At 56.4% G+C, this 226,890-nt stretch carries 225 protein-coding genes, 3 tRNA genes and 12 pseudogenes (2 of these 240 only partly in view); 113 read left to right on the forward strand and 127 right to left on the reverse strand.

Annotated features, from left to right (window positions below):
• The 3 genes in view from ssb to ACZ1G5_RS00515 are tightly spaced (at most 5 nt apart) and all read left to right on the forward strand, a layout consistent with a single transcriptional unit that may run on beyond the window.
• Window positions 1-500, forward strand: partial view of a single-stranded DNA-binding protein gene (gene ssb / locus ACZ1G5_RS00505; protein WP_472730997.1) — the 3' portion only. The gene continues 25 nt to the left of window position 1, outside the view; only the last 500 of its 525 coding nucleotides appear in the window; its start codon lies off the left edge, out of view; it ends in the stop codon at window positions 498-500.
• A 5-nt stretch (window positions 501-505) separates the two neighbouring features.
• A complete protein-coding gene (locus ACZ1G5_RS00510) occupies window positions 506-829 on the forward strand; it encodes a hypothetical protein (RefSeq protein ID WP_472730998.1) in 324 nt (107 codons plus the stop codon).
• Entirely contained in the window at window positions 826-1,278 is a 453-nt protein-coding gene (locus ACZ1G5_RS00515; RefSeq protein ID WP_472730999.1) for a GNAT family N-acetyltransferase, read from the forward strand. Before ACZ1G5_RS00510 ends, ACZ1G5_RS00515 begins: the two co-directional genes overlap by 4 nt.
• On the opposite strand, the gene aroB is transcribed toward ACZ1G5_RS00515, so the two are convergent.
• On the reverse strand, window positions 1,279-2,385 hold the full coding sequence (gene aroB, locus ACZ1G5_RS00520) for a 3-dehydroquinate synthase (protein ID WP_472731000.1): 1,107 nt from the start codon (window positions 2,383-2,385) through the stop codon (window positions 1,279-1,281).
• Complete coding sequence (locus ACZ1G5_RS00525; RefSeq protein WP_472731001.1) at window positions 2,386-2,943, reverse strand: shikimate kinase; 558 nt, start codon at window positions 2,941-2,943, stop codon at window positions 2,386-2,388.
• Between the two features lie 102 nt (window positions 2,944-3,045).
• Between ACZ1G5_RS00525 and ACZ1G5_RS00530 the strand changes: the two genes are divergently transcribed.
• The 5 genes from ACZ1G5_RS00530 (at window position 3,046) to ggt (ending at window position 8,918) form a co-directional block, all read left to right on the forward strand.
• Entirely contained in the window at window positions 3,046-3,249 is a 204-nt protein-coding gene (locus ACZ1G5_RS00530) for a hypothetical protein (RefSeq protein ID WP_472734379.1), read from the forward strand.
• Between the two features lie 34 nt (window positions 3,250-3,283).
• The gene (locus ACZ1G5_RS00535) at window positions 3,284-4,768 is read left to right on the forward strand and encodes a hypothetical protein (protein ID WP_472731002.1); all 1,485 of its coding nucleotides are present in this window, start codon (window positions 3,284-3,286) and stop codon (window positions 4,766-4,768) included.
• A complete protein-coding gene (locus ACZ1G5_RS00540; RefSeq protein ID WP_472731003.1) occupies window positions 4,765-5,706 on the forward strand; it encodes a site-specific tyrosine recombinase XerD in 942 nt (313 codons plus the stop codon). The genes ACZ1G5_RS00535 and ACZ1G5_RS00540 overlap by 4 nt, the downstream gene beginning before the upstream one ends.
• A gap of 52 nt (window positions 5,707-5,758) precedes the next feature.
• Window positions 5,759-7,060 (forward strand): HlyC/CorC family transporter, encoded by a 1,302-nt coding sequence (locus tag ACZ1G5_RS00545; RefSeq protein ID WP_472731004.1) that lies wholly within the window; start codon window positions 5,759-5,761, stop codon window positions 7,058-7,060.
• Window positions 7,061-7,121: 61 nt separating this feature from the next.
• Window positions 7,122-8,918 carry a gamma-glutamyltransferase gene (gene ggt / locus ACZ1G5_RS00550; RefSeq protein ID WP_472731005.1) on the forward strand — a complete coding sequence of 599 codons (1,797 nt, stop codon included), beginning with the start codon at window positions 7,122-7,124 and terminating at the stop codon, window positions 8,916-8,918.
• Window positions 8,919-8,924: 6 nt separating this feature from the next.
• Here ggt and ACZ1G5_RS00555 read toward each other — a convergent pair whose 3' ends face one another.
• On the reverse strand, window positions 8,925-10,460 hold the full coding sequence (locus ACZ1G5_RS00555) for a helicase HerA-like domain-containing protein (protein WP_472731006.1): 1,536 nt from the start codon (window positions 10,458-10,460) through the stop codon (window positions 8,925-8,927).
• 404 nt (window positions 10,461-10,864) lie between these two features.
• Here ACZ1G5_RS00555 and ACZ1G5_RS00560 point away from each other — a divergent pair, with 404 nt between their 5' ends.
• On the forward strand, window positions 10,865-11,488 hold the full coding sequence (locus ACZ1G5_RS00560; protein ID WP_472731007.1) for an invasion associated locus B family protein: 624 nt from the start codon (window positions 10,865-10,867) through the stop codon (window positions 11,486-11,488).
• A gap of 135 nt (window positions 11,489-11,623) precedes the next feature.
• Here ACZ1G5_RS00560 and ACZ1G5_RS00565 read toward each other — a convergent pair whose 3' ends face one another.
• The 4 genes from ACZ1G5_RS00565 to ACZ1G5_RS00580 all read right to left on the reverse strand — a co-directional run bounded on the left by ACZ1G5_RS00565 (window position 11,624) and on the right by ACZ1G5_RS00580 (window position 15,821).
• The gene (locus tag ACZ1G5_RS00565) at window positions 11,624-12,832 is read right to left on the reverse strand and encodes a beta-ketoacyl-[acyl-carrier-protein] synthase family protein (protein WP_472731008.1); all 1,209 of its coding nucleotides are present in this window, start codon (window positions 12,830-12,832) and stop codon (window positions 11,624-11,626) included.
• Complete coding sequence (locus ACZ1G5_RS00570) at window positions 12,833-13,093, reverse strand: acyl carrier protein (RefSeq protein ID WP_472731009.1); 261 nt, start codon at window positions 13,091-13,093, stop codon at window positions 12,833-12,835.
• Window positions 13,094-13,156: 63 nt separating this feature from the next.
• On the reverse strand, window positions 13,157-14,218 hold the full coding sequence (locus tag ACZ1G5_RS00575) for a UDP-3-O-(3-hydroxymyristoyl)glucosamine N-acyltransferase (RefSeq protein WP_472731010.1): 1,062 nt from the start codon (window positions 14,216-14,218) through the stop codon (window positions 13,157-13,159).
• Between the two features lie 31 nt (window positions 14,219-14,249).
• Window positions 14,250-15,821: a L,D-transpeptidase family protein gene (locus tag ACZ1G5_RS00580; protein WP_472731011.1), complete on the reverse strand. Its 1,572-nt coding sequence runs from the start codon at window positions 15,819-15,821 to the stop codon at window positions 14,250-14,252.
• A gap of 382 nt (window positions 15,822-16,203) precedes the next feature.
• On the opposite strand from ACZ1G5_RS00580, the gene mepK reads away from it, so the two are divergent.
• Window positions 16,204-16,773 carry a peptidoglycan L,D-endopeptidase MepK gene (gene mepK, locus ACZ1G5_RS00585; protein WP_472731012.1) on the forward strand — a complete coding sequence of 190 codons (570 nt, stop codon included), beginning with the start codon at window positions 16,204-16,206 and terminating at the stop codon, window positions 16,771-16,773.
• Window positions 16,774-16,783: 10 nt separating this feature from the next.
• Here mepK and ACZ1G5_RS00590 read toward each other — a convergent pair whose 3' ends face one another.
• Complete coding sequence (locus tag ACZ1G5_RS00590; RefSeq protein ID WP_472731013.1) at window positions 16,784-17,722, reverse strand: hydrogen peroxide-inducible genes activator; 939 nt, start codon at window positions 17,720-17,722, stop codon at window positions 16,784-16,786.
• A gap of 304 nt (window positions 17,723-18,026) precedes the next feature.
• Here ACZ1G5_RS00590 and mbhE point away from each other — a divergent pair, with 304 nt between their 5' ends.
• The 12 genes and pseudogenes from mbhE to ACZ1G5_RS00650 all read left to right on the forward strand — a co-directional run bounded on the left by mbhE (window position 18,027) and on the right by ACZ1G5_RS00650 (window position 27,082).
• The gene (gene mbhE / locus ACZ1G5_RS00595; RefSeq protein WP_472731014.1) at window positions 18,027-20,285 is read left to right on the forward strand and encodes a hydrogen gas-evolving membrane-bound hydrogenase subunit E; all 2,259 of its coding nucleotides are present in this window, start codon (window positions 18,027-18,029) and stop codon (window positions 20,283-20,285) included.
• Entirely contained in the window at window positions 20,282-20,701 is a 420-nt protein-coding gene (locus ACZ1G5_RS00600; RefSeq protein ID WP_472731015.1) for a Na+/H+ antiporter subunit B, read from the forward strand. The genes mbhE and ACZ1G5_RS00600 overlap by 4 nt, the downstream gene beginning before the upstream one ends.
• Window positions 20,701-21,057 carry a Na+/H+ antiporter subunit C gene (locus ACZ1G5_RS00605; protein WP_472731016.1) on the forward strand — a complete coding sequence of 119 codons (357 nt, stop codon included), beginning with the start codon at window positions 20,701-20,703 and terminating at the stop codon, window positions 21,055-21,057. The genes ACZ1G5_RS00600 and ACZ1G5_RS00605 overlap by 1 nt, the downstream gene beginning before the upstream one ends.
• A gap of 4 nt (window positions 21,058-21,061) precedes the next feature.
• Window positions 21,062-22,555, forward strand: coding sequence for a Na+/H+ antiporter subunit D (locus tag ACZ1G5_RS00610; protein ID WP_472731017.1), 1,494 nt, complete (start codon window positions 21,062-21,064; stop codon window positions 22,553-22,555).
• On the forward strand, window positions 22,552-23,031 hold the full coding sequence (locus tag ACZ1G5_RS00615) for a Na+/H+ antiporter subunit E (RefSeq protein ID WP_472731018.1): 480 nt from the start codon (window positions 22,552-22,554) through the stop codon (window positions 23,029-23,031). The genes ACZ1G5_RS00610 and ACZ1G5_RS00615 overlap by 4 nt, the downstream gene beginning before the upstream one ends.
• Window positions 23,028-23,330 carry an MrpF/PhaF family protein gene (locus ACZ1G5_RS00620; protein ID WP_472731019.1) on the forward strand — a complete coding sequence of 101 codons (303 nt, stop codon included), beginning with the start codon at window positions 23,028-23,030 and terminating at the stop codon, window positions 23,328-23,330. The genes ACZ1G5_RS00615 and ACZ1G5_RS00620 overlap by 4 nt, the downstream gene beginning before the upstream one ends.
• Window positions 23,323-23,619 (forward strand): monovalent cation/H(+) antiporter subunit G, encoded by a 297-nt coding sequence (gene mnhG / locus ACZ1G5_RS00625; protein ID WP_472731020.1) that lies wholly within the window; start codon window positions 23,323-23,325, stop codon window positions 23,617-23,619. The genes ACZ1G5_RS00620 and mnhG overlap by 8 nt, the downstream gene beginning before the upstream one ends.
• 270 nt (window positions 23,620-23,889) lie before the next feature.
• Window positions 23,890-24,222 (forward strand): annotated as a pseudogene (locus ACZ1G5_RS00630) (dihydropyrimidinase); the annotation flags it as partial.
• A 317-nt stretch (window positions 24,223-24,539) separates the two neighbouring features.
• Window positions 24,540-25,097, forward strand: coding sequence for an amidohydrolase family protein (locus ACZ1G5_RS00635; RefSeq protein WP_472731021.1), 558 nt, complete (start codon window positions 24,540-24,542; stop codon window positions 25,095-25,097).
• A gap of 8 nt (window positions 25,098-25,105) precedes the next feature.
• The gene (locus ACZ1G5_RS00640; RefSeq protein WP_472731022.1) at window positions 25,106-25,495 is read left to right on the forward strand and encodes a VOC family protein; all 390 of its coding nucleotides are present in this window, start codon (window positions 25,106-25,108) and stop codon (window positions 25,493-25,495) included.
• The gene (locus ACZ1G5_RS00645) at window positions 25,492-26,172 is read left to right on the forward strand and encodes an aspartate/glutamate racemase family protein (RefSeq protein ID WP_472731023.1); all 681 of its coding nucleotides are present in this window, start codon (window positions 25,492-25,494) and stop codon (window positions 26,170-26,172) included. The genes ACZ1G5_RS00640 and ACZ1G5_RS00645 overlap by 4 nt, the downstream gene beginning before the upstream one ends.
• Window positions 26,165-27,082 carry a dihydrodipicolinate synthase family protein gene (locus ACZ1G5_RS00650; protein ID WP_472731024.1) on the forward strand — a complete coding sequence of 306 codons (918 nt, stop codon included), beginning with the start codon at window positions 26,165-26,167 and terminating at the stop codon, window positions 27,080-27,082. The genes ACZ1G5_RS00645 and ACZ1G5_RS00650 overlap by 8 nt, the downstream gene beginning before the upstream one ends.
• Here ACZ1G5_RS00650 and ACZ1G5_RS00655 read toward each other — a convergent pair.
• The 13 genes and pseudogenes from ACZ1G5_RS00655 to iscR all read right to left on the reverse strand — a co-directional run bounded on the left by ACZ1G5_RS00655 (window position 27,079) and on the right by iscR (window position 40,362).
• Complete coding sequence (locus tag ACZ1G5_RS00655) at window positions 27,079-28,062, reverse strand: membrane dipeptidase (protein ID WP_472731025.1); 984 nt, start codon at window positions 28,060-28,062, stop codon at window positions 27,079-27,081. The two genes, ACZ1G5_RS00650 and ACZ1G5_RS00655, sit on opposite strands and share 4 nt — an antisense overlap.
• A gap of 3 nt (window positions 28,063-28,065) precedes the next feature.
• Complete coding sequence (locus ACZ1G5_RS00660; RefSeq protein ID WP_472734243.1) at window positions 28,066-29,517, reverse strand: aldehyde dehydrogenase family protein; 1,452 nt, start codon at window positions 29,515-29,517, stop codon at window positions 28,066-28,068.
• A 156-nt stretch (window positions 29,518-29,673) separates the two neighbouring features.
• Window positions 29,674-29,750: transfer RNA gene (locus ACZ1G5_RS00665), tRNA-Arg, on the reverse strand.
• A 141-nt stretch (window positions 29,751-29,891) separates the two neighbouring features.
• Window positions 29,892-32,066, reverse strand: a complete 2,175-nt coding sequence (locus tag ACZ1G5_RS00670; protein WP_472731026.1) for a glycosyltransferase family 2 protein — start codon at window positions 32,064-32,066, stop codon at window positions 29,892-29,894.
• A gap of 132 nt (window positions 32,067-32,198) precedes the next feature.
• The gene (locus tag ACZ1G5_RS00675; RefSeq protein WP_472731027.1) at window positions 32,199-33,422 is read right to left on the reverse strand and encodes a cysteine desulfurase; all 1,224 of its coding nucleotides are present in this window, start codon (window positions 33,420-33,422) and stop codon (window positions 32,199-32,201) included.
• A gap of 1 nt (window position 33,423) precedes the next feature.
• Entirely contained in the window at window positions 33,424-34,014 is a 591-nt protein-coding gene (locus ACZ1G5_RS00680; RefSeq protein ID WP_472731028.1) for a YIP1 family protein, read from the reverse strand.
• The gene (locus ACZ1G5_RS00685) at window positions 34,011-34,514 is read right to left on the reverse strand and encodes a YIP1 family protein (protein WP_472731029.1); all 504 of its coding nucleotides are present in this window, start codon (window positions 34,512-34,514) and stop codon (window positions 34,011-34,013) included. The genes ACZ1G5_RS00680 and ACZ1G5_RS00685 overlap by 4 nt, the downstream gene beginning before the upstream one ends.
• Window positions 34,514-35,800 carry a SufB/SufD family protein gene (locus tag ACZ1G5_RS00690; protein ID WP_472731030.1) on the reverse strand — a complete coding sequence of 429 codons (1,287 nt, stop codon included), beginning with the start codon at window positions 35,798-35,800 and terminating at the stop codon, window positions 34,514-34,516. The genes ACZ1G5_RS00685 and ACZ1G5_RS00690 overlap by 1 nt, the downstream gene beginning before the upstream one ends.
• The gene (gene sufC, locus ACZ1G5_RS00695) at window positions 35,800-36,555 is read right to left on the reverse strand and encodes a Fe-S cluster assembly ATPase SufC (RefSeq protein ID WP_472731031.1); all 756 of its coding nucleotides are present in this window, start codon (window positions 36,553-36,555) and stop codon (window positions 35,800-35,802) included. The genes ACZ1G5_RS00690 and sufC overlap by 1 nt, the downstream gene beginning before the upstream one ends.
• Window positions 36,556-36,648: 93 nt before the next feature.
• Window positions 36,649-37,161, reverse strand: coding sequence for a hypothetical protein (locus ACZ1G5_RS00700; protein WP_472731032.1), 513 nt, complete (start codon window positions 37,159-37,161; stop codon window positions 36,649-36,651).
• A 114-nt stretch (window positions 37,162-37,275) separates the two neighbouring features.
• Entirely contained in the window at window positions 37,276-38,799 is a 1,524-nt protein-coding gene (gene sufB, locus ACZ1G5_RS00705) for a Fe-S cluster assembly protein SufB (RefSeq protein WP_472734244.1), read from the reverse strand.
• Window positions 38,800-38,829: 30 nt separating this feature from the next.
• Window positions 38,830-39,843, reverse strand: a pseudogene (locus ACZ1G5_RS00710) (cysteine desulfurase family protein); the annotation flags it as partial.
• Window positions 39,844-39,897: 54 nt separating this feature from the next.
• Entirely contained in the window at window positions 39,898-40,362 is a 465-nt protein-coding gene (gene iscR, locus ACZ1G5_RS00715; RefSeq protein WP_472731033.1) for a Fe-S cluster assembly transcriptional regulator IscR, read from the reverse strand.
• Window positions 40,363-40,533: 171 nt separating this feature from the next.
• On the opposite strand from iscR, the gene ACZ1G5_RS00720 reads away from it, so the two are divergent.
• The 6 genes from ACZ1G5_RS00720 (at window position 40,534) to ACZ1G5_RS00745 (ending at window position 45,602) form a co-directional block, all read left to right on the forward strand.
• Entirely contained in the window at window positions 40,534-41,187 is a 654-nt protein-coding gene (locus ACZ1G5_RS00720) for an alpha/beta hydrolase (protein WP_472731034.1), read from the forward strand.
• Between the two features lie 2 nt (window positions 41,188-41,189).
• Window positions 41,190-41,657: a hypothetical protein gene (locus tag ACZ1G5_RS00725; protein WP_472731035.1), complete on the forward strand. Its 468-nt coding sequence runs from the start codon at window positions 41,190-41,192 to the stop codon at window positions 41,655-41,657.
• Window positions 41,658-41,668: 11 nt separating this feature from the next.
• Window positions 41,669-42,262: an HD domain-containing protein gene (locus tag ACZ1G5_RS00730; RefSeq protein WP_472731036.1), complete on the forward strand. Its 594-nt coding sequence runs from the start codon at window positions 41,669-41,671 to the stop codon at window positions 42,260-42,262.
• Window positions 42,263-42,422: 160 nt separating this feature from the next.
• Entirely contained in the window at window positions 42,423-44,489 is a 2,067-nt protein-coding gene (locus tag ACZ1G5_RS00735) for a DEAD/DEAH box helicase (RefSeq protein WP_472731037.1), read from the forward strand.
• Window positions 44,490-44,832: 343 nt separating this feature from the next.
• Complete coding sequence (locus tag ACZ1G5_RS00740; RefSeq protein WP_472731038.1) at window positions 44,833-45,165, forward strand: TfoX/Sxy family protein; 333 nt, start codon at window positions 44,833-44,835, stop codon at window positions 45,163-45,165.
• 41 nt (window positions 45,166-45,206) lie between these two features.
• Window positions 45,207-45,602: a DUF4112 domain-containing protein gene (locus tag ACZ1G5_RS00745; protein ID WP_472731039.1), complete on the forward strand. Its 396-nt coding sequence runs from the start codon at window positions 45,207-45,209 to the stop codon at window positions 45,600-45,602.
• Between the two features lie 24 nt (window positions 45,603-45,626).
• Here ACZ1G5_RS00745 and ndk read toward each other — a convergent pair whose 3' ends face one another.
• The 3 genes from ndk to ACZ1G5_RS00760 form a co-directional block, all read right to left on the reverse strand.
• On the reverse strand, window positions 45,627-46,049 hold the full coding sequence (gene ndk / locus ACZ1G5_RS00750; RefSeq protein WP_472731040.1) for a nucleoside-diphosphate kinase: 423 nt from the start codon (window positions 46,047-46,049) through the stop codon (window positions 45,627-45,629).
• A gap of 95 nt (window positions 46,050-46,144) precedes the next feature.
• Window positions 46,145-47,374 carry an MFS transporter gene (locus ACZ1G5_RS00755; protein WP_472731041.1) on the reverse strand — a complete coding sequence of 410 codons (1,230 nt, stop codon included), beginning with the start codon at window positions 47,372-47,374 and terminating at the stop codon, window positions 46,145-46,147.
• Window positions 47,375-47,412: 38 nt separating this feature from the next.
• The gene (locus tag ACZ1G5_RS00760) at window positions 47,413-48,300 is read right to left on the reverse strand and encodes a DMT family transporter (RefSeq protein ID WP_472731042.1); all 888 of its coding nucleotides are present in this window, start codon (window positions 48,298-48,300) and stop codon (window positions 47,413-47,415) included.
• An 84-nt stretch (window positions 48,301-48,384) separates the two neighbouring features.
• On the opposite strand from ACZ1G5_RS00760, the gene ACZ1G5_RS00765 reads away from it, so the two are divergent.
• The 4 genes from ACZ1G5_RS00765 to ACZ1G5_RS00780 all read left to right on the forward strand — a co-directional run bounded on the left by ACZ1G5_RS00765 (window position 48,385) and on the right by ACZ1G5_RS00780 (window position 52,061).
• Window positions 48,385-50,238 (forward strand): ABC-F family ATP-binding cassette domain-containing protein, encoded by a 1,854-nt coding sequence (locus ACZ1G5_RS00765; RefSeq protein WP_472731043.1) that lies wholly within the window; start codon window positions 48,385-48,387, stop codon window positions 50,236-50,238.
• 80 nt (window positions 50,239-50,318) lie between these two features.
• Window positions 50,319-50,948, forward strand: coding sequence for a MarC family protein (locus tag ACZ1G5_RS00770; protein WP_472731044.1), 630 nt, complete (start codon window positions 50,319-50,321; stop codon window positions 50,946-50,948).
• 16 nt (window positions 50,949-50,964) lie between these two features.
• Complete coding sequence (locus tag ACZ1G5_RS00775) at window positions 50,965-51,543, forward strand: retropepsin-like aspartic protease family protein (RefSeq protein WP_472731045.1); 579 nt, start codon at window positions 50,965-50,967, stop codon at window positions 51,541-51,543.
• A gap of 158 nt (window positions 51,544-51,701) precedes the next feature.
• Window positions 51,702-52,061, forward strand: coding sequence for a BLUF domain-containing protein (locus tag ACZ1G5_RS00780; protein WP_472731046.1), 360 nt, complete (start codon window positions 51,702-51,704; stop codon window positions 52,059-52,061).
• A 28-nt stretch (window positions 52,062-52,089) separates the two neighbouring features.
• Here the strand turns inward: ACZ1G5_RS00780 and ACZ1G5_RS00785 are convergent, their stop codons facing one another.
• Both ACZ1G5_RS00785 and ACZ1G5_RS00790 read right to left on the reverse strand, forming a co-directional pair.
• The gene (locus tag ACZ1G5_RS00785) at window positions 52,090-52,542 is read right to left on the reverse strand and encodes a DNA polymerase III subunit chi (protein WP_472731047.1); all 453 of its coding nucleotides are present in this window, start codon (window positions 52,540-52,542) and stop codon (window positions 52,090-52,092) included.
• A 2-nt stretch (window positions 52,543-52,544) separates the two neighbouring features.
• Window positions 52,545-54,011 (reverse strand): leucyl aminopeptidase, encoded by a 1,467-nt coding sequence (locus tag ACZ1G5_RS00790; protein WP_472731048.1) that lies wholly within the window; start codon window positions 54,009-54,011, stop codon window positions 52,545-52,547.
• Window positions 54,012-54,173: 162 nt separating this feature from the next.
• Between ACZ1G5_RS00790 and lptF the strand changes: the two genes are divergently transcribed.
• The 6 genes and pseudogenes from lptF (at window position 54,174) to rsmA (ending at window position 61,498) form a co-directional block, all read left to right on the forward strand.
• Window positions 54,174-55,283, forward strand: coding sequence for an LPS export ABC transporter permease LptF (gene lptF, locus ACZ1G5_RS00795; protein ID WP_472731049.1), 1,110 nt, complete (start codon window positions 54,174-54,176; stop codon window positions 55,281-55,283).
• Window positions 55,280-56,374, forward strand: a complete 1,095-nt coding sequence (lptG, locus tag ACZ1G5_RS00800; RefSeq protein ID WP_472731050.1) for an LPS export ABC transporter permease LptG — start codon at window positions 55,280-55,282, stop codon at window positions 56,372-56,374. Before lptF ends, lptG begins: the two co-directional genes overlap by 4 nt.
• A complete protein-coding gene (locus ACZ1G5_RS00805; RefSeq protein ID WP_472731051.1) occupies window positions 56,374-58,473 on the forward strand; it encodes an LPS-assembly protein LptD in 2,100 nt (699 codons plus the stop codon). The genes lptG and ACZ1G5_RS00805 overlap by 1 nt, the downstream gene beginning before the upstream one ends.
• A gap of 20 nt (window positions 58,474-58,493) precedes the next feature.
• Window positions 58,494-59,714 carry a peptidylprolyl isomerase gene (locus ACZ1G5_RS00810; RefSeq protein ID WP_472731052.1) on the forward strand — a complete coding sequence of 407 codons (1,221 nt, stop codon included), beginning with the start codon at window positions 58,494-58,496 and terminating at the stop codon, window positions 59,712-59,714.
• Window positions 59,714-60,670, forward strand: a complete 957-nt coding sequence (pdxA, locus tag ACZ1G5_RS00815) for a 4-hydroxythreonine-4-phosphate dehydrogenase PdxA (protein ID WP_472731053.1) — start codon at window positions 59,714-59,716, stop codon at window positions 60,668-60,670. Before ACZ1G5_RS00810 ends, pdxA begins: the two co-directional genes overlap by 1 nt.
• Window positions 60,663-61,498: pseudogene (rsmA, locus tag ACZ1G5_RS00820) on the forward strand (16S rRNA (adenine(1518)-N(6)/adenine(1519)-N(6))-dimethyltransferase RsmA). Before pdxA ends, rsmA begins: the two are co-directional and overlap by 8 nt.
• Here the strand turns inward: rsmA and ACZ1G5_RS00825 are convergent.
• The 8 genes from ACZ1G5_RS00825 to ACZ1G5_RS00860 all read right to left on the reverse strand — a co-directional run bounded on the left by ACZ1G5_RS00825 (window position 61,454) and on the right by ACZ1G5_RS00860 (window position 68,260).
• Entirely contained in the window at window positions 61,454-61,993 is a 540-nt protein-coding gene (locus ACZ1G5_RS00825) for a P-loop NTPase family protein (protein WP_472731054.1), read from the reverse strand. The pseudogene rsmA and the gene ACZ1G5_RS00825 sit on opposite strands and share 45 nt — an antisense overlap.
• Before the next feature lie 33 nt (window positions 61,994-62,026).
• On the reverse strand, window positions 62,027-62,569 hold the full coding sequence (locus ACZ1G5_RS00830) for a DUF4167 domain-containing protein (protein WP_472731055.1): 543 nt from the start codon (window positions 62,567-62,569) through the stop codon (window positions 62,027-62,029).
• A 261-nt stretch (window positions 62,570-62,830) separates the two neighbouring features.
• Complete coding sequence (gene prmC, locus ACZ1G5_RS00835; RefSeq protein WP_472731056.1) at window positions 62,831-63,577, reverse strand: peptide chain release factor N(5)-glutamine methyltransferase; 747 nt, start codon at window positions 63,575-63,577, stop codon at window positions 62,831-62,833.
• Window positions 63,574-64,629 (reverse strand): peptide chain release factor 1, encoded by a 1,056-nt coding sequence (gene prfA, locus ACZ1G5_RS00840; RefSeq protein ID WP_472731057.1) that lies wholly within the window; start codon window positions 64,627-64,629, stop codon window positions 63,574-63,576. Before prfA ends, prmC begins: the two co-directional genes overlap by 4 nt.
• A gap of 17 nt (window positions 64,630-64,646) precedes the next feature.
• Window positions 64,647-65,078, reverse strand: coding sequence for a DUF1499 domain-containing protein (locus tag ACZ1G5_RS00845; RefSeq protein ID WP_472731058.1), 432 nt, complete (start codon window positions 65,076-65,078; stop codon window positions 64,647-64,649).
• Window positions 65,079-65,126: 48 nt separating this feature from the next.
• The gene (gene speB / locus ACZ1G5_RS00850; protein WP_472731059.1) at window positions 65,127-66,068 is read right to left on the reverse strand and encodes an agmatinase; all 942 of its coding nucleotides are present in this window, start codon (window positions 66,066-66,068) and stop codon (window positions 65,127-65,129) included.
• Window positions 66,068-67,036, reverse strand: coding sequence for an agmatinase (speB, locus tag ACZ1G5_RS00855; RefSeq protein WP_472731060.1), 969 nt, complete (start codon window positions 67,034-67,036; stop codon window positions 66,068-66,070). The genes speB (ACZ1G5_RS00850) and speB (ACZ1G5_RS00855) overlap by 1 nt, the downstream gene beginning before the upstream one ends.
• Before the next feature lie 60 nt (window positions 67,037-67,096).
• Window positions 67,097-68,260, reverse strand: a complete 1,164-nt coding sequence (locus ACZ1G5_RS00860) for a M20 aminoacylase family protein (protein WP_472731061.1) — start codon at window positions 68,258-68,260, stop codon at window positions 67,097-67,099.
• 201 nt (window positions 68,261-68,461) lie between these two features.
• Here ACZ1G5_RS00860 and ACZ1G5_RS00865 point away from each other — a divergent pair, with 201 nt between their 5' ends.
• The 3 genes and pseudogenes from ACZ1G5_RS00865 (at window position 68,462) to ACZ1G5_RS00875 (ending at window position 70,756) form a co-directional block, all read left to right on the forward strand.
• The gene (locus ACZ1G5_RS00865) at window positions 68,462-69,079 is read left to right on the forward strand and encodes an outer membrane protein (RefSeq protein WP_472731062.1); all 618 of its coding nucleotides are present in this window, start codon (window positions 68,462-68,464) and stop codon (window positions 69,077-69,079) included.
• A 68-nt stretch (window positions 69,080-69,147) separates the two neighbouring features.
• Window positions 69,148-69,965: pseudogene (mazG, locus tag ACZ1G5_RS00870) on the forward strand (nucleoside triphosphate pyrophosphohydrolase).
• 74 nt (window positions 69,966-70,039) lie between these two features.
• Complete coding sequence (locus tag ACZ1G5_RS00875) at window positions 70,040-70,756, forward strand: SDR family NAD(P)-dependent oxidoreductase (protein WP_472731063.1); 717 nt, start codon at window positions 70,040-70,042, stop codon at window positions 70,754-70,756.
• Here ACZ1G5_RS00875 and ACZ1G5_RS00880 read toward each other — a convergent pair.
• Window positions 70,753-72,561, reverse strand: coding sequence for an ABC-F family ATP-binding cassette domain-containing protein (locus ACZ1G5_RS00880; protein WP_472731064.1), 1,809 nt, complete (start codon window positions 72,559-72,561; stop codon window positions 70,753-70,755). The two genes, ACZ1G5_RS00875 and ACZ1G5_RS00880, sit on opposite strands and share 4 nt — an antisense overlap.
• Window positions 72,562-72,571: 10 nt before the next feature.
• A complete protein-coding gene (locus ACZ1G5_RS00885; protein ID WP_472731065.1) occupies window positions 72,572-73,300 on the reverse strand; it encodes a GNAT family N-acetyltransferase in 729 nt (242 codons plus the stop codon).
• A gap of 73 nt (window positions 73,301-73,373) precedes the next feature.
• Between ACZ1G5_RS00885 and msrB the strand changes: the two genes are divergently transcribed.
• On the forward strand, window positions 73,374-73,766 hold the full coding sequence (gene msrB, locus ACZ1G5_RS00890) for a peptide-methionine (R)-S-oxide reductase MsrB (protein ID WP_472731066.1): 393 nt from the start codon (window positions 73,374-73,376) through the stop codon (window positions 73,764-73,766).
• Between the two features lie 287 nt (window positions 73,767-74,053).
• On the opposite strand, the gene ACZ1G5_RS00895 is transcribed toward msrB, so the two are convergent.
• Complete coding sequence (locus ACZ1G5_RS00895) at window positions 74,054-74,530, reverse strand: outer membrane protein assembly factor BamE (RefSeq protein WP_472731067.1); 477 nt, start codon at window positions 74,528-74,530, stop codon at window positions 74,054-74,056.
• Window positions 74,531-74,638: 108 nt separating this feature from the next.
• On the opposite strand from ACZ1G5_RS00895, the gene ACZ1G5_RS00900 reads away from it, so the two are divergent.
• The 10 genes and pseudogenes from ACZ1G5_RS00900 to ACZ1G5_RS00945 all read left to right on the forward strand — a co-directional run bounded on the left by ACZ1G5_RS00900 (window position 74,639) and on the right by ACZ1G5_RS00945 (window position 80,831).
• A complete protein-coding gene (locus ACZ1G5_RS00900) occupies window positions 74,639-75,160 on the forward strand; it encodes a YceD family protein (RefSeq protein ID WP_472731068.1) in 522 nt (173 codons plus the stop codon).
• A 163-nt stretch (window positions 75,161-75,323) separates the two neighbouring features.
• Entirely contained in the window at window positions 75,324-75,530 is a 207-nt protein-coding gene (gene rpmF, locus ACZ1G5_RS00905; protein ID WP_008236104.1) for a 50S ribosomal protein L32, read from the forward strand.
• A gap of 20 nt (window positions 75,531-75,550) precedes the next feature.
• Window positions 75,551-76,675, forward strand: coding sequence for a phosphate acyltransferase PlsX (gene plsX / locus ACZ1G5_RS00910; RefSeq protein WP_472731069.1), 1,125 nt, complete (start codon window positions 75,551-75,553; stop codon window positions 76,673-76,675).
• A 2-nt stretch (window positions 76,676-76,677) separates the two neighbouring features.
• A pseudogene (locus tag ACZ1G5_RS00915) lies at window positions 76,678-77,648 on the forward strand (beta-ketoacyl-ACP synthase III).
• A gap of 102 nt (window positions 77,649-77,750) precedes the next feature.
• Window positions 77,751-78,053, forward strand: a complete 303-nt coding sequence (ihfA, locus tag ACZ1G5_RS00920) for an integration host factor subunit alpha (protein ID WP_472731070.1) — start codon at window positions 77,751-77,753, stop codon at window positions 78,051-78,053.
• Between the two features lie 2 nt (window positions 78,054-78,055).
• Window positions 78,056-78,622: a MerR family transcriptional regulator gene (locus ACZ1G5_RS00925; protein ID WP_472731071.1), complete on the forward strand. Its 567-nt coding sequence runs from the start codon at window positions 78,056-78,058 to the stop codon at window positions 78,620-78,622.
• A 54-nt stretch (window positions 78,623-78,676) separates the two neighbouring features.
• Window positions 78,677-78,753, forward strand: a tRNA-Pro gene (locus tag ACZ1G5_RS00930).
• 50 nt (window positions 78,754-78,803) lie between these two features.
• Window positions 78,804-79,893 (forward strand): annotated as a pseudogene (locus tag ACZ1G5_RS00935) (2'-deoxycytidine 5'-triphosphate deaminase).
• 117 nt (window positions 79,894-80,010) lie between these two features.
• Window positions 80,011-80,250: a hypothetical protein gene (locus ACZ1G5_RS00940; RefSeq protein WP_472731072.1), complete on the forward strand. Its 240-nt coding sequence runs from the start codon at window positions 80,011-80,013 to the stop codon at window positions 80,248-80,250.
• Window positions 80,251-80,477: 227 nt separating this feature from the next.
• The gene (locus ACZ1G5_RS00945) at window positions 80,478-80,831 is read left to right on the forward strand and encodes a helix-turn-helix domain-containing protein (protein ID WP_472731073.1); all 354 of its coding nucleotides are present in this window, start codon (window positions 80,478-80,480) and stop codon (window positions 80,829-80,831) included.
• A gap of 111 nt (window positions 80,832-80,942) precedes the next feature.
• Here the strand turns inward: ACZ1G5_RS00945 and ACZ1G5_RS00950 are convergent, their stop codons facing one another.
• The 9 genes and pseudogenes from ACZ1G5_RS00950 to ACZ1G5_RS00990 all read right to left on the reverse strand — a co-directional run bounded on the left by ACZ1G5_RS00950 (window position 80,943) and on the right by ACZ1G5_RS00990 (window position 90,534).
• Window positions 80,943-81,875 carry a serine hydrolase domain-containing protein gene (locus ACZ1G5_RS00950; protein WP_472731074.1) on the reverse strand — a complete coding sequence of 311 codons (933 nt, stop codon included), beginning with the start codon at window positions 81,873-81,875 and terminating at the stop codon, window positions 80,943-80,945.
• A 223-nt stretch (window positions 81,876-82,098) separates the two neighbouring features.
• Window positions 82,099-82,299, reverse strand: coding sequence for a hypothetical protein (locus ACZ1G5_RS00955; protein WP_472731075.1), 201 nt, complete (start codon window positions 82,297-82,299; stop codon window positions 82,099-82,101).
• Between the two features lie 45 nt (window positions 82,300-82,344).
• Window positions 82,345-82,994: pseudogene (scpB, locus tag ACZ1G5_RS00960) on the reverse strand (SMC-Scp complex subunit ScpB).
• Window positions 82,987-83,781, reverse strand: a complete 795-nt coding sequence (locus tag ACZ1G5_RS00965; RefSeq protein WP_472731076.1) for a segregation and condensation protein A — start codon at window positions 83,779-83,781, stop codon at window positions 82,987-82,989. Before ACZ1G5_RS00965 ends, scpB begins: the two are co-directional and overlap by 8 nt.
• A 6-nt stretch (window positions 83,782-83,787) precedes the next feature.
• Complete coding sequence (locus ACZ1G5_RS00970) at window positions 83,788-84,777, reverse strand: glycoside hydrolase family 3 N-terminal domain-containing protein (RefSeq protein ID WP_472731077.1); 990 nt, start codon at window positions 84,775-84,777, stop codon at window positions 83,788-83,790.
• Window positions 84,778-85,665, reverse strand: coding sequence for an SPOR domain-containing protein (locus ACZ1G5_RS00975; protein ID WP_472731078.1), 888 nt, complete (start codon window positions 85,663-85,665; stop codon window positions 84,778-84,780).
• Window positions 85,666-85,725: 60 nt separating this feature from the next.
• Window positions 85,726-87,465, reverse strand: a complete 1,740-nt coding sequence (gene argS / locus ACZ1G5_RS00980) for an arginine--tRNA ligase (protein WP_472731079.1) — start codon at window positions 87,463-87,465, stop codon at window positions 85,726-85,728.
• Between the two features lie 74 nt (window positions 87,466-87,539).
• Complete coding sequence (locus tag ACZ1G5_RS00985; protein WP_472731080.1) at window positions 87,540-89,372, reverse strand: cation:proton antiporter; 1,833 nt, start codon at window positions 89,370-89,372, stop codon at window positions 87,540-87,542.
• The gene (locus tag ACZ1G5_RS00990) at window positions 89,362-90,534 is read right to left on the reverse strand and encodes a deoxyguanosinetriphosphate triphosphohydrolase (RefSeq protein WP_472731081.1); all 1,173 of its coding nucleotides are present in this window, start codon (window positions 90,532-90,534) and stop codon (window positions 89,362-89,364) included. Before ACZ1G5_RS00990 ends, ACZ1G5_RS00985 begins: the two co-directional genes overlap by 11 nt.
• A gap of 75 nt (window positions 90,535-90,609) precedes the next feature.
• Here ACZ1G5_RS00990 and ACZ1G5_RS00995 point away from each other — a divergent pair, with 75 nt between their 5' ends.
• The 3 genes from ACZ1G5_RS00995 to ACZ1G5_RS01005 all read left to right on the forward strand — a co-directional run bounded on the left by ACZ1G5_RS00995 (window position 90,610) and on the right by ACZ1G5_RS01005 (window position 92,467).
• A complete protein-coding gene (locus ACZ1G5_RS00995) occupies window positions 90,610-90,936 on the forward strand; it encodes a HesB/IscA family protein (RefSeq protein ID WP_472731082.1) in 327 nt (108 codons plus the stop codon).
• A gap of 367 nt (window positions 90,937-91,303) precedes the next feature.
• On the forward strand, window positions 91,304-92,104 hold the full coding sequence (xth, locus tag ACZ1G5_RS01000) for an exodeoxyribonuclease III (protein ID WP_472731083.1): 801 nt from the start codon (window positions 91,304-91,306) through the stop codon (window positions 92,102-92,104).
• Between the two features lie 42 nt (window positions 92,105-92,146).
• Window positions 92,147-92,467 (forward strand): hypothetical protein, encoded by a 321-nt coding sequence (locus ACZ1G5_RS01005; protein WP_472731084.1) that lies wholly within the window; start codon window positions 92,147-92,149, stop codon window positions 92,465-92,467.
• A gap of 1 nt (window position 92,468) precedes the next feature.
• Here the strand turns inward: ACZ1G5_RS01005 and ACZ1G5_RS01010 are convergent, their stop codons facing one another.
• Together ACZ1G5_RS01010 and dksA are read right to left on the reverse strand one after the other, a co-directional pair.
• The gene (locus ACZ1G5_RS01010) at window positions 92,469-93,617 is read right to left on the reverse strand and encodes an FAD-dependent monooxygenase (protein ID WP_472731085.1); all 1,149 of its coding nucleotides are present in this window, start codon (window positions 93,615-93,617) and stop codon (window positions 92,469-92,471) included.
• A 1-nt stretch (window position 93,618) separates the two neighbouring features.
• Window positions 93,619-94,041: an RNA polymerase-binding protein DksA gene (dksA, locus tag ACZ1G5_RS01015; protein ID WP_472731086.1), complete on the reverse strand. Its 423-nt coding sequence runs from the start codon at window positions 94,039-94,041 to the stop codon at window positions 93,619-93,621.
• A 178-nt stretch (window positions 94,042-94,219) separates the two neighbouring features.
• Between dksA and ACZ1G5_RS01020 the strand changes: the two genes are divergently transcribed.
• The gene (locus ACZ1G5_RS01020) at window positions 94,220-95,059 is read left to right on the forward strand and encodes an AAA family ATPase (RefSeq protein WP_472731087.1); all 840 of its coding nucleotides are present in this window, start codon (window positions 94,220-94,222) and stop codon (window positions 95,057-95,059) included.
• Here the strand turns inward: ACZ1G5_RS01020 and ACZ1G5_RS01025 are convergent.
• On the reverse strand, window positions 95,056-95,346 hold the full coding sequence (locus ACZ1G5_RS01025) for a hypothetical protein (protein ID WP_472731088.1): 291 nt from the start codon (window positions 95,344-95,346) through the stop codon (window positions 95,056-95,058). The two genes, ACZ1G5_RS01020 and ACZ1G5_RS01025, sit on opposite strands and share 4 nt — an antisense overlap.
• Before the next feature lie 195 nt (window positions 95,347-95,541).
• Here ACZ1G5_RS01025 and ACZ1G5_RS01030 point away from each other — a divergent pair, with 195 nt between their 5' ends.
• Genes ACZ1G5_RS01030 through ACZ1G5_RS01045 form a run of 4 tightly spaced genes read left to right on the forward strand, consistent with a single transcriptional unit; the run spans window position 95,542 to window position 98,717 of the window.
• On the forward strand, window positions 95,542-96,000 hold the full coding sequence (locus ACZ1G5_RS01030; RefSeq protein ID WP_472731089.1) for a GNAT family N-acetyltransferase: 459 nt from the start codon (window positions 95,542-95,544) through the stop codon (window positions 95,998-96,000).
• Window positions 95,997-97,346, forward strand: a complete 1,350-nt coding sequence (locus tag ACZ1G5_RS01035; protein WP_472731090.1) for a DUF2927 domain-containing protein — start codon at window positions 95,997-95,999, stop codon at window positions 97,344-97,346. Before ACZ1G5_RS01030 ends, ACZ1G5_RS01035 begins: the two co-directional genes overlap by 4 nt.
• A 12-nt stretch (window positions 97,347-97,358) precedes the next feature.
• Entirely contained in the window at window positions 97,359-97,526 is a 168-nt protein-coding gene (locus ACZ1G5_RS01040) for a hypothetical protein (RefSeq protein WP_472731091.1), read from the forward strand.
• A 3-nt stretch (window positions 97,527-97,529) separates the two neighbouring features.
• Window positions 97,530-98,717 (forward strand): vWA domain-containing protein, encoded by a 1,188-nt coding sequence (locus ACZ1G5_RS01045; RefSeq protein WP_472731092.1) that lies wholly within the window; start codon window positions 97,530-97,532, stop codon window positions 98,715-98,717.
• A gap of 36 nt (window positions 98,718-98,753) precedes the next feature.
• On the opposite strand, the gene ACZ1G5_RS01050 is transcribed toward ACZ1G5_RS01045, so the two are convergent.
• On the reverse strand, window positions 98,754-98,939 hold the full coding sequence (locus ACZ1G5_RS01050; RefSeq protein ID WP_472731093.1) for a hypothetical protein: 186 nt from the start codon (window positions 98,937-98,939) through the stop codon (window positions 98,754-98,756).
• Between the two features lie 163 nt (window positions 98,940-99,102).
• Between ACZ1G5_RS01050 and ACZ1G5_RS01055 the strand changes: the two genes are divergently transcribed.
• A complete protein-coding gene (locus ACZ1G5_RS01055; protein ID WP_472731094.1) occupies window positions 99,103-99,789 on the forward strand; it encodes a M48 family metallopeptidase in 687 nt (228 codons plus the stop codon).
• Window positions 99,790-99,988: 199 nt separating this feature from the next.
• Here ACZ1G5_RS01055 and ACZ1G5_RS01060 read toward each other — a convergent pair whose 3' ends face one another.
• Genes ACZ1G5_RS01060 through ACZ1G5_RS01070 form a run of 3 tightly spaced genes read right to left on the reverse strand, consistent with a single transcriptional unit; the run spans window position 99,989 to window position 102,342 of the window.
• Complete coding sequence (locus ACZ1G5_RS01060; RefSeq protein WP_472731095.1) at window positions 99,989-100,540, reverse strand: RSP_2648 family PIN domain-containing protein; 552 nt, start codon at window positions 100,538-100,540, stop codon at window positions 99,989-99,991.
• Window positions 100,537-101,742 (reverse strand): RSP_2647 family RNA methyltransferase, encoded by a 1,206-nt coding sequence (locus tag ACZ1G5_RS01065; protein WP_472731096.1) that lies wholly within the window; start codon window positions 101,740-101,742, stop codon window positions 100,537-100,539. Before ACZ1G5_RS01065 ends, ACZ1G5_RS01060 begins: the two co-directional genes overlap by 4 nt.
• Window positions 101,743-101,787: 45 nt before the next feature.
• Window positions 101,788-102,342: a DUF6778 family protein gene (locus ACZ1G5_RS01070; RefSeq protein WP_472731097.1), complete on the reverse strand. Its 555-nt coding sequence runs from the start codon at window positions 102,340-102,342 to the stop codon at window positions 101,788-101,790.
• A 166-nt stretch (window positions 102,343-102,508) separates the two neighbouring features.
• On the opposite strand from ACZ1G5_RS01070, the gene edd reads away from it, so the two are divergent.
• From edd to ACZ1G5_RS01085, 3 genes are all read left to right on the forward strand, one after another.
• A complete protein-coding gene (gene edd / locus ACZ1G5_RS01075; protein WP_472731098.1) occupies window positions 102,509-104,314 on the forward strand; it encodes a phosphogluconate dehydratase in 1,806 nt (601 codons plus the stop codon).
• Window positions 104,315-104,394: 80 nt separating this feature from the next.
• Window positions 104,395-105,036, forward strand: coding sequence for a bifunctional 4-hydroxy-2-oxoglutarate aldolase/2-dehydro-3-deoxy-phosphogluconate aldolase (gene eda, locus ACZ1G5_RS01080; protein WP_472731099.1), 642 nt, complete (start codon window positions 104,395-104,397; stop codon window positions 105,034-105,036).
• A 146-nt stretch (window positions 105,037-105,182) separates the two neighbouring features.
• The gene (locus ACZ1G5_RS01085) at window positions 105,183-107,375 is read left to right on the forward strand and encodes a methyl-accepting chemotaxis protein (RefSeq protein ID WP_472731100.1); all 2,193 of its coding nucleotides are present in this window, start codon (window positions 105,183-105,185) and stop codon (window positions 107,373-107,375) included.
• A gap of 61 nt (window positions 107,376-107,436) precedes the next feature.
• Here the strand turns inward: ACZ1G5_RS01085 and ACZ1G5_RS01090 are convergent, their stop codons facing one another.
• From ACZ1G5_RS01090 to ACZ1G5_RS01100, 3 genes are read right to left on the reverse strand one after another with little or no spacing between them, the layout of a single operon-like run.
• Window positions 107,437-107,718, reverse strand: a complete 282-nt coding sequence (locus tag ACZ1G5_RS01090; protein WP_472731101.1) for a hypothetical protein — start codon at window positions 107,716-107,718, stop codon at window positions 107,437-107,439.
• A complete protein-coding gene (locus ACZ1G5_RS01095; RefSeq protein WP_472731102.1) occupies window positions 107,715-109,094 on the reverse strand; it encodes a hypothetical protein in 1,380 nt (459 codons plus the stop codon). Before ACZ1G5_RS01095 ends, ACZ1G5_RS01090 begins: the two co-directional genes overlap by 4 nt.
• Window positions 109,031-110,293: a [protein-PII] uridylyltransferase family protein gene (locus ACZ1G5_RS01100; protein WP_472731103.1), complete on the reverse strand. Its 1,263-nt coding sequence runs from the start codon at window positions 110,291-110,293 to the stop codon at window positions 109,031-109,033. The genes ACZ1G5_RS01095 and ACZ1G5_RS01100 overlap by 64 nt, the downstream gene beginning before the upstream one ends.
• A gap of 260 nt (window positions 110,294-110,553) precedes the next feature.
• Between ACZ1G5_RS01100 and ACZ1G5_RS01105 the strand changes: the two are divergent.
• From ACZ1G5_RS01105 to ACZ1G5_RS01120, 4 genes and pseudogenes are all read left to right on the forward strand, one after another.
• Window positions 110,554-111,026, forward strand: a pseudogene (locus ACZ1G5_RS01105) (YbaK/EbsC family protein).
• 115 nt (window positions 111,027-111,141) lie between these two features.
• The gene (locus ACZ1G5_RS01110) at window positions 111,142-111,579 is read left to right on the forward strand and encodes a DUF2852 domain-containing protein (RefSeq protein ID WP_472731104.1); all 438 of its coding nucleotides are present in this window, start codon (window positions 111,142-111,144) and stop codon (window positions 111,577-111,579) included.
• Window positions 111,580-111,653: 74 nt separating this feature from the next.
• A complete protein-coding gene (locus ACZ1G5_RS01115) occupies window positions 111,654-112,097 on the forward strand; it encodes an RDD family protein (protein ID WP_472731105.1) in 444 nt (147 codons plus the stop codon).
• A 73-nt stretch (window positions 112,098-112,170) separates the two neighbouring features.
• A complete protein-coding gene (locus ACZ1G5_RS01120; RefSeq protein ID WP_472731106.1) occupies window positions 112,171-112,977 on the forward strand; it encodes an arginyltransferase in 807 nt (268 codons plus the stop codon).
• 74 nt (window positions 112,978-113,051) lie between these two features.
• Here the strand turns inward: ACZ1G5_RS01120 and ACZ1G5_RS01125 are convergent, their stop codons facing one another.
• From ACZ1G5_RS01125 to ACZ1G5_RS01135, 3 genes are all read right to left on the reverse strand, one after another.
• The gene (locus tag ACZ1G5_RS01125; RefSeq protein ID WP_472731107.1) at window positions 113,052-115,406 is read right to left on the reverse strand and encodes a TRAP transporter large permease; all 2,355 of its coding nucleotides are present in this window, start codon (window positions 115,404-115,406) and stop codon (window positions 113,052-113,054) included.
• Between the two features lie 17 nt (window positions 115,407-115,423).
• The gene (locus tag ACZ1G5_RS01130; RefSeq protein ID WP_472731108.1) at window positions 115,424-116,368 is read right to left on the reverse strand and encodes a TRAP transporter small permease subunit; all 945 of its coding nucleotides are present in this window, start codon (window positions 116,366-116,368) and stop codon (window positions 115,424-115,426) included.
• A gap of 117 nt (window positions 116,369-116,485) precedes the next feature.
• Window positions 116,486-117,568, reverse strand: a complete 1,083-nt coding sequence (locus ACZ1G5_RS01135) for a TRAP transporter substrate-binding protein (RefSeq protein WP_472731109.1) — start codon at window positions 117,566-117,568, stop codon at window positions 116,486-116,488.
• A gap of 246 nt (window positions 117,569-117,814) precedes the next feature.
• On the opposite strand from ACZ1G5_RS01135, the gene ACZ1G5_RS01140 reads away from it, so the two are divergent.
• The gene (locus ACZ1G5_RS01140) at window positions 117,815-119,248 is read left to right on the forward strand and encodes a cache domain-containing protein (RefSeq protein ID WP_472731110.1); all 1,434 of its coding nucleotides are present in this window, start codon (window positions 117,815-117,817) and stop codon (window positions 119,246-119,248) included.
• Entirely contained in the window at window positions 119,245-119,877 is a 633-nt protein-coding gene (locus ACZ1G5_RS01145) for a response regulator transcription factor (RefSeq protein WP_472731111.1), read from the forward strand. The genes ACZ1G5_RS01140 and ACZ1G5_RS01145 overlap by 4 nt, the downstream gene beginning before the upstream one ends.
• Here the strand turns inward: ACZ1G5_RS01145 and ACZ1G5_RS01150 are convergent.
• Window positions 119,874-120,188: a DUF1272 domain-containing protein gene (locus tag ACZ1G5_RS01150; protein WP_472731112.1), complete on the reverse strand. Its 315-nt coding sequence runs from the start codon at window positions 120,186-120,188 to the stop codon at window positions 119,874-119,876. The genes ACZ1G5_RS01145 and ACZ1G5_RS01150 overlap by 4 nt on opposite strands.
• Window positions 120,189-120,265: 77 nt before the next feature.
• Entirely contained in the window at window positions 120,266-121,339 is a 1,074-nt protein-coding gene (locus tag ACZ1G5_RS01155) for a LysM peptidoglycan-binding domain-containing protein (protein WP_472731113.1), read from the reverse strand.
• Between the two features lie 363 nt (window positions 121,340-121,702).
• Here ACZ1G5_RS01155 and ACZ1G5_RS01160 point away from each other — a divergent pair, with 363 nt between their 5' ends.
• The 5 genes and pseudogenes from ACZ1G5_RS01160 (at window position 121,703) to ilvN (ending at window position 127,291) form a co-directional block, all read left to right on the forward strand.
• Window positions 121,703-122,776, forward strand: coding sequence for a LysM peptidoglycan-binding domain-containing protein (locus ACZ1G5_RS01160; protein WP_472731114.1), 1,074 nt, complete (start codon window positions 121,703-121,705; stop codon window positions 122,774-122,776).
• A 133-nt stretch (window positions 122,777-122,909) separates the two neighbouring features.
• Window positions 122,910-123,781: pseudogene (gene yghU / locus ACZ1G5_RS01165) on the forward strand (glutathione-dependent disulfide-bond oxidoreductase).
• Window positions 123,782-123,964: 183 nt separating this feature from the next.
• Window positions 123,965-124,609, forward strand: coding sequence for a hypothetical protein (locus ACZ1G5_RS01170; RefSeq protein WP_472731115.1), 645 nt, complete (start codon window positions 123,965-123,967; stop codon window positions 124,607-124,609).
• Between the two features lie 280 nt (window positions 124,610-124,889).
• Window positions 124,890-126,644: an acetolactate synthase 3 large subunit gene (locus ACZ1G5_RS01175; protein WP_472731116.1), complete on the forward strand. Its 1,755-nt coding sequence runs from the start codon at window positions 124,890-124,892 to the stop codon at window positions 126,642-126,644.
• An 80-nt stretch (window positions 126,645-126,724) separates the two neighbouring features.
• A complete protein-coding gene (gene ilvN / locus ACZ1G5_RS01180; protein ID WP_472731117.1) occupies window positions 126,725-127,291 on the forward strand; it encodes an acetolactate synthase small subunit in 567 nt (188 codons plus the stop codon).
• A gap of 127 nt (window positions 127,292-127,418) precedes the next feature.
• Here ilvN and ACZ1G5_RS01185 read toward each other — a convergent pair whose 3' ends face one another.
• Window positions 127,419-127,661 carry an EF-hand domain-containing protein gene (locus ACZ1G5_RS01185; RefSeq protein ID WP_472731118.1) on the reverse strand — a complete coding sequence of 81 codons (243 nt, stop codon included), beginning with the start codon at window positions 127,659-127,661 and terminating at the stop codon, window positions 127,419-127,421.
• 330 nt (window positions 127,662-127,991) lie between these two features.
• Here ACZ1G5_RS01185 and ACZ1G5_RS01190 point away from each other — a divergent pair, with 330 nt between their 5' ends.
• The 4 genes from ACZ1G5_RS01190 to ACZ1G5_RS01205 are packed head-to-tail and all read left to right on the forward strand — an operon-like array spanning window position 127,992 to window position 131,769.
• Window positions 127,992-129,146, forward strand: coding sequence for an aromatic ring-hydroxylating oxygenase subunit alpha (locus ACZ1G5_RS01190; RefSeq protein WP_472731119.1), 1,155 nt, complete (start codon window positions 127,992-127,994; stop codon window positions 129,144-129,146).
• Window positions 129,143-129,352, forward strand: a complete 210-nt coding sequence (locus ACZ1G5_RS01195; protein WP_472731120.1) for a hypothetical protein — start codon at window positions 129,143-129,145, stop codon at window positions 129,350-129,352. Before ACZ1G5_RS01190 ends, ACZ1G5_RS01195 begins: the two co-directional genes overlap by 4 nt.
• A 59-nt stretch (window positions 129,353-129,411) precedes the next feature.
• Entirely contained in the window at window positions 129,412-130,353 is a 942-nt protein-coding gene (locus ACZ1G5_RS01200) for a nucleoside hydrolase (protein WP_472731121.1), read from the forward strand.
• Window positions 130,354-131,769: a protein adenylyltransferase SelO gene (locus ACZ1G5_RS01205; RefSeq protein WP_472731122.1), complete on the forward strand. Its 1,416-nt coding sequence runs from the start codon at window positions 130,354-130,356 to the stop codon at window positions 131,767-131,769.
• Here the strand turns inward: ACZ1G5_RS01205 and ACZ1G5_RS01210 are convergent.
• The 4 genes and pseudogenes from ACZ1G5_RS01210 to ACZ1G5_RS01225 form a co-directional block, all read right to left on the reverse strand.
• Window positions 131,744-132,642, reverse strand: a pseudogene (locus ACZ1G5_RS01210) (DMT family transporter). The gene ACZ1G5_RS01205 and the pseudogene ACZ1G5_RS01210 overlap by 26 nt on opposite strands.
• A 99-nt stretch (window positions 132,643-132,741) precedes the next feature.
• Window positions 132,742-133,707, reverse strand: a complete 966-nt coding sequence (locus ACZ1G5_RS01215) for a DUF3179 domain-containing protein (protein WP_472731123.1) — start codon at window positions 133,705-133,707, stop codon at window positions 132,742-132,744.
• Window positions 133,708-133,799: 92 nt separating this feature from the next.
• On the reverse strand, window positions 133,800-134,345 hold the full coding sequence (locus tag ACZ1G5_RS01220) for a peptidylprolyl isomerase (protein WP_472731124.1): 546 nt from the start codon (window positions 134,343-134,345) through the stop codon (window positions 133,800-133,802).
• Window positions 134,338-134,844, reverse strand: a complete 507-nt coding sequence (locus ACZ1G5_RS01225) for a peptidylprolyl isomerase (protein WP_472731125.1) — start codon at window positions 134,842-134,844, stop codon at window positions 134,338-134,340. Before ACZ1G5_RS01225 ends, ACZ1G5_RS01220 begins: the two co-directional genes overlap by 8 nt.
• A gap of 132 nt (window positions 134,845-134,976) precedes the next feature.
• Here ACZ1G5_RS01225 and ACZ1G5_RS01230 point away from each other — a divergent pair, with 132 nt between their 5' ends.
• The 8 genes from ACZ1G5_RS01230 to ACZ1G5_RS01265 all read left to right on the forward strand — a co-directional run bounded on the left by ACZ1G5_RS01230 (window position 134,977) and on the right by ACZ1G5_RS01265 (window position 143,655).
• A complete protein-coding gene (locus ACZ1G5_RS01230; protein ID WP_472734245.1) occupies window positions 134,977-136,152 on the forward strand; it encodes a phosphoglycerate kinase in 1,176 nt (391 codons plus the stop codon).
• 107 nt (window positions 136,153-136,259) lie between these two features.
• Window positions 136,260-137,870, forward strand: coding sequence for a hypothetical protein (locus ACZ1G5_RS01235; protein WP_472731126.1), 1,611 nt, complete (start codon window positions 136,260-136,262; stop codon window positions 137,868-137,870).
• Window positions 137,871-137,981: 111 nt separating this feature from the next.
• The gene (locus ACZ1G5_RS01240) at window positions 137,982-138,911 is read left to right on the forward strand and encodes a class I fructose-bisphosphate aldolase (protein ID WP_472731127.1); all 930 of its coding nucleotides are present in this window, start codon (window positions 137,982-137,984) and stop codon (window positions 138,909-138,911) included.
• A gap of 39 nt (window positions 138,912-138,950) precedes the next feature.
• Entirely contained in the window at window positions 138,951-139,415 is a 465-nt protein-coding gene (locus ACZ1G5_RS01245) for a hypothetical protein (RefSeq protein WP_472731128.1), read from the forward strand.
• A gap of 121 nt (window positions 139,416-139,536) precedes the next feature.
• Window positions 139,537-139,836, forward strand: a complete 300-nt coding sequence (locus ACZ1G5_RS01250; protein WP_472731129.1) for an FtsB family cell division protein — start codon at window positions 139,537-139,539, stop codon at window positions 139,834-139,836.
• A 145-nt stretch (window positions 139,837-139,981) separates the two neighbouring features.
• Window positions 139,982-140,983, forward strand: coding sequence for a pyruvate dehydrogenase (acetyl-transferring) E1 component subunit alpha (gene pdhA, locus ACZ1G5_RS01255; RefSeq protein WP_472731130.1), 1,002 nt, complete (start codon window positions 139,982-139,984; stop codon window positions 140,981-140,983).
• Window positions 140,984-140,988: 5 nt separating this feature from the next.
• The gene (locus ACZ1G5_RS01260) at window positions 140,989-142,356 is read left to right on the forward strand and encodes a pyruvate dehydrogenase complex E1 component subunit beta (protein ID WP_472731131.1); all 1,368 of its coding nucleotides are present in this window, start codon (window positions 140,989-140,991) and stop codon (window positions 142,354-142,356) included.
• A 12-nt stretch (window positions 142,357-142,368) separates the two neighbouring features.
• Window positions 142,369-143,655, forward strand: coding sequence for a pyruvate dehydrogenase complex dihydrolipoamide acetyltransferase (locus ACZ1G5_RS01265; RefSeq protein WP_472731132.1), 1,287 nt, complete (start codon window positions 142,369-142,371; stop codon window positions 143,653-143,655).
• Between the two features lie 51 nt (window positions 143,656-143,706).
• On the opposite strand, the gene cysE is transcribed toward ACZ1G5_RS01265, so the two are convergent.
• The 20 genes from cysE to fabF form a co-directional block, all read right to left on the reverse strand.
• Complete coding sequence (gene cysE, locus ACZ1G5_RS01270; protein ID WP_472731133.1) at window positions 143,707-144,516, reverse strand: serine O-acetyltransferase; 810 nt, start codon at window positions 144,514-144,516, stop codon at window positions 143,707-143,709.
• Between the two features lie 81 nt (window positions 144,517-144,597).
• Window positions 144,598-144,891 (reverse strand): DUF7742 family protein, encoded by a 294-nt coding sequence (locus ACZ1G5_RS01275; protein ID WP_472731134.1) that lies wholly within the window; start codon window positions 144,889-144,891, stop codon window positions 144,598-144,600.
• A gap of 2 nt (window positions 144,892-144,893) precedes the next feature.
• On the reverse strand, window positions 144,894-148,787 hold the full coding sequence (locus ACZ1G5_RS01280; protein ID WP_472731135.1) for a baseplate multidomain protein megatron: 3,894 nt from the start codon (window positions 148,785-148,787) through the stop codon (window positions 144,894-144,896).
• A 6-nt stretch (window positions 148,788-148,793) separates the two neighbouring features.
• Window positions 148,794-149,213, reverse strand: coding sequence for a C40 family peptidase (locus ACZ1G5_RS01285; protein ID WP_472734246.1), 420 nt, complete (start codon window positions 149,211-149,213; stop codon window positions 148,794-148,796).
• An 8-nt stretch (window positions 149,214-149,221) separates the two neighbouring features.
• Window positions 149,222-150,106, reverse strand: a complete 885-nt coding sequence (locus ACZ1G5_RS01290) for a DUF2163 domain-containing protein (RefSeq protein ID WP_472731136.1) — start codon at window positions 150,104-150,106, stop codon at window positions 149,222-149,224.
• Entirely contained in the window at window positions 150,103-150,735 is a 633-nt protein-coding gene (locus ACZ1G5_RS01295; RefSeq protein ID WP_472731137.1) for a phage distal tail protein, Rcc01695 family, read from the reverse strand. The genes ACZ1G5_RS01290 and ACZ1G5_RS01295 overlap by 4 nt, the downstream gene beginning before the upstream one ends.
• Window positions 150,736-150,743: 8 nt before the next feature.
• Window positions 150,744-151,403, reverse strand: coding sequence for a phage tail tape measure protein (locus tag ACZ1G5_RS01300; RefSeq protein ID WP_472731138.1), 660 nt, complete (start codon window positions 151,401-151,403; stop codon window positions 150,744-150,746).
• Entirely contained in the window at window positions 151,396-151,590 is a 195-nt protein-coding gene (locus tag ACZ1G5_RS01305; RefSeq protein ID WP_472731139.1) for a rcc01693 family protein, read from the reverse strand. The genes ACZ1G5_RS01300 and ACZ1G5_RS01305 overlap by 8 nt, the downstream gene beginning before the upstream one ends.
• A gap of 3 nt (window positions 151,591-151,593) precedes the next feature.
• Window positions 151,594-151,908, reverse strand: coding sequence for a gene transfer agent family protein (locus ACZ1G5_RS01310; protein ID WP_472731140.1), 315 nt, complete (start codon window positions 151,906-151,908; stop codon window positions 151,594-151,596).
• A complete protein-coding gene (locus ACZ1G5_RS01315) occupies window positions 151,908-152,324 on the reverse strand; it encodes a phage major tail protein, TP901-1 family (RefSeq protein WP_472731141.1) in 417 nt (138 codons plus the stop codon). Before ACZ1G5_RS01315 ends, ACZ1G5_RS01310 begins: the two co-directional genes overlap by 1 nt.
• A 29-nt stretch (window positions 152,325-152,353) precedes the next feature.
• Window positions 152,354-152,767, reverse strand: coding sequence for a DUF3168 domain-containing protein (locus ACZ1G5_RS01320; RefSeq protein WP_472731142.1), 414 nt, complete (start codon window positions 152,765-152,767; stop codon window positions 152,354-152,356).
• Window positions 152,764-153,102: a head-tail adaptor protein gene (locus tag ACZ1G5_RS01325; protein ID WP_472731143.1), complete on the reverse strand. Its 339-nt coding sequence runs from the start codon at window positions 153,100-153,102 to the stop codon at window positions 152,764-152,766. Before ACZ1G5_RS01325 ends, ACZ1G5_RS01320 begins: the two co-directional genes overlap by 4 nt.
• Window positions 153,099-153,698, reverse strand: a complete 600-nt coding sequence (locus ACZ1G5_RS01330; RefSeq protein WP_472731144.1) for a head-tail connector protein — start codon at window positions 153,696-153,698, stop codon at window positions 153,099-153,101. The genes ACZ1G5_RS01325 and ACZ1G5_RS01330 overlap by 4 nt, the downstream gene beginning before the upstream one ends.
• 168 nt (window positions 153,699-153,866) lie before the next feature.
• Window positions 153,867-155,048: a phage major capsid protein gene (locus tag ACZ1G5_RS01335; protein WP_472731145.1), complete on the reverse strand. Its 1,182-nt coding sequence runs from the start codon at window positions 155,046-155,048 to the stop codon at window positions 153,867-153,869.
• 32 nt (window positions 155,049-155,080) lie between these two features.
• Window positions 155,081-155,611: an HK97 family phage prohead protease gene (locus ACZ1G5_RS01340; RefSeq protein WP_472731146.1), complete on the reverse strand. Its 531-nt coding sequence runs from the start codon at window positions 155,609-155,611 to the stop codon at window positions 155,081-155,083.
• Complete coding sequence (locus tag ACZ1G5_RS01345; RefSeq protein ID WP_472731147.1) at window positions 155,608-155,820, reverse strand: hypothetical protein; 213 nt, start codon at window positions 155,818-155,820, stop codon at window positions 155,608-155,610. The genes ACZ1G5_RS01340 and ACZ1G5_RS01345 overlap by 4 nt, the downstream gene beginning before the upstream one ends.
• The gene (locus tag ACZ1G5_RS01350) at window positions 155,810-156,994 is read right to left on the reverse strand and encodes a phage portal protein (RefSeq protein WP_472731148.1); all 1,185 of its coding nucleotides are present in this window, start codon (window positions 156,992-156,994) and stop codon (window positions 155,810-155,812) included. Before ACZ1G5_RS01350 ends, ACZ1G5_RS01345 begins: the two co-directional genes overlap by 11 nt.
• 112 nt (window positions 156,995-157,106) lie before the next feature.
• Window positions 157,107-158,465 carry a DNA-packaging protein gene (locus tag ACZ1G5_RS01355; protein ID WP_472734247.1) on the reverse strand — a complete coding sequence of 453 codons (1,359 nt, stop codon included), beginning with the start codon at window positions 158,463-158,465 and terminating at the stop codon, window positions 157,107-157,109.
• Between the two features lie 431 nt (window positions 158,466-158,896).
• Window positions 158,897-160,057: an endolytic transglycosylase MltG gene (mltG, locus tag ACZ1G5_RS01360; RefSeq protein ID WP_472731149.1), complete on the reverse strand. Its 1,161-nt coding sequence runs from the start codon at window positions 160,055-160,057 to the stop codon at window positions 158,897-158,899.
• Window positions 160,057-161,316, reverse strand: a complete 1,260-nt coding sequence (gene fabF, locus ACZ1G5_RS01365) for a beta-ketoacyl-ACP synthase II (RefSeq protein ID WP_472731150.1) — start codon at window positions 161,314-161,316, stop codon at window positions 160,057-160,059. Before fabF ends, mltG begins: the two co-directional genes overlap by 1 nt.
• 341 nt (window positions 161,317-161,657) lie before the next feature.
• Between fabF and ACZ1G5_RS01370 the strand changes: the two genes are divergently transcribed.
• Window positions 161,658-162,404 (forward strand): PilZ domain-containing protein, encoded by a 747-nt coding sequence (locus ACZ1G5_RS01370; RefSeq protein WP_472731151.1) that lies wholly within the window; start codon window positions 161,658-161,660, stop codon window positions 162,402-162,404.
• A gap of 17 nt (window positions 162,405-162,421) precedes the next feature.
• On the opposite strand, the gene ACZ1G5_RS01375 is transcribed toward ACZ1G5_RS01370, so the two are convergent.
• From ACZ1G5_RS01375 to fabD, 3 genes are all read right to left on the reverse strand, one after another.
• A complete protein-coding gene (locus ACZ1G5_RS01375; protein ID WP_272146625.1) occupies window positions 162,422-162,655 on the reverse strand; it encodes an acyl carrier protein in 234 nt (77 codons plus the stop codon).
• Window positions 162,656-162,857: 202 nt separating this feature from the next.
• A complete protein-coding gene (gene fabG, locus ACZ1G5_RS01380) occupies window positions 162,858-163,595 on the reverse strand; it encodes a 3-oxoacyl-[acyl-carrier-protein] reductase (RefSeq protein ID WP_472731152.1) in 738 nt (245 codons plus the stop codon).
• A gap of 23 nt (window positions 163,596-163,618) precedes the next feature.
• Entirely contained in the window at window positions 163,619-164,554 is a 936-nt protein-coding gene (gene fabD / locus ACZ1G5_RS01385) for an ACP S-malonyltransferase (protein ID WP_472731153.1), read from the reverse strand.
• A gap of 166 nt (window positions 164,555-164,720) precedes the next feature.
• Here fabD and ACZ1G5_RS01390 point away from each other — a divergent pair, with 166 nt between their 5' ends.
• Window positions 164,721-165,911 (forward strand): cytochrome b/b6 domain-containing protein, encoded by a 1,191-nt coding sequence (locus ACZ1G5_RS01390; RefSeq protein ID WP_472731154.1) that lies wholly within the window; start codon window positions 164,721-164,723, stop codon window positions 165,909-165,911.
• Between the two features lie 58 nt (window positions 165,912-165,969).
• Here ACZ1G5_RS01390 and ACZ1G5_RS01395 read toward each other — a convergent pair whose 3' ends face one another.
• Both ACZ1G5_RS01395 and ACZ1G5_RS01400 read right to left on the reverse strand, forming a co-directional pair.
• Complete coding sequence (locus tag ACZ1G5_RS01395) at window positions 165,970-166,551, reverse strand: YceI family protein (RefSeq protein ID WP_472734248.1); 582 nt, start codon at window positions 166,549-166,551, stop codon at window positions 165,970-165,972.
• A gap of 118 nt (window positions 166,552-166,669) precedes the next feature.
• Complete coding sequence (locus tag ACZ1G5_RS01400; RefSeq protein ID WP_472731155.1) at window positions 166,670-167,260, reverse strand: hypothetical protein; 591 nt, start codon at window positions 167,258-167,260, stop codon at window positions 166,670-166,672.
• Between the two features lie 269 nt (window positions 167,261-167,529).
• On the opposite strand from ACZ1G5_RS01400, the gene rpsF reads away from it, so the two are divergent.
• The 5 genes from rpsF to ACZ1G5_RS01425 all read left to right on the forward strand — a co-directional run bounded on the left by rpsF (window position 167,530) and on the right by ACZ1G5_RS01425 (window position 171,632).
• The gene (gene rpsF / locus ACZ1G5_RS01405; protein ID WP_472731156.1) at window positions 167,530-167,883 is read left to right on the forward strand and encodes a 30S ribosomal protein S6; all 354 of its coding nucleotides are present in this window, start codon (window positions 167,530-167,532) and stop codon (window positions 167,881-167,883) included.
• Window positions 167,884-167,908: 25 nt separating this feature from the next.
• Window positions 167,909-168,136, forward strand: coding sequence for a 30S ribosomal protein S18 (gene rpsR / locus ACZ1G5_RS01410; protein WP_008235217.1), 228 nt, complete (start codon window positions 167,909-167,911; stop codon window positions 168,134-168,136).
• A 12-nt stretch (window positions 168,137-168,148) separates the two neighbouring features.
• On the forward strand, window positions 168,149-168,787 hold the full coding sequence (rplI, locus tag ACZ1G5_RS01415) for a 50S ribosomal protein L9 (RefSeq protein WP_472731157.1): 639 nt from the start codon (window positions 168,149-168,151) through the stop codon (window positions 168,785-168,787).
• A gap of 131 nt (window positions 168,788-168,918) precedes the next feature.
• On the forward strand, window positions 168,919-169,554 hold the full coding sequence (locus ACZ1G5_RS01420; RefSeq protein ID WP_472731158.1) for a pyridoxamine 5'-phosphate oxidase family protein: 636 nt from the start codon (window positions 168,919-168,921) through the stop codon (window positions 169,552-169,554).
• A gap of 119 nt (window positions 169,555-169,673) precedes the next feature.
• Complete coding sequence (locus tag ACZ1G5_RS01425) at window positions 169,674-171,632, forward strand: bifunctional 2',3'-cyclic-nucleotide 2'-phosphodiesterase/3'-nucleotidase (RefSeq protein WP_472731159.1); 1,959 nt, start codon at window positions 169,674-169,676, stop codon at window positions 171,630-171,632.
• Window positions 171,633-171,704: 72 nt separating this feature from the next.
• On the opposite strand, the gene tig is transcribed toward ACZ1G5_RS01425, so the two are convergent.
• The 3 genes from tig to ACZ1G5_RS01440 all read right to left on the reverse strand — a co-directional run bounded on the left by tig (window position 171,705) and on the right by ACZ1G5_RS01440 (window position 174,984).
• Window positions 171,705-173,036 (reverse strand): trigger factor, encoded by a 1,332-nt coding sequence (tig, locus tag ACZ1G5_RS01430; RefSeq protein WP_472731160.1) that lies wholly within the window; start codon window positions 173,034-173,036, stop codon window positions 171,705-171,707.
• Window positions 173,037-173,061: 25 nt separating this feature from the next.
• Window positions 173,062-173,146: transfer RNA gene (locus tag ACZ1G5_RS01435), tRNA-Leu, on the reverse strand.
• Window positions 173,147-173,232: 86 nt separating this feature from the next.
• Window positions 173,233-174,984: an NAD(P)H-hydrate dehydratase gene (locus ACZ1G5_RS01440; protein WP_472731161.1), complete on the reverse strand. Its 1,752-nt coding sequence runs from the start codon at window positions 174,982-174,984 to the stop codon at window positions 173,233-173,235.
• A 173-nt stretch (window positions 174,985-175,157) separates the two neighbouring features.
• Here ACZ1G5_RS01440 and ACZ1G5_RS01445 point away from each other — a divergent pair, with 173 nt between their 5' ends.
• The 3 genes from ACZ1G5_RS01445 to ACZ1G5_RS01455 all read left to right on the forward strand — a co-directional run bounded on the left by ACZ1G5_RS01445 (window position 175,158) and on the right by ACZ1G5_RS01455 (window position 178,775).
• Window positions 175,158-175,496, forward strand: coding sequence for a P-II family nitrogen regulator (locus ACZ1G5_RS01445; protein WP_472731162.1), 339 nt, complete (start codon window positions 175,158-175,160; stop codon window positions 175,494-175,496).
• Between the two features lie 34 nt (window positions 175,497-175,530).
• Window positions 175,531-176,937 carry a type I glutamate--ammonia ligase gene (glnA, locus tag ACZ1G5_RS01450; protein ID WP_472731163.1) on the forward strand — a complete coding sequence of 469 codons (1,407 nt, stop codon included), beginning with the start codon at window positions 175,531-175,533 and terminating at the stop codon, window positions 176,935-176,937.
• A gap of 173 nt (window positions 176,938-177,110) precedes the next feature.
• Complete coding sequence (locus ACZ1G5_RS01455; RefSeq protein ID WP_472731164.1) at window positions 177,111-178,775, forward strand: hypothetical protein; 1,665 nt, start codon at window positions 177,111-177,113, stop codon at window positions 178,773-178,775.
• 48 nt (window positions 178,776-178,823) lie between these two features.
• Here ACZ1G5_RS01455 and ACZ1G5_RS01460 read toward each other — a convergent pair whose 3' ends face one another.
• Complete coding sequence (locus ACZ1G5_RS01460) at window positions 178,824-179,633, reverse strand: M90 family metallopeptidase (RefSeq protein WP_472731165.1); 810 nt, start codon at window positions 179,631-179,633, stop codon at window positions 178,824-178,826.
• Between the two features lie 110 nt (window positions 179,634-179,743).
• On the opposite strand from ACZ1G5_RS01460, the gene ACZ1G5_RS01465 reads away from it, so the two are divergent.
• Together ACZ1G5_RS01465 and dddP are read left to right on the forward strand one after the other, a co-directional pair.
• A complete protein-coding gene (locus ACZ1G5_RS01465; protein WP_472731166.1) occupies window positions 179,744-181,594 on the forward strand; it encodes an extracellular solute-binding protein in 1,851 nt (616 codons plus the stop codon).
• Window positions 181,595-182,194: 600 nt separating this feature from the next.
• Window positions 182,195-183,535: a dimethylsulfonioproprionate lyase DddP gene (gene dddP / locus ACZ1G5_RS01470; RefSeq protein WP_472734249.1), complete on the forward strand. Its 1,341-nt coding sequence runs from the start codon at window positions 182,195-182,197 to the stop codon at window positions 183,533-183,535.
• On the opposite strand, the gene ACZ1G5_RS01475 is transcribed toward dddP, so the two are convergent.
• Window positions 183,529-184,395, reverse strand: coding sequence for an endonuclease/exonuclease/phosphatase family protein (locus ACZ1G5_RS01475; protein WP_472731167.1), 867 nt, complete (start codon window positions 184,393-184,395; stop codon window positions 183,529-183,531). The two genes, dddP and ACZ1G5_RS01475, sit on opposite strands and share 7 nt — an antisense overlap.
• A 116-nt stretch (window positions 184,396-184,511) precedes the next feature.
• On the opposite strand from ACZ1G5_RS01475, the gene ACZ1G5_RS01480 reads away from it, so the two are divergent.
• Window positions 184,512-185,720 (forward strand): bifunctional alpha/beta hydrolase/OsmC family protein, encoded by a 1,209-nt coding sequence (locus ACZ1G5_RS01480; protein WP_472731168.1) that lies wholly within the window; start codon window positions 184,512-184,514, stop codon window positions 185,718-185,720.
• Between the two features lie 51 nt (window positions 185,721-185,771).
• Here ACZ1G5_RS01480 and ACZ1G5_RS01485 read toward each other — a convergent pair whose 3' ends face one another.
• The 3 genes from ACZ1G5_RS01485 to ACZ1G5_RS01495 all read right to left on the reverse strand — a co-directional run bounded on the left by ACZ1G5_RS01485 (window position 185,772) and on the right by ACZ1G5_RS01495 (window position 187,199).
• Window positions 185,772-186,377: a biotin transporter BioY gene (locus ACZ1G5_RS01485; protein WP_472731169.1), complete on the reverse strand. Its 606-nt coding sequence runs from the start codon at window positions 186,375-186,377 to the stop codon at window positions 185,772-185,774.
• A gap of 76 nt (window positions 186,378-186,453) precedes the next feature.
• Complete coding sequence (locus tag ACZ1G5_RS01490; protein WP_472731170.1) at window positions 186,454-186,873, reverse strand: DUF6314 family protein; 420 nt, start codon at window positions 186,871-186,873, stop codon at window positions 186,454-186,456.
• Complete coding sequence (locus ACZ1G5_RS01495) at window positions 186,870-187,199, reverse strand: hypothetical protein (protein ID WP_472731171.1); 330 nt, start codon at window positions 187,197-187,199, stop codon at window positions 186,870-186,872. The genes ACZ1G5_RS01490 and ACZ1G5_RS01495 overlap by 4 nt, the downstream gene beginning before the upstream one ends.
• An 87-nt stretch (window positions 187,200-187,286) precedes the next feature.
• Between ACZ1G5_RS01495 and purB the strand changes: the two genes are divergently transcribed.
• Window positions 187,287-188,594 carry an adenylosuccinate lyase gene (gene purB, locus ACZ1G5_RS01500; RefSeq protein WP_472731172.1) on the forward strand — a complete coding sequence of 436 codons (1,308 nt, stop codon included), beginning with the start codon at window positions 187,287-187,289 and terminating at the stop codon, window positions 188,592-188,594.
• Between the two features lie 52 nt (window positions 188,595-188,646).
• Here the strand turns inward: purB and ACZ1G5_RS01505 are convergent, their stop codons facing one another.
• Complete coding sequence (locus tag ACZ1G5_RS01505; protein WP_472731173.1) at window positions 188,647-189,309, reverse strand: acyl-homoserine-lactone synthase; 663 nt, start codon at window positions 189,307-189,309, stop codon at window positions 188,647-188,649.
• A 123-nt stretch (window positions 189,310-189,432) separates the two neighbouring features.
• Entirely contained in the window at window positions 189,433-190,041 is a 609-nt protein-coding gene (locus tag ACZ1G5_RS01510) for an autoinducer binding domain-containing protein (RefSeq protein WP_472731174.1), read from the reverse strand.
• A 138-nt stretch (window positions 190,042-190,179) separates the two neighbouring features.
• On the opposite strand from ACZ1G5_RS01510, the gene ACZ1G5_RS01515 reads away from it, so the two are divergent.
• The 6 genes and pseudogenes from ACZ1G5_RS01515 (at window position 190,180) to ACZ1G5_RS01540 (ending at window position 193,958) form a co-directional block, all read left to right on the forward strand.
• Window positions 190,180-190,668 carry an autoinducer binding domain-containing protein gene (locus ACZ1G5_RS01515; RefSeq protein WP_472731175.1) on the forward strand — a complete coding sequence of 163 codons (489 nt, stop codon included), beginning with the start codon at window positions 190,180-190,182 and terminating at the stop codon, window positions 190,666-190,668.
• Window positions 190,669-190,717: 49 nt separating this feature from the next.
• The gene (locus ACZ1G5_RS01520) at window positions 190,718-191,761 is read left to right on the forward strand and encodes a FliG C-terminal domain-containing protein (RefSeq protein ID WP_472731176.1); all 1,044 of its coding nucleotides are present in this window, start codon (window positions 190,718-190,720) and stop codon (window positions 191,759-191,761) included.
• A 52-nt stretch (window positions 191,762-191,813) separates the two neighbouring features.
• Window positions 191,814-192,160 (forward strand): annotated as a pseudogene (locus tag ACZ1G5_RS01525) (ScnB-like protein).
• A gap of 10 nt (window positions 192,161-192,170) precedes the next feature.
• Window positions 192,171-192,440 carry an SH3-like domain-containing protein gene (locus tag ACZ1G5_RS01530; protein WP_472734250.1) on the forward strand — a complete coding sequence of 90 codons (270 nt, stop codon included), beginning with the start codon at window positions 192,171-192,173 and terminating at the stop codon, window positions 192,438-192,440.
• Window positions 192,430-193,074 (forward strand): nitrile hydratase subunit alpha, encoded by a 645-nt coding sequence (gene nthA / locus ACZ1G5_RS01535; RefSeq protein ID WP_472731177.1) that lies wholly within the window; start codon window positions 192,430-192,432, stop codon window positions 193,072-193,074. Before ACZ1G5_RS01530 ends, nthA begins: the two co-directional genes overlap by 11 nt.
• Window positions 193,071-193,958: a lysophospholipid acyltransferase family protein gene (locus tag ACZ1G5_RS01540; protein WP_472731178.1), complete on the forward strand. Its 888-nt coding sequence runs from the start codon at window positions 193,071-193,073 to the stop codon at window positions 193,956-193,958. Before nthA ends, ACZ1G5_RS01540 begins: the two co-directional genes overlap by 4 nt.
• On the opposite strand, the gene ACZ1G5_RS01545 is transcribed toward ACZ1G5_RS01540, so the two are convergent.
• Window positions 193,955-194,647, reverse strand: a complete 693-nt coding sequence (locus ACZ1G5_RS01545) for a DUF1223 domain-containing protein (protein ID WP_472731179.1) — start codon at window positions 194,645-194,647, stop codon at window positions 193,955-193,957. The genes ACZ1G5_RS01540 and ACZ1G5_RS01545 overlap by 4 nt on opposite strands.
• 229 nt (window positions 194,648-194,876) lie before the next feature.
• On the opposite strand from ACZ1G5_RS01545, the gene acnA reads away from it, so the two are divergent.
• The gene (acnA, locus tag ACZ1G5_RS01550) at window positions 194,877-197,567 is read left to right on the forward strand and encodes an aconitate hydratase AcnA (RefSeq protein WP_472731180.1); all 2,691 of its coding nucleotides are present in this window, start codon (window positions 194,877-194,879) and stop codon (window positions 197,565-197,567) included.
• A gap of 385 nt (window positions 197,568-197,952) precedes the next feature.
• On the opposite strand, the gene ACZ1G5_RS01555 is transcribed toward acnA, so the two are convergent.
• From ACZ1G5_RS01555 to yajC, 9 genes are read right to left on the reverse strand one after another with little or no spacing between them, the layout of a single operon-like run.
• On the reverse strand, window positions 197,953-198,468 hold the full coding sequence (locus ACZ1G5_RS01555) for a DsbE family thiol:disulfide interchange protein (protein WP_472731181.1): 516 nt from the start codon (window positions 198,466-198,468) through the stop codon (window positions 197,953-197,955).
• Window positions 198,469-198,481: 13 nt separating this feature from the next.
• The gene (ccmD, locus tag ACZ1G5_RS01560) at window positions 198,482-198,625 is read right to left on the reverse strand and encodes a heme exporter protein CcmD (RefSeq protein ID WP_472731182.1); all 144 of its coding nucleotides are present in this window, start codon (window positions 198,623-198,625) and stop codon (window positions 198,482-198,484) included.
• Complete coding sequence (locus tag ACZ1G5_RS01565; protein WP_472731183.1) at window positions 198,618-199,346, reverse strand: heme ABC transporter permease; 729 nt, start codon at window positions 199,344-199,346, stop codon at window positions 198,618-198,620. The genes ccmD and ACZ1G5_RS01565 overlap by 8 nt, the downstream gene beginning before the upstream one ends.
• A 42-nt stretch (window positions 199,347-199,388) precedes the next feature.
• On the reverse strand, window positions 199,389-200,045 hold the full coding sequence (gene ccmB, locus ACZ1G5_RS01570; protein WP_472731184.1) for a heme exporter protein CcmB: 657 nt from the start codon (window positions 200,043-200,045) through the stop codon (window positions 199,389-199,391).
• On the reverse strand, window positions 200,042-200,656 hold the full coding sequence (gene ccmA, locus ACZ1G5_RS01575; RefSeq protein WP_472731185.1) for a heme ABC exporter ATP-binding protein CcmA: 615 nt from the start codon (window positions 200,654-200,656) through the stop codon (window positions 200,042-200,044). Before ccmA ends, ccmB begins: the two co-directional genes overlap by 4 nt.
• Window positions 200,657-201,010: an Mth938-like domain-containing protein gene (locus ACZ1G5_RS01580; RefSeq protein WP_472731186.1), complete on the reverse strand. Its 354-nt coding sequence runs from the start codon at window positions 201,008-201,010 to the stop codon at window positions 200,657-200,659.
• A gap of 13 nt (window positions 201,011-201,023) precedes the next feature.
• Window positions 201,024-201,992: a protein translocase subunit SecF gene (gene secF, locus ACZ1G5_RS01585; RefSeq protein ID WP_472731187.1), complete on the reverse strand. Its 969-nt coding sequence runs from the start codon at window positions 201,990-201,992 to the stop codon at window positions 201,024-201,026.
• 1 nt (window position 201,993) lies between these two features.
• The gene (gene secD, locus ACZ1G5_RS01590) at window positions 201,994-203,661 is read right to left on the reverse strand and encodes a protein translocase subunit SecD (RefSeq protein WP_472731188.1); all 1,668 of its coding nucleotides are present in this window, start codon (window positions 203,659-203,661) and stop codon (window positions 201,994-201,996) included.
• Between the two features lie 24 nt (window positions 203,662-203,685).
• Entirely contained in the window at window positions 203,686-203,967 is a 282-nt protein-coding gene (gene yajC, locus ACZ1G5_RS01595) for a preprotein translocase subunit YajC (RefSeq protein WP_472731189.1), read from the reverse strand.
• A gap of 259 nt (window positions 203,968-204,226) precedes the next feature.
• Between yajC and serS the strand changes: the two genes are divergently transcribed.
• Window positions 204,227-205,519 (forward strand): serine--tRNA ligase, encoded by a 1,293-nt coding sequence (serS, locus tag ACZ1G5_RS01600; RefSeq protein WP_472731190.1) that lies wholly within the window; start codon window positions 204,227-204,229, stop codon window positions 205,517-205,519.
• On the opposite strand, the gene ACZ1G5_RS01605 is transcribed toward serS, so the two are convergent.
• Window positions 205,494-206,630: a DUF2235 domain-containing protein gene (locus ACZ1G5_RS01605; protein WP_472731191.1), complete on the reverse strand. Its 1,137-nt coding sequence runs from the start codon at window positions 206,628-206,630 to the stop codon at window positions 205,494-205,496. The genes serS and ACZ1G5_RS01605 overlap by 26 nt on opposite strands.
• Before the next feature lie 113 nt (window positions 206,631-206,743).
• On the opposite strand from ACZ1G5_RS01605, the gene ACZ1G5_RS01610 reads away from it, so the two are divergent.
• A complete protein-coding gene (locus tag ACZ1G5_RS01610; protein ID WP_472731192.1) occupies window positions 206,744-207,463 on the forward strand; it encodes a hypothetical protein in 720 nt (239 codons plus the stop codon).
• Here the strand turns inward: ACZ1G5_RS01610 and der are convergent.
• Genes der through ACZ1G5_RS01625 form a run of 3 tightly spaced genes read right to left on the reverse strand, consistent with a single transcriptional unit; the run spans window position 207,438 to window position 210,919 of the window.
• Window positions 207,438-208,895 (reverse strand): ribosome biogenesis GTPase Der, encoded by a 1,458-nt coding sequence (gene der / locus ACZ1G5_RS01615; protein WP_472731193.1) that lies wholly within the window; start codon window positions 208,893-208,895, stop codon window positions 207,438-207,440. The genes ACZ1G5_RS01610 and der overlap by 26 nt on opposite strands.
• A 48-nt stretch (window positions 208,896-208,943) precedes the next feature.
• Complete coding sequence (locus ACZ1G5_RS01620; RefSeq protein WP_472731194.1) at window positions 208,944-210,242, reverse strand: PQQ-like beta-propeller repeat protein; 1,299 nt, start codon at window positions 210,240-210,242, stop codon at window positions 208,944-208,946.
• A gap of 20 nt (window positions 210,243-210,262) precedes the next feature.
• The gene (locus ACZ1G5_RS01625) at window positions 210,263-210,919 is read right to left on the reverse strand and encodes a hypothetical protein (protein WP_472731195.1); all 657 of its coding nucleotides are present in this window, start codon (window positions 210,917-210,919) and stop codon (window positions 210,263-210,265) included.
• Between the two features lie 268 nt (window positions 210,920-211,187).
• Here ACZ1G5_RS01625 and ACZ1G5_RS01630 point away from each other — a divergent pair, with 268 nt between their 5' ends.
• Entirely contained in the window at window positions 211,188-212,426 is a 1,239-nt protein-coding gene (locus ACZ1G5_RS01630) for an efflux RND transporter periplasmic adaptor subunit (RefSeq protein WP_472731196.1), read from the forward strand.
• The gene (locus ACZ1G5_RS01635; protein WP_472731197.1) at window positions 212,423-216,118 is read left to right on the forward strand and encodes an efflux RND transporter permease subunit; all 3,696 of its coding nucleotides are present in this window, start codon (window positions 212,423-212,425) and stop codon (window positions 216,116-216,118) included. Before ACZ1G5_RS01630 ends, ACZ1G5_RS01635 begins: the two co-directional genes overlap by 4 nt.
• Before the next feature lie 47 nt (window positions 216,119-216,165).
• On the opposite strand, the gene ureG is transcribed toward ACZ1G5_RS01635, so the two are convergent.
• From ureG to ACZ1G5_RS01680, 9 genes and pseudogenes are all read right to left on the reverse strand, one after another.
• Complete coding sequence (ureG, locus tag ACZ1G5_RS01640; protein ID WP_472731198.1) at window positions 216,166-216,777, reverse strand: urease accessory protein UreG; 612 nt, start codon at window positions 216,775-216,777, stop codon at window positions 216,166-216,168.
• Window positions 216,774-217,418 carry an urease accessory protein UreF gene (locus ACZ1G5_RS01645; protein ID WP_472731199.1) on the reverse strand — a complete coding sequence of 215 codons (645 nt, stop codon included), beginning with the start codon at window positions 217,416-217,418 and terminating at the stop codon, window positions 216,774-216,776. Before ACZ1G5_RS01645 ends, ureG begins: the two co-directional genes overlap by 4 nt.
• Window positions 217,408-217,875 (reverse strand): urease accessory protein UreE, encoded by a 468-nt coding sequence (locus ACZ1G5_RS01650; RefSeq protein ID WP_472731200.1) that lies wholly within the window; start codon window positions 217,873-217,875, stop codon window positions 217,408-217,410. The genes ACZ1G5_RS01645 and ACZ1G5_RS01650 overlap by 11 nt, the downstream gene beginning before the upstream one ends.
• Window positions 217,875-219,584, reverse strand: coding sequence for an urease subunit alpha (gene ureC, locus ACZ1G5_RS01655; protein ID WP_472731201.1), 1,710 nt, complete (start codon window positions 219,582-219,584; stop codon window positions 217,875-217,877). The genes ACZ1G5_RS01650 and ureC overlap by 1 nt, the downstream gene beginning before the upstream one ends.
• Entirely contained in the window at window positions 219,584-219,889 is a 306-nt protein-coding gene (locus ACZ1G5_RS01660) for an urease subunit beta (RefSeq protein WP_472731202.1), read from the reverse strand. Before ACZ1G5_RS01660 ends, ureC begins: the two co-directional genes overlap by 1 nt.
• A gap of 9 nt (window positions 219,890-219,898) precedes the next feature.
• Complete coding sequence (locus tag ACZ1G5_RS01665) at window positions 219,899-220,201, reverse strand: urease subunit gamma (RefSeq protein ID WP_472731203.1); 303 nt, start codon at window positions 220,199-220,201, stop codon at window positions 219,899-219,901.
• Window positions 220,202-220,204: 3 nt separating this feature from the next.
• On the reverse strand, window positions 220,205-220,939 hold the full coding sequence (locus tag ACZ1G5_RS01670) for an urease accessory protein UreD (RefSeq protein WP_472731204.1): 735 nt from the start codon (window positions 220,937-220,939) through the stop codon (window positions 220,205-220,207).
• A 203-nt stretch (window positions 220,940-221,142) separates the two neighbouring features.
• Window positions 221,143-222,962: pseudogene (locus ACZ1G5_RS01675) on the reverse strand (ABCB family ABC transporter ATP-binding protein/permease).
• 67 nt (window positions 222,963-223,029) lie between these two features.
• Window positions 223,030-224,199 carry a LysM peptidoglycan-binding domain-containing protein gene (locus ACZ1G5_RS01680; RefSeq protein ID WP_472731205.1) on the reverse strand — a complete coding sequence of 390 codons (1,170 nt, stop codon included), beginning with the start codon at window positions 224,197-224,199 and terminating at the stop codon, window positions 223,030-223,032.
• 113 nt (window positions 224,200-224,312) lie between these two features.
• Between ACZ1G5_RS01680 and ACZ1G5_RS01685 the strand changes: the two genes are divergently transcribed.
• Window positions 224,313-224,867 (forward strand): LOG family protein, encoded by a 555-nt coding sequence (locus ACZ1G5_RS01685; RefSeq protein ID WP_472731206.1) that lies wholly within the window; start codon window positions 224,313-224,315, stop codon window positions 224,865-224,867.
• Here the strand turns inward: ACZ1G5_RS01685 and ACZ1G5_RS01690 are convergent.
• From ACZ1G5_RS01690 to ACZ1G5_RS01700, 3 genes are all read right to left on the reverse strand, one after another.
• Window positions 224,862-225,875 (reverse strand): pyridoxal-phosphate dependent enzyme, encoded by a 1,014-nt coding sequence (locus tag ACZ1G5_RS01690; protein ID WP_472731207.1) that lies wholly within the window; start codon window positions 225,873-225,875, stop codon window positions 224,862-224,864. The genes ACZ1G5_RS01685 and ACZ1G5_RS01690 overlap by 6 nt on opposite strands.
• Window positions 225,876-225,906: 31 nt before the next feature.
• Entirely contained in the window at window positions 225,907-226,506 is a 600-nt protein-coding gene (locus ACZ1G5_RS01695) for a superoxide dismutase (protein ID WP_472731208.1), read from the reverse strand.
• 151 nt (window positions 226,507-226,657) lie between these two features.
• Window positions 226,658-226,890 carry the end of a hypothetical protein gene (locus ACZ1G5_RS01700; protein WP_472731209.1) on the reverse strand. Its footprint extends 511 nt past the window's final position, so only the last 233 of its 744 coding nucleotides appear in the window; the start codon falls outside the window, past its right edge — the gene reads right to left on this strand; its stop codon occupies window positions 226,658-226,660.

Raw genomic sequence — 226,890 nt, forward strand, 5'->3', positions numbered from 1 at the left:
TCCTTATCGGCAATCTGGGCGCGGACCCCGAAGTGCGGACATTCCAGAACGGCGGCAAAGTTGCCAATCTGCGCATCGCCACATCCGAGACGTGGAAAGACAAAAACACAGGCGAGCGTCGGGAAAAGACCGAATGGCACACTGTTGCGATTTTTCAGGAAGGTCTGGTACGCATCGCAGAACAATATCTGCGCAAAGGCTCCAAAGTCTTTATCGAAGGTAAGCTGCAAACCCGCAAATGGCAGGACCAATCCGGTCAGGACCGTTATTCGACCGAGGTCGTGCTGAACGGCTATGATGGCACGCTGACCATGCTGGACAGCCGCAACGAAGGCGGTGGTGGTGGTGGTGGCAACTACGGCGGTGGCGGCGGCGGTTATGGCGGGGGATCACAGGGCGGTAGTTACGGCGGCAATGATGGCGGCTATGGCGGCGGCAGCGGCGGTGGTGCACCTGCAGGCGGCGGCGGTGGCGATATGGACGACGAAATCCCGTTCTAAAGCGCATGGTCGTTTTACCCGAAGCGCAAATTCTGATCCTTGTCGGCCTGATCCTGGCCGTGGCCTATCTGGGCATCTTTCCGACGCTTGAGGAAAAGACCCTGAACAAATTGATGGGCATTGATTTTGCGCTGAACATCTTGGCCTTGTTCGTTGCGGGCGCGTGGTTCTGGGGGACCGGGGTGCAATTCACCTTGGTCTTTTTCGAAACAAACTGGGTGATCTTCACCATCGTGACCTATGCGCTGATCGAAATCCCGTTGTTTCTAAACTTCGCCAAGGCGCATGGCATCCGGCTGGATGGGCGCGATGATGATAACCCCGAATGACGATGAGTGTCACAATCAGACCGTTGACGCCAGCTGATGGACCTGCGGCCCTCTCGCTCTACACCGAATTGACCTATGGCCCTAATGCCACTGATCTTTCAGCCTTTGATGCGGTGTTATCTCACCCGGGTACGCAGGTCTTTGGTGCCTTTGAGACTGACAATCTGATCGCCATGCTGACCTTACACATCCTGCCCAATGTGACTTGGGGCGCGCGGCCCTATGCATTGGTGGAAAACGTCATTACCACCGCTGCAAAGCAGAACCGCGGTATTGGAAAACAGCTGCTGCAACATGCCGTTGACCATGCCTGGGCAAAGGATGTTTTCAAGATCATGCTGTTGACCGGCAAAGAACGCGCCGCGCACGGATTCTACGAATCCGTCGGCTTTCGATCTGACGGGAAGACGGCAATGGTGCTACGCAGTTTGCAGGGTTCGGAAGGATAGCTACCGCAAAGCATCCTCTAACACCGCCAACACCGCCTCACCCGGCACATCCGAGGTGATAAACGCCTCACCAATCCCGCGTGCCAGAATGAACCGCAGCTTACCGTCCAGCACCTTTTTGTCCTGTCCCATCAAGCCCAACAGCCCTGCGGCATCGGGCAGATCACCGGGAATATCGCGAATATCCACCTTCATCCCCATATCGCGCAAATGCGCACGCACGCGGCTGGGCTCTTCCTGACTGCACAGCCCCAGACGCGCGGACAACTCAAACGCCAGCGCACAGCCAATCGCCACGCCTTCACCATGCAACAGACGGTCGGAATAACCCGTCGCGGCCTCCAGCGCATGACAGAAGGTATGGCCAAGGTTCAACAGCGCGCGATCCCCCTGCTCTGTCTCGTCACGCTGCACGATATCAGCTTTCATCTGGCACGACCGCGTGACCGCGCGCACCCGCGCGTCCATATCACCAGCGGCCAAGGCGGGCCCTTCCGCCTCGAGCCAATCGAAAAACGCCGCGTCCCCCAACAGCCCGTATTTGACCACCTCGCCATAGCCCGCAAGTAAGTCGCGCGGTGTAAGCGTGTCCAGCAGGGCCGTGTCCGCCAGCACGAGGCTGGGTTGATGAAAGGCGCCAATCAGGTTCTTACCGGCGGGCGAGTTGATCCCGGTTTTGCCGCCTACTGAACTATCAACCTGCGCCAACAACGACGTTGGGATTTGCACAAAACGTACACCACGGCGCAGAATGGCCGCAGCAAAGCCTGCCAGATCACCGATCACACCGCCGCCAAAGGCCACGACGATATCACCGCGTTCCACCTTTTGGGCCAGCAACCATTCCACCGACCGCTCCAACTGCGCCCAGCATTTTGTGACCTCGCCCGGCGGCAGCGCCAAAGCCTCTGACGTCAGACCGGCCTGTGAAAGCGCGCCTTGCAACTGCGCCAGATGCAGACGCTCGACGTTTTCGTCGGTTAGAATGCATACATGACGCCGCCCGCCCATCGCGGCAATTCTCGCCCCCGCCTGACCCAGAACGCCTGGACCAATTTCAATGGGATAATCCCGCCCGGGGAGGTCAACGTGGACTGTCGCTGCCATTTACTTGGTCTCCAAAATATCAGGGCGCTGCGCCAACCTATCGCGGACAGATTGCATGGTTTGCTCGATACTTGCATGACCCTTGACGTCGATATGCAAGCCGGACTGCTTATAAATCGGCGTGCGTTCATCATAAATTTGGGTCAACGTGGCCTTTGGATCCGCAGTCCGCAGCAATGGACGGGTGTCTTTGTGGCGCACACGGTCCCACAGTGTCTCAAGATCGGCGTTAAGCCAAACCGCGACGCCCATTTGTGCAATCGCATCCCGGTTAGCTGACGCAAGAAAAGCGCCGCCGCCTGTCGACACGATCCCCGGCGGACCAGACAGCAGCCTGCGCAGCACCTCTGCCTCGCGTTTACGAAAGAATGCCTCGCCGTCGCGCGCAAAAATTTCGGCGATTGATGCGGCCGCGGCTTCTTCAATCGCGGCATCACTGTCGACAAACGGCACATCCAATGATCCGGCCAACGCACGTCCGATCGCAGTCTTACCAGAGCCCATCATGCCAACCAACACGACAGTCTTTTTCAGTTGATATCGCGGCTCTGCCGTCATGCAATTTTTGCCCTTTTACTCGGCCAATGGACGCCGAACGCGAAAATTAATGAATGAATGCCGTGATCTTGCGCGAAAGGCCATATATAATCCCTTCAACAAGTGGGCAAGAACCCACATATAGAGGCAGAATACACGGATTGGGGCCAAGAAATGTGGCGTTTCATCAAGCTACTTTTGTTTTTGACGATACTCGCCGGGGTGGGACTAGTGGCCTATGCCTACGTCGGACCATTGTTTTTCCCGGCTGATTTTGCAGCCCCCTCACAAGAGGTGACACGCCCTGTTACGCTTGACACAAACTAGCGCCCTAGCGGTTACTCTGTGTCTGACCAGCACAATGTCACCCGCACAAAGCGATGTGATCGGCGAACCGTTGTCGGCCATTGACTGGTTGTCGCGCAGCGTAGAAACGGCACCGCTGTTTGAACCGCCTGCGGTGGGCGATGCCACATCGCCTGACGTCACTGTTGTTCCCCTTGATCGCGCGTCAAAAGATCCTTTTGGCTTGCTCCCGTCGGAAGTGACAGGTCTGCCGCGCACAATCTGGTCCGCGAGCGAAGAGGCGGTCTTGGTGGATCTAGTCCGCGCCGAACGCGTTGATATGCTGCCTGCATTGCAGGAACTGCTCAAAGTTCTCATGCTCGCTGAGGCTGACGCACCTTTGGGTGCCGATGGCGCTGGCGCGCTGTTTCTTGCCCGTGTGGACAAACTCCTGGATCTTGGCGCATTGGAGCCCGCGCAATCGCTGATCGAACAAGCGGAACCTGACACTGACCCACTGTTTCGCCGTTGGTTTGACGTCGCGCTTTTGACCGGAACAGAGGATGACGCCTGTGCCGCAATGGGCACGACGCCATCCATCGCGCCGACCTATTCCGCCCGGATTTTCTGTCTGGCGCGCAACGGTGATTGGGCCGCAGCCGCCCTGACGCTAAACACGCACCGGGTGCTGGGTGACATCACCGAACAGGAAGAAGCCTTGCTAGCGCGCTTTCTTGATCCTGAACTTTTTGAAGGTGAACCTGCCCTCACGCCCCCTGCCCGGGTCAGCCCGCTGACGTTTCGGATGCATGCCGCCATTGGTGAGCCGTTGATCACCGCAAACCTGCCGCTGGCTTTTTCACATGCCGACCTGCAATCCACGACAGCATGGAAGTCTCAACTGGAAGCGGCAGAGCGTTTGGCACGGCACGGCGCAATTTCCGAGAATGTCCTGCTAAAGCACTATACCGCCCGGACCCCTGCTGCATCTGGCGGCATTTGGGATCGGGCCGAGGCAATCCAGCGCTTTGATGTCGCGATGTCGGCGCGTGACCCGGTCAGTGTGGCGCGCACACTGGCTGATGCATGGGACGCGATGCGCCAAGTCCGCACGGAACTGCAATTTGCCAAATTATATGGTGCGGAACTACAAACACTGCCGCTATCGGGGGATGCCGCTGTGCTCGCATTCAAAATTGGCCTCCTGTCGCCAGCGTATGAGGCCGTCGCCATTGCCGCCCAAGAGGCTGACGCGGGGTTCGATGCCTTTCTTATTGGCATCGCACGCGGCACTCCTCAAAACCTACCCGCGAACTCTGCACGTACTCAGGCCATACAGGCCGCTTTTGACAGCACGCCACCGCCAGAAGAACTGCAGCGCCTCGTGGATGAAGGTAAACTTGGCGAGGTGATCTTACGCGCCATGGCCCTGTTTGACGCAGGATCTGAAGGGGATCTGCGGTCTGTGACTGACGCCTTGCTGTTACTGCGTGCCGTCGGACTGGAAGATGTCGCGCGTCGTGCCGCGCTGCAATTGATGATCCTGGACCGGAGCACATGACCCCCACCAGTCAGCCAATGGCCCGCTGGGTGCAGGTGTTTCTTGAAGCGCAGGCCGCAGAGCTGGACGCCGCCACGAACACACAACTGGCCTATGCGCGGGATTTGCAGGATTTTGCAGGCTGGCTTGCACCGAAGGATTTGCATTTTGGTGCTGCAACACGTGATCATATCGAAAGCTATTTGATCGACTGCGAAGCGCAAGGCCTTGCCAAATCCACCCGCGCGCGCCGTCTGTCGGCAATTAAGCAGCTTTATCATTTTGCTTTCGAGGAAGGCTGGCGCGATGATAATCCCGCGATCCAGATCAAAGGACCGGGCCGGGAGCAGCGGCTGCCAAAGACCTTGTCGGTTGAACAGGTTGACCGCCTTCTTGAAGCCGCCCGCAGCAGCAAGAAAGAGGCTTTGCGCAATACCTGCTTGATGGAATTACTGTATGCCACGGGTATGCGCGTGACCGAATTGGTCAGCCTGCCCGTGTCAGCAGCGCGCGGTGATCCGCGGATGCTTTTGGTGCGCGGCAAAGGAGGCAAGGAACGGTTGGTCCCACTATCGCCGTCGGCGCGACAGGCCGTTGCAACATACCTTGACGCGCGCGACGCGGCAGAGGACAGGGATAAGAAAGACGGCAAGCCCATGTCAAAGTTCCTGTTCCCGTCACGGGGCAAATTGGGGCATCTGACACGCCACAGGTTCTTTGGGCTGATCAAGGAATTCGCCGTCGCCGCAGGCGTATCGCCTGATAATGTAACGCCACACACGTTGCGGCATGCATTTGCCACGCATCTGTTGGCAGGCGGCGCTGATCTGCGCTCAATCCAAGCGATGCTTGGCCACGCCGATGTCGCCACGACAGAAATTTACACACATGTGCTTGATGAACGCCTCAAAGAACTTGTACTTGACCATCATCCATTGGCCAAAGCTGCGAAACCTTGAAGCTGACGCACGGACCCTACATAACTGCCATGATATTTGTTGAAAGATCCTGATGGAAACCGCATCACTTGACGCCGCCTTTTGGGTCACCGCTGGCGCTATTCTTGTTCTCCTTGTCCTCTCGGCCTTCTTTTCCGGCTCTGAAACTGCGCTGACGGCCGCATCGCGTGGCAAGCTGCGTTCGGCTGCCGACAAAGGATCCAAAGGCGCTGATCAGGCACTCAAGATCACCGAAGACAATGAACGGCTGATCGGCTCTGTCCTACTGGGCAACAACGTTGTCAACATCCTTGCGACATCACTGGCCACGGCTGTTTTGACAAAACTCTTTGGTCAGAACGGTGTGGCGGCAGCAACGCTGATCATGACATTGCTGGTGCTGATTTTCGCCGAGGTGCTTCCAAAAACGTTGGCAATCACCTATCCAGAGACCGTTGCGTCACGGGTCGCACGCCCGATTGCTTTGGTTGTGTTCATCTTCTCGCCAGTTGTGGCGGCGGTCCGTTATCTGGTGCGCGGTGTCCTGTTCGTTTTTGGCGTGCGCACCGACCCCGACAGCAACATTCTTGCAGTACGTGAAGAAATCGCCGGTGCCCTGTCACTTGGCCATTCAGAAGGGATTGTCCAGAAAGAGGATCGCGACCGTATCCTTGGGGCGCTAGACCTGAACGAACGCACTGTGGAAGAGATCATGTTGCATCGGTCCGGCATCGAGATGGTCGACGCAGCACTGCCCCCGCAGGACATCCTCGCACAGATTTTGCAAAGCCCTTACACCCGCCTGCCGCTTTACCGCGATGAGCAGGAAAACATCGTCGGTATGATCCATTCCAAAGATCTATTGCGGGCCATGCATAAGCTATTGGGTGGCGGAGAAGAAAATGCACAAGGACTTGCCGCCTTTGACGTGACCAAAGTGGCGATGCCGCCCTATTTCGTTCCAGAAACCACGACGCTGGACGACCAGATGCGGAACTTCCTGAAACGCAAAACGCACTTTGCACTGGTCGTTGATGAATATGGCGCCCTGCAAGGACTGATCACGCTTGAGGATATTCTTGAAGAAATCGTGGGCGAGATTGCCGACGAATTCGACGACCACGAAGAAGAGCAGATCGCAGCGACCGAAGATGGTGCCTATATCGTCGACGGTGTTATGACGATCCGCGATCTCAACCGCGCGCACGACTGGAACTTGCCCGATGATGAGGCAAACACCGTCGCCGGTCTGGTCATCCACGAAGCGCAGCTGATCCCGGTTGAAGGACAGGTGTTTTCATTCCATGGATTTCGCTTCGAGGTTCTTTCGAAAGATGAAAACAGACTGGCAACGCTCAAGATTCGCAAGCTCTAACCTTGCTATCCCCTGACGTTGCGTCAATTCTTATCTCATTCAAACCAGAGTGAGGAATATCATGTCGTTACGTCATCTACTCTCATCATGTGTTTTTGTTTGCTTTTTTGCCCATCCAGCAACTGCCCAACAGGCCGCCGACGCCGTCGCACCTGAGGACGGCACTGGCCCTTCGGTCTTTGCGGATCTGTCTGCACGTGCACAAGCGGCCCTTGCGGCCAAAGACGCCGGGGAACCGCTAGTCGCAAAGGATTGGATGGTTGCTGCGGCTAATCCACTCGCGGCTGAAGCCGGCGCAGACGTCCTGGCCCGCGGAGGCACTGCCGCGGACGCAATGGTCGCCGTGCAGGCGGTTCTTGGACTTGTAGAACCACAGTCATCGGGCCTTGGTGGCGGAGCGTTCCTTGTCTGGTATGACGCGGCATCGGGCGAGATGACGACGTTGGACGGGCGCGAAACAGCGCCCTTGGCTGCAACACCCACAATGTTTCAGGACGAAAACGGTGAACGATTGGGCTTCTTTGACGCTGTTGTCGGTGGATTGTCTGTCGGGACACCCGGTACACCCAAATTGATGGAAGACGCACACCGACGTTGGGGTCGTGAAAATTGGCGCGACTTGCTGGCCCCTGCGATCACCCTTGCCGAAGATGGTTTTGCGGTTTCACCGCGGATGGCGGGTTCTATCGCGAATGACGCCGAAAGACTGCAACGGTTTCCTGAAACCGCGGCCTACTTCTTTCCGGGCGGCGCACCGCTTGCCGAAGGGCAATTGCTGCAAAACCCAGCCTATGCTGACACTTTGCGCCAAATCGCACAGCACGGCACCAACGCGTTCTACACGGGGCCAATCGCCGAAGACATCGTTGCAACGATCCGCAACGCCGAAGGCAATCCGGGCCTGCTCTCAACACTTGACCTTGCACTTTATGACGTTGTCGAACGGCCGCCGGTCTGCGTCGCCTTCATCGGCCATGAAGTTTGCGGCATGGGGCCACCATCATCCGGCGCGCTCACCGTCGGGCAAATTCTGGGGATGATGGATAACCTCTCACTTGATGATCCGGCGGATCCGGACGTCTGGCGGCTGATCGGTGATGCATCCCGGCTCGCCTTCGCAGACCGAGGTCGCTATATGGCTGATGATGATTTTGTGCCAATGCCGACGGCGGGTCTGATCGATCCAACATATCTGGCCGCCCGGGCCATGCTTATCAAAGAGGCTGAAGGCGTTGCACTAAGCGAAGTCGCTCCGGGTAACCCCGAATGGGATCATGCGCAGCTTTGGGGTGACGATGTCAGCATCGAATTTCCTTCAACCTCTCATATCTCGATCGTGGACAGCTATGGCAACGCCCTGTCGATGACCACGACGATCGAGAATGGCTTTGGATCACGGCTGTTTGTCAGAGGCTTCTTGCTCAATAATGAACTGACGGACTTTTCCTTTGCAACTCACGCCGACGGGTACCCGATTGCAAACCGGATTGAGCCGGGCAAGCGACCACGTTCTTCGATGTCACCCACGATCGTAACAAAGGATGGCACGCCAGTACTGGTTGTAGGCAGCCCCGGCGGCAGCCGGATCATCGGCTATGTGGCAAAGACGATCATCGCCCATTTGGGCTGGGGGATGGACGTGCAACAAGCGGTGTCGATGCCGCATCTGGTCAACCGCTTTGGCACCTACGACCTTGAGGAAGGCACAAGTGCCGTTGACCTGGCAGAGCCGCTGACCGCACTGGGGTATGAGGTCAATATCCGTGGGCTGACCTCAGGCCTCCACGCCATCAGCATCGGTGACACCCTGCAAGGCGGTGCCGACCCGCGTCGCGAGGGGATTGCAATTGGAGAGTAACCGGCGTTAGCGGCCTTTAAACAAGCTCCCCAAAATACCCCGGACCAACCGACGCCCGGTGGTGCCTTTCAGCTCTTTCACGACGACAGACGCCAAGGCGCCACCAAAACCGCCGCCGGATGATTTTCGCGAGGTCGAGCGGGTTGTTTTGCCGCCACCATCGTAACGCCGCGCTGCTTTGAATTCGCGTTCTTTCTCTTCCAGCCGCTCTTCTTCGGCCTCGGCCTCCTCTGCGGCTTTTGCAGCGGCGTCTGCGCGCTTTGTGAGCATTTCAAAGGCGCTTTCGCGGTCCATCGTCTTGTCATATTTGCCGGCCATGTCAGAGGCGGCCATGATTGATTTGCGTGTCGACATGTCAATCGGCCCTAACTGCGATGACGGTGGGCGGATCAACGTGCGTTCAACAACCTGCGGGATGCCCTTGCGATCCAAAAACGACGTCACCGCTTCACCTGTACCAACTTCTTGAATCGCAGCGGCTGTATCAAAGCCGGGATTGTCACGGTAGGTCTCTGCCGCAGTCTTCAGTTCTTTACGATCTTTCGCGATAAACGCCCGCAAAGCATGTTGCACCCGGTTGCCAAGCTGACCGAGCACATCGTCAGGAATATCAGCAGGGTTCTGGGTGACGAAGTAAACACCAACCCCCTTTGATCGGATCAAACGCGCAACCTGTTCGACCTTATCGACCAGCGCCTTGGGCGCGCCATCAAACAACAAATGCGCCTCGTCAAAAAAGAACACCAATTTGGGTTTGTCAGGGTTCCCGACTTCGGGCAGCTCTTCGAAGAGTTCAGACAACAACCACAGTAGGAAGGTCGCATAGAGCCGTGGGCTTCCCATCAACTGATCCGAGGCAAGAATATTGATTTCCCCGCGACCGTCGCGCGTGCGCATCATATCGGACAGATCAAGTGCCGGCTCACCAAAAAGCGCCGTGCCCCCTTGGTTTTCCAACACCAGTAACTGCCTTTGAATCGCGCCGATGGAAGACGCTGCGACATTGCCATAGCGCAACGACAGCGCCTTGGAGTTCTGGCCAACCCAGACAAGCAATGCTTGCAAATCCTTCAGGTCGAGCAGCGGCAGACCCTCTTCGTCTGCGACGCGGAAAGCGACGTTCAACACGCCTTCCTGCACATCCGTGAGATCCATCAAACGCGAGAGCAGCAGGGGTCCCATCTCGGCAACTGTTGCCCGGATTGGATGCCCCTTTTCGCCAAAAAGATCCCAAAAGGTGACTGGAAAACTGTCGTATTGCAGATCAAGGCCGATCGTGTCGGCCCGGGACATGAAAGGCTCATGCAGCTTGAAATCTGCGGACCCGCTGACGGCAAGCCCTGACAGATCCCCTTTCACATCCGACAGAAACACCGGCACCCCGGCCGCCGAGAACCCTTCTGCCATGATCTGCAAAGTCACCGTCTTACCGGTTCCAGTCGCCCCGGCAATCAGCCCGTGACGGTTGGCTTTATCAAGCAACAGATTCTGCGGCTCGCCATATGCGTCGCCCCCGCCACCGATGAAAATAGTCTCAGACATGCAATCGTTCCCCGCATATATTTTTAAGCAAAATACATTTTTAACCATTTCATGCCACTGTAAAGCACGCTATTTCGCAGGTCTTTTGCGGATTGGCATGACTTCCTCCCTGTTAGACTTGCCGTGCCTTCGGGCACGGCTTTTTTGCGCGTTGCTGGTCTATCTCCTGCTCACCAAGACGTTAGAAATTTCCTGTTGACGCTCTGTTTTGCTTTGCGTAGCTTCACGAACAATTAGTCGGCCAAGTCCGGCAGGGAGAAAAGCGAAGTAGGGTCCCACTGGGGCCCTTCTTCTATTTTCAACCCTCACAAACGTGAGCAAAAGACAGCCGCAGCCCGTGTTTTTTGCGCTGACACCCCTTCCTTCACATGCTAAGCCGCCAAGAAAAGATAAAGGAAGTTCCTATGCGCAGTATCCTCAAATCCGTCTTTCTTGCGGCCCTACTAACCAACAGCGGGGTCGCAATGGCTCAGGAAACAACCACAGAGCCAGACGCCGCGGAAGAGACGACACCGACCGAAGACACAACACCGAGTGATCTGAGCCTCGGCGAACCGATTGGCCCGCAGGTCGGTGAACCATATGTACGCGATCAATTTGGCGATTGGGCCCTACGCTGCATCAAAACTGAGGATGGCTCACCTGACCCTTGCAACCTTTATCAACTTCTCAGCAATGAAGACGGTGTGGCGGTCGCAGAGTTCAACCTGTTCCGCCTACCAGAAGGGCAACGCGCTGCGGCTGGCGCAACAATCGTTGTGCCACTCGAAACCCTGTTGACGCAGCAGTTGACGATTGCTGTTGATGGCGCAAATGCGCGCCGCTATCCGTTCACATTCTGCAATCGTGCCGGGTGCGTCGCCCGGATTGGCTTCACGCAGGCCGAAGTTGACGAGTTCAAACGTGGGAATGCCGCATCGGTCCGTCTGGTTCCGGCAGCAGCGCCCACCGAAGAAGTCGTTCTGACTGTCTCGCTCTCTGGGTTCACTGCGGGCTTTGATGCGTCAGAGGCCACGGCGGAGGAATAGCACCATTCACTTGGTCATCTGATTTCGGCGTCCCGGTTTTAACAAGACCGGGTCACTGATGATTTTTGCCGCCTTATTCGAACGCAATCTCTCGCCATTCCGTGCGACCTTTCGACGGTTCAAATGACCGCAAACTTAGTGCTTGCGCAGCGCAAGAACCGCGTTCAACCCACCAAAGGCAAAAGCGTTCGATAGCGCAACATCGACTTTGGCATCGCGTGCGATATTTGGCACCACATCCAACGCACACTCAGGATCTGGCTCCTCATACCCAATCGTGGGCGCAATCACCCCGTCACGCAGCGCCATGATGCAGGCCAACAACTCAACCGCACCCGTGCCACCAATAAGATGTCCGTGCATTGACTTTGTTGATGACATCATCAGCTTGTCAGCATGCGCCCCAAAGACATCCGCAACAGCCGCACATTCCGTCTTGTCATTTGCAGCCGTACCTGTGCCGTGTGCGTTGACATATCCGACCGCTTCTTTTGGTAAGCGGGCGTCTTTTATCGCCCCAGCAATGGCGCGCGCGGCCCCTTGTTTTGAGGGCATGACAATGTCTGATGCGTCCGATGACATGGCAAAGCCCACGACCTCACACAAAATCTCGGCACCGCGACCTTTGGCGTGATCATAGTCTTCAAACACAAACACACCGGCCCCTTCACCTTGCACCATACCATTGCGGGTTGCCGAAAACGGACGGCAGGCATCACGTGACATCACGCGCAGCCCTTCCCATGCCTTGATCCCACCAAAACACAACATCGTCTCTGAACCACCCGTTACCATGACTTTTGCCATCCCGCAGCGCACCATATTGAACGCCTGGCCCATCGCATGATTGGATGACGCGCAGGCTGTCGCAACAGTGAAGGATGGTCCACGCAGGTTCCATTCCATCGACACATGGCTGGCGGCGGCATTGTTCATCAGCTTTGGAACGATGAATGGGTGCACACGGTTTTTTCCGGCTTCATAGACGGCCCGGTAATTTTCGTCCTGGGTGTTGAGCCCCCCGCCAGACGTCCCAAGCACAACACCGGATTGGTCCGCCAAAGCGCCAGAAAACGCCAATCCCGATTGCCCGATCGCTTCACGTGCAGCCAACAAAGTGAATTGCGTGAACCGGTCGTACAGCGCGATCTGCTGACGGTTAAAATGCGTCGCTTCATCATAGTCTTTGACTTGGCCACCAATCTGAATGGACAGACGCTCCACATCTTCGATCTCCAGCGGGCCAATCCCGCAGTGACCTTGCTGCATAGCTACAAGCGTTGTTGCCACATCCGTTCCCAACGGATTGATCGTGCCCGCCCCGGTAATGACAACGCGGTTCATTCAGGCGCTCTGCTCTGCTTTGAGCTTTTCTACCGCAGCAATGATCGCTGCAACGGAGGATATATCAAAATCGCCCGCTGCGGGATCATTGGCGTTGAAAGGCACGGTGATATCGAAACTCTCTTCAATCGCGAAAATACTCTCGACCAACCCCAGGCTGTCGATCCCAATATCTTCAAGCGTATTGTCCAGTGTGATGTCGCCGGGTTCCAGCATTGCCTGGTCAGCGATGATCTGAATAACTTGGTCTTTGATGCTCATCTGAGGACACCCATGTTGCTTGCGGGGGATGTAGTCATTCTGAACGGACTTTGAAACAGCCGTTTAACGCTTTGCCAGATCACGCAGCGTCCGGGGCAGTCGGCGAAGAGCTTTGTAGCCGTCTATATGTGTTTTCATCTTGGTGGCGGGATAGCCCATCATCATCCGTCCCTTTGGCACGTTCGACAGCACCACGCTGCCACCGCCAAGCACGACGTCGTCGCCAACAATCAGATTGTCCGCGACACCGACCTTGCCGCCGACGACGACCCTGTCACCGATGACTGTGGACCCCGCAACGCCCGCTTGCGCACAAAGCAGGCAATGTTCGCCAACAATGACATTATGCCCAACCTGCACAAGACTATCTATTTTTGTGCCCTGTCCAACCCGCGTGGCGCGGATCGTGCCTGCATCGACACAGGAATTCGCGCCAACCTCGACATCATCGCCAATTGTGACACCACCAAGTGAATGGATACGGTGCCATGTTGGATCGTCAGGTGCCTGCATTTCGGCCTCACCCAAGGTTTCGCGCGCCTTTTCCACATTCGATGGCTCCGCTGTGACGAAGGAAAACCCATCCCCACCAATGGCCGCATTGGGCTGTAGGATCACGCGCGCACCCAGCTCGACGCCTCGGCGCAGTCGCACACCGGAATGGATCTGGCAGTCAACGCCAATTCGCACGCCCTCCGCGACGCTGACCTGATCTCCGATCCATGTGTTGTCCCCGATGACCGCCTTTGGTCCGACAACGGTGAATGCACCAATCGTGACGCCCGCACCAATCGTCGCTGTGGGATCAATTGCAGCATGCGCGCTGACCCCGCCACGCGGTAAGGGCTGATCGAGCATCTGCGTCAGCCCTGCCATCGCCAATCTGGCGCGCGGTGCGATGATTGCGGCCTCCAGACCCAGTGCCTGCCAGTCAGCACCTAGCCAAACCACCGCTGCGCGTGCCTGTCCCTGCCCAAGTGCATCGGCATATGCTGGTGTCATTGCCAGCGCGAGGTCACGCAGGCCAGCCGCAGCTGGTTCTGCCGCGCTATCCACCAAAAGATCAACGGCGCCAAAGGCTTCTGCCCCAAGCGCCGCTGCAATATCTTTCACCTTATGTGCCATCGTGCCCCCGGATCAAACTCCGAGTTCAGATTTACCCGCGAACTGCGCGAAGGGCCACCCCTTCGCTTGACAGCGCATTCCAGATCCGACCGTCACGCCCATAGATGTCGCGGCGGAATTGCACGCGACCATCGGCCGGTACGGTCGCCGTTCGGTAGACCAGATGAACCGGCACCGGTGCCTCGAGATCAACGCGCCGCTCACGACCTGTCCGCAGATGCGCCTGAAACACTTCCTCTGGATTGCCGACTTGTGCCGCAAGCAACGCATAGGCAAAGTCGAACGGGTCAGCCAGACGAACACATCCATGGCTATAGGCGCGCACTTCGCGCCCGAACAGGCTCTTAGCAGGTGTGTCATGTAGATAAATGTTGTGGCGGTTCGGGAACATGAATTTTACCAGTCCCAAGGCATTACCCTGACTTGGGGGTTCACGCATCGAATAAGGAAATGTTGCCGCAGTGTAGCCGCTAAAATCGGCTGTGTTGCGATCTACAACACGTCCACGGCTGTCGGTGATCACAAGGTTGCGCACAGCGCGGGGATTGTTACGCAACTGCGGCAGGTACTCTTTCGTGATGATAGAACGCGGAACATACCAGCTTGGATTAATGACCATGAATTCCATCACATCCGAAAACTCGGGTGTTACGCGGTCACGGTCACGCGCGCCAACAACAGACCGGGTCGAGAATGTCTCGACGCCGTTGTCGATAATCTTGGCGGTAAAATCGGTGATATTCACCCAGACATGACGTTCCCCACGTGGCCGGTTGATCCAGCGCTCACGCTCCATTGCAACGATGATCGACCGCAGCCGCGCTTCTGGTTGCACGTTGATCTCTTCCAATGTGCCCGGACCGGCAGTGCCATCAATCGCAAGACCATGGGCTTGCTGAAAGCGTTGCACAGCGCCGAAAATCGCATCGTCATAGGTTTGGGTATTCGTGCGTGGCAAGAAACCCATCGCGATCAGCCGGTTGCGCAACGCGACAACGTTGTTGCCGGTGTCACCACGCTCTAGTTTCCGACCAGGAACCTGCGAACCCCATCCGCCATCAGCAAGCAGACGCTCCATGCGCATCTTTTCAGCCATCAGGCGGGTGTATTCTGGCGCACTCGGCGGCAGCGCGCGGATGAATGCAGCGGGATTTGATTGCTCAAACGCACGCAGGGTGCTGACTGGCGAACGCAAGGGCACCTGCCTGTGGATTGCAGAGTCAATACGCGAAGGTGTCAGCAAACCAGTCTGTACATCACGTGCATAGTCCAGAAAACGACGCGAAAGCTCGACCTCTAGACGCCCTTGTTCTTGTGGCGTTGTCGCGGCCTGCAATTGAGCAATCAACCCGTCGGCGTCGTATGCATTTGGGGGCAACCCATGATCTGCCGCCGCACGAAACGCGGCAAACAGCGCGTTGCGGCGATTGCGGTCACCACTCGTGCTCCAGATGCCGTTGAAGCCGCGTTCGCGATAGAAGCTGACAAGGTCAGGATCACTTGCAGCGGCTTGCGCGACTGCTTGGCGGAATTCGGTGACCTGCGCCTGTGATTGTGGCGCAGTAAAAAGCAAAAGGAATGCGGCCAAGGTAGCACAGATCATGCCTGCGAATGGTCGTGAACGGACTCGTGAAACTGACATCTTATGCAGATCCCCTCGAAAGAACTAATAGCTTGGTTTATAGCAGCGTTTTATCGTTAAACAGTATGCTTATCCCTACCCGCACGCGTGTCTATTGACAAAAACGAGAGACCCCTAAGTGGAAATAGAGTGTTGCTCAGATGCAGCCCTTGCCTGTGACATAGAGTTCTCAACGACACATCTGCGCAAAAATTCGCCAATTTCCCAGTTGTTAAGAGAAAAAGTTAAACAGGCCTTGGTCAACGATTCGATTTATGACATATACACCCCACATCTGGGGGACGATGGCAAAAATCCGCTGTAAAGCGGAAAGTAGTTGGGCGACGGGACAGGCGCTAAGTACATGACAGAAAAGAACTCCTCTGGGATTACCAGACGTGGATTATTGGGCGCGTTTGCAGCTACGGCTGTGACAGCTGCTCCGACATACTCAAACGCAGCAGGTTTTTTGCGTGGCGCGGGTGATATACGCCGCATCGGTATGCATTCAGGGCGTACAGGTGAAAGGCTTGAGACAATCTATTGGATCGAAGGCGAATATATCGCCGAGGCTGTGCGCGAAATTAATATGCACATGCGTGATTGGCGTACTGGTGAGGCAGTCCAAATGGACCTGCGCACCATCGACATCATGTCCGCCGCCCTCAACCTGATGGATACGACAGAACCCTATCTGTTGTTGTCCGGATACCGCTCTCCGCGAACCAACCAGATGCTCAGAACACGCAATGGTGGCGTTGCACGTAACTCTTTGCATATGCGTGGTCAGGCGGCAGATTTGCGTCTGACAGGCCGGACAACGACACAAATGGCGAATGCTGCCTTGGCCTGTCGCGCTGGTGGGGTTGGCCGCTACAGCAGATCAAACTTTGTGCATATGGATTGCGGTCAAGTCCGCAGTTGGCGCGGCTAAGCCACTCTCACTAATCAAGAATAACAGGCGATGTCCCCGTCTGTAGATTCGCGCGCGCTGCGGCTTTGATCACATCTGACAAACGCTCAAACATCCCTGCCCCAGCCGCACTGCGCCAGACAAGCCCGATTGATCGGGTCACTGTACTTCGACGAAATGGGCGCACAGTCACATTGCTGGACCGACTATCAATTTCAGATCGCGCATAAAGGCGTGGCAGGAACGCAACGCCCATTCCCATTCCCACCATCTGTCGGATCGCATCAAGGCTGGTGCCTTCGTAGTCACGCGCAAGAATGCCCCCATGCTGCTGACATAACGCCGAAATCTGCGCATGCATCGCATAGTCCGGACCTAGTGAAAGCACATTCAACTCTGCAATGTCGGCCTCGGTCACTTCGTTCTTAGCCGTCAGCGGATGGTCATCAGGCATCGCAAGTAAGAGCGGCTCGCGAAAAAGCCGCTGCGTCGTCAGATCGGCGCCACCTTCCGGCAGTTGGGTCAAAATCACGTCCAAACTGCCCGCCAGAAGGCCACCGCGCAGATCACGCGGCACCACTTCGCGAATATAGAGCCTGAGATCAGGATACTTGGCATGTAACCGCTCGACCACAAATGGCATCAAATAGGGACCGATTGTCGGGGTTGTCCCCAACCGGATCGTCCCGGTCAGCCCCGTTTGCAGCGATGCGGTAAGATCCACAATACCGCGCACCTCATCCACAATGCGTGCGGCACGTAAAACGACCTCGCGCCCTTCCGGCGTCAGCGTAACAGGTCCCCGTCCCCGCTCGACCAGACGCGCGCCAAGCAATTCTTCCAGATTGCCAATTTGCAGGCTGAGAGAGGGCTGACTGATCCCCATTGCTTCTGCCGCTTTACGAAAATGGCGCGCCTCCGACAAAGCGACCAGATATCGGAGTTGGCGCAGGCTTGGCAGCTTCGTCATTCATGCTCACTCGATAGGAATTTCCTATCAAATATTACTATCTCATTGCCTTCTCTATAGCAACCAAGATGCTACATGCACTGTCACAAGGGCTAAATCATAATAGCGTCGGCCTACAAATGTGCTCTGCGCTGGTTTGGCTTTTCACAAGGAACTTATGCAATGCGCATAGACAAAATAAACGAGGATAACACTTGCGGCAAAAATCTATCATTAGACGCTCTCTTCACCTTTATTGCTGACCTCCGCCTGCACGCTACCGTGCGCTGCACCTACTGCATTCAAGACTGACCGGAATACCAAATTGGATACTTCAACGCCGACCCGCTGGATGACGTTCGCTGGCCTTCTTCCTGTCGTCATCGCTGGCAGCCTGTTCGTCTGGTTTGCCCAAATGATCCCGGTAATTGCGGCGGGGGATACCCTCCGCCTTGTGTGGGAATGGGTGCCCAGCCTTGGTGTGAACGTCAGCATCTACATCGACGGCCTCAGCCTGACCTTTGCGCTGCTTATCACGGGTATTGGTGCACTGGTGATGCTGTACTCTGCACGCTATCTGGCAGGGCATGTTCACCAAGCAAGGTTTTCACTTTATCTGACCAGCTTTATGCTCGCGATGATTGGATTGGTTGTATCCGATAACCTTTTGGCTTTATTCGTTTTTTGGGAACTCACGACAATCACATCCTACCTGTTGATCGGCTTTAGCCACGACACCGTCAAGGCGCGGCGTTCTGCCCTGCAGGCACTGATGATGACAGGCGTCGGCGGACTTGCGCTATTGGCAGGCATCATCCTGATTGGCACGACGGCTGGCACGTTTGAGATGTCTGAAATCAATGCGATGGATGGCGTGCTGACAGACAGCGTGATGTATCTGCCCATTGCGTTGCTGGTCCTTGCGGGGGCCTTCACCAAATCTGCGCAAATGCCGTTTCACTTCTGGCTTCCGAACGCAATGGCAGCACCGACCCCGGTCAGCGCCTATCTCCACTCGGCAACGATGGTAAAAGCCGGCGTCTACCTGATGGCCCGCACGCACCCGTCGCTGGCAGGTACTGATTTCTGGCTTTGGACACTGACGATTGCGGGGGCCATTACGATGGTCTTCGCGTCAGTGATGGCCCTGCGTCAAACCGACCTCAAGCTCGCTTTGGCCTACACAACGTTGATGGCGCTTGGCGCGTTGACGCTGCTGCTTGGCAATGAAAGTGGCTATACCATCACAGCGGCGGCAACATTCCTGATCGTTCACTCGCTTTACAAGGCAGCCCTGTTCCTTGTCGTTGGCATTCTTGACGCGCAGACCGGGACGCGTGAGGCAGGCAAACTCTTTGGTATGGCACGCGCTATGCCAATTACGGCAGCGGCCGCCGCCATCGCTGCATTCTCGATGGCCGGCTTTCCACCATTCCTGGGTTTCATCGGCAAAGAGCTGAAATATGCCGGCGCGATTGCGGTGGCGTCAGAACCAGTTCTTGTTGCTGGTGCCTTTCTGATCTCAAGCGCGTTGATGGTGGCAATCGCAGGCATCGTGTCGTTCCGCCCATTCTGGAGCAAATCCGGCACACCCATCCCCCATGTGAAGGAAGCACCTTGGCCCATGCTGGTTGGCCCGGTGATTCTGGCCATCCTTGGTGCGTTTTTTGGCATTTTCCCCGAAGTTCTTGCAAACGCATTGGTCAACCCGATGGTCGCAGCCATCATCGGCAATGCCGAACCTGCGAAGGAGTTGAAACTTTGGGCGGGAGTGAACGTGCCCCTGTTCCTCAGCATCGCCACCTTTGTTTTGGGATTCACGATCTATGCGTTGAAACTCAAGCTCCGCGCCGGCTTGATTGACCTGACCACCCGCGCCCCCAGCTTTGACAACGGTTGGAACAAGCTGATGGCCGGGATCGCATCAGGTTCCAAAGCGCTGACCCGCATGATCCAGACAGGGGTTTTGTACCACTATATGGTCGTGACGTTTGGGACCGCGTTGGTCGTTTTGGCAGGAACACTCTGGTTCCGCAGCACCGGCATTCCCGCGATGGGCATACCGCAGGTCGAATTGTGGGATTGGCTGGTGTTTGTACTGGTCTTGTTGGGTGCGGTGCTGACGCTGATCACCAATTCGCGGATCACAGCGATTGCGGGGCTTGGTGTGGTCGGCATCGGGATGGCGATGATATTCATCCTCTATAGTGCGCCTGACGTGGCCATCACCCAGCTGCTGGTAGAAACGCTTGTCGTCGTCTTATTCGCGGCCGCCGCGTTGAAATTGCCCAGCCTGACGAAAGAACCGCACAGCAAACGCTGGCTTGACGCCATCATCGCGGTGGGCTTGGGGATCGTCACGACGGTTATTTTGCTGAAAGTCACAACCGGCCCAATTGATCGCGAACTCACAACATTCTTCGAAACCACCAGCTGGCCCGAGGCGTTTGGCCAGAACATTGTCAATGTCATCCTCGTTGACTTCCGCGCGCTGGATACCTTTGGTGAAATCGCTGTCGTCCTGATCGCCGCAATCAGCATCTTTGCCCTGCTCAAAAGCAAACCAGAGGAGGAAAAACCATGAATTCGATCATCCTGATTGCGGGCGCACGCGTCCAAGCGGTGCTGCTGTTGGTGTTTTCAGCCTATATGCTGCTGCGTGGTCACAATGCCCCCGGTGGTGGCTTTATCGGCGGGCTAATCGCCGCCACGGGCTTTGTGGTCTATGCGATTGCCTGCGGGACCGCGGATGCACGCAAGGCGCTCCGCTTTGACCCCGGCAGCATTGCAGGCGCGGGTCTTGGGATTGCCCTTTTTGCCGGCGTAATGGCGGTATTTTGGGGGGATGCGCTTTTTACCGGACAGTGGCTCTTTGTTGGAGCGACCGATGACAGCAAGGGACTGCCGCTATCGTCGGTGCTGGTTTTTGATATTGGCGTTTACCTCGTTGTTCTTGGTGCGATCCTGTCGATCACCTTCGCCTTGGAAGAGGCCGTCTGATGGAACAACTGCTCTCTGTCCTGATCGGTATCTTGGTCGCGTCTGCCGTCTATCTGATGCTGGCGCGCAATCTGCTGCGGTTCCTCTTTGGGCTGATCCTTTTGTCGAACGCAGCCAACCTGACGATTTTCGTCGCTGGTCGCCTGACCCCCGGTGCGCCGCCCTTGGTGCCTGATGGTGTTGATGCGCCCATTGGCGTCGTCGCGAATGCCCTGCCCCAAGCGCTTGTGCTAACCGCCATTGTTATCGGCTTTGGCCTGTTTGCCTTTGCTCTCATCCTTGCCTTCCGCGCCTACCAAAGCCTGGGCACCCTGAATACCGACGAGATGCGCGTCGCCGAACCTAAAGAAAACTAAGAACATGAGTTGGTATCTCACCCTTCCTTTGGTTATCCCATTTGCGGCAGCGATCATTGCCTATTTGCTGCGGTCCTCTGCCCTTGGGGCATGGGTGTCGATCATTGGATCGGGACTGGGCCTGCTGGCGTCCATTGCCCTAATGATCGTCGTGCTCGATGCTGGCGTCATTGCCGGGCAAATGGGGAATTGGCCCGCGCCCTTCGGCATCACGCTCGTCGCTGATCTGCTGTCTGCGGTCATGGTCCTGATCACCGCGATCACTGGCTTTGCGGTCGCGATCTATGCGTTGGGCGATATCACTGAACGACAGGCGAAGCTGGGCTATCATGCCCTGTTTCAAATCCTGCTGGCCGGCGTCACAGGCGCTTTCCTGACCGGTGACCTCTTCAATCTCTACGTCTGGTTTGAGGTCATGCTGATCGCATCGTTCGGCCTGCTGATCCTGAACGGCGGGAAAGAGCAGATCGACGGTGGCGTCAAATATGTGGCGCTGAACCTGATCTCGACGATCCTTTTTCTGACCGGCATCGGCTTGCTTTACGGCATGACTGGCACGCTAAACTTTGCGGACCTCGCGGTGAAAGTGGACCAAGTCGAAAACCAAGGTCTGCTAACCGTTGTCGCCATGATGTTCATGGTGGCCTTCGGGGTAAAGGCGGCGGTCTTCCCCCTCTTCTTTTGGCTACCTGCGGCCTATCACACGCCCAGCTTTTCGGTTTCTGCGGTCTTTGCGGGCCTTCTGACCAAGGTCGGCGTCTATGCCCTGATCCGCATGTTCACGATGGTCCTCGACCACGACATCGGGTTCACGCATACGGTGCTTTTGTGGGTCGCCTGCCTGACCATGGTGATCGGGGTCTTGGGGGCCGCTGCACAATCGGATTTCCGCAAAATCCTGTCTTTCCACATCATCAGCCAGATTGGATATATGATCCTTGGTCTCGCATTGATGACACCGCTCGCGCTGGTGGGTGCGGTGTTCTATCTGGTGCACCATATCATCGTGAAAGCGAACCTGTTCCTGATCGCAGGCATCGCCAAGCGGCTGACAGGCGGGACAGAGGTTTACCAGATCGGCGGCCTTTATAAATCCGCCCCGTTCCTTGCCATCCTCTTCCTGATCCCAGCGTTCTCTCTGGCAGGTTTTCCCCCACTCTCAGGCTTCTGGGCAAAATACATCATCGCCAAAGCCACGCTGGACCTTGAGATGTGGTTTGTCGCCTTCATCGCTCTCGCCGTGGGTCTGATGACGATCTATTCCATGACCAAAATCTGGGCCGAGGCATTCTGGAAACCTCACCCGGATGGAATTGAGCCAGAACTGAAAACCCTGCCCAACAAAGCGGCTCAAATCATCCCGGTTGCTGGACTTGCGATCCTGACGATCATCATCGGTCTGAACCCTGAACCATTCGTTCAGTTCGCGGAACGCACAACAGAACAATTACTTGATCCATCCGCCTATATCACCGCCGTGCTAGGAGAGGCATCATGAACCTGTTTCTTCTCAACCTGCTGTTAGCCGTCATCTGGGCCGGCTTGTGGGGGAGCTTTACACTGACCCAACTGGTTGTCGGCTTCCACGTCGGCTTTTTCACGCTGTGGATCGCGCAACCGCTGTTTGGCGGGCCGAACGGATACTATCTGCGGGCGTATCGCATCGTGCGTCTGGTCCTGTTCTTCCTTTACGATTTGTGCGTCTCTAGCTTGCAGGTGGCCTATGACGTGCTGACACCGAAAGATCGCAGTAACCCCGCTATTTTGGAAATGCCGCTCGACGTCAAATCAGACATCGAAATTCTGCTGGTCACGAACCTCATCTCGCTCACCCCGGGCACACTCAGCCTTGATGTGACGCCGGACCGCAAAACCCTGATCGTCCATGCGATGTTCGCTGATGACCCAGAGGCGGTAATCCGCGACCTCAAATCAGGCATGGAACGTATGGTCAAAGAGGTATTCGCCCCATGACATCCGCTGAGTTTCTGGATCTCTCAATCTATGCCACCTTTGTGATGGTTATGCTGTCGCTGGCCATCGCCTTCATCCGCCTTGCCCGCGGCCCGACATTGGCCGACCGCGTTGTCGCACTGGATATGATGACGGTGAGTATCATCGCGGTCTGCGGCGTCGTCGCCGTCGCGACAGGCGTCTACGCGATGCTGGATGTGGCTTTGGTTCTCGCGCTGGTGGGCTTTCTGGCGACCGTCGCACTGGCACGCTTTGCCGAACGTCGCGACGCCCGGACGCAGGAGACGGCACATGACTGATGTTATTATCGCGGTGTTTCTGCTGTTGGGCGGCTTCTTTGCATTGATCGCGGCGATCGGCGTCTTGCGCCTGCCAGACGTCTTGATGCGCATGCACGCCTCAACAAAAGCTGGTATTCTGGGCAGCAGCCTGATCCTGATCGGTTGCGCGATCTACCTGCATGAGACTGAAATCACCGCACGGGTGGTCGCCATTATTCTGTTTTTGATGCTGACCTCGCCAATTGGCGCACATATGATTGGACGCGCATCGGTACGTGATCTGAAAACCAAACAGGACCGGACGTAAGGGACTTGCGAATACTGTCATCCGCAGGGCAACATACTGCGATGAATTGCAAGGACCGACGCGTTGCCTGATCCGTTTGATCTCATAATCTCTGGTGGGCAGATCGTCACGCCGGATGGCGTTGTCACAACGGACCTCGCGCTGCGCGGCGAAGAGATTGCGGCGATTGGCACAAACCTTGGCGCCGCGGCCAAAACGCTTGACGCCACAGGGAAATTTGTCATGCCCGGCGGCATTGATCCGCATGCGCACATCGAACAGATGTCCGGCATGGGCGTGATGAACGCTGATACGTTTGAGACGGCCACGATGTCTGCCGCAATGGGCGGCACGACAAGCGTGATCTCCTTCGCCGCCCAAGCCAAAGGCGAAAGGATTACGGAAACCGTCAAGGACTACACAGCACGCGCACAGCGCGGTGCGATGATCGACTATGCCTTCCATTTGACAGTAACCGACACGCACGTACCCGACTTTGAGACTGACCTCAGCACCCTCATTGCCGCCGGCAACCGATCGATCAAACTGTTCACGACCTACAATATTCAACTCTCTGACGCGCAAATCCTATCGGTGATGCGCGCGGCACGGACACATGGCGCGTTGGTCTGCGTCCACGCTGAAAACGACGCGATCATCGCGCAGGCTAAGGCTGCCTTGATTGCTGCAGGGCAAACTGCGCCAATCTATCACGCCGCATCACATCCCCGCATGGCCGAGATCGAAGCGGTTGAACGCATTTGCCGGTTTGCCGAATACCTTGGTCAACCGGTAATGCTGTTTCATATCTCGACATCCGAAGGTGCTGCAGCAGTCCGCGCTGCGCGGTCCCGTGGCGCACCGGTCTGGGCAGAGACCTGTCCGCATTACCTGTTCATGACAGAGGACATCTTACGCCAACCCGGGTTGGACGGAGCCAAATGGATGTGTTCCCCCCGCAACGGCAGGAGGCAGACCAAAAAGCACTTTGGCAAGCACTGGCCGCCGGTGACCTTCAATTGGTTTCGTCGGATCATGCGCCTTACCGCTTTGATGAAAGCGGCAAACTCTCGGCCGGGCCAAAGGCCGGTTTTCACGAAATCGCCAATGGTCTGCCCGGCTTGGAAACGCGACTACCGCTGATGTTTGATGCGATGATGAACAAGGGCCAAGGCGGACCAGAGGCGTTCGCACAACTCACCGCCAGCGGACCAGCTGCAATCTACGGGTTGCCGCAGAAAGGGGCTCTTGCCCCCGGAATGCACGCAGACATCGCGCTGTGGGACCCGGACAAAACCGTCACCTATGGCGAAAACGACTTGCATGACAATGTGGGCTACAACCCGTGGGTTGGTTACTCTGTGACAGGATGGCCGACGGACGTCTGGTTGCGCGGCAAGCACATTGTTCAAGATGGGCAATGTTTTGCAACAGCCGGATCAGGGCGCAAGATCGACCGCCCGGCCCTTACCGTCACACCCACATCACCGCAAAGTTAGAGATGAAAATGCCCCGCCCAGACGTTCCCAATGACCTTGCAATCACGTTCTTCTACTACCGGGACCTGCCCCGCGCGATGCGGTTTTACGAAGAGATCCTCGGTCTGTCACTCGCGATTGATCAGGGATGGTGCAAAATCTACCGCGTGTGCCCGGGTGCGCATATTGGTCTGGTCGATGAAAGCCGCGGCATGAACAAATGGCAGGCCATCAAACCGGTACAGTTTTGCATCCGGGTCCCCGATGTGGATGCATGGTACGCCTATGCCAAAGAAGAACAGTTGGACGCTTTGTCGGAACTCTTTGTCAACGATGAGATTGGTATTCGTGCGTTTGTCTTCAACGACCCCGAAGGCTACCAAATTGAAATTCAGTCAGCCACACGAGAGGGCGCATGAACCGCGATACGTTGATTGTGATCAACCCGAACGCGTCTCAGGACGTCACGGTCGGCATCAAAGCCGCCGTTGATCCGCTGCGTAAGTTCGGCACACCGATCCGTTGCCTGACGCTGAGTGAGGGACCACCCGGCATCGAAAGCCAGCGCCAAGCCGATCTGACGATCGCGCCAATGCTGAAACTCGCGGCCTCACAAAAAGATGCGGCAGGATATGTCATCGCCTGCTTTGGGGACCCGGGCTTGCACGCGCTGCGCGACCAAACCACCCTACCCGTCGTAGGTATTCAGGAAGCGGCTGTCATGACAGCCCTCACGCTTGGGCAGCGCTTTGGCGTGATCGCGATCCTGCCCGGATCCATACCCCGCCATCTGCGTGCCTTTGGCGGGATGGGCGTATTAAACCGGATGGCCGGTGACCGCGCACTTGGGCTCGGGGTGGCAGACCTTGCCGATCCAGACAAAAGCCTCGCCGCAATGATTGCCACAGCAAAGCGCCTGCGCGACGATGATGGGGCCGATGTGCTGATCATGGGATGCGCCGGGATGGCCCAATATCGCGGTACAGTAGAAAGCGAAACCGGGCTTCCGGTTGTCGAGCCCTGCCAAGCAGCAGTCGCAATGGCCTTGGGGCAAATCGCTCTGGGGCTCAGCCACACGGGAGCGGTTCATGCTTGATGAAAGCGCACAAGGCGTCTTTACCATCGCCGTCACGCCCTTTTTACCAGATGGGGCCATCGACTGGGACAGTGTCGACCGCATGGTTGATTTCTACGTTGAGAAAGGTGCCACGGGCCTCACCATCCTAGGGATGATGGGCGAAGCAGGAAAATTGACGGCAGACGAAGCCATAGCGATCGTCAAACGCGTCACTGCGCGCAGTGCGGTTCCGGTCGTTGTGGGCGTTTCTGCCCCCGGATTTGCCGCGATGAAGACGCTGTCAGACGCGGCGATGGACCTTGGTGCTGCTGGCGTCATGGTCGCGCCCCCGGGTAACCTGAAAACCGATGCACAGATCGTCACCTACTACCACAACACCGCAGAGGTGCTGGGCGCTGCGCCCTTTGTGCTACAGGACTTTCCGCTCGTGACGAATGTCGTGATCCCAACGTCTGTGATCCTACAAATCGTCGCAGACTGCCCCACCTGTGTGATGCTCAAACACGAAGACTGGCCGGGCTTGGACAAAATCAGCGCCCTCCGCGCCGCCTCGGACGCTGGCGCGCGGCGCATCTCGATCCTGTGTGGCAATGGCGGGCTTTACCTGCTGGAAGAGATGCTGCGCGGTGCTGATGGCGCGATGACGGGGTTTGCCTACCCCGAGATGATGGTCCAAGTCGTTGCGGCGTATCGCTCCGGCGATTTGAACCATGCGCGCGACATCTTTGACGCCTACATGCCGATGGTGCGCTATGAAGCGCAACCAGGCTTGGGCTTGGCGATCCGTAAATACACGCTGGCGCAACGCGGTGTGATCGCGCATGACACAGTGCGCAAACCGGGGGGCGTGCTGAGTGACGCCACCAAAACCGAAGTTGACGCCTTGGCGGCCCGGCAACACCAGAAACTGCAATCGCTTGATCTCTAGGTCGATGCCGCCGGTGTGAAATTCTCGGCAAAGAACCGATACCAATTGCCACCCATCAACCCCGCAACCTCGCCCGCGTCAAAGCCCACGGCCTTTAGCCCTGCTTCGATATTGTCAAAATCACGGTTGTCGTTGAACCAACTTGGCATGGGTGGAAAGCCCGGCGCACCGGCGGACCCTTCACCATAGTCGATCTCTTTGCTCCAACGCCCAACGCGCATCCATTCAACCACGCTATCCGGTTGATCTTGGCACAGATCAGACCCGATGCCGAAGTGCTCCGCGCCAAACTGCTCGGCCGCACGCGCGATCATGGTGCAAAAGCTTTCAACCGCGCAGTCGGATTTGTCTTTGAGGTGGTGTGGATAGAGCGAAAACCCCATCATCCCACCATTCTGCGTGACAGCACGCACCACATCATCACGCTTGTTGCGCAAAGCCGGCTGCCATTCATGCAAATTCGCATGGGTAATGGCGATTGGGCGTTCTGAAATCTCTGCCGCCTCAATGGTCGAACGATCCGCAGAATGGCTCATATCCACGACCATCCCCACGCGGTTCATTTCCTTGATCACCTGACGGCCCATGCGGGTGATGCCCGGGTCCTCGGCCTCATAGCAACCCGTGGCTAGTAAGGATTGGTTGTTGTAGCTGAGCTGCATAAACCGCGCGCCCAGTTTGTGCAGAACTTCGACAAGCCCGATATCATCCTCAATCGGGCTGGGGTTCTGAAAACCAAAGAAGATCGCCGTGCGGCCCATTTCGCGCGCTTTTTCCACGTCGCTGGCCCATTCACCGTGGAAAATCAGATCGGGAAACTGCTCAAACCAACGGTTCCATTGTGCGATATTCAGCACGGTTTCGCGAAAATTCTCATGGTAGGCAATGGTGACATGCACCGCATCAACCCCGCCTTCGCGCATCTGGCGAAAGACTTTCTCAGACCAATTGGCATATTGCAGGCCATCTATGCGGTACATGATTTACTCCGGGGTGCCGGACGAAATATAGGCGGTTTTCACGGTGGTATAAAACTCTGCCGCATAAGCGCCCTGCTCGCGCGGACCATAAGAGCTATCCCCGCGCCCACCGAAGGGGACGTGATAATCCGTGCCAGCCGTTGGCAGGTTCACCATCACACAGCCCGTGCGCGCATTGCGCCGGAAATGCGTGGCGCGCGCGAGGCTCTTGGTGACAATCCCGGATGTCAGGCCAAATCGCGTATCGTTGACCACATGCAATGCCTCATCATAGCTGCCAACCTTGATGACGGCGGCCAAGGGTGCAAACATCTCTTCGCGGTTAATAATCATATCGTTGGTGGTGTTCACAAAGACACCGGGCGTCATAAAGTAGCCCTCGGTGTTGCGGCTTACACGCACACCACCGCAGGCCAATTCCGCACCTTCGGACTGCCCCTTTTCGACATAGGCCAGGTTTTCGTTCAGTTGCTGTTCGCTGACAACGGGACCAATCTGCGTTCCCTCCGCCAAGGCGTGCCCGACTTTCATCGCCTCAGCTCCGGCCACCAGTTTTTCCACAAATGCGTCGTGCACAGCTTCATGCACCACCAGACGCGAGGACGCGGTACATTTCTGACCAGTCCCACCAAAAGCACCACCCAGCGCAAGCGTCACCGCCAGATCAACGTCGGCATCATCCATCACGGCAAGCGCGTTTTTCGATCCCATCTCCATCTGCACTTTGGTCAGGTTCTGGATCGCGGCAGCTGCAATACCCTTGCCCACGGGCACAGAGCCCGTAAAGGAAATCGCATCCACCTTGGGGCTTTCAACCAAGCGCTGGCCGACATCACTGCCAGCACCCATCACAAGGTTGAACAGACCTTTCGGGATGTCCTGACGCGCAATAATCTCGGTCAAGGCGACGGCAGAGGCCGGTGTCAGGTTCGCAGGCTTCCAAAGCACTGCGTTGCCAAAAGCCAAGGCCGGGGCAATTTTCCAACTGGCTGTCGCAGTGGGGAAATTCCAAGGGCTGATGATTGCCACGACACCCACCGGCTCACGGCGCACATCCACCTCGATCCCGTCGCGGGTGCTGTCGGCAGTGTCACCGATCTGGCGCAAGACTTCGGCAGCAAAGTAAGTAAAGAACTGCCCGGCGCGAAAAACCTCTCCCTTACCCTCTGCCAGCGGTTTGCCCTCTTCGCGGCTCAGCAAAGCACCCAATTCTTCTGCACGCGCCATCAGCTCATTGCCGATCGCCATCAAGACGGTTTGCTTACGTTCCAATCCATAGCGTGCCCATTCCGCTTGGGCCTGTTTGGCGGCGTCCGATGCGGTGTCCAACTGATCACCGCTGGCTTGTGCGAATGTTCCCACGACATCAGAGAGATCAGAGGGATTGATATTCGTGATCTCACTCGGCCCGGCGACCCAGTCGCCCGCAATATAGTTCAACTGTGTCTTGGTCATCATTCTTCCTTCGGGCAATGGGATGCGTTTGCCAACACTAACCGTTTTGCGGGAATCCAAGTCAAACGCAAAGAGACTTGCGATGTGTCTGGACCGACATTTAGATCAATGTTGGCCTAAATCCGACACTTGGCAACGGCCCGTTGAATTAGAAATTGGCGCACCCGAGAGGATTCGAACCTCTGGCCTCTGCCTTCGGAGGGCAGCGCTCTATCCAGCTGAGCTACGGGTGCTTTATCGGCCTCTATAGACGCCAACCCCGTCCCTCGCAACGGCTATACCTTTCACTGAACAAAAAACTCGTGAAACAGGCCCATTAATTGCACCACCTGGACCCTGACGAGATCGCGCCATTCGTCGGGCAAGTGACCGACCTAATGCGAACAAAAAAGCTCGTTCAAGATTGATCGTTTCAGCCGGTTCACATTTGAAGAACTTGCATATACCCGCGCCATGCGATCAAGCACAGTGACCGCCTCTGCATTCAGACCGGCCAAAGCCAATTCAGCGGCCAATTCACGTGACGCAAATTCACCAAGACGCGTTTCGCCATGCCACTTTGCCACCAGCCTTTCGGCTTTGTGAAGTTTGCCCGATCGCAACGCAGAAAGAATGTTCTGTGCTCGGCTGCGATCGCGTATTTCACGTGGGAACTCCAGCGCAAGTCCGAATATGTCTGCACAAGCAAACAGCGGCTGCAGAGCCATGCCCTGTTTAAAGGCTGAAGCCTTTTGAAGAGGTGCAAGGCCACGTCTCACGCGATGAACATGTTGATACTTAGCCACAAAAGTGCGTTTGATTGCTGCACGGAATGCAAACCAAGGCCGTCCAAACCGGCGTTCAAGCGACCGATCTGCCATAATTGGTCTCAGCCGCACGGCGCGACGCCTGCGCTGCACCGCCTCAATCATTGCCCGGATCAATCGCGTTTCCGCTCTATGCTCGGTCAACGCACCTTCGGCAAAGCCAGTCTTTGCAATGGCGGCGATCAGCCCCTTCAGCGCCGTATCTTCCTCAACGCGCAAAGAGGCATCATAGTATCCTACCCTCTCGATCAACTTACGTTCCAATGAAAGACCATAATCAATGCGATATTTTTCAGGCGTATCGGGCAAGCGCAACAGATACAGCGACAAGTGATAGGCCCATGCAATGGCGCTGTGCGGGTGGCTGTTCACCACAGGCGACGATACTGCGGAATATCCATCAAGGTGTTTTTTCAAACGTGCCGCAGTCCATCCGGGGCGGGCGACACAGTCAGCGGCAAGGAAAGAAATCCAGGTCGCGCTGGACAGGTAAATGCCGATATTCCGTGCGGCTCCGACAAAAACCCGTTCGGGCACTGATACAGCGATAACCTTGTCATGCATTTCGCCCAGAAGGGCCTGCAAATTGCCACCACCTGAATTAACAACGATCACGCTCGTATCCTCGGACTGCGATAGAAGTGATGCAACCGCATGCCGCAGTTCATCGGGCGCGCCCACACCCATTGCAATTGCTGTCATCGCGGCGAATGGTTTTGCATCACGCCCCCAGGCAATCGAAACATCCCCTGCGGACCATCCCATGTGTTGAAAACAGTTCTCTTGTGTTGTTTGCCCAAGCGGCGGCTGAAACCGCAATTCTTCGATGCGACTGTTAAAGGTCATCTTACTTGACCGAGACAACAAAATGCCCATTCGTTCTGTGAATTTACCTTGATGCGCCAGAGCGTCTGCGATCAGTTGCAGGTCTTCGGGGTTGTTCACTTGCTTTTCCAGCTGCCCGGCGTCAACGCGCACAGGCGTTTTATCTCTTATGCGGTCACTGCTATGGTCAGTTTTGTCATTCTCATCTTGACCAAGATCCGCCATCCAAAGGCCGCCGTTTTCTTCATGTTTTGGAAAGTAAACACGATCAGTCTCAATTTGCGTCAGCTCCAGGCCGGTCTCATCAGCAAGATAGTCATATCCGACGGATTGATACGCGTTGAGCGGGTCAAGTTTATTATATAAATCCCGGCGCGCTGATCTTCGCCGTGGGTCCATCATCTTGAGATGATAGAAGTTGATATCGGCATTTCGCACCGCAAGCACCGGATAGATCGGTGGAAACTGGCTATGCAGCGCGTCATACTCAAATACCATCTTATCACTTACCGGAAACAGGCGCTGTGCTCGTTTCCGATTCCAAATGCCATCAGACCGATATTTGTCTGCCTCATAAAGTTCGCGGAAGGGGAAACTCCAGATCGCTGGTCGCTTTTTTCGCATACAGCGCCTGATCTTTTTCGCAGCATTTTTTTCCAGCCGTTCATCAGGATCGACCCCCAAAACCCAATCTGCACCCAGGCGACGTGCTTCCTCGATTAGTTTTTGCCGCCGTTCACCTTCGGAAGTGAAGATGCCCTCTGCCGCCCGATCGTCCCACGACACGAAACCATCAACGACTGGCCAGAGGTTTTCCTTAAGCGCGGGAACAAGGTCTGCATCAAAGCGGAACGAGTAGACAGCAATGAGTTTTTTTGAATTCAAGTCTTGGAATTCTGCAAGGGTGAGACCCTTCAAGTCATGTTCCAGCACCGCAGGATGACCTCAAAAATATGCAAAAAAACAATGCGTTCGTCCTAAAGCCTAACCGAGTTGCCTGCCTTAACACAACTCTTGCTCGGACACTCTTTCAAAGAAGATGGCACCAACCTAGGCAAAAAGATCGTGGCAGAGTTCCAGCGCATCAATCAGCACATCGACCTCTTCGGTCGTGTTATAGACGCCAAAGGACGCCCGGCAGGTCGCCCCCACGCCCATATGTTCCATCAATGGCATCGCGCAATGGGTGCCCGCGCGGACTGCGACACCCTTTTTGTCCAGCACGGTTGAAATATCATGCGCATGCGCCGCACCCTGCATCTTGAACGAGAAGATCGCGCCTTTGGTGGCCGACTGCCCCTGCACGTTCAACCAATTCAGCCCATCAAGACGATCACGGGCATAGTCCCGCAAACCTTGTTCATGGGCGGCAATCTGGTCCATCCCGATGTTCATCATATAGTCAAGCGCCACACCCAGCCCAATCGTCTGGACGATCCCCGGCGTGCCCGCTTCAAACTTCATCGGTGGATCGTTCCACGTCACCTCTTCCCGTGTCACATCGCGGATCATGTCACCGCCACCCATGAAAGGGCGCATCTCGGACATGCGGTCCTTGGCGACATAGATTGCACCTGACCCAGATGGACCATAAAGCTTGTGACCGGTAATCGCATAGAAGTCACAGCCAATATCAGCGACATCTACCGGCATATGCACCGCAGATTGGCTGCCATCGACCAACACAGGCACACCTTTCGCATGCGCACCGGCCGTGATGGCCTTTATATCGACCACTGTGCCAAGCACGTTGGACATATGTGTCACCGCGACCAACTTGGTCCTTGGACCAATCGCATCAATGACCTTTTGCGGATCCAAATCGCCGTTGGCATCCACATCGACCCATTTAATCACCACACCCTGACGTTCACGCAGAAAGTGCCATGGCACGATATTGGCGTGATGCTCCATAATCGACAGCACGATTTCATCACCGGCCTGCATGCGGGGCATGGCCCACCCGTAGGCCACCATATTGATGCCTTCGGTGGTGCCAGAGTTGATGATGATCTCATCCTCTGACGGGGCATTCAGAAAACGCGCAATGATGCCACGCACACCTTCATAGCGTTCAGTCGACAGATTGCTGAGATAGTGCAACCCACGGTGCACATTCGCGTATTCCTCAGCATAGCCGCGGGTGACAGCATCTATCACGACCTGCGGCTTTTGGGCCGATGCCCCATTGTCGAGATAGACCAGCGGCTTGCCATTCACCTCTCGTGACAGAATCGGAAAATCGGCGCGGATCTTTGCAACGTCAAAGCTCATCTTATACCCCTTGCGGACCCACGCCCAAAATGGCGAGCACGATACCGGCCACCATTGCTGTTGAAATTAATGCCAGCGCGATCGCAATCACGGACTTGCCCAGATTTTCGAAGCCGTGCAGGATGTTCACAAAATTCACAAAACACCAAAGTAGCGCGCCCAAAGAGACCAACCCGAAAATCGATGCAATTGCCGGACTTATCAGGACCAGCACAAGCTGGATCACCTCCATCGTGAGGCTAATTGATTGAAACCAAACGATAATGGCCAGTGTGGCCCTCAGACTGCCAGCACCGCCCAGCCACCGCCCTACATAGAACACACCACCAACAAACAACAAAAGAAACACGCCGATGATCGCGACATAAGCAAACGGCGCCACCTCAAAAGAGCCTTCTCGAAACGCGACCGGTGCTGGTGACAGCATCTGCAAAAGTGCCAAAAGGATCACGTTGAGGACAGCAATCAGCGCCAGTGCTGTCCACAAAAAGTCGCGTGGTATATCCATGCCGATGACTTTGCGCGCGCTATCTGACGGCTCCATCACGCTGATCCAAACGGCGCGTATCCATGTCTGAAAATCAACGGTCATGATCTGCTTTCGGCTTCGCGCAAGGATTGGACCCATATGATAACAAACGCAACCGCGCCAATGACACCAACAAGTACGGCCTGCGTCCCCGGTCCGATCAAGCCTCGGACCAACCCATAGAACAAGAACAACGGCGACATCGCCAGAAGCGTCCAGAACAAAGCTAGTCTGGCGCCAAACCAACTGCCCTTGCCGCCAAAAATCTTGGCAACCAAGTGTGACAAGGCCGCAACGCCGTACATGAACAAAGGCAGGATAATAACGGCGCCAAAGAACGTATAGGTCATCATACCTTCAAAATTCATGTCAGCCGGCCACGGTGACGGCTCATACCCCTCCGCTACACGACGCAATCGCGGCCATTGTGCCACAAAAATCAAAACGCAACTGACCATCAGAAACATAATCGCACGATCTTCGCGGCGACCCTGATCAAGCAAGTCGCGCATGACAGCGCGTGGCCTGCGCCATGTCCGGACTATGTCGTTGGTAACAGGCATTAGCTGTGCCGCGACAACCAGCCTTCCAGCCGGTCCCGCAGCTCTTCCGCAAGGCTGTCATCTTCGATTTCATCCAACGCCTCTGCCAGAAACGACAAGGTCAGCAAGTTACGTGCCTCATCATGTGACACGCCCCGCGAGCGCAGGTAAAACAAGGCCGTTTCATCAATGGCCCCTGACGTTGAACCGTGCGAACAGGCCACATCATCTGCGTAAATTTCCAGCTCGGGTTTGGCAAGAAACTGACTGTCATCATCCAACAAAAGCGCCTGACTGATCTGATAGCCATCGGTTTTCTGCGCACCTTCTTTCACAAGAATCTTGCCCTGAAAGACGCCGGTCGCCCCATTGCGCAACACTTTCTTGAACACTTGGCGGCTTTCACAATTGACGGCATCGTGGGTGACAAACACCGTGTCGTCATGATGAAAATCCTTGCCGTCGCCCACGCAGGCACCCGCAACATGCGCAACCGCATCGTCGCCAGTGATTTCCAAAATACATTCATTCCGCGTCAACACACCATTGAAAGTCAGCGTAAAGGACTTGAATGAAGAGTTCGCAGCAATCCTTGCAAAACAATGCGTTACAGCCCGACGCTCATGATCCCGGCCCTGCGCACGGACATGATTAAACGTCCCGCCTTCGGCAACCTCAACCTCCAATTGCTTGGAAAACCGCGATGCCGCGGGCCCGGTTTCAAGCAAGGTCACAGATGCACCGGCCTCCACCTTCACCAGATTATGCAAGATCGCGTCAGACACCTCGTCTTTGTGCAGGAACACAAAATTGATCGGCTTTTCTGCTTGCCCTGTCACCCGGATCACAACGCCATCCGTCGCCAGGGCTGTATTTAATGCAGCCAAGGGGCGCTCAACAGGTTTTTGTCCTCGGGCCTCGAGCACGCCGTAAAGCTCTTTCGCCCAATGAATGTCCGTATCCATTGCGTCGGCCAGGCGTTCGATTTCAACGCCCTCGACTGCCAAATCATCGGAGGCGTCGGCGTCAAAAACGCCATCCACAAAGACGATCTTGACCCGGTCGACCGCATCAAACAACGGCCCCTCATCATTTTCGAATAAAGCGGCGCGCGGCGCATCAACTTGCGTCAAAGACGACGGGTCGGTGTATTTCCAATACTCGTCGCGCTTGGTCGGCAGACCCATCTGACGGACCCGCGTCATAGCATCCGCACGCGCAGCGTTGCCCCAGGCAGCAGCTTGCGGCACGACGACATCAGCCAGACGCGCCTCTGTTGTATCAACTTTCAGCTTTGCCAGCGCCATCAGGCCACCTCTGCCAGAATGTCGGCATATCCATTGTTTTCGACCTCAAGCGCCAGCTCAGGACCACCGGATTTTATGATGCGGCCGTCGGCCATAATGTGCACGATGTCTGGCTTGATGTGGTCCAACAGGCGCTGATAATGTGTGATGACAAGGAACGACCGACCGGTCGAGCGTAGCGCATTGACACCCTCCGACACCAGCTTCATCGCATCGACATCGAGGCCCGAATCCGTTTCATCCAAGATGCACATCTTCGGCTCCAGCATCGCCATTTGCAGGATTTCATTGCGTTTTTTCTCACCACCGGAAAAACCGACGTTGACAGGACGCTTCAGCATATCGGCATCGATCTTCAGGTCCTTCGCTTTCGCACGCACTTCCTTAAGAAAATCACCAGCGCTCAGTTCCGCTTCGCCGCGCGCCTTGCGCTGCGCGTTTACTGCAGTGCGCAGAAAGGTCATGTTCCCGACGCCGGGAATTTCGACTGGATATTGAAATGCCAGGAACAGACCCGCAGCAGCACGATCTTCGGGTTCCATATCAAGCAGATCTGCACCTTCCAAAGCCGCAGAACCGCCAGTGACCTCATAGCCGCCCTTGCCCGAAAGCACGTAAGACAGCGTCGATTTACCCGATCCGTTGGGGCCCATGATCGCATGCACCGAACCCGGTTCGATCTTCAGATCCACGCCCTTGAGGATTTGCTTGTCTTCTTCTTCAAGTTTGACCTTCAGGTCTTTGATTTTTAGCATCTTATTCTCCTAAAGATGGTGTGGCGTAGCAACGCAAAGCACCCCGAAACGGGGGTAACCCGCCGGGACAACGCGCGCGAAAAGTGGTGTGGTTCAGAGGCCGTAAACGGTCCCGCGATAGACAACGGAATGCTGTGTGGTGGCTTCCATGACCTGTTCGACGTGGGCTTCGGTGTAGATATAGGCCATCTGGTCCGGCCAGCGCCAGATCAGGTTGTGCCCGGCGACCATCATCACAGCAACGCCGGCGAGTTGTGCAATCCGCTCGGTGATCTTGCGGCGGTCGATCATCGCGGCCAGCAGGATCATTGCCCAGAAGGTGACAACCATTTCGAGATAGAACACCACGTCGCTTTGTTCGGTCAGTCCGAAGTAGCGAATGCGCATGACTTGCGCGAACATCAACGCCACAGCCCCGATGATCATAGACACCAGGATTGGTCCCAGCGGCGACGGCTCTTCGTTGCTTTTCTTGATTTTGTCGCGTGTGACGCGCTTGGGAATGTGCATTCCCAAATCGGGATCGTAGTAGGAGTTGTTGCGTGGGCTTTTTATGCTTTTCACGCGCGCGTTGAAATCGTTGATGTCGTATTTGCGCGTAGCCATCCGCCAAAGTCCCATACGTTAACCGTTCTGTGCGATTTGTCACAGAACTAGGGCAACAAATGGGCCGCGCGGTGACAGTAGCACGACAAATTTTGTCAACGATGGATCGCATAGCTAGCCAACAGACCCCTCGAGCGAAATCGCGACAAGCGCCTGCGCTTCCATCGCAAATTCCATAGGCAGCGCTTGCAGCACTTCCTTGCAGAACCCGTTCACGACCAGTGCTACTGCCTCTTCCTCATCCATTCCGCGCGAGCGGCAGTAAAACAGCTGATCGTCGTCTACCTTGGACGTTGTCGCCTCATGTTCAACCCGCGACGAGTTATTCTTGACCTCAATGTAAGGCACCGTATGTGCCCCGCATTTATCGCCAATCAGCAAGCTGTCACATTGGGTATAATTGCGCGACGCCTTCGCCTTGGGGTGCATCGACACCAGCCCGCGGTAAGTATTCTGCGCCTTACCCGCAGAAATGCCCTTCGACACGATCCGCGACTTTGTGTTCTTGCCCAAATGCACCATTTTCGTGCCGGTATCGGCCTGCTGCATGTTGTTGGCAATCGCGATCGAATAGAACTCGCCCTGACTGTCGTCGCCGCGCAGGATGCAGCTTGGATACTTCCATGTTACAGCGGAACCCGTCTCAACTTGGGTCCACATCACCTTGGACCGGTCGCCACGGCAATCCGCACGCTTGGTCACAAAGTTATAGATGCCGCCGTTGCCATCCTCATCACCGGGATACCAATTCTGAACGGTGGAGTATTTTACCTCAGCATCTTCCTCAACGATAATCTCAACCACAGCGGCATGCAGCTGGGCTGTGTCACGCTTGGGTGCTGTGCAGCCTTCCAGATAAGAGACGTAAGATCCCTTGTCAGCAATGATCAACGTCCGCTCGAACTGGCCCGTATTCTCAGCATTGATGCGGAAATAGGTGCTCAACTCCATCGGACAGCGCACGCCCGGTGGGATGTAGACGAAGGATCCGTCCGAGAAGACAGCCGAGTTCAGCGTCGCATAGAAGTTGTCAGACGGCGGAACCACTGTGCCCAGATACTTCTTCACCAGCTCGGGGTGTTTCTCGATCGCCTCGGAAATGGAACAAAAGATCACACCAGCCTTTTCAAGCTCTGCCTGAAAGGTCGTGCCAACAGACACACTATCAAACACCGCGTCCACAGCGACCTTGCGACCCTCGGCAGGCATGTCCTCGGCACCCTCAACGCCAGCTAGAATAGCTTGCTCTTTCAATGGGATGCCCAGCTTGGCGTAGGTCGCCAGCAGCTTAGGGTCCACATCATCCAACGACTTTGGCTTCTCTTCCATGCTCTTAGGACGGGCATAGTAATAGATGTCCTGAAAATCGATGTCAGGGTAATTGACCATCGCCCATGTCGGCTCTTCGATTTTTCCCCAGCGCTCAAACGCAGAGAGACGCCATTCGGTCATCCACTCAGGCTCATTGTTCTTGGATGAAATCAGGCGCACGATATCAGTGTTCACGCCCTTGGGGGCATATTCCATCTCGATCTCGGTTTCCCAGCCGTATTTGTAATTGCCCGAGAGTTCCTTGACCGCATCCACGGTCTCCTGATCAACGCCTTCTTTGACCTCAACGGTATCCAAAGCTGTCATCTTTTCTATCCTCTCAAGCGGCCCTGCGCCGCGCTCTTTTTCGCTCCAGGCCTGCACGAAACGCATGACCTCATCTTCTGTCGTGTCGATGCCCAGTGACACGCGGATTGCGCTGGATGCCACCTCATCGTTCAGCCCCAGCGCCTGCAGCACCCGGCTGGTCTTGACCTTACCGCTGGAACAGGCAGAGCCTGCCGAAACCGCAAAACCCGCCAAATCCATCGCCATCACCTGTGTTTCACCCTTCCACCCCGGTGAGGCGAAACAACTGGTGTTGGGCAGGCATGTCAGACCTTTCCCGACAAAAATAGTACTCTTTTCGGCGGCCTCAATGGCTGTTTCTAGAATATTTCTAAGTTTGGCAACCCGGTCCCATTTTCCCGCCGCCAGATCGGCCTGCGCAGCCGCCGCAGCGGCCCCCATTCCCGCGATCGCAACAACATTCTCGGTCCCGGAACGACGCCCCATTTCCTGCCCGCCACCCTTGATTTGTGCCGCAACATCCGTGCCTTGCGGAAAGATCAGCGCGCCCACTCCCTTCGGCCCGCCAAACTTATGGGCCGACAAAAACACCATGCCCACCCCGGACCATGAAAAGGCAAAAGGCACTTTGCCAAATCCTTGGGTGATATCACTCACAGCCAGTCCCTGCGGCAAGTCTTGTACGATGCCTGTCTCGGAATTCGCCAATTGCATAGTTGACCCAGCGGGATCATCCACCTGCACGGCACCATCAATCACCGCTAAAGTCGGATCAATCCATGCATGCACCGCATCATGCTCAATCGGGGCCGCCTTCAATCCACGACCTGCCAGCGCCAGCGCTGCGGCTTCGGTCGCACCTGACGTAAACACCACATCCGCACCCGTGGCCCCCACAGCCTCCGCAATCTGCGCCCGCGCCGTCTCCACAATCCCTTTCGCCGCACGGCCCTCTGCATGCACAGATGACGGATTGCCCACGACATCCATCGCCGCAATCATCGCGTCACGCGCTTCCGCCCGCAAAGGCGTGGTCGCATTATGATCCAGATAGGCTCTCATATCTTCTCATGTTCCAAAATACCTCGGGGGAGCCGAAGGCGGGGGCAGCGCCCCCTAGGACGCCTCATCGACTACTTCGAATAAGGCAGGCACCGCAGGGCACGGGGCCAACTCATTGCTCACCACATCCGACAGACGCGCCTGATGCAAAAACACATAAACATGCGCGCTGAGACCCTCCCACAAACGGTTGGTCATTGATTGCGCGCGGGACCCCGATGCGGCACCCGATGCCCCTGCTCCTTTATGCATGGCCGATACGGTTTCATCGACCGCACCCAAAATCTCAGCCACGCGAATGTCGGATGCTGGGCGCGCAAGACGGTACCCACCACCGGGGCCGCGCACAGAATCCACCAACCCCGCACGGCGCAGCTTCACAAACAACTGCTCCAGATACGGCAGAGAGATATCCTGACGTTTGGAAATTTCCGTCAGATTCACCAGCGCATCACCCTCCTGCAAGGCCAGATCAGCCAGGGCAACCATCGCATAGCGGCCTTTGGTGCTTAATTTCATTGGCTTTCCCCCAAAAGACAGATGCTATTTGATTGACGGCGCGGTGCTGCATCATTACTTCACCCAGACCACCTCCATTGAGGTTATGGCCCTAGTTTAGAATCTTTCTAAGGTGTCTGAGCATTTTCGTCAAGAATGCGACCGACACCTGTAGCAGTAACGGAAATACTCATGCCCGAAGTCATTTTTCCCGGACCCGAAGGTCGCCTTGAAGGGCGCTATCACCCACAAAAAGACCGGGATGCGCCGATTGCCATTGTGTTGCATCCGCATCCGCAGTTCGGCGGGACGATGAACAACCGTGTCGTCTACAACCTGCACTATGCGTTTTATAACATGGGCTTTACCGTGCTACGCTTCAACTTCCGCGGCGTCGGCCGCAGCCAGGGCGAATATGATCAGGGCGTCGGCGAACTCTCTGATGCGGCCTCCGCCCTCGACTATTTGCAATCCATGAACAACAACGCCAAACATTGCTGGGTCGCGGGTTTCTCTTTCGGCGCGTGGATCGGCATGCAACTGTTGATGCGGCGGCCTGAAATCACCGGGTTCATCTCGGTCAGCCCACCTGCAAATATGTATGACTTCAGCTTCCTTGCCCCCTGCCCCTCATCCGGCCTGATCATCAATGGGTCAAATGACCGGGTTGCGCCACCTGCTGACACCGTCAGCCTTGTGAACAAACTGCATGAGCAAAAGGGTATCACCATCACCCACACCGAGATGGAAGGTGCGGGTCACTTCTTTGAAGATCCGAATATGGACCCAATGATCGATACTGTCCGCACCTACGTCCGGCGGCGGCTCACGGAAAACACACGTTAATCATGGCCGAAGACTATCTAGAACGCGTCGCAGGAGAGCTGGCAGATTTGGCTTTGGCCGACGAGCAGCGCACCAAAGACGAAAATATTGTCAATGAAATTGGCACTATTCTGGGATCGTCTTCGCAAACGCTGCAAGAGGGGTTTCTGACAGCGGTCCGCGTCCGCCGGGCCGAGGTCCGCGCGCGCGCGCTGCTGGCAGAGCGTGCCGACGGTCCGCAAAGGGTAAAATCCCGGCTATTGCCGGATGATACCAACGCCAATGATCCCGCAGACGACATCGGTGAAGCGGACAACCCAACCGCTGATACCCAAGAGGCACCTGCAAAGGCAGCGCCACCGCCTCAAGAACCGGAAGAAGAAGACGCCTTTGCGGACGTCCTGAACACACTTGATGAATTTTTGCAGTCCGATGACAGCGACGCGGACGAAGCAAAGCCAATCGCCCCCTCGCGCCCAAGCCGAAAATAGAGGCCTGTTTCATGTCGCGCATAGATGATCAACTTGCGTTTCTGACCGAGGCCGACAAGCTGAAATCAACACTCCGCGCGACATCGCTTTGTGACGGATCGCGCGCAGAAAATTCGGGCGAGCACAGCTGGCATATTGCCCTATACGCTATGGTTATGGCGGAACATGCGACCAGACCCATCAATGTTGACCGGGTCATCAGGATGCTCCTGATCCATGATCTTGTCGAAATCGACGCAGGTGACAACCCGATCCACGGCAATCATGATCCAACCGAAATGGAAGCGATCGAAAAGGCGGCGGCAGATCGCATCTTTGGCCTGCTCCCAACCGATCAGGCGCAGGCGTTCCGCGCGCTTTGGGACGAGTTCGAAGCAGCCGAAACTGACGACGCGGTCTTTGCGAAATCTATCGACCGTGTACAACCGGTCGTATCCAATCTTGAATGTGGCGGGCGCAGTTGGGTTGACTACAACGTGACCCGCGAACAGGTCGAAACCCGCGTTGGTGCAAAAGTGCAAAAAGGCGCGCCCGCCGTATGGGACGCTTTGAAAACGCGGATCGACGCGTGGTTTACCACCCGCGCAAATAGCGCCAAGCAATAGCGATCAAAGGGGCTGTCTGACCCTCGGCTAACGCGTCCTCCGAGGATATTTTGAAGCCAACAATAACAAGGACGTTGCGTTTGTCTGGCGCGATTAGCCCTATACAAACGACCACCACAGGCGTAGGGCGCAGGCTCACGCCGCCAGAAAGCCCATTGATATGATCACGACCCTCGCCAATGCCCTCGCCAAACAAGGCTATGCCGATTTGACCCCCGTTCAGGAAGCGGTGACGGATGAGGCGCTGGTCGGGCAAGATTTGCTGGTTTCCGCGCAAACTGGCTCTGGTAAGACTGTGGGTTTTGGTCTGGCGATTGGCCCGACAATTTTGGCCGAGGATGGTACATTTGACCCTGCTGGCCGTCCGCTCGCCCTGATCATCGCACCCACACGTGAACTGGCATTGCAGGTCAAACGCGAATTACAGTGGCTCTATGCAGCCGCCGGTGCGACCATCGCATCCTGTGTGGGTGGGATGGATTTCCGCGATGAGCGCCGCAGCTTAGAGCGCGGCGCGCATGTGGTGGTCGCTACTCCCGGTCGTTTGCGCGATCACATCATGCGCAGCACGATTGATCTGTCCGATATCAAAGCTGTCGTGCTTGATGAAGCCGATGAAATGCTGGATCTGGGCTTTCGTGAAGATCTTGAGTTCATCCTCGGCGAAGCACCACCCGACCGACGCACATTGATGTTCTCGGCCACGGTGCCGCCAATGATCGCGACTTTGGCGAAATCCTACCAAAAAGACGCGGTGCGCATCGCCACGACGACAAAGGAAAAGCAGCACAGCGATATTGAATATCGCGCGCTGTCCGTCGCTAACCACGACACAGATGCCGCAATCGTCAACGTGTTGCGCTATTATGATGCGCCCAACGCGATTGTTTTTGCCAATACCCGCGCAATGGTCACCCGCCTGACAACACGCCTGTCGAACCGGGGGTTTTCGGTGGTCGCTTTGTCGGGGGAGTTGAGCCAGGCCGAACGGTCGAACGCGCTGCAAGCCATGCGCGACGGACGTGCGCAGGTCTGTGTCGCGACAGATGTTGCCGCACGTGGGATCGACCTGCCCAATCTGGAACTGGTGATCCACGCCGAATTACCGACGAATGCCGAAACCCTGTTGCACCGTTCGGGTCGTACCGGTCGCGCAGGCCGCAAGGGCATTTCAGCCATGATCGTACCAGCCAAGATGAAGCGGCGCGGTGAGAACCTTCTCAAATGGGGCAAGCTGACCGCGACCTGGGCGACACCGCCCACCGCAGAAGAAGTCAGCGCCAAGGACGAAGAACGGCTTCTCACCGATGCAGTTTGGTCAGAAGAGTTCACTGAAGAAGAACAGGCCTTTGCAGCGCGTCTACTGGAACAACACGACGCCACCAAGATCGCCGCCGCCTACCTGCGTCTTTATGCCGGCAAGCAATCGGCACCCGAATTCATCTCTGAATATAAAGACGGGCCCGCCGTGAAGGACCGCAAACCACGCGAGGCGAAATCATTTGGCCCCTCCAAATGGTTCAGCGTCGACGTTGGCCGCGAAGGCAAAGCCGAAGCGCGCTGGTTGCTTCCGATGATCTGCAAGGCAGGTGGCATCACCAAGAACGAAATTGGCGCGATCCGCATTCAACCCAACGAAACCTTCGTCGAAATCGCCGAACCAGCGGTTGCGGGTTTCCTGCGTTCGGTCGGCGGCGACATGAGACTGGAAAATCAAGCGACGCTGACAGCGCTGGATGGCCCGCCACAGTTGGGCGAGCGTGGTCCACGCAAAACCAAACGGGACTATGATGATGGCCCCAAGCGCGGGCCAAAACGTGACGCAAAGCCCAAACGCCATGCCCCACGCGACCAATCCGCTCCACCGCCGTCACGTCAAGACAATATGGCCGCCATCGCCCCCATTCCGGGGGCTGCCGACGATCACAAAGCCCGTAAACCACGTCACAAGCCTGAACGCCGCGACCACGGTGATGCGCTGACCGAAAAACGTGCAAAGCCCCCCTACAAAGGCAAGTCGGACGGTAAGAAACCGCCGAATAAGGGGAAATCAGGTTACAACTCTGACACAAAGCCGCGCAAACCGGGCGGTGGCAAGCCCGGCGGAAAACCTACCGGTAACGCCAAAGATACTTCAAAACGGTTCACACCACCGGGCGGAAAATCCAAGCCCCGCAAGGGCTTAGGCAAAGGTGGCAATGCAGCCCCCCGGCGTGGCAAATCCTAAAACCTGACCCTTGGGTCACATTTTTGTCACGTCACAACCCTGTTGGTGACGCACTACCCTCGTCAGATCGCGGCTATGGTGGCTAAAGTTAAGCCACGAGCACGCGAAAGGACCAGCAAATGGCCACTGCAAAACCAGTATCACCCAAGCCGGCCCCGGCCCCAAAGCCGACACCGGCCCCACAGATGCAATCCAAGCCGCAGACACCCGTCTACACGGACTACGCCAGCATCTGACACACACACGTCTATTGGCTGGTGAGAGTCCTGCCGCCCCGATCGCCCTCCCCGATCGCCGCGCACTCTCACTGGCCTTTTTTCTCAGGCCCGATAAACTCACGGGCATGGCAGAACTGACTTCAATCAAGAATATTGGCCCGGCATTTGAGGCGTCGCTCAGGTCTGTTGGAATCACCACAGCCGAACAATTGCGCGAACTTGGTGCAGATGCGGCCTATGCCAAGTTGCTTGAAGGCGGCAGCAAACCCCACTTTATCGGATATTACGTCTTGCATATGGCGCTACAGGGACGCCCCTGGAACGACTGCAAAGGCGAGGAAAAGAAGGCTTTGCGCAAGCAATTCGACAAAATTAAAGCCGGCAGCTTCGACGAGAACAAGTCAGAGCTAGAGCGATTTCTGAACCAAATCGGCGTTGTCGAGATCGACAAAAAGTAAACACCCTTCACATTGTCGGCTTTATCTGCTATGTTAACGATATGAACATAGAACAGGACATTGATTTCGAACTCGCGCGTCTTCGCAAACTGGCATGGCGCATGGACGCATTATTCTACATTCCCCGAACCAATATTTCGGTGGGTCTGGATAACCTTGTGGGTCTGGTGCCGCTCGTCGGTGACGCACTAACAGCCTTACCGTCTTTGTGGATGATCAACGCGGCCCGAAAGCTGGGTGCGTCGCCCGGTACGCTGGCCTATATGGTGCTCAATACCGTGCTTGACGTCTTTGTGGGAATGGTGCCCGTTGTCGGTGATATTTTCGACGTCTTATATAACGCAAATATCCGCAATTACCGTGCGTTAGAGCGCAATCTTAATCAAAAGGCCGCCCGCGCCAAAACGGTGCGAACGGCCCAAATATCCTATGCGTAAGCCGGGGGTGCCCCGGCCGATCCCTTAACCAACCAGTTCAAGGCCTGAGAAGAAGAACGCAATCTCTTCTGCGGCTGTTTCCGGCGCGTCAGACCCGTGCACAGAGTTTTCACCGATGGACAATGCAAATTCCTTACGGATCGTGCCGGGGGCCGCGTCAGCCGGGTTTGTTGCACCCATGACTTCGCGGTTCTTTGCAATCGCGTCTTCACCTTCAAGAACCTGAACCACAATCGGCTCAGAGATCATGAATTCGCAAAGCTCGTCAAAGAATGGACGCTCTGCGTGCACACCGTAAAACTGCTGCGCTTGCGCGAGTGTGAGCTGGATGCGCTTTGATGCGACAATCCGCAGGCCTGCTTCTTCGAATTTTGCCGCGATCTGACCGGTCAGGTTCCGCTTTGTGGCGTCGGGTTTGATGATAGAGAATGTGCGCTGAATAGCCATGTTGAGCCTCTTGAGATTGGCCGGGCCCGAGGCCCGATGAATTGATGGCTGCGCCCTACCACGCACATCTACACATGAAAAGCAGTGAATTTCGGTCAACCACGTCGTTCAATTGGCAAGCCACGCGCGAACACCGCCAAAGCCGCAAGACAGGCGCAGCCAATGGCAACATAACTTGCCAAGATCACTTGCAGGTCAGCATAAGCCATATCGCCCGTTTGCCCGGTCACGCTGGACGCCAAGAACAAGGTCGCGGCGAACAACACGCGTCCGCCAAGGCTCTGCAATGAAAGATAGGTGGCACGGGCATCGTCACTCAACTCATGTTGAATGCGCGCAACGATAAATGGCCCCGAGAACGCGTCAGGCACCATGCGCAACAGCAAGATCGCAATGACAATTGGTGCATTTGTCAGGGCAAGCACACCAGACAGGGCAATCTGCATCCCAAACGCCAATAGAAGAATGGCCATCAACCCGATCCGATGTCGCAGTTTCTGTGCAAAAAGTGACGCGACAACCGATATTGCCATCATCGCCGTCGTGACGATTCCGCTGATCCAGGGCGCGTCCTGGCCAAGCCCGACAGCCTTCAGCGCCTCTTGAATAAAAGGCTGGCCAAAGACGTAGGGAATATGACTGAAAACATACATCAAAACACTCAACACAAAAAGCCAGATCAAGACGGGCATCCGCAGCGCTGTGCGCAGCGATCCAAAACCAACCACCTCGCCAGCCTGAGGCGGTGTCGTCGCACCAGTCTGCTCACGAAACTGAAATGAGATGATGACCGACGCCGCGAGACAAACCGCCGTCAGAACAAAGGTGAAGCTGTAAGAATACATCGCGATGACACCGCCTGTCGCCGCCGAGAGAGCAAGAGCAATGAATGTAAACCGCCACGCACGTAGCTCTTGTTCTTCGGTTTCATCCTCTCGTCCGGCGGCAGATAAGGATTCGTAAAGAAATGCACTGTCGGTCCCCGATATAAAGGCCCCGCCTGCGCCCAGAACGATCTGCGCAACCACGAAAACTGCAAAACTGTCCGCCAACCCCAGCATCAGCGCACCTATGGCGCTGCACACACCCGCCAACAGGATCGTAAATCGCCGGCCAATCCGGTCGGACGCGTACCCTGACGGCACTTCAAGCACCGTCGTCGCCAAATCACCAATCGCATAAAGCATAATGGCTTGGGCCGGGGTCAGTGCGCTCTGGAAATAGAGGAACCAAACGGCCTGCGTGAACATCAGGCTGCGAAACAGCTTAAACCAAGGATAAAGTGCAACATTGCGGTTTGCGCTGGCTATTTGGCTTGCGGTCATAAAAACCTTTTAGTCCGCCTCGTGCGGCACCGATAGCACTAAGTGCGCGCACGCTCCGGCCATACCTCAAATACACCTGCCAGCACGACCAAAACCCCGCCAATCATCTCTGGATTTGAAAGCGTTTCACCCGCAATCAGCGCCGCGGTGACAGAGGCGATCAGCACCTCAGCCATCAGCAGGATACCAACGCGGGCGGGATCAAGCTTGGTTGCGGCCCACATCAGCCCCGCCATAGATATTGCCCACCAAAGCGCACCTGCAAGACAAACCCAAAAGACCAACCGCAAAGGGTCTGCGAAGCGGGCAACATCGGGCAATGGCTCTAACAGCGGCGCGATGACAAGGCCGCCAAGAAACGCCCCAAGCGCAAAAACAAATGCCGTTTCCCCCGGTCCCGCCGTCGCCTTCGCACGAATGCCCACCGTTGCAACCGCCCATAAAAACCCGGATGCGAGGCCAAACCAGTCGCCCAGGCCGCGCGGGATCGGCAAGGCACCGTCTCCGCCCAGCATGATGCCCAGCCCCGCAACCCCGACAAGCAACGCCAGTACCCGCAGTCGCGTGATCGGCCAGCCCATCACATACCGACCAAGCAGCGTGCTCCAAACTGGGGTCAGAAAGAAAAGGATGACGATGATCGCTACACGGCCGTAAAGAAAGCCGACCGAATACAACAAGAAGGCAAAGCCGCCCAAAGCAACAGAGGCCAGCGCCAGCGGATGTGATGCAACCAACGCCCGCCGTCCACGCCATCCCAACGGGGCCAAAAGCAGTGTAGCGGCCCCGACTATCGCCAAAGTCCCCCATGCGCCCTCTAGCCCAAGCTCCGCAACCTTGCGCACAGGCATCCAATAGAACCCCCAAAGGGATCCGGTCATCAGCACGATCAACGTGGCAACAAGGGTCGTACGGGCACTGTCCATTGTCAGGTGCTTAAACACACCGAAAACAAAGCGCTAGCCAAACACCCAATTGACCCCGCACAAAGGATCAAGCATAGCCGCCCCATGCTCAAGATTTCAGACATCACCTATTCCGTTGATGGCCGCACGCTGGTCGAACATGCGACAGTCACCATTCCCGCCGGGCATAAGGTAGGGCTTGTGGGGCGTAACGGCTCTGGCAAGACAACGCTGTTCCGGGTGATCCGGGGTGAGATGGTGCTGGATACCGGGAATGTGAACATCCCCAAAGGCTGGAAAATCGGTGGCGTCAGCCAAGAGGTGCCGGGCAACGAGGTCTCGCTGATCAACACCGTCCTGCGCGCCGATACCGAACGCGAAGCGCTGTTGGCCGAGGCTGAAACCGCGACAGACCCTACCCGCATCGCCGAGGTACAAACCCGGCTGGCCGATATCGAGGCATGGTCGGCAGAGGCCCGCGCCGCCACCATCCTGCGCGGCCTTGGCTTTACCCATGAAGAACAACAAATGCCCTGCTCGGCCTTTTCGGGTGGCTGGCGGATGCGCGTGGCCCTCGCTGCCGTGCTCTTCAGCGAACCCGATCTGCTGCTGCTGGACGAACCCACAAACTATCTCGACCTCGAAGGCGCGCTCTGGCTTGAGGCTTACCTCGTCAAATACCCCCACACCGTGCTGATCGTCAGCCACGACCGCGAACTTCTGAACCGGTCTGTCGGCGGCATTCTGCACCTGGAAGACAAGGGGCTGATCTACTACACCGGCCCCTACGATACATTTGCCAAACAGCGCGCTGCCAACCGCGCCGTGCAAGCGGCAGCGGCCAAGAAACAAGACGCACAGCGCCAGCATTTGCAAGCCTTTGTGGACCGGTTCAAAGCGAAAGCCTCCAAAGCCAAACAAGCCCAAAGCCGCGTCAAAATGTTGGAAAAGATGGAAACAATCCGCGCGCCCGAAGATGCGGCCCGGACGGTATTTACATTCCCCGAACCCGAAGAACTCTCACCCCCGATCATCGCGACCGAAGGGGCCGCCGTGGGCTATGGCAATAACATCGTCCTGCATGACCTGAACCTGCGTATCGACCAGGACGACCGCATCGCCCTATTGGGGCGCAACGGCGAAGGCAAATCGACGCTGTCGAAAATGCTGTCTGACAGGCTACCCATTGCCCGCGGTAAAATGACGACATCCAACAAGCTGCGTATCGGCTTTTTTGCACAGCACCAAGTGGATGAGCTGCGGATCGAAGAAACACCACTTGACCACTTGTTCCGCGAACGCCCGGGCGAAGGCCAAGCCAAACTGCGCGCGCGTCTTGCCGGTTTCGGGCTGGGGGCCGACCAAGCCGACACCGAAGTGGGCCGGCTGTCTGGCGGACAAAAAGCTCGCCTGTCGCTGCTGCTGGCCACCCTGCCCGCGCCGCACCTGCTGATTTTGGATGAGCCCACAAACCACCTCGATATCGAAAGCCGCGAAGCGCTGGTCGAGGCGCTGACCGCCTATTCCGGTGCCGTCATCCTTGTTAGCCACGACATGCACTTGCTGTCCATGGTCGCCGACCGTCTTTGGCTGGTCAAAGACGGGCATGTGAACCCCTACGACGAAGACCTGCAAGCCTATCGCAAAATGCTGCTGACCCCCGAAAAGCCGCGCGAAAAAGACAAACCCGCCCCCGTCAAAACCGCCAAACCATCGCGCGAGGCGCTGATGGCGCTACGCTCTGACGTGCGAAAAAACGAAGAGCGGGTCAAGAAAATCAACGACATGCGCGACAAGCTGGCCAAGAAACTCGCCGATCCGGCACTTTACGAGGACGGCAAAGCAGGCGAACTGGCGACATGGAACAAGAAATACGCCGAAGTCATGGACGGGCTGGAACGGGCCGAGGCCATGTGGATGACAGCACTGGAAAAACTAGAGAAGGCAGAAAAGCCCTAACCATCATCCTGCCCTGAAAACTCCCGCCGGAGGCATCAAAATTCTAGAATTTTGATCCACTGCCTGTCAGACAGAACCTTATGACCGAACTCCCCGCCCTTATCGCAGCTTTCACAACGCTGTTCATCATTATCGACCCGCCGGGGCTTGCACCGGTGTTCATTGCGTTGACGCAAGGGATGAACGCGGCCCAACGGCGCGCCATTGCGATCAGGGCCTTCTTTGTCGCCAGCGGGCTGATGATGGTATTTTTGCTTCTGGGCGAGGCTGTGCTCGGCTTTATCGGCATCTCAATGGATGCCTTTCGCATCGCAGGCGGGATTTTGCTGTTTCTCACCGCACTCGACATGCTGTTTCAACGCCGGCAGGCCCGCCGCGAAGATAGCGCCGCCGAGGGCCAGGCCGAACATGAAGACGATCCGTCAGTTTTTCCCTTATCCCTTCCGCTGATCGTCGGCCCTGGTGCTATTACGACCGTCATTCTACTGGCCGGTCAGGCCGAAGGGGCGACCGACCTTGCAGCCATCGCAGGCGTGGTCATTGCGGTCCTGCTCATTGTGCTGCTGGCCTTTCTCGCAGCGCCGGCAATTGAGCGTGCTTTGGGCAAAACTGGCCTCAATATCGTGACCCGTGTTCTGGGCATGTTGCTGGCCGCACTGGCTGTGCAATTTGTGTTGGATGGCCTACGGGGTTTTGGGATTGGCGGTTAGTGCCTATATCAATGCCATGACAACTGACCAAATCATGCAAATCACCTATCTTGTGCTGCTGGGCGCCGCGATTGGCGGCTCTGCAATCGTGGCTGGACGCAACAATATGGGCAAAATGGCCCAACAGGCCGCTATCTGGGCGTTGATCTTTATTGGCGTGATCGCGGCATATGGCTTGTGGGAAGACCTCAGCAATGACGTCAACCCACGTCAGGCGATCATTGACGACAGCACTGTCGAAGTGCCGCGGAGCTCTGACGGGCACTACTACCTGACATTGGACATCAATGGGGTGCCGGTTGACTTTGTCATTGATACCGGTGCCAGCCAGATCGTCTTGTCACAGCGTGACGCAACCAAAGCAGGGATCGGCCCGGACGCTTTAAATTATTCCGGCATCGCAAGTACGGCCAATGGTGTCGTGCGCACAGCTCCCGTCATATTGAACGACATTGCTTTGGGTCCAATCACTGACCGGGACATTCCGGCCGTTGTGAATGGCGGCGAGATGGATGCATCGCTGCTCGGTATGACCTACCTCGGCCTCTATGATCGGATCGAAATTTCAAACGGACAATTGGTACTCAACAGATGATCCGCGCGCTTGTCCTCTTTTGTATTCTCGCGGCCTGCACGCCTCAGCCTCCCCAACTGCCAGAGGACTTCGACGCAAGTTTCCCTTTCTAGGCGACGGTCGCAACTTCGCACGTTGGAATTGCATAAGCCTCACACTTCGGCTTAAGGTTGCGCACAATGTCGCAGACTTTGATCAGAATTCTCTATCTTAGCAGCGCGCGCCCCGACATCGCGGAACCAGATGTTGAGGCCATAGTGAGCCATGCGGTTCGGGCAAATGAAATTCGTGACGTGACCGGTGCCCTGGCTTTCAACGGTCGCACTTTTTGCCAATGCCTTGAAGGTGAAAAATACGCGATCGCAGACCTGCTGGCCCTCATCAAGCAAGATGAACGTCACACAGACCTCAGGATCATGGGTGAGCTTGAGGTTGAAAAACGCTATTTCAGTAGTTGGCGCATGCGATGGGTTTTTGATCACAGCTTCATGGAACTGCGTGAAGCGATGATACCGCAACCGCTGCCAAAGTTCTCTTGATCTGATCGAAAACCGACGACGGTCGCCTTTACTTCTCAGCCTTTTTTGTCCAGCGCCCGTCTTCCTGCGCCCAATATTGGGCCGCGCAACCGGCATCAGTCAACATTTTCCATTGCCCCCGTGCATGGTCCAGCGCAGCCGCATCATGCCCATCGAAAAGAATACATGTCCGCTCAAGCGCTGTGACTTCTTCGGCGCTGATATCTGCGCCAGCAACGCTCATAACGCAACCAAACCCCGTGCTGGACCCATCTCCAAGCAACACGGGTTGTTCGTCATCATACGGCCCGCCGGCAAGCCCGTGTGGCACAAACCCATCCTCCGGGCCCTGCCAAAGCACTTCGTCCAGACGTGTCAGAAGGGCGGCGTCCTGTCCACGCACCAAAACACGCCAGCCCGCACCACGCGCTTTGCCGATCAGCATCGGCAAAGTCGCCTCCAAAGGGCTATCGGTCAGGTGGTAAAAGAACACAGCCCCCATGATCAGGTCTCGTAGTGGTCAGCGATCAAACGGTTCAGCGCCATCACACCCCACCCCGTTGCCCCCGCAGGTGCCAGCGCGGTTTCCTTCTTCACACTTGCAGTTCCTGCGATATCCAGATGGGCCCAAGGGACATCATCTTTGACAAAGCGTTGCAAGAATTGGGCGGCAGTAATCGAACCAGCCATACGGCCCCCGACATTCTTCATATCGGCGATCCGCGACTTGAGAAGATCATCATAGGCCGGCCCCATTGGCATCCGCCAGGCGCCTTCCCCTTCGGCCTCAGCAGCCTTCAGAAAGGCATCGCTCAAAGCATCAGAGTTTGAGAAAAGTCCCGCCTTTTCATGCCCGAGTGCCACCAATATCGCACCGGTTAACGTGGCGAGGTTGATCATGCCCACGGGCTTAAAGCGTTCCTGCGCATACCAAAGAACATCAGCCAAAACCAAACGACCCTCAGCGTCTGTATTGATGATTTCGACCGTGTCCCCCTTCATGGACTTCACAACATCGCCGGGACGGGTCGCGTCGCCAGACGGCATATTTTCGACCAATCCAACCAAGCCCACAACATTGGCCTTGGCCTTGCGCAGCGCCAACGTGCGCATCACCCCCGCAACAACACCGGCACCGCCCATATCCATCGTCATGTCTTCCATGCCACTTGCGGGCTTCAGGCTGATGCCACCGGTATCAAAAACGACCCCCTTACCCACCAAGGCAAATGGGGCCTCTTTGCCACCACCGTTCCATGACATCACAACGACCGACGACGGACTTGTCGATCCCTGCCCCACACTCAGCAACGTGCGCATACCAAGTTTGGCAAGGTCGTCTTCTTCAAGAATTTCGACCTCAAGACCCAGTTCTTGCATCGCCGCAAGACGGGCCGCGAAATCACCTGTCGTCAGCACGTTTGCGGGCTCATTCGTCAAATCCCGTGTGAAAAAGACGCCTTCCGCGATGGCAGCCATCGGGGCAGCCGATTTCGCGACCTCTTCAGGCTTGGACACCATGAAAGTGACATCCGGCGTTGGTTTGGCGTCGGCAGTTTTGTGCGCGTCAAACTTGTATGCACGCAGGGCCAACCCCAAGGCAATTTCATCCGCACGGCCGATTGTGCCTGCCATAATCAAAAGATCTGCATCACGTTGCGCCTTGGCCAGTTTTGCACCTGCCTTGCGGGCCTCCTCGCGCGATGGGCGGCGTCCAAGTTTGACGACACAGATCGCCGTTGCAGACAGCCCCGCGGGAAAGCCAAGGACATGCACATCCCCCTGCGCCATCTTTTCAAATGTATCGCTGTCCAAAAAACGCGCCAGTGCCTTGCGGGTCAAGGTGTTCACCTTACGGGCACCCGCATCAAGTTTCCCGTCACCATCAACAAAGACCACAACCTTGCCAGTGGCGACGGCAACAGCATCAAGATCGACGTCTTTGAATTGGATTTCAGCAGGTATCGTCATGGTGGCTCCTTGGGTTGATGTTGGGTCTTGCGCAATAGGTAGCCCGCGCCCTCCATAATGACCAGTTAGCTGTTCAATCCATCGCAACGATAGGCTAGTTTGCGGGCAATCAGGCAGGCAGACACCACAAAGGACAAAACATTGGCGCGATTTGACAGATACATGCTGTCGCAACTGATGGTGCTGTTTGGCTTCTTTAGCCTGGTGCTGGTGCTTGTCTATTGGATCAATCGTGCTGTGGTACTGTTTGATCAATTGATCGCAGATGGGCAGTCAGCCAGCGTATTTCTTGAGTTCACAGCACTGTCGCTGCCCTCCGTCATGCGGATTGCACTGCCTTTGGCGGCCTTTGCTGCTGCCATCTATGTCACCAACCGGATGTCAACCGAATCCGAACTGACCGTTGTTCAGGCTGCGGGGTATTCACCGTTTCGCATGGCTCGTCCGGTTTTTTACTTCGGTCTGATTGTCACGCTGATGATGTCGATCCTGATGCACTTTCTGGTGCCCATGAGCAGCGCGCGCCTTGATGCCCGACAGGCCGAAATCGCCCAAAATGTCACGGCCCGACTATTGACCGAGGGACAGTTCATCGAGCCGGTGAACGGGGTGACGTTCTACATCCGTGAAATCACGCCAGCGGGCGAACTGCTCGACGTTTTCCTGTCCGACAACCGCAGCAAAACCGAACATGTCACCTACACGGCATCCAAAGCCTTTCTTGTACGTGAAAGCGATACGACGCAGTTGGTGATGATTGACGGTATGGCGCAAACCCTCCGGGTCGGGGACCAACGTCTTTTTACCACGTCGTTCGACGATTTCGCATATAATATCAGCAACCTGATCGGAGAGGCACGCGTCCCCGGCCGGGATGACTCGCATCTTTCAACATGGGAGCTGCTCAATCCAACGCCAGAACTGGAGGCCGAGACACGTCGCGATGCGGCCCGTCTTATTTCGCGCGGGCATGACCGCTTCAGCCAATCAATTCTGGGCACAGTTGCCGCACTCTTGGGGTTCTCTGCACTGATGGTCGGCGGGTATAGCCGCTTTGGGGTTTGGAAGCAGATCGTCGGCGCAATCTTCCTGATCATCGTCGTCAAAGCCGTGGAAACCAATGGGGTACGTCTGGCGCGCAGCGATCCGCAATTGTGGATGCTGACCTATCTGCAAAGCCTTGTCGGGTTCCTGATAATCTGGTTCCTGCTATTCTGGGCCGGACGTCCTTATTTGTTCAAACGCCGGATCAAGAGCGGGGCTACACTATGATCCTGCATCGCTATTTTGCACGCCGTTTCCTGTTCACCCTTTTGGGTGTCGCTGCAGTATTTTTCCTAATTATGCTGTTTATAGATCTAGTCGATCAATTGCGGCGCTTTGGATCGGCAGAGGCAACATTCGGCGATATTCTGATGCTGAGCCTGCTCAACATCCCGCAAGCGATCTATGCCATCCTGCCGCTGATCATGATCCTTGCGACAATTGCATTGTTCCTCAGCCTGTCCAGATCATCTGAAATGGTCGTGACCCGTGCTGCGGGGCGATCTGCCCTGCGCGCACTTCTGGCGCCAATTGCCGTCGCTTTGCTGATCGGGCTTCTTGCCGTTGGCATCCTCAACCCGATTGTCGCCGGAACATCAAAAGAGTTCGAGGCACGCAGCGATGCATTGCGTGGTAATAGTTCTGTGCTGTCCATCGGGTCCTCCGGTCTGTGGTTGCGTCAGGGCAATGCAGACGGGCAAACCGTCATCAGCGCGCAAAGCGCAAACCTTGACGGGACCAAGCTGACAGATGTGACCTTTCTGACATTTGCACCGGACAGCGGCCCACGACGACGCATCAATGCAGGTTCCGCTGAATTGGTGACAGGCGCGTGGGTGCTGCGCGATGCAAAGTCATGGCAGTTGGACGGCGACGCGACGCCCGAGGCATCAGCCGTGCTTCAGCCCGAACTTTCGATCCAGTCCTCCCTGACCCCGGATCAGATCCGCGACAGCTTTGGCACGCCGTCCTCAATCCCCATCTGGGAACTGCCAGCTTTCATCGGCCGGTTGCAAACGGCGGGCTTTTCGGCGCAACGTCACTTGGTGTGGTTTCACAAAGAACTGGCGACCCCGGTGTTTTTGGTTGCAATGGTTCTGATCGGGGCAAGCTTTACACTGCGGCACCAACGCGGCGGGCGGACTGGCATGATGGTCATGTTTGCAGTGCTCTTGGCTTTTGTCATCTACTTCATTCGCAATTTCGCACAAGTCTTGGGGGAAAACGGCCAACTGCCCGTGCTGTTGGCCGCATGGGCGCCACCCTTTGCTGCAATCGGCCTTTCGATGGGCTTTCTTTTGCATAATGAGGACGGGTGATGCGGACGGTTCTTGTTTTGCTGTTTTTGTGGTTGCCCGGCAGTCTTATGGCGCAAGGTGCGGCAACCTTGGTCGCAGACAGCGTCGAACTGAACGGCGAAGATCAGCTGATCGCAACAGGCAATATCGAGGTCCTTTTTGACGGGAGCCGCCTGACGGCCAGCCAAGTCGTCTATGACCAACCCAGCGACACGCTGCGCATTACAGGGCCAATTTTCATCAAGACGTCTGATGGGACAATCCTGACCGCTGACAGCGCATCGCTCGATCCCCGACTTGAAAATGGTATCCTGCAAGGCGCGCGCATTGTGCTCGACCAACAACTCCAGCTGGTTGCAAATCAAATAGACCGTCGTGACGGCCGATACTCGCAGCTCTACAAGACATCGGCGACGTCATGCAGAGTATGCGGAACGCAAACACCGCTATGGGAGATCCGCGCCGAACGGGTCATCCATGACAATCAGGAACGTCAGCTCTATTTCAGAAACGCCACCTTTCGCGTTCTCGGCGTCCCTTTGATTTGGTTGCCACGAATGCGTCTGCCCGATCCCACACTTGAGCGGGCCACTGGCCTGCTCATCCCCGAGCAACGCAACACATCGCAACTGGGGTTCGGTGTGAAGGTGCCCTATTTCATCACACTTGGCGATCACAAGGACCTGCTTCTGACACCATATATTGCTGAAGAAACGACAACGCTAGAGCTCAGATACCGTCAGGCATTTGTGAATGGCGATCTCAGCATAGAAGCGGCGGTCAGTGATGACACGCTTCTTCCGGAACTGCGGTCTTATCTCTTTGCCGAAGGGCGTTTCGATCTTGGCAATGCCTATCAGCTGATTTTTGACCTCGAAGGCGTAAGCGATCCGGCATATCTGTTGGACTACAGCTATTCCAGCAAAGACCGTTTGGATAGCGCCGTTGAACTACTGCGCGTAACCGACGAAGCGCTCTATCAGGCGCGCTTCACCTACTACCAAACACTCCGTGACGATGAAACGAATGCATCTTTGCCACCCATCATCGCAGACTTGCGCTATCAATCAAGCTTTGCACCGGCCTTTGGTGGCCGTCTCCAGTACGACGCCAGTCTCGATCTGGCCTATCGATACAGCACAACCGATGGCGATGCTGGCCGTGACGTGCTGCGGTCTGGTGTCGAAGGTATCTGGTCAAACAGTTGGATCCTTCCCATGGGTGTTGTCGCCGATGCGCAAGCCGGCGTACGCGCAGATCTCTACGTCGTGAATGACGATGAAGCCTTTTCGGAAGAAGATCTGCGGGTAATCCCCGGTGCAGGCATTGTGTTGCGCTGGCCTTTGGGGCGCATGGGGTCTGGCGGCACATCACACCTGCTTGAACCCACAATCAGCCTCAGTTGGGCACAGGATTATGGGGGCACGCCTCCGAATGAGGACAGCCTTCGCACCGAATTGGACCGCGCCAATCTCTTTTCTCTGTCGCGCTTTGCGGGTGAAGACGCTGTCGAAGTCGGCGTGCAGGCCGCTGTTGGTCTGACCTGGACCAGAACTGGGGCGGGCGGGGTGACGTCCACCCTTAGTTTTGGCCGGATCGTGCGGGATAAACCGCAAAGCGGTTTTACCGCGACATCCGGTCTTGACGGGCGGCAGTCTGACTGGCTGATCGCAGGGCAACTGACCGCGCCCGGTGGGTTTATTTTTGACAGTCGCGCACTGTGGGATGATGTGGCGGACTTGACCGTCGCTGATAGCCGCGTGGCTTGGCAAAATGACTGGGTGTCGTTGGGGGCAAACTACATCCGGCTTAGCCCTGATCCGCAAGAAGGACGAAGCAACACCATTTCCGAATGGACCATCGATGCTGCTTTCGTACTCAGCGATGCTTGGTCAATTGAGGTCGATGGCCGCTATGACGTAGCAGCGGATCTTCCCGTCAGCAGCGGGCTTGGCCTGCAATGGCGCAACGAATGCGTGACTGTGAACGTTTCGGCCTCGCGCCGGTTTACGTCTTCCAGTACTGTAGACCCGACAACAACATTTGGGATCAACGGATCGATCGACGGCTTTTCAACTGGTCGCTCTGCTGGTGGCCTCACGACAGGATGCGGAAATTGAGACGAATGATGATTTTTGGGATGAATAAGAACCAATTCTGCGCGGTCTTCGCGGCATTTTTTCTTGTTTTTGGGATCGGGACTGTTGCCCATGCCCAGGGGCAACTGACACCTGTGATTACCGTCAATGACCGCGTGATTACCCAGTTTGAGCTGACACAGCGCATCCGATTGCTTGAAGTCTTCCGCACACCCGGTGACCTGAACGAAGCAGCCCGCAACGCCTTGATCGAGGATCGCTTGAAAGAACAGGAAATGGCGCGGTTCGGGCGTTCGATTTCAGATGAAGAACTACAGCAGGCAATGGAAGACTTTGCAGGGCGCGCAAACCTGAGCCTTCCGCAATTCACTCAAGTCCTTTCACAAAGCGGGGTCGACATCAGCACCTTCCGCGACTTTACGCGCACGGGTGTGATGTGGCGTGACTTCGTGCGCGCTCGTTTCCGCCGCCAGGTCTCTGTTACGGATGCTGACGTCGAAAGGGCAATCGCGCGGCGCGGTGCACCACCCTCGCAATTGGAAGTTCTGCTCAATGAAATTATCATCGCCGCGCCGCCGCCACGCGCAGCGGCAGCACGTAATGCGGCCAATCAGATTTCGCGCATGCGGTCTTTTGCGGATTTTGAAGCAGCGGCGCGACAGGTCTCGGCCCTGCCCTCACGTGAAAACGGTGGACGCCTCGACTGGCTACCGATCGAAAACTATCCGCCACAGTTGCGACAGATCATTCTTGATCTGGAACCCGGCGAAGTCACCGAGCCTATTCAGATCCCCAACGGGATCGCACTGTTTCAGCTGCGCGGTCAGCGCGAAGCATTGCGCCCCGTCGTGCCACCGGTCAGCATAGACTATGCCGCCTACTACCTGCCCGGCGGGCGAAGTGAGGCCGGTTTGCGCTTGGCCGCTGAAGTCAGCGATCAGGTCGATACCTGCGATGATCTATTTGGCGTCGCACGCAACCAGCCCGCAGAAGTGCTGGATCGCCTGACAGAAGCACCCGCAGACATATCAGACGACATCGCGCTCGAGCTTGCGCGCCTTGACCCCGGCGAGGTGTCATACAACCTGACCCGCAACAACGGCGAGACTTTGGTCTTCTTGATGCTGTGCGCCCGCAACAATGCCGGCACTGGCACAAGCGATCCTGAACTGGTCCGCAATCAACTGCGCAGTCAACGCCTTGGGGCTCTCGCCGACGCCTTGCTGGAAGATCTGCGCGCCTCTGCTGTCATCCGTCCCTAATGCGCCCCATCGCAATCAGTTGTGGTGAGCCCGCGGGTATCGGGCCTGAAATTGCCGTGGCGGCATGGAACGCACTCAAAAACGACGTGCCGCTGCTTTGGCTCGGCGATCCACAACACTTGCCCGCCGGCACGGACATTCATGCGGCGACCGACCCAAGCGATATTCATCCGTTCAAAATGACAGTACTTGCGCGGGATCTTGGCGGTCCGGCGACCCCGGGACGACCAGATCCCGCCCATGCGAAAGGCGTCATCACGGCGATTTCAGATGCGGTGGCCCTTGTCCAATCAGGGGCTGCACGTGCCCTGTGCACCGCGCCCATTCACAAGGCGGCCCTGATTGATGGGGCAGACTTTGCCTACCCCGGCCATACAGAATATCTCGCCGCACTTGCAGGAACACAGCAGGTGGTGATGATGCTGGCCTGCGACGCACTTCGCGTCGTTCCGACAACCATTCACATCGCGCTGGATAAGGTACCGACCACTCTGACGGCCAGCCTGTTGACGGACACACTGCTGATCACCCGCGCCGCACTACGCCGCGATTTCGGCATTGCAAAGCCGCGCATTGCGGTCGCAGGCTTGAACCCACATGCCGGGGAAGACGGCAAAATGGGACAGGAAGAGATCGAAATGATCACGCCGGTCCTTAACGCGTTGCGGGCGCAAGGGATGGATATCACAGGGCCAATGTCGGCCGACACGATGTTTCACGCAGGCGCGCGTCAAACCTACGATGTGGCGGTCTGCATGTACCATGATCAGGCGTTGATCCCGATCAAGACTCTTGATTTCTCTGGCGGTGTAAACATCACGCTAGGCTTGCCATTCATTCGCACGTCACCCGACCACGGCACCGCGTTTGACATCGCCGGACAAGGCAAAGCCGATGCAACCTCGATGATCGCGGCAATTCGCATGGCTGCACAAATGGCAGACGCCCGTGATTGATGATCTGCCCCCCCTCAGAGATGTGATTGCCACACACGAACTGGCGGCGAAAAAGTCGCTGGGCCAGAATTTTCTGCTCGATCTCAATCTGACCGCAAAGATCGCACGGCTCGCCGGTGATCTGACAGGGGCAGATGTGCTCGAAATCGGACCGGGCCCCGGTGGTTTGACGCGCGGGCTGCTGGCCGAAGGCGCGCGCCGGGTGCTGGCGATCGAAAAGGACCCGCGTTGCATGCCGGCTTTGGCTGATATTGCCGCACGCTACCCCGGCCAATTGCAGGCCATCAATGGGGACGCGCTGACCATCAACCCGTTAGAGCATCTGATCCAGCCCATCAAGATTGCAGCAAACCTGCCCTATAACGTCGGCACGGAACTCCTGGTGCGGTGGCTGACGCCGCCGGAATGGCCACCATTTTGGGAAAGCCTGACGCTGATGTTCCAACGCGAGGTCGCACAGCGCATCGTCGCGACGCCCGGCAGCAAAGCCTACGGCAGACTAGCCCTCCTGGCGCAGTGGCGCACGGATCCACGCATCGTCATGGATCTGCCGCCAGAGGCATTCAGCCCACCCCCAAGGTCAACTCTGCAGTCGTGCACCTGACCGCCCTGCCCGCGCCTCGTTTCCCCGCTGACGCTGGCACCTTGAACAAGGTGGTCGCGGCTGCATTTAACCAACGGCGCAAAATGCTGCGCTCTGCACTCAAATCCGTCAGCCCTGACATCGAAGATCACTTGATCGCCGTCGGGATCAAACCTACCGAACGGGCCGAACAAGTCGAACTAGAGGCGTTCTGCGCGCTGTCCCGCAGTCTCGATAAACTCTGAGATTTCGGCACGGGTCGTCAGACGCACGACCGGCTGAGATACAGGGCCAAGCGCGTCGGCGATATCTTGTCGAAACCTGTCGTCTTGCCGCCATGCGCGCCAAAGGAAGGCGAACTGCCGCCGTCCCGGCCAGTCACGATTACCCTGCGGATGCTCGGGGCGCGTCTGGCCAAAGTATTTCAGACTGCGCCGCGCAATGCGCCAGACCCGCAGCCCTCTCGGGACGTCCAGCCAAACGATCAAGGTTGCCCGCCGCAGCACATCAGGCGACAAGACAGACGGCCCGCCATCCAGCACCCAAGTTTGGGATGCTATCAGACGGAGTAGTTGCGCCTGAACATCGCCACGCGAACGCTGGACCCACCCGGTGGTCAACGCCAGCGCGTCCTTATGAACAAGCGCGGCTCCGGTGTGCGCGGCCAGCCGTGTGGCAACCCATGTCTTGCCTGCACCATTTGCGCCCACAACGACAATCCGTGCAAAATTACCCTTCAACGAAAAAGCCCTCCGAAATCGGAGGGCTTTTCATTATTCAGCGGCCTCTGGGGCGTTTCCCTTATCAGGCGCATTGCCCTCATCCGGGTTTGTTCGCGGCTTGCGCGGGCTGCGCTGCCTGCGGGGGCGCTGCGGCTTTTCTTCAGGCGTCTCAACAAGCCCGCTATCGGGTCCATCGGCCTGCGGCGCGTCGGTTACAGGCTGTTCCATTGTGGCCGGATCATTCGCCGCGGCTTCTTGCGCCTTTAGACGCTCTTGGCGTTCGCGATCACGTTCGGCCTGACGCTCACGGTTCTGCGCCTCTTGCTCTTCGCGCTTGGCCTCAACCTCACGCTGCGCTTCGGCCAGCAGACGCGTGTAGTGCTCTGCGTGTTGGGCAAAGTTTTCCGCATCCACCCGGTCGCCCGACAAAACGGCGTCACGGTGAAGCTGGTTGTATTTCTCGATAATCTGCTGCGGGGTGCCGCGCACCTTGCCATCAGGACCCGAGCTGTCAAACACCCGGTTGATGATATTCCCGCCCGAGGGCCGGTTGTTGCGGTTCTTGTTCCGCGACCGTGACTTCGATGATCTCATGTAAGTGCTTTCAAGCCTTTGGCTGTCGTTGCGCTAGCCCATGTCGCGCCTCTTGCGCGTCTGAAATATTTGGCCTTGCGATGTTTTGGCGACTGATCGGGGGAGCGTCACTGCGATGCTCATCCCAGCCGATGGCTTTGAATAAGCATGTGAGCGCCACCAAGACAAGCCCAAAGTGCGATAATGCCCGTATTTCGGCCATTATCGGCGGATTTCCTGCCTGTCTACGGCTGATACCCCACGACAACCCGGTCGCGACCATCAAGGTCCGGGATCACGCGAGATCCGTTCAAACCCCGCATCTTGCATCATGCCAGACACCGCAGCCGCCTGCGTCGGTCCAATCTCAACGATCAGGCGACCACCGGGGGTCAGATGATCGGGCGCACCCGCGGTAATCTTGCGGTAGGCACTGAGGCCGTCTGCTTCGTCGGTTAAAGCGATGCGGGGTTCATGGTCGCGGACTTCCGGTTGCAGCGCGTCCATTTCATCAGCAGCGATGTAGGGCGGGTTCGACACGATCAGGTCAAACTCCCCTTCCACCGCCTCAAACCAGAACGATTGCAAGAAAGTAGCCTGAGCCTCCACACCAATCTCCTTAGCGTTGCGTGCCGCCAAGTCCAAAGCTGCACCAGATATATCCGTGCCAACGCCACTCGCGAATTCAAGTTGATCTAGAATCGATAACAACACGCAGCCACTGCCTGTTCCCAAATCAAGAACACGGTCCCGGTCCGTCGCTTTTTCAAGTGCGACTTCAACCAGAACTTCAGTATCAGGGCGCGGATCCAAGACATCACCGGTAACAAGGAATCGCTGTTTATAGAAATCGCGATACCCCAAGACATGCGAAATTGGTTTACGGGTTGCGCGTTCTGCTACCGCGGCAGCGAATGCCTCTGTATCAGGAAACGCACGCCACAGAATACGCGCCTCGCGCTGGGGATCGGGGATACCTGCATCCGCAAGAGTTTCTGCCCCTACGCGCAGCAACTCAGATTCCGTCACGCGCCCATCTCTGCCAGCAATGTCGCCTGCGCATCCGCCTGCAGCGCGGTGATTACCTCTTCCAAATCGCCCTGCATCACCTGCCCTAGCGAATAGAGCGTGAGGTTAATCCGGTGGTCCGTCATGCGCCCTTGCGGGAAGTTATAGGTCCTGATCCGTTCAGACCGGTCCCCCGACCCCACTTGGTTTTTACGATCAGCCGAGCGTTCATCATCCACCCGCTGCCGTTCCAGATCAAACAGACGCGTTTTCAGGACCTGCATCGCGATCTCGCGGTTGCGGTGTTGCGATTTCTCGGAACTGACGACGATGATCCCAGTCGGTTCGTGCAATATCCGCACTGCAGAATCGGTCGTATTCACGTGTTGGCCGCCAGACCCGGACGCACGCATGGTATCAATCCGAATATCGGCGGGATTGATCTCGATATCTACATCCTCGGCCTCTGGCAGCACCGCCACAGTCGCGGCAGAGGTATGAATACGCCCCCCGCTTTCCGTCTCGGGCACGCGCTGCACGCGGTGCACGCCGCTTTCATATTTCATCTTGGCAAAAACGCCGTCGCCAACAATGCGGGCCACAACTTCCTTCACGCCGCCCAATTCGCTCAGGCTCTCTTCCAAAATCTCAAACCGCCAACCCTGCGCTTCGGCATACCGCTGATACATGCGCAAAAGGTCTGCCGCAAAAAGCCCCGCTTCGTCCCCACCCGTACCGGGACGAATTTCCAAAAGGGCAGGACGGCCGTCTGCTGCATCCTTTGGCAACAGTGCCAATTGGACGTCATGCTCTGACGCATCCAAAGCAGCCTTTAGCTGTGGCAGTTCCGCCTCTGCCAATTCCTTCATCTCCGGATCAGCCAGCATCGCTTCGGCCTCAGCGATCTGGGTCACAAGATCTTTGTAGGCAGTGACCGTTTCAACCACAGGGCGCAGTTCAGCGTATTCCTTGCCTAATGCAGCAATATCACTTCCTGCCGTTCCATCAGCCATCTTTGCCTCCAGAAACTGGAAGCGATCAATCAACTGCGCTATTTTGTCCGGTGCGATCATTTGTCCGCATTGGCCGATCAAAGCGGTGTGGTCAAGGGGCCAAGCGTCTCTAACCAGTTTTCGATACGCGCCTTGTTGACGCCCAAATCAGCACTGCCAAACCGTAAACGTCCGTAGATGATTAATAAATCACCCTGTACCGCCACGGTTGTGTAATCCGGAAACCCCCAAAGACGCGACCGGGTCTGAAAGGTAATCATCCCGTCCGCCACGCTGCCGGCCACCAATTTCGTGCGCGGCGTTGCAAGCGCACGCTGTTCAACTGCTGTCAATACGTCCGGCCCCGGTGCCCGAATTCGTCGGACAGCAATAAATCCACCCGTCTGTGATGTATCACCCGGCGCAGCGACATCCGGCACTCTATGCCACCTGACCACATCACTGGGCGCCAAACGGACATAGGCCATGAAACCCAAAATAAGCACAAATAGACTGATCAGGATGCGCAATGCGATCTCCGCGGATTGTACGTACGCTGTATGTACAGCATCTGTACGCTATCTGTACGGCACACCGGGCAAGATGGACAGCATTTCAAACATCAGATTTGCGCCCGTCAGCGCGGTATTGCCCGACGTGTCATAGGGTGGCGACACCTCGACCAGATCACAGCCCACGATATTCAATCCGCGCAGGCCCCGGATCAATTCCATCGCCTGCGGCGTTGTGAGCCCGCCGATCTCCGGCGTGCCGGTGCCGGGGGCATAGGCCGGGTCAAGACTGTCGATATCGTAGGTAATATAACAGGGCTGATCACCAATTTTCGCTTTAATATCCGCGGCTAATGGGGTCAGCGATTTGTGCCAAAGCTCTGGCGCGAGAAACTGATTAAAGCCCCAATCCGCCGCTTCGGTAAAGTCGTCGGCCGTATATCCCGTACCACGCAAGCCAATCTGAAAGACCTTATCGGCCGTAATGATCCCTTCCTCATAGGCCCGGCGAAATACCGTGCCATGGGTTTCACGCTCGCCGAACATCTCATCATTGACGTCCGCATGGGCATCCACATGCACCAACGCCACGGACCCGTGTTTTGCCGCGACCGCGCGCAGCACAGGCAGCGTCAAAGTATGATCCCCGCCCAAGGTCATGGGTATAAAATCATGCTTAAGGTGTGCGGCATAAGTCTCTGTAATAATGCGAATACTGTCGCTCAGTGAAAACGTGTTTATCGCGACATCGCCCAGGTCGGCGCATTGCAACGCATCAAAAGGTGCGGCCCCGGTTTGGATGTTATAGGGCCGGATCATCGCCGATTGTTCGCGCAATTGCTTGGGTCCCATCCGGGTGCCAGAGCGCCACGAGGTACCGATATCCATCGGTATCCCAACAAAACCCACGTCGAGCCCCTCGGCGCTGGCCACCTCTGGCAATCGCATGAAACTTTGCGGCCCGGAAAACCGCGCCAGATCGTTCCCTGAAATCGGTTGATTAGGCATTACTTAACCCTTCTGTTCCATAGTGCGAGGCAACATAGCTCCATCGCCACATGCGCACCCGCAATCGCGGTCGCCCCGGTGGCGTCATAGGGTGGTGATACCTCAACAACATCGGCGCCCACCACATTGATCCCTGCCATGTCGCGCAGGATTGCGGCGGCCTGCCACGATGCCAGACCACCCCACACAGGCGTGCCCGTTCCGGGCGCAAAGGCAGGGTCCAGCGCATCAATATCAAAGCTGACGTATGTCGGATTGTCGCCGACACGCGCCTTGATCTGCTCGGTCACCCAGGCGGTCCCTTTTTCGTGGCAGGTCCGCGCATCAATATAGGGCATGCCCAGATAATCTTCGCACTCCGTCCGAATACCGACCTGCACAGACCGGCTGACATCCACCAGTCCCAGTTTCACCGCCTTATACATCATCGTTCCGTGATCAATGCGGCCCATGTCATCGTCAGGCCAAAGGTCCGAATGAGCGTCAAACTGGACGACGGACATCGGTCCATATTTTTCGGCATAAGCGCGCAAAATCGGCAGCGTGATAAAGTGATCACCGCCCAGCGTGATCGCACCACAACCTTGGGCCAAAATACCCGCGATATGCGCCTGCACCAAAGCCGGGACGCCGGGCACATCGGCGTAATCAAATGCCACATCGCCATAATCCGCGATGGCAAATTCACTCAGCGGATCAAAGCCGTCCCAACCATAAGGCGGATCAAAGGGCTGCAAACTCGAGGCTTCGCGGATCGCGCGCGGTCCAAACCGCGTACCCGGCCTGTGCGTCACCGCCTGATCAAACGGCACGCCTGTGACCGCCAAATCAAACCCAGTCAGATCCTTGGTATAAGTCCGCCGCAAAAAAGAGGTCGCCCCACCAAAAGCATTCTCATAGGCCAAGCCGCGCCGATCTTTGGCGGTAAACGCCCCATCGACCGCCTCTTTCGCTTTATCCAGTGTCACAGCGCCATCTCTTCTCTATGTCCAATCAAACTTCCGCCGGAGGCATCCGGAGCCCACATCCTACGCAGCATTCGCCGGTAAAGCGCGTTCCACCAATCGCGCAAAAAACGAAGCGCCCGCAGGTGCGGTTCGATCATCAAAATCATAGGCCGGATGATGCAGACCGGCCGTATCGCCGTTGCCGACGAACAGATAGGCACCGGGGCGTTCTTCCAACATATAGGCAAAATCCTCGGCCCCCATTTCACGCGGGCGGTTGTCATCCACCTCGGCTGCGATTTCGCGTGCGACATCGGCGGCGAAACCTGTCTTTGCGGCATCATTTACCGTTGCCGGATACCCAACCTCATAGGTCAGTTCTGCCGCAACGCTGTAAGCGGCTGCTTGGCCTTTGACGATATCGGCCAAACGGCTTTGCACCATCGCCTGCACGCCCTTGTCGAATGTGCGCACAGTGCCGTTGATATAGGCCTTGTCAGGTATGATATTGTCGGCAGAGCCGGTATGGATTTGCGTCACGGAAACAACCAGGTCGTCACGCGATGCATGGTTGCGGCTCACTATGGTCTGGATCGCATTGACCATCCCCACTGCTGCCACAATCGGATCAGCTGTGTCGTGCGGATAGGCCCCATGCCCACCCTCGCCTTTGATATGAATATGGAATGTATCGACAGCGGCCATGATTGGACCGGGTGTTGTGTAGAACGATCCCACAGGCGCACCGGGTGCGTTGTGCAGCGCATAGACCTCTTTGATGTCAAAGCGGTCCAGAACCCCCTCTTGCACCATCACCTGCGCACCGCCGCCACCTTCTTCGGCAGGCTGAAAAATCAGCGCAACGCGCCCCGCAAAATTCCGCGTTTCGGCAAGATAACGTGCGGCCCCCAGCAGCATGGTTGTGTGCCCATCATGGCCGCAAGCATGCATCTTGCCCGGCACGGTTGAGGCGTAATCAAGCCCGGTGATTTCATCCATTGGCAGGGCGTCCATATCGGCGCGCAGGCCAATGGTCGGACCCGCCGCCTTACCATTCAGGATTGCGACCACACCAGAGGTCGCGATCCCTTCATGTATTTCGTCAACGCCAAACGCGCGCAAACGCTCGATCACAAAGGCCGCAGTCTCATGGCACTCGAACTGCAATTCGGGATGAGCATGCAGATGTCTGCGCCACGCGATCATATCGTCGGCGTAATCGGCAATGCGGTTGATAATGGGCATATTAGGTCTTTCACAATGTTGGTTGCGCAACAGTTGACCGCAACAGCCCCCTATTCGCAATGGCTGATCGCGACAGATGCGGGTTCATTTCAGCGTTTACACTTTTTTAACTTTTTCCAAGAATAGGACCGCGCACTGGCGCGTAAAGGATGCAGAGGCCGGCAATTGAGCCCGCCCAATATCTAGAAATGGAACATCCTTATGACGACGAAAATTTCACAAAAACGCAAAAAACTGGTTGCTGCCCTTGCCCTCGCACTACTGCCACTTGCGCCAACAACCGCCTTGGCTGACTGGAGCGGAAATTACGCAGGTCTTTCATTGGGCCAACTCACCAACGGTGAAATCAGCCCCGAATTTGACGGTGACACGTTTGATCTGGACGTAGAGAGCGACGCAATTGTCAGCGCTTTTTACGGATATCAGGTGCAACGTGGTGACCTTGTATTCGGTGGCGAAGCGGCATTTTCCGCACGTTCCGATGCAGAAATCAGTCTTGAAGATGCAGGAGATGACACTTTTGATTCCGAGATAAACTTTATCGATCTCAAAGCACGGACCGGCTACGCGTTTGATGCGGCACTCGTTTACGGTGTTGCGGGCGTGTCGCGCGGGACCGCTACCGTCGTGCCCGGGATTGATGTGACAGCCGACGGGTTCAACTTTGGCTTTGGCGCGGACTATATGATTAGCGATCAATTTGTGATCGGTGCGGAATACCTCGCCCGCCGTTTGAACGAAGATGACTTCATCGGCGAAGGTATCGATATCGACACAACTGCGGATACAATTGCGATCCGCGCATCGTTTAAGTTCTAAAGCCGCACAGCACATCTTGGCGCGGCGCTGGCATTTCGCTAGCTTCGCGCCAAGAAATGCGAGGCGACATGACACAGACCCCTTTGATCCACGATCCAGACGGCGGCATGCCCCGCCTGCTTGAGATTATGCGCCGTTTGCGCGATCCCGAAACCGGCTGCCCATGGGATATTGAGCAGGATTTCAACACCATCGCCCCCTATACCATCGAAGAGGCTTATGAGGTCGCCGATGCCATCGCCCGCAGCGACTGGGGCGAATTGGAGGGCGAGTTAGGCGATCTGCTGTTGCAGACCGTCTATCACACGCAAATGGGGGCCGAGGCCGGGCATTTCACCTTTGACAGTGTTGTTCGGGCGATTGCTGACAAGATGGTCGCGCGGCATCCGCATGTATTCGGTGACGAGAGCAGGGATAAGTCGGCGGAGCAGCAGACGCTTGATTGGGAAAAGATCAAAGCGGCGGAACGTGCAGGCAAGGAACAAAAGCGCACGCTTGCGGGCGTGGCTTTGGGATTACCGGGCATGACTCGCGCTGTGAAATTGCAAAAAGGATGGCGCGCGTCGGCTTTGACTGGGACGAAACCGACAGCGTGCTCGACAAGATTGTCGAGGAAAGCAAGGAGCTGGTTGAAGCCCGCGATACCCTTTCGCAAGACGATGTTGAGGCCGAGTTTGGAGATTTAGCCTTTGTCCTTGCCAATCTAGCGCGGCATCTGGGCGTTGATCCCGAAGCCGCCGTTCGGCGCACGAATGCAAAGGTTGAGCGTCGGTTTGCGGCAATTGAAGATATGCTTGCCGCCAAAGGCAAAACACCTGCACAAAGCGACTTGCAGGAAATGGACGCGCTGTGGGATCAGATCAAAGCCGCCGAAAAGGCAAACTGACTTGCGAGGTCGAAGGGGGCGCCGCGCGCCTGCCGCCGACAGACATTTAGGAACACCAAAAAAATGAGGGAAATATGCAAATAAAAGAAGCTGTAGCTGTGATCACTGGCGGTGCGTCGGGATTAGGGGCCGCCACTGCCCGTGCGTTGATTGCAGCAGGTGCGCAGGTCACAATATTTGACCGCGACCCAAACGGTGCGGCCTTTGCCACCGATATCGGCGCAGGGTTTGCAGAGGTCGACGTGACGGACGAAGCCAGCGTATCGGCTGGTTTGGATCAGACCAGCGACTTTAACGTCGCAATCAATTGTGCAGGCATTGCCACGGCAGAGAAGACGTTGGGCCGTGATGGACCGCATAAGCAAGAGAGCTTTGCCCGAACGGTCGACATAAACCTTAATGGCACTTTTAACGTCGCACGTTTAGCGGCGGCGCGTATGGCGCAGGGCAGCGTCATCATCAACACAGCATCCGTGGCAGCGTTCGACGGTCAAAAAGGACAAACCGCTTATGCGGCGTCCAAAGCCGGGATTGCCGGGCTATCACTGCCGATGGCGCGCGATCTGGCGCGCAGCGGCATCCGCGTCATGGCCATCGCGCCAGGTATCTTCCGCACGCCGATGCTCGAAGGGCTGGGCGAAGAAGTCATGGCAGGCTTGGCCAAGGACGTCGTCTATCCCGAACGGCTAGGCGATCCGGCAGAATTTGCGGCTTTGGCGCGCTTTATTGTGGAATGTGACTATCTGAACGGAACAACCATCCGTTTGGATGGGGCGTTGCGGATGCCCTAACCGGCTGCTTTTTCTTCCAATTGCAACCATTCGTCTTCGGCGTCCGACAACGCGTTTTGACGTGCGACGAGCGCATCGGTTGCTTTTTGAAACTTGACTGGATTTTCGATGAAAAGCGCGGGATCGCCGAGGAGTTTTTCGAGCTTGGCGATCTCGGCTGTGATTTTTTCAATGACACCCGGCAGTTCTTCTAGCCGGTGCTTTTCGGTGAATGACAGCCCGCTGGCCGTTTGCTTTTCAACCGGCTTTGCCTTCTTCGCCAAAGGCTTGCTGGCCTCTTTTGCCTCAACAAAATCACCGCCGCGTTGTGTGCGATAATCCGACCAACCACCCGCATAGACAACCGCTTGCCCGTTGCCTTCCATGGCAATCGTTGTGGTCGCGACCCGGTCCAGAAAGTCCCGGTCGTGGCTAACCAAAAGCACCGTGCCATCGTAATCACCCAAGATATCCTGCAACAGATCAAGCGTTTCGATGTCCAGATCGTTCGTTGGTTCGTCCAGTACCAAAAGGTTGCTTTCCCGCGCCATAAGCCGCGCCAGCAGCAACCGCGCCTTTTCACCTCCCGACAGCGACCGAACAGGCGCCCGCGCTTGCGCCTCGTTGAACAGAAATTCTTTCAAATATCCCACGACATGTTTTGGATTGCCGCGCACCATCACCTGATCCGATTTCCCCGAAACGCCGAGTTCGGGATCATTGGCAAGATTTTCCCAAAGCGTCATATCCGCGTTCAGCGCCGCACGGGTTTGATCAAACACCGCGATATCAAGGTTCGTACCCAGCTTGACCGATCCCGCATCCGGGGCCTCTTGCCCTAAAAGCATCTTGATCAGCGTCGTTTTGCCCACCCCATTGGGCCCGACAAAGGCGATCCGGTCGCCGCGTTGCACGGTCAGATCGAAATTCTTGACGATGGATTTACCATCAAAAGCCTTGGTCAACCCAAAAGCTTCCATCACCTTTTTGCCCGATGTACTGCCACCATCAAAGGCCATCGCGGCAGTCCCCTGCCTTGTGATCTGGGCCGCCCGTTGCGCGCGCAATTCCTGCAAGGCACGCACCCGGCCTTGGTTGCGCTTTCGCCGGGCCGAAATGCCCTCAACCGCCCATCGCGCCTCTGCCTTGATCTTGCGGTTCAGTTTGTGGCGTTGCTGGTCTTCTTCTTCCCACAGCTTATCGCGCCAAGCTTCAAAGTGTTCAAAACCCTGCTCGGCCCTGCGCACCTGCCCCCGGTCAATCCACAGGGTCGCGCGTGTCAGCGCGCGCAGAAAGGCCCGATCATGGCTGATCAGGACAAAACCGGCGCGGGTCGTCTTCAACTCATTCTCAAGCCAAGCAATCGCTTCGATATCAAGGTGGTTCGTGGGCTCGTCCAGCAGCATCAACTCTGGCGCCTCGGCCATCAGTTTCGCCAAAGCAGCCCTACGGCGTTCACCACCTGAGGCCGTGTTCACATCACCAGCAGGGTCGAATTTCAGCCCTTCGGCGACCATATCAACCTTGTAGGCCTCATCAATGTCCAAGCCGCTGGCTGCATAGTCACCCAACGTGGCGAAACCGGCCATTGTCGGGTCCTGCTCCATATAGCCGACCTGCACGCCGGGGGCTGCAACGCGCGTGCCGCTGTCAGGCAGCACAAGTCCCGCCATGACCTTCATCAAGGTGGATTTGCCTGACCCATTGCGTCCAACCAAAGCGACACGGTCGCCCGGTTGCACAACCAAAGACAGGTCTTCGAACACAGGATCGCCGCCGAAGGTCAGCGCAATATCAGAAACTTGGAGTAAGGGTGTTTTCGCCATAACCGCGTGGCTATGACAGTGCCGCCGCCTGCGCAAGAGCTCTGAGCGCTGCAGCGCGCGCCGGCGGGACAGATGCGACATCAAGACAGGTGAAAACATGCATCGTATTCATGGCCCGATCGACAACGGCATGGTCGCCAACCCAACCGCCCATGGCAAGATAGGTGCGCAAAAGTGGCGGCATCGGGTCTGCGCCATGGGGCGGGACATCTGTAAAGGGAATAGTTTCAGGTGCCTTGGGCGCAGGGCGCAAATGCTGCGGTCCGACGTGTTTGTGGGCCAGACGTCCAAAAACCTTGCCAAACGGGGCGGGATCGGTCCCCGTAAAGCTGCTGCATCCGAACAGCAGACGGGTGCCTTGCGCATCAACCAGACCCGTCACTGCCCCCCAAGCGACGCGCAGAACATCTGCATCCAAAACATCGGGGGCGATGCAAAACCGGCCAACCTCCAGCATAGGCGCGGGCGATTTGGCCAAACCGGCCAGGTCATAAAACTGCGCCGCATAGCATCTGCCAATTTGCGAGCCCGACGCGATGTCAAAGAGACGTGCCGCCGCAACGAGCCGCCCTGACCGGTCTTCGACCATCAGGTGACGGCAGACCGTATCAAACCTGTCCTGATCCAGACCCGGCCCGCCAAAAAAGCATTGGTGCCGCAGCGCTTGGCAGGCTGTGACGTCCTGCCGGATCCGGGCGAACCGGGCCGCATAGCGCCCCTTTTGGAACGGAATTGTCATAGCCCCCTACCTTGGCGAAACGCACTTGCTGACCTACGTTACGCATCAGCAACGTAAAAGGAATAAGAAACTGATGGATAAGATCGTCAAATCAGACGCCGAGTGGCGCGCGCAGCTGTCAGATCAGGCCTATAAGGTCACCCGCAAGCATGGCACCGAACGCGCTGGCACGCACGAGGATTTCCCTAAAGAGCCCGGCACGTACATGTGCGTATGCTGCGGCGCGCCCTTGTTCGACCAAGGTGCCAAATTCGAAAGTGGCACCGGCTGGCCCTCATTCTATGAACCGATTGATTCAGAACAGGTCGGTGAAACCGTGGACCGCAGTTTCTTCATGAAACGGACCGAGGTGCATTGCACGAAATGCGACGCGCATCTAGGACATGTGTTCCCGGATGGACCACAACCAACGGGGCTGCGGTATTGCATCAACGGCGTCGCGTTGGAGTTTGAGGCGGAGGAGTGAGTTAGACCTATGTCGATGGTCCTCTTGGCAAAGCACTAGCAACGACCGATTTGAGCCCAAAGTGTAACGCAGGCCCCGTTCGGGTATCGCCCGACCTGGAGGGCACCAACATCACGGCTTGGCAACGCATTTCAATGACCTCGACCTTCAAGTATGTTGAAACGCTGCAAAATCGCCCTCCGGGGGAGGTCGGGCGATGCCCGGACGCGGCCGGGCGGTTGTTCGATGTGGTATCTGACAGGACCAAAGCGAATGACCGCTTAGTCCCGCAAAGCAGATACGTGCTCCTACGGCTCTTCACCCAGCAATTGTCCCGCATCAATCCGACCGAAGGATCCTAGCAACTGCGCGAGGAACGTCACATCATTGATCCCGTCTTCGGTCACGCGGCGGTCCAGCACCACCACACGCCCGTCGTCGAGTGTGTAGCGCGAGATGTTGCGGACGCGGTCGTTACCATCAAAATCAATGGCGAGGACTTGGCGGTCGATCTCTTCCGGTTTGAAAGGACCGAACAGACGAAACTGGCTCGAGGCATAGTATATTGTGTTATTTTGAAGCGCACGTTCAGAAATTGGCGGACCGAAGAGGTTGATGACTTCGTTTTTGGTGGTGGTGCCTACATTCAGGGTGGCAAGTTCTTCAGCTGGCGGAATGAACCCGTGATAGCGGTTCATTTCGGTGCAGCCCATGGCGAGTGCGATGAAGCCAACGCATCCTGCTGCCTTGATCGTCTTGCGCAGCTTGCCAGTGATCGCACTCATACCGTCGCCCTCTTGCCTTGGCGTCTCGCGCCTTTTATCCCCGATACAGCACCACCCGCCCCTGTTCAAGAATCGAAAGTAGCAATGGCTCAGTTACCCCAGTCACTTATGCGTTTGGCAGATCTATCGACACGCAAGCCAACAAATTTCTCGTTGGCTCCCACCGCGGACGAACGCCGGGCAATCGCGGACGTTCTGGGGATTGTGACGATCAAAAAGCTGCGCTTTGATGGACATTTAGCGCCTCAGAACCGCAAGGACTGGATCTTGACTGCAAAGCTTGGTGCCACGGTGGTTCAGAACTGTGTTGTTACGCTCGATCCTGTCACAACGCGGATTGATGAGCATGTCGACCGCAGCTACGTCGCCGATATCCCCGAGATCGAGGCCTCAGAAGTGGAAATGCTTGCCGATGAGACGGTTGAGGAATTACCAGAAACACTTGACGTCGCCGCTGTGATGATTGAGGCGCTTTCGCTGGCCCTGCCGAACTATCCACGTGTTGAGGGGGCAGATCTGGCCGCGACGGTTTTCACCGAACCCGGCGTCGCGCCGATGACTGACGACGATGCAAAGCCGTTTGCCGGCCTTGGCGCATTGCGCGAAAGCCTTGAAAAGAAAGACGAATAGCGACGTTTGACAGCGCAGTGAAAAAGGGTTGCACAAAGCGCAAATCGCAGTATGTTCGCGGCCTCTTTTACATCGTGTCTCGACAGGGCTGCCACAATGGCGTAGGACCCCGCCAGACGCAAAGAAATCTGGGCCGCGGCCCTTTAAATCATAGGGTTGAGACATGGCTGTCCAGCAGAACAAAGTATCCAAATCCCGCCGCAACAACCGGCGCGCGCACGACTCTCTGGTCGCGGCAAATCCAAATGAGTGTGACAACTGTGGTGAGCTGAAACGCCCACACCACGTGTGCCCATCTTGCGGCCACTATGCGACACGTGAAGTGATCGCTGACACAACTGAAATCGACCTCGACGACGACGCGGCATAAGCCAACCTGAGAGCGCCCGCATGACACAAGCCCAGACGGACACCGCGCCGACCAACGGGCCTGATGCAAGCAGGGTGCTATCGGTTGATGCGATGGGCGGAGATCAAGGGCCTGCAACTGTTGTTGCGGGCCTTTCCAAGTTTTTGGGTAAAGAACCGCAGGCCCGCGCCATCGTACATGGTCCTAAGGCCGAGTTGGATGCGCTTTTGGCCAACAACGGCATCGCAGACCGTGTGACGGTCCATGACGCCACTGAAGTGGTCAAAATGACCGACAAGCCGAGCCATGTGCTGCGAAACGGCAAGAAAACCTCAATGTGGTCCGCGATTGAAGCGGTGCGCGAGCGGCAAGCCGCCGTCGCCGTCAGCTGCGGCAATACCGGTGGCCTGATGGCCATGTCGATGCTGCGGCTACGCAAGGCCGAAGGTGTGAACCGCCCCGCCATCGCCTGTCTCTGGCCCTCGCGAAATCCGTCCGGTTTCAATGTCATGCTGGATGCTGGTGCGGATATCCGCGCCGATCAGGACGACCTACTGACCTACGCGCTGATGGGGGCCTCCTACGCCCGCAACGGCCTTGATATTGCGCGTCCGCGCGTGGGCCTGTTGAACGTCGGGACCGAGGAGCACAAGGGCCGCGCCGAGTTGAAGGTCGCCCACGAACTTATTGCAAATGCAGCGATAATTGGTGATTTTGACTATGTCGGATTTATCGAAGGCGGCGATTTGCCCTCAAACAAAGTCGATGTGATTGTGACCGATGGCTTTACCGGCAATGTTGCCCTTAAGACCGGTGAAGGGACCGCGACCCTAATTAGCGAACTGCTGCGCGGCGCGCTGACAAAAACCCCTTGGTCCGCGCTCGGTGCCCTACTCGCACAGGGGTCATTGAACGGATTGCGCAAGCGTATCGACCCGCGCCGCGTGAACGGCGGGGTCTTTCTGGGGCTCAACCAAACCGTTATCAAAAGCCACGGATCCGCTGACGCCACTGGTGTCGCAGCGGCCCTCCATTTGGCCTACCGCCTCGCACAAAGCGGATTTTCGGATAAACTCGCCGCAAGGGTTGCGTCCGCGGCATCACTTGCTCAAGATGCCGGAACAGAAAGTGAGACGGGCAGTCTCAATACCAATACAGGCAAGTAGGCATGATGCGTCGCGCAGTCGTCAAAGGGGTTGGTCACTACCTACCCGAACGTGTGGTCCCCAACGCTGAGTTTGAAAAAACACTCGATACATCTGATGAGTGGATCAAAGCGCGATCCGGCATCGAACGCAGGCATTTTGCGGCCGAAGGTCAAACAACGTCTGATTTGGCGACCAATGCCGCAAAGGCCGCCCTGACTATGGCTGGAATGGTCGGTGATGATATTGACGCGATCGTTCTGGCAACATCGACGGCAGACCTGACCTTTCCGTCGGCTGCGACGATGGTCCAGCACAACATCGGCAACACCAAGGGCTACGCCTTTGATGTGCAAGCCGTTTGTGCAGGTTTTGTCTATGCGCTGTCCAACGCAAATGCGCTGATCGTCTCAGGTCAAGCGGACCGGGTGCTTGTGATTGGGGCGGAAACGTTCAGCCGCATCATGGATTGGACCGATCGGGGCACCTGCGTGCTATTTGGCGATGGTGCGGGCGCATTGATCCTTGAAGCCGAAGACGGCAACGGGACGACAGACGACCGTGGCATCTTGTCGACAGATCTGAACTCTGATGGCAGCTACAAAGATTTGCTTTATGTCGACGGCGGTGTCTCAACCCAGAACACCGGCGTATTGCGCATGGAAGGCAAAGAGGTCTTCCGCCATGCCGTCGAAAAACTTGCGAAAACCGCTGACACGGCTTTGGAAAAGGTTGGCCTTGGGCCTGATGATGTGAACTGGGTTGTTCCGCACCAGGCTAACATCCGCATCATTCAATCGACGGCCAAAAAACTGGGGGTTGAGATGGAACGTGTCGTTGTCACCGTTCAAGATCATGGGAACACATCCGCAGCATCGATTCCCTCGCCCTATCTGTCGGCGTTGGAAACGGCCAGATCAAGCAGGGTGACCTTATCGTCACCGAGGCAATTGGCGGCGGATTGGCGTGGGGTGCGGTGGTGATCCGCTGGTAATCGGTAGAAACAGGCTGTTAACGCCAATTGCCAAGCCGTTGTTATTGACTCTTATTTTACCGCGCGCCTATGCTCCGAGACAAATTGTGAGGGGTATTTTTTATGGCCGATAAGACTTTGACGCGAATGGACTTGGCAGATGCGGTGCACAATCAAGTTGGTCTTTCCCGCAATGACAGCGCCGATCTTGTCGAAAGTGTGCTGACCCATGTGTCTGACAGCCTCGTGAGAGGCGAAACTGTCAAGATTTCATCCTTTGGAACGTTTGCTGTTCGCGAAAAAGCTGCTCGCTTGGGACGCAACCCGAAAACCGGCGAAGAGGTTCCAATTCACCCCCGCCGGGTGCTGACATTCCGCCCATCCCATCTGATGAAAGATCGCGTTGCCGCTGGCAACAAGCGCTAACCATGGCAAAGGCCAAAGACGCGTTCCGCACCATCAGTGAAGTCGCCGAATGGTTGGACACGCCAACCCACGTGCTGCGCTTTTGGGAAAGCAAATTCAGCCAAATCAAGCCGGTGAAGGGCGCAGGTGGACGCCGATACTATCGCCCGACCGATATGGAACTCTTGGGCGGCATTAAACAACTGCTGCACGAAGACGGGCTGACAATCAAAGGCACCCAAAAGCTGTTACGCGAAAAGGGCGTCAAACACGTCGCAACCCTTGGACAATCAATGTCCGACGCCCCACCTGAACTTCCCACAGTGCCACCCGCAATTGCCAAGGTAACAACGCCGCCAAAGCCGAAACTGGTTCCGGTGCAGGACACATTGCCACTCGACAGCCCTGCCCCAACTGAAGCACCTGCCTTCGCAATCGATTTGCCGACGCCACCAAAAGGTCTGCCGTCCGCGTCGCCGCGTCTTGTCGGTCGTACACCGTTTGATCCGCGTGGCATACATGAACGTGCCGCCCAGATCGGCCCGCTGCTGTCGCGTCTTGAAGCGGTTCGCGCACGAATGGGCGGTTAGAACATGCTTTTCGGGCTTGCCCTTGCAGGGTGATAAGGTATGAACGCTGCCAGTCGGGCTATGGCGCAGCCTGGTAGCGCGTCCGTCTGGGGGACGGAAGGTCGCAGGTTCGAGTCCTGCTAGCCCGACCAATCATAACCGCCCGTCGTTGCATGCGCACGGCGGGCGTTTTGACATCCAGATGGGGGATGAAATGACGAACGCAGGTGTCCTTGCTGACCACCAAATCCGCGACATGATCGCGGCTGGTGGCATTGCGGCTGATACCCCAATCGAAGATGACCAAATCCAACCCGCCTCGCTTGATTTGCGGCTTGGGCAGACGGCGTATCGCGTTCGGGCCTCGTTTCTGGCGGGGCGTACGCGCACAGTGAAAGAGCGCCTCACTGACCTTCAGATGCATGAAGTCAAACTATCAGGCGGTGCCGTTTTGGAAAAAGGCTGCGTCTATGTTGTGCCCTTGATGGAGCGTCTGACGCTCCCCCGGGATGACCGCCGCTGCCAGCGCCAAATCCTCTATCGGTCGTCTTGACCTGCTGACCCGGATCATCACCGACCAGGGGATTGAATTCGACAGGGTGCCAGAAGGCTATGATGGCCCGCTCTACGTTGAGATTTGCCCACGGTCGTTTTCGGTCGTCGCCCAGCCGGGCCAGATGCTGAACCAGATTATCTTTCGGCAAGGCAAGACCTTGATGACAGACGATGATCTGCGCAGCTTACACGCGCAGACGCCGATTGTATCGGGTGATCCTGTCATCTCGGACGGTTTGGGGTTCTCCGTTGATCTGAAGCCTGCGGAGGGAACGCTTGTCGGCTACCGCGCAAAACCACACACCGGCGTTGTCGATCTGGCCAAGCTGAACCACTATGACCCGGCAGAGTTCTGGGAAGAGGTGCACACCAAAGACGGCTGGATCATCCTTGATCCCGGCGCGTTCTATATCCTTGTCAGTCGCGAGGCGATTGTGATCCCGCCCATGCAGGCGGCGGAAATGGCCCCTTATCTGGCAATGGTCGGCGAATTCCGGGTGCATTATGCGGGTTTCTTTGATCCCGGGTTTGGCTATGCCGAAGCCGGCGGGTCAGGATCACGCGGTGTGCTGGAGGTGCGCTGCCACGAAGCGCCGTTTGTGTTAGAGCATGGGCAGGTCGTCGGACGTCTGGTGTATGAGACTATGGCTGCCTTGCCAGCAGCGCTTTATGGACGCGAGATTCAGTCGAACTATCAAGGCCAAGGGTTGAAGCTGTCGAAGCATTTTCGCTCTTAGCACGATGCGTCCGCACCACATCAACGACGCTTCTGTTAGTTAATGCTTTGTTTACAACGGCAGAGGTTTCGCGTAGATCGGTATTAACCTCTGGTTGTTAAGTAAAGGGCAAGACCTATGAAATATATATTAAACGTTGTATCTGTCGCTGTGCTTGCCGTGTCGCCTATCGCTGCGCAAGCTGGCGGTCTTGATGCTGCACTTGAAGAAAAAGAGATCGCATCGGTCGAGCCTGCCGCCGGTGGCGTGTCCGGCTCATTGAGCGCACCTGTTATTGTAGGTGTTGCCGCGGCCGCACTCATCGCCGCAGCCGTACTAAGCGACGATGATGACGACTCCTCTTCCGGCACTGAATAACACTTCAGTACCGTTGAGATTAAAAAAAGCGCGCAACCTTGCGCGCTTTTTTATTTGTCGCGCTCCATTTTTAATGCGAGGGAACAGCCGGGTGAGGACGCTCTGTCAATGCTCCCGTGTTGCGCACTCATCGGGTGTCCGACCTTCGACAACCCAAATTCAGCAGGATTTGTCGGTTGGGACTGTCGTAGCCTTTCTTCAGACACCTCAAACTGGAGAATAAACGGATGAAAACGACACAGCAAAGCTACTGCGAACGCCTCGACCGGGTCACCGCGTTTCTGCACGCAAATCTCGAATCCGACATTGGGATCGATGAATTGTCCGAGGTTGCCTGCCTCTCAAGCTACCACTGGCACCGCATCTACACCGCGATGAGTAGCGAGACTGTCGCGACAACCCTGCGGCGCCTGCGCCTACAACGCGCTGCCGACCGTCTGGCAAACTCCGATATGGAAATCTCGATGATCGCGTCACTTGCGCAATATGGTTCGCAGGATGCATTTTCGGAGTTGAGAGATCAGTATGAACCCGAAACTATTCGCCAAGTGTCTCAGTTAAGAAAACCGGGTAAGACGTAACTGGCAATGTCTGGTTTGCAGCCCAAATCATCTGAAGCTGCATAGAGCAAAAAGGTCAGCTATCGGCAACTGACCCCAGCTTGCCCAAATAGATCAGCGTTACATATCGCTCTATTTAGTCGCCAGCATAATCACCATCGCGTCTTGTGCAGCTACACCGCGCCCGGCAGAAAAGAAGGTTGTTCCTGAAGCCGGCACATATCTCCAAGCCGACGAAAATAAATCACTGTTACCATTGTGACCAAACACAAAACTTCCATCGGCAAGGCGCTCGATTTGATGACCATACCCATAGAACATGTTGCCGCAGCAATCGTCGATGTGAGGCGTGAGCGCTTGAGCAACTAGCGCATCATCAACAATTTCACCATTGAAGAACGCGGTCCAGAACGACAAGAACCCATCCGCTGTCGTCACCAATCCACCATTGCCCAATAAGTTCCAGCTTGGCTCACCCCCGAACCAGCTTGCATCTGCTACTGACAGTCGTCGAAATCCAGTGAACCAAAACCTCTCGCTTGTGATCGATTTTTCAGCATCATAGGCGCGCCAATAACCTATTTCAGGCAGTCCTTCTGGGATAACCTGTTCCATCAAATAGTCTTCATAAGCGGCGCCGCTTTGGATCTCGATAATAGCAGCTAACAAGGAAAACCCAGCGTTGGAGTAGGAATATACCGTCCCGGGCCTTGCATCCAAGGGTGCTGCAAGTACCTGCTCCAAGAACTCGGATCGTGACAGAAATACTGAATCACCTCCCGTTGATTGGATGATGCCAGAGGTGTTGGTTAAAAGTTGATGCAGAGTGATTTGGGCTTTATCGGCTGGCACGTCAGGCAAGAGATCACCCAACGTAGCCTGTAAGGTTAAACCTTGATTTTCAACAAGATGGAGTGTCGCAATTGCGGTTACGGTCTTTGTGATAGACAATAGATCTACAATCCGATCCGATCCGGATGTTCCAACATCAATTATATTTTCGGCGTTGACCAGGCCATAGGCGTTTCGGATCGCGACAATTACAGGAAGTTCGACACTTGCCACATTCGCGATTGCGTCACGCGCTGTATTTTCCGCAATACAGGGCGCCGCGAGTAGAGTTATGAAAAGTGTTACAGCTCTGATTTTGATGAGATTTCTCCATCCTGCGTTCAAATGATACTATTTTCGTGCTCCACAAAGGTGAGAGCGGACGGATATTTAGGGCAGATACAGGTCGGCTTTGACCCGCAACGCGGTCATCAACCAGACCTAAAGAGCATCGCCCCTACCGTGTAAACCGTCGTGCAGCGCGCATGCCTTTTTGCGCCTTGCTCGCGGTTTGTTTTCCAGATTTTGCCTGCGCGCGCTCTTCCGGTGTCATGTCTTCGGGTCGTTTGCCACCGCGTGACGCCAAATCAATGCCCTTGTTCACGCCTTTGCGCATCAACATCCGCATTCCCATATTGATCAGTCGATTCATGTTCATGTCTGTATCTCCTGTATCAGATGGCACCTACATAGGCGCCAAGGGTCAATCTTCAAAGAGTTCGGTCTGATCTTCGTCCTCATCGGCATCGTCGCGCTCACCCAAAGCGGCAGCCCCCGGCGGTGGCCGGTTTTCCAAAAGCCCGGCGGAGCGTAACTCTTTCAACCCGGGCAGATCCCGCGCATTCTCTAGCCCGAAGTGGTCAAGAAACCCTTGCGTGACCACAAAAGTCACGGGCCGCCCCGGTGTCATCTTGCGACGGCCAAAACGGATCCACTCCAACTCAATTAGCTGGTCAACCGTACCACGGCTGACACTCACACCGCGAATTTCTTCGATTTCAGCACGCGTAACAGGTTGGTGGTAGGCCACAATCGCCAGTGTCTCAATCGCGGCACGGCTCAGCTTGCGCGTCTCCACCGTTTCCTTTTGCATCAAGAACCCCAGGTCGCCCGCCGTGCGGATCGCCCAGGCGTCACCCACCTTTACGATGTTCACACCACGCCCGTCATAGCGTTTGCGCAGGCGCGCGATCGCTTCTGCCGGGTCACAGCCATGCGGCATCCGCCCCGTCAGCTCAGTCACGGTCACCGGATCAGCGGTCGCAAAAAGGATCGCCTCAACCATCCGTTCCTGCTCACCCATCGGGGGGCTTCAAACAGGCTGTCGTTTTCGGGCGCATCGGTCTTACTCATCACCGGGAACTTTCTTGCGGATTTGGATAGGGGCGAAAATTTCACCCTGTCGAATTTCGATTTTGCCTTCCTTGGCAAGTTCCAGCGACGCAGCAAAGGTTGCGGCGGTCGTCGACCGCCGCCGCTGCGGATCAGCGTCCCACCCATCGGGTAAATAAGCTTTGAAGTCCGTCCAGTCGCCCGCAAACCCGATCAAACCACGCATCCGCTCCAGCGCTTGTTCCATTGTCATGACGTGCTGACGGTCCATCACGAACGGGCGGAAATCATCGCGAGTACGGATGCGTGCATACCCTTGCATCAGGTCCAGAAGTGTCGCGGTATAGGTCACGCGGCGCACGCGCTGCACGTCCTCTGTGATGCCACGCGCAAAGAAGTCGCGACCCAATTGGTCGCGGGCCATCAACTTTGCCGCTGAATTGCGCATCGCTTCCAAGCGCTCAAGCTGAAACGCCAGATGTGCGGCAAGCTCTTCACCAGACGGTCCTTCCTCTGACGGATCAGGCGGCAACAGCAATCGTGACTTTAGAAAGGCCAACCATGCGGCCATCACCAAATAGTCTGCTGCCAACTCAAGACGCAGGCGTTTGGCCTGTTCGACAAACGCCAAGTATTGTTCGGCCAACGCAAGAATTGAAATCTGCCGCAAATCAACTTTCTGCGTCCGCGACAGCGTCAGCAACAAGTCAAGAGGACCCTCAAAGGCCCCCACATCCACGATGAGAGATTCAGCGGCGACACGCTCGCTCACACTCATGGTGTCGTCTTGAAACTCTTCGCCTTGCATCTGCCCTCAGCCTATTAGCGCTGTAAGTTCCGCTTCTAGGTCGGAGATGTCAATATTTGCAGGGGTTTTTCGCATCGCCAAAGCGCGATTTGCGCGGGCTACAGCCTGTGTCGTCATGGCACCTGCCGCTTTGGCCACATCTTGCATCTCTACGACTTCACCATTGCAATGTAGGATAATGTCGCAACCGGCCTTGATGGATGCTTCCGACCGCTCTGCTATCGTCCCTGACAAGGCCTCCATCGACAAATCATCGGTCATCAAAAGACCATCGAAACCGATGTCTTTTCGGATCACTTCCATCATTTTAGGCGATGTTGTGGCAGGTGCGTCAGGATCAATATCAGAGAAGACGATATGCGCCGACATCCCCATCGCAATGTCGTTCAGCGCCTTGAAGGGCGCAAAATCCTTCGCATCAAGTTCAGCGCGCGGTGCGTCAACCCGTGGCAATCGCAAATGGCTGTCGGTGCTGGCCCGCCCATGCCCGGGAATATGTTTCAAGACTGGCAGCACCCCACCGTCTAGGTGCGCTTCGGCACAAGCGCGTGCCGCAGCGACCACTGTCGCCACATCGCGTCCGTACAGGCGGTTTTGCAAAAAAGGGTGCGTCGCATCTTCGGCTATATCCGCAAGCGGCGCGCAGTTTGCGTCAATTCCCACGGCATGTAGCTCGGCGGCAATCAGACGATTGCGCACCCAATGCGCGCGCAACGGGTCGCTTGCGCGGTCCATCTGGTCCAAAGCTGGCAAATACTCGCGCCAATGCGGCGCCCGCATTCGCTGCACACGCCCCCCTTCTTGATCAATCAAGATCGGCGCATCGCGCTGCACGCTTTCCCGCAAGCCATGCGTCAGTCGGCGCAACTGATCAGGCGTCTCGATGTTGCGCGCAAAAACAATAAAGCCAAGCGGTTCAGCCTCTCGGAAAAAACCACGCTCCCACTCCGTGACCTCCGGACCTTCTGGTCCGAAGATCGCAGCTGTCATAGGCATTTAGTTGACCACAACAGCGATACACTCGGCCCCTTCGGCCTGCAGCGCCGCACAGAGGCGACGGGCTTCTGCCCGGTCTGCAAAACCACTGGCACGAAGACGGTACCATGTCGCGCTACTTTGATTACTCACCTGAATAACCCGCGCGCGTTCACCCATCAGTTGTCCAAAGCGGCTTTGCAGCCGCTCCCATTCCTGTGCGGCCAATGCGGGTGTCTGAAAGGCACCCAGTTGCACAAGATTTGTTCCTGCCGCGAACGTTGTTGTGGTCACGGCGACTTCATTTGATGCTGCTGGTGTTTCGGTAGCGGCGGCAGGAATGCGGAAATTCGCTGGGCGGATCACCGGACGCAGGGATGTCGCAACACCGGGTACGTTGGCCGCAATGACCTCGACAACGGCCACATCTTCAACCTCAGCGGCATCCTCTTCCACCACGGTCTCAGCGCTCAGCCCTGCCAGTTGCGCCGCAAGTGCGCTGACGTCATCCTGTTGAAAGGGCGCAGCAGGAGCAACTGCTTCAACCGTTATTTCATCTTCGGCGGTTGGCTGTGCGACAAGATCTTCCTGCGCCAACCCGCCGTTACGCGGCGCCAGAACAAGCCGGTCCTCAGGACCACCCGCTTCGCCAACGGCTGCAACTTCGTTGACAGACAGACCAGTATGGTCTGCAACCGTACCACCGGGGTTGTCGGGCAGCACGCGCATATCACCTTCCATCGCGCGAACCACGGGGATGCCACTGACATCACGCACAATAAGTTTATAACCCCAAAAGCCAACGCCCAGGATCAGGGCCAGCGACAACGCAGCCCCTGCGAAATTCACCATATTTGTTAGACGCGGCGCGCCTGCCGTCGGGGCGAACCCCTCTTCATATACTGCCATACTCGCCTCTTGCATGTCCCTTTTCGGGATCATTCTCGCTCGGTCCGGCTGTCTTGTGCGTTAGCGCATCTCTTCCGCCGGAGTGACCCCAAGAATACCAAAACCGTGCAAAATAACAATCGCTACGGCACGAATGAGGGCAATTTTCGCCTGTGTGGTATCTGAGTCACCCTCTTGCACAAACCGTAGGGCTTCATCCGCGTTCCCTTGATGGTAGAGCGCATGGAAGTCCGACGCGAGGTCGTAGAGGTAAAACGCAACCCGGTGCGGTTCATGGCCGCGCGCGGCAATCTCGACCAACCGCGGCCATTCGGCGAGTTTCTTGATCACGGTTAGTTCTGCGTCATGGGTCAGGTTAGAAAGGTCCACACCCGCCAATGTCCCATCAGCGACATCCGTAAATGCTGCCGCTTTACCGACGGCAGAATTTACACGCGCATAGGCATAGTTGACGTAAAAGACAGGGTTGTCTTTGGATTGCTCCAGCACCTTGTCGAAGTCAAAGTCCAGCGGCGCGTCGTTCTTGCGTGTCAGCATGTGGAACCGGGTCACATTGGGTCCAACCTGATCAACCACATCGCGCAGGGTCACAAAGGTCCCTGCCCGCTTTGACATCTTGAAAGGCTCGCCGTCCTTGTAGAGCTTGACCAGTTGCGTCAGTTTCACATCCAGCGGCACCTTGCCATCAGACAGCGCCGAAACAGCCGCCTTCATCCGCTTTACGTAGCCACCATGATCGGCACCAAACACGTCGATCAACTGGTCAAAGCCGCGCTGCACCTTGTCATAGTGGTACGCAATATCAGGTGCGAAATACGTCCAAGACCCATCCGATTTCTGCACCGGCCGATCAACATCATCGCCATGCGCAGTCGACCGGAACAATGTCTGCTCGCGCGGTTCCCAGTCTTCGGGCATCTTGCCTTTCGGTGGCTCAAGCGTCCCGCGATAGATCAGGCCCTTTTGGTCCAGTTCATCAATGGCTTTTTCGATCAAACCGGTACCATAGAGGGATTTTTCGGAATAGAAGTTATCCATTACGACGCCCAGCTGCGCCAGATCAGCGCGGATCAGGTCCATCATGGCTTCGGTCGCAAATTCGCGGATTTCTTCGAGCCAGAACTGTTCGCCCTTGTCGACAAAGGCGTCACCAACCTTGGCTTTCAACGCTTCACCGACAGGCTTTAGATAATCGCCCGGATAGGTACCATCCGGGAAAGCGACCTCCTGCCCGTGCGCCTCCAAGTACCGCAGGTAGACAGACCGCGCGAGCACATCGACCTGCGCGCCGCCATCGTTGATGTAATATTCTTTGGTGACGTCAAAGCCCGCGTAATCCAGAAGCCGCGCCAGCGCATCGCCGAACACAGCCCCCCGCGTGTGACCTACGTGTAACGGCCCCGTTGGGTTTGCCGAGACATATTCGACCATCATCTTCCGGCCTTGCCCCAAGGTGGACTGGCCATAAGCAGGATCGGACAGCGCGGCCTTCACAACTTGCTGCCAGACCGCAGGGACCAACCTCATGTTGAGGAACCCCGGCCCCGCGACGTCTACTGTCGCGATCTGCGGGTCCTCTGACAGTTTGGCAGCAAGTGCCTCTGCGATGACCCTTGGGTTCATTTTGGCGGGTTTCGCCAGAACCATCGCGGCATTGGTCGCCATATCACCGTGGGTCGCATCGCGCGGAGGTTCGACCGAAACCGCAGCGGTCGCAAGACCATCGGGCAACAGGCCTTCGGAAACCAACTGGTCGAGGCAAGAAAGTACCCGGGCGCGAATATCAGCAAAGAGGTTCATGGGTCTGTCCAAATCTAAATATTCAGGCGGTTTATCACCCTGCTGGGGCAGAGCAACAGAGTTTTGCGAAAAACCTAACCCGCGGGCGGTTGTTCGTCCGCAACATCATCGGGCGGACGCAACGCGATCAAACGTACATCAGGGCCAGCGTTGACGTCTTCATCCTTGCGGATCAACTTGATGATGCCATTGGGCGCAATGCGCGCAACCACATGCGCCTCGGGTCGTTCGCTGCGCCAGTCATCGAAAGTGAACGCGTCAGTCAGGCGCGTCACGCGAAAAGACCAGCCATCTGTGATCAGGCGTTCCAATCCGGCATGGGTTTCTTCAGGCCCGAACCATCGCCCTCCCAGCGTGCGGGGCAATTGATGACGCGCGCTGTCACTTTTCTCGCGCATCACCTGAAATACATTTTCACGGCCAAACTCCGGTGCCAGATCGGTCGCAACCAGCGTATTGTACGCGTCATTGTCTGTTGCGGCCACAATCGTGGCATAGCTGACCAACTCCACCCGCTGTTCGGCCGCTTCGGACAGGATATCGCCTGAGAACGTATCGATCCCGGCAGCACGTGCCGCCCGAAGATGGCCAAAATTCGGGTCGGTCATCAACACAGGGATATCAGCCTTTTTCAAAGCTTCAGCAAAGGCTGTTGTCCATCGCGATCCACCAATGATCACAACACCCGGGGTATCGGCCCCCGTCAGTCCCAGCCAACGGGCAAACGGCGATAGCGTAAATCCGTGCAGTACAACGGTGAAGGCCACCAAGACAAAGGCCAGTGGCGCGATAAGGGCCGCATCGTCGAACCCAAGGTTCAACAGCCGGTCACCAAAGAGCCCCGCCACAGCCACCAAAACCACGCCGCGCGGACCTGTGAAGGCTACCAAAATCTGTTCGCGCCACGGCACACCAGATCCGGCAAGGGAAATCAGGACCGTCAGCGGCCTCGCCACGAAAACCACCACACCCACAAATAACAGCGCGCGCCAATCAAGCGCCCAAAGCGCGTCTACATCCAACCCTGCGGCCAGCAAGATGAACACGCCCGAGACCAGCAAAACCGTCGCATGTTCCTTGAAACGGCGAAGTTCCTCATAGCTGGGCAGGTTCGCGTTCGCGATTACGATACCCATGATCGTCACCGCCAGCAGCCCGCTTTCATGCAGCACCATGTCCGACACCGCGAAGACAGCGACAAGCAGTGCGAACAGTACTGGTACTTTCATATACTCAGGCACCCAGCCGCGTTTGAAGCTGCGCGCAAGCCCCCAACCCGCAACACCGCCCAAAATGGTGGCGACCACAATCCCAATGACTAGCTCAACCATCGCCGCACCAAAGGTCGTGGCTGTGTTCAGGACCAGGACAACCGAAAAGGCAAGCACGGCAGCAAGTGCGCCGATGGGGTCGTTAACGATGGCCTCCCATTGCAGCAGTGCAGCCGGGCGTTTCGCCAATCTTGCCGTGCGCAGCAGCGGGGCAATGACAGTTGGGCCAGTAACAATCATGATGCCGCCAAAAACGGCCGCACTCTCCCAACTCAGTCCGGCCCCGTATCGCAGTGCCAAAGCTGATGTGAGCCAGCCCAGCGGCGCACCCACAAAAACCAACCGTTTTACCCCGGCCGCCGCATCCTGCAACGAATGAAAATTCAGCGTCAGACCGCCCTCAAACAAAATAATTGCAACCGCGATTGAAATGATCGGGATCATCAGCGGACCAATATCTCGGGCGGGATCGAATACACCCAACACGGGGCCGATCAGCACGCCAGCAACCAGCATCAAGACAATGGCGGGCATCCGCAATCGCCAGGCAAGCCATTGCGACCCGACCCCTAATGCGCCAACCAATGCGATTGCCATCGCGGGCGCCAATGCCCCTGCTGCGGTTTCAACTGCCATCTATCACACCCGCCGGTATCTGTTCGCCACCAATGAGGCGTTTGTGTTCCTGAATAGCAAACCGATCGGTCATGCCTGCGATATAGTCAGCAACGATGCGCGCAAGCGCTGTTTCATCCGGCGCATCGGCTACATCCTTGCGCCATTGCTTTGGCAATTCATCACTGTTTTGCATGAAGAACGGGAACAAATCGTTGATCATCTGTGTAACGACAACACGCATCTCCACGACGGCGGGGGCACGGTACATCCGCTGAAACAAGAACTTGCGAATGACCTTCAGGTCCGTCCACAAAGCGGGGGAAAACTGTACCAGCATGCGGCCCGCGTTGCGCACATCCTGCACGTTTCGGGGGGCGACCTCAGCCAGATTTGCACGGCTGACGTTGATCACATCCTCCACCAATATGCCAAAGAAACGGCGCAATGCCTCATGGCGACGGCGATAGTAATTCAACCCAGGATACTTGGCATCCACACGGGCAAAGCAATCCTGCAAAATTGGCAAGGCGGCAAGCTCATCGGTACTGAACAACTCAGCACGAAGTCCGTCATGTAAATCGTGATTATTATAGGCAATGTCATCGGCAAGTGCGGCGGCCTGTGCTTCTGCGCTCGCGTGCGTGTGCAATTCGAGATCATGGCGCGCGTTATATGCTGCAAGAGCCCAAGGAATGTCCCCCGTCACGGGACCATTATGCTTGGCAATGCCTTCAAGGCTTTCCCACGTCAGGTTCAGCCCGTCCCATTCGGCATAGTGTCGCTCTAAATTAGTAACAATATGAAGCGCTTGGGCGTTGTGATCAAAGCCGCCGTAGGGCTGCATCAAGGCGTCAAGTGCCTCTTCTCCGGTATGCCCGAAAGGGGTGTGACCCAGATCATGGGCAAGAGCTACCGCCTCGGTCAGCTCAACATTCAGGTTCAGGGCCGCGGCCACAGTGCGCGCAACTTGCGCCACTTCGATAGAGTGCGTCAGACGGGTGCGGAAATAGTCGCCCTCATGTTCGATAAAGACCTGTGTCTTATGCTTTAAACGCCGGAAAGCGCTGGCATGAATAATCCGATCCCGGTCGCGTTGAAAAGGCGAGCGAAAAACGCTTTCTTCTTCCGGGTACAGCCGCCCGCGCGGATTTGCGGGGTCGATCGCGTATGGCGCTGCCATTGTGTTTGCCTGTCTTGTCGCGTTTGCCTGCCTTCCCTATATTACACCTGAAACCGAACTGATAGGCTTGAAGCGATGTTCACCGTCCCACCCAAAGTTACCCCGCGCGCGTTCGAACGTCTGGCCGAAATCGGCGCATCGGCCCAAGGCAAAGCCCTGCGCGTCGCGGTCGAGGGCGGCGGCTGTTCAGGTTTTCAATATGAAATCGACCTTGATGACCCCAAAGAAGATGACCTTGTCCTGTCAGAACAAGGCGAAACCGTCGTGATCGATAGCGTTTCGCTGCCGTTTCTTGCAGATGCGGTAATCGACTTCAGCGAAGAGCTGATCGGTGCACGTTTCGTCATTAACAACCCCAATGCAACGTCATCTTGCGGGTGTGGGACATCGTTTTCGATGTAGGCGGCAATCTTGCTGCGATACGTTTGTTGCGACTGAGCGACCGATTTGAGCCAAAAGTGTAACGCAGGCCCCGTTCGGGTATCGCCCGACCTGGAGGGCACCAACATCACGGCTTGGCAACGCATTTCAATGACCTCGACCTTCAAGTATGTTGAAACGCTGCAAAATCGCCCTCCGGGGGGAGGTCGGGCGATGCCCGGTCGCGGCCGGGCGGTTGTTCTATGTGGTATCTGACACGACTAAAACGAACGACAGCTTTGTCGGCAAAGCAGACGTATCTAACGGATTCCCTCACCTCTGATAACGCGACAGTTGCCTTTCCTTGCACCCTTCGCCAAAACAATCCCGAACCAATGGGGGCCCCACCATGAAAATCGCGACATTCAACATCAACGGTGTCAAAGCCCGCATCGGCGCGCTGACCGATTGGATTGACGAGGCGCAACCCGATGTCGCCGTGTTGCAAGAGATCAAGTCGATCGACGAAGGTTTTCCCCGCGACGTGTTTGAAGACAAAGGCTATAACGTCGAAACCCATGGTCAAAAGGGGTTCAACGGCGTCGCAATCCTGTCCAAACTACCGTTGGAGGACGTCACGCGTGGCCTGCCAGGCGCACAGGGTGCCGGTCGCGATGGCGTCGATGACGAAGAGGCGCGCTATATCGAAGCCACGGTCGTCGGTGAAAAAGCTGTACGCATTTGCGGGCTATACCTGCCCAACGGCAACCCCGCGCCGGGTCCGAAATACGACTACAAACTGCGCTGGATGGCGCGTCTGCACGACCGCGCGCTGCAGCTTTTGCAACGTGAAGAAATTGCTCTAATGTGCGGTGACTACAACATTATTCCACAAGCCGAAGATGCCGCGCGCGCCGATGCGTGGCGCGATGATGCGTTGTTTCGCCAAGAAAGTCGCGATGCCTATCGCCGCATCCTCAATCTTGGCTTCACGGAGGCTTTTCGATCCCGCCAAGCAGGTGCAGGCCACTATTCTTTCTGGGATTATCAGGCGGGCGCTTGGGACAAGAATGATGGCATTCGCATTGATCACTTCTTGCTGACCCCGCAATGCGCCGACTTGCTGCAAAACTGCTGGATCGAAAGCGAAGTGCGCGGGCGCGAAAAACCCTCTGATCACGTTCCCGTCTGGGTCGACCTTGCAGCCTAGGTATCAGATGCGTTAAATTGGTGCGGGTTCAGGGGGAATACAGTGATTAAGCCGTTCATCTATGTCGCAGCGATTGCGATCAGCCTTCCAACGCCGGGTCAAGCGCAGTGTCGTATAGCAGTGGCTGGCAGCTCTTGCGTATCAATACCGCAACCGCTGACACCCCCGCCCGGCCCGGTTGAGGTTGGCGATGTTCTGGAGCGTGGTCAGTATTCCATGCTCATGAATGCGAGGTACTATGGGCTACCGACGGTCAGTGATGGCTGGGTCTATATGCGCATCGAAGACGACATTTACCGTGTCGATTGGCGCAGCCATACGGTGCTCGAACGCGTCACCCACAAGGCCAGCCGCAACTGGTAACTCAGGCTGTCACATCGTAGTCGTATAGCCAGCCAAGTCGGTTTATGAATGCAGTCGGTGCCACTTTGCCCATCGTCCGCAGTCCAGCATGTGCAATGCGTCGTGACAGGCCATCCAAATGGTAATTTTTGGCGTTCGCGTTAGCTGCCTCAATCGCCCTGACAACCCGCGCGCGACGCTTCTCTTGATACGCCTTAAGGCCCGCATCCAGCGACGCGGTCTCATTGCAGCACCGCGCCAATGTATAGGCGTCTTCAATGGCCAGGTTCGCCCCCTGCGCCAAGAACGGGAGCGTTGGATGCGCTGCATCACCCAAGATCGCAATCGACCCCATCCGCCATTTCTCTGCCACGGGATGCCGAAAAAGACCCCATAAGCTGGTTTTCTCGACCGCGCCCAGGATGCCTTTGACCTCCCACCCACAGTCAGCGAAAGCCATGCGAAGATTGCCGGGATCATCAGCGTGGTTCCAGCCTTCTTCCGCCCATTGGCTACGCGCTTGCACTGCCACGATATTTAGTCGTCCGCCGGGTAACGGATAGGTCACCATATGGCGGCCCGGCGCCATCCATATCCGCGCGACAGGATCACTCTTGTCCGTCTTGATCATCGCGCGCCAGGCAACCTGCCCTGTAAAGAAAGGCGTCGTCGGTCTATTGATCATACTGCGGACGACCGAGCGCAGGCCATCAGCCCCAATCGTCAGATCCGAGGTCACATGGTCACCCTCAATCAAAAAGCTGCCGTCCGGACGCAAGGACGCGATACGGCAACCCAGTTTTACCGTCACCCCCGCAGCTTCGCAGGCCCGTGCCAGAACATCGATCAATGCAGCCCGGTGGTAAAAGCGGTATGGTGGTGTTCGTGCAATCAGATCAAAACGGGTGATGTCCCGGCTGGTCAGGGCGTCCATCGGGATAACAGCCTGTGCGGTCGTACCGCTCGCATTCAGCGCGCGATCAAGGCCCAGCGCGTTCAGCGCCCGAGCACCATTAGGTGTGATTTGCAAGCCAGCACCAACTTCAGTCAATGCCGGCGACTGTTCGTAGACTGTGACGTCTGCGCCGGCCCGTGCAAAGGCCAGCGCCGCAGTTAACCCCCCAATGCCGCCGCCGATTACAGCGATGCTGCGGCCTTGGTTGTGGGTCATATCAATCGTCCCGGTGGACCTTTTCGCGGCGTTCGTGACGTTCTTGTGCCTCAAGGCTCATGGTGGCGATCGGACGGGCATCCAGACGTTTCAGCGAAATCGGTTCGCCAGTTTTTTCGCAGTAGCCGTACTCGCCTTCTTCAATACGGCGCAATGCCGCGTCGATCTTGTTGACCAGCTTGCGCTGCCGGTCACGTGTGCGCAATTCCAGGGACCGGTCCGTTTCTTCCGAGGCGCGATCCGCAACGTCAGGGATATTGCGGGTTTGATCTTTCATGCCTGCAACAGTGTCGCGGCTATCTTCCATCAGATCGGCTTTCCATGTCAGCAACTTGCGGCGGAAATACTCGGTCTGCTTTTCGTTCATAAACGGTTCGTCGTCTGCTGGGCGATAGTCGTCTGCAAGAAACACTTCGGCCTTCATCGTCAATCCCTTTCACTCTGGCGTCCGCTCAAGAAACACGCGGTTGCCCTCACCCGATTTCGCGCCGGTTTACTCCCTTGGTTCCCCGCTGTCACCCCCCTTTTTGTCAGCCCCGCGGGGTGTTGATGATCCCGAATGACCTGCTAGGTTGCGCTTGAAAATCGAAGGGTTTGTGATCATGCAATTCACCGGTACCGACACTTATGTCGCAACTGACGATCTCACGATGGCTGTGAATGCCGCCGTCACCTTGGAGCGCCCTCTTCTTGTCAAGGGCGAACCCGGAACTGGCAAGACAGAACTGGCACGCCAAGTCAGTGCATCACTAGATCTGCCCATGATTGAATGGCATATCAAATCCACAACCAAGGCGCAGCAAGGTCTGTATGAGTATGACGCCGTCAGCCGTTTGCGCGATAGCCAATTGGGCGATGCGCGCGTGCATGACGTCGCCAACTATATCAAAAAGGGCAAACTTTGGCAGGCTTTTGGTGCCGACGGCAAAGTCGTGTTGCTGATTGATGAAATTGACAAGGCAGATATCGAATTCCCAAACGATCTGCTGCAAGAACTCGACCGGATGGAGTTCCACGTTTACGAGACCGGAGAAACAGTCAAGGCGATCCACCGCCCTATCGTGATCATCACTTCCAACAACGAAAAGGAACTACCGGACGCGTTCCTGCGCCGTTGCTTTTTCCACTATATCCGCTTTCCAGACATCGACACGATGCGCCAGATTGTTGAGGTGCATCATCCGGGTATCAAGGATCAATTGCTGACGGCTGCTTTGACACAGTTCTACGAGTTGCGAGAGACAGCCGGGCTCAAGAAGAAGCCGTCAACGTCTGAGGTACTGGATTGGCTGAAATTGCTTCTGGCCGAAGATCTAAACGCAGACGACCTTAAACGCGACGGTGCAAATGCGCTGCCAAAGCTACATGGCGCACTGCTGAAGAATGAACAGGACGTACATCTATTTGAACGACTGGCATTTATGGCACGTGGTCAGCGTTAGCCCGGACTTAAATCAATTCCTTGCGCGGCACCAAAGGCGCGGCAGTAGTCCAACCAATCGCCAAACTCCTCGGAGAAGACAGCCATCACACCACGGTCGCGCCATTCATCGTATTTTGCGGTCATTGCGGCCTCGACATAGACTGCGGGGGCACTCATCCCTTCGCTTTGTGCCTGCATAACGGCCGCATTGATCCATTTGGCTTGACCAAACTCCAGCAGATAGACCACTTCATCGCTTTCAACATAATCACGACCAAAGGCACAGAGCCCTGCACATTCCGCCATGCTTTGCTGAACGGCTGCGCGGTCGCAGGTCCAGCCAAGATGGAAGCAAAGAGGGCAACAGGTTCAATAAATTTCCTCATTGCTCCACTCTTTGTGACAATTATGGCCTGCTTGTAACTTACCCACAGCTAATTGACTGGTCCTGCCCGGAAACACAGCTATTGTCTGCTCAACACCAAAGACGAGCATGTAAGAATGAACCCTCAACCCAGCGCAATAATCCGCCCTTTGCAGGCCGACGACAAAAAAGACTGGCACAGGCTTTGGACCGCCTATCTGGCATTTTACGACACCAGCGTCCCGGAAGCTGTTTATGAAAGCACCTTTGCCCGGCTGTTGGGGAATGACCCGCAGGATTTTCACGGTTTGGTGGCGCAGGTTGATGGCGCTGTTGTCGGGTTGGTTCACTATGTCTTTCATCGCCATTGCTGGCGCATCGAAAGCGTCTGCTACCTTCAGGATCTTTATGCTGACCCATCCGTACGCGGCACAGGTGTCGGGCGGAAATTGATTGAAGCGGTCTATGCGGCCGCCGACGTGCAAGGCGCACCTTCGGTTTACTGGATGACCCAAGATGACAATCACACCGGGCGTCAGCTCTATGACCGTGTCGGCAAACTGACCAATTTTATCAAATATCAGAGACCCGCATGAAGCAATTTGCCGTCCTCGCTTTGGCCTTTCTTGCGGCCTGCGCCCAGCCGCCTGCCGGACCGGACCCTATCCGCCTCGACTTCCCCGAGGTGCGCCGGTTTGCGGCGGATAGCCCCGGACGCGCTATGCGGCCAAACTCAGAAATTGCGCTCGATTTCGTTGACTTGGCGTTTCGGATGGAAAGTGGGCGCGCCCTTCCTGTTCTGACGCGATTTGAAGGGCCGATTACAGTGCGGGTTGCTGGCCCAATGAGCCAGACAACGCTGGATGATCTGGCCGATCTTCTCAAGCGACTGCGGGCAGAGGCACGCATCGACATCCAATTCACTAACGACGAAGATGCAAATATCGTGATTGAAGCGGTTCCAAGCCGGACCCTGCAACGGGTTGCGCCAAACGCTGCTTGCTTCGTCGTGCCCCGCATCCAAAGCTGGGCGGCACTCCGCGCGGCACGCGGCACCGACGTCCTTGACTGGGCGACACTGCGTCAACGTGAAAAGGCCGGTATCTTCATCCCATCAGACGTCACTCCGCAGGAAATCCGGGACTGCCTGCATGAAGAACTGGCGCAGGCGCTTGGACCGCTCAATGACCTCTACCGTTTGCCGGACTCCGTCTTCAATGACGACAATATTCATGCCGTCCTGACCGGCTTTGATATGCTTGTTCTGCGGGCCTATTATGCGCCGCAACTTCAAAGCGGGATGACCCGGGAACAGGTCACAGAACGCCTGCCCCGTATTCTGGCCCGGCTGAACCCGCGCGGCCAGCGAAGCGGTGGCGAAATCCCGTCAAACACATCGCGCGAATGGATCACCGCGATGACTGTCGCCTTAGGCGATGGCGTCTCTGAAAGGCGTCGCCGAGAGGCAGCAGCACGCGCAATCGCAATAGGACAGTCCAAAGGCTGGACCGGCACCCGTGAAGGGTTTGCCAACTACGCCTATGGCCGCCTGCAAATCGGCAATGATGCGTCGCTTGCGTTAGGAGCCTTCAATGCGGCCGGACGCGCTTACAGGCAGCGACCTATCACCAATATCCATTCCGCCCATATTGCCGTTCAATTGGCCGCCTTCACGCTGATCTCTCGCAATGCGGAAGCGACGATTGCAATCACAAGCCCTGCCATTGAAACCGCGCGCATTCATGAAAATGCCGCCCTCATGTCGCTTCTGATGATGTTCAAGGCCGAAGCGCTTGACCTGCAAGGCAACGCCGATGAAGCAACAGCGCTTCGTATGGACAGTTTGGGATGGGCGCTCTATGGATTCGGCAGCCGCGAACAAGTCATTGACCGGCTCAATGAAATCGCATCCCTGGTGCCCCAAATTGAGCCCATCCAATAAAGGCCCTATCCTATGATCCCACTGATTGGACTTGTAATTGGCGCTGTCTTTGGCGCACTGCGCGCGAAGGCACGCGGCGGCAAAGGTAAGGATATGCTGCAATGGGGTGCTGTTTTCGCCATCATCTTTGGCGTGATCGGGATGTTCGTTCTGATCTTCCTGCAACGGTCTCTCGGCTAACCCATGTTTCTGCCTTTCTTTGACAATTTGCGCAGCAACGGAGTGCCCGTCTCGCTACGCGAGTTCCTGTCATTTCTTGAAGGGATGAAAGCCGGACTGGCCACTTACGATGTTGAGGCGTTTTATTTCCTCGCGCGTACAACGATGGTCAAGGACGAGCGGCACCTGGACAAGTTTGACCGCGCCTTCGCGGCCACCTTTGAAGGCCTTGACAGCATCCCAGATGAGGCGGTGCTGAATGCAGTCGATATCCCCGCCGAATGGCTGGAAAAGCTGGCCGAAAAGCACCTCAGCGATGCCGAGAAAGCCGAAATCGAGGCACTGGGCGGCTTTGACAAGCTCATGGAGACCCTCAAAAAACGGCTTGAGGAACAAAAGGGCCGCCATCAGGGAGGGTCTAAGTGGGTTGGCACAGCGGGCACCTCGCCTTTTGGGGCTTACGGTTACAATCCCGAAGGCGTGCGCATCGGGCAGAAAGAAAGCCGCCATCAACGGGCGGTCAAAGTCTGGGACAAACGCGAATTCAAAAATCTCGATGACAAGGTTGAACTGGGCACCCGCAACATCAAAGTGGCATTGAAACGCTTGCGCCGCTGGGCCCGTGACGGGGCACATGACGAACTGGACCTCAACGGCACAATCCGCGCCACAGCCGAACATGGATACCTCGACGTCCAGACCCGACCCGAACGGCGCAATGCTGTCAAAGTGCTGCTGTTTCTTGATATTGGCGGCTCTATGGACCCGCATATCAAAGTGGTTGAAGAACTCTTCAGTGCGGCCAAATCCGAGTTTAAACATTTCGAATATTTCTATTTCCACAACTGCCTCTACGAAGGGGTCTGGAAAGACAACCGCCGCCGCTGGAACGCGCAAACGCCCACCTGGGATGTGCTGCGCACCTACGGGCCGGACTACAAATGCATTTTTGTGGGTGACGCCAGCATGTCACCTTATGAAATCGCTTTCCAAGGTGGCGCAAACGAACATTGGAACGAAGAAGCAGGCCACACCTGGCTGGAACGGGCCCGCGATCAATGGCCCAACCATCTGTGGATCAATCCGCTGGACCAGCGATACTGGCCCTACACCCAATCCATCCAAATGATCCAAGAAATTTTCGGGGCGGACCGCATGGTGCCGATGACCTTGGCTGGAATTGAAACCGGCATGAAGGCCTTGGGGCGCTGAACTGACCGCAGCCCGCAATCCACGTCGCGAAGGGCGCTACTCGCTGATGACGACGCTATATCTGTCTGTTTCGTCCACGAAAGCCACCTCACCTTTCGACACAACCGGGATCGATGACGAAAAGTGAATCTCTGGGCTGTCACTTTTACTCACATCAGCCCCGCAGGCCGTAAGGCCAAGTATCGCAGCGCCCAATATGACAATCTGGCTGGTCTGTGTCATCTCAAATCCCCTTAGTCTCACCAACGCCAAAGAATGGCAGTGTCACAAGGACTACGGGTAGGCGCCGCATATTATTCGCGATTGGACCAAAATAATGCGGCGGCCCATGCGTTCGCGCGCTCACCACCCTTGAGAAACAGCACGATGCGCCCATATCAACGGTATGATCAAACTCATGCCCATCCTCCTCGCCGTTCTTTACGGTCTCGCCATGTATCGCTTTTCAAGTTGGCGCACCAAGCAGGAGCTTGACCGCAACTCGACAGAGCTTGCCGATCCTATCCTCAAGGTATTGATGGACCGGATGGCCAAGGCGCTCGATATTGATCGGATCAAAGTGCATATCTATGAAATTGAACCGGTGAACGGGCTTGCCGCGCCAGATGGGCGGATCTTCATCACCCGTGGGTTTGTCAACAAATACCGCGCGGGCGAGGTTACATCCGAGGAAATGGCAACCGTGATCGCACATGAACTTGGCCATGTTGCGTTGGGCCATTCACGCAGGCGGATGATTGATTTTTCAGGGCAGAATGCCATGCGCACAGCTCTGGCCATGATCCTTGGGCGGTTTATTCCCGGTGTAGGTCCGTGGATCGCAAATGCCCTCATGAGCCTGCTTGCGGCGCGCCTGTCGCGCAGTGATGAATTCGAAGCGGATGCCTACGCATCTGCCCTGCTGGTCAAGGCAGGCATCGGCACAGAGCCGCAGAAGTCACTTTTCAAGAAGCTGGAAACGCTGACTGGTGCCCGTGGCGCTGCGACACCAGCATGGATGATGAGCCACCCCAAGACGCCGCAGCGGATCGCCGCAATTGAGGCAAATGAAACCAAGTGGACATCGGCCTAGACCGGGCTTTGTCATCACCTTGCGCATTTAGAAAACGGACTGTGCGGAACGGCACAGACGCGGAACAGTCAGAACATTAGCCTTTGGGCCATAGTGATTGTTCTTTTTGACGATGTCTTATGTTTCTTCCTCGGTGAAAGGCCTGCATGTCCCGGCAGAGCCTTTCACCAACTTCCCCAAAATCGGAAAACTCCCAACCCTAGTTGTCGGCAGCTTCCAGTGACTTACCAAACCGCGGCATCCGTGCCTTCTTCATCAATGCGCGCATCGTCCACGGCTTGTCTGACAGCCGGTTTGCCTCAGCCAGCACCGTCTGTGCCACAGCAGTGACCTGATCGGGCGCTTGTTGAAGCAAAATCAGCGCAAACCCATCAGGATCCCAGCGCAAGAGTGCCTCATCCCCCAATATGTCTTTGGGGAAATCTTTGGCGTTCATCGTCAGGACACCATCACAGGACCCTACAACCGCCGCCGTAAGTACATGAATATCGGCCGGATCAGGAAGCCAATATTTTCTTTCCTGCGCTGCGCTATAGGCTACCACCGCCTGCGGAAACGCCGCGCCAAGCGCCGCAATCTCTCCGCGTGCCCAGACTTCTTCGGCGGGGCCGAGCTTGCCCGCCGCCCGCGCCCATTCTTCCAAGATGCGCTGCGACCAGCGGGCCTCGTACAATCCCGCCTTTGCACATCCGAGTAAGACTTCACGCATCACCGTTGGATAGAGCACGCAAGCGTCGATCATCACCCTCATAGGCGGAACGTCAGCGCCTTTAGATATCCGCTTTCTGCAAGATGTGGCAGCAATGGGTGATCTGGTCCCGCGGATCCGGTGTAGATGATTTGCCCCCGACGCCCACCGCGCCCGATGCCGCGCGCGGATGCGTTGCGGAATTTGGTCAGGTCTGCGGCGTGCGAACACGAACATACGGTCAGGTATCCGCCTTCTGCAACCAAAGGGGCGGCCAACCGCGCGATGCGCTCATAAGCGCGCAATCCGGCGTCCAATGCTGGCTTTGACGGCGCAAAGGCAGGTGGGTCGCAAATCACAACATCAAAAACTTCACCCGCGTCGGCCAGTGCCGTCAGAACGTCAAACGCATCGCCCTTGCGGGTTGCAAATTGCTGTTCAACCTTCATCGCAGCGGCCCCTTGGATTGCAAGCTCCAGCGCTGGTGCAGACCCGTCAACCGCCAGAACCGACGTTGCATCAGCAGCCAGTGCCGCCAAACCAAATCCGCCCACATGTGAAAATACGTCCAGAACCCGTGCATTCTTTGACAACCCGGCCACGAAAGCGTGGTTTGGCCGCTGGTCAAAGAACAACCCGGTCTTTTGTCCACTCATGACGTCAGCCATATAAATGGCACCGTTCATAGGTACCTGCACCGGACCGGCGGGTGCTGCGCCGATCAGCACATCGGTTTTTTCTTCCAACCCTTCCAATGTACGGGCACGCCCTGTCCCATTCATGATGACAGTTGCCACTCCTGTCACCTGTTGCAAGGCCGCCGTCAGGGGGGCAATCAACATGTCCGCCCAAGCCGCATTCGGCTGCACAACCGCCAGATCACCAAACCGGTCGATGATAACACCAGGCAGACCATCAGCCTCCGCATGCACAAGACGATAGTAAGGCGTGTCATACAGCCTCTCACGATGCGCGAGCGCTCGGGACAACCGTACCGCAAACCATGCTTGATCAATGATCGCGTCAGGATCCTGATCCAGCATACGACAAATGATCTTGGATGCAGGATTGACCGTCACAACACCCATCGGGGTGCGATTGGCATCTTCAAGTCGCGCGATTGTACCGGGTGCTAGGTTGCGGGTCCGCCGGTCAGTGACCAGCTCATTGGCATAGACCCACGGAAAGCCGTGGCGTATGGCCCGTGCTTCGGCCTTGGGGATCAGGCGGACGACGGGGAAAGCAGAAGATGTTTGATCTGTCATACGCGCCTCCTATCCGCTCTCGCAGTCGCTGGAAAGAGGGCGACGCTAGATCAGTTGCGCGCGCAGCAGCCCCGTCAGGAAATCGGTTACACGGACTTTCTGGGTTTGACCGCTGTCCTCTAACCGAACGGCGCGTTCACCACCCGGCGCATCCAAATTGCCCACGATACGGCGGGTCGGCTCAATAACGGCACCTGTGACGGCATTTCGGATCGTGAGATCGAAAATGATGTTGTAAACGCCGCCCACGGTATAGCGCGTGCGGTTCGTCACCCCATGAAAGCGGATCAGCGTGACATCCAAAGTCACCGGGACATCGCCCTGCAAGACCAAACGATTGCGCGCGGCGGCATCCTGAAACATCTGCTCGATTTGTGGTAGTCGAGGACCCGGTGGATCACCCCTCCAAACAATGTCGGCTGTGGGATAAAACCGTTCACTCTCCGAGACCTCCAAATCAGCAAGCGCTGCAAAATTCAGCCCGCGCAAGTCGTAGGATCGCGAAACAACCGGACGTGGCGCGCTGCGCGGTGTCAGCGCGGATCCGCAACCGGCGAGGCAAACCGCCGAAACTGAAGTAAGAAATGTCCGTCTGTGCATATCAAGCGCCAACCTTATAGTGTCGAAGCTGTCTCTAGCACGGCGATCGGGCTGTGATAACTCCTTGCAACCTGTTTCCAGCCGGAAAATGTCGAAAGGTCGCACTTGTTAGCGCTAACGGCGCATGGTAGAACTCCACCCAAAGCAAAGCCGAACTGAGGACGCCATGCCGCTCCACCCCAAAATAGTCGAAGTGACCGACCGTATCCGCGCACGGTCTGAAGGCCCCCGTCAAGCCTATATGGACACAATGGCGCGTGCGGCGGCAGAGGGACCGCGCCGGTCACATCTGACGTGCGGCAACCAGGCGCACGCCTATGCGGCGATGGGGGATGACAAAGGTGCGCTGACGGACGCGCGCGCGCCAAACATCGGGATTATTACAGCTTACAATGACATGTTGTCGGCCCACCAACCGTTCGAAAAGTACCCTGATATTGTGCGTGCCGCTGCACGCGCCGCAGGCGGGACAGCGCAGGTTGCCGGCGGTGTTCCGGCCATGTGTGACGGCGTCACCCAAGGTCAGACCGGTATGGAGCTTTCTCTGTTCTCACGCGATGTGATCGCCCTAGCGGCGGGCGTCGGCCTGTCACACAATGTGTTTGATAGTGCCATCTATCTTGGCGTCTGCGACAAAATCGTACCGGGTCTGGTAATGGCTGCCGCAACCTTTGGCTATATCCCCGGCATTTTTGTGCCTGCCGGTCCAATGGTCTCTGGCCTGCCCAACGACGAAAAGGCGCGTGTGCGTCAGGAATTTGCCAAAGGCAACGTGGGACGCGACGAGCTGATGAAGGCCGAGATGGCCTCCTATCATGGCCCCGGCACTTGTACATTCTATGGCACGGCGAATTCCAATCAAATGCTGATGGAATTTATGGGGCTACACCTGCCCGGGGCATCCTTTGTCAATCCAGGCACGCCCTTGCGCGATGCGCTAACCACCGCCGCAACGGAACGTGCACTGGAAATTACGGCGCTTGGCAATGACTACACGCCCGTATGCGATATTCTTGACGAAAAGGCCTTTGTGAATGGTCTCGTTGGTTTGATGGCGACGGGGGGGTCCACGAACCTAGTCATCCACCTGCCCGCGATGGCGAAGGCTGCTGGCATCATTCTCGACCTTGAGGATTTCAGCGATCTGTCTGCCGTGACCCCGCTTATGGCCAAAGTCTATCCCAATGGCCTGGCGGACGTGAACCATTTCCACGCCGCAGGTGGGCTCAGCTATATGATTGGTGAATTGCTGAACGCAGGGTTACTGCATGATGATGTTAAAACCGTCGCTGGGGCCGGACTGAACCTTTACGCACAGGAACCCAAACTATCGGAAGGACGGGTTCAATATGTTGCCGGCGCTGGTGAGACGCTCAACGACAAGATCTTACGTCCCGCCAGCGGTCCGTTTCAAGCAACCGGTGGACTGACGCAACTCGCCGGTAACCTTGGGCGTGGTGTCATAAAAACCTCTGCGGTAGCACCCGAACGGCACATCATTGAGGCCCCTGCCCGCGTCTTCCACACGCAAGACGCCGTAAAAGACGCGTTCAAAGCCGGTGAAATCACCCAAGATACGGTCATTGTCGTGCGTTTTCAGGGGCCCAAATCAAATGGAATGCCAGAGTTGCATGGCCTGACACCAACGCTCGCTGTTCTGCAAGATCGCGGCTTGAACGTCGCACTTGTGACGGACGGTCGGATGTCTGGTGCCTCTGGCAAGGTGCCGTCGGCGATCCATGTTTGCCCAGAGGCCGCAGATCATGGCCCCATTGCAATGGTGCGCGACGGTGACATCATCCGGCTGGATGCGACCACCGGCACAATCGAAGTCAAAGGGGTTGATCTGTCGACCCGCTCTCCCGCCACGGCTGACCTTAGCGGCAATGGGACGGGCGTCGGACGCGAGCTCTTTGAAGTGTTCCGCCAATCCGTTGGCCCGGCTGCAGATGGCGCGGGTGTTGTCGTCTAGGCCCAATTTTTCTATACCCCGTCAGACATCCGCCGGAGGCTTCCTCATCGGCTCCGCAAACCGCCCGCAAGGATAGCTAAATGACCCCACAAGACGCCTCTGCCGCCGCCGCCAAAGTTTGCCTTCTGGCCCCTGTTGTCCCTGTTCTCGTTGTTGATGATGCAAGTATCGCGGCAGATCTTGCAAAAGCGCTGGTCGCAGGCGGCTTGCCTGCGCTCGAGGTCACGCTGCGAACACCGTCTGCGCTTGACGCTATTCGCGAAATGGCGGCAGTTCCGGGCGGTGTTGTTGGCGCCGGCACATTGCTGACACCCAAGGATGTTGAAGATGCCAAAGCCGCAGGTGCCACCTTTGGCGTCTCGCCGGGTGCGACTGACATCCTGTTGGATGCCTGCGAAGCCAACGACCTGCCCTTGTTGCCCGGAACAGCCACAGCAAGCGAGGCAATGCGGCTGCTTGAGCGTGGCTACACCGTGCAGAAGTTCTTCCCTGCCGCAGCCAACGGTGGGGCACCCGCGCTGAAAGCAATTGGTGCACCGATCCCCCAGGTTAAGTTCTGTCCCACCGGCGGTGTCAGCCTGCAAAACGCGCCGGAATATTTGGGATTGAGCAACACGCTTTGCGTTGGTGGGTCATGGGTTGCGCCCAAAGACAAGGTGCTCGCAGGCGATTGGGCCGGGATTACCGCACTGGCAAAAGAAGCAGCGGCACTTTCAGCCTAGGTGCTGTCTTTGCGCGTGTTTTTTGGCAAAGTCGCCCACTTGCCAGTCTGATCTGACGTTTGGCCGATTTGCCATTTACGGCATATTAGTTTCCGTCAGATATGCGATTCCTGAGAGCAACTCAGGAGACCGCAATGCTAAATTCCATGTCAATTTCAAAACGTATTGGCAGCGGGTTTCTGTTGGTCACGCTCATTTTGACCGGACTCGTGCTTTTTTCCTCCCGATCGATTTCGGGGATCAGCAGCGGTTTTTACGAGTTCCGCGAAAAGGCCGACCATGCCTCTGTCATGGCTGATGCGCTCGAAGACATATTCGAAGCGCGTATTGCGTCGTTGCAGTTTACGAATAACCAAAGCAACCAGCAACGACAGGCCGTTCTGGGAAATCTGGAAGAGGTTACAAGCGATCCGATTTTAACAACGGTTTTTGCATCTGACGCAACCACCCAGGCCGAAGTCGAACGACTGATTAGGTTGGCTGATGACTACCGGGACGCATTTAGCGAAGTAGCCGCACAAATATCGCAATCCGCCGCGGTACAAAGCGACCTCACAGCAAGGCTCGATACTTTTAAATCTAACGTAAACAAGCTCTTCAGTGACGCTATTTCAAGCGGCGATTCCGTGGCGATATCGGGCGCTGGACGCGTGCTTCAAGCAGCCGCCGAAACAATAGAACAAGGCAGTCTTCTGTTTGCGACCAATGGTCCACTCTCAACCGACGCATTTGAAGCCGCCATCCCAAATTTCGATCTCGCCCTTAATCAACTCATCGCCCTAGATCCGCCCCCAGCGGTTGCCAGAGCAGCAGCAGAGACCCAGGACAGCTTTGGCGTCTTTGCCAGCGGTCTTGATGACTTCACGACATTGAAAGCAGACATCAGTGAAGCGCAAACCTCGGTCCTGGACGTCATTGGACCACAACTCATACAGGGTTTTGATAGCATCGCGGATGATATCGCCAGTGACAAAAAAACATTCGGCCCAAACATCAGTGCAAGGGTAAGCCAATTAGAAACGATTTCATCAATCGTTGGGATATTCGCCATTCTGTTTGCTGTGGTTTGTTCTGTTGTGATCGCGCGCTGGGTCACTGGTTCGGTTGTCCAGTTGGCGGCGGTGACGGACAGGCTCGCCAGTGGCGACAACGAGATCACAATCCCCGGAGCCGACTATGACCATGAACTTGGCCGTATGGCGAAGGCGCTGAATATCTTTCGTGAAGCCCAAATTGAACGTGCCGCCGCCTCCGAGGAACGCGCGCGCCTGCGCGCAGAGCAAGATGCTGTTGTCAGCACGATGAAAAACGAACTCGCGCATCTTGCGAAAGGCAATCTCACAACGCAGATCGACACCCGCTTTTCGCCGGAATACGAAGATTTGCGCACCAACTTCAATGCGGCTGTTACAGCGCTTCAGCAAACGCTTACGAAAGTTGCAGACACAACGACACGCATCGGTGGGTCCACGTCGGAAACACAAGCGGCCACATCACAGCTCTCTCAACGCACTGAAAATCAGGCTGCAACGCTAGAGGAAACAGCCGCTGCATTGGACGAACTGACTGCAAGTATCAAATCGGCTGCTGACCATGCGAAATCTGTCGATGTGTCTGTCAAGAAGGCACGCGCAGAGGCCACCAAAAACGGTGAAATTGTCGCCCAAGCTGTGGACGCCATGGGCGAAATTGAAGGCTCGTCGAAGCAAATCACACAAGTCATTGGCGTGATCGACGATATCGCCTTTCAGACCAATCTGCTCGCTCTGAATGCCGGCGTTGAAGCTGCACGCGCAGGCGATTTGGGCAAGGGTTTTGCGGTCGTCGCATCAGAGGTCAGGGCATTGGCACAACGTTCATCTGAAGCCGCAAAGGAAATATCCGAACTGATCGCCAACAGTTCACGCCACGTCGAACAGGGAACGCTGCTGGTCGGGAATGCTGGTGAAGCGCTGTCCGAAATCATTGCGCAAGTCGATGCAATTTCCTCGATGACGACTGAAATTGCCACAAGCGCGCACGAGCAATCCACGGGCCTTTCCGAGATTAATATCGGTGTGAACCAGCTGGACCAGGCGACACAGCAGAATGCCGCAATGGTGCAAGCCTCAATCTCACGCGGGGATGCGCTTGTCGAAGAAACGCGCAGGTTGGAAGACCTCGTTCAACAATTCAAAGTCTCGAACGGTCCGTCATTTCGTGGATCCGTCGATCATTCCATCACGGACTTAGAACAGGCCATTGACAGCACCACCAGCATGAACGACGCGGACCCAAAGCCATTGCCAAACCCTTCCAAAACTGGAAACCTGGCCACCGCAATGTGGGCAGATTTCTAGTGGAGCGGGTCGGCAACCGCATATTTGATCGGGCCGGTAGTCTTTGCATAAGGCGACAAACCTAGACATCGCGCGGGTTGCGCCCGCCTCGCCCGCCTCGCCTGCGAGGTGGGTGCATATCTACCAACGCGGCTTTGAGTGTTTGGATCATCGGATGCGTGTTAGGAACGGTGCCTTCATAATGTGCCAGTAAGAGCCGTACCTGACCTTGCGTATCAAGCTCCGCAGGCACCCCAAGCGCCCAGTCAAGAAAAATGCTACGGCATTCAGGTTCCGCAATATTGCCGATTGCAAAGGCGTCTCGGATCAACCCTTTTGGATCATGCAAGTCAGCGCGCGTCATGACAATGCAAGATACCTGCGGATCAACTGGTCAGCGTTTTGCTGCGCAGCACTTAACCGCGCGCTTAAGTCTTCCACCGTCTCACATCCCGTTTCGCGCAAAATCAAAAGCGTTGCTCCTTCACCCAATCTTTCAATGCCCGTTTCCCCATCTGCCAAAAGCTTCAGGGACGCCTGCAACTGCCAAAAGAGCGCCGCAGTTCCCGTCAGTGCCTGCGCATCTGCGGCGTTCACCCAACCGTTCGCGACACCGCTGGCCAATTGGGCGGCGACATTGCCCTGGGATGCCCCGCACCGCAAAGCCACCGTTTGGGAAAAGAGTTCAATATCCTGCAAGCGGCCTGGTCCAATCTTTGCCTCAAAAACATCATGCACCAGTTTCGCCTGGGCAATCCTGTCGCGCATCTCGGCAACATCTGTCAAGATCGCCCGGCCGGTGGATTTGTCACTGATTAGCGCCTGACGAAACGCATCGATCTCGGTCCGAAACGCCACATCACCCGCGATTGGACGTGCCCGGGTCAGTGCCAGATGTTCCCAAGTCCATGCTTCCTTCTGCTGATAGTCCTGAAAAGCAGGCCATGAGGTCGCGACGGGCCCCTGCCGCCCCGAAGGCCGCAAGCGCATGTCAACGTCATAAAGCCGCCCCTCGGCCATCGGTGCGGTCAACGCGGTCACCAACGCTTGCGTCAGGCGGGCATAGTAGGTACGGGTCGCCAAAGGACGCCGCCCCTCGGATGTCTCTTGCCCGAGCGCGTCATAGATCACGATCAGGTCGAGATCGGACTTTGCATTAAGACCACGGGCACCAAGCGATCCCATCGCCACAACTGCCGCCCCACGCCCCGGGGGCGCACCATGCTTTCTTGCGAATTCTGCAACCACAAAGGGCCATAACCCCGCGACAACGGCTTCGGCCAGATCTGCATATTGCTGGCCGGTGTGCTCGGCTGCAATTAACCCGCGCAGGAAGTGGACCCCAACCCTGAAATGCCATTCCTTTGCCCATCGCCGTGCGACTAAAAGCTGCGCTTCGTAATCATCAGTCCTTTCCAAAAGCGCTGCAAGTTCATGCTGCAATGGCTGCACGCCGGGCCACTCTGCGAAGAACGTGCCACCAAGCACGGCATCCAGCACACCCGCATTGCGTGACAGATACTGCGCCAAAGCCGGTGCCGTTGCACAAATATCCACGATCAATTGCGTCAGTTGCGGGTTGGCCTCAAACAACGAAAAGAGTTGCACGCCGGCGGGCAGTCCTGCCAAAAATCCGTCAAATTGCGCCAAAGCCTCGTCCGGCTTTGCCGCCTTCTTCAGACGCGCCATAATCTCGGGCGTGATCCGCGCAAAGATTTCTGTGGCACGGGATGAACGCAAAGCAGGGTAGCTGTGCCATCGGGCGATGGTTTCGTTTCCCCAATCAGGTTGAACCATTGTTTGGGCCGGTTCGGGCGCAAAAAGCTCTCGATCCGGTTATGGACGTCGTCTATGCGGTCGCGCAGTGTTTTGCACAAGGCCTTTGTGTCGGTGCCCATAAAGGCTGCCAACCGGTCGAACCCGGCGGTATCAGTCGGCAATGTATGGGTTTGTGCGTCATTGATCATCTGCAAGCGATGCTCAACCTCACGATGATAACGATAGTGATCGTAAAGGTGGTCGGCGGTTTCGGCCGGGATCCAATCAGCCGTTGCCAAAGCTTGCAGGCCCTGTCGGGTGTCACGCGCCCGCAAAGAGGGATCGCGACCGCCCGCAATCAACTGCCGGGTCTGGGTAAAAAACTCAATCTCGCGGATGCCACCACGCCCCAGCTTGATGTTGTGCCCCTCCAGCACCAGGGGTCCGTGCAATCCTTTGTGATCGCGGATCTTGAGACGCATGTCATGGGCATCCTGGATCGCCGCAAAATCCAGGTGTTTGCGCCAGACAAAGGGTTTTAGCGCGTCCAGAAACCGATCACCCGCCTGCTTGTCACCGGCACAGACGCGCGCTTTGATGAAGGCGGCACGCTCCCACGTGCGCCCGACACTTTCATAATAGCGTTCCGCGGCTTCCATCGACAGGCAGACCGGGGTCACGGATGCATCAGGGCGCAACCGCAAATCTGTTCGAAAGACGTAACCGCCATCACGCTGGTCCGACAGGATTGCGGTCATCTTGCGTGTTACCCGGACAAAGGCCGCGCGCACATCATGATATGCATCAGGGTCAAAACGACTTTCGTCGAACAGACAGATGAGGTCGATGTCAGAAGAATAGTTGAGTTCTCCGGCGCCCATCTTGCCCATCGCTAGCACAGCCATACCACCCGCCAGTGTCGGATCATCACCATTGGGGAGTTTCCCGCGAGACACTTCCCCTGCGACAAGCTGTGTAATCGCGGCTTGCACTGCGGCGTCTGCAAAATCCGTCAACGTTTGGGTGACCAGTTCCAGTGGCCAGATACCACCGAGGTCCGCCAGCCCGGCAATAAGCGCAATCCTGCGTTTGCACTGGCGCAGACCGACTGGCAATTCACTCAACGTCAATTGGGAAATATCGCTCAGGATCGCGGCGACAGCCCCTTCGGGGTCATCCATTGCAGGCAAGATCCACTCGGCCTCTCGACGCAGCAGATCCGCCAGATACGGGCTGCACCCCCAGCCCCTGTGATCAATTCCCTCAACTCTGGCGGAAGCGACGGGAAGAGATCAAGCGCATCCTGCCCGCGGTCCTTGTCAAAAGGAACAGGTGAACGAGAAAGGCGCGCAACGAAGGACATGCGGTTACACTGCGGCCCTTGCCCTCTCTGGTCAATGCAGATCGGATTGCCAGAGTGTGCAAAAAGGACAACAAGACTATGAGCAAAAGTCTAAAACGTGTGATCGCCGCGCTTGATGCGGCGGGACTGCAGATCGCGCCTTGGAACTGGGCCCCGAAACGCGCACAGCACAGCAAGCCGCAGACGCCGCTGACTGTGCCCTCGATCAGATCGCGAAATCCGTGATCTTTGCCGGGCAAGCAACAGGCAAGGCCCTCCTTTTTATCACGGCGGGCGGCAACCAAGTGGACTCGGACAAAGCGAGCCGCGTCGCAAATGAGGCGTTGGGTAAGGCCGACGCAGCCCTGATACGGGCACAAACGGGCTTTGCGATCGGCGGTGTTGCCCCGATTGGCCATCTAACGCCAATCACCGCGTTTTTTGATCCCAAACTGATGGAATTTGACGTCATTTACGCCGCAGCAGGCACGCCAAGGCATATTTCCCCCATCTCTCCAACGACATTACTGAAAATTTCTGACGCGCAACTATCTGATTTCAATACACAATAAAAGTAAATGTAAAAAACATTTACATTTATGCTTGAAGAATGCCGTCGGACCTCCGATATCTGTCATGTGAAAAGCATTCACATCAACCGCAAACAGATAGTTAAGGAGCCCAACCATGAATACCGCCACATCCCAACCCGCAATGGCTATGGACCGCGTGCCTGGGTTTTTCGCCCGCGCCGAAGCCTGGCTTGATGAGCGTGGCAAAGGCGCCTGGATCGCCGCCATGGTTCTCGGCTTTATCTTCATCTGGCCTATCGGCCTTGCCCTTCTTGCCTATATGATCTGGAGCAAACGCATGTTCAATTCTTCCTGCAAATCCATGACCCGCAGCCGCGCCCGCCATATGGGTAAATCATCCGGCAACAACGCATTTGACGCCTATAAGGCCGAAACACTGCGCCGTCTGGAAGAAGAGCAAGACAACTTTGAGGCTTTCCTCAAGCGTCTGCGTGACGCCAAAGACAAGGCAGAATTCGACCAGTTCATGGACGACCGCGCCAAGAAAATGACCGACTTTGACGATACCGAAAACGGTGCAGCGCCTGCATAAGCGCCGCTGACCAAAGGTGGCCTGCATCCCCGGCAGGCCACCCTCCCCCTTTTCATCATTCAAAGAGCATTCCAATGACCATGTCGCCCGCATACACCGAATATCTGGACATCGACCCGCAGCTTTATGCTGGCGTCACGATCAAGCGCGCCTTTGCTTGGATCATTGATGTTATTGTGATTGCCTTACTCTGCGCGCTCGTGCTTCCATTCACGGCCTTTACTGGGATCTTCTTCTTTCCAGTCCTAATGCTGGTTGTCGGTTTCATCTATCGCTGGTTCACGCTGGCTGGATCGTCCTCAACATGGGGCATGCGCATGATAGGTATCCGCTTTCGCGACCACCACGGTGCCCCACTCACCTCGGGTTTGGCGATGGCACATACGGTTGGCTATACCGTCAGCATTGCCATAGCACCGTTACAATTGATCTCGATTGTCCTAATGGTGGCCACGCCACGCGGACAGGGCTTAACTGATCATTTGTTAGGCACAGAGGCGATCAACGTGCACCGTTAAGTATGCGACATTCGAGGGGCTTGGCTGATCGTCAACAGATTGTTAAGCTTTCTCGAAATCGACCGGATGACCAATGCGCCACACACTTCCCATTGCTCCGCAGTTCTATGTAACTGCACCGCAGCCCTGCCCTTATCTTGAGGGGCGGATGGAGCGGAAGTTGTTTACCGCGTTGCAGGGAGACACGGCCACAAAACTGAACGATAGCCTTTCAAAACAAGGGTTTCGCCGTTCGCAGAATGTGCTCTACCGGCCATCATGTGCGGAATGCTCGGCCTGCATGTCAGCCCGGATTGACGTCTCAAAATTTGCGCCAAGCCGCAGCCAGCGTAGGGTCAGCAAGCGCACCGCACATCTGACACGCCGCGCGACATCGCCTTGGGCGACCGAAGAACAATATGCGCTTTTCCGCAAATACCTTGATGATCGTCACGCCAGCGGCGGCATGGCAGACATGGACATGTTCGAGTTTGCGGCAATGGTCGAAGAAACCCCGATCCGCTCTCGTCTGATCGAATATGGTGCCCATGATGATCTTACGGCGGTCTGTTTGACTGACATCCTCGATGATGGCTTGTCGATGGTTTATTCATTCTTCGACCCCGCCAATGACAAGCTTTCCCTTGGGACCTACGTGATCCTCGATCATATCGCGATCGCGCGGGAATTAGGTTTGCCCTATGTCTATCTAGGCTATTGGGTGCCGGGCAGCCCAAAAATGGACTACAAAGCGAAATTCAAGGGGTTGGAAGTCTACCGCGACGGAGCGTGGAGCCCGGTCGGCGATCCGTCCTCATACAGCGCTGATGTGCACCCGCTGTCAACTGACCCAATTGCAGAACAGGTATCGCGTATCAACCTGCCCGACGGGCGCAACTAGACAGATTTTTCAGGGATCGAACAAAAAAGGGCGGCGCAACCGGCACCGCCCTTTCTTGTAACTTGCCCCCTGCCCTAGTTTAGCAGGTTCGGCACAATCGTTACGACACCGGGGAAGAATGCGAGCAGAAGCAATCCAAACACCTGAATACCGATAAACGGCATTACACCCTTATAGATTTGCCCGGTCGTGATGGACTTGGGGGCAACCCCGCGTAGGTAAAACAGCGCAAAGCCAAAGGGTGGTGTCAGGAAGGATGTCTGCAAATTCACAGCAATCATGATCGTCACCCATTTGGGATCGAAGGTGCCGCCATAGATGACCGGACCGACGATGGGGATCACAATGTAAATGATCTCTAGGAAATCAAGCACGAAGCCCAGCATAAAGAGCACCAGCATCACCAGCAGGAAGACCGTCCATTCGTTATCAAACGACCGCAAGAACTGTTGGATGTAGTGTTCACCCCCGAAAGAGATCAGCACAAGATTCAACAGCTGCGAACCGATCAAGATGGTGAACACCATCGACGTCACTTTCGCCGTCTCGCGCACAACCGGCGCCAGAACCCCGCCTGCGATCAAGACCCAGCAGGACCAGAGCAGCCCAAAGAGCGCGAACAGGAAGCAGCCAAAAGCAATGAGATAGGCCAAACGGTTCTCGAACAAGACAACCTCTTGCCCCAACCGCATGTCGAAATTGATACCAATAAGCAGCATGACAACAACCGCTGCCGTCGTCAGCAACACCATGCGGCCAGAGCGTCCTTGGTCCTGCAGCTTGCGATAGGCTGCAAGCAGGATCGCGCCACCGGCACCCAAAGCCGCTGCTGGCGTTGGGTTCGTAATGCCGCCAAGGATAGAGCCCAGCACAGCGACAATCAGAACAAGCGGGGGAAACACCACGCGCAGGATTTCATTTTGTGCCAGCAGGCCCGCTGCGGCCCGCAAGCCAAAGAAGGCCACGATCACCGGGATCGCCATCAGCAAGGTTGTCTGCCCCGGCGTGGTCAATGGCGAGATGATGATGATATCAACCAGCAGCATCAATCCGATCCCTGCCGCGCCCACGATCAATGGTCGCGGATCAGCACTGGGTGCGACACCGCGCGCAATCGCCAGCATCAGACCCATCAGGACTGCTGTGATCGCGATGCCGGATCCGATAGGTGCCGCAGCTTCTGCCTTTTGGACAACCAGCTCGGCGCGCTCTTCCGGGCTCAGTTCGCGGGCCTGTTCGACACCACCGGCCTCGTCAATTGCGGCTTGCTCATCAAGCGCTTGCTGCCAGGCCACATCACCATGCAGTTCTTGCATTGACGCGGCACAGTCTTCGCTGACGCGCGTGCGCAAGGATGCTGTTTGACCAGACGCTGTAAAGCTATCAACCACCACGGATTGCGACCCAACAAGGTTCGTCTGCCCCATGCCAATCGCCAAACCGATGATCCCAACGGGCACCGCAAGGAACCATGTGAAACTATCGTTGCGTGTAATGACCTCACCACCGGTGCCATCCTCAAACTGCACCGGCGGTGCTTTGCTCGGGTTGATCAACGCAAAGATGAAAGCATAGCCCGCATACAGCACTGCCAGCATGATCCCCGGCAACAAAGCCGCCTGAAAGAGCGTACCAACCGACACAACAGCAGGCTCACCCAGATAAGTCAGCGCATCCGAGCAACCGGCCAATTGCGCGCGATCTTCTTGGGCGGCAGAATAAAGATCCCCTGCCAACGTGCCCAACAGAACGATCACGATGGATGGCGGGATAATCTGCCCCAGCGTGCCGGACGCCGCGATGACGCCGGTTGAAAGTTCAGGTGAGTATCCGTTCTTGAGCATTGTCGGCAGCGCCAACAGCCCCATGGTCACAACAGTTGCGCCGACGATGCCTGTTGAGGCAGCAAGGAACGCACCCACGATCACGATCGAGACGGCCAGACCGCCGGGCAGCGGACCAAAAACCTTGGCCATCGTGGTCAGCAATTCATCTGCAATGCGTGAGCGTTCCAGAACGATACCCATCATCACGAACATCAATACAGCCAGCAGCGTCTCAATCGACTGCCCCGCCAATACCCGTTCATTCATTCGGTTGACCATAAAGCCAATGTTGCGATCCAGCGCGATTTCCCAACCGCTTGGGAACAACACGTCCTCATAGCGGGGCAATTCGGGGAACCGGAAAACCGATATCGCGTCCGGCCTGACCCCTTCAGCGATCAAAGCGGCGTATTCGGCCGAATTGGTATCAACCGCCGCGTGGATCAGCAGGCCCGCGCTGTCGAGGGCTGCAATAATCGCAAATGAAATAACGGCAGAGCCGGAGATTGCGAAAGCAACAGGAAATCCCGACAGGATACCTGCAAACAAGGTGAGAAAGACGATAATGATACCGACTTCGATGCCATCTAATCCGAAAAGCATGTGTCTACCGCCCTACTTTAGTGAATATCTGCAACAAGTTCGGCGGTTTCATCGCCAAGCTTGTCTTTGTCGAGGTGTTTGCCTTCGCTGTCTGGACCTTCTTTCCACTCCAGATACGAGCGGAAGAAGAAAGCGACTGCCTGCAGCAAGATCATCGCGGTGAAAACCACCAGCAAAACTTTGAACAGGAAGTAGGCGTTAAAGCCATTCGGCGAGAAACCGATGGTTTCGACGTTCCAGCGCAGCGCACGCGCCTTGGTCAGCAAGCGGTCCAGCGGATCGGATGCTGACGGGTTTGGCACCACCAAATGCCGCCACAAGAAGAACCAACCATACAGCCAGGTAAGTATCGCGGCTGGCACCATCAGAACGATAGCACCAATCATGTCGATCACCCGCTTTGCACGGTAACTGATCGCGGAATACACAAGGTCGACGCGCACATGCCCGCCTTGCACAAATGTGTAGGAGGCGCAAAGCGTCACGATCATTGCGTTATAAAACTTAAGCTGCTCGGACCACCAACTGACATCATGCGTGACGGTCACGCCAAAGCCGATGCTGATCTCGGACACCGCAAAAACACGCTGCATAAAGATGATGACAATCTGTTGCAGCACCATCAGCAGGCCGGCCCAGGCGGCAGTGCGACCAACGATATTGGCAAACCCCTCGAGGCTGCGTACGCAGCTCCACATAAAGCGGTTGTTGATAAAGCCGTAGATCGCCGTCACGAGGAATATGACAAAAATAACGAAGAAAAGTTCGACCGAGGCCCCGTAGTAGATAAAGCGCATCAGCGCCTCTTTCTGCTCGGTTTCCATCGCGCCATTGATCGTGGGCAGCCATGCCAGCCAGCTGCTCGGGTTCAAAAGTGCATAAAAGAAGTTGTAGAAAGCTTCGATCAGGTTGGCAAAAAACCAACCGATGGCGTTTCCACCCCATGCTTCAACCAGACCCATGGTCTTCCCCCCGTCTTGGTAGTCGTTGGACATCCAACAGATGCCGCTTACTTGTGAAGGCCCTTATGCAACAAGCATCGGGCCTTCACTTTGATCTAAATCATAAGCGCGAAACGCTTACGCCATCACGCGGTCACGCTGGGCGCGGTACGCACCTTCGGACTGCTGAATCCAGGAAGAGGATGCCGCCATAGACGCGTTATAGCTTGCACGGATACGATCATAGATCTCGTCACCGTTGTACTGGTCCATTGTTGTCTTGGCCGCAGTACCCATCGCATCCCAAACTGAATCTGGGAATTCAAGAACCTGAACACCACCGGCCTGCAGACGCTGAAGTGCTGCACCGTTGTTGTTCATGAACTGTGCCAGGTTCCACTGGTGTGCTTCGCCAGATGCCACTTCGATGATTTTCTGGTGCTCTGGGCTCAGGCTGTCCCAGACATCAAGGTTTGTTGCCAGCGACAGGGCTGCACCCGGCTCATGCATGCCGGCTGTGTAGTAGAACTTGGTGATTTCCTGGAAACCAGCCTTTTCATCCGCCCATGGGCCGATCCACTCTGTGCCGTCAATCGCACCGGAGGCAAGCGCTTGGTACACTTCTGCGCCCGGCAGGTTTTGTACAGATGCACCCATGTTACCCAATGCCTGACCACCCAGACCCGGCATGCGGAACTTCAAACCTTGGAAATCCTCTGGACCAGCGATTTCCTTGGAGAACCAGCCACCAGCCTGCGGGCCTGTGTTACCAGCAAGGAATGACTTCAGACCAAAGATCGAGCCCAGCTCGTCGTGGAACGCCTGACCTTCACCCTGATAGTACCAGTTTGAAATTTCCTGCGGTGTCATGCCGAACGGCACGGATGTGAAGAACGCGTACCCTGGGTGCTGACCAACAAAGTAGTAGTCCGCGCCGTGGTACATATCGGCCTGACCGGATGTGACCGCGTCAAACACTTCGAACGCTCCAACCAATTCGCCAGCGGCTTTCAGGTCGATTGTGAGCGAGCCACCGGACATCGCAGTGATTGTGTCCGCAGCACGTTGTGCCGCGTCATGCACACCAGCAAGGCCACGGCCCCATGTTGTGACGAGTGTCAGCGTACGATTGCCCTGCGCATAAGCAGGCGCAGCAAGTGCCGTTGCAGCAGCGGCTGAGCCACCCAGTGCCGAATTCTTTAGAAATGAACGACGATCCATATAGAGTATCCTCCCAATTGTAGATTTTGTACGGTGCATGACTCCCACATGCACCTTGGACTTCGTGGGCCGACACTAGCGTGCGCATTGTTGCGGTGGAATACGCATTACTGCGTAGAAAATGCAATTTTGTCACTTTTTCTAACCAATCTTGGGCATTGTTCTGGCGCTAACAGTCGGTTCGCAAGTGTTGATTCGCGTTCTTGGTGTTTGATTCGCTGCTGATTCTTAGCTAACGATCACCACATGACTGGTATCTTTTTGCGTATAAGAGACAGCATTGGAATCACCTATGGGCAGAAGGTATTTCTTCTGGCGACCCTCCCACTGGTTGTTGCTGTCTTTCTGATTACCCTTGTTGTGACAGCCCAGTCACGACAACTGGCAGAGCGCGAAATTCAAGCCTTGGAAACCCAGTTGATCCAAACAAAGCGTGAAGAACTAAAGAACTATCTCTCTATCGCACGCACAGCCGTCGTGAATACCTATGGTCGCGCAGCACCCGATGATGATGACGCAAAACTGGCCGTAAGCCGTGAACTGGCTGCAATGCTTTATGGTCAAGACGGGTATTTTTTTGTGTTCGACTATGAGGGAAACAATATCGTTGCCCCACGCCAGACCTATCTGATCGGCAAAAACTGGACCGGGCTGGAAGACCTCAACGGCACCCCCATTACCGACGAGTTGATCCGCATCGCCCGGACCGGCGGCGGCTATCACAGTTTTGATTGGCCGAAGCCATCAACCGGAGCCACAGAACGCATGATTGTCTATGTGAATGGGCTGCAGGACTGGCGATGGGCGATCGGTACGGGCATCTTTATCGACGATGTTCTGGAAAACGTCGCTGTTGCGCGCGCTGATGTCGAAACGCGGATCAGGACAACATCTTATTATATTGTCGGCATTGCAGTTGCCGCTCTGATCGGTGTTTTTATGACCGGCATGGTCCTGAACCTGCGCGAACGTCGCCTTGCGGATGCCAAGCTCAAGCAATTGACACAGCGTATTTTTGACACCCAAGAAGAAGAACGGGGGCGTGTGGCCAGAGAACTTCACGACGGGATCAGCCAGATGCTGGTTGGTGTGCGCTATGCGCTGGAACTGACGCGCCGCAAGCTTGGCGGCGACACGGCCGTGAGCGAAAGCCTGAACAAAGGTATTGATGGCCTTGGTTCCACCATTCAAGAGGTGCGGCGGATCAGTCGGGATCTTCGCCCGGGCGTGCTGGATGATTTGGGCTTGGGCCCTGCCCTGCAAGCGCTCACAGACGACTTTAGCGTGCGAACGGGCATCACAACCGAATTTGAGACAGTCGTGTTCCGCAACCGTCTGGACCAGGAAGCGCGCATCGCGCTTTACCGTATTGCCCAAGAGGCGCTGAACAATATCGAGCGGCATGCAGAGGCCGCGAACGTGCATATCGCGCTGAAGGGGCACCGCAAGGGCGCCATGTTGCGGATCAAAGACGATGGAATTGGGATGGCATGGCCCCGACCTGACCGTCGCAGCGGCAGAGGACTAGGCCTGCGCAACATGCAAGAACGGATCGAACAACTCGGTGGCAGCCTGCGCATCCTGTCTGCCCGGACCGGACGAACAGGAACCGTTATTGAGGCTCAGGTCCCGCTTAGTCATATGTTACGCCCACAAAACACAGCAAAGGAAAGCGCATGACGACCCGCGTTTTGATTGTCGATGATCACCCGATGGTCGCCGAAGGCATCCAGTCACTTTTGGAAAGCTATGACGACATTCATGTCGTCGGCACTCTGGGTAATGGTCAGGAGGCAGTCGACCGCGTCAACGAACTTGCACCAGATGTGATCTTGATGGATTTGAACATGCCGGGGTTGTCGGGGCTAACGGCCACCGAAATGCTGTTGGAAGAACGAGCAGAGACACGCATTGTTATCCTGTCAATGCATGACAGTCCTGAATATATCTCGACCGCGCTCAGCCACGGCGCGCGCGGTTACATCCTCAAGGACGTGCCTACCGAGGAGATATATACAGCGATTGAAACGGTGATGGCCGGTGGCGAATACCTGTGCACAGGTGCCAAAGGATCATTGCAGCCGAAAATCAGCGATGGGCGCGAAACGCTGACCAGCCGCGAACAGACGATTTTGCTGGAACTCGCCCAAGGGCAATCCAACAAGGACGTCGCCAACACGCTCAATATATCGGTCCGGACGGTAGAAACCCACCGAAAGAACATCAAACGCAAGCTGGGGATCAGTTCAACCGCCGGTTTGACGCGCTATGCGCTGGAGCATGGGGTTTTGCAGGGCACCGGGATTTAGCGATCCGCTGGGGCGATGTACTTTAATAGTGTCGCCATTTCGACCAGATCGTCAGCAGTCCACCGCGAATGATGGCGCTCTTTTGATGCAGGCTGATAGCCCAAACCCAATTGCGGCGTGTCATGATAGGCCTTACGCGGCCGGATCGGCCGCGGGGCAAAGCCGCCGCCACATGTCGGGCAGACGTTGTAAAGAACCTGCTCTACACATGTTGCGCAGTAGGTGCATTCATAGGAACAAATCCGCGCCTCTATCGCATCAGGCGGCAAATCCTTGTCACACCATTCGCAGTTTGGTCTTAGCTGCAGCATGTGCTCTCCTCTTGGACACAAAAAAGGCCCGGCGCCGTAAGATGCGCGGGGCCTCGTCACTGTTCACTAAGCATTGCTTAGTTTTCAACAGTTTCCTGAATACTTTCACGAACGATGTTAAACCACTCACCCGACAAACGCAGCTCTTCCAGACCGGCATTGATGATCGGCAGCGCTTCATTTGCAAACGCGTTGTTCTTCGAAACAAAAATATGCGACGACACCGCACCACTCAGTGGCTCCAGCTTGGTGACACGGTCTTCAAAACCGGCTTCGCGGATATCTTCCTCGGCCGGCAGCGTGTCATAGGTCATCACATCGACTTCGCCGCTTGCCAGAAGCTGAATACACTCCTGCTGGGATACCGGCGTGACGTAGGTAATGTTTGGCTCCACCAGCCGCTCAGCCTCTAGATCAAAGGTGAACCATGCTTCGGGGCGACAGATGCGCGCTCCAAACAGGTCTTCATGGCTTTGTGCAGAGACATACTTACTGTCAGCAAGGACAAAGAAATCCACCAGGATTTCATAGAACGGCTCAGAGTGGTTGAACTCTGTGCAACGATAGGCGCTGGTTTCAGAAAGGTTGTCCACCAGATCACAATTCGGCAGAAACCAAGGGAACGCCATGTCAATGGCACCTGTCGGCAATAGCGTTTCCAGATGCGAGCCCCAGTCATTAATGAAAATCAGGTCGTATTCCTGATCGGGGTTACCCAGTTCCATCGACCGCTCGACCATCCGCGTAATCATACCGCCGCCCGGCAGGTCCTCATCGGTGAAAGGCGCATAGCCAGTACCGGTTGTAATCCGCAAAGGGCGATCAGGCTGTGCCGTTGCTGGAGCGGGCTCTGCCGACACCGTCGTTGTGCGCGCGACCGACGATGGCAAGGAACCGTCGGCACACGGGATTGTCAGCACCTGCCCCACCTCGAGGACGTTCGGGTTTTCAAGCACGTTGGTATTGGCATTGAACAGAAACTGAAAGCCGCCTGCGACATTGGCACGCGATGCAATTTGGCTAAGCGTATCACCGCGAACAACGGTGTAGGATGTGCATTGCTCTTGCGCCTGTGCAGCACCAGCGCCGATGATCCACACGCCCGTTACCGCCGTCGCGGCCATCGCGATAGTTGTTGAATTCCTATGCATAATTTTTGTCTTTCCTCCTGTACGCAGAACGCGGGATCGCGTGTGCTGTGTCTTCAAAGAAGTGGTGGCGGAAACTATCTCTGATATGTGCACTATCGACCAAAAAACGGCGAAATGTTGACCAAACATCGTCTAATAAAATCACTCAAAAAATTCACGGAATGACCGTTATCTCAGCTTGAGACTTAGAAAATTTCGCAATAACTGCCGACTCTTTATAAAATTGCCTTCAATTTTCAACCTACTCGCCCCAAAGCTGCCACAGAGTGCTGAAAATCTTTTATCAATGCATGATCAAAAGTAATGAGTCTGATTTTTTGATGTGTTCACCAAACCCAAAGGATTTCTCATACGAAACGTAACATGCCCCTCGCCACCACCACCTGCGCCGCCGCACTTGCCGCAGCCTTTGTCTCGACCGGCACGACTGCGGCCGCACAAACCTGTGGTCAGCCGTATACAGTCGTCGCCGGCGATTCATTGTCCAAGATTGCAAAAGATGTGTACGACGATGCATCGGCATTTCAGATTATCTACAGTGCGAACTCTGACGCCATCGGCAGCAACCCCGGCGCGATCGACGTCGGGATGCGTCTTGATATTCCGTGTCTTGGTGACACTGTCGCATCGACGGCGGCACCAATCACGACCGCAACAGGCGTCGAGCGCCTGCCATTTCCTGATACACGGCAGATCCGGGTCGCGCAGGGGTCGAACTGGGCACCTTTCGCCAACGAGGCCCAAGAACAAGGTGGTATGATCACCGAAATTGCAAATGTAGCGCTTGCCAACTCTGCGAATGGCACACCTTACAAGATCGACTTTATCAATGACTGGGGCGCACACCTGACACCATTGGTCACGGACCATGCCTATGATTTCAGCCTAAGCTGGTTCAAACCAAACTGCGATCAGATCGACCGTTTGGGCGCGGACAGCCAGTTCCGTTGCAACAACTTTGACTGGACCGAACCAATGTTTGAGCAGGTCTTTGGCTACTACACCCGCGCGTCCGAACCAGAAGTCACAGCCTATGACGAACTACTTGGCAAGGTTGTCTGCCGTCCATCCGGCTATGCAACTTTCCAACTGGAAGAAAACGACCTGAAGGAGCCAAACGTAACGTGGGTCCGCCCATCTGACCCGAATGAGTGCTTCACAGGTCTGGTTGCTGGCGACGTTGATGTTGTGGCCTTGGCTGTCGACACAGCCGAAGGTGCGATGGTCGAAACAGGAACCAAAGACGCAATCCGCCGCAATGACACCCTGTCTCAAATCCTGACGATCCACGGGGTGATCTCTAAGAACAACCCGCAGGGAGCCGAGATGCTGGCCGAGTTCAACTCTGGCCTCATCGCGATCAAAGACAGCGGAGAGTGGTTCGAAATCGTGCGCCGTCACCTAACAGAGTTCCGGGCCATGACCTCCGAGGGTTAAGCTGCCCTCTCACCCACACGATGGCGTGTCCGGGAAACCGGGCGCGCCATTTTCAATTGTTTGGTTTACAGGGCTTGCTCCCGCGACAATCCGTCCCACATTGACATCCATAGCCAACATGAAGATCGGGAAAATGATGTCTGACACCGCCGCCTACACCCCCCTAAAGTCTGGACCTGGGACGCCGAAAGCGGCGGAAAATTTGCAAGCATCAACCGGCCCATCGCTGGGCCAACACACGACAAAGACCTGCCCGTGGGCAAGCATCCACTGCAACTACATTCTTTGGCAACGCCCAACGGCGTTAAGGTGACAGTTATGTTGGAGGAACTGCTTGCCGCCGGTCACGATGCCGAATACGACGCATGGCTGATCAACATCCAAGAGGGTGACCAATTCAGCAGTGGGTTCGTGGACGTAAACCCCAATTCCAAGATCCCTGCCCTGTTTGACAAAGACACTGGCGTGCGGGTCTTTGAGAGCGGCGCAATCCTGCTGTATCTGGCTGAGAAATTTGACGCGTTTCTGCCCAAGGATCTGGACGCCCGCACCGAAACGCTAAACTGGCTCTTTTGGTTGCAAGGGTCCGCCCCGTATCTTGGCGGCGGCTTTGGCCACTTCTATGCCTACGCACCCGAGAAATTCGAATACCCCATCAACCGCTTCGCGATGGAAGCGAAGCGCCAGTTGGATGTGCTGAACCAGCGCTTAGAAGATTGCGAATACCTTGGCGGTGATGACTATTCGATCGCCGATATGGCCACAGCCCCATGGTATGGCGCATTAGTCAAAGGCCTGCTTTATGATGCCGCAGACTTTCTCGATGTCGCATCCTATGACCATGTGAATCGCTGGGTAGATGCTGTGATGAGTCGCCCCGCCTACTTGCGCGGCAAGATGGTGAACCGTGCTTGGGGCGAAGGATCTGAGCAACTGCGCGAACGCCACGATGCGGGCGACTTTGAAAGCAAAACATGGGACAAAATCGGCGACGAACCCGCATAGATGCACAGGCAGAAACAATCGCTCGGCCAGTTCCTGCCGAGATTGTCAGAACTGGAACCAAACCATTGCGCAGACAGCGTTTCATTTGATCAATGAGGATCAGCTGCATCTTGATGCAGCCCCGTATCGATTGAAACGACATCTGGTTTGCGGGGGCGAACCACAAATACCAAAGGCACGCCGTTGGAACTGACACAACTGCTAAGCGCACTCGCCTCCGACCCCGAACAGATGAGCCGGGGCATCATCCGCATCTTTCATTTCATCGGCCTGTCCATGGGACTTGGTGCTGCAACATTGCTTGACCTGATGATCATCCGTTTTTTTCTTGGTCAGGAAATGACCGAACAAAAATTCGAGATGTTCCGGTTCCTCGCAGATCTGGTCAATGTCGGTCTCAAGCTGCTGTGGGTCACCGGGATCAGCTTCTTGGTGTTTTACTACGTCAATGACCCCGTCAAGCTGGGGAATGAAAAGGTTTGGGCGAAGATGGTGATCGTCGCGATCCTGTCGGTCAACGGGTGGTTCATCCACCGCTCGATCCTGCCATTCATGCGTGGTCAGATCGGGATGACGATGCTGCAGGGCGTGCCCTTCCGAAAGAAATTCGCCTTTGTGACGATGGGCATGGTCTCGTTCACCTCGTGGTACGCACCGGTGATCATCGCCAATCTGCCGCAGTTGAACTTCCAGGTTCCGATGGTCCAAATCCTATTTGCCTACGGCATCGTGCTGTTGGGCATCATGACAATCGCGCACACGGTCCTGTTTGGCAGCGAGATTGCGCAATTTGGACGCAATCGGCTACGGCGACGCAGTTACCTTTGACAGACGCCAGTGTTTGGCGCCACCTTGGCACCACATGAAAGAAAGTTGCGAAAAGGCGCCCTCTGGCGACATTTTCTCTATTCTCGCTGTTGACCGCCCAATGCGCCCGCACTAATGTCCTATCAAGCAAAGGAACTATGATGACAAACGTCGTACAAATTGTGAGACACACGCGCATGGGCCGGTAACGGTAACACCATAACAATCCCATGCGCCCCCGACACACTCGGGGGTTTTTTTGTGACTAAAGAGAAACCAAAACGCGAAGGACGCGAAGCAAATGACAAAAGCCATGACGGGCGCAAAAATGGTTGTTCAAGCACTGATTGATCAGGGCGTGGACACAGTCTTTGGATACCCCGGTGGTGCCGTCCTTCCGATTTACGACGAGATTTTTCAGCAAAACAGCATCAAGCACGTGCTGGTGCGCCATGAACAAGGTGCGGTTCACGCCGCAGAAGGCTATGCGCGGTCCACCGGCAAACCCGGTGTTGCTTTGGTGACGTCCGGCCCCGGTGCGACCAATGCGGTAACTGGCCTGACGGATGCGCTGATGGACAGCATTCCGATTGTTGTTCTGACCGGTCAGGTGCCGACCTTTATGATTGGTTCTGACGCGTTTCAGGAATGCGATACCGTAGGCATCACCCGTCCCTGCACCAAACACAACTGGCTGGTGAAAGAGACCGACAAACTGGCTCCGACCTTGCACGAGGCGTTCCATATCGCCACATCCGGCCGCCCCGGCCCTGTTGTGATCGACATCCCCAAGGATGTGCAGTTCGCCACCGGCACCTATACCGAGGCGCGACAGGTTGAGACCCACTATAACCCGCAGGTCAAAGGTGACATGGAAATGATCACCGAACTGGCCAAGGCGATGGAAACCGCGAAGCGGCCTTTATTCTACACTGGTGGCGGCGTCATCAACTCTGGACCTGCAGCCAGCCAATTGCTGCGCGAACTGGTTGCGGCAACAGGCTTTCCCATCACGTCGACCTTGATGGGTCTGGGCTGCTATCCTGCTTCTGGCGACAACTGGATCGGTATGCTGGGCATGCATGGGCTGTACGAGGCCAATATGGCGATGCATGACTGCGATCTGATGATCAACATCGGCGCGCGCTTTGACGACCGGATCACGGGCCGTCTGGATGCGTTCAGCCCCGGTTCCACCAAGGCGCATATCGATATTGATGCATCATCCATCAACAAGGTGATCAAAGTCGATATTCCGATCCTGGGTGATGTCGCCCATGTGCTGGAAGACCTGTTGAACGTCTGGAAGGCACGCGGTCGCAAGACCGACAAGGAAAACGTCCAGAAATGGTGGCACCAGATCAATGACTGGAAAAAGGTTGATTGCCTGAAGTTCGAACAGCAAGGCAAAGTAATCAAACCACAATATGCTTTGTCACGCCTCGAAGAACTGACCAAGAAACACGACCGCTATATCTGCACCGAAGTTGGCCAGCACCAGATGTGGGCGGCGCAATACCTTGGATTTGAAGACCCCAACCGTTGGATGACATCTGGTGGTCTGGGCACCATGGGCTACGGCTTCCCCGCTTCTATCGGTGTGCAAATGGGCCACCCCGATGCGCTGGTGATCAACGTCGCGGGTGAGGCATCCTGGCTGATGAACATGCAAGAGCTGGGTACGGCGATGCAATACGGCCTGCCCGTCAAACAGTTCATCCTCAACAACGAACGTCTGGGCATGGTGCGCCAATGGCAGGAATTGCTGCATGGCGAGCGCTATTCCTCCAGCTGGTCAGAAAGCCTGCCTGATTTCGTGAAACTGGCCGAGGCTTTTGGGGCCAAGGGCATCATCTGTGACGATCCAGACAATCTGGACGATGCGATCATGGAAATGCTGAACCACGACGGGCCGGTTTTGTTCGATTGTCTGGTGGAGAAGCACGAAAACTGCTTCCCCATGATCCCGTCAGGCAAGCCGCATAATGAGATGTTGTTGGGCGAGAACGCAGATGTTGCGAATGCGATCAAATCCGATGGCGCGGTGATGGTGTGATGCCAAACTGTACGTACAGGATATGTACAGCTTCTGTACGCCATCTGCACAACGAGAATTAAGTCTAAAAGGGACAGCATATGTCACCGCTCAAAATCAAAAAAGGCGCCACCAGCCATTCCGCCTATGACCTACGGCCCAACTTTTCCGATAAGGAAGAACGCCACACGCTGGCCGTTCTGGTCGAAAACGAACCGGGCGTTCTATCCCGTGTCATCGGTCTTTTTGCCGGGCGTGGCTATAACATCGACAGCCTGACAGTGGCTGAGGTGGACCATCTGGGCCACCGCAGCCGCATCACGATTGTCACTTCGGGCACGCCGCAGATTATCGTGCAGATCAAGGCGCAGCTGGGCCGGATTGTGGATGTGCATAAGGTCAATGACCTGACGGTTGAAGGGCCATCGGTCGAACGCGAACTGGCGCTGTTCAAGGTCGAAGGTACCGGCGATCATCGGATCGAGGCCATTCGTTTGGCCGATATTTTCCGGGCAAATGTAGTCGATAGCACCTTGGAATCATTCGTTTTTGAGATCACAGGAACATCTGAAAAGATTGATGCTTTTGCCGAACTCATGCAGCCTTTGGGCTTGCAGGAAATCGCGCGGACGGGCGTTGCTGCATTGTCGCGCGGGGCTGTGACCTAAACGAAATACGCGCCCAGAGGGAGGCCTGGACGCGCACTTGGCAATCCCCCGCGCCCGATTGGGGCGTGACGCGAGGGACGCGGGGCGCGGCCCAGATCAGAGGCTGATCCAAGCCGCGCGCCACTCTTTAGGCTGGCAGCAGGCCAGCTTCTGTCGCAACAGTGATCTCGTCTGCGTCCAGCAGGCCATCGCCTGATGTGTCGAGTACTGTGAAATCATCTTCAGTCATCTCAGGCATAACTGCCTGAAGCTCAGGATAGCTGTACATACCGTCGCCATTGATATCGATCTCGGCGTCTTGGGCAAAGCCGGGAACAGCCAGAGCGGAAAGTACTGCAATTGGTGCGATCAGCTTAAGTGTACGTGTCATTTTAGTTCTCCTATCAGGACATGAAGAAGGCATTGTCACCTTCACCGAAACAATTGGGCATCCTTTCCCAAGCTTTCCATAGCAATCAAAGAAAGAGAAGAAGAGCGGCGTTCTTGCGCCAAATTCTGCGTCGGTGATGCGCAAAAGCACGCTGGCTTTTTGAGGTAAAGAGGCAACAGGCAATTCTTTTCCTAGGGGTTTTGGGTGGATTGGCAGGAATTAGCCAACACACCTCGATCATGTCGCTGTGAGAAAAGCGGTCGTCGCCCGCGGACCGGACTGTATTCGCCCTGACATGCTATCAAAAGGTGAAAAAGAGGATGTTAGACTATGGCAAAAGACAGTTCCTTGACCACGCTCGATGCCGTCCGGCGCCCGATTGAAATGGCCAACGGCTTGGCGAATGCGCACTATATCGACCCGGATATCTTTGATCTGGAAAAACACGCCATTCTTTGCGCCAGCTGGGCCGGACTTGCGGTCGCGTCCGACGTGCCGGAGGTCGGAGATGCCAAACCAATCGAATTTCTTGGCATCCCCCTTTTGTTGCTCCGGGATCGGGCCGGACAGGTACGCGTCTTTCAAAATATCTGCCGCCATCGCGGCATGATCTTGGTCAATGAACCCAAAAAGATTGAGGGAGCCATTCGCTGCCCCTATCATTCCTGGTGCTATTCAACCGAAGGAAATCTCGTTTCGACCCCGCACGTCGGTGGTCCGGGCCATAACACCCATGACGCCATCGACAAATCCTTGCTGGGACTCATCGAGGTGCGCAGTCACATCTGGTTTGATACGGTTTTTGTGAACATCGACGGCAACGCCGCCCCCTTTGAAGAGGTGCATGCCGATCTGATCGCGCGCTGGTCGGACTTTGATCAGCCGCTGCACCATGGCGGCGCTGACAGCAGTTTTGTGCTTGATGTCGCGACCAACTGGAAGCTGGCGGTCGAAAACTACTGCGAAAGCTATCACCTGCCGTGGATTCACCCTGGCCTGAACAGCTATTCTCGTCTTGAGGACCACTATAATATTAATGAGCCCGGCAAGTTTTCTGGCCAAGGCACATTGGTCTATCGCCAGTTGACGGGTGACGACGGCACTGTCTTTCCTGATTTTGCGGAGCTGGACAAAAAATGGGCGACAGGCGCTGAGTATATTACCGTTTACCCAAATGTTCTACTTGGCGTCCAGCGGGACCATGCCTTTGTGATTATACTAGAGCCTGTGTCACTCACGCAGACCCGCGAGCACGTTCACATCTATTATGCGTCCTCGGACACGGATGATGCGCTGCGCATCAAGAACACGGCACAGTGGCGCGAGATTTTCGAAGAGGACCTGTTTGTCGTGGAAGGTATGCAGAAAGGGCGCAGGGCACCGGACTTTGACGGTGGGCGCTTCAGTCCGGCGATGGATGGACCGACACATTGCTTCCATGACTGGGTGGCAGGTCAGATCGCGGCGCATGTCGCGGGCCGATGACAACGTTGCAGGGTCGTCTGCTTGATGCGCATGCACGTGACGATCGACATGCCTTGATCGGACTATATACAGAGGCAGCGGACGCCGCCCCAGATCTCAATGCCTCCTGTTTCTATCTCACACATGCCTATATCTTTGCTTTGGAGCTTGGCGATCCGGTATCTGCGACACTTTATCAACGCCTCAGGGCTAAAGGTCGCGTCTGACCTCTTGCCCCCGTCGCGGCTTCGGACCACTCTGTCGTGAAACATGACAGGACAAATACATGCCGCCCCGCAAGATCATTATCGATACCGACCCCGGCCAAGACGACGCGGTCGCAATTCTGCTGGCGCTTGCCTCACCAGAAGACATCGAGGTGCTGGGGATTACGGCCGTGGCTGGCAACGTGCCCCTGCCCCTGACAGAAAAGAACGCGCGCATCGTATGTGAACTTGCGGACAAGCCGGAGACCAAAGTGTTCGCCGGTTGCGATGCGCCAATGAAACGCAAATTGGTCACTGCGGAACATGTCCACGGAAAGACAGGCTTGGATGGTCCGCCAATGGCCGACCCGACAATGCCGCTTCAGGAACAGCACGCCGTGGATTTCATTATTGAAACCTTGCGGCAAGAACCAAGCGGGACGGTGACCCTGTGCCCTATCGGGCCTTTGACAAATATCGCGGTCGCCTTTGAGCGGGCACCGGACATTGTCGAACGTGTGCAGGAAATTGTGCTCATGGGCGGCGCCTATTTCGAAGTGGGGAACATTACACCCACGGCTGAATTCAACATCTATGTTGATCCAGAGGCTGCCAAGATCGTCTTTGGCGCGGGCGCGCCGTTGGTTGTGATGCCCCTTGATGTCACACACAAAGCGCTGACCACGCGCAGCCGCATTGACGCCTTTCGATCAATGCACACCAAGGTCGGAGATATGGTCGCGGCGTGGACCGATTTCTTTGAGCGCTTTGATATGGAAAAATACGGCTCGGACGGTGCGCCGCTGCATGATCCCTGCACGATTGCCTATCTCATTCAGCCACAGCTTTTTGAAGGGCGTCATATCAATGTAGAGATCGAAACCGAGGCGGAACTGACGCTTGGCATGACGGTCGCTGATTGGTGGCGCGTGACGGATCGCCCGGCAAATGCAATGTTTATGAAAGACATTGATACGTCCGGGTTTTATGCGTTGCTTGCCGCGCGACTTGCACGCCTCTAGATGCATATTCCCTTCGACAACTCCTATGCCACCCTTCCACGGCAGATGTTTACGGCCCAATTGCCGACCCCGGTGAAGGCCCCCGCTCTTCTTGTTGCTAACGCCGAACTGGCCACTTTGCTGGGGATTGCCCCGGAAGATGTCACCGGTCCGACGGCCGCGCAGGTCTTTGGGGGCAACCATATCCCCGCTGGCGCCGCACCTCTGGCTCAGGTTTATGCGGGCCACCAGTTCGGCAACTGGAACCCGCAGTTGGGTGATGGACGGGCCATATTACTGGGCGAAGTCGTTGGGACTGACGGGGTTCGTCGTGACCTTCAGCTAAAGGGGGCCGGCCCAACACCCTATTCACGCAACGGTGATGGGCGGGCCTGGCTTGGTCCTGTGATGCGCGAATACCTGGTTTCAGAAGCGATGCATGCGATGGGTGTGCCAACCACACGCGCCTTGGCCGCCGTCTCGACCGGCGAAGACGTGTACCGCGAAGAGATACTGCCCGGTGCAGTGATCGCGCGCGTCGCCCAAAGCCACATCCGTGTTGGGACGTTCCAGTATTTTGCAAGTCGCGGTGATATGACAGCGCTGCATGCACTGACCGATCATGTGATCGCGCGCCACTATCCAGATGCAAATGGGCCCGCAGAACTGCTGGAGCTTGTGGTTGAGCGCTATGCCACCCTGATCGCCAAGTGGATGGGGTTGGGTTTTGTTCACGGTGTGATGAATACTGATAACGTCTCAATCGCGGGTGAAACCATCGACTATGGTCCTTGCGCCTTTATCGACGGGTTCCATCCCGATGCTGTGTTTAGCGCGATCGACCAATTTGGCCGCTATGCTTATTCCAACCAACCCGCGATTGGTGCTTGGAACATGGCACAGTTTGCGACCGCATTGATCCCACTGATGCCAGACAGAGACGCCGCAATCGAAGCTTTCACAGCGGCGGTGCACCGCATGCCCACACTCTATGACGCAGCGTGGTTGCGGGTCTTTGCGGCCAAGTTGGGCATCACGAATCCGGCGGAAGAGGATCGAGCACTCATCACTGACCTGCTTGATCTAATGGCCAAAGACGGTGCTGATTTCACGGCAACTTTTGCAAACCTGGGCGGTCCGCACGCACGCGACCAGTTCATTAGTCGCGATCGCTTTGATCAATGGGCAGAGCGCTGGCATTTGCGCAAGTCACCTGACGCTGCGGCAAGCATGGCGCACGCCAACCCCAAAATCATTCCCCGCAATCACCGGATTGAAGAAGCGATTGTCGCGGGGCGTGCCGGAGACATGGCACCGTTCCATGCGTTGCTTGCTGCTGTGACGGATCCTTTTGCCCTATTGACCGATGCGACAGCTGCCTTTGCCCGCCCACCAAGCAAGGACGAACAGGTTACACGGACGTTTTGCGGGACCTGATCGGTCGGTTAATCAGCAAAATACCAAAGGCAACCAACACAAGTGCTGCAATGAGGCTCGGGCCCACCTCTTCCCCCAACAAGAGCCATCCAAGACCAACAGCCAAAACCGGCGAGAGAAAGCTGAAGGAGGCGACGCCGGATGCTGGGTAGATTGACAACAGCCAGAGCCAAAAGATGAAGCCCGCGCTGACAACAACAACGATCTGAAACATCAGTCCGGCGATGTGGATCGGCGCGAGGTCCCGGATCAAAGGTCCAAAGAACAACGCAGCGATTAGCAAGATGGGCGCCGAGACGGCAACTTGCCACATCAACTGGATTTCCGGCCTGACGCGCGACAGCGACGATGCCTTGGCCAATATTGCGGTCACGGCCCATCCGATCGCCGCACCAACCGCAGCCAGATCCCCCAAGATACTGCCTGTGCCCTCATCTCGGCTTAGAATTGCAACGGCCACTCCGGCCAAAGCAAGGCCAAGACCCAGCGTTTTCGCAGGCGTGAGCCGGTCATCAGGCATGATGAAATGCGTCATCATGGCCAGCCAGACCGGCATCGAATAGAAAATGACGCTAGCGCGGCTGACCGTCGTCAGGTCCAGGGCGACAAACAAGCAGATAAACTCGAACGCAAAGGTGCACCCAATGGCGAATCCTACCAACCGGGTGCCCCTTTCAAAGCGCAGTGGGATGCCTCGCCACCGTAGCCACAGCCAGATACAGATCACCGCACCCGCAGATCGTAGCCCTGCAAAAAGACCGGTTGTAGCCCGCCATTCGTGACTTTGATCACGACCTGATTGAAAGCCAGCAAAAGTGCAAACCCAGTCAGGGCGGCGGCACCAAATAGATCGATCTGGGGTTTCTTTTCCATCCCGGCAGATCATGCACGCAGAGGCCAAGTGTCAAGCCGCCGACCTGTGTTTTCATGTCCCTTGCTCAGCGGCGCTCATCCCACCAGCACGCATACAAGCTAGTTGCCCAGCATCCATTCGCCGTCGGGCCAAAAGGCATGATAAGCAAAAGCGAACATCACATCATGTGCCAGATCATTCCCATCAGCATCGTGCACGCGCACGTTGCCAACCTCTTTGCCTGACCCGATCTGTTCTGCGTCCAAAGCCGATGCCTGCCCCTCGCTCCACGTGAATGTCACGCCCGCCTCTGTCAGCACGCCCTCTTGTGACAAGCGTGTCAAAGGCCATGCCCGATCACCGACCCTAACAACACGTGCGAGGGCGGGAATATCATGCGGCGGCATTTCACCCGAGTAAAGAAAGGGCCGGTTCGAGCTATCATAGCGGACGTAGGGGTTTGCACCGTAGTTGCGGCGAAAAGCAGGCTGTTCCATGACCAGCCCCTCCGGGTTGCGTGTTGAAAAGGCCTCCCAGCTTTCCATCCAGCTTGGCAGGCTGACCAGTTCGGTCCCATTCAGGTCACCGACAATTGCCTCGCCGATGGCTTGCTGCCACCAGCTTTCGGTTTCGCGATCATACATGATCATATCCGAATTTCGCAGCTTGCCCGACACCCCGAAACTAAGTGTTCCTTGTGCGATCCTGCGATCAAATGTGATCCCGGAATTGCACAAGGGGCAAAATGTGACGGCTACGCGGACGTCACCGACAACATCGTTCACGATCTCATGCCAGGTTAGATAGCGGATCGGATAGGCACGGGGTGTTTCACCTTCAATCTCAAGTGTAATGACCGGTTCACGTGGTGTGAGGTTCGACTTGTCAGCCACAGCAACAAACGTCGGATCATCAAGCGCGGGTATCCCATCTTTGGGCGGTCCACCCGACATGATCTGCACCCAATTGTCGACGCTGGTGTTTTCAAAATCTGTGTTCGGCCATTCAAACGACCAAAACTCCGGACTGGCCGCAGCCATGCTGGCAGCCGTGCAAAACGCAGCGATTGTGGGGATCAGGCGCATTCGTCTCTCCTTGCGATTTCGCGCAGAGTGTCCGATCGCATGGCGCACGCCTAGCCCCCTCGCGCATATGTGAGGGGGCCGGGGCGGTTTTGTTATTCGGTGACGCGCACCGCTGCCATCATGTCGGGCTGGCCGATGACAGCGCCGTTGGCACCGGTGCCGCGTTTGATCTGATCGACGAGGTCCATGCCTTCGGTCACTTCGCCAACAACAGTGTATTGACCATTCAGGAAATAGCCGGGCTCAAACATAATAAAGAACTGGCTGTTGGCAGAGTTGGGGTTCTGCGCACGCGCCATGCCAATCACGCCACGCTCGAACGGCAGATCAGAGAATTCTGCGGGAATGTCCGGGAATTCAGAACCACCGGTGCCAGCACGGGATAGATCGCCACCCATCACACCATTTTGCACGTCGCCCGTTTGTGCCATGAAACCATCGATGACCCGGTGAAAGACAACACCATCATAGCTGCCTGCCTCGGCGATTGCCGTGATCTGGGCCACATGCAGCGGTGCTGTCTCTTCAAACAGGTCGATGATGATTGTGCCGTTGGCTTCGCCCTCAACGTCGATCTCAAGACCCGCGCTCAGCGCCGGGGTTGCCAATAACGCAAATGCGGCAGCTAGCTTATACATCTGCGGCAACCTTTACGCTGATCATACAGTCGGGGTTCATTGGCGGCTCGCCCTTCATAATCGCGTCGACGTGTTCCATGCCAGAGACGACCTGACCGTAGACTGTGTATTGCCCGTTCAGGAAATCATTATCTTTGAAGTTGATAAAGAACTGGCTGTTGGCAGAATTGGGGTTTTGCGAACGTGCTGCACCCAATGTACCACGGCTGTGAGGGATTTTTGAAAACTCGGCAGGCAGATCAGGCATATCCGAACCGCCCGTACCCGCACGACCGATGTTGAAGTTATTTTCCATGTTGCCGTTGGCCACATCACCGGTCTGCGCCATGAACCCGTCAATCACCCTGTGAAAACAGACGTTGTCGTAAGCGCCTGCGCGCGCCAGTTCCTTCATACGTGCAGTATGTGCCGGGGCCACGTCAGGCATCAGCTGGATAACGACGTCACCGTCTTTCAGTGTCATAATGATTGTATTTTCTGGGTCTGTGATATCGGCCATTTGGCGCTCCTATTCATCGCGTTTGGCACTGACATATTGTGCAGCGCACCAATTGCCAACCCGGGTCCGGTTGACGCAGGCGCGAGATTGCCGCAACTAGACGCCAACACGGATTTTCAGTTGGAGCATATGATGGCCTGGAAGACACTCGACGATATGGACTTTGCCGGCAAACGTGCGCTCGTGCGTGTCGATATCAATGTGCCGGTCGAGGATGGTGTCGTGACTGACACAACCCGCATTGAACGCATCGTTCCGACTGTGGATGACATTCAGGCGAAGGGTGGCAAAGTCATCCTGATGGCCCACTTCGGGCGTCCCAAGGGGCAAGTCGTGCCAGAGATGTCACTTGAACTGATCGCACCCGCCGTGGCGGACGTATTGGGCCTGCCAGTGACTTGGGTAAACTCTGACTACGGCGATGCAGTGGCGGAGATGGAAGGCGATGAGGTGCTGCTACTTGAAAACCTCCGCTTCAATCCTGGCGAAGAGAAAAACGATGAAGGCTTTGCCAAGCGCCTTGCGACCCTTGGCGACATATATGTGAACGATGCGTTTTCTGCCGTCCACCGCGCGCATGCCAGCACAGAGGCGATTGCGCGCCTACTGCCCTCTTGCGCCGGCCGCCTGATGGCCGAAGAGTTAGGTGCATTGGAAAAGGCCCTAGGTACGCCCATCCGCCCTGTTGTGGCCGTTGTTGGTGGCGCAAAAGTATCGACCAAGCTGGACCTGCTGGGCAATCTTGTCGGCAAGGTCAACCACTTGGTCATCGGCGGTGGCATGGCGAATACGTTCCTTGCGGCGCAGGGCATCGACGTTGGGAAATCTCTGTGTGAGCATGATCTGGCGGAAACAGCCCGTGACATTCTTGGCAAAGCCGAAGCAGCCGGATGCGAGATTATCCTTCCGCGTGATATCGTGGTCGCGCGTGAATTCAAAGCTGGCGCAGACTGCGAAACTGTTGCGCCAGACGCCTGCCCGGCCGATGCGATGATCCTTGATGCGGGACCTGCGACAGTGGCTTATATCGGTGAAGTCTTGCACAACGCCAAAACGCTTGTGTGGAACGGTCCGTTGGGCGCGTTTGAGATTGCCCCCTTTGATACAGCGACCAATGCAGCGGCGGCAAAGGCGGCGGAACTGTCCAAGGCGGGCAAGCTGATTTCAGTGGCAGGCGGCGGTGACACTGTTGCAGCACTCAACCAAGCGGGTGCAGCAGAAGATTTCACCTATATTTCGACCGCCGGTGGCGCTTTCCTTGAATGGATGGAGGGCAAGAAATTGCCCGGTGTCGCCGCTTTGGGGTGACGCCCCGATCTCATCACTTCTAAATGGCTGACGTAGGGTCAGTATTTTCCATACTTGATTATTGAACAATGTTCATGTACATCGTTCAAATACATAAGGAGTGAACCATGAAACAGATTGCCAAAACATCCGCCACAACTGCCCTTGCCCTGCTCGTCGCGGCCCCGTTGCACGCCCAAGACCGCGATCCACAAGCAACATTGGCAGAGTTCTTTAGCCCTGACCGCATCGCAGCGGCCGTAGCCAACAGCGCGATCTCGGCCCTGCGGACGCGTATGGAGCTTCAGTATGACCATCTCACAGCTGACCCGCTGCGGGGCATTGTGTCGATCTCGGGTATTGTCGCCCGTCCCCTGCTGCCTTACGACCAAGCCCGCCAGTGTGAGATCACAATCGAACGCGCGACGTTGTCGAGCGATTTTGCCAGCCCGTTTCAAACAGCGGCAGAGCTGAACCTGAACCTGATTGGCGCACGTGCAAGCCTTGCATGTGTTGAACGCGACATTGCCCTTGCCTTACGAACAGCCGGCTATCGGGACCTGCCGCTGGACCAGTTCAAAGTACGGGCCAGCTATGCCTATACAACCGGGGAAACCGCAATCGACAGCACCATCGCCATCAACGGCTTTGGCGTGCTGGACTATTCAGCCAGCGGCACGATCCTGCCCCGCCTCAGCGCATCCGGCTATCCCGGCGACCCGGCAGTGCGGGTCAGTCGCGCTGTTGCCGCGTTGAAAGATGATGGCGGATGGGAGGCGATTTCTCAGGTATTGCCCGAAAACCTCCGTGATCCTGTCACGATACGTGAACTTGGCACTGAAGCCGTTTCGCAGTTTTTGAGCGAAGGGGGGCTGCGGCCCTTGGGCGCGGTCGAGCGCAACTTCGTCGGCGATCTGATGGGCGAGGTCGAAGCCTTTGTGACCGATCCCGGCGAAATAACATTGCAAGCCGATTTGCCCCCAAGCGGAATCGTGATTGAGCCCGATATGTATGATGCACCCCAGCTTTTGATCTCTGCACTGGGACTACAAGCGCGCAGCACGCCTCTTGCACGCACACAAATCCTGAGCGTTGCGGATTTGGCAGCACTACAAACCCCGGATGCACTGTCGAATGATGCGCGCCTCAGCTTTGCGACAGCGCTTTTAGAGGGGAACGGGGTACCCCGCAGTGGGGCTCTTGTGCCTGAACTGCTCTTGCCATTGTTGGATGATCCAAGCGTCTCCGGTCCAGCCGCCGGCTTGCTTGCGAAAGCCACGCAAGACAGTGACATCCCTGCTGCCTATGGTTATGCGCTGATCGCCGCTGCTGGCGATATTCCAAATGCTGTCGCGCAACTTGACCGGCTTGAGGCGCGAATGACGACGCAAGCGGTTCTTGCGGCACAGGACGCATACCTGACCCAAACCAATGCAGCAGCGCCGATCAGCAAGGTGACCGGTGATGACCCACGAGACTTGCGCAGCCTGTCTCTTGCCTACTTTACCGGAGCGGGCGAGGCCCGATCCTATGCACGTGCCTATTATTACGCGCTGCTGGCAGAAGCGGCTGGCGACATAGCAGCAACGTCTCTGCGCGAAGAAATAGAAGCGCGGTTTGGTGCCCGCGGCCCAGACGTTGCACAGGCGTGGAATGGTATCGCGGCTGAGATGCAGCAACGCGCCATCACCGACTGGATCAATACAGACCTACCAGCGATCTATCTGACGCAGAACTAAACAGACGCTGTTTGCGATAACATTGCCTCCGGTTGCGCTAACATATTTGCAACCGGGGACAACCCACCCTATCGCTGCTGGAAACACTTAGCGATGCCAAAGGGGCCAGTGATGAAAACCACCAGAACCGTTCAGAAAATCCTTGCCAACTACGAAGGTGAAACACCGGGCGTAAAGGCCAAACTGGCTGGTATCCTGATGAATGGTAAGCTTGGCGGCACCGGCAAGATGATCATCCTGCCTGTGGACCAAGGATTTGAACATGGACCGGCACGGTCCTTTGCGCCCAACCCCGGAGGTTATGACCCCCACTATCATTACCAACTGGCGATTGATGCTGGGCTGAACGCTTACGCGGCACCTTTGGGAATGCTTGAGGCAGGCGCGGATACCTTTGCAGGGCAAATTCCCACGATCCTGAAAGTAAATTCAGCCAACTCTCTGATCCCGAATGAAGCCCCAAAAACGCAGGCGATCACCGCGTCTGTTGATGACGCGCTGCGCCTTGGATGTTCTGCGATCGGCTTTACCGTCTACCCCGGATCATCAGCTGCGTTGAATATGTTTGGCGATATCGCTGAGATGCGCCGCGAGGCTGCTGCCAAAGGCATCGCAACGGTGATCTGGTCTTATCCGCGCGGTGAAGCATTGGACAAAGACGGTGAAACCGCCATTGATATCGGGGCCTATGCCGCACAGATCGCGGCGTTGCTCGGTGCGCATATCATCAAAATCAAGCTCAGCACCGATCACCTGAGTCTGCCGGAAGCCAAGAAAGTCTATGAAGCCGAAAAGATCGACGTTGCGACACAGGCGTCCCGCGTGCGCCACTGCGTGCAGTCGGCCTTTGATGGCCGGCGTTTGATGGTGTTCTCCGGTGGTGCCGCAAAGGGTGCCGACGCGGTTTATGACGATGCCCGCGCGATCCGCGACGGCGGCGGTAACGGGTCGATCATCGGGCGCAATTCGTTCCAGCGGGAACGTGGCGACGCATTGGATATGTTGGGCAAGTTGGTTGAGATTTATCGCGGCAAGGCATAACTCAACAGGGATTTAACTTGCCCTGAAGGTCCCCGCGATATGATCTATACGATTACCGTCGATGCGACGTATGACGCGGACGCCGATAGCGTTTTCGCGGGGGCACTTGATTTTTCAGAGATGCAGAAGGCGATGGCAGGCATCGCGATCTATGACGGCCTTCCTGATCGGTCAGTGCGGCAAGGTGATCGCTTGTCGGTTGATGTGACGATGTTCAAGCTGTTCAAGACCCGGGGGCATTGCATGTACGTCGAACGGTTAGACAGCACAGCACGGATCATTCAAAGCCGCGAACATAATCCGTCGATCAAGCGGTGGGACCACAACCTCAGCGTTCAACCCACCGAAGGCGGTTGCCTTTGGCGCGACAGAATTGTTTTGGACGCCGGACTCACGACATTTTTGGCGGCGCGGTTTTGCCGCTTTGTCTATTCGCGGCGCCATCGCTTGCGTCGCGCCCGCACTGTTCAACGATCCATTCAGCGCGGTGAAATCACAACCTAGCCAGAACCCAGCAATAAAGGCCAATTCTCTGCGATTTTTGGCATTTAGGGGATTCCCTTTGCGAATCAGATATGCGATTCTGCTGGAGGTCCCCGAAAGAGGTGACGTTTGAGGCAAACCGATGATCCGACGCAGCACTCCACAACTTGGCGCATTGTTCTACTTCCTTGGCATGATCATGCTCGGGCTCTATTTCACGTTTGCTGCGGTGCAGGGTGACTATGGCCTGTTCAAACGGATCGAGGTGAAGGCCGAAGGCTATGCGCTGGCAACAGAGTTGGCAGCGTTGCAAGACGACGTGGCGCGAATGGAAAATCTGACGACACGCCTGTCGGACAACTTCCTTGATTTGGACCTGTTGGATCAGCAAGCACGCGACGTCCTGGGCATGATCCGTGCGGACGAAATCGTCATTCGCTAACCCCTATTGAGTTATTCACGTGACGCAACGCGGCTATTCCAGTGGCGCTTGACGGTAGGTCACTTTGACACTCGCAATTTTTCTGCGCATGCTCTAAAAGATAGTTTAATACTAAACTACTTGGAACCACGCCGGAGGAATCCACATGCCGCCCAAAAAGGCCGCCGCGAAATCCAATGTCTCTGCAGAAGAATTGCTGGGACATTACCGTGAAATGCTGCTTATCCGCAGATTTGAGGAAAAGGCAGGCCAGCTATATGGCATGGGTCTGATCGGCGGTTTCTGCCACCTTTATATCGGACAAGAGGCGGTTGTTGTAGGCTTGGAGGCCGCCGCCGAAGAAGGTGACAAGCGCGTCACATCCTACCGCGACCACGGCCATATGCTGGCCTGTGGCATGGACCCAAAGGGGATCATGGCCGAGTTGACGGGCCGCGAAGGTGGCTTTTCCAAAGGCAAAGGCGGCTCAATGCATATGTTCTCGAAAGAGAAGCATTTCTATGGCGGCCATGGCATTGTTGCTGCGCAGGTGCCATTGGGTGCGGGTCTCGCCTTTGCCGACAAGTACAAAGGCAATGGCCGCGTGACCTTTACCTATTTTGGTGATGGTGCTGCGAACCAGGGTCAGGTTTACGAGACCTATAACATGGCCGAGCTTTGGGACCTGCCGGTCGTTTTCGTGATCGAGAACAACCAATATGCGATGGGCACGTCGGTGCAGCGCTCCACTAAATCTCCATCACTTTGGGAACGCGGTGCGGCCTACGGCATTCCCGGTGAAGAAGTGGACGGCATGTCCGTTCTGGCCGTGAAAGAGGCGGGCGAGCGTGCGGTGGCCCACTGCCGCGCCGGCAAAGGCCCGTACATTCTGGAAGTGAAAACATACCGCTACCGTGGTCACTCTATGTCCGATCCGGCGAAATACCGGACCCGTGAGGAAGTGCAGAAGATGCGCGATGAGCGTGACCCGATTGAGCAGATCCGCGATATGCTGCTGACCGGCAAACACGCCAGTGATGATGACCTCAAGGCCATCGACAAAGAAATCAAAGCGATTGTGAACGAGGCGGCTGAGTTTTCGAAAGAAAGCCCAGAGCCTGCTCTGGACGAGCTTTGGACAGATATTTACGCAGACGTGGAGGCCTGAAGACCATGGCAACCGAAATTCTTATGCCCGCCCTCTCGCCCACCATGGAAGAAGGCACATTGGCCAAATGGCTTGTCAAAGAGGGTGACACTGTTTCATCCGGCGACATCATGGCCGAGATTGAAACCGACAAAGCCACGATGGAGTTTGAAGCCGTCGATGAAGGGATCGTTGGCAAGATTGTCATCGCCGAAGGCACCGAAGGTGTGAAGGTGAATGAGGTCATCGCGATCCTTGTTGAAGAGGGTGAAGACGTACCTGCCGCCGGTGCTGCCTCAGCTGCTGCCGCCGCACCCGCGGCTGAGGCACCTGCCCCCGCAGCCGCACCTGCCGCCGCAGCCCCTGCTGCACTGGTTGCAGATGCGACCCCCGATTGGGACGCCGATGTTGAGGTCAAGCAAACCACCGTGCGTGAAGCACTGCGCGATGCCATGGCCGAAGAGATGCGCCGCGATGAGGATGTCTTCCTCATGGGTGAGGAAGTGGCCGAGTACCAAGGTGCTTATAAGATTTCCCAAGGTCTGCTGGATGAGTTTGGCGCTAAGCGTGTGATTGATACGCCCATTACAGAGCATGGTTTTGCCGGTATCGGCGTGGGTGCTGCCTTTGGTGGATTAAAGCCGATCGTCGAATTCATGACATTTAACTTCGCTATGCAAGCCATTGATCATATTATCAACTCTGCGGCAAAGACGCTCTATATGTCTGGCGGCCAGATGGGTGCACCAATGGTGTTCCGTGGTCCCAATGGTGCGGCTGCCCGTGTTGGTGCGCAACACTCTCAGGACTATGCTGCATGGTACATGCAAATCCCCGGCCTGAAGGTTGTGATGCCGTATTCGGCGGCGGATGCCAAAGGTCTGATGAAGACCGCGATCCGCGACCCTAACCCGGTGATCTTCCTTGAGAATGAAATCCTTTACGGCAAATCGTTCGATGTGCCTGTGATGGATGATTTCACCATTCCATTCGGGAAGGCCAAGATTGAACGCGCGGGCGATGATGTGACCATCGTCAGCTTTGGCATCGGGATGACATATGCATTGGAAGCCGCTGAAAAGCTGGCCGCCGATGGCATCAATGCCGAGGTGATCAACCTGCGGTCCTTGCGTCCAATGGATACGGCAACGATCCTCGCCTCCGTCCGCAAGACCAACCGCTGCGTGACCGTCGAAGAAGGCTGGCCGCAGGGCAGCGTCGGCGGCTATATCAGCGGTGTGATCATGCAAGAGGCGTTTGACTACCTCGATGCACCGGTCATTACCTGCACAGGGAAAGATGTGCCGATGCCTTATGCCGCCAACCTTGAAAAACACGCTTTGCTGACATCCGACGAAGTCGTCGATGCATGCAAAAAAGTGACCTACCGTTAAGGAGCCAGAGCCATGCCAACAGAAATCCTGATGCCCGCCCTGTCACCGACAATGGAAGAAGGCACGCTTGCCAAATGGCACGTCAAAGAGGGTGATACCGTATCCTCTGGCGATATCATGGCTGAGATCGAGACCGACAAAGCCACGATGGAATTTGAGGCCGTCGACGAAGGTGTGATGGGCAAGATTATCGTGCCGGAAGGCACCGAAGGTGTGAAGGTCAACGATGTAATCGCCGTGCTGCTGGAAGATGGCGAAAGTGCTGATGATATCGGTGATGTATCGGCCCCCGCAACGGCACCTGCTGCCGCCGCAGAAGCACCCGCTGCTGCACCAGCCACTGCTGCGGCCCCTGCCCCAGCAGCCCCTGCCAAAGACGGCCAGCGCATCTTTGCCACACCTTTAGCGCGCCGGATTGCGGCTGACAAAGGCCTTGATCTGACAACCATCGCAGGCTCTGGCCCGCATGGCCGGATCGTGAAAGCAGATGTTGAAAATGCAACTGCTGCGCCAAAAGCGGCCGCACCTGCGGCCAAGGCTGATGCGCCTGCTGCAACCATGGCTGCCGGTCCTGACACAGATATGGTGCTCAAGACCTATGCCGATCGCCCATTTGAAGAGGTCAAGCTGGACGGGATGCGCAAAACGATTGCCGCCCGCCTGACAGAGGCCAAGCAGTCCGTGCCGCATTTCTACCTGCGCCGCGATATTCAGCTGGATGCGCTCTTGAAGTTCCGCAGCCAGTTGAACAAGCAGCTAGAGCCACGCGGCGTGAAGCTGTCGGTTAATGACTTCATAATCAAGGCCTGCGCCTTGGCCCTGCAACAAGAACCGGAAGCCAACGCCGTTTGGGCCGGGGATCGCACCCTGAAGTTCGAAAAATCCGACGTTGCCGTTGCTGTGGCCATCGAAGGTGGCCTGTTCACGCCGGTCCTGAAAGATGCCGAGATGAAATCGCTCTCTGCCCTTTCAGCCGAAATGAAAGACCTCGCCACCCGCGCGCGCGACCGCAAACTGGCCCCGCATGAATATGTGGGCGGCAGCTTTGCAATCTCGAACCTGGGTATGTTTGGCATTGATAACTTCGATGCGATCATCAACCCGCCACATGCTGCGATCCTTGCGGTGGGTGCTGGTGCGAAAAAGCCGATTGTGGGGGCTGATGGCGAATTGACCGTGGGCACCGTGATGTCGACCACATTGTCGGTCGATCACCGTGTGATTGACGGGGCCTTGGGTGCGAACCTGCTGAACGCCATCAAGGATAATCTTGAGAACCCGATGACAATGCTGGCGTAAGTCACTGAACATAAAAGAAAACGCCGGTCCAATGGACCGGCGTTTTGCGTTTTACATCACTGTTTTCAGGATCTGATCCATGGTCATCGACGGCTGCGAACACCCAGCCTCGCCTACAATCTTGGCGGGCACGCCTGCGACGGTTTTCATCGGCGGCACCTCTTGCAGCACCACTGATCCGGCTGCAATCCGGCTGCAATGGCCGATCTTGATATTGCCAAGCACATGCGCGCCAGCTCCGATCAAGACGCCATCACCGATCTTGGGGTGCCGGTCGTCATCTTCTTTACCCGTCCCGCCCAATGTGACCGAGTGCAGCATCGAAACATTGTCGCCAACAACAGCCGTTTCACCCACAACGATAGAGTGGGCGTGATCAATCATGATCCCCTGCCCGATCTTGGCCGCGGGGTGGATATCAACGCCAAACATCTCGCTTGTGCGCATCTGAATGAACGACGCCAAATCCTTGCGATCCTGCTGATACAGCCAATGACCCAACCGATACGCCTGTACTGCCTGAAAGCCCTTGAAAAACAACAAGGGCTTCATGAAACGATGGCAGGCAGGATCACGGTCGTAGGTTGCCACGATGTCCGCGCGGGCAGCCGTGACCAATTCCGGTGCCCGAACGTAGGCTTCATCTGCAATTTCACGCAAAATCTGTTCGGACATTTCGGGCGAAGATAGTTTCATTGAAATTCGGTATGCGAGCGCGCCCTCAAAGGACTTGTGATGCAATACACCCGCATGGATAAGCCCCCCCATGAGAGGTTCTTCTGCAATGGCCGTTTCGGCCTCTTCGCAGATGCGATGCCAAACTGGGTCAAGTTCCATCAGGTTTGGTTGTGGATGTGCCATCGGCTGTGCCTCGCTTAGTTTGGTCTTATCTGTAGATCAGATAGGTATGCCAAGCCAAGAACAAAGCTGTGATGGGGCAGTTCACAGTTCTTGATCCGTGCATACCCGCGCCAACCCATCGATCACGATCGCCAATGCACAAAGGGCGTCAGCGTCGATCTGTGCCGGTCGCGCCGCTTGGCGATAGCTTGCCGCCGCAGACAAAAGTGATCCGCATCCAAACGCAACATGCCGTTTTCCAGTGCTTGTGCGGAACCGGTCGGCAGTCTCTGCCTGCGCAATCAGAGCGGCCATAACACCTGCACGCGCGGCTGGCGCTGCGGCCAGCAGCACACGCATCGCCGCTTCGATATCGGCCAAATTCACCGGACGCATTGTTAGAATTGCAACCCGGCAAAGGGCCCCGCCCCAAAACGATCAGACAGTTGCGCAACCTCTAGTACAAAAGGTCCGTTCCCCACATCAGAGGTCCGATCCGCCGTGGTATAAATCCAATTTGGGCTGGTCAGCGTCACTTCACGTCGCACGATGTCACCCTGCCGGATCCGCAGAACATAGGCCTCGCTGTCTTCACCCAAAGGGACATCACCATCAGCCCAGATCCCGCCATCAATCCGGGTCGACCTGATCCATGACACAGCGGTGCCCGCTCCAACGCCTTGCGATTGAAGATGCACCACCGGGTAAGGCCGGAGGCCATTGCCCTGAAAGACACGCGTCTCATACCGATAACTCGGGTCAGTAATGGGCTGTTTTGCAGGTCCAAAACGGAAATGGCGCTGATTTCCACGTGACGCGGCAGGCAACTCAATCTGTGTCGGCACAGCATTCATCAACACAACATGAGAGCCGGCAGGCCAAACATCCGGCATCAGCCCATAGGTGCCCGCCTGCCCACGCAAGAAGCCAGACAAAGCAAACCCACGCTCTTCAAATGGAACAGCGCTCTGGAACTGCAATATTTCCCAATCATCCGCAGTGCCGCTTCCGATCGCAATTGTGTTTGCACCGGCCAAAAGCGCCTCTGTTGACGCGGCACTTAACGTCCTGTTAATCAGCCCAACGTCGAGCGCAGCCTGCCTATCCCAAATACCAACCGGACCGCGCAATAGCGGTGTTTGCGTGACGCCAAGCGTTGCGGCCTCTGCCACAACTTGGTGCAGCGCATAGTCGCTGTCTTGCGGCGCCCCGTAGATTGCGATGCTGCCAGGCCAAGGCTGCCCAGATACCGCGACGTAGGGTGAATGTGGCTGTTCATCACCGGTCAGCAGCGGCAAATCCAGAAAGACCAACTCAGCCGGAACTGGCCCGACAAAAGGCTGTAACACCGCATCTTCTTCGGGTGTGACCTGTTGCCGATACACTTCCGGTTCGATGCGGGTCGCATCAATCAAGCGCAAACCAGCCTCTTCCACACGGTCAATGCGGTAGGTGCCTTTGTGTTTCGTCGTATCAAGGCAAACCACATCCCCCGCACCGACATCCATTAAGGACGGCGGCAGGGCAAAGCTTGCGCTATCTCTGCCGATCCGTGCTTCTTGTAGCCACCGTGACACGGTCGTTTCCCCTTCACCACGGGTCAGCACCAAAGGCACTTCGCTACGCGTAGTGGCAAAACTGACATCGTCGGGCAATGCGACCTCGGCCGCTACGGCATCATAATCACGATCAGCATGCAAATGGGAAAGCTGCACACGGCCAGTGATCTCAGCAGCGGCAGCGCGCGTCAGCGACAGAGATTGATCGCTTTCAGGGTTCATGGCCAACGTGTCGTCGGACAGGCAGCGATCAATAGCACCGTCGCGGCCCCGGAAAACCAAGACGCCACCACGCTCGATCGCGTCAAAGCCATAGGCTAGCATCAAGGGCTGCAAAGCGGCCCGTCCAGTGCCCGCATCACTGACCGTGTATCCCCGCACAACACCAAAAAGCGCTGAAACATCATAGTCCGTAACACCCGACCACCGACAGATTTCTGCCACCACAGACGACAACGACCTATTGGTTGCGCGCCCGTTCAACCAATGCCCCAGCGCATAGTCGGCGCCATCTGACCAAAGCGCACGGTTGCCCGGCCAAAACGGGTATGGGCGCACGTCCCATCCCCAGACATGCATCCGCTGGGTGGAGAGCATGCGTCCGCCATATTGCGTTGAGATCGGGTTGTTCTCGCTCTTCGCGAAGTGATCAAATATCGCCGACAGATATTGCATCTGCATCACGTCATCGCGGTTGCCATCGGAATATTGCGGCAGTGCGGCATCATCTGATTTCGGCGACAGCACCCGGCCTGGTTCGTTTGCGCCTTTGTCAATCGCGGGACAGCCGAGGGCAGTAAACCAAATCGGCTTGCTTTGCGGCACCCAGTCAGTTGCCGTCGCCTCACGCACGCCGCCGATGCGTTGATGATGGGGGTGAGACCACCAGTCTGCAAAGGCCTTGTGCTGCCATATCCACGGTTCCCCATCTGGATCGGTGATCGGTGTTCGGCGCTGCGCCCTGCGCGCATCCAGGGTGGTGTAATACCAGTCAAATTCTTCGCCACCAGCTACATTCCCAGCCAAATAGTCCGCGTTGTAAATAGAGCCTGCATGCGCATCCAAGTGATCGTCATTGTTGCGCCAATCGGCCAACGGCATGAAGTTATCGACACCAACAAAGTCGATATTCGGATCAGCCCATAGCGGATCAAGATGAAACAGCTTGTCCTGCGTGCCTGCGGGTTGGTAGCCATGATACTCGGTCCAATCAGCCGCATAGCTAATCTTGCAATCAGGGCCGAGGATCGTACGCACATCTGCAGCCAAGTCGCGCAAAGCGTCAACAAAGGGAAAGCCACCGCCCGCCCCGCGAACCTGTGTCATACCAACCATTTCTGAACCGAGACAGAAGGCCGGCACACCACCAGCCGCGGCACACAAATGTGCATAATGCAGAACAAAGCGACGATAACCCCATTCAGCGGGTCCACTGTAGCCGATCACACTGTTGGTCACCGAAAAATCAGTCGCCGCAGCCACGCCAAGGAATGCCGCAACTTCTGTTTCTGCCACAACCGTTCCGTCAGGTGCACCATCAACGCCCGGTGCCCGCGATGTTGTGACCCAACCGCGCCACGGCAGTGCCGGCTGACCCGGCACAGCAGTCCACGGATTGACAAGCGTATTGCCCGTGATCTGCTCCATCAACATCATCGGATAGAACACCGTGTCTAGGCCACGCGCGCGCAAATCAATGATGGCCTCGATGACCGCCGCGTCGGCGGGCGTCCCGTCGTAAATCGCGGTGCCATCCAAATGCGGCACTGTGGATGCGGTACTGCGCCGCATATTCGAGACGCGCCACGGCATGGCCCCTGCATCCGCATCGGTCTGCGTCACCTTTGGCTGTATGCTACATTGCGCGCACCGCAAGTCATCGCCGAACCATGCGACCGGCAGTATGACCGAACCGCAGGACGGCAACTCTCCCTGCATCGCGTCCAACGCAACCGAAAAGTCGCTGCCACCGATGGGCGAGTTGGTGTTGACGGCGCGCTGACTGCCAAAAGCGGGTGACATGTAGACCTGCGACGTTGCCAACGCGTATTCACCGGTTCCCGTCATCAATGCAGTGCCAGTGATTTTTTGCGCCAACTCGCTACCTTCCGCCGGTCCCAGGCGCATCACCTCAAACGTCAGCTGCGGAATACGGTTGCCAAATTGACCAAGCGCAAGGTCCTCTAACACGACATATGCGGTGCCACGATAGGCGGGCGTATTCTCTGCCCCCTCGATTGCGGCAATCTTTGGATCCGGTAGCTGATCGTCTGTTCCTGCATAGACCCGCATGTTGAGGCTGTCTGGCGAGATTTCGTCACCATCGGCCCAGACGCGTCCGACACGGCTGATTGTCCCCTCGCACAATGCGAGTGCCAGACTGACGGAATATGCGTAGGAGGTTGTTTTGGGTGTTGAAGAGCTTCCTTTCCCGCCACCTGATGTGCTTGAGCTTTCCTTAAACTGCGACGCCCAGATCACCTGCCCCGAGACACGCATCCGGCCATACACCTGCTGCATATCAGCGCCTTCATTGGCGCCCGTGACGCGAAAGCGGTCAATGCGACCAGTCTCCACCGTTTCGCTCCCTGCCCCTAACAGTTGTTGGTCAATGCGACGCCCGATCGCCGCACCGGCGGCGCGCCCAATCGTCGCCATCGATAAGCCCAATACGGACCCACCAATTGATCCGCCCAGCGCCATGCCAGCGGCAGAGAGTGCAATCGTCGCCATTTGAAACTATCCTTCTACAAAAGAAAAACGTGCTGCGATGCGCCTGCGCCACGGCGCGGATAGCGCGCTTTGCACCACGCCGTGACCCGAATAAGCATGGATGAAACTGGGTGAAGGGTCGCCCAGCACCAGCACACCTAAATGCTTGGCCACCGCACCCTTGCGCATACGGAACAAAAGAACCTGCCCAGCGGTCAGCGGCGCTGTATCAACCAGTCGCAAGTGCCTTAGGGCGGCTGCCAAAAGGACTTCCCGCCCCTGCGGCTCTGACCAATCGGCCGTATAAGCAGGGATCTGCTCAGGCTCAGCGCCATAAGCCTCCCGCCAGATGCCACGCAAAAGCCCGAGACAATCACATCCAACACCCTTTACAGACGCCTGATGCATGTAGGGCGTACCGATCCAGCCCTGCGCGAATGCAACCATATCCTTGCTCAACGGCTGAGACTCCCACCTGCGTTTGACTGATCAGAACGGGGAACGCTGACAAGCCAGTCATCTCCAGGAATGTCAGGAAAACCTTGAAAGTTCAGGAAGTTGTCAAACTTCATGCGGCAGGTTTCGGCGCTCTTGTCACATCCGGCAATTGCCTGAAACCGGTCCCCCGGTTCAATTGACGCAGCAATCGGCACCCACAGTACGAGTTGCCGTTCCGCGCCCAAACCTGCGTCAGCTTTGATAATCCCCTCAAGGCCAGCGGCGATCCCGCTCAACATCTTAAGTTGACCGCTTTCAAACCAACCGGCGTTAAAGGCATCAGCATCGCGCAATAAGAAACGCTGTCCATCTGTCGGAGCGGCAACAACACCCTCGAACAAATATGACGCGTGATTTGTCACGAACCGGCACCGGTGATCTCCAAGTATCGCATTACATTTCTTGAGATAAGACCGGCCCTGTGGCTGATTTAGCGCCTCTGTCAGACCCAGCAACTCTGCCTGAAAACCGCCGCCTTCGCGGGTAATTTCACCCAATGTTCCACGAAAACGCAGCTGCCTTGCAGAAACGTCATCCCAGCACACCAGCCAAGTCAGCACCTCCGCCCCGTCATAACGCCCCGCAAGGATATCGGGCTCGGTAATCGCGTCGGCGCTCAAGGCACCAATCGCCTCAGTATTGTCGACCGACAGCCCCGTCGCACTTGCCATTGCGCGCGCACTCAGACCGCTTTCGGGGGTAAACGTCAGCCCCTCGAATGTCAGTGCGCGATCATGATCGGTAAACCCCATAACCCTTCCATCCCGGCGGGTGATGGCCCAACAATGACAAACATGGGTCGTGCCGGTTTCAAGGTGCTCTAGCAATGCTGACTGGGTCATAGACGTATCTCCACTACAGGGACATTCGGGACTTCACCCGCCTGAAAGCTGGATACGGACGTCATGATGGCGTCGGTGTCGAAGCGGACTGGTACATCAAATTCAAACCCGGCGCGCACCTCAGCGCCGGTATCAGGTGCGCTGGCAAACGTCAGAACGCCAGTTTCATAGTCGACCTCATAGTCGACACCCTGTTGAAACGCGTCACCTCCGACCTCAACCTTGACCGAGCCTGCAACGGGCTTGGCTATGGGCCGCGTGTAGACCGCGTGACCAGAACGATAGGTCTTGCAAAGCTGGAACGCTGCGGTGGTTTCATCGCCGACCGCGATAAGCTGATCAGAGGCCGCAACCGCGCAAGAGGGCCGACAGGACTGATAATCGCTCCAGTCTTTCCAGCGAAACCCAATCAATTGGCCCTGACAGGCCTCAAAAAACGCAATCAAAGTCTCAACATCATCGAGAGAGCGCAATCCCATGCCGGCGTCATAACGACGGCGTGCATGCGCCCAGGGGGTGTTGCGCTCCTCAAACCCGTTGGCGAGCGTGACGATTTCTGTGCGTCGCTCCGGTCCACCCAACGCGCCAAAACTCAACGAGGCGGGGAATCTCACATCATGAAAGGTCATATTGGCTCCTACCTATGGCGTTCACTGCGGCTGAGAGCGCGGGTCATCTGCGCTGCTATCTGTCCGCGACTACGTTGAAATCCCTGAACATCAGGGGTTGTGATGTTCATATTGACTGTCATGGACCCACCGCCGCCGCCGCGAACACCCAATTGGCCATCCGCCCCACGCGCCAACGGCATAATTGCCTCCGGCCCCGCTTCACCCATCAGGCCGGTCCCGCCGCGCATCGGAAACCGCGTCGGGCTGCTGACGATCCCACCTTTCGCAAAGGGCATGACGCGCCCTTGCGAAAACGTGCCACCATCGGCAAAAGGCATCAAACCGGATACCGCCGAATTCAAACCATCCGAAAGCAATCCCCCAAAGTGATTGGTCACCGGGTTTACAGCCGCCGAATAGGCGGTGTTCACCATCTTTTCGGCCAGACCACCCAAAACGTCCGTCAGACTACGGCCCTCAAGCACCAAACCATCGAACGCGGTCCGCAAACCTTGGCTGAACCCGCGTTCCAGATTGCCCAGATCACGCGTTGTCTCTACCAGGGATCCCTGCACGTTCCGGAGTTGATCTTCAAATGCGGCCGTCATCGTCGAGGCATCGCCCAAAGCGTTTTCCAGCGCACCTACGTCGCTTTCGAGTGCATCAATCTTGTCAATGTCATCCATCATCTTCGTCCTTCACGTCATCTGGAAAGTCGTGCAGCAGCGCATCAAAACGCGCACGCCCCATTGGAGCCATTGCATCGGTCGCACCCAACATGATCTGCAGTTCCGCAGGGGTCAGGCGCCAAAAGACCTCTGGCGTTAGTCGCAGTTGGTGCAATCCAGCCCGCATCAGACCCGCCCAGTCCAAAACCTACTCCGGTACCGCAAACGCGCGCGCGAGCATCAAAGCCGCAGCCTTGGCCGCACCCACGGGCCCGCCGGCAATCTCTGCTGTCATCAGATCGGCCGCAGTACCGGTCCAGCCGCCCCCGCGCAAACCTGCAACAACAACAGCCATCACATCAGCCCCCGAGAAAGCGGCACCCTCAAACCGGCGGATCAGATCAACGAGCGAGCCTTCGCCCAAAGCTGTCTCAAGCTCTGCCAGGGCACCCAGCGTCAGCTTGCAATCATGGCTGACGCCATCAATCACAATCGCCACCTCACCGGTCCAGGGGTTTGCCATCAGATCAACGCCACAAAGGTCAGCGCACCAGCAGAGGCCAGCGACAGCTCATAAGTCGCCTCACCGTTGTGTGACCCTGCATATTCAATCGACGTAATCTGAAACGGCCCCTCCAGCGTGCCAAACCCCGGCACGATCACCTGGAAATCGGGTGTTTCCCCGTCAAAAAAGATCTGGCGCGCGCGCTCGTCCGTCGCCTCATCCTTGAACACTCCGGATCCGGAAATTGCAGCCGTCTTGACGCCTGCACCACCCAGCAATTCGCGCCATCCACCTGTGCTTTCAAGGCTGGTCACATCGACGGTCTCTGCGTTCAGGCTCAATCGCGTCGCCCGCAATCCAGCTGCTGTTTCAAACAGACCATCGCCGGTCATGTCGATTTTGACCAACAGGTCCTTACCATTTTGTGCAGCCATCTGGCGTACTCCTTCAACAATCGGTTGGGTTACGTGTCATCCGCCACGCGGGCACGAAAAATAAGGTTGATCTGGCGGACTGCACCCGTGCCAACACGGGCCGCCTTCGCTTTGTAGAAATTCAGGGACACGAGCCTGCCTCGGGCCAACACCAACGGCGCATCAACAAGCGCATCACTCACCGCCGCCGCTGCAGCCTTGGCGGTGGCGAAACCCGCGCTTTGGGTGACCACAGAAATCGTAAACTGATGCCATGCTCCATCGCCGGTCTTGTCAGAGGCATCACGGACATCTTCGGCCCCCAGCACCACGTAAAGCGGTGGTAATGCACCCGTTGGCAAGGCGTCATAGACATCATTCCCGACCAAAGCGCCGAGGGCGCCATCAGTGGTCAGGCGCGAAAATACGGCCGTCTGAAGAGCGGCGGCGACACCATAACTCATGGGGCCAACTCCTCTTCTGCGTGACAGGTAAGATACGCGGCCCGAAGCCCCTTCTCAGCGACGGCATAGATCTGAAAAACGCGTGTGCCATCCCGAAAGCGTTGACCGGCAACAGGACGGGACGGTGCGCCATATGGCGCAGCCCGCACGGTAATACGGTAAGGTACCCGCGACAGCGTCGCGGCAGTCTCGGCTTTTTCGCGTCCTGCACCCGCTTTCAGTTCCGCCCAAAGAACACCCAACGGTTCCCAGTTGCGGGTATATCCACCCGCGCCATCCGAGAGCTTCACCGGCCCCTCAAGAACCAACGAGCGGTTGAGTTGCGGCGCGCTCATACTCGGCCACCCATAAACAAGCGCACCGTGCGATAGTTCTCAATTAATGCGAGCACACCCACAGGCATGGCCGGCGTCGACCGCGACAGATCGTGACGATATTCATAGAAATGTGCAGCGAGGAGTATAACGGCCTGTGTCAGATCCGCGGGCAGATCGCTCCACTCCGGGCCAAAGCCAGCCAACATGCCAATGCGCACAGATCCACCTGCTGGCAGCGACGGCAAACAGGTCTCCACAGGCTGCAAACTCGGGCGCTGCATATCAGGTTCCAGATACAACGAAGCCGCATCAACAACCGTCTCGGCCCCTTGCATATCCACCAACGTCACAGCGCCAACTGCATTCACCGGGGCCACCGGCAGCGGCTGGCGGCGCGCATCGCGCCACGCGGTCAAGGTCCAGCTGAACTCGCGCTCAATCAGGATCTTGCCGGTTCGGGCCTCGATCGCTGCCATGGCCGCGCGCAGATAGCTTTCCAGTACGGCATCTTGAACTCCATCGTCGGAAAACCCCGATCCTAGGCGCAAATGGTCTTTGAATTCAGTGACCGGAAGCGCCGACAGTGGCACGGTGGTCTCTTCGACTAACATCATGGAATTACTCCGAAAATCATATGGGCCAAAGCCGATAGAACCCGGGCGCACCCGCCCCCCGCATTGCTCGGACGGAAGGGAACTGCTAGACAATGCGAGGATTGTCTGAAACGTGCGCCCGGGCCGGGCACTGCACCGACGCGCAGCACCCATTTCACGGTGACAGCCTTAGCTGACCGCGAACTTCAACAACTTGATCGCCGCAAAATCACTGACCGCACCACCAACACGCTTGGTGGCATAAAACAGCACATGGGGCTTGGCAGAGAACGGATCGCGCAGCACACGCAGATCAGGGCGTTCAGCCACGGTGTAGCCAGCAGAGAAATCACCAAAAGCCACAGACATCGAATTGTCATCAATATCCGGCATGTCTTCGGCAATCAGAACGCGGTACCCCAGCAAACGCGCAGGCTCACCCACGGCGATGCCATCGACCCAGACAAAACGACCGTCATTGTCTTTCAGCTTGCGAATGTGACCCGCGGTTTTGGAGTTCATCACAAAGGTCGCGTTGGCGCGATATTCAGCACCAAGCGAATAAACCAAATCAATGATCGGATCAGCGCGGGTAATACCACCCGCAGTTTCGGACGGTACATAACCCAGATTGCCCCAGGTCCAGCTGTCATTGTCGACTGTGGGGTAGGTCAACATGCCAGTTGGCTTATCGACGCCATCACCCTCGATAAAGGCCATCGCCTCTGCACGGGCAAACTTGTCTGCAATCCGGCCGGCTAGCCAACCCTCAATGTCGAACGCGCTATCGTCCAGCAGACGCTGCGACGCTTTTGGCAGTGCAGACAATTCATGCAGCGGAATGGAAATCCGCTCAATCTTCGGCGTATCAGTTTCGCCAACCGCACTCGCCTCGGTTGCCCAACCGGCACCCATTTCAGAATGATCAACCAACACGTCATAAGACGTCGCATCAACATTCACGACACTCGCAATCGAACGAATGGAAGCGGTCGAGGACAGTGTGTTCTGAATGGTATCCGCCGTCTGCGGATCAACCAGATAGCCCCCATCAGCCGCCACCGAAGTCCCCAGCGCCTTGCCTTCCATCTCAAGGCCACGCAGCCCATCATCGTCACCGGATCGCAGGTATGCAGCAAAGGCCTTTTGGTGCGGCGCATCTTCTGCCGCAGCCTGTGCCAGCGCAGGGCGGGCGGTCATCATCGTTTTTCGGTCCAGCTTGTTCATCCGGTCATCCTGTTTTTGAAGTTTGGCATTCACGCCGTGGGAAAAGTCTTTGAAATCGCTCATGAACCCGGCAATCGCCGTATTCAGAGACTGGGCAGGAGACATATCTTCCCCGGCCCGAGACGTGGTCTCAGTCTTACTCATCAATCAATCCTTTGATCGTTGCTCGGGCGGGCTCAGTCCCGCGCCATCATTTGGCGCGCACCCTCGAATGCCGCAGCCATCTCGCGCAATGTGGCATCCACCGGGTCTTCTCCCTTGGCCCCCACACGCGCATCAGGAAGCATCGGAAAAGTGACCAAAGACACCTCCCAAAGTTCCAGCTCTGACAAAAGGCGTCCGCCTTTGTCGTCCTTTCGTGCCTTTACAGTGCGATAACCAATGGACAAACCGTCAATGGCCTTGGCGGCAATCAGCGACGCGGCCTCGCGGCCCTTGGCGATATCCGTCAGCAAGCGGCCTTTGACCCACAGACCCGTGGCATCCTCACGCACCTCGTCCCACACACCAATCGGCTGGGCGGGGTCATGCTGCCACAGCATTTTCACACCGCGCCCGTTGGCGAGCGAGGCGCCATAGGCCCCCTTCTCAACCGTATCGCCACCTTGATCGGACTTACCAAACAGTGAGGCATAACCGCTGATGATCGTCCCATCGGTCACAGTGACCTCAGTGCCAAGCGCACAAAACTTATGTTCCAAATTCATGATGAGGCTCCACTCAGCGCGTTAACAATTTCAAACACCAACAAACCGGCACATCCGCAGACAATCAGCCAGACCTGCCACTCCAACCGAGTGACCATGAATTCGATACGTCCCAGCCGCACATCGACCTGCGCGAACCAATAGTCGGACGCCGGTGGCGGCCCTTCGCGATGGGGCTTGCCGTCCATTTCAACGACGTTACGTTCCATCACCAACCTCCAAAGCAGGCAGACCCAAAAGCGACCGTTTCTCGGCGTCCGTCAGGAACGCAGCATCGGAAACACGTTTCCACTGCGCATCACGTTCGGCAGACAAAGCAGGGATCTGATCCAGATCAGGACGCAGGCTGACATCCTCACCCGCATAATCCGATAACCATGCCGCAATCGCCGACATCACGCGTGTTGACAGCGGCAACACCGTCAAACGGTAGAACGCACGGTTGGCTTCCTGATAATTCGCATAGGTCGCATCACCCGGAATACCCAACAGCATCGGTGGCACACCGTAAGCAATCGCAATCTCACGCGCAGCAGCTTCCTTCGTCTTCTGGAATTCCATATCTGAAGGCGAGAACCCCATAGGCTTCCAATCAAGGCCACCTTCCAACAACATCGGACGCCCCGCATTGCGCGCACCCTGATGCTGGCTCTCCATCTCATCCAACAGCCGCGCATATTGATCATTGCTCAGGGCCGACTGCCCATCTGCCCCCCGATACACAATCGCGCCAGACGGACGGGCCGCATTGTCCAGCAAAGCCTTCGACCAACGTGACGCGGCATTATGCACATCAATGGCAGAGGCTGCGGCCTGCAAGGCCGAAAACCCATAATGATCATCTTGCGGATGAAAGCTCTTGATATGGCAAATCGGGCTCAAACCCTCAGCCACGGCAAAGCGGTGCTTACGACCGTTTACCATATACTCATAGCCAACGGGCCAGCCATCTGCCCCCGGCACAACAGACATCCGATCAGAGCGCAGCACATGCATCTCAACCGGCAACGTATCATCGGCCACCGCCTCCAGATACCCATTCCCTGTCAGCAAAACCTGCCCAAACAAAGCCTCGAGCAGCTCCGCCCGGCCCTGCCCCGCATTAGGGCGCGCCAACAGTGCTTGCACCGGATGCGTCTCATAACGGCGTTCCGCATCCTGCACGACCACAGGCAAAGCCGCCGCCGCCTCTGCAATCAATTTCACCGCACGAAAGCCGATCGGATTGGCCGAAAACCCAGCCCGCGTCAGCGACACCACATCGCGCGGCGACCAGGCAACACGACCGGCACTAGACATCGCCATCACACGACCCGTGGCCGAGGCTTTCGCCTCAACAACCGGGGCCGCATCTGGCTTGGTACGGTTTAAAAATTCAAACATTCAAAACTCCTAGTGCCGGCCGGTGGTGACCATCTGCAGTTCACGAAAAACAATTTCGCGCAAAGGATTTAGGAATTCGCGACAGCACCGTCCCGGACAGTGCGCAACACCCTCAAAGCCCACGAATACTGGGATTGCGCCACTTTGATGCAGGCTCGATCATCAAATCATACAAAGCCCAAACAAGCGCATCCACACGATCGGGCGACCCTTTGCCGTCAAACCCACGGCTGGTCATCTGCGCCATCTGATCTTCCAAATCAGACAATCCACGCACATGTGACACGCGCCCTTGTTCATAAAGCGCCGCGACAGGCTCCGCCCGCGCGACCTTGCCCTTGGTGGCATGCACAGACCGGTAAGGCACCATCGCATCAACGCCGCGCAAGACGGCCTCGACCATATCACCGCCCTGATTAACCTCAGCCACCAGCCGGTCGGCCCCATGCCTGCGCATCGCCGCTATCGCAGCCTCAGCCCAGGCGGAGGGGCGCGCCGCCGCCATGGAGGCATCCTCCAGCACGACCGCATGCCAATCATGCACATCGCCCTTCATGGACACACCCGCCACAACGATCCCGCATTCATCAGACCCGGCGTGCGACGTCCCCGGCGGATCAATCGCGACGACAATCCGGTCAAGCGGAGGCGCTTCAGCCACCTGACACCGCGCCAGATCGGCAGCGGTCCACAGCGCACCCTCCACTTCCGTCAACATCACGCCTTCCATCTCCTGACGCCCCAATGATGTGCCGCCATAACGCCCCTCAATCTCTTTCAGAAAGCTATCGGCCAAATTTGCCCGGTTCGCCTGCGTCGCCGCATGGGTCACCGCGGTGGTGTCCAATTCCAGCAATTCACTTAACATCTGCGACTTGCGCGGGGTGGTCGTGACACAGGCACGCGGGCTGTCGCCCAAGCGCAAGGCAAATTGCAACATATCCCAGGCCTCGCCGCCCCGGCGCCACTTGGCCAGTTCATCCGCCCAAACCGCATCAAACTGCGGTCCACGCAGACTATCGGGATCATGCGCCGAAAACACCTGCGCCTCGGCCCCATTGGGCCAAACCAGCATGCGGCGGCCCGCAATCCACTCAGGACGGCGATCCGGTGGGCAAACGGACAGAATACCACTGTCGCCAAACACCATCACCTCACGGGCCTGATCCATGGTCTCACCTACCAGTGCCACCCGGCGGGCCGCACCCGGCGCATGGGGCAACGCCCCTTCAACCATTCGGCGCACCCATTCCGCGCCAGCACGGGTCTTCCCCGCACCGCGCCCACCCAAAATCACCCAAGTACGCCAATCACCGCTTGGTGCGATCTGGTGCGGCATCGCCCAAAAGTCGAACAGATAGGGCAGCGTTACAAGTTGCTCTGGTGTCAGCATCGCAAGGAAATCCTTCTGCCAAGAGGCTTTGGCGGAGGCGATCAAGTCGGCACCCAACTTGAGATCGGACGGCGTCATAGTCGACGGCATCTGCGTCTGGGTCAGTTCCGATTTTTGCATGGAATGCGTCCTCAGCAGTCAACACCTTGAGGTGAGCCGCATGTAAAAGATCAAGTTTCGTACAGATTGCCTTGAGATTTGGAGCGGAGACCTCGTTCATATCCGCCACCATCTCTTGTAGTCGCGTGCGAATGTCTCGCGATAACCTGTCTATTTCGGCCACCCTTTCGGCTGCCAAATTGATGCCATCAGGCACCATTTCACGTTCATCATTCATTGTAATTCTGACCTGTAAGGAAACTTCCGTTACGGTCGAGCGGCAAGGATCGTGTTCAACCAACCCCGGTCTTCTAGCAACGCGAAACTACTAGATTTACAGGTCAAATGTCAATCAAACTAGACAGTGCGATCGTGCGCACTGTTAACCATTAATTATGAAAAACAGCGCGTTAGCCGTCGTTGGCGCGTTCGGCTTCAATCTCGCGCCAGGCGGCAACATTACGATTGTGATCGTCTAGATTGGTCGCAAATGCATGACCGCCGGTGCCATCAGCTACAAAGAAAATATACTCCGTCGTATCAGGATTAAGGGCCGCCTCAATCGCGGCTTTGCCCGGGTTCGCAATCGGCGTCGGTGGCAAACCTTCGATCACATATGTGTTCCACGGCGTCGCACCACGCAGCTCACTTTGTCGCAAACCACGGCCCAGCACACCCTCGCCGCGGGTGATACCATAGATCACTGTAGGGTCGGTTTGCAGACGCATGCCACGGTTCAAACGATTGACAAAAACACTTGCAACCTGACGGCGTTCATCGGGAACGCTGGTCTCTTTTTCAATGATACTGGCCAGAACCATGGCGTCCTCGGCCGAAATCAACGGCAGACCCTCTACACGGTTGCTCCATGCCTCAGCCATAATGGCCGCTTGGGCGTCGCGCATGCGGGTCAATACAGAAGAAACTGTATCCCCTTCTTTCACGATATAATCCTGCGGGGCCAAGGAACCCTCTGCCGGTACGTCTGTGACGTCCAACTGCAGGATATCCATCTGACCCAAAGCATTCAAAATCTGCCAACTTGTAGCACCTTCCGCGATCACAATACGATAAGTCGCGTCACCAGCTTCACGCACGGCGGTATAGGCCGCAGGCACCTCAGCCTCTTCAACGACCTGAAAACTTGCCAGATCAACAAAATCATTTGTCGCAGGGTCCAATTCGCGAACATCAACAATAGTACGGTTAATCCCGACACGGTAAATCACCTCGGCACCGCATGTATTGCGGCCACCGCGGGTCACGATGTCGATGATTTCTTCCATGGATGCTTGTTCAGGCACGCGAAAGCGGCCCTGCTTCAAGGAACCCGACTTTTCAGTGTAGTCTGCGCCAATCTCGAAAATGAACGGCGATGAGATCGCGCCCTTCTCAACCAGATCTGCACTCAGTTTCGATAAGTTGGTGCCACCGGGCACCTCAAGACATATCGCCGCCTGCAATGGACCGTCAGAGCTATATTGGCGGGTTCCCCAAGCGACCAAACCCGCCAAAAGAAACAATCCGACGATCAAAAATGTGAAAGCATTCGCAGCGATGTGGCGCCACATCAGTCTACTTTCCCGAATACAACACTGGCGTTCGTGCCGCCAAATCCAAAGGAGTTCGACAGCGCCACATCAATCTTCGCAGGGACTTTCTTATTGGCGCAAAGGTCGACAACCGTCTCGCAATCAACCGTATCAAGATTGATCGTCGGCGGCGCGACCTGATCACGGATAGCGAGGATCGAGAAAATCGCCTCAATCGCACCCGCAGCGCCCAAAAGATGGCCTGTCATAGACTTCGTCGATGACATCTTCAGCGAAGACGCAGCATCGCCAACCAGCCGCTCAACAGCGCCCAGTTCAATCGTATCCGCCATCGTCGATGTCCCATGCGCATTCACATAGTTAATCTGGCTGGGATCAATGCCTGCATTACGGCAGGCCGCGCGCATCGCACGTTCCGCGCCTTCATGATCTGGCGGTGGGGCCGTGATATGGTGGGCATCACCACTCAGGCCGTAACCCAAAATCTCCGCGTAAATCTTCGCGCCACGTGCTTTTGCATGCTCATATTCCTCAAGCACAACAATACCAGCACCCTCACCCATAACAAACCCATCACGATCAGTATCCCAAGGGCGGCTAGCTACCGTTGGATCATCGTTATGCTTGGTACTCAATGCCTTACAGGCGTTAAACCCGGCCATACCAACCTCGCAGATCGCAGCCTCAGCACCGCCTGCAATCATCACATCCGCATCACCATACTGTATCAAACGCGACGCATCACCGATCGCGTGGGCACCGGTCGAGCAAGCTGTGACAACAGAATGGTTCGGCCCGCGGAACCCATATTTGATGGATACCTGACCGGAGATCAGATTGATCAGCGCACCGGGCACAAAGAAAGGCGACACACGGCGCGGGCCCTTCTCGGCCATCATCACAGCGGTATTTGCAATCGAATTCAGACCACCAATGCCAGACCCAATCAGAACACCGGTGCGTTCCAGCGCATCACGATCCTCAGGCATCCAGCCCGCATCTTCGACCGCTTGCTGTGCCGCAGCCATCCCAAAAAGAATGAAGGTATCAACCTTACGCTGCTCCTTGGGTTCCATGTAGGCATCGGCATTAAAGGTGCCGTCAGAGCCGTCACCAAGAGGCACTTCGCAGGCATACTGGGTTGTCAGCCGACTGGGATCAAAGCCAGCAATCGGCCCAGCCCCAGACTGACCATCAAGAATGCGCTCCCATGTATTTTCGACACCATCCGCTAGGGGTGTCACCAGCCCCAGCCCTGTAACAACAACACGACGCATATTCTGCCCTCACCTCTTGGCGTATTTGTCTGCACTAATAGCCCAGCGACCATGACAGGGGCAAGTGCAGCAATCGTGATCGGCGAGGATTGCACCTTGTCATTTCACGAACGATTAAGGGGTTACCCCTACGCTGCGGTCAAACCGCAAATGGGAACAGCGCCTTGGGTCAGACCGGATTGGCAATTTGCCTGATCATTGGGTTGTCAGGAGTGGGCGTTACGGCACAAGCCAACTGCTTGCTCATCGCCAGTCTGGACAACATGCACAGCATCCAAAGCAGGCTCGCGCGCGATCCTGGGTCGTCGCTGTTTTCCACAGATATAAGGCAAATCCGCCGCATGGCTGCCGACGTCAGCAATCGTGACATGCTTCGCGCCGTTGATGGCAACAGCTTCACCGGACACGGTGCCGACGTTATGCGCTTTATGCAAAACACCCGTTCATTGCTGCGGGGCACTAGTCTTGATGACCCGCAATCGGTGCGCAAACACTTTGACCGACAGGCCCGGGTAAATCTAACGGAAGTTGGTCAACATTTATCGAGCTTGCGATGCAGCGACGCGCAAATCGCACGCGACTCGGCCGCAGCAGCGGCAAGCAATCGCAACGGTGGTTCCAACAGTGACGCCGAAGATCTGGCAGAGGTCGCAGAAACGCTGAATACCATCGCAGAGGAGGTCCTTCAGCCTCGCTCGCTTGTAATCATGCTGGTGGCAACGGCCACTACCATCACTGTCGTGCCGGCAATTGGACGCTGGCGAACAAGGCGAAAACGGCGTGCGAAACGACACAATACGACATACCCAACACACTATAAATCAGAGAGCGACCATCAGCCCGGCATGCTTGTCGACATCAACTGTCACGGTCTAAAGCTGCGACACGGGGCTGAAAAACCGTTACCTATCGGCACCAAAGTCGAGGTTGAAATCGACAATCAGTGGACACCTGGCATCGTGATGTGGGGCAACAAACACTACAACGGCATTCAGTTTCAAAGATCAATCGGACTGAACGACGTGGATGTGGTTCGCCAGATAAGGCAACCGGCAAAGAAAAACGGCACCCCAAAGGGCGCCGCTTAACGAATTGTCTCAGACGTTTACTGTGCGCCGTCGATGAACTTAACCGCATCACCGAATGTCTGGATTGTTTCTGCCGCGTCATCAGGGATCTCGATCCCAAACTCTTCTTCAAAGGCCATCACCAGCTCAACAGTATCCAGGCTGTCTGCGCCAAGATCATCAATAAAGGACGCAGCTTCCGTCACTTTGTCTTCTTCAACACCAAGATGCTCTACAACGATCTTGCGTACGCGGTCTGCAACGTCGCTCATATCAATTCCTCATGTCTTTCTGGGCTTACACCCGTTGTTCCTCGGGCTTGCGCCCAAACTCTTGCGTCCCTCACAGGACGCGATCTTATCTGCGAAGCGCATTTTGACGTTACGTCACATGCACCTTTCGGCAAATCTGCGTGGCCTATAGCAGAGAAATCCGCGATGGCAAACGCTTTACACCACTCAACGCAGCGACTTGCTAGAACATGGCCATGCCGCCGTTCACATGCAAGGTGGTACCCGTCACATATGCAGCTTCCGGGCTCGAAAGATACAAAACGGCAGCTGCAATTTCATCGGCATCACCCATACGTCCGGCAGGTACTTGGGTCAAAATAGCTGACTTTTGATCATCGGTCAGTTTGTCGGTCATCGCCGTCGTGATAAAACCCGGAGCCACGCAGTTGACGGTAATGCCCCGGCTGGCCACCTCATAGGCGATCGACTTTGACATACCCACCATACCGGCCTTCGAGGCCGCGTAATTCGCCTGTCCCGGGTTGCCGGTCGCACCCACAACGGACGAAATATTTACGATACGCCCCCAACGTGCCTTCATCATACCGCGAATGACACCCTTACAAAGACGCATTGTGGACGTCAGATTAACCTCTAAAACCGACGCCCACTCCTCGTCAGACATTCGCATGAATAAATTGTCGCGGGTAATGCCGGCATTATTCACCAAGACATCCACCGATCCCATTGCCTCGGCGGCCTGTTTAGGCAAAGCTGTTACCGCCTCTGCATCACTTAAATTACACGGCAGAACATGGGCCCGCTCACCCAGTGATGCGGCCAATTCCTCTAGTGGTGCCACCCGGGTTCCAGACAAAGCAACCGTTGCTCCGGCGTCATAAAGACCTTTCGCAATTGCGCCACCAATGCCGCCGGATGCACCGGTAACAAGAGCATTCTTTCCATTCAGATCAAACATTTAACGATCCTTCTTTATGTATTTCATTTCAACGCAACCGCCGCGGCTATAACATCGTTCGGCGTACCCACCACAGATGTTGCAATGTTGCGATCGACGCGCTTGACCATCCCGGATAGCGCCTTTCCTGCGCCGATCTCAAAAATCTCAGAGACACCTTTTGCCGCCATGTACATCACACTTTCACGCCAACGCACCGACCCCGTCACCTGATCCACCAGCAAGGACTGGAGTTCGGTTGGATCAGTCACGGCCTCCGCGACGACGTTCGCGACCACTGGTACCTTCGGTGTCTTGATTTCAACCTCTGCCAAGGCTGCGGCCATCACATCAGCCGCGGGCTGCATCAGACTGCAATGGAATGGTGCACTGACCGGCAACAACAGCGCACGTTTGGCCCCCTTGGCCTTGGCTATGTCAACAGCACGCTCAACAGCGGCCTTGTGTCCGGAAACCACAACCTGAGCAGGATCATTGTCATTTGCAGCCTGACAGATCTCACCTTGCGCCGCTTCGTCGGCCACGTCCTTTACAGCATCAAGATCAAGACCCAGAACTGCCGCCATAGCGCCAACACCTACAGGCACCGCATCTTGCATGGCATTGCCACGCGCACGCAGCAGACGGGCGGTGTCGGAAATCGACAGCGCGCCGGCGGCCGCCAAAGCTGAATATTCACCCAACGAATGACCCGCAACAAACGAAGCCATCGAAATGGTCACACCCTCCGCCTCCAGCGCGCGCATCGCTGCCATTGACGTCGCCATTAAGGCAGGTTGGGCATTGGCGGTTAGGGTTAATGCCGCGATGTCACCATCCCAGATCAACCCCGAAAGGTTCTCGCCCAAGGCCGCGTCGACCTCGTCAAAAACGGCTTTTGATGCCGGATAGGCATCAGCCAGCGCCTTGCCCATACCGATGGTTTGCGCCCCTTGCCCCGGAAATACGAATGCGCGCATGAAACGGCCCCTTTTTGTTTTGGCAATGTTGGCAAAGGCTTATCCTGCCGGGCCCACGCACACAAGTAACCGTGCTTTTTTGTACCGCCATAAGAATAAATATCACGCGCTGTGCGTAAGCTTAGCAAGATGCTAAACCGAACCCAGCTTATTCCCGGAGACGACCATGTCCACCACGCCTTCACCCGTCACGTACAGCACAGTGACAAAAACATTCCACTGGCTTACTGCGCTTTTTATTCTCACCGTTATCCCGCTTGGGGCGATTGCGAACCGTTTGCCCTATGAAACAAACGAACAACTCGCATTCAAAGCGCAGCTTTTCTCATTTCACAAGACGCTTGGCATCCTGGTCTTCATCGTCGCTTTGGCGCGGATTGTCTGGGCGCTGACACAGCCCAAACCGGCTTCACTGCACCCAGATCGCAGGGCCGAAACCTTGCTGGCTGAACTGGTACACTGGCTTCTCTATATCTCATTGGTTGCCGTCCCGTTGACCGGCTGGATCCACCATGCCGCCACCGAGGGCTTCGCGCCGCACTTTCTGCCAATCAGTCAAGATCTCCCTTTCGTGCCAAAGGACGATGCGATCGCAAAACTGTTCGGCGGTCTGCATTGGGTTTGGAGCAAAATCATGGTTGGCGCGATCATGTTGCATATGGCCGGCGCCCTCAAGCATCACTTCATCGACAAAGACGCCACATTGCGTCGCATGTGGTTTGGCAAAACGGATGCCGGCGCACAAGGCGCCCATACGGGCAATCTGGTGGCCCCCATCGCAGCCTTGGTGATTTACGGCGCTGCAACGGGTGCGGGTGCTGCGGCGGGATTTTACAGTGTAAAGTCAGAGGTCGCGCAAGCAGATCTGGCAGAAGTTTCATCGGAATGGACTGTAACAGAGGGCGAGATTGGGCTGACAATCACGCAATTCAACAGCCCCGTGACAGGTGCCTTTGGCGAATGGAGGTCTGCAATCTCATTTGACGAAAACGCGACAGGCACGCGTGGTTCTGTTGAAACGACAATATCGATTGGATCGCTGAAAATCGGTTCAGTCACAAACGACGCACTGGGAACCGATTTTTTCAATGCGTCGGCTTTCCCCACCGCCGTATTTGCGGCGGACATTGTTGCGGATGGCGACAGCTACGTGGCGGATGGTACGTTGACGATCAAAGACATCACCGCGCCTTTGGCCCTGCCCTTCACGCTGACCTTAGATGGTGACACCGCGCAAATGGAAGGCTCTGTCACCATTGACCGCCGCACTTTCCAAATTGGCCAAAGCATGAGTGATGAAAGTAATCTCGCATTTGCGGTCACTGTCGACATCGCGCTGACTGCGACACGCGAATAAAAATGGCCGCGTCTGTTCGCAGACGCGGCCAATAAACGTGAGTGGTTTTGGGTAATCCTTACTCGGCCTGCATCGCTTCAATCGAAATCGCGATCTCAACCTCATCGCTGACAAACGGTGCAAACGAACCGACTTCGAAGTCCGATCGCAGCAATGTTGTCGTCGCATCAAAGCCAGCCCAAGGTTTCTCCGCCATCGGGTGCATGCCAACTTGGTTCAGTTTCGCGTCCAACACGACCGACTTGGTTACTCCATTCAGGGTCAAATCGCCTGTGATCAAGGCCGTATCATCACCAGTGACCTCAATGCCGGTAGACGCAAAAGTCACCATTTCGTCTTCGTCAGCACCAAAGAAGTCATCACCCATGAAGTGATCAAATCGTGCCTCCCAACCCGTGAACATGGTACGCACGGGGAACGAAACACTCACAGAGGACGCGGCTGGATCTTCCTGATCAAAGGCGATTTCGCCCTCAAAACCAGAGAATAGCCCATAGGTGGTTGAATAACCAAGGTGGTTATAGGTGAACATGATCTGGCTATGGCTGGCATCCAGAACGTAGTTTTCAGGTGCTGCAAAGGCTGGTGTTGTAACTGCTGCTGCAGCGACAAGTGCGGACGCGATAAGTGTCTTCATGATATAATCTCCAAGCGAATGAACGGGCGTGCGCAGGAGATAACGCAAAAACAGTCATATCAAAGCTTCAAAAATGAACACAAGTTGTTCAGCAATACGCAGTAGCGCTGCGTCGACGCGATCAAGCGGCGGCGGTTTGAACCGGTGCCGTTGTGCCTAAAAGATCATGTGCAAGTCGATCACGCAAAGGCATCAGTTGCGCCGTTGTACCTTCCGCGACAAGAACAACTTGGGATGTGTTGCGGTAGCGCATGATCAGCTGCGCCGCACCAACGTGTTCGTTTTCCTCGATGAAAACGCCACCGATCTCTTCGAACCCATAAGCCGCAACCGTCGTGGGCTTACCAGCACGATTGCAAACAACCTCACGCACTTCATCCAGGCTTGTGTCAACGTGAACCTCCGCCAGACTACCGCGGCTTGCGAACCACAATAAATAGAAAGCGGCCGCGCCCATCAAAGTGGCCGCACCAACGCGCATGATGCCCGCACCCCCATCAAAAAACAGCGTCGGCAGTACGAGGACTCCAAAGCAGGCGGTCAAAAGGCAAACGCCGAAGAAGAAGCAAACCGCCTGCCCCAGCATAACAGATATCGGGGCGCCGCGACCGGATCGTACCTTGTAGCCCCAAAAGATCTCTTCAACCTCAAAAGGCGCGTTGCGCGCGATATCACCAGCAAAATCTACTGTAGAAGCATTCATATCGGTCATCGGGTTACTCCGTCTTGTCGCGTACCACCAAACTCCGTGGTAAACGGGGCAATAAAGGGGCAACGTCAAGGCATCGTTAAGAAATCTGAATTTGTTGCGCAAAGGACTCCATTTCGCAGTGTTTCAAGGCTTGCATCACCCTTTCGCGGCTGTATAAGGCCCCATCCTTGCTGCAAACTGTATGAACTGCGCAGCCTCTCGTGGATGGGACGCACGCAAGGTCAACTGCCCATCCTTTGAAATGCGCCGATATATGAACTGGAGTAAGCATGCCGCTATATGAGCATGTCATGATTGCGCGTCAGGACCTGTCCAACACGCAAGCTGAAGGCCTCATCGAACATTTCGGAACCGTCCTTGCCGACAACGGCGGCAAGCTGCTGGAAAACGAATACTGGGGCGTCAAGACGATGGCCTATAAGATCAACAAAAACCGCAAAGGGCACTATGCCTTTATGCGCACAGACGCGCCCGCCCCTGCCGTGCAGGAAATGGAACGCCTGATGCGCCTGCACGAAGACGTCATGCGCGTGCTGACCATCAAGGTCGATGCACACCAGGAAGGCCCTTCCGTGCAAATGCAAAAGCGCGAAGAACGTGGCGAACGCCGCGAACGTCGTTGATCTGTAGATAAGGATAAAAAAAATCATGGCTACTAAACCATTTTTCCGCCGTCGTAAGTCCGATCCGTTTGAGGGCGACAACGCCCCCAAGATCGACTACAAAGACACCCGCCTTTTGCAGCGCTACATCTCTGAGCGCGGCAAAATCGTTCCCGCCCGTATTACTGCTGTTGGTGCAAAAAACCAGCGCGCCCTCGCCCGTGCGATCAAGCGTGCCCGTTTCCTTGCCCTGCTGCCATACGCCGTAAAGTAAGGAATAAAGCACATGGACGTTATTCTACTTGAGCGCGTGGCAAAGCTTGGCCAGATGGGCGAAGTTGTGTCCGTCAAGCAAGGTTACGCACGTAACTTCCTTCTGCCACAGGGCAAAGCTCTGCGGGTAAACGCCGCCAACCTGGCACGCTTTGAGGCTGAAAAAGCCCAGATGGAAGCACGCAACCTGGAAACCAAAAAAGAAGCACAGGCGCTGGCTGACAAGCTGGACGGTGAAACATTCATCGTGATCCGCTCTGCCTCTGACGCAGGTTCTCTGTACGGCTCTGTCACCACGCGTGACGCCGCCGAGGCCGCAACCGAAGCTGGTTTCTCTGTCGACAAAAAGCAGGTTGTTCTGCTGGGTGCGATCAAGGAACTGGGCCTGCACGACGTCTCTATCGAACTGCACCCAGAGGTCGCTGCGACAATCACGCTGAACGTCGCCCGTTCTGCTGAAGAAGCAGAACTGCAAGCCGCTGGTAAGTCGATTGCCGAACTTGCAGCCGAAGAAGAAGCAGCCGCTGAGTTTGAAATTCAGGAACTGTTTGACGATATCGGCGCTGCTGCATCTGATGATGAAGAACTGGCCGAAGCAGCCGGTGTTGAAGTCGCAGAAGAGGCACCGGCAGAGGAAAGCGAAGACGACTAAGCCAATCAATCTTTGTGCAAGACATCAGGTCGCTCCGTCAGGGGCGGCCTTTTTCGTTGCAAAGGCTCTGGCCTTTTGCCTCATTGCACTCGTAGCATCCCGGCACGCACCAACGACTGACGGAAAAGCCATTGCACTATGAACCCACCGACGTCCTGACAACAGAAACGGAAATCCGCGCGATCATCGATGGCATACATCCCGCGCAAACGCTGAAGGTCCTCGACCATATCCATGATCATTGCCGTGTCTGGATTGAGCGCAGTCCGTTCATTGTGATCTCGACCGTTGACGCAGAGGGAAACGTGGACGCGTCGCCAAAGGGCGATCCAGCCGGTTTTGTAAAGGTCGTTGATGCGAAAACTCTGGCTATTCCTGACCGCCCCGGTAACCATCGCTTCGACAGCTTTGAAAACATCCTGCAAACCGGGCGGATCGGCATCGTCTTCCTTGTCCCGAACAGAAACGAAGTTGTCCGGGTCAATGGCAGCGCCCAGATTGTGCGCGACGCCTCTTTGCGCGAAAGCATGGCGATCAAGGGTCGCGTCCCAGATTTTGCCATCGTCGTGCGCGTCGCAGAGGCATTCTACCACTGCGGCAAGGCGATCATCCGTTCCAAACTTTGGGCGCCTGATCAAGCGGCACCTGTCGATGGGCTACCAACCTATGGCGAAGCGCTGTTCGCACAAACGCAAAGCGGACTAACCAAGAAAGAGATCGAAGCAAGACTGAAACACAACGACGAAAACCGGCTCTATGACGAATAAGCCATGCTGCAACAGTAGGCCCCCTGCCGCCGATCCTGACCCCGCTTCGGTGACATGCCCTTGTCACATCCGTGATGCAGGCGTTTACTGACAGCATCATTCAAACTTGGGGGTTTCAAATGTCATTGCGCCTAAATCGTCGTCATTTCATCGCAGGGTCTGCCGGGCTTGTCGCGCTACACCCGTTTTCCGTCAACGCAGCCACCGGCCAAGCACATTTGCGGCTTATGGAAACCACAGACCTGCACGTGCATGTCTTTCCTTACGACTATTACGCTGACCGCCCTGTCGACACCGTGGGCCTGTCCCGCACTGCCAGCATCATTGAAGCGGTACGCGCCGAGAGCACCAATTCACTGCTGCTCGACAATGGGGATTTCCTGCAAGGCAATCCGATGGGCGACTACATCGCCTATGAACGGGGCATGAAAGAAGGCGATATGCATCCGGTGATCACCGCCATGAACACACTGGGCTTTGACGCTTCGACATTGGGCAATCACGAATTCAACTACGGCATTTCATTCCTGATGAAATCTGTTGCTGGCGCCGCCTTCCCTATTGTTTCGGCCAATGTGGTCAAAGACATGGGCGCATCACCCACCGCCGACACTACCCTGCTGCCGCCTTATACAATCCTTGAACGTGAGATTACCGATGGCGATGGCAACGCCGCACCGATCAAGGTCGGACTGATCGGCTTTGTGCCTCCACAGATCATGAACTGGGACCGCAAGCATCTGGAAGGCAATGTGCAGGCCCGCGATATCATTGAAAGTGCGCGCGCCTATGTTCCGCAGATGAAAGAGGAAGGGGCCGATATCATCGTCGCCCTCTGCCACTCTGGCATCGGCAATGCGAATGCCGAGGACGGTATGGAAAATGCGGCGATCCCGCTTGCTGCTGTTAATGGGATCGATGCGATCCTGACCGGTCACAGCCATCTGGTGTTCCCGTCATCCAACTATGACGATTGGGCAGGCGTTGATCCGGCGGCAGGCACGATCGGAGGCAAACCCGGCGTGATGGGTGGTTTCTGGGGCAGCCATATGGGCCTTGTCGATCTGCTGCTGGAACGCGATGGACCCGGCTGGCGCGTCCTGTCACATACGTCGGAAGCGCGGCCCATTTCACAGCGCGAAGAAGACCGCAGCGTCACACCGCTGGTCGAAGACTTCGCCCCTGTTCTGGCTTCCGTCCAGGATGTGCACGATGAAACGCTCGCCTACGTGCGGACCGCGGTCGGCAAGACCGCAGCACCGCTGCACAGCTACTTCGCCTTGGTTGCGGACGATCCATCGGTGCAAATCGTCTCAAACGCACAGCGCTGGTACATCGAAGACCAACTGACCGGCACAGAATTCGAAGGGCTACCCATCCTGTCCGCGGCCGCACCGTTCAAGGCCGGCGGTCGCGGCGGGCCGGAGTATTTTACCGATGTGCCCGTTGGCGATGTGGCAATCAAGAATGTCGCCGACCTCTACCTCTATCCCAACACCGTCCGCGCCGTGAAAGTAACCGGCGCACAGGTGAAGGATTGGCTCGAGCGCTCTGCCGGGATGTTCAATCAGGTCGAGACGGGGGCGACAGATGCCGTCCTCTTGAACCCTGACTTCCCCAGCTACAACTTTGATGTGATGGATGGGGTAACTTACCAGATCGACCTGACGCAACCATCCAAGTTCGACCGTGAGGGCGCGGTGATCAACCCCGATGCCAACCGGATCATCAACCTGCAATTCGATGGGCAACCGGTTGATCCAGATCAGGAATTCATCATCGCCACCAACAACTACCGGGCCTCTGGCGGTGGCAGCTTCCCGGGTGCTTTGGGCGATACGATCGTCTTTGAAGGACCGGACACAAACCGCGACGTCATCGTGCGCTACATTGTGGAACAAGGCACAGTTGATCCAAAAGCTGATGCAAACTGGTCATTTGTGCCACTGCCTGGGACATCTTTGATGTTTGAAACGGGCCCAGCGGGTGCGGCCTACGCCGACAGCGTTGCTGGCATGAAGATCACACCTGCTGGCACCAGCGACAGTGGTTTCGCGCTCTTCCGGATTGAGATGTAGGCGACAACCGTCGAACAAAAAAGAAAAGGCGCCCTACGCAGGGCGCCTTTCCTGAACAATCACGGTAAGAGCTTACTCTTCCTCGAGCTTTTCAACAGCTTTTTGCAGATCTTCCTTGGACACGTCTTTGTCCTTCATAGTGGCCTGCTCAAAGATGTGATCAACGACCTTGTCTTCAAACAGTGGTGCCTGAAGTTGCTGACGGAACTGCGCATTCTGCTGAACGAACTCAAAGAACTGGCGTTCCTGACCAGGGTACTGACGCGCCTGGTTCATGATGGCTTGGGTCATTTCCTGATCGGTCACCGAAACTTCGGCTTTTTGACCGATATCGGCGAGAAGCAAGCCCAGCTTCACACGACGCTCGGCCAGTTTGTTATGCTCCTTGGTTGGCTTGATTTCGGGGTGATCGTGACCTTCAACCTCAGGGTTTTCCTCGTGCCACAGCTGGTGGGCAATCTGGTTGGCCTCTGCCTCAACCAACGACGTAGGAAGATCGAATTTCACCTTCTTGTCCAACGCGTCCAGTAGGCCACGCTTTGCTACGGCCCGTGATGCGCCAGTATACTCGGCTTCCAAGCGCTCTGTGATTTGATCTTTCAGCGCTTTGAGGTCTTCGGCACCGAACTTCTTGGCCAACTCATCATCGATCTTTGGTTTTTTGGGTCCATTGACGGACTTGATCGTGCAAGAGAATACAGCCTTTTTGCCGGCAAGGTTCTCAGCCTGATAGTCCTCAGGGAATGTCACCTCGACGTCTTTTTCGTCGCCAGCTTTGACTTTCAGCAGGCCATCTTCAAACCCAGAAATGAAAGAATTTGAGCCCAGCACCAGCGGATAGTCTTCAGCGGCACCACCTTCAAAAGGCTCACCATCAACTTTGCCGACGAAATCAAGCACGACCTGGTCATCTTTTTTGGCTTGGGTTTTCTTTGGCTCGTAAGTCACCGCCTGCGGGCTTTCAGCAAGATTATCAAGGGCTTCTTTCACAGAATCCTTGTCGGCCTTCACAACCATGCGCTCAAGCTTGATCTTGCTAAAATCTACGTCTTCGATCTCTGGAAGCTTTTCGTAGGAAACGTCGACCAGAACGTCGTCGCCCTCTTTCCAGTCTTCGTTGGTCATCTTCATTTCAGGCTGGGCTGCGGGGCGGTCACCTGTTTCTTCCAGATGCGATGTCAGCGCGCCATCGATGGCTTCCTGCATGCTTTCGCCCATCAGGCGCTGGCCAAACTGCTTGCGCAACAGTGCCATCGGCACCTTACCCTTGCGGAAACCCTTCATCTCGACAGTGGGTTGGGCTTCTTTCAGCTTTTCTTCAACCTTGGCGTCCAGTTCGGCGGCTGTCACGGTAATCACATACCCGCGCTTGAGGCCTTCGTTCAGGGTCTCGGTGACCTGCATGTGCTGTCCTTCTTTCACAAAACTTTGGTGCGGGTGAAGGGACTTGAACCCCCACGCCTTGCGGCGCCAGAACCTAAATCTGGTGCGTCTACCAATTCCGCCACACCCGCATGATCAAAAGGGGCAGGTTTTGGGCCTGCCCCCGGTTGCGCGCTGTCTAGCAAAGGACTGCGCAGGATGCGAGAGGAAAAATCGCTTAAATTCCAAGGGCACGAAAGACATTCGGCAATTCCTCTGGCAAGTCTTCGGCAATAAGCCCCGGACCAAAGGAAAGCGCGCATTCGGTATGCAGCCAAGCGCCGGCTTCGGCGGCCTGCATCGGGGGAAATCCACGGGCCAAAAGGCCCGTGATAAAGCCTGCCAAAACGTCCCCTGAGCCTGCGGTGGCTAGCCATGGCGCGCTGCGCTCATAAACGGAAGCATTGATACTGCACCGTCCTGATGGCTCAGCGATCACCGTATCGGGGCCTTTGAAAAGCACTGTGCACCCTGCCCGCTTTGCCGCCTCGCGCGTGGCATCAACCTTCGAGTATGCCGGACCTGTTGTTGCAGGTGCTGCCAGCTTCTCCGCCAGATCAGGAAACAGCCGTGCGAACTCTCCTCCATGCGGCGTCAGAACACATTTCTTGTGTAACTTGGAAAAGAGCCGCGCATCGCGCCCAATCAGAGTCAAAGCATCCGCATCCAGCACCATCGCCCGCCGGCTCTTCAGGCCTGTCTCAACAAGACCACGACTTTCATCGCTCATCCCCATCCCCGGCCCTACACAAAGCGCATTGATGCGGTCATCCTCCAGGACCGCGTCCAACCCATCCGTATCCTTCACCGCACACAGCATGATCGCATTCAACTGCGCCGCATTCTCGATCAGCGCGGCAGGCGGACAGCCCAATGTCACAGCGCCTGCCCCAACACGCAAAGCCCCACGGGCTGCAAGACGTGCTGCGCCGCCTTCGCCAACGCCGCCAGAGAGGATAAGGGCGTGGCCGTGAGAGTATTTGTGAGATTGCCGCGCACCCTTGATCAGGGACATTGCGCGCCGATCACTCTTTAACCAATCTATGTGATTTTCGACGATGCCCAAGTCCACCACTTTTGCCGAAGACGGCATCTGAGACTTTTGCTTATTACCGAGGTCAAAGCGTGCATCAATATGGTGTAGTGTTGATTTGGTCTGAGCGCTGATTCCAAGATCAACGACAGTCACCTTTCCACAATACTCCGGCCCATCACCCAATATGTGACCTACACGCGGGCGCTCAAACGTCACAGTCAAATTAGCAAGAATGGACAGTCTGCTGTTATCTGGCGAAAGCACACGACCGCTGTCCGCACATAACCCTGATGGAACGTCAATTGCGCAAACCTTATGAGAAGAATAGGGCCACATCTCCGATCCTGGAGACACCCCGCCAAGAACGCCGACGTATTCTTCCCCTATTCTCTCTTCATAAGGAATGGGACGCGACAAACCCCCACCGAAAATGGCATCGACGTATAGGTCTGGTCGATACAAATCGACATAAGATCGCAGGCCATACTCCAAAAGATCAATGGAGTCATCCGTTGGGTAGACCCCACCCATCTCCCCCCACCGCTCATAATTCATCCGCGCATCCGGCGGCAGCTTCTCTGCATCCCCATACAGAAACACCTCAACGTCCCACCCCGCTTCTTTCAGCAGGCGGGCCACAACAAACCCATCACCGCCATTGTTCCCCGGCCCGCAAAGCACAACGGAGCGATGTCCCTCATCATCTTGGCCAGTAAACTCCGGGGGTTTGGGGGTTGGCCCCCAAGACGGCGCCAAATCCGGCCATTCCTCGAAAATAGCCTCCACAACACACCGCCCCGCGCGCTCCATCAGTTCCAGCCCGGTCACTTCACCAGAGGCAATCGCGGCCTGTTCGATGGCGCGCATTTGGGCAGCAGTCAGGAGTTCGGTCATGGTTTTAGCATCCAAAGTTTGCAAAGCGCTCCATAAAGAACCAACTTGCACAAAAATTAGGCAATACGTAGTGTTTCACAGAGCCAGCTTGTGTTCAGGTTCTGCCACGAATTGTCCCTATGCAAGAGAAATGGTCTCACCACTGACGAAACACCAAAGGGGAGTCGCGCGCCGTGAAAAAGATCGAAGCGATCATCAAACCGTTCAAACTTGACGAAGTGAAAGAAGCACTACAAGAGGTTGGCGTGCAAGGCCTCTCTGTGGTCGAGGTCAAAGGTTTCGGCCGCCAGAAAGGCCATACCGAACTTTACCGCGGCGCTGAATATGTTGTCGACTTTCTGCCCAAGGTGAAAATCGAGGTCGTCCTTGCTGACGATCAGGTCGATAGCGCTGTTGAAGCGATTATCGGGGCCGCCAAAACCGACAAAATTGGCGATGGCAAAATCTTTGTTTCGACGATCGAACAAGCCATTCGCATTCGCACCGGGGAAACCGGCGACGACGCACTCTAAAATTCAATCTACACTACAAAAAGGGACATCATAGATGGACAACAAAGCTGTTCTGAAACTGATCAAAGACGAGGAAGCCGACTATGTCGACATCCGTTTCACTGATCCGCGCGGCAAACTGCAACACGTCACGGTTGTGGCTGATCTGGTTGACGAAGACTTCCTCGAAGAAGGCTTCATGTTTGATGGGTCCTCCATCGCGGGTTGGAAGTCTATCGACCAGTCCGACATGAAACTGATGCCACAGGCGGATAGCGCCTATGTTGACCCGTTTTACGCCGAGAAAACAGTCTGCATTAACTGTAACATTGTCGAGCCCGACACCATGGAGGCCTACGACCGTGATCCACGCGGTACAGCTGTGAAAGCCGAGGAGTATCTGAAGTCATCGGGCATCGGTGATGTTGCCTACTTCGGCCCAGAAGCTGAATTCTTTGTATTTGACGATGTGCGCTTCAGCGTCTCCATGAACAAAGTGTCCTACGAAGTTGATGCAATCGACGGCGCATGGAACACCGACACCGAATACGAGATGGGCAACACTGGCCACCGTCCGGGCGTCAAGGGCGGCTACTTCCCTGTGAACCCAATCGATGATGCGCAGGAAATGCGCTCTGAGATGCTGTCCACCATGAAGCGCATGGGCATGAAGGTCGACAAACACCACCACGAAGTGGCGTCTTGCCAGCACGAGCTGGGCTTGATCTTTGGCTCACTGACCCATCAGGCGGACGAGCTGCAAAAATATAAGTACGTGATCCACAACGTGGCACAGGCTTACGGCAAATCAGCGACATTCATGCCCAAGCCAATCGCTGGCGATAACGGCACAGGTATGCACGTCAACATGTCGATCTGGAAAGACGGCAAGCCGCTTTTCGCAGGCGACAAATACGCTGACCTGTCACAAGAAGCACTGTACTTCATCGGTGGTATTCTCAAGCACGCCAAAGCGTTGAACGCGATCACCAACCCATCAACAAACAGCTACAAGCGCCTGATCCCGGGCTTTGAAGCCCCTGTTCTGCGCGCCTACTCTGCCCGTAACCGGTCGGGTTGCGTGCGTATCCCATGGGCCGAAAGCCCCAAGGCCAAGCGTGTTGAGGCCCGCTTCCCCGATCCGGCAGCTAACCCATACCTGTGCTTTGCAGCCCTGTTGATGGCTGGCCTTGACGGCATCAAGAACAAGATCGACCCAGGTCCATCTTCCGACAAAGACCTCTATGATCTGCCACCAGAAGAACTGGCAGCGATCCCGACGGTTTGTGGTTCCTTGCGCGAAGCGCTGGAAGCATTGGAAGCCGACCACGACTTCCTGCTGGCCGGTGACGTCTTCACCAAAGACCAGCTGGAAGGCTACATGGAGCTGAAGTGGGAAGAGGTTTACGCCTACGAGCACACCCCACACCCAATGGAATATAAGCTCTACTACAGCTGCTAATTTCCAAAGTGAACAAAAGCCCCGTCAGAACCATCTGGCGGGGCTTTTTCTTTTTGAACACGCGGTCTGTTCTCGTCCGCGGAACCACCAAGCTTACTTTACGTCAACCAATCCTTCCCTTAGGTTGAATACACTTTCTTTTTTGTTTGTTATTTTTGTTGGAGATTTTACCCATGTCAGAAGACACCACTCTATTTGAGTTCAGCAATTCCATCACTGTCCGCTCTTTGAAAGACTACGATACACGGGCCGGCTACGATTCTTTAAAATACGAACGCAGCGACGCTGCAATTGTGCCGGTGAACGCCCGCAAAGGCGGGATGGATACCAACTTGTTCAAGATGTGGGTTGCATCCACCGCACGAGAACTAATCGACGAAATGAGCGGCGAGCTGGACCTGCGCGCGCATTACATGGGCGCAGAGGCTGGCGTTGCTGCCAAGTTGATCAGTTCATTTGAACTTAGCGAATCCTCCGTGATGATTATTGCGCGTCAAAAAATCGAAGCACGCAACAAAACCATCACGGGCAAAGATTTGGCACTGTCCAAAGATGCGATCGAGAAACTCAGCTCTGGCGCGGAAGCTGAGCTGGCGCAATTTCATCGCAGATACGGCGGTTACTACTGTCATACGGTTGTGATGGGCGGCGAGCTTTATGTTGCTTACCAGTGCGTCACGACAACCACCAAACGCGCCACAGATATCAGAGCCAAGATAGATGCCACCGTCCCAGATGTCGGCAGCCTGATGGCAAGTATGAGCAGTACGATGAAAGACGAAGCCAGCAACACGCGCTGGCAGATGACGGCACAGTCGCAGGGCGCTGGCGGCACGATTGGGGATTTCGATCCCAAGGATCCTGCTTCAGTGCAGAAAGCCATCATGGAATTCATGAAAAAATTCGAAGAGAAAGTGCGCGATGACCCTCAGCCGTACTATGGCTTGTATGAAGGATATTGGCGAAAGTTCGACGAGGCGGCACCACTCAAGAAGGTCGTTTTCGATGCCAGCGTCAAGGTCGAGGCACTTTCCGATTGGGCCGCCTACTACGCGGACAGTATCGGAACCATCAACGCATTTCTCGACCCCAAAAGCACTGAAGGTTACCGCGTTACCGAGGCAAAGCGCAAAGAAATCGAAGGCTTGAAGAAAGAGATTGAAGGTGTCTGGAAGACCCTACGCGACAAATATGATTTCATGGAAATGTTCAGCGACTTCCGCCATCCGTCAGAGATTGAAGATATCAAGGATTACCCACCCGGCACATTTGATCAAAAGCTAGAGACAATACGTAAGGAGTTGCTGTCGCATCTGATCAAAATGGGCCAGTCGGTGCGCATCACGCTGACTGAATCCGGCAAGCATCTCAATGACAAGCCAGACAAAAAAGGCGCCATTGGGTCAGCACCGGAGCCCGACGAATGGCCCGGAGAGGGTGAGTATGTACGCCTCGCAAAAACGGCACATACAAACTACATCCTGAAGCCTGTCGATAAAGCGGACGGTGACGATCTCTGCCATAACGACGTTGTCAATCTGGTTCACAACGGCTCGGGAGGACTGAAGGGGCAAATGATCTATATGCCGAATGTTGCCGGAATTTGGACGGTGCGGCTATTCGACTACGTCAAAAATCACCATGAGAAATATGAGTGGAGGGTCAAGATCGAAGGATGTACGGACAAGACACGACGCGTGACTACATCCGATACGTTATGGCTGACAAACATGAACGATGAGCGCTGCTATTTATGCGTCAATTCAACCGACTATCTTGGTGTTACGAACAGCGATCGCGATGAATGGAAGATCGGGCTGACGCACTGGCCCCGCTAGCGCAACTAACATGAAGGCTAGGTTGCGTGCAGAAACACAACTGCGCCTTCACCCCCACGTCGATGGATCAAGATCCAGCAGCACCGCAAGCTGGCCGTAAACGGCTGGCTCATCCCGCTTGAGTTGGGTGGGCTTTTCAAAGAAGGCCTCGATCGCGACAGCAAAAAACTCTTGGTGATTGGTCGCGCCGTAGGGGTCCAACACCGCCCTTTTGCCCTCCTCCACGGTCTGTTCATGCCGCGCGAACGCCTCCAGAAACACCCGTTCCCATTCGCCAAAACTTTGTCCTTTTCGGAAAAGTGGCACGCCGTTGGTTTGGCCGGACAGATCATCCAGCTGATGGGCGAACTCGTGCAAGACGACGTTCTTGCCATCACCTTCGTTCGCCGCCCCCTGCTGGCTGTGATGCCAGGACAAGATGACCGGCCCCAGCGACCAACTTTCGCCCAACCGCACCACCTCTTGTTCGCGCACGACATAACCATCGTGGGTTTTGGTCTTGGATTTGAAAGCGCTTGGATAGATCAGGATCGTCCGCAGGTTCTTGTACCACGCATCACTGTTCACAATGACAAGGCACGCCTGCGCTGCAATCGACAACCGCATTGTCTGCGTCACGCTTAACCCATCGCATCCAATGAATTCGACCTGATCGAGAAACAGATTTATCTTACCTTCAAATCTCTGCCGCAAGTCTTTTGGCAAGCGCCGCGTAATCGGAACTTCTTTGGCAATTGTCTGTCGTTGATCCTCGGACAGCGCCTTTGCCAACAAAGCTCGACGGCGCGCCCGCTTTTGCCATTTATGAAAGCCAATGGCCGCAGCAACACTCAGCAAAACAAAAAGAATAACTATCATATCAAATACCTATGACGAAATCGTGCAAGTACAACCAGCAAAGCGACGCTACCTTGACACATCAGCTATTCATGCTTGTTTGTATGGTAGACCTTTGATCGGAGACCTTCATGAGATCCTATATCTACGCCACGCTATCGCTGCTTGCGTTCGCCGCCCCCGTCCACGCCGATGTCACAATCAGCCACGGCTATTCCACTTTCGGAGATCTCAAATACGGCCCCGACTTCACCCATTTCGACTATGCCAACCCCGACGCCCCCCAAGGCGGCACGATGAGCCAGCGGCAGTTGTACGGCAACCGCACCTTTGACAGCCTCAATGCATTTATCATCAAGGGCGACTACGCGCCTGAACTGGCCGTCCACATCTACGACAGCCTGATGGTACGGGCGAATGACGAACCGGATGCCTACTATGGGCTCATCGCCGAAACGATCGAGTACCCCGAGGATCTATCCTACATCGTCTTCAATATGCGCCCCGAAGCACGCTTTCATGACGGAGAACCCGTCACCGCACAGGATGTCGTCTTTACGATCAACGCGTTGAAGACAGACGGTCATCCCTTCTATCAAAACCTGCTGGCCAACGTTGTTGATGTTGTGGCTGAAACTGATCTGCGTGTCCGTATCGACCTCGCACCAGATGCCGGCAGCGGTCTGTTAGGCAGCATCGCGGGATTGGCTATCCTTCCAGAGCACTTTTACGAAACAACTCCCTTCGACGAAAGTTGGATGACGATCCCGGTCGGTTCCGGCCCCTATAAAATAGAAACCGTGGATGCGCCCCGCGCCATCACATTCTGCAAAGACCCAGACTATTGGGCAGCCGATCTTCCGGTGAATGCCGGACGCAACAACTTTGATTGCTTCAATTACGAATACTTCGTCGATGATACAGTTGGGCTCGAAGCCTTTGCGGCTGGCGAATACCACATGCGCGTCGAATATCGGTCGTCGTCATGGGCAACGGGCTATGACTTCCCCGCCGCCCAAGCAGGTTGGGTCAAGCAGATGCAAATCCCCGATGGGCGCCCCGGCAATGCCCAAGGTATCTGGCTCAATACGCGAAACCCCGTTTTGCAAGACATCCGCGTCCGCCAGGCGCTTGGATATGCATTTAATTTCGAGTGGACCAACGAGACGATTTTCTACCAGACCTATGATCGCACAGACAGCTTCTTCGAAAACACCGATATGCAGGCGAGTGGCCTCCCCGAAGGTGCTGAATTAGCACTGCTAGAAGAGTTCCGCGATCAGCTTCCCCCCGAGATCTTCACCGAGACCGCCTTTGTCCCAAATGTCAGCGGCAATCGACCGCGTGACCGGGCAGCACTACGTGCAGCGGGCGAGCTTTTGGATGCTGCGGGTTGGGTCGTTGGCGATGACGGCATACGCCGCAATGCAGTTGGCGAGCCGATGCGACTTGAGTTTCCCGACAGCAGTGCAAGCCTTGGTAGAGTGATGACCCCCTATACAGAAAACCTCAAATCCTTGGGGATCGATATCGAATTTGAAGTTATCGATCCAAGTTCGTGGACGCAGCGCCGCCAAGCCTTTGACTTCGATCTGTCGTCAACTGCATGGGCCGTCCTTACGACACCTGGCGCAGAACTACGCGCCTTCTACGGCTCGGCCGCGGCGGAAGCCGAGGGTAGCAACAACCTAACGGGGCTCGCTGACCCTGTTGTTGATGCGTTGATCGAAAAGGTGGTGATTGCGGAGGCCCGTGAAGAGCTGAACACATCCGTTCGCGCGCTTGACCGGGTCTTGCGATCAAAACACATCTGGGTGCCCGGTTGGACCATCGATTACCACCGCGTTGCCGTTTGGGACATCTTCGGCATACCCGAAGAGCCGGCACCCTATGACTTCTTCCGAAACATGGAATTCTGGTGGTTTGATAGGGACAAATATGATGCCCTTGTCGCTGCTGGTGCTTTGGAAGGCGGGTTGTAAAAAATCCTGCTATTTTCCCTGCCGCCGCCTCGTCTTTGCCATATGTTGTTGTCATAAAGTGGCGTAGCAGCAAAAGCAGAGCGAAAGATGTCGAAATATCACCCGATTGATGTGCGCTATAAGGGGCCCTCGACAAGTTATCGCGGGTCCGCGACACCAAAAAACAAGCCGCGAAATGAAGTAAGGCCGTCGCAACCCAATCGCGTCTCAGCATCTCAAACCAAACCCATGCCATCCGCCACAGCCCCGTGGGGACCAAAGCAGGCTGCGACGCGACCCACGGCATCCCAGCCTGCCCGTCAACGACCAGCGCCAAGCCTATCCCCCTTTAAACTGGCCGGCTCCGTGTTTCGGGGTGTGAACGGCGTGTTTCGCACAGTCAAATACGTCTACTTCGGCGTCATCGCTTTGGTGCTGGTAATCGCTTTCCTGAGCAATCCGTCCAGCCGAATTAATGCAATCAGTGTCCCGATGACGAGCATTCAAACCAGTCCATAAACCGTTGTATCGCTGACAACTGACCCGAATTTGTCGAATTTTGACAAGCTTTCGACAATCGCGCCCTCAAACTCGACCATGCAAAAGGCCGAGGAACAAGCGATGAATACCCACTACCGCGACACCCGCAAGATTGACCCCACACGCGGTGCTACGCTGGCCGATGGCTCACCAAACGATCAGGACAGGGTCGAGATTGGACCGACTCAATTGGCCTTTGGCGAATGGAATGCCGCGGGCTTGGAATTGCCAAATCTACCCGCGATGCGCGCGTGGCGACATAAGCGATTGGTCGATGCGGTCAATGCCCGCGACTACGGCGGCATCCTGATGTTTGACCCACTCAACATCCGCTACGCCACCGACAGCACCAATATGCAGCTGTGGAACAGCCACAACCCGTTTCGCGCCTGCATCGTCTGTGCGGATGGCTACATGGTCATGTGGGACTACAAGAACGGGATGTTCCTGAGCAAATTTAATCCCCTCGTGAATGAACAACGAACCGGCGCCGACCTCTTCTACTTCGACCGTGGTGACAAACTTGAACCGGCAGCCAACAATTTCGCCAATGAGGTGTGCGATCTGATCCGTGAACATGGCGGCGCCAACATGACCCTGGGCGTCGACAAACCCATGCTGCACGGTCTGCGCGCGCTTGAGGCTGTGGGCTTCACCGTCCAACCCGGCGAAGAGCTGACAGAGAAGGCGCGCAGCATCAAGGGTCCTGATGAAATCCGCGCCATGCGCTGTGCAAGCCATTCATGTGAAATGGCCTGTGCTGCGATGGAGGACGCCGCGCGCGCAGGCGTGCCAGATGGAAACATGTCCGAGGATGATATCTGGGCGGTGCTGCACGCCGAAAACATCCGGCGCGGTGGTGAATGGATCGAAACGCGGCTACTCTCATCCGGCCCTCGCACAAACCCTTGGTTTCAGGAATGCGGCGGACGGATCGTGCAAAACAATGAAATCGTGGCCTTTGATACTGACCTCGTTGGGGCCTACGGCATCTGCGTCGATATCAGCCGCACATGGTGGATTGGCGACAAAAAGCCCCGCCCAGATATGATCGAGGCGATGCAGATCGGAGTTGAACACATCCGCTACAACATGGATATGCTCAAACCCGGCGTGAATATTCAGGAGCTCAGCCGCAATACCCACATCCTGCCCGAGAAATACCAAAAGCTGAAATATGGTTGCCTAATGCATGGGGTTGGCCTGTGTGACGAATGGCCTTTGGTTGCCTACCCCGATAAAATGGTGCCGGGCGCTTTTGACTATGAACTAGAGGCAGGCATGACGCTTTGTGTCGAAGCGTTGATCAGCCCCGAGGGGGGTGACTTCTCCATCAAGCTGGAAGATCAGGTCCTGATCACCGAAAATGGCTATGAAAACCTGACCCAATACCCCCACGACCCGGCACTCATGGGTTATTGAAGCGTCAGAGAAACATCCGCCAAAACGCCCACGTGGTCTGATCCCAGCAAGTCGCGATACTGTGCCGCGCCGCCACCGGGCGCATGCACATGATCAAGCAATAGTGGAACGCCGCGTAAGTCGTATGTTGGACGCACAGGCAGCGCGACCTGTAGACCAGCTGCCCGCTGCATATCCCTGACGCTGCTGGCCCAAGGAAAGATGTTAAAATCACCGGCCATGACAACTGGCCCTTCCAGCGTTTCCAGCAATGCAACAGCAGACTGGGCTGACCGCGCATTGCCGTAAGGGAATGGCCATCTCAAATGCACTGAAGCGACCCAAACTGACCCCTTCGCGCGATCTATCTGCGCCGCAGCGGCAGCCCGGCCTTCTGAACATGCCGTTTGCAAGATCGGGTCACGGGACAAGACGGCAATGCCACTCCAACCTGAAAAGCCGCACGCATGCTGATGCGGATAAATGTCGCGTAGCGACACCAACATCGCACGGTTCGCCGCTGAGACCTCTTGCAGCGCCACCACATCAGCGTCACTGTCGCGGATGTCGGCGGCAAGCGCATTCAATTCTCGGTTTGCGAACCACATATTCTTGGAATAAATGCGCAGGTCACCTGCCTTTTGCGTATCAAATAGCATCGGCACCGTTGTTCCCGCCCCAAGCAATACAGCTACCGCTATCATAAGACGCAAACGGGCACCCATGGGGAACACCAACACAAGCAAGCAGACACCGGTCAAAGGCAAACGCAGCAATGAAAGGCTGTCAAAAACGGGATGCCACGCACCTGCAAAGCTCAGCAGAACGGCCAGCAACAGGCACACCGTCCCAGCCTGCAACATCAAATTCACGAGTCTCATCGTCGTAACATCTCTCACCTTGCTGCGATTGTCCCCGATTAGAGTTGCCGCATGCGCATCTTACGCCCATCTCTTGCGCAGTTTTTTCGCAGACCGCCAAAAGGAAGGTTCCATCAATGCCAACTGAAAAGCTTACCTTCGAAGGCCATGCAGGCGATATGCTTGCCGCCCGTCTCGACATGCCGAATGGTCCTCATCTGGCCACCGCCATCTTTGCGCATTGCTTTACCTGTTCGAAAGACATCACGGCGGCCCGCAGGATCGCAGCCCGCCTGTCGTCAATGGGAATCGCTGTATTGCGGTTCGATTTTACCGGTCTGGGACATTCCGAAGGCGAGTTTGAGAACACCAGCTTCACATCAAATGTGGATGACCTGATTGCCGCCTACAACGCGTTGGCGGCCCGCGGCATGTCACCGTCACTGATCATTGGTCATTCGCTTGGGGGTGCTGCCGTTCTGAAAGCAGCCCCGATGATGAACAGTATCAAGGCTGTCGTGACAATCGGTGCGCCTTTTGATCCCGGGCATGTGACCCACAACTTCGCCGATGCGATCCCTCAAATTGTCGACCAAGGCGTCGCCGAAGTATCGCTCGGCGGACGGCCCTTCCGCATCGGCAAAGACTTCGTGGAAGATGTCAGCCAAGCCAGCCTCAAATCCTCGATCGCCAAGCTGGGCGCGGCCCTGCTGGTGCTGCATGCCCCACGCGACACAACTGTCGGGGTCGAAAATGCGTCCGACATTTTTCTGGCAGCCAAGCACCCCAAAAGCTTTGTCACCTTGGATGATGCCGATCACCTGATCACACGGACAGCGGATGCCGAATATGCAGCCGATGTGATCGCAGCCTGGTCCAAACGTTACCTCAAATTGGCCGAACCCAAACCGCAAGCGGCAGTCCCCGAAGGCATCCTGCGCGTGACCGAGGCGGACGCGAACGGGTTCTTGCAAGATATCCAATCCGGCGCCCATCACCTGCTGGCCGACGAACCGGCGAAGGTTGGGGGCACGAACAAGGGGCTAACACCTTATGGTTTGGTCTCTGCTGGTTTGGGGGCCTGCACCTCGATGACGATCCGCATGTATGCGCGGCGCAAAGGCTGGCCACTGACGGGGGTGAACGTCGATATCACCCATGCAAAAGAACATGCGGCTGATGCAGCCGAACCGAACGGCGCGAAAGTCGACCACTTTGACCGGACGATCCGGCTGGAAGGCGCGCTAAGCGATGAACAGCGCGCGCGACTACTGGAGATTGCGGATAAATGCCCAGTGCACCGGACATTGGAACGGGCCTCAACCATCTCGACCCATTTGGCATAAAAAAAGGCGCTGCGGATTGCAGCGCCTATCTAAATTCATAGTGCTTGTCGCTTAGGTACGGGCGCTGCCAATCAGCTTCCACAGACCGGGCACCAACAGTGCGGCGAGGCCCAGCTTCAATGCGTCACCGATCAGGAATGGTGTCAGGCCAACCTCAACAGCCCAAGCCAGCGTTTTGCCGTCGTAGACGACAGGCAACCAAGCAACACCCGGCAGATAGATCAGCGCGTTCGCGATCAAAAGTGCGAACGCCATCTTGAGGACGGAACGGTCCCAACCAGCGCGCGCCGCAAGGCCCAACGCCAGCGTGGCCAGCACGTAACCCACCAGATAGCCACCCGTGCCACCGATCATGTAAGACCAGCCGGCATTTTCTGCGGTCGAATTTGCAAAGACATCAAAGCCCAAAGCCCCGATGATCATGTAACCAAGGATTGTTGTCAGACCCAAACGGGGCCCGTAAGTCGCACCAATCGTCAGAACAGCAAATGTGCCCATGGTGATCGGCACAGGCCACATTGGCACTTTGACCTTAGCCAAAATCGCCAAGGCTGCGATGCCAAGAACCACCATAACGGCTTGCTTGACGCGCAATGCGGTGCCTGTCGTGGGGCCAAAGGCCTCTGTCAGTGCTTTATCGTTGAGTGCGAGGGCCATGTGCCGCTCTCCCCTATTGTTTATGTCGTTGCGGGTTTTATTGCCCATGCCGCGACGCGGCGCAAGTGAGATGGCGCTAACACGGACGATAAGTCGAAGTTGAGACATAGTCTTTGCGCGGGCCCGTCACCGTCCAAACTGCGGTCCATTCGGGCCAGCGGGTGAAATTATAGCGCACAGTATAGAAATCATCGCCGCAGGGGTGGTCCGTTCCAGCCGCATGATCGGAAGGGATAAATTGATGAAACAAACCACCGTCCCAAAAACTGACGGTCACCAGATCCGGTGCAAAACGCCATTTGTACTGGCGTGTGGCCTCTAACTGCGCGCCACTTTCCAGCACCAATGTACCAGTTTCATCATAGGTCAGCTGTGTCGCACCCGTCTGGGTAAAACGCGCCTCGCCCGCCAATGTGCCATGCTGGCCATGCAATTGATCGCGGATGCCACGTTGCAACGTCCATTGTCCGACAAAATCCTCTGGCGTTCGTATCATTCAGCCACAACCCCATCCGTGACGCTGCCGTCTGCGCCAATAAAACGGATCATCCCATCCAAGCCGACTATATCGTAGCAATCCCATTGGTCGCCAGGTGGCCATTGGCTGCAATATTGGTCACCGCGCACGGCCCAATAGCCCCAACTGTCTTGGCCGGCATTGTATAAAGTACGCCCCGAAGCGTAGAACCGCTGCGTTGCATTTTCGTAGATCAGCGTCTGATCGGTCAGTGCCGCGGCAACCTCTACCCCGTCCATTGCCTGCCAGTCTTGGGCAAAACCCGCATCCGGCACCAAAAGCAGCGCCACCAATACTCGCCACATGCGCATCTCTCCCTTGAGGGTTCCGCCCCCGCCCCTTATGACGCGTCAGGAATCCTCTGCCCACCCCCCTTCAAGAAGGTGTTACCCATGATCCCTCGCTACTCTCGCCCGGAAATGACCGCCATTTGGGAACCAGCCACCAAATTCCGCATCTGGTACGAGATCGAAGCGCATGCCTGTGACGCCCAAGCAGCCCTTGGCGTGATCCCCAAGGAGAACGCCGCAGCCGTTTGGAAAGCCAAGGACGTAGAATTTGATGTCGCACGCATTGACGAAATTGAGGCCGTAACCAAACATGATGTCATCGCGTTTCTGACCCATTTGGCCGAACACATCGGATCAGAGGACGCGCGATTTGTGCATCAGGGCATGACATCATCAGACGTTCTGGACACAACGCTGAACGTACAACTTGTGCGGGCCGCCGATCTGCTGATCGCCGACATGGACCGCGTACTAGAGGCGCTCAAGGCCCGTGCCTATGAACACAAAGACACCGTCCGCATCGGACGTAGCCACGGTATTCACGCCGAACCCACAACAATGGGGCTGACCTTCGCGCGCTTCTACGCAGAAATGGACCGGGGGCGCGCGCGCCTCATAAACGCCCGCGCTGAAATTGCGACCGGTGCGATTTCCGGCGCTGTCGGTACATTCGCCAACATCGATCCGTCTGTGGAAGAGCATGTTTGCGCGCAGCTGGGCCTTTCGCCTGAACCGATCAGCACGCAAGTCATTCCGCGCGACCGTCATGCCATGTTCTTTGCAACGCTGGGCGTCATCGCGTCCAGCATTGAAAATATCGCGACAGAGATCCGGCACATGCAGCGGACCGAGGTTTTGGAAGCCGAGGAGTTCTTCTCAAAAGGCCAAAAGGGATCATCGGCGATGCCGCATAAACGCAACCCTGTGCTGACAGAAAACCTGACCGGGCTGGCCCGTCTGGTACGCATGTCCGTGGTTCCTGCGATGGAAAACGTGGCCCTTTGGCACGAGCGTGATATCAGCCATTCGTCCGTGGAACGGGCCATCGGACCGGACACGACAGTCACGCTCGATTTCGCCCTGAACCGGCTCGCGGGCGTTATTGAAAAATTAGTGATCTATCCCGAAAACATGCTGGCCAACATGAACAAATTCCGGGGGCTGATCATGTCGCAACGCGTACTGCTGGCGCTGACCCAAGCAGGCGTCAACCGCGAAGACGCATACAAACTTGTGCAGCGCAACGCGATGAAAGTCTGGGAGCAAGGTGCCGATTTCAAAACCGAACTTCTTGCCGATCAGGATGTTTTAGACGCACTTTCTCCCGTAGAGATCGAAGAAAAATTCGATCTCGGGTATCACATGAAAAACGTTGATACGATTTTTGCGCGCGTCTTTGGGACGCGCTAGAGGGTCGGCAGACCTGACTTAGCCCCAGCAACGGCTAAGGTCTGACATCATCTTACGCCGCGTGTTCGATTTCCTTAACAAGCTCAAGTTTTTGCTTGGCTGCAGCCACTTCTTCAGGATGCGTCCAGGTCACGCCATCGAGTCTGCCCTTCATCGCAACATAACGACGGTTGTCATGAAGATTGACATAAGGATCACCGATCGCATGCACAGGAAAGCCGATCTGGCGCATCGTGCGGGCAAAAACTGGCGGGCACAGTGCCATGATTTCAGTCGCTCCATGCTCTCTCGCCTGGGTCACGACACCATTTAAGAGCAGGCCAAGGCATTTTGATCGTTCTGCATGTGTGTCGATCTCTTCGGAAATCACAATCCGTGTTGCTTCCCAAATTGTTGGCGTCACTTCTGCTTCGGGCAGAATGTCAGTCGGGATACCGATCAGCTTGCCGTCAACCGCATCGCGGAGCATGTAGGAATGTGAACCCCACTGCGCAGTTGTCGCCATCGCCCGGATCCCACCAACCACTTTCCCATTTTGAATGGCGAGTGAGTAGTACGCCTTTGGGTTATCATATTGATCCATTTCCACATTATCATCATGCGGTATATCCCAACCGAGTTGATCGACGAAGAACTGCTTGCGCAGCGCCAAAAACTCGAAAAAAGCAGTGCCGTGCTTGTGGAGCTCGGTTAGGTTAAAAGTGATATTCTCCATGTTCTTCCCTCTGGTTGTGTGCTGTTTGGCGACGGCCCCACCTCCGCCAATGTTAACGTTACCACTATGTGGACAATTTAGCTCTAATTGTTCCGAGGAAAGAAAAAAAGACTCTAGATTCTTTTAGATTAGGCCGTACTGGCTAGCCAATGCAGCAGCTTGTGTCCCAGTTTTGGCACCAAGCTTCAATTTCGCATTCTTAAGACGCTGCTTTACGGCGCCCTCGCTGACACTCAACTCAAAGGCGATTTCCTTCAGTCGACGCCCGTCTTTTACCATGCCCAAGGCCTCAAGTTCGGCCTTAGTGAGATTCGTTGGCGGTGCAGTCTCATTGTGACGGCGCGCCAGATAAGCCTGCAAAAGCTTGACCTCAAGGTCGGTGTATTCACGATCAGCACGTGTAAAAGAAGCAAATGATCGTTGCGCATCCGCTGAGCTGTCGAAAACCGAAACTGTCACGCCGTACCGCATGCCAAATGTTCTCGCCTGTGCAATGATACGTTTGGGGTCGTCGACGGGAAACTCGCTCCAACGCACAGCGCCGACGTTGCCGTAGGCCCATCTAAGCACCGGATCAAAGAGCGCAAATCTTTGTTTTGTATAGTGATTAACCCATTCGGCAGGCAGTTCGTTAACTTCCTCCATCGGGAAAGCGAAACCAATGCGCAGCGCAATATAATGGCCGGACGGGGCAAGTTGCCCAATCTCGTCTAGACCCAAAAGCTTTGACATTCGTAACCCTCAGCGAGCCATCCTCGGATAAAGCTCTTGTTCCCGCAACGATCTTACCACTACTATCTTTGGCAAGGCGTCCAGCACACAGTATTTGGTTATTGGTAGCCTTGGCAACCGGAAAGCGAGTAACAGTCAATGCAACCGACAAAGTTTGAAATCAGTGAGACGCTTGGAAAACTCAATCAGCTGGCTCCTGCCGGCTACGCTTTGGGTTTTCATGTTGAATATACCACACCAAAATTTGTTTTTCAGACCTATCCAAAGGCGTGGCTGGACTACTACTCCAGTAATGGCCTGATCATGATGGATCCGATGGTTGCTTGGGGGTTCGAACACTCAGGAAGTCAGCGCTGGTCCGGCCTCGAAGATCCGGCAGGCGTGATGAAAATGGCGGCCGAACATGGGATGAAGTACGGTGTGGTTATCGCAGCTACTGCTGGGGAAACCCGCAGCATCGGTGGCTTCGCGCACCCTGATCGTGAATTTACTGACGCAGAAGTTTCAGAGCTGGAAGCCGGTGTTGTCGCGATCCATGACAATACGGCCGAAACCGCAGCACTTGACCCAGAGACGGTCGAGCACCTGAAAAAAATGTCGATTATGGTGACGCACCCGGGGTCCTAAGCCTGTTGAGCTAACCAATCCTTTACGCTGTTTTGGTTATGAAACCGGTATGGATTTCACATCAGCCAGCCCAGCCACTCTGACGCGTCGTCGTAAAGCAGCCATGATCGTTCAGATGTTAATCGGTGACGGGGGAACTTTGTCACTTGGCCAACTGCCCGAACAACTTCAACTCGCCCTGACGGATGAACTCGCCGCCCTGCGCCGGGTGGACAAGGCCACCGTGTCTGCCGTCGCAGAAGAGTTTGCAGCAGAGCTTGAAGAGGTCGGATTAACGGCAACCGGAACGCGTGACGCGGCCATTGTTACCTTGGCCGATCACCTGAGCCCCGTGCTGGCTGACAGGCTTCGCAATCAGATGGACAGCGTGCGCAATGGCGATCATTGGCCGACAATTCTTGAACTCAGCACTGAGCGGATTGTTGCCATCATGTGCGCCGAAAGCATCGAAGTATCTGCCGTCACCCTCTCCAAACTTCCCTTTGGTAAAGCCGCCGAAGTGCTCTCCAAGACGCCCGGGGAACGTGCGCGTCGAATCACATATGCCATGTCGCAAACCGAAAATATTTCACCTGACGCGGTTCGGCGGATCGGCGCAGCCTTGGCACAGGACTATGGTCAGACCGAGGATCTTGCCTTCGAAAAGGCACCCGTGCAACGCTTGGGTGCGATCCTCAATTCCACTGCGACAGACACACGCGAAGACGTGCTAGAGGCCTTGGGCATCACCGATCCTGATTTTGCATCTGATGTGCGCAAAGCTATCTTTACCTTCAAAGATATCGCCCCCCGCGTCAAACCCACAGACATTCCCAACTGCATCCGCAATGTTGACGGTGAAGTTATGATCACCGCAATCGCCGCCGGCCTCGCAGGAGACGACGCCTTGGTCGCATCAGCTGAGTTCATCCTCGGTAGCGTCTCACAGCGGATGGCCGGCCAGTTACGTGAAGATGCCGAAGAACGTGGACGCATCAAGAAAGACGATGCCGAAAAGGCCATGTCGGCGATCACCACTGTCATTCGTGAAATGTCAGATGCGGGGATCATCACTCTGATCGACCCTGACGAAGCGCAAGAAGATGAGGCATAAGCCCCGCGAATAGTGATTCACGTCGGAAAAAGAATCCGTTACACTTCGCCTTATGACCAATTCAAACTCTTTTACGGGCCAGCGCTGGCATGACATGGGGGAGGTGCCGCAGGGCCGGTCCCAACGGATCAGCATGATTTTTCACTTTGGGAAAAACGTGTTGATGCCTTGATGATCATAGCGTCGAGCAAAGGGCATTTCACGGTAGACGGTTTGCGCCGCGTGCTGGAGGATATGGGCGAAGACGCGTTTGAGACGATGACCTACTATGAACGCTGGATCGCAAGCGTGAACCAGAACCTGATCGAAGCAGGCGTCTATTCCACAGCCGAACTTGCCCAACGCATGACAGAGGTTGCAGCACGCGGCAGCACATATGGCGAGGCTGCAAGTGACTGACCGCAGTTATATGCGCGTGCGCGCCGACATGCCGCCCGGGCATGTGCGCACTCCCGCTTACTTGCGCGGTAAAACAGGCTGGGTCGAACGCACGCTCGGCCCCTTCCCTAACCCCGAACAGCTTGCCTATGGAATAAAGGCACAACCGCTGCCATTGGTGCGGATGCGGTTCTCTATGGCCGAAGTTTGGGGTGACATGACAGCGAATCCAACGGACACGATAGACGCTGAAATCTACAGTCACTGGCTCGAACCCGCAGAGGCCCCGCATGCCCCATGATCACCACGACCATCTGTCGCCTTCTGGCCATCCCTATCGGCCAGATGACGATCATCCGCTGACCTATTGGCAGCAAATGGAAATCGCCGTCCGTGAACTCCTGATCGAAAAAGGCGTCACCTCTGCGCAGGAAATCAATGCCCAAATCGACGCGATGGATGCACGTTCCCCAGCGCACGGGGCTGCGGTTGTGGCGCGTGCATGGACTGACCCCGCATTTCGCGAGGCTTTGCTTGCCAACGCAAGCGCGGCGACACGGGGCATGGGATTTGATATTGGACCGATGCGTTTGATCGCGTTAGAGAACAGCGCAACCGAACATAACGTCGTGGTGTGTACGCTCTGTTCCTGTTACCCCCGAAATCTGCTGGGTTTGCCGCCGGATTGGTACAAATCTCGCGCCTATCGGTCACGTACGGTCAAGGAACCCCGCAAAGTTCTGGCGGAATTCGGTGTGACATTGCCAGAGGACACAACAGTACGCGTTCACGATAGCACGGCAGATATGCGGTACGTCGTAATCCCTGCCCGCCCGAAGGGTACGGATGGATGGACCGCCGACGCTCTTGCCAAGCTTGTGACACGCGACAGCATGATTGGCACAGGCCTTGCAAAATCCCCGGATGTTGCGTGACTACCGACGCTCCGCCGGCGGGATCGAAGGCCGATTGGCTCGCGGACCGCGCCTTGCGTGGCTTGATCAGCACGTTGATGCGTTTGCCTTACAAGACACGTGTGTCAATGATGGGCAGCGCTTTGCGCCGCGCCATCGGGCCCTTGGCGGGCTACCTGCAACGGGCCGACGATAATCTTGCACTGATCTATCCCGATATGGGTGTCATTGACCGCCGGACCCTAGCCCAGAGTTGTTGCGACAATTTCGGACGCACGATCATCGAAAACTACTCATGGCAAGAATTCGGGCAGCAGCTTCAGCACACCAACCCAACCGGCGACGGCTTGGAAGCGCTCAGCGAAGCCGCACAAACGAAACGGCCCGTTATCTTCGTCACCGCCCATTTCGGCAATCACGAAGCCCCGCGCCATGTGCTGACCAAGATGGGTCATTCCATCGGCGGGCTCTATCGACCGATGCAAAATGCCTATTTCAACGATCACTACGCCAAGACGATGACATCATGGGGCGGCCCGGTTTTTGCCCAGGGGCGCCGCGGAACCATGGGGTTTGTCCGGCATTTGCGCGATGGTGGCATGGGGACATTGCTTTATGACGTGTCAGCTCCCGGACCATCTTTGCCATTTTTGGGGCATCCTGCACGCACATCATTGTCGGCTGCCGAAATCGCCCTGAAGCTTGATGCAGTTGTTATCCCTTACTTCGGCATACGCCAGCCAGACGGCATAGCGTTTCAGATCGAGGTCGAGAGCCCAATCAGTCACGACACCACCGAAAATATGCTGTTGGAAATGAACGGGCGGCTCGAGGCGCAAATCGCCCGCAATCCCGCCCAATGGTTCTGGATCCACAAACGCTGGAAAAAAGGCGGAAAGGCCTAGCGCAATTCAGCCGCGCCAACGATCGGGCCAAAACCGGTCTGTTGGATCAAGACAACAAACGGCGCATCTCCGGCCGCAGCGGCATCAATCGTCAGTGGTGCGCGACCATCCCAACGGCTCACAACTTCAAACGATGTCACAACATGGGCATAGCTGAGCGTCCGGCCGGCATTTTCCCCACGGCGCACGTCCACTGTTTCTTGAGGTGAATAGCGTGCCACCTGCACCACATAGTCGCCACGCGTGCGCGTCTCTGCGTCTATTCTCACGCGATCACCATTGCGGGTCAGGCTGACTTGTACCGGGTTCACCTGCCGCTGATGCGCTTGCAAAGTATCCATCACCGACATTGCACGCGACCCCACGACATGGTCCTTACCATTAAAGACCATTTGTGGCGTATAAACGTTGCGCGCACGTGCAGCCTGTGCGTACCCGTGCTGTCGGTTCGTATACTCTGGGCGTGCAAACTCATCCTTCCAACCAAGGTAGTCCCAATAGTCGACATGCAGCGCCAGAGCGATGACGTCATCGCGCTTTGCCAAATCATGCAGGATCGCGTCCGCAGGCGGGCAAGAAGAGCACCCCTGCGAGGTATAAAGCTCGACCACCACCGGGCCATTTTGTGCGACAACCTGTGTCGTTTGCATGAAGCCAAGAAACGAAAGGACAGCAAGAAGATGGCGCATGGAGGATCCTGAAATTTGGGTTGCCCGTCCGGTGTAGTCAGCTTTGCTTGTAATGACCAATCAACGAATTGCGAGGGGGCGTTAGGAATGTTTCAACCTTCGCGCAGAAATTACATCAAATTGTGTGCAATGGTATACATAAAACGTCGCACCCCCTTGATTGCCTTTGCGGCATGGGGCAATAGGGCGGCAAGAACCTTGCTCAGCCGTAGCCACGAAAGGGATAGCCATGACAATCACAGTCGGCAAAGACACAGCCAATACCCGAAAAACCCTCACAGCCGGTGACCAGTCCGTCGCATACTATTCAATCCCGGCGGCAGAGGCTGCGGGTTTGGGTGATTTCTCGAAACTCCCTGCTGCGCTGAAGGTGGTTCTTGAAAACCTGCTGCGCTTTGAAGATGGCGGGTTTTCCGTTTCCGTGGATGACATCAAAGCCTTTTCCGCTTGGGCCGACAATGGCGGCAAAAACCCGCGCGAGATCGCCTACCGCCCTGCCCGCGTGTTGATGCAGGATTTCACCGGCGTCCCTGCCGTGGTTGACCTTGCCGCGATGCGCGACGGTATTGTTGCCCTTGGTGGTGACGCCCAGCAGATCAACCCGCTGAACCCTGTTGATCTGGTCATCGACCACTCGGTCATGATTGACGAATTCGGCAACCCCCGCGCGTTCCAGATGAACGTGGACCGCGAATATGAGCGGAACATGGAACGCTACCAGTTCCTGAAATGGGGCCAAGGTGCCTTCAATAACTTCCGTGTGGTGCCCCCCGGCACAGGCATTTGTCACCAGGTGAACCTTGAGTATCTGGCCCAAACCGTCTGGACCGACAAAGACCAGAACGGCGAAGAGGTAGCCTACCCTGACACGCTGGTCGGCACCGACAGCCACACGACGATGGTCAATGCCTTGGCCGTGCTGGGCTGGGGTGTTGGCGGGATTGAGGCGGAAGCTGCGATGCTGGGCCAGCCTGTGTCCATGCTGATCCCCGAAGTCGTCGGGTTCGAGCTGACAGGCCAAATGATGGAAGGCACGACAGGCACCGACCTTGTGCTGAAAGTCGTGGAAATGCTGCGTGAGCTGGGCGTTGTTGGCAAATTCGTTGAATTCTACGGCGCAGGCCTTGATGTGCTGCCCCTCGCCGACCGTGCGACGATCGCCAACATGGCGCCAGAGTATGGCGCAACTTGTGGCTTCTTCCCAATCGACGGTGAAACCCTGCGCTACCTGCGCAACACCGGCCGCGACGAAGACCGGATTGCACTGGTCGAAGCCTACGCCAAGGAAAACGGTTTCTGGCGCGACGCTGACTATGCACCTGTCTACACAGACACCCTGCACCTCGACATGGGCACAATCGTTCCTGCGATTTCCGGCCCCAAGCGCCCGCAGGATTATGTGGCACTGACCGACGCAAAAACTGCGTTCACGCGCGAGATGGAAGAAACCTTCAAGCGTCCGATGAACAAAGAAGTCGCGGTTGCTGGCGAAGACTACACATTGTCATCCGGCAAGGTGGTGATTGCTTCGATCACATCGTGCACCAACACATCCAACCCTTACGTGATGATCGGCGCGGGCCTTGTGGCGCGTAAAGCGGCAGCATTAGGTCTGGACCGCAAACCTTGGGTGAAAACATCGCTCGCCCCCGGTTCTCAGGTCGTGTCCGAGTATCTGGAGGCCGCAGGCCTGCAAGAGGACCTCGACAAAATCGGCTTCAACTTGGTCGGCTACGGTTGCACAACATGCATCGGTAACTCCGGCCCGATCCAGAAAGAACTGTCCGATGCAATTGCCGAAGGCGATCTGGTGGCAACATCCGTTCTGTCCGGGAACCGGAACTTTGAGGGTCGTATTTCGCCTGACGTGCGCGCCAACTACCTTGCCTCGCCCCCACTCGTCGTGGCCTATGCGCTGGCGGGCACGATGGACATCGATCTGTCCAGTGAACCACTGGGCCAGGACAAAGACGGCAATGATGTCTTCCTGAAAGACATCTGGCCAACCTCCGCCGAAATCAACGCATTGGTCGAAAAAACCGTGACCCGCGAAGCCTTCATCAGCAAATACGCCGACGTCTTCAAAGGCGACGAGAAGTGGCAAGCGGTTGAGACAACAGATAGCGAGACCTACGACTGGCCCGCCACATCCACCTACGTCCAGAACCCACCTTACTTCAAAGGCATGTCCAAGGACGCGGGCGAGATCAAGAACGTGGTCGACGCCAAGGTCCTTGCTGTGCTGGGCGACATGGTCACCACTGACCACATCAGCCCGGCTGGTTCGTTCAAAGACACCACCCCCGCCGGTCAGTACCTGATCGAACGGCAAGTGCCCGTGCGCGAATTCAACTCTTACGGCTCACGTCGCGGCAACCACGAGGTCATGATGCGCGGCACATTCGCCAACATCCGCATCAAGAACGAAATGCTGGATGGGGTTGAGGGCGGCTACACCAAAGGGCCGGATGGCGCGCAAACCTCGATCTTTGATGCCGCGATGGCGCATCAGGCCGAAGGCACACCGTTGGTCGTCTTTGCGGGCGAGCAATACGGTGCAGGGTCATCACGCGACTGGGCCGCGAAAGGTACATCGCTTTTGGGCGTCAAAGCCGTCATCGCGGAAAGCTTTGAGCGTATCCACCGCTCCAACCTCGTTGGCATGGGCGTAGTACCGTTTGAGTTCACCGGCGGCGACAACCGCACATCGCTGGGTCTGACCGGCGAAGAAACCGTGACCATCGAAGGTCTGGATGCAGTGAAGCCGTTGCAGGAGATGACCGCCAAGATCACCATGGGCGATGGTTCGGTGAAAGAGATCACTATGAAATGCCGCATCGATACAGCCGTTGAGATTGAATACATCGAAAATGGCGGCGTGCTGCACTACGTGCTGCGGAACTTGGCGAAGGCGGCCTAAACCTCACCAAAAGCAAAACAAAAGCCCGGTCACTTTGACCGGGCTTTTTTGTTGACGTGTCGTCGTAGCCGAGACTACTCGTCGTAAAGCGCGGCGACCAAACCATCGACCCCTATCCCGACGGCAATCATCACTGCGGCAAACGCAAAGCCTGCTAAAATTGCTCCGTAGAACTTTTTGCGCGGCATCGTATCGATGTTTCGTGCGAAATCGTTGTCTGCACAAAACCCACCGCAACTATCGCAAAAGAAATGACCAAAGCGAGGTCCATGAACATGTTGGCACCAAGGACATACACCGTCGTTAGGTCGCGGCATTGAATCATATCGCAGAACCGTTTGCCAAATCTTCCTCAGCATCGCTCAACCTTTCGGGCTAGTGAGAGCTACTCCAACGCCTTCGCCAGTTCCGGCAGAAACCGCTGCTCATAATCCGACCCGACCAGCGGCCCCACAAACCTGTAAAGCACCGTCCCGTTCCCATCCACGATGAACGTCTCAGGCGGTGCCGTCACGCCCCAATCGATCGCCACCCTGCCCCGCAGATCGAACCCGGTGGCAAAAAACGGATCGTCGTAGTTCGTTAGATACTCTGAGGCCTGATCCTGCTGGTCGCGAAAATTGATGCCCGCAACGCGGTACCCCTGCGCCTCTAAATCAAGCAAATTCGGGTGCTCGGCCCGGCACGGCGGACACCAACTGGCCCAGAAGTTCACTAAGGTGATATCGCCTGCCCGCAGGTCCGCATCGGTCAGTTGCACGGTGCCTTGCACGGCTTCAACAGGGACCGCAGGCGCTTGGTTGCCAACAAAGGTTGACCGCAACTCATCAGGGTTATCCCGCATCATCCCCGCCAATGCGAGGCCCGCAAAGGCCGCAAAGATCGCGGGCGGCAGGATCATCAGGGGTGAGACTCTAGCCATTCTTTTCCACAGCCTCCAAAGCCGCACGCACGCGCGCATAGCGTCGCCAGCTCAGCCCCACGATCCCCGCCAACAGCGCGATGCTGACGGCATAGGCCGACAGAACTTCAACGGCGTATTGTCCCAAATCAGGCACGGCGCGCCCTCGCTTCCAGTGCACGGATACGGCGCGCGCGAATTTCAGTGCGGGTGCGCATCAGGACCAGCGCGATGAACAACAAAACAAACCCCGCGATGCAAACCAGCAGCGGGAACCAGAACACATCGGCCACGTTCTCTTCCTTATCCAGCGACAGCGACGCCCCTTGATGCAGCCCTTGGTTCCAGAACAGCACCGCATAGCGCGACAAGATCGCGAAGACGGAACCCACCATACACAGCACCGCCGTCAGATCAGCGGCTGTGTCAGGGTCCTCAATCGCTTCCCACAGGGCGATGTAGCCCAGATAGAACAAAAACAGGATCAGAAAGGACGTCAGACGCGGGTCCCATGCCCAATACGTCCCCCACATCGGCTGCCCCCAGATGCCGCCAGTAAAAAGCGCGATCAGCGTAAACACCACGCCCACCGGTGCCGCAGCTCTTGCGGCCAAAGCCGACACATGATGCCGCCGCACGACCCAGATCAGCGAGGCAACCAACATCATGATCCATGCGTTAATCGCCATCAGCGCTGATGGCACGTGAAGGTAGATGATCTTGACCGTTGATCCCTGGCGAAAGTCATCAGGCGTAAAGAAAAAGCCCCAGACAAGACCCACAACCAAACACACCCCAGCCAACCCAAAGGTCCAGGGCAGCACCGGTCTGGTCCAGCCCATAAAGCGTTTTGGATTGGCGTATTCCCACATCGACATGGCCGCTATCTATCCTTCATCCCAAACACCCTCAATCCCTGATCACCGCAGATTGATGCGTAAGACAGCCGCAGTGGCAAAGGGCAAAAGCGCGAATGATCCCGCAGTGATCCCTGCCATCAGCATCAGCGCACCGGTTGGGTCCAGCCCATCCGCACCGCGCCGCACAGCCTCTGCCCCGAAAATCAGGGTCGGCACGTAAAGCGGCAAGACCAGCAGCGACAAAAGCAACCCACCCCGGCGCAGGCCAACGGTCAGCGCGGCACCAAAGGTGCCGATCATCGACAGCGCTGGCGTGCCGATCAAAAGCGAGATCAGCAGGTAGGCGTAGGCCTCTGGCGCAAGGCTCAGCAAGAACCCCAACGCCGGTGCCGCCAGCGTCAGCGGCAGGCCGGTCGTGACCCAATGCGCCAGCGCCTTCATCATCGCCGCCCCCTCCATCGGCAGGGGCGACGTTGCCAGCAAGGCCAGCGAGCCATCCTCATAATCCAGCGCGAAGATCCGGTCGAGCGACAGGAGTGCCGCCAGCAAGGACGCCACCCAGAGGATTCCCGGTGCGATCCGCGACAGCAGTTCTGTCTGCGGTCCCACACCAAAAGGCACCAGCACGACGACAATCAGAAAAAAGGCAAGCCCCAGCCCAAAGCCGCCGCCCGCACGGACAGCCAAGCGCAGGTCCCGCAAGAGAAGCGCAATCACAAGAACGCCTCGTCCGACCCACCGCCTGCGTTATGGGCAGCTTTGAACGGGGTCAGGTCCAGTTCGGGCGCATCAAGCCCCAGATCAATATGCGTGGCGATCACGGCCACGCCACCTGCCGCCAGATGCGTGTTCTGCAACCAATCGGCAAAAAGTTTGACCGAGAACCCATCCAGCGACACGGTTGGTTCATCCAGAAACAAGACCTTACGCCCGATCACGCCAAGCCGGGCCAAACCAAGGCGACGCTTTTGCCCGGCAGAAAGTGTGCCGCCCAAACGGTCACTCAGATCGGCCAGATCAAAAGTGTCGAGGATGTCATCCGGCATCGGCGCACCATGCACATCCGCCCAGAACTTCAGGTTCTCGGTCACGGTCAGCGCGGTCTTGATCCCATCAGCGTGGCTGGCATAGGCGCCTTCATCCTCGGGAAAATCCACCGTACCGTCCACAGCAGGTTGCAAGCCCGCCAAAGTGCGTAACAGGGTCGTTTTGCCAATCCCATTGGGCCCCCGCAAAATCAGGGCCTGACCCGGGTCAACTGCAAAGCTGACATCCGCCAGCACCGGCATCCCGCCACGTGCGCAGGTCAGGTTTTGGACGGTCAGCATTCAGACAGGCAGCAGGGCCACTGCCACGCGCCGCCCTTCTGACAATAGCACATTGTAGGTGCGGCAAGCGGCAGGTGATGCCATGGTCTCAACCCCGATACCGGCCTCTTCCAAGGTCGCGCGAAAATCTTTGGGGGGATGCGCAATCTCGGCACCGGTGCCCACAAACAAAACGTCGATGTCGGCGACATGTTCCAACACCGCGGCGGTATCCTCAAACCCGCCCCAGCTGCTGACGCCAGAGGGCAGGACCAGCAACGCACCGTCATATTTCTTGCCACCAACCCGGAAAAACCCCGGACCATAGCCATCAATCGGCAGCGCGTCGTTATAGCTGATCTCGTTCAGGCGCATGGGTTCCCCCCGCTCAGGTGTCGATATGGCCGTATTTGGTACCCGCACTTGGGTCTTTCTTCGACCAGTCGCGCTTGACCCCCAGCACCAGCAGGATGGCCGAGGCCACAAAGATCGACGAATAGGTCCCGATCAAAACGCCCCACATCATCGCAAAGACAAAGCCGCGGATCACGTCACCGCCCAGAATGAACAATGCCAGCAAGGCAAGCATGGTGGTCACCGAAGTCATCAACGTGCGGCTGAGCGTTTCGTTGATCGAGATGTTCAAAACCTCTTTGAGGTCCTTTTTCTTATACTTGCGCAGGTTTTCCCGCACGCGGTCGAAGACAATCACCGTGTCGTTGATCGAATAACCCACGATGGTCAGCAAGGCGGCGATGATCGCCAGATCGAATTTAATCTGAAGTTCCGAGAAGATACCGATAGTCAGGATCACATCGTGCGACAACGCCAGTACTGCGCCGATCGCAAACTGCCACTCAAAGCGCAGCCAGATATAAAGCAGGATCGCGACAACCGCCAAAGCGACCGCGATAATCGCTGTCTGGATCAACTCTCCGGAAACCTTGGGGCCAACCGACTCCACCGAAGGGAAGGTCATTCCGGGGTCAATCGTTCGCAGGGCTGTTTGGATTGCCTCAATCGTGTCAGAGGCGATACGTTCATCACCCTCTTGGGCCTGCACACGCACCAACGCCACGAATTGATCATCGTCAAACTGCGGGTCGCTGACCGGCGCAATGGAAATATCGCCTAGATCCAGTGGATCAAGCGCTGCACGATACGCCGCAACATCGACTGGCTGAGAGCTATCAGTCCGAATGCTCGTACCGCCCTGAAAGTCGATACCAAAGTTCAGCCCCTGGATCATGAACGATGCAAAGGCAATGACCATGGCGATCATCGAAATCCCCAGCCAAATCCGTGCCCGGCTAAAGAAATCAATCGACGTATTTTCGCGAACCAGTCTTAAGCGCATATCAAACCTCGATTGTCTTGGGGCGGGTGCGCGAGAACCAGATCACGATCAGTGACCGGGTGACGAAGATCGCAGTGAAAACAGATGTGATGATGCCAAAGCCCAATGTCACGGCAAAGCCACTGACCGGGCCAGAGCCCATGGTAAACAGGATCACAGCCGTGATGAAGGTGGTGATATTGGCGTCAATGATCGACGACAGCGCCTTTTCATAGCCCAGCTCAATCGCCCTTGCAGGGCCTTTCGCGGTTTTCAACTCTTCACGTATCCGTTCAAAGACAATCACGTTGGCGTCCACCGCCATACCAATGGTCAGCACGATCCCCGCAATGCCCGGCAGCGTCAGCGTGGCACCCACGATGCTGAGTAAGCCAAAGATCAAGCCAACATTGATCACCAGCGCGATATTGGCAAAGACGCCGAACAAACCATAGCTGAGGATCATATAAACAAGGATGGCAATACCCGCGACGATACACGCGATTTGCCCTGCGGCGATACTATCAGCACCCAGTTCGGGGCCAATCGTGCGTTCCTCAAGGAAGGTCAGTTCGGCAGGTAGCGCGCCAGCGCGTAGCAGAACGGCCAAATTAGTGGCTTCCTCAACGGTGAAGTTCCCGGTGATAATCCCTGATCCACCCGGAATATGACTTTGGATTGTGGGGGCAGAGATCACCTCATCGTCCAGCACAATGGCAAAGGGACTGCCAATGTTTTCCAGCGTGTAGTCACCAAATTCCCGGGCTGCCGCGGTATTGAAACGGAAGGCAACGGCAGGCCGCCCGTTTTGATCAAAATCAAGCTGGGCGTTCTCTAGGTCTTCGCCTGTCACAACGGGGCGACGCTCAAGAATATAGAAAAGTCCCGGCTCATCCAGCGACGGCACGATCACATTGCCGGTCCCGGGCGTAGCATCCGGATTAGTGGTGCGGCCATTTGGAACCACCGGGTTAAACGTCAGTTGCGCGGTTGTCCCCAGCAGTTCGATGATTTCGTTTGCCGATCCAACCCCCGGCACCTGCACCAAGATACGCTCCGACCCTTGACGCTGGATTGTTGGTTCGCGTGTGCCGACCTCATCAATCCGGCGGCGAATAATTTCAAGCGTTTGCAGGATCGTGCGCTCGTTCATCGCGGCGATCTCAGCCTCGCTGAGCGTGATGGTCAGGATCGGACCGTTGATCCGCACGTCGATATTTGTCGCAGCGGCCCCAGTAAAAGACGCCACCGGCGATGCCAGCCCGCGTGCAATTTCGAACGCTCTTGTCGCGCCCTCTTCTTGGGAAATTCGCACGCGTAATTCCGTTGGCGGGCTATCTTCGCGGGTCACAAATCCGACCGTATCGCGTTCAGCCGCCAAAGCGTCACGCACCGATGGCCAAAACCCTTCGAGAAAAGAGGCATGCACATCTTCTACCTGCACTTCGACCAGCAGATGCGCCCCGCCTCGCAGGTCAAGGCCAAGGTTCACCAGACCTGAGGGAAGAAAGCTCGGCCATTGCGCAGCGTCAGCTTCCAGTTCTGTATTGGTCTGACCCGTCTCAATAATCGCCATTGCGTCATTGTGGGTCTCTACCCGGCCATAAAAGCCGTTGGGCATCGCAAAGGTCAGGCCGACGATGACCGTCAGCCAGATCATCAGCATCTTAGGGAACGAAATATTGATCATGAAGCATGCCTCGCCGGCCAAAAGTTATGATTTTGCCGGCTCGGTCTTGTTCATCACGGTCGCAATAGTCGATTTCACCACACGGACGTTCATGCCTTTGGCGACCTCGACTTCAACCTCATTGGCATCATCTTTTACCTTCACGATCTTACCGATCAGTCCACCCTGCGTGATGACCTGATCACCACGGCGGAGCCCCTCAAGCATCGCTGCATGTTCTTTCAGCTTTTTTTGCTGTGGGCGGATCAGCAAGAAGTACATGATCGCAAAGATCAGCAGCAGCATAATCAGGTCGGCAGGTCTCATATTCCATCCCTTTGTCGGTCGCGCGGCGTTATGCCTGAAAGTCGCGGCACATTATGACCGCCACCCCTGATTGGCAACCGCGATTGGCCTGATTTATATCGGCCTTTGGTGCCATATGGGGGTCAGCCGGAAAGAAAGCAATCGGGATCGTCGCATTTGCCTGCGCTGATCAGGCCGGAGCCCTCAAAAATCACAGTTCACATGGCCCCCGCAATCAGGCATATGACCGGCACCAAGCAATATATGAAGGACCGATGCTATGCATGATATCCGCACCATCCGTGACAACCCCGCCGCCTTTGATGCGGCTTTGTCTCGTCGTGGGATCGCACCAGCATCGTCCCAGATTTTGGCCATGGACGAAGCGCGGCGCGCAAAAATCCTTGCCGCCGAAACCGCCCAAGCCGAAGCAAACAAGGCCGCGAAAGAGGTTGGTGCGGCAAAAGGTCGTGGCGATGAGGCCGAGTTCGAACGTCTGCGCGCATTGGTCGCCGAAAAGAAATCGCAGATCGCCGCATTGAACGATGAGGCAAAGGCGGAAGATGCGGCCCTGACCGATCTGTTGATGGGCATTCCAAATCTGCCCGATGACACGATCCCCGATGGTGATGACGAAGAAGACAACGTCGAAATTCATCGCCACGGCAGCCCGCGTAACTTTGCCTTTGACCCGGTTGAGCATTTCGACATCCCCGCCATCCGTCCCGGCATGGATTTTGAAACCGCCGCGAAACTCTCAGGCAGCCGCTTTGTGCTGCTTTCTGGTGCTGTGGCGCGTCTGCATCGCGCGTTGGCTCAGTTCATGCTAGATGTACATGTCGAAGAACATGGGCTGACCGAAACCATCACCCCGGTTCTGGTGCGTGAAGAAATGATGTACGGCACCGGCCAACTGCCCAAATTTGGCGAGGATAGCTATCAGACGACAAATGGGTGGTGGCTGATCCCAACCGCTGAGGTCACGCTGACAAATATCGTGAACAGCGTCACAATTGAGGAAAGCTACCTACCCCGACGATACGTGGCCCACACACAGTGCTTCCGATCTGAGGCTGGTTCTGCCGGCCGAGATACATCCGGGATGCTGCGCCAGCACCAGTTCGAAAAGGTCGAAATGGTCAGCATCACAAGACCTGAACACAGCGCCGCAGAACACGACCGCATGACGGGTTGCGCGCAGGCGATCCTTGAAAAACTAGAGCTACCCTACCGAACGGTAGTGCTTTGCACGGGTGATCTGGGTGCTGGCATGCGCAAGACCCACGATATCGAAGTCTGGTTGCCCGGGCAGAACACGTTCCGCGAGATCAGCTCGGTTTCGGTGGCAGGCGACTATCAGGCCCGCCGCATGAACGCGCGCTATAAACCAGAGGGTGGCGGCAAACCACAGTTCGTTCACACGCTCAATGGATCAGGGCTTGCCGTTGGGCGCGCCTTGATCGCGGTGGTCGAAAACGGCCAGCAAGAGGACGGCTCAGTTGATCTGCCTCCAGCCTTGCATCCCTATCTGCGTGGCAAGACGCGGATCACGCCCGAAGGGCATCTGGCTTAACATCGACCGGCTCGGCCAGGTTCATGACTGCGGTGCGCACATGCATTGCCCCACCGGGGCTATAGTGCGCGCCCAGTGACCGCATGCGGACACCAACGCTCCAATGATAGGCATCCGGGCGCACCGGGCCGACGCGCCAGGCATTCAGCGGGCCGTTTTGGCGTGCAACATCCGTCGACCATGCTGACGGGTTGCCGGGCGCGTCAGGGATAATTGCGCTTGGATCCAATTCCAATCCAAGATCAACGGCCTTACCGACAATCCACTCCAACGGAAACGCCACAAGTTCACGCACCTCATTGCTCCCCCCAACGATGCCATGATTTCCCACAAACCAAAGCTGGTCATAGGGTTTGTCGGGCCCAGCATTGGGGCCATTCAGATCATCGAGATTTTCCCAAGGTGTCGGCGCATAAAGCTGGCGTTGCTCATCCAGCGCCAGCGCATGATAAGCATGCTTTACCATGGACGACAGACGCATGTCGTAGAACTGATAGCGACGGTTCCAAAGCCGGGCAATCGGACCCAAAAGCTTGGTCGGAAGGCCTTTCGCCCCAACGGTGTCCCAGATACCCATGAAATGGATATCGACGATCGCTCCCTTTTTGCCACGGGCTTTCCAGTCATCTTCCGAGGTTGCAATATCAGGCGACAGCGCCTTGCGCTGCGTCCAGAGCGGACCCTCGTCAAGATAATCACCCTTGCGCTTGTATAGACGCCAAGCCTTGTTGAGCGTCAACGCACTCTTGATACGGTTCTTTGGCACGATCCCGCATTTGCGGATCATCCCACCCAATGAACGCGCGGTGTAGGCCCCCCGCGAAAATCCAAAGATATAAATCTGGTCGCCGGGTTCGTAATGCAAACAAAGCTGCTGATAGGCCAGCCTGACATTGCGCCCTAACCCCCAGCCGAATGCGCCACCGCCAAACTTGTGAATGAACGCCTTCAGACGGTTGGCATATTTATTGACACCCACGCCTTCAAGGTAACGCACGATCTGCGTGTCCTCGTCACTAATCAGGGCGTCGCGCAGCCTGACCACGTTTGTCGGAGTCGTGATCGTTGGTGAATTCCACGTGCCATCGCACAGAATAACAATACGTTTCATAACAAAGCCTTTTCGTTGAATAGGCGCATGCTGACGCAAGGTCAGCTTACGAACAAGTCGGCTTTTCCCGACCTTTGCATGGAATTGGGCGTATCGAGGCTATGTTGAGCAACATGAAACAAACTCGCGCGATCCTCACCCTGATGTTTACGGCCACCTTTGTGGTCTCACCTGCCCTCACACCACCGTTCAGCGGCTTTCGGGCGGACCAATTGCCAATTCCACAGACTGATCCCCCGATCCAACCCGAAGGATATGCTTTCGCGATTTGGGGGCTGATCTATGCATGGCTTGTCGTGTCGGCAGTGTTTGGTCTTGTGAAACGGCCGACAAGTGCCGGATGGGACAAAGCCAGACGCCCCCTGATCGTCAGCCTTGCTGTCGGATCAACCTGGTTGGCCGTCGCGAACACAAGTGCAATCTGGGCAACAATTCTGATCTTTATCATGGCAGTGACCGCAATTGCGGCCCTCTTACGCGCGCCTGTAAGTGACACTTGGTTGTTCAAGGTCCCGGTCAGCATCTACGCGGGTTGGCTGACCGCTGCATCCTTCGTCTCACTTGGCAGTACGGCTGCCGGCTATGGCGTTGTCACAAATGACATAGGTTGGGCCTATATTGGCATTGTTGGTGCGTTAGGCGTGACGCTCCCGGTCCTGCTGCGTTCAATCGCTCCGGCCTATGGATTGACCGTTGTTTGGGCGCTATCCGGCATCATCGTCGCAAACGGGCTGACCAACTGGACCGTTTCTGCGTGTGCAGCTGCGGGCGTAGCTATCATTCTCGTCCTGATCGCCGCAACACGCCTCAGCGGTCGCCAGATCCCTTCTTAAGATGCTTGGACAGACGGGAGGGCTGTGATGACTTCTTGTCTTTGTAGGGGTTCTTGTCACCTTGATCGCGCAGGAACAGACGGATCGGCGTGCCCGGCATATCAAAGTCGACGCGTAAGCCGTTGACAAGATATCGCTTATAGCTTTCGGGCATCATGTCAGGATGCGATGTCATCACGACAAACGCAGGCGGTCGCGTTTTGACTTGGGTCATATAGCGCATCTTGATGCGCTTGCCGCCCGGTGCCGGGGGTGGGTGCTGTTCCAGCATACCGGTCAGCCAGCGGTTCAGGTTTGCCGTCGAAATGCGCCGGTTCCAAACCTCGTGCGCGCGCATAATTGCTTGCTGCAATCGGTCGAGCCCTTTGCCGGTTTTCGCCGAGACGGTGACCAACGGCGCGCCCCGTAGCTGTGGCAGGAGACGTTCAAAATCTTGCCGCAACTCTTTCAGTTTGCTTTGTTTTTCGCCTTCGACGTCCCATTTGTTCACCGCAACAACAACCGCGCGACCTTCGCGCTCTGCAAGATCGGCAATGCGCAGGTCTTGCTGTTCAAACGGAATTTCGACGTCGAGAAGGACAACGACCACCTCAGCGAACTTGACCGCCCGCAGACCATCAGACACTGACAGCTTCTCAAGCTTTTCCTGCACCTTGGCCTTTTTGCGCATGCCTGCGGTATCAAAGATGCGCATCGGCACCCCAGCCCAATCCTGCTGGACGGAAATCGCATCGCGGGTAATCCCGGCCTCGGGGCCGGTCAACAGACGCTCTTCGCCAATGATTTTGTTGATCAGCGTGGATTTTCCCGCATTCGGGCGGCCAACAACGGCAATCTGCAAGGGCTTTGCGCGCGTCGGAATGCGCGCGGCATCCTCATCATCATCACCAACATCAACATCCACCTCGGGCGCATCGGCGGCGGCCTGTTCGGCGCGTGCGTCTGCAATCGAGCGCAGTACATCCATCAATTCGCCCATGCCTTCGCCGTGCTCCGCTGACATGCGGATCGGCTCGCCCAGGCCCAGTGAATAAGCCTCAAGGATTGACGCATCGGCCGCCTTGCCTTCGCCCTTGTTGGCGGCAAGGATCACATTGGCGTTCTTCTTGCGCAGAATGTCGGCAAAAACTTCGTCGGCTGGCAGCACCCCTGCCCGCGCGTCAATCATGAACAGGCACACATCGGCCATCTCGACCGCGCGTTCGGTCAGGCGGCGCATACGGCCCTGTAAACTGTCATCTGTCGCTTCTTCCAGACCTGCACTGTCGATCACGGTAAAGCGCAAGTCCGCAATCCGTCCCTCGCCTTCGCGCAAATCACGCGTCACCCCCGGCTGGTCATCGACCAAGGCCAGTTTTTTGCCAACCAGACGGTTGAACAAAGTGGATTTGCCCACATTCGGACGCCCCACAATGGCAAGGGTAAAGCTCATCTTCTACGTACCTTTCGGGATTGACCTGTGCGACTCTGGTTCGCGCGATCAACGGAAAGCGTGCAATTGCCCTGTTTTGCTCAGAACGTAAAGGGTCTGATTGGCGACCACGGGCCCGGACGCCGCACCACCGGGCAGTTCAATCTGCCCCAAAAGTGCACCCGACGTCGGGTCAAACTGCCGGATCAACCCGTCAGAAGATGTCACAAGCAAACGACCACCAGCCAAAACCGGCCCGTAATGTGCAAAAATACTGTTTTGGCGGCGGGTGCGCGTCTCATCTTCAAATGTCGGCAGCGCGACACGCCAAACCGGGTTGCCGGTGCTGGCGTCCAAACGCACCAGCTCGCTCAGATCGTTGATCATAAAGACAGCATTGCCAGCGGGCCATACCGGACTGATCGCCCCTTCTGTCGCGGTCCAGGCCCGCGACCCGTCACCCAAATTGATGGCAACAGTGCGGCCACCGAAATTACCGATATAGACGCGATCGTCCACGATAACCGGATCACCTGCGATATCGTCGATGACGCCAGCGGCATTGCCAACACGCTCCCCAGAAACAACTGTGGTCCAGCGTGTTAGGCCACCACGGGGATAAGTCGTCAAAACCTCACCAGAGGGAAACGGAAACACTACAAATTCACCACTCGCAGCCGGCGATGCACCACCTGAAAAGTTCGCTGTGGAAGGTGCACCCGATCTTTGCCAGCGGATGCGGCCATTTGATGTCTCAAGCGCCCAAGCCGTGCTGTTGCGCGCCACGACATAGACCAGATCACCGCTCACGGTGGGGGCCGCATTCGCCGGCGCGTCTAGGTCCTGCACCCAGGAAACAGTGCCGGAACCGGCATCCAGTGCGGTGATTTCACCAAATCCGGTTGTCACATAGACTTGCCCGCCACCAACCGAGATCCCGCCACCAGACGCATCTGTCGCATTGTCACGGCGCGGGGTCAGATCACGTGACCATAATGTGGAACCATCAACTGTCGTTGCGGTAACGGTGGCGCGGGCATCAACTGTGTAGACAACACCGTTCACCACCACCGGATGCGATGTGATGCGCGCGCGGCGGCTGTCACCTTCGCCGATATCAGCAACGAACAGCGGGCTCAGGGTCGCACTCAAAGACGGATGGCTGATGCTATGACTTGGGTTGCCGTTTCGGTGGCTCCAAGCGGCATTCGCTTGCGTAACAGGGAGATCAACCGGCGCTGTTTGGTTTGTGAATGCCGTTTGCGCGCGAATGTCAAAACGCTCCCCCGGCAAGATCACGTCATCGTCGCCACATGCCGCTAATAGTATCAGGCTCAGGGCGGCAGCAATGCTTACTCTTACAGTCACGATCGGTTCCAATCTGCGCTTTACTCGGTCACAGGTTCAGGCAGGGGTTCACCCAGCGCCACCATGAGGGTCTGCACACGTTCACGCAACCCACGTGTCACGCCCGCGTCTTCCTCGATTTGGCGCATCACCGCGATTGCGCCGTCGGTATCGCCTTCGGCCAAAGTCATGTAAGCGATCTGCTCAAGCGCGAGCAACCGAAACGGCTGACCCGGCTGAGACAGCGCGTCGAGCGACGCTTTGCGTTCAGCCGCGTCACCAATCGGCAAAATTGCTGCCTTAAACGCGGCAATATCGCGGTACATCTCTGGCACGTCCGGGTCCAAGGCAACCATGTTCAATGTCGCCGCAGCGGCAGTCACATCACCGGCTTCTTCTTCCATTGCAGCACGCAAAAGCAAAGTCACAGCGGCAGCACTGCCTTCGGATTCAATTTGCGCCATCGCCGCGGCACGGGCTGCCGGTTCAGTCTCGTCCAACGCCGCCAACATCGCATCACCTGCTGCCTGAGCGGCATTCCGCGCCTGCGCTGCACGATACTCATTCCAAGCAGCCCCACCAACCAGCAAGACAACCAGCGCCACTGCAATCCAGCCATACCGCCGCAAGTAGCCATACAGCTTTTCCTTGCGCACTTCCTCGGTGACTTCATCGATAAAACTGTCGGAGTTGCTCACCTTGATCCCCAATTTTGGCAGATTTCGCGTCGTCTTTGCGCGTACATATCGTGAAGCTGACACAATGAACAAGAGGCCAGCGAAAAATGCACACCGCAATGCTGCTGGTCACACGCAATTGTGCGCTTGCCGCCAAGGCAACTTCCCTATAAACTAAACTGAATGGTTTAGTACGAAACTGGTGATCTGCATACCGTATTGTCGCGTATGAACTACAGATCAGGACAACAGCGCGGGCACCGTTGCCCGGGCTTGGGGGACGACATTAATGAAGATCATTCCGGTAATAACCGCAATCATAGTGCTTGCTGGGTTGTATATGGTGGTTTTTGAACGCGAGCGATTGCTTGGGTTTGCGCAGTCCTCGCCCACCGCGAAAGTGTCCGAACAGACCGAGAATACCACCGAGCAGGTTGAGCAAAGCCGCAGCGATTCTATTGTCGGTGTTGTCGCCATGCGGTCCATTGCACAAACTGTCGATAGCGCTGTCGTACTCCGTGGCCGCACCGAAGCGGCGCGGCAAGTCACCGTTGCGTCCGAAACGTCAGGTCTGGTGATCTCTGAGCCGCGGCGCAAAGGTGCATTCATCAACGAAGGCGAAATGCTGTGCCGCCTTGATCCAGGCACGCGCGAGGCATCACTGGCCGAAGCACGCGCGCGGCTAGCAGAAGCCGAAGGGCGCGTCCCAGAGGCGCAAGCTGGCGTTCTTGAAGCCAGCGCACGTGTGCGTGAGGCTGAAATTAACCTCAATGCCGCCAGTCAGTTGTCGGAAGGCGGCTTTGCCTCTGAGACCCGTTTGGTCAGTGCAGAAGCGGCAATGGAAGCGGCAACCGCGGGTGTCCAACGCGCCAACTCGGCTGTTGTTTCGGCGCGCGCCGGGATCGAGGCCGCCCAAGCCGCCGTTGCGACGGCAGAGCGCGAAATAGAGAAGTTGGCCATCATGGCGCCATTCTCTGGGCTCTTGGAAACCGACACGGCTGAATTGGGGTCGCTGATGCAGCCCGGCTCACCCTGTGCCACTATCATTCAGCTGAATGAAATCAAACTCGTAGGCTTTGTACCGGAGGCGGATGTCTCCAAGGTTAGCGTCGGCGCTGTGGCCGGTACGCGGCTGACAAGCGGCGAACAGGTGCAGGGGCGGGTCACGTTCCTGTCGCGCAGTGCAGATGAACTCACCCGCACGTTCCGCGTCGAAGTGACGATTGCAAACGATGATCTCGCGATCAGCGATGGGCAGACGGCCGAAATACTTGTCGCCTCGGACGGTCGGACAGCACACCTTATCGCGCAATCCTCTCTGACGCTGGATGATGATGGTGTCTTGGGCGTCCGCACCGTTGGTGAAGGCAATATCGCCACATTCATGCCAGTGACCTTGCTGCGTGATACCGCCGAAGGCGTCTGGGTGACCGATCTACCGGAAACCGTCGATATCATCACCATTGGTCAAGAATTTGTGGTGGATGGTGTTGAGGTCGCGCCGACATTCACGGAGGCCAAAGGATGACTGGACTGGTTGACTGGGCCGCCTCGCGCGCCCGCATGGTGCTTGCCTTCATTGGCCTCTCGCTTTTGGCGGGGGGGATGGCCTATGTTGGCCTGCCCAAAGAAGGCGAACCGGATATTGAAATCCCTGCAATCTTTGTTTCCGTGCCTTTTCCCGGAATTTCAGCCGAGGACAGCGAAACACTTCTCGTAAAACCGATGGAGTCGGAGTTATCTGATCTGGATGGGCTCAAGACCATGTCAGCGACCGCTGCCGAAGGTTACGCCGGTGTTGCGCTCGAATTTGAGTTCGGGTGGGACAAAACCAAGATCCTCGCTGACATCCGCTCTGCTATGAATAACGCCGAAGCGCAATTCCCCAGCGGCGCAGACCAATATTCCATCAATGAAATCAACTTTTCGGAATTCCCGATCGTTATCGTCAACCTGACTGGCCAAGTGCCAGAACGGACGTTGCTGCGCGTGGCGAAAGATCTGCAAGACCGGATCGAGGGTCTCGATGCAGTACTTGAGGCTGGCCTTGCCGGACAACGCGATGAAATGTTGGAAGTCGTCATCGACCCCCTGCGCTTAGAGGCCTACAACGTCACCGCTGGCGAACTGATCGGCGTGGTGACCAACAATAACTTGCTGATCGCCGCAGGTGAAGTTGAAACCGCGCAGGGTGCATTTGCGGTCAAGATCCCCTCATCTTTTGACGACCCCCAAGACGTCTACAACCTGCCCGTCAAAACCAACGGTGACCGTGTCATCACGCTTGGCGATTTGGCAACCATTCGCCTGACGTTCGAAGACCGTCTTGGCACCGCACGGTTCAATGGTGTGAACACGGTGGCGCTGCAGGTGGTGAAACGCAAAGGGTTCAATCTGATCGACACCGCCGCTTTGGTCAAAGAAGTGGTCGAGGATGAACGCGCAAGTTGGTCGCCAGAACTGCAAGCCGCCATTCAGGTCGGGACCTCGAACGACCAATCGCGCAACGTGGCCTCGATGGTCAGCCAGCTGGAAGGCTCCGTTCTGACCGCGATCGCATTGGTGATGATCGTCGTTCTGGCTGCCCTTGGGACGCGCCCGGCGCTGCTGGTCGGCTTTGCGATCCCAACGTCATTCTTATTGTGTTTCGCTTTACTTGCCGTGATGGAAATCACGATTTCAAACATCGTGATGTTTGGCCTCATTCTTGCGGTTGGCATGCTGGTGGACGGGGCCATCGTGGTTGTCGAATACGCCGACAAACGCATCAAAGAGGGCACAGGTCCGATGCACGCCTATGTTGAGGCAGCCAAACGGATGTTCTGGCCGATCATCTCATCCACGGCGACAACGCTTTGCGCCTTCCTGCCTATGCTGTTCTGGCCCGGAGTGCCGGGGCAATTCATGGGCATGCTGCCCGTGACGCTAATCTTCGTTTTGTCAGCATCCCTCGTTGTGGCACTTGTCTATCTGCCCGTCATGGGCGGTGTGACCGGACGGATGAGCCGCGTTTTTGGCAATACATCAGACTGGCTGCGCGCGCGCCTGCCGTGGTTTGTGCGCGCCCTGCTCGTCTTCCCCGCAATCATGGTCGTCTTCACTGGTGCAATGCTCACGTTGAACCCGGGTTATTTGTCCGGCGAAGCGGTGCAGACGGATGGGCTCAGCGCATCCCTGCCGGGTATGATGCTGTTCTTGGTTGGGGCATTCTTGCTGTCCATCACGATAGGCGCTGCAAAGATCGAACGCGAGGCCAAGACAATCAAAGCGGGCTATCGCCGTTCCCCATTTGGGCATTTCATGAACTTCATCGCAGGCAACCCGATCATGCCACTTGTGACAGTGGCAGCGGTTGTTTTCACCGTCATGTCGATCTTTGGCTACTACGGCGCAAACAACAACGGGGTGGAATTTTTCGTTGAATCCGAACCTGAACAGGCCATCGTCTATGTGCGGGCGCGCGGCAACCTGTCGTTGGCCGAAAAAGACGATCTGGTGCGGCAGGCGGAAGATATCGTACTCGCGCACCCTGGTATCATCACCGCCTTTTCTTTCGCGGGTGACGGCGGTTTGAACACAGATTCCAGCGGAGCCAGCACACCCGTCGACACCATTGGGCAAGTGCAATTGGAAACGATCCCGTGGGAAGACCGCGCCGGTATCGCAGAACTGGATGGCGATGTCGTCTTGGCCGAACTCCAGGCCGAACTCGATAAGATCCCGGGGATCGAGACAGAAATCTTGGCTCAATCCCGCGGGCCTGCATCCGGCAAACCAGTGCATCTGCGGCTCAAGAGCGATGATTTCCAAGAGTTGCGCGCCGCGACGACGCTGGCACGCGCGCAGTTTGAACAGACCACCGGTCTGACCACAATCGAAGACACGCTGCCCCTGCCCGGCATTGACTGGCAGATCGACGTGGATGTCGAAAAAGCCGGACGCTACGGCGCAGATGTGGCAACGGTCGGTGCGATGGTCCAATTGGTCACACGCGGCATCTACCTCGACAGCTTTACACCGGCCAATAGCGATGACGAAATCGACATTCGGGTGCGCTTGCCTGAAGAGGACCGCGTGCTTTCAACGCTTGATAGCCTGCGGGTGCGTACATCATCAGGGCTCATCCCGCTGTCCAGCTTTATCACCCGCACCCCCGTGGCCAAGCTCGCCCAGATCGACCGGATCGAACAGAAACGCTATTTCGATGTGAAAGCAGGGGTCGAGGCCGGATTAACAAACCTCACTTTGGACGGTGACGCCATAGCAGTTGTGCGCCTAGTCAACGAGGACGCGACTGGCATGGATCGCTACGACATTGTGACGTTGCTTGGGGACACCACATCGGCAAGCCTCGCCGAGGCCGTAAATGACAGTCAGACGATCGAAGCCCCGCTCAATGCAAACGAACGGATTGCCGTGCTCACCGAATGGCTGGACACCAACCCCCTGCCCGCATCAATTGAATGGGAATGGACGGGCGACCAAGAAGAACAAGCCGAATCCGGGGCTTTCCTGCAAGTGGCCTTCATGGGTGCTTTGGGTCTGATGTTCATCATCCTGCTCGCGCAGTTCAACAGCATCTACAACTCACTGCTAGTGCTGATGGCCGTCGTCATGTCCACGGCCGGTTCGCTGGTGGGAATGTTGGTGATGGACCAACCCTTCTCGATCATTATGACCGGTACGGGGATCGTGGCTTTGGCTGGAATCGTGGTGAACAACAACATCATCCTGATCGACACCTATCAGGAATACAGCAAATACATGCCAAGGGCCGAAGCGATCACGCGCACAGCCGAAGCGCGTATTCGTCCCGTGCTGCTGACCACCATCACCACGATGGCGGGTCTGGCGCCCATGATGTTCGGCCTCAGTCTTGACTTCATGAACGGCGGTTATTCCATCGACAGCCCGACAGCACTCTGGTGGAAACAACTGGCCACCGCAGTGGTCTTCGGCCTTGGGATCGCGACGATGCTGACGCTGGTGTTCACCCCGTCGATGTTGGCGGTCCGCGTGTGGTTCGTGACCTACGTGCAATGGTTCGCGCAACTGCTGGCGAAACTCTCCATGGGTCGCAGCAGCAAGGCGGCCCGCGATTGGGCGCTGGCACGCCAAGCCAAGCGGATCAAAGCGCCAGAGTTTATCTGGGAGGATGAGACACCATCAGACCTGCTTCCAACGCTGGAGCTGACCAAGCCGATGCAAGCCGCCGAATAACAAAAAGGCCCGCAGCAATGCGGGCCTTTTTCATCAGTGGGCCAGTATCAAAACCCGCCCATTTCCCGCACCAACTCCAAAACCTTGTCGGCACCATCCCCATTGCGCAGCGACGTCATCACAAAGGGCTTATCCCCCCGCATCCGGGTTGCATCGCGCTGCATCACATCAAGCGAGGCGCCGACATGCGGGGCCAGATCGGTTTTGTTGATCACCAGCACATCTGATTTCGTAATCGCTGGACCACCCTTGCGGGGTATTTCCTCACCCGCGGCCACGTCGATCACATAGAGCGTTAGATCAGCCAGTTCCGGGCTGAAGGTCGCGGACAGATTGTCCCCACCGGATTCGATCAACACGACGGCCACATCAGGATGCCGCGCTTCCATCTGCGCCACAGCGGCCAGATTGATGCTGGCATCTTCACGGATCGCCGTATGCGGACAGCCGCCCGTCTCGACCCCAATGATCCGATCCGCAGGCAGGATCTGCATCCGGGTCAAAGCCTCTGCATCTTCTTGTGTATAGATGTCGTTCGTGATCACACCGATCGAGGTTTCAGGGTGCAATAACTGCGCCAAACGGGCCGTCAGCGTCGTCTTGCCCGCACCAACCGGGCCGCCAATCCCAATGCGCAATGGGCCATTCAGCTGTGTCATGATTGAAAAAGCCTTGGTTGTTGGACCTCGTGGCGCATGGCCGCGATGTCAGAAAGGAAAGTGTTGGAATACAAATCATTCAGGCTGGACGTGCTGGCCGCCAATGCCGTGTCTTCGCAAACCGGCGACAATTCCAAGATCAAGGCCTGCCCGGCTGTCTGGCCCAATGGCATCAAGCGTTGGCAGGCCATCACGATGTTGCTGACAAAAGCTTGCAGATACATGGACGTCGCCATCTGTAGCGGTGCGCCCTGCTGCGCTGCGGCCCAGCCCACAGCGACAGGAAACACCACAGGCGGCACGTCTATTTGCGAGGTCGCGGCAAGCGTGCGGACAAAGGCGGTTCCTTGGTTCACGCTCTCACGCAACCGTTCCTCGCTCGCGGCAAAGGCGCGACCTGTCGCATCCACTTGCTTCAACCCGTCGGTATCAGACGCACGGTAAGCAGCACAAAAAAGCACCGCATCAGACCATCCTGACCCTTGGGTCAAAACATCCTGCAACCAGCTGTGCAAAGATGCCGCGTCATGCACCCAGCCTTCATCAATTGCGGCCTCCAGCCCATGCGAATAGGCGAAACTGCCCAGCGGATAGGACGGCGATAGCCACTGCGACAATGTCAGAACGGCACTAGTGCTCATGGGCGGTCGCCCCATGTTCGTGGCTATGTGTGCGGCCATGGCCGTAAGCACCACCTTCAGGCGTGAACGGCTCACTCACCTCTTTGATCGTTGCCCCAAGATGTTCCAGCATATGCCCGATTACCTTATCGCTCTGGATCAAAAGACGGTCCGCCTCGATCTGGCAAGGGGTATGGCGATTGCCGATGTGCCAGGCCAGTTGCGCCAGATCGCCGGTGACCTGCAGCAACGGTTCTTCTGCTGCGACAACTGCGATAAAGCGGCCATCGTCCAGCGCAAAAGCGTCACCATGATCCAGCGACGTTGTATGCGCCAAGTTTACCAGCAGGCTTTCACCCTGCACGGTTTTGACGACCTTGCGCCGCAAAAAGCGTTCGTCGTAGGTCAGCACACAAAGTTCAAACGCATCCGACCACGCGCCCGCTTTCGCGATGTTGTGAGAGGTATAATCCGCCATCAGAACAAAAAATACCGCTGCGCCATCGGCAATTCACTTGCAGGCTCGCATGTCAGCAACTCACCATCGGCGCGGACCTCGTAGGTTTCTGGATGCACCTCGATCTGCGGCAAAGCATCGTTCAACACCAGATCACGCTTGCCGATGTTGCGGGTACCCTTCACCGCCACGGTTTGCTTGGCCAGCCCCAGCTTGTCACCGATACCATCAGCCTGTGCTGCGGCGCTGACAAAGGTGATGGCATTGTGACTGACCGCCCCACCCATCGCGCCAAACATTGGCCGGGAATAGACAGGTTGCGGTGTGGGGATCGACGCATTCGGATCACCCATTTGCGCGCAAACGATCATGCCGCCCATCAGCACCATCTCTGGCTTCACCCCAAAGAACGCGGGGCTCCAAAGAACCAGATCAGCGCGCTTGCCTTCGGCAATTGATCCAATCTCAGTGCTCAGACCATGCGCAATTGCGGGGTTGATCGTGTATTTTGCGATGTAGCGACGGACACGGTAATTGTCATTCTCTCCCGTCTCCTCTGGCAAACGCCCGCGCTGCTTCTTCATCTTATCGGCGGTCTGCCACGTGCGCGTCAGCACCTCGCCCACGCGACCCATGGCCTGACTGTCAGACGCAATGATCGAAAACGCGCCCATGTCGTGCAGGATATCCTCGGCGGCAATGGTTTCGCGCCGAATACGGCTTTCGGCAAAAGCGACGTCTTCGGGGATAGATTTGTCGAGGTGGTGACAAACCATGAGCATATCCAAATGCTCCTCCAGCGTATTCACAGTGAAGGGCCGCGTCGGGTTGGTGGACGAAGGCAGCACATTCGCATCACCGCAGATCTTGATGATATCCGGCGCATGGCCCCCGCCCGCGCCCTCAGTATGGAACGCATGAATCGTGCGACCTTTCATCGCCGCTACAGTATTCTCCACAAACCCGCTTTCGTTCAGCGTATCGGTGTGGATCATCACCTGCACGTCCATGTCATCAGCCACTGACAGGCAGCAATCGATGGCGGCTGGGGTCGTCCCCCAATCCTCGTGCAGTTTCAGCGCGCAAGCCCCGGCATTAACCATTTCCACCAGCGCCTCAGGCTGAGAAGCATTGCCCTTGCCCGACAAACCAATGTTCATCGGCACAGCATCGACTGATTGCAGCATCCGCCCAATATGCCACGGCCCCGGCGTACAGGTGGTGGCCAGCGTGCCATGCGCGGGGCCGGTACCGCCGCCCAACTGTGTTGTGATACCGGAATGCAGCGCGTCTTCCATCTGCTGCGGGCAGATAAAGTGGATGTGGCTGTCAAAACCCCCTGCCGTCAGGATACGGCCTTCACCGGCAATCGCCTCAGTTCCCGGTCCAACAATAATATCGACGCCGGGTTGGGTATCAGGGTTCCCCGCTTTGCCGATCTTGTGAATGCGACCGTCGCGCAGGCCGACATCAGCTTTGTAGATGCCAGAATGATCGACGATCAGCGCATTGGTGATCACCGTATCAACGGCACCACCGGCACGGGTGACCTGAGATTGGCCCATACCGTCGCGGATCACCTTGCCGCCACCGAACTTCACCTCTTCGCCGTAGGTGGTCCGGTCATGTTCAACCTCGATAATCAGGTCGGTATCGGCCAGACGCACGCGATCGCCCGTCGTGGGGCCAAACATCGCGGCATAGTCGGAACGTGTGACTTCGGTTGGCATCAGAGATCCCCCATGACGGCTGCGTTAAATCCAAAGATGCGGCGCGCGCCACTGATCGGGATCAGTGTGACTTCGCGGCGTTGGCCCGGCTCGAACCGCACCGCCGTACCGGCGGCGATGTTCAACCGCTGTCCGCGTGCGGCCTCACGGTCAAAATCCAGCGTCGCATTGCTTTCGGCGAAATGATAGTGGCTGCCGATCTGCACAGGCCGGTCGCCGGTATTGGCGACCATCAACGTTGTTTCTGTGGCACCTTCGTTAATCGTCAGGCTGCCCTCTTTTGGGAAAATCTCTCCGGGGATCATAGCGGGCTCCTATCTGATCGGGTTGTGAACGGTGACAAGCTTGGTGCCATCAGGGAATGTCGCCTCGACCTGGACTTCGTGGATCATCTCCGCGATGCCATCCATGCATTGATCGCGGGTGATGACCTGCGCACCTGCGGTCATCATATCCGCGACAGAGCGGCCATCGCGGGCGCCCTCGACCACTGCATCGGTGATCAGCGCAATCGCCTCCGGGTGGTTCAGCTTGACGCCACGCGCCAACCTTTTGCGCGCGACCTCTGCGGCCATCGCAACCAGCAGTTTGTCTTTTTCGCGGGGGGTCAGTTGCATATCTTACAATCTCCATGTCTTGGGAACCGACGTTCCCGAAAGCAATTCTATGATCGGCACAATGGCACGGCGCAGCATATAGCCGTCAGAGGCCACAACGCGGCCAACAAGGATGTCATCGGTCAGCAATGATGCACCCCCGGTTTGCGGCAGAAAGGACCGCAGTTTATTCAGGCGGGCCGCAGCATCCGGGGCCACGTAAACGATCGTCGCCATCGCCCCCATGCCCTGCCCTGTCGCTGGGCGGGCCATTTGCGCCACCGCGTCGCCGGTGATCGCCACACCATCCAGATAAATTGGTTCATCATCGCGGCTGACGGCAATCCGATCGTGCAGCATGATATTGGTCAAGGTCTCGCCCATCGCCGTGCGCCCAAAGACAACAGGTTCCACCAGCAGCAGCTTTGCGCTACCGGTTAGTTGCACATCAAGCCGACGTTCAAGACGGCAGCCATCAAACAACAGAATCTCTTGTGGCAGCCAACGCAAGGATGCCCCGTCGGCAACAGACAAGTTGGTCGTAATCCGCCCCGTTTCATGCGGTTGGGCGCGGTAGGCACGCTCTGCTGCTTGCGTTGTCAGTGTCAGCGCACTACCCGCACCCGCCACGGCAGACACTGCGATGACATCACCACCGGTGACACCGCCGGAGGTATTGATCAAAACCGCATCCAGATCAGGGGCACTCTGCGGGAACAAAACCCGCAAGCACCCCGATTGATGCAAATCATCGATCACGCTGTTTGGCCCACGTCGTTTTGCCGACAAAACCACGCTGCCCTTTGCACGGGGCTGAAGGCCAGTTTGATTGTCTAACATATTGGCGTGGCACTATTCCGATTGCTTGCGACATTGATAGCCAGCCATGTATTCGGGCCACAAGGGATAGACCCTGAAAACAATGCGGCAAGTTCAATACCGCCTAATTTTTAGTCAAAGTGCTAGGCTGGCTCTTCTTCTGACTGACGGTTCCACAAATGGGCATAGCGCCCCTCTGCCGCCAGCAGATCATCGTGACGGCCCTGTTCGACGATCACCCCGTTCTCTAACACAACAATCCGGTCGGCGTCAGCAATGGTCGACAAACGGTGCGCGATCGTGATCACCGTCCGTCCCTCACCCATCGCTTTGAGTTCGGCCTGAATTTCCATCTCGGTTTCGGTATCAAGCGCGCTTGTTGCCTCGTCCAGCAACAGGATCGGGGGTTCTTCAAGAGAGTCCGGGCAATGCCGACCCGCTGCTTTTCACCACCAGACAGCTTCAAACCGCGCTCGCCCACTGTGGTTTGATAGCCATCTGGTAAGCTCGAGACGAACTCATGGATTTTTGCGGCCTTGGCAGCAGCAATGATTTCGCCCTCTGAAGCGGTCGGACGGCCATAGGCGATGTTGTAGTGGACCGTATCATTGAACAGCACAGTGTCTTGCGGCACGACCCCGATTTGGGCATGCAAGCTGTCTTGGGTCACATCACGCACGTCCTGCCCATCGATCAACAAAGCACCAGTGCCGACATCATAAAAGCGGAATAGCAAACGCCCAATTGTCGACTTGCCGGACCCTGATGACCCAACAATGGCGACGGTCTGCCCCGGCTCCACTTCGAGGCTGACACCCTTCAGGATCGGTCGCTCTTTATCATAGCCAAACGTCACGTTCTGCAAGACAACGCGGCCGCCGTTGACTTGCAGGGCCGTGGCATCGGGCTTGTCTTTCACCTCGGCCGGTTGCTCCAAAAGGTCAAACATATCGCCCATATCAATCAGCGCCTGCCGGATTTCGCGATAGACGGTCCCCAGAAAGTTCAGCGGCATGGTGATTTGGATCATGTAGGCATTGACCATGACAAAATCGCCAACCGTCAGGTCGCCGCGCTGCACACCCATTGCTGCCATGACCATCACGGCAACCAATCCACCGGTGATCAACACTGATTGACCAAAGTTCAAGAAGGCCAAAGAATAGTTGGTCCGGATCGCGGCATTCTCATAGTTGGCCATCGCCACGTCATAGCGATCAGCCTCCCAACGCTCGGCACCAAAGTATTTCACCGTCTCAAAGTTTAGCAGGCTATCAACAGCCTTTTGGTTGGCATCTGTATCCTGATCGTTCATTTCCTTGCGGATTTTGACACGCCACTCGGTCACCTTGAACGTAAACCAGACGTAAAGCGCAATCGTCAGAACGACAACGGCCAAGTACCAGACGTCAAAAAGGAAAAAGAGTATGATCGAGATCATCAAAAGCTCAAGAACCAGCGGTCCCATCGAAAACAGCAAAAAGCGCAGCAGGAAATCGACGCCTTTGACGCCACGCTCAATGATCCGCGACAGACCACCTGTTTTGCGCGTGATGTGATAGCGCATGGACAGACGATGGATATGGGTAAAGGTCTCTAGCGCCAACTGACGCAATGCGCGCTGACCGACCTTGGTAAAAACCACATCACGCAGCTGCTGAAAGCCCACAGTCATCAGTCGCGCCAGACCATAGGCCAGCGTCAGACCAACCGCACCAAGCCCAAGAACGGTCGCCGCTGATGCACCGTCGGGTGCCAAAGCATCAACAGCCTGTTTGTACAGGATCGGCGTGCCCACAGCGATCACCTTGGACAGCAGCAAAACCGCCAAGGCGATGATCACCCGCCGCTTGACCCAACTCTGACCATCTGGCCAAAGATACGGAATGACACGCTTAATCACGCTCCACCCCTGAATCTGGGCATCGTTCAGATTGGCATCAGTTTTGGACAGACCACGCATAGAAACTCCGGAACCGCAAAGCTTATTTCTAGGGGGCGGCTAAGGGGAAGACCAGAGGGCCATACGACTATTGTGAAATCTCCGGCATACGAAAAATCTGACCGGGATAGATCAGGTCAGGATCGCGGATCAAATCGCGGTTGGCCTGAAACACTTCAACGTAGAAGACACCGTTCCCAAGGCTCTCTTCAGCAATGGCCCAAAGCGTCGCGCCGGGCTGCACAGTGCGGACCGCCACCTCAAAACCATCTTGCGACGTTTCTTCGGCCAAAACGGCGGCGACATCCTCTGGCTCTTCACGTTTGAAGGGCGTTTCAAGACGCGAGACAACGTCACCTTCATCGTCCACCTCGTCAATCCGCAGTGTGTAGACGCCCGTGTCGATCTCGGGAAGGTCGATCCGCCAGTCGCCGCCTTCGGTGACGGGTGAAGTCGAAATAGGCTCATTATTGATGTAAATCTGTACAGCACCATCGCCCGTCGCCCGGCCAGACAGCCGGACTTCACCCTCAGGATCATAGGTGATCGCATCAAGTGCGACATTCTCCTCGATCTCGGGCTGTGTCAGGCTGGGGCCGCCCTGCACCACGCGGATGCCATCCGCATCCGCCTGCAGCACGGTCGGTGGTGTGGGTGCGGCGACAACAGTATCGATCTCAGGTGTCTCGAGCTGTTCCGGCACCTCTACAGGCGGCGCGGCGGCGGCCTCAGTGACAACATCAGCCTGCAAAGTTTCGTCTAACGGCGCCGGTGCAGCGGCAACACTCAACGGGGCATCAATTGGCGCGACCAAAAAGCTGGTCGTCGACGCGATAGCGCGCCCATCCGGATCAGCCAAGAGCGATAAACGACGGGGTTGATCGGATGGCCCTGCAACCGGAAATGACACAAAACTGCCAGAGGCATCGGCCGTCACGCGATCAATCGCCGAACCTGCCAGCATCACATCAACAATTTGACCGGGCTCAGCACGGCCCGCGATCACCATGCTACCGTCCAATTCAACCCGGAACGTATCAAACTCCGGAGTTGGGGGCGCGGGCGGCGCTTCAGGCACCGCTGGTGCCTCTTCCACATCTTCGGCAGTTGATGTTTCTGAGGCCGGTACGATCTCCGAAAGCGGCACCTCGGCAATATCGGGTTGCGGCATCAAGACAAAAACCACCGCCCCCAGGGCCACGGCAACAACACCGCCAATGATCACCGGCGCGGCATTTGATTTCACGTCTTCCGTCACGTCTTGCCCCTTTTTTTGACCAAAGATCGGCCACCGCATGACCTGATATGGTTGAGCCACCTTAGCAACGCGGCTATGACCGGTCAAAGCCAAGCTGTTGCGAAGGGATCACAATGTCGGCCACTCAAAAATCAGTCTGCGTATACTGTGGATCACGTGACGGAAACGAACCGGAATATGCGCAGGCAGCGTCCGATACAGGCCAAATGCTGGCCGCCAATAGCTGGCGTCTGGTCTATGGTGCCGGGGATGTCGGGCTGATGGGGCGGGTCGCCAACGCCGTGCAGGATGCCGGTGGCGCGACGTTTGGCGTGATCCCGAAACATCTGCTGGATTGGGAAGTAGGCAAGCGTGACCTTGACCAATTTGTCATTACCGAAACGATGCACGAACGCAAAAAGGTGATGTTCATGAATGCCGATGCCGTGGTTGTGCTGCCCGGCGGCGCCGGATCACTGGATGAATTCTTTGAAGCGCTGACATGGCGACAATTAAAATTGCACGACAAGCCGCTGATTTTACTCAACATAGATGGCTTTTGGGATCCGCTGTGTGATCTTTTGCAGCATGTGGTCGACAACGGTTTTGCAGGGGACGATATCCTTGGTTTTGTGCAAGTGGCCGAGGATGTAGACGACCTGGAAGCGAAACTGACCGCCGGCCTATAGCGCCGACATCAACGCAGCATAGCGATCCAGCGAGATATTCGATCCACAGGCAATGATCCCCACCTGACGCCCCGCCAGATCATCCTTCAGCGGTCCAAGAATTGCGGCAAGCGAGGCAGCACAGGCGGGTTCTGCCGTGATGCGCAGATTTTGCTGATAAAGGTCCATCGCCATCAACATCGCGCGGTCTTCGATTTTGACAATCCGGTCGACATGGGCGCGCGCGACACTGTAGGTCAGCGGCATCGCCAAGGGCGCGCCAAGGCTGTCCGCAATGGTGGCCACCTTATCAATGCGCACCGCTTCGCCGGCAGCAAAACTTTGTGACATGCTGTCTGCGCCATATGGTTCGACCCCGATCACCTGCGCGTCCGGGTTCACCTGCTTGATTGCACAAGCCATCCCACTAATCATCCCACCCCCGCCGATGGGGATAACATAGGTGTCAATCTGGGGCGCTTGCAGGGTATATTCATAGCCGCACGTGGCCGCGCCAAGGATCATATGTTCCGCCTCAAACGGATGCATCAGCGCGCGGCCATTTGTGGCGGCGTCATTCATCGCAGCAAAGGCAGTCGCCATATCATCATGTAAGGTCACAGTGGCGCCCAGCGCCTGACAGCCCGCAATGCGCGCAGGATCGGTCGCGCGCAGCATAGTAATCAGCGCGTCAACGCCAGCAGCTTGCGCAGCCCAAGACACACCCAGTGCGTGATTGCCCCCGCTGGCCGCGACCACGCCTGCTGCACGCTTGCCTTTGTCCAAGCGCTTGATGCCCAGCAAAGCACCACGCGCTTTGAACGAGCCAGCTTGCTGAAACAGTTCCAACTTGACCGTTACGCCAGCACAGTCTGGCAGAATGCCGTCCCAACGCGCCGTCGACAGGGGCAACACAGGGGTTTCGATCAATGCTGTCTGCATTTCGGCCTTCGCAGCAATGATCGCATCTAGCATCGGTCCGATCACGGTCGTCTCCCCAACAAAAAGGCCCGCAGAAACATGTCCCACGGGCCTTGCATATTGTCCAGATGGACAGGAATTACATGCGACTTGCGACGTTTTCCCAGTTCACCAGATTATCAAGGAAGTTGGTCAGATAGACAGGACGCTTATTGCGGAAGTCGATGTAGTAGGAATGTTCCCACACATCGCAGCCCAAAAGCGCAGTCTGGCCAAAGCAAAGCGGGTTCACGCCGTTTTCGGTCTTTGTCACAGCCAAGGACCCATCAGCGTTCTTGACCAGCCAGCACCAGCCGGACCCGAACTGGCCCGCGCCTGCGGCACTGAACTGAGATTTAAACTCATCAACAGAACCAAAGCTATCGACCAGCGCTTTTTCAAGCTCACCCGGCATCGCACTCTCGCCCGGCCCCATCATTTCCCAAAACTGGTTGTGGTTCCAAAGCTGGCTGATGTTGTTGAAGATACCGTTCTGGGCAACGGCGGATTTATCGTATGTGCCGACGATGATCTCTTCCAGAGACTTATCAGCCCATTCGGTGCCTTCAATCGCCTTGTTGCCATTGGTGACATAGGCGTTGTGGTGCAGATCGTGGTGGAATTCGAGGGTCTCAGCGGACATGCCTTTGGACGCAAGCGCATCGTGGGCATAGGGAAGATCGGGAAGCGAAAAAGCCATATCAGGTATCTTTCTGAATTAAGGACAGGGATGCAACGATAGATGTCACATGGGGAGAGAAGGTCAAGGGGGTGGATGTGGCTGCGCCGGATTGCAGGCAAGAAGACTGCTTTGCGGGACAAAGCTGCCATTGGGAGACGTCGCTCGAAGGTCAGCTTTTGGATTTGAGCACCCAATCTTGTGCTTTGATTTCGAGAGTTTCATCTCTCAGATAAAAATGAAAATGCTTGCCCCCTATGCCCTCCATCTTGATCCAAGGAGTAGAACCCATGTTGTCTCGGGTGTCGCCTGAAATTTCGTAGAACTCACCCCATTCCGGTGCAAGCCCACTGAAACGGCATTGACCCGAATACCAGCCTTCGTCGTTTACTGATGTAACGCGAT

Source organism: Yoonia sp. JB2-21 (assembly GCF_055693545.1).

Bases quoted from the DNA above. Each gene is read 5' to 3' on its own strand.
- ACZ1G5_RS00640 (WP_472731022.1), top strand. From the start codon at position 25,106: ATGCCCCGCCCAGACGTTCCCAATGACCTTGCAATCACGTTCTTCTAC.
- ACZ1G5_RS01155 (WP_472731113.1), bottom strand. From the start codon at position 121,339: ATGCATAGGAATTCAACAACTATCGCGATGGCCGCGACGGCGGTAACG.
- mepK (WP_472731012.1), top strand. From the start codon at position 16,204: ATGACAGAAAAGAACTCCTCTGGGATTACCAGACGTGGATTATTGGGC.
- ACZ1G5_RS01010 (WP_472731085.1), bottom strand. From the start codon at position 93,617: ATGACCCACAACCAAGGCCGCAGCATCGCTGTAATCGGCGGCGGCATT.
- ACZ1G5_RS01465 (WP_472731166.1), top strand. From the start codon at position 179,744: ATGAGATCCTATATCTACGCCACGCTATCGCTGCTTGCGTTCGCCGCC.
- rpsF (WP_472731156.1), top strand. From the start codon at position 167,530: ATGCCGCTATATGAGCATGTCATGATTGCGCGTCAGGACCTGTCCAAC.
- ilvN (WP_472731117.1), top strand. From the start codon at position 126,725: ATGTCACCGCTCAAAATCAAAAAAGGCGCCACCAGCCATTCCGCCTAT.
- tig (WP_472731160.1), bottom strand. From the start codon at position 173,036: ATGCAGGTCACCGAGACCCTGAACGAAGGCCTCAAGCGCGGGTATGTG.
- ACZ1G5_RS01190 (WP_472731119.1), top strand. From the start codon at position 127,992: ATGGCAAAAGACAGTTCCTTGACCACGCTCGATGCCGTCCGGCGCCCG.
- ACZ1G5_RS00540 (WP_472731003.1), top strand. From the start codon at position 4,765: ATGACCCCCACCAGTCAGCCAATGGCCCGCTGGGTGCAGGTGTTTCTT.
- ACZ1G5_RS01695 (WP_472731208.1), bottom strand. From the start codon at position 226,506: ATGGCTTTTTCGCTTCCCGATCTTCCCTATGCCCACGATGCGCTTGCG.
- ACZ1G5_RS01020 (WP_472731087.1), top strand. From the start codon at position 94,220: ATGCAATTCACCGGTACCGACACTTATGTCGCAACTGACGATCTCACG.
- cysE (WP_472731133.1), bottom strand. From the start codon at position 144,516: ATGGCACATCCACAACCAAACCTGATGGAACTTGACCCAGTTTGGCAT.
- ACZ1G5_RS01340 (WP_472731146.1), bottom strand. From the start codon at position 155,611: ATGAATTTGGAACATAAGTTTTGTGCGCTTGGCACTGAGGTCACTGTG.
- ACZ1G5_RS00700 (WP_472731032.1), bottom strand. From the start codon at position 37,161: ATGGCTACGCGCAAATACGACATCAACGATTTCAACGCGCGCGTGAAA.
- ACZ1G5_RS00615 (WP_472731018.1), top strand. From the start codon at position 22,552: ATGAACCTGTTTCTTCTCAACCTGCTGTTAGCCGTCATCTGGGCCGGC.
- ACZ1G5_RS01475 (WP_472731167.1), bottom strand. From the start codon at position 184,395: ATGAGACTCGTGAATTTGATGTTGCAGGCTGGGACGGTGTGCCTGTTG.
- ACZ1G5_RS00830 (WP_472731055.1), bottom strand. From the start codon at position 62,569: ATGAGATCATCGAAGTCACGGTCGCGGAACAAGAACCGCAACAACCGG.
- ACZ1G5_RS00965 (WP_472731076.1), bottom strand. From the start codon at position 83,781: ATGCAAGGCGAAGAGTTTCAAGACGACACCATGAGTGTGAGCGAGCGT.
- ACZ1G5_RS01610 (WP_472731192.1), top strand. From the start codon at position 206,744: ATGAAACAAACTCGCGCGATCCTCACCCTGATGTTTACGGCCACCTTT.
- ACZ1G5_RS00645 (WP_472731023.1), top strand. From the start codon at position 25,492: ATGAACCGCGATACGTTGATTGTGATCAACCCGAACGCGTCTCAGGAC.
- ACZ1G5_RS00940 (WP_472731072.1), top strand. From the start codon at position 80,011: ATGAAATATATATTAAACGTTGTATCTGTCGCTGTGCTTGCCGTGTCG.
- ACZ1G5_RS01660 (WP_472731202.1), bottom strand. From the start codon at position 219,889: ATGATCCCCGGAGAGATTTTCCCAAAAGAGGGCAGCCTGACGATTAAC.
- ACZ1G5_RS01490 (WP_472731170.1), bottom strand. From the start codon at position 186,873: ATGATACGAACGCCAGAGGATTTTGTCGGACAATGGACGTTGCAACGT.
- ACZ1G5_RS01025 (WP_472731088.1), bottom strand. From the start codon at position 95,346: ATGGCGGAATGTGCAGGGCTCTGTGCCTTTGGTCGTGATTATGTTGAA.
- ACZ1G5_RS01265 (WP_472731132.1), top strand. From the start codon at position 142,369: ATGCCAACAGAAATCCTGATGCCCGCCCTGTCACCGACAATGGAAGAA.
- lptF (WP_472731049.1), top strand. From the start codon at position 54,174: ATGCTGTCGCAACTGATGGTGCTGTTTGGCTTCTTTAGCCTGGTGCTG.
- ACZ1G5_RS00805 (WP_472731051.1), top strand. From the start codon at position 56,374: ATGCGGACGGTTCTTGTTTTGCTGTTTTTGTGGTTGCCCGGCAGTCTT.
- speB (WP_472731059.1), bottom strand. From the start codon at position 66,068: ATGCCTAATCAACCGATTTCAGGGAACGATCTGGCGCGGTTTTCCGGG.
- ACZ1G5_RS01545 (WP_472731179.1), bottom strand. From the start codon at position 194,647: ATGCGCCATCTTCTTGCTGTCCTTTCGTTTCTTGGCTTCATGCAAACG.
- serS (WP_472731190.1), top strand. From the start codon at position 204,227: ATGCATGATATCCGCACCATCCGTGACAACCCCGCCGCCTTTGATGCG.
- ACZ1G5_RS01245 (WP_472731128.1), top strand. From the start codon at position 138,951: ATGATCTATACGATTACCGTCGATGCGACGTATGACGCGGACGCCGAT.
- ACZ1G5_RS01230 (WP_472734245.1), top strand. From the start codon at position 134,977: ATGGCCTGGAAGACACTCGACGATATGGACTTTGCCGGCAAACGTGCG.
- ACZ1G5_RS01090 (WP_472731101.1), bottom strand. From the start codon at position 107,718: ATGACGCGCGCTGACTTGCATGATCCAAAAGGGTTGATCCGAGACGCC.
- ACZ1G5_RS01145 (WP_472731111.1), top strand. From the start codon at position 119,245: ATGACGACCCGCGTTTTGATTGTCGATGATCACCCGATGGTCGCCGAA.
- ACZ1G5_RS00765 (WP_472731043.1), top strand. From the start codon at position 48,385: ATGCTCAAGATTTCAGACATCACCTATTCCGTTGATGGCCGCACGCTG.
- ACZ1G5_RS01035 (WP_472731090.1), top strand. From the start codon at position 95,997: ATGAAGCAATTTGCCGTCCTCGCTTTGGCCTTTCTTGCGGCCTGCGCC.
- ACZ1G5_RS01485 (WP_472731169.1), bottom strand. From the start codon at position 186,377: ATGGCCCTCGCACTCAACGATAAAGCACTGACAGAGGCCTTTGGCCCC.
- ACZ1G5_RS01275 (WP_472731134.1), bottom strand. From the start codon at position 144,891: ATGCGTCCGGTGAATTTGGCCGATATCGAAGCGGCGATGCGTGTGCTG.
- ACZ1G5_RS01050 (WP_472731093.1), bottom strand. From the start codon at position 98,939: ATGACACAGACCAGCCAGATTGTCATATTGGGCGCTGCGATACTTGGC.
- acnA (WP_472731180.1), top strand. From the start codon at position 194,877: ATGACAATCACAGTCGGCAAAGACACAGCCAATACCCGAAAAACCCTC.
- mnhG (WP_472731020.1), top strand. From the start codon at position 23,323: ATGACTGATGTTATTATCGCGGTGTTTCTGCTGTTGGGCGGCTTCTTT.
- ACZ1G5_RS01565 (WP_472731183.1), bottom strand. From the start codon at position 199,346: ATGTCGATGTGGGAATACGCCAATCCAAAACGCTTTATGGGCTGGACC.
- rpmF (WP_008236104.1), top strand. From the start codon at position 75,324: ATGGCTGTCCAGCAGAACAAAGTATCCAAATCCCGCCGCAACAACCGG.
- pdxA (WP_472731053.1), top strand. From the start codon at position 59,714: ATGCGCCCCATCGCAATCAGTTGTGGTGAGCCCGCGGGTATCGGGCCT.
- ACZ1G5_RS01045 (WP_472731092.1), top strand. From the start codon at position 97,530: ATGTTTCTGCCTTTCTTTGACAATTTGCGCAGCAACGGAGTGCCCGTC.
- ACZ1G5_RS01250 (WP_472731129.1), top strand. From the start codon at position 139,537: ATGATCCGACGCAGCACTCCACAACTTGGCGCATTGTTCTACTTCCTT.
- ACZ1G5_RS01110 (WP_472731104.1), top strand. From the start codon at position 111,142: ATGAATACCGCCACATCCCAACCCGCAATGGCTATGGACCGCGTGCCT.
- fabG (WP_472731152.1), bottom strand. From the start codon at position 163,595: ATGTTTGATCTGAATGGAAAGAATGCTCTTGTTACCGGTGCATCCGGC.
- rplI (WP_472731157.1), top strand. From the start codon at position 168,149: ATGGACGTTATTCTACTTGAGCGCGTGGCAAAGCTTGGCCAGATGGGC.
- ACZ1G5_RS00810 (WP_472731052.1), top strand. From the start codon at position 58,494: ATGAATAAGAACCAATTCTGCGCGGTCTTCGCGGCATTTTTTCTTGTT.
- ACZ1G5_RS00515 (WP_472730999.1), top strand. From the start codon at position 826: ATGACGATGAGTGTCACAATCAGACCGTTGACGCCAGCTGATGGACCT.
- lptG (WP_472731050.1), top strand. From the start codon at position 55,280: ATGATCCTGCATCGCTATTTTGCACGCCGTTTCCTGTTCACCCTTTTG.
- ACZ1G5_RS00775 (WP_472731045.1), top strand. From the start codon at position 50,965: ATGACAACTGACCAAATCATGCAAATCACCTATCTTGTGCTGCTGGGC.
- ACZ1G5_RS01330 (WP_472731144.1), bottom strand. From the start codon at position 153,698: ATGATGTTAGTCGAAGAGACCACCGTGCCACTGTCGGCGCTTCCGGTC.
- ACZ1G5_RS00780 (WP_472731046.1), top strand. From the start codon at position 51,702: ATGTCGCAGACTTTGATCAGAATTCTCTATCTTAGCAGCGCGCGCCCC.
- ggt (WP_472731005.1), top strand. From the start codon at position 7,122: ATGTCGTTACGTCATCTACTCTCATCATGTGTTTTTGTTTGCTTTTTT.
- ACZ1G5_RS01220 (WP_472731124.1), bottom strand. From the start codon at position 134,345: ATGTATAAGCTAGCTGCCGCATTTGCGTTATTGGCAACCCCGGCGCTG.
- ACZ1G5_RS01285 (WP_472734246.1), bottom strand. From the start codon at position 149,213: ATGGTTGCATTCGCGCAGGGCTGGATCGGTACGCCCTACATGCATCAG.
- ACZ1G5_RS00735 (WP_472731037.1), top strand. From the start codon at position 42,423: ATGATCACGACCCTCGCCAATGCCCTCGCCAAACAAGGCTATGCCGAT.
- ACZ1G5_RS01455 (WP_472731164.1), top strand. From the start codon at position 177,111: ATGTCAGAAGACACCACTCTATTTGAGTTCAGCAATTCCATCACTGTC.
- ACZ1G5_RS00635 (WP_472731021.1), top strand. From the start codon at position 24,540: ATGGATGTGTTCCCCCCGCAACGGCAGGAGGCAGACCAAAAAGCACTT.
- ACZ1G5_RS01125 (WP_472731107.1), bottom strand. From the start codon at position 115,406: ATGCTTTTCGGATTAGATGGCATCGAAGTCGGTATCATTATCGTCTTT.
- ACZ1G5_RS00975 (WP_472731078.1), bottom strand. From the start codon at position 85,665: ATGGCAGTATATGAAGAGGGGTTCGCCCCGACGGCAGGCGCGCCGCGT.
- ACZ1G5_RS00895 (WP_472731067.1), bottom strand. From the start codon at position 74,530: ATGAGTGCGATCACTGGCAAGCTGCGCAAGACGATCAAGGCAGCAGGA.
- ACZ1G5_RS00760 (WP_472731042.1), bottom strand. From the start codon at position 48,300: ATGGACAGTGCCCGTACGACCCTTGTTGCCACGTTGATCGTGCTGATG.
- ACZ1G5_RS01215 (WP_472731123.1), bottom strand. From the start codon at position 133,707: ATGCGCCTGATCCCCACAATCGCTGCGTTTTGCACGGCTGCCAGCATG.
- ACZ1G5_RS00545 (WP_472731004.1), top strand. From the start codon at position 5,759: ATGGAAACCGCATCACTTGACGCCGCCTTTTGGGTCACCGCTGGCGCT.
- ACZ1G5_RS01130 (WP_472731108.1), bottom strand. From the start codon at position 116,368: ATGGGTCTGGTTGAAGCATGGGGTGGAAACGCCATCGGTTGGTTTTTT.
- ACZ1G5_RS01235 (WP_472731126.1), top strand. From the start codon at position 136,260: ATGAAACAGATTGCCAAAACATCCGCCACAACTGCCCTTGCCCTGCTC.
- ACZ1G5_RS00860 (WP_472731061.1), bottom strand. From the start codon at position 68,260: ATGCCCATTATCAACCGCATTGCCGATTACGCCGACGATATGATCGCG.
- ACZ1G5_RS01335 (WP_472731145.1), bottom strand. From the start codon at position 155,048: ATGAGTAAGACTGAGACCACGTCTCGGGCCGGGGAAGATATGTCTCCT.
- ACZ1G5_RS01635 (WP_472731197.1), top strand. From the start codon at position 212,423: ATGACTGGACTGGTTGACTGGGCCGCCTCGCGCGCCCGCATGGTGCTT.
- ACZ1G5_RS00620 (WP_472731019.1), top strand. From the start codon at position 23,028: ATGACATCCGCTGAGTTTCTGGATCTCTCAATCTATGCCACCTTTGTG.
- ihfA (WP_472731070.1), top strand. From the start codon at position 77,751: ATGGCCGATAAGACTTTGACGCGAATGGACTTGGCAGATGCGGTGCAC.
- ACZ1G5_RS01685 (WP_472731206.1), top strand. From the start codon at position 224,313: ATGTCGGCCACTCAAAAATCAGTCTGCGTATACTGTGGATCACGTGAC.
- ACZ1G5_RS00955 (WP_472731075.1), bottom strand. From the start codon at position 82,299: ATGAACATGAATCGACTGATCAATATGGGAATGCGGATGTTGATGCGC.
- pdhA (WP_472731130.1), top strand. From the start codon at position 139,982: ATGCCGCCCAAAAAGGCCGCCGCGAAATCCAATGTCTCTGCAGAAGAA.
- dddP (WP_472734249.1), top strand. From the start codon at position 182,195: ATGAATACCCACTACCGCGACACCCGCAAGATTGACCCCACACGCGGT.
- ACZ1G5_RS01085 (WP_472731100.1), top strand. From the start codon at position 105,183: ATGTCAATTTCAAAACGTATTGGCAGCGGGTTTCTGTTGGTCACGCTC.
- ACZ1G5_RS01300 (WP_472731138.1), bottom strand. From the start codon at position 151,403: ATGGATGACATTGACAAGATTGATGCACTCGAAAGCGACGTAGGTGCG.
- ACZ1G5_RS01200 (WP_472731121.1), top strand. From the start codon at position 129,412: ATGCCGCCCCGCAAGATCATTATCGATACCGACCCCGGCCAAGACGAC.
- ACZ1G5_RS01505 (WP_472731173.1), bottom strand. From the start codon at position 189,309: ATGGAGAATATCACTTTTAACCTAACCGAGCTCCACAAGCACGGCACT.
- ACZ1G5_RS00570 (WP_472731009.1), bottom strand. From the start codon at position 13,093: ATGAGCATCAAAGACCAAGTTATTCAGATCATCGCTGACCAGGCAATG.
- mltG (WP_472731149.1), bottom strand. From the start codon at position 160,057: ATGTGGCGCCACATCGCTGCGAATGCTTTCACATTTTTGATCGTCGGA.
- ACZ1G5_RS01100 (WP_472731103.1), bottom strand. From the start codon at position 110,293: ATGGATGACCCCGAAGGGGCTGTCGCCGCGATCCTGAGCGATATTTCC.
- ACZ1G5_RS00510 (WP_472730998.1), top strand. From the start codon at position 506: ATGGTCGTTTTACCCGAAGCGCAAATTCTGATCCTTGTCGGCCTGATC.
- ACZ1G5_RS00770 (WP_472731044.1), top strand. From the start codon at position 50,319: ATGACCGAACTCCCCGCCCTTATCGCAGCTTTCACAACGCTGTTCATC.
- ACZ1G5_RS01555 (WP_472731181.1), bottom strand. From the start codon at position 198,468: ATGATCCTGCCGCCCGCGATCTTTGCGGCCTTTGCGGGCCTCGCATTG.
- ACZ1G5_RS01310 (WP_472731140.1), bottom strand. From the start codon at position 151,908: ATGGCAAACCCCTGGACCGGTGAGGTGGCGATTGTGATTGATGGCGTC.
- ACZ1G5_RS01160 (WP_472731114.1), top strand. From the start codon at position 121,703: ATGCCCCTCGCCACCACCACCTGCGCCGCCGCACTTGCCGCAGCCTTT.
- ureC (WP_472731201.1), bottom strand. From the start codon at position 219,584: ATGCCAACCGAAGTCACACGTTCCGACTATGCCGCGATGTTTGGCCCC.
- ACZ1G5_RS00580 (WP_472731011.1), bottom strand. From the start codon at position 15,821: ATGATCTGTGCTACCTTGGCCGCATTCCTTTTGCTTTTTACTGCGCCA.
- ACZ1G5_RS01205 (WP_472731122.1), top strand. From the start codon at position 130,354: ATGCATATTCCCTTCGACAACTCCTATGCCACCCTTCCACGGCAGATG.
- ACZ1G5_RS00525 (WP_472731001.1), bottom strand. From the start codon at position 2,943: ATGACGGCAGAGCCGCGATATCAACTGAAAAAGACTGTCGTGTTGGTT.
- ACZ1G5_RS00790 (WP_472731048.1), bottom strand. From the start codon at position 54,011: ATGACGATACCTGCTGAAATCCAATTCAAAGACGTCGATCTTGATGCT.
- ACZ1G5_RS01345 (WP_472731147.1), bottom strand. From the start codon at position 155,820: ATGGAACGTAACGTCGTTGAAATGGACGGCAAGCCCCATCGCGAAGGG.
- ACZ1G5_RS01375 (WP_272146625.1), bottom strand. From the start codon at position 162,655: ATGAGCGACGTTGCAGACCGCGTACGCAAGATCGTTGTAGAGCATCTT.
- ACZ1G5_RS01065 (WP_472731096.1), bottom strand. From the start codon at position 101,742: ATGACAGATCAAACATCTTCTGCTTTCCCCGTCGTCCGCCTGATCCCC.
- ccmA (WP_472731185.1), bottom strand. From the start codon at position 200,656: ATGCTGACCGTCCAAAACCTGACCTGCGCACGTGGCGGGATGCCGGTG.
- secD (WP_472731188.1), bottom strand. From the start codon at position 203,661: ATGATCAATATTTCGTTCCCTAAGATGCTGATGATCTGGCTGACGGTC.
- ACZ1G5_RS00535 (WP_472731002.1), top strand. From the start codon at position 3,284: ATGTCACCCGCACAAAGCGATGTGATCGGCGAACCGTTGTCGGCCATT.
- plsX (WP_472731069.1), top strand. From the start codon at position 75,551: ATGACACAAGCCCAGACGGACACCGCGCCGACCAACGGGCCTGATGCA.
- edd (WP_472731098.1), top strand. From the start codon at position 102,509: ATGCCGCTCCACCCCAAAATAGTCGAAGTGACCGACCGTATCCGCGCA.
- ACZ1G5_RS00990 (WP_472731081.1), bottom strand. From the start codon at position 90,534: ATGGCAGCGCCATACGCGATCGACCCCGCAAATCCGCGCGGGCGGCTG.
- ACZ1G5_RS01370 (WP_472731151.1), top strand. From the start codon at position 161,658: ATGGCTGCCGACGTCAGCAATCGTGACATGCTTCGCGCCGTTGATGGC.
- ACZ1G5_RS01120 (WP_472731106.1), top strand. From the start codon at position 112,171: ATGCGCCACACACTTCCCATTGCTCCGCAGTTCTATGTAACTGCACCG.
- ACZ1G5_RS01355 (WP_472734247.1), bottom strand. From the start codon at position 158,465: ATGACGCCGTCCGATCTCAAGTTGGGTGCCGACTTGATCGCCTCCGCC.
- ACZ1G5_RS01510 (WP_472731174.1), bottom strand. From the start codon at position 190,041: ATGTCAAAGCTTTTGGGTCTAGACGAGATTGGGCAACTTGCCCCGTCC.
- ndk (WP_472731040.1), bottom strand. From the start codon at position 46,049: ATGGCTATTCAGCGCACATTCTCTATCATCAAACCCGACGCCACAAAG.
- ACZ1G5_RS01135 (WP_472731109.1), bottom strand. From the start codon at position 117,568: ATGGATCGTCGTTCATTTCTAAAGAATTCGGCACTGGGTGGCTCAGCC.
- ACZ1G5_RS00655 (WP_472731025.1), bottom strand. From the start codon at position 28,062: ATGTACCGCATAGATGGCCTGCAATATGCCAATTGGTCTGAGAAAGTC.
- ACZ1G5_RS00880 (WP_472731064.1), bottom strand. From the start codon at position 72,561: ATGGCGAAAACACCCTTACTCCAAGTTTCTGATATTGCGCTGACCTTC.
- ACZ1G5_RS01665 (WP_472731203.1), bottom strand. From the start codon at position 220,201: ATGCAACTGACCCCCCGCGAAAAAGACAAACTGCTGGTTGCGATGGCC.
- ACZ1G5_RS01605 (WP_472731191.1), bottom strand. From the start codon at position 206,630: ATGAAACGTATTGTTATTCTGTGCGATGGCACGTGGAATTCACCAACG.
- ACZ1G5_RS01425 (WP_472731159.1), top strand. From the start codon at position 169,674: ATGTCATTGCGCCTAAATCGTCGTCATTTCATCGCAGGGTCTGCCGGG.
- ACZ1G5_RS00740 (WP_472731038.1), top strand. From the start codon at position 44,833: ATGGCAGAACTGACTTCAATCAAGAATATTGGCCCGGCATTTGAGGCG.
- ACZ1G5_RS01480 (WP_472731168.1), top strand. From the start codon at position 184,512: ATGCCAACTGAAAAGCTTACCTTCGAAGGCCATGCAGGCGATATGCTT.
- ACZ1G5_RS01140 (WP_472731110.1), top strand. From the start codon at position 117,815: ATGACTGGTATCTTTTTGCGTATAAGAGACAGCATTGGAATCACCTAT.
- ACZ1G5_RS01150 (WP_472731112.1), bottom strand. From the start codon at position 120,188: ATGCTGCAGCTAAGACCAAACTGCGAATGGTGTGACAAGGATTTGCCG.
- ACZ1G5_RS01390 (WP_472731154.1), top strand. From the start codon at position 164,721: ATGTCCACCACGCCTTCACCCGTCACGTACAGCACAGTGACAAAAACA.
- ACZ1G5_RS00745 (WP_472731039.1), top strand. From the start codon at position 45,207: ATGAACATAGAACAGGACATTGATTTCGAACTCGCGCGTCTTCGCAAA.
- ACZ1G5_RS01060 (WP_472731095.1), bottom strand. From the start codon at position 100,540: ATGAGGGTGATGATCGACGCTTGCGTGCTCTATCCAACGGTGATGCGT.
- ACZ1G5_RS00995 (WP_472731082.1), top strand. From the start codon at position 90,610: ATGTTCACCGTCCCACCCAAAGTTACCCCGCGCGCGTTCGAACGTCTG.
- yajC (WP_472731189.1), bottom strand. From the start codon at position 203,967: ATGAGACCTGCCGACCTGATTATGCTGCTGCTGATCTTTGCGATCATG.
- ACZ1G5_RS01400 (WP_472731155.1), bottom strand. From the start codon at position 167,260: ATGACCGATATGAATGCTTCTACAGTAGATTTTGCTGGTGATATCGCG.
- ACZ1G5_RS01440 (WP_472731161.1), bottom strand. From the start codon at position 174,984: ATGACCGAACTCCTGACTGCTGCCCAAATGCGCGCCATCGAACAGGCC.
- eda (WP_472731099.1), top strand. From the start codon at position 104,395: ATGACCCCACAAGACGCCTCTGCCGCCGCCGCCAAAGTTTGCCTTCTG.
- sufB (WP_472734244.1), bottom strand. From the start codon at position 38,799: ATGACAGCTTTGGATACCGTTGAGGTCAAAGAAGGCGTTGATCAGGAG.
- ACZ1G5_RS01580 (WP_472731186.1), bottom strand. From the start codon at position 201,010: ATGCGCCTGAACGAGATCAGCTATAACGACGCGCTGCCGATTGATGGC.
- ACZ1G5_RS00875 (WP_472731063.1), top strand. From the start codon at position 70,040: ATGCAAATAAAAGAAGCTGTAGCTGTGATCACTGGCGGTGCGTCGGGA.
- prfA (WP_472731057.1), bottom strand. From the start codon at position 64,629: ATGATCGCACCGGACAAAATAGCGCAGTTGATTGATCGCTTCCAGTTT.
- ACZ1G5_RS00785 (WP_472731047.1), bottom strand. From the start codon at position 52,542: ATGGGGGCTGTGTTCTTTTACCACCTGACCGATAGCCCTTTGGAGGCG.
- ACZ1G5_RS00720 (WP_472731034.1), top strand. From the start codon at position 40,534: ATGCCCGAAGTCATTTTTCCCGGACCCGAAGGTCGCCTTGAAGGGCGC.
- ACZ1G5_RS00900 (WP_472731068.1), top strand. From the start codon at position 74,639: ATGCGTTTGGCAGATCTATCGACACGCAAGCCAACAAATTTCTCGTTG.
- ACZ1G5_RS00605 (WP_472731016.1), top strand. From the start codon at position 20,701: ATGGAACAACTGCTCTCTGTCCTGATCGGTATCTTGGTCGCGTCTGCC.
- ACZ1G5_RS00680 (WP_472731028.1), bottom strand. From the start codon at position 34,014: ATGACCGTTGATTTTCAGACATGGATACGCGCCGTTTGGATCAGCGTG.
- ACZ1G5_RS00725 (WP_472731035.1), top strand. From the start codon at position 41,190: ATGGCCGAAGACTATCTAGAACGCGTCGCAGGAGAGCTGGCAGATTTG.
- ACZ1G5_RS00660 (WP_472734243.1), bottom strand. From the start codon at position 29,517: ATGACCAAGACACAGTTGAACTATATTGCGGGCGACTGGGTCGCCGGG.
- ACZ1G5_RS00730 (WP_472731036.1), top strand. From the start codon at position 41,669: ATGTCGCGCATAGATGATCAACTTGCGTTTCTGACCGAGGCCGACAAG.
- ACZ1G5_RS00755 (WP_472731041.1), bottom strand. From the start codon at position 47,374: ATGACCGCAAGCCAAATAGCCAGCGCAAACCGCAATGTTGCACTTTAT.
- ACZ1G5_RS01055 (WP_472731094.1), top strand. From the start codon at position 99,103: ATGATCAAACTCATGCCCATCCTCCTCGCCGTTCTTTACGGTCTCGCC.
- ACZ1G5_RS01240 (WP_472731127.1), top strand. From the start codon at position 137,982: ATGAAAACCACCAGAACCGTTCAGAAAATCCTTGCCAACTACGAAGGT.
- ACZ1G5_RS01495 (WP_472731171.1), bottom strand. From the start codon at position 187,199: ATGTGGCGAGTATTGGTGGCGCTGCTTTTGGTGCCGGATGCGGGTTTT.
- ACZ1G5_RS01040 (WP_472731091.1), top strand. From the start codon at position 97,359: ATGATCCCACTGATTGGACTTGTAATTGGCGCTGTCTTTGGCGCACTG.
- ACZ1G5_RS01185 (WP_472731118.1), bottom strand. From the start codon at position 127,661: ATGACACGTACACTTAAGCTGATCGCACCAATTGCAGTACTTTCCGCT.
- ureG (WP_472731198.1), bottom strand. From the start codon at position 216,777: ATGACACAGCTGAATGGCCCATTGCGCATTGGGATTGGCGGCCCGGTT.
- purB (WP_472731172.1), top strand. From the start codon at position 187,287: ATGATCCCTCGCTACTCTCGCCCGGAAATGACCGCCATTTGGGAACCA.
- ACZ1G5_RS00970 (WP_472731077.1), bottom strand. From the start codon at position 84,777: ATGCCTATGACAGCTGCGATCTTCGGACCAGAAGGTCCGGAGGTCACG.
- ACZ1G5_RS00885 (WP_472731065.1), bottom strand. From the start codon at position 73,300: ATGACAATTCCGTTCCAAAAGGGGCGCTATGCGGCCCGGTTCGCCCGG.
- ACZ1G5_RS01515 (WP_472731175.1), top strand. From the start codon at position 190,180: ATGCAACCGACAAAGTTTGAAATCAGTGAGACGCTTGGAAAACTCAAT.
- sufC (WP_472731031.1), bottom strand. From the start codon at position 36,555: ATGCTAAAAATCAAAGACCTGAAGGTCAAACTTGAAGAAGAAGACAAG.
- ACZ1G5_RS00925 (WP_472731071.1), top strand. From the start codon at position 78,056: ATGGCAAAGGCCAAAGACGCGTTCCGCACCATCAGTGAAGTCGCCGAA.
- ACZ1G5_RS01315 (WP_472731141.1), bottom strand. From the start codon at position 152,324: ATGGCTGCACAAAATGGTAAGGACCTGTTGGTCAAAATCGACATGACC.
- ACZ1G5_RS01070 (WP_472731097.1), bottom strand. From the start codon at position 102,342: ATGCACAGACGGACATTTCTTACTTCAGTTTCGGCGGTTTGCCTCGCC.
- ACZ1G5_RS01520 (WP_472731176.1), top strand. From the start codon at position 190,718: ATGGATTTCACATCAGCCAGCCCAGCCACTCTGACGCGTCGTCGTAAA.
- ACZ1G5_RS00675 (WP_472731027.1), bottom strand. From the start codon at position 33,422: ATGAGCTTTGACGTTGCAAAGATCCGCGCCGATTTTCCGATTCTGTCA.
- fabF (WP_472731150.1), bottom strand. From the start codon at position 161,316: ATGCGTCGTGTTGTTGTTACAGGGCTGGGGCTGGTGACACCCCTAGCG.
- ACZ1G5_RS01350 (WP_472731148.1), bottom strand. From the start codon at position 156,994: ATGTTTGAATTTTTAAACCGTACCAAGCCAGATGCGGCCCCGGTTGTT.
- ACZ1G5_RS01195 (WP_472731120.1), top strand. From the start codon at position 129,143: ATGACAACGTTGCAGGGTCGTCTGCTTGATGCGCATGCACGTGACGAT.
- ACZ1G5_RS01530 (WP_472734250.1), top strand. From the start codon at position 192,171: ATGCGCGTGCGCGCCGACATGCCGCCCGGGCATGTGCGCACTCCCGCT.
- ACZ1G5_RS00945 (WP_472731073.1), top strand. From the start codon at position 80,478: ATGAAAACGACACAGCAAAGCTACTGCGAACGCCTCGACCGGGTCACC.
- ACZ1G5_RS01030 (WP_472731089.1), top strand. From the start codon at position 95,542: ATGAACCCTCAACCCAGCGCAATAATCCGCCCTTTGCAGGCCGACGAC.
- ACZ1G5_RS00985 (WP_472731080.1), bottom strand. From the start codon at position 89,372: ATGGCAGTTGAAACCGCAGCAGGGGCATTGGCGCCCGCGATGGCAATC.
- ACZ1G5_RS01115 (WP_472731105.1), top strand. From the start codon at position 111,654: ATGACCATGTCGCCCGCATACACCGAATATCTGGACATCGACCCGCAG.
- ACZ1G5_RS01650 (WP_472731200.1), bottom strand. From the start codon at position 217,875: ATGGCGGATTATACCTCTCACAACATCGCGAAAGCGGGCGCGTGGTCG.
- ACZ1G5_RS01280 (WP_472731135.1), bottom strand. From the start codon at position 148,787: ATGGCGACGATTGCACTCTCTGCCGCTGGCATGGCGCTGGGCGGATCA.
- ACZ1G5_RS00600 (WP_472731015.1), top strand. From the start codon at position 20,282: ATGAATTCGATCATCCTGATTGCGGGCGCACGCGTCCAAGCGGTGCTG.
- ACZ1G5_RS01320 (WP_472731142.1), bottom strand. From the start codon at position 152,767: ATGAGTTATGGTGTCGCCGCCGCTCTTCAGACGGCCGTATTTTCGCGC.
- iscR (WP_472731033.1), bottom strand. From the start codon at position 40,362: ATGAAATTAAGCACCAAAGGCCGCTATGCGATGGTTGCCCTGGCTGAT.
- dksA (WP_472731086.1), bottom strand. From the start codon at position 94,041: ATGAAGGCCGAAGTGTTTCTTGCAGACGACTATCGCCCAGCAGACGAC.
- nthA (WP_472731177.1), top strand. From the start codon at position 192,430: ATGCCCCATGATCACCACGACCATCTGTCGCCTTCTGGCCATCCCTAT.
- argS (WP_472731079.1), bottom strand. From the start codon at position 87,465: ATGAACCTCTTTGCTGATATTCGCGCCCGGGTACTTTCTTGCCTCGAC.
- ACZ1G5_RS00555 (WP_472731006.1), bottom strand. From the start codon at position 10,460: ATGTCTGAGACTATTTTCATCGGTGGCGGGGGCGACGCATATGGCGAG.
- secF (WP_472731187.1), bottom strand. From the start codon at position 201,992: ATGCGCTTAAGACTGGTTCGCGAAAATACGTCGATTGATTTCTTTAGC.
- aroB (WP_472731000.1), bottom strand. From the start codon at position 2,385: ATGGCAGCGACAGTCCACGTTGACCTCCCCGGGCGGGATTATCCCATT.
- ACZ1G5_RS01260 (WP_472731131.1), top strand. From the start codon at position 140,989: ATGGCAACCGAAATTCTTATGCCCGCCCTCTCGCCCACCATGGAAGAA.
- ACZ1G5_RS00865 (WP_472731062.1), top strand. From the start codon at position 68,462: ATGACGACGAAAATTTCACAAAAACGCAAAAAACTGGTTGCTGCCCTT.
- ACZ1G5_RS00610 (WP_472731017.1), top strand. From the start codon at position 21,062: ATGAGTTGGTATCTCACCCTTCCTTTGGTTATCCCATTTGCGGCAGCG.
- ACZ1G5_RS01645 (WP_472731199.1), bottom strand. From the start codon at position 217,418: ATGAGCACTAGTGCCGTTCTGACATTGTCGCAGTGGCTATCGCCGTCC.
- ACZ1G5_RS01175 (WP_472731116.1), top strand. From the start codon at position 124,890: ATGACAAAAGCCATGACGGGCGCAAAAATGGTTGTTCAAGCACTGATT.
- ACZ1G5_RS00650 (WP_472731024.1), top strand. From the start codon at position 26,165: ATGCTTGATGAAAGCGCACAAGGCGTCTTTACCATCGCCGTCACGCCC.
- der (WP_472731193.1), bottom strand. From the start codon at position 208,895: ATGAGCTTTACCCTTGCCATTGTGGGGCGTCCGAATGTGGGCAAATCC.
- rpsR (WP_008235217.1), top strand. From the start codon at position 167,909: ATGGCTACTAAACCATTTTTCCGCCGTCGTAAGTCCGATCCGTTTGAG.
- ACZ1G5_RS00690 (WP_472731030.1), bottom strand. From the start codon at position 35,800: ATGGCGCTGGCAAAGCTGAAAGTTGATACAACAGAGGCGCGTCTGGCT.
- ACZ1G5_RS00575 (WP_472731010.1), bottom strand. From the start codon at position 14,218: ATGGCACATAAGGTGAAAGATATTGCAGCGGCGCTTGGGGCAGAAGCC.
- ACZ1G5_RS00685 (WP_472731029.1), bottom strand. From the start codon at position 34,514: ATGCCTGTTACCAACGACATAGTCCGGACATGGCGCAGGCCACGCGCT.
- ACZ1G5_RS01290 (WP_472731136.1), bottom strand. From the start codon at position 150,106: ATGACCCAGTCAGCATTGCTAGAGCACCTTGAAACCGGCACGACCCAT.
- xth (WP_472731083.1), top strand. From the start codon at position 91,304: ATGAAAATCGCGACATTCAACATCAACGGTGTCAAAGCCCGCATCGGC.
- ACZ1G5_RS00590 (WP_472731013.1), bottom strand. From the start codon at position 17,722: ATGACGAAGCTGCCAAGCCTGCGCCAACTCCGATATCTGGTCGCTTTG.
- glnA (WP_472731163.1), top strand. From the start codon at position 175,531: ATGGACAACAAAGCTGTTCTGAAACTGATCAAAGACGAGGAAGCCGAC.
- ACZ1G5_RS01295 (WP_472731137.1), bottom strand. From the start codon at position 150,735: ATGACCTTTCATGATGTGAGATTCCCCGCCTCGTTGAGTTTTGGCGCG.
- ACZ1G5_RS01460 (WP_472731165.1), bottom strand. From the start codon at position 179,633: ATGATAGTTATTCTTTTTGTTTTGCTGAGTGTTGCTGCGGCCATTGGC.
- ACZ1G5_RS00565 (WP_472731008.1), bottom strand. From the start codon at position 12,832: ATGAACCGCGTTGTCATTACCGGGGCGGGCACGATCAATCCGTTGGGA.
- ACZ1G5_RS00560 (WP_472731007.1), top strand. From the start codon at position 10,865: ATGCGCAGTATCCTCAAATCCGTCTTTCTTGCGGCCCTACTAACCAAC.
- fabD (WP_472731153.1), bottom strand. From the start codon at position 164,554: ATGCGCGCATTCGTATTTCCGGGGCAAGGGGCGCAAACCATCGGTATG.
- ACZ1G5_RS01225 (WP_472731125.1), bottom strand. From the start codon at position 134,844: ATGGCCGATATCACAGACCCAGAAAATACAATCATTATGACACTGAAA.
- ACZ1G5_RS01630 (WP_472731196.1), top strand. From the start codon at position 211,188: ATGAAGATCATTCCGGTAATAACCGCAATCATAGTGCTTGCTGGGTTG.
- msrB (WP_472731066.1), top strand. From the start codon at position 73,374: ATGGATAAGATCGTCAAATCAGACGCCGAGTGGCGCGCGCAGCTGTCA.
- ACZ1G5_RS01325 (WP_472731143.1), bottom strand. From the start codon at position 153,102: ATGAGCGCGCCGCAACTCAACCGCTCGTTGGTTCTTGAGGGGCCGGTG.